Source organism: Alkalicoccobacillus plakortidis, from assembly GCF_023703085.1.
GTDB classification, from domain to species: domain Bacteria; phylum Bacillota; class Bacilli; order Bacillales; family Bacillaceae_D; genus Alkalicoccobacillus; species Alkalicoccobacillus plakortidis.
Genome location: NZ_JAMQJY010000002.1, coordinates 346,029 through 555,539 on the forward strand (window position 1 = coordinate 346,029; position 209,511 = coordinate 555,539).

Here is a 209,511-nt window from a genome sequence, read left to right on the forward strand (position 1 = left end):
CTGTACGCCGTACAAGTGAAAGAATTAACAAAAGATGTGGAAGAAGCAGCACGTACAGGTCAATTCCAGGAAAAAGGATGCAATTTTTAGCTGGACTGACAAAGCTACGACAGATTTGTTGTCATCCAAACTTAGTTGCAAACTCAGATAAAACATATACTTCAGGTAAATTAGATCGATTAGTAGAGTATGTGGAAGAAGGACTCGCTGCTGGCCAACGGATGGTGATCTTCTCTCAATTCACCTCCATGCTCGCCATTATCAGAGAAGCCTTTGCAAAAAGAGATTGGACTTATCATTACCTAGATGGCCAAACACCTACTGCAGAACGATTACAGCTTACGGAACGATTTAACGAAGGAGAGCATGAGCTCTTTCTAATTTCCATGAAAGCTTGGAGGAACAGGTCTGAATCTAACCGGTGGTGATACCGTCATTTTATATGACACATGGTGGAACCCAGCTGTTGAACAACAAGCAGCTGATCGCGTATATCGTTTTGGTCAGAAGAAAAATGTTCAAGTCGTCAAATTCATCTCAACTGGAACAATCGAAGAAAAAATGCTCGCACTGCAAGAAAAAGAAGCATTTAATTGAAGAAGTGATTCAATCGGGAGAACAAACAGGAACCAGTCTCACTGCAGAGGAAATAAAAGAATTACTGCATATGTAAAATGGAGCCGATGCTAATTCAGCATCGGCTCTTTTCTATAGACTTGTTAGATATAGACCAGTACACTTATTGGTATATCTTGTACATAATAGAAATGAGCTGATAGTTGTGAAACGTGTTGATGTATCCTCTGTCCTTATCTTTGATGAAGACGGAAACATTCTCTTAGTGAATAATAAAAAAAGAAACACTACGTACTGGTCACCTCCAGGTGGTGCAGTGGAAGTTGGAGAAACACTTGAGGAAGCCGCGATCCGAGAAGCCTTCGAAGAGACAGGCTTCATTGTAGAGATCGGACGTCTTCATTCTGTTCGAGAGATCTTTCATGAAACTGGCGATCACGTAATGATCTTCACCTTTTATGCAAAAGTGGTAGGAGGTCATATTGTACTAAATGATCCCGATCAAGACATCATTGATATCCAATGGAAAGATGTTGATTCAGCCAGACAATGTATGACAACTATATTTAATGAATTGAAGTTAGATAAAAAACCCTCTGAACTTGCATCGTTTTATCAGTTTGTTGGAGAAAGATAACTATACATTTTAATTTTATCTTTCTCATAGTTGTTACATTCTTTAAGGGACTAGTGTAAAAGAAATAATCTCATTGTCTTCAAACGTTCGGCTTTTTTACTACTCTTTGGTTTTATTTATGCTGTGTTTATTGGTGGTCAAAACCTATAAATTGAGCTCTCGAAAATGAGCTCGTTTGTTTTTGAGAGAAGAGATGGTAGTGAATTACTGATCTAAGGTACCTGCTTTATCGATTTCCTATCTCACCTTTCTCAATTCCATGCTCTCTTTCCCGAGCCCAGTAAGCTTGCGTTATAATAGGGTTTAGTTACTCATTCAATAATCAGACCTTTGTTTTGACTCTGTTAAAGTTTCATTCATTGTTTCTTCCCTTTTCGTTCTAAAATTATTGGTGTTATGTTTAGTACTATAGAAATAATTGTTAAAATCCATAATACCCTTTCCATACTAGGCACTACATCTAATAAAGCAGCCCAATCTTCCGCCTTTACCCACTCAGTTACAAGACTGTATTCTGCACAAAGCGTTAATGCTGTGAATGATAACCCAATTGCCATAGCAAGCTTATAATCCTTTCCTGCTATATACATATAAAGATTTATAAAGGTTGCTACTATAGCAATAACCCCGAATAATACCCACATAACTGCGCCTCCGTATTTTTTATTTATGTCCTGTCATAACACTACTACTATAGGCGCCGTATAAACGATCGGTAATGCGCAACGCATACTCACCACGCTTCTATGTTCCTTCAAGGACTTTTTGCTTTTACTATCTAATTAATAATATAGTTCTACATACTAATTAATAATATAGTTCTACATATTCACCTGCAAGGATTTAACATTTTTTATATTTGCAGCTTGAACTTTCTTTCCTTTCATTGTATAGTTTACCTATTAATTAAAGGAGGCTTGTTAAAAATGATGCCATCAAGAAGACTTTGGATCCGTGCTTTGAACAAGTAATTTCATACGTTCAAAGGCTCTGTTCATCAAGACAGGGTAAACGGGATAAGTCTGACTATTTTTAATAGCCACTCGGGAAAGACACCATAAGTGGATACGTCCGCTTGCTTATTATGTATACTGTTTACTCTTTTACACAGACGCCGGTCTGTGTTTTTTTGATGAGGCAGTCTTTTTGAATGTATGAGCTGTGAGCAGCTTTTTGCATAAAAAAAGATTGTGGGAGGAAACAAGCATGGAAACTTTAACATTAGAATGTTCGAATATAGAGGTCTGCTTTCAAGACCGTATTGTATTAAGAATACCATCATTATCCGTTTATCAATTTGATCGCATTGGTATCGTTGGAGGAAATGGGCAAGGGAAAAGCACATTATTAAAAATAATGAACGGAACGATTCAGCCTTCAAAAGGTAAAGTAAAGAGATTCGCTAAATTCGGTTATTTTGATCAACTGGCTAGCCCTTCCGTCACCGAGGTTGATGCCGAATTACAATCAAAATTAGCGATTCCAAATCACAGCAGAACCAATTAAGCGGTGGTGAGCAAACTCGCCTAAAATTGGCTGCCTTATTTTCTAACTATCATGAAGGCTTATTCATAGATGAACCAACAACTCACTTGGATATGAAAGGAACTGACTTTCTCATTGAGGAGCTTTCCTACTATTATGGTTCACTGCTACTCATTAGTCATGATCGCTATTTGCTCGACAAGCTTGTAACAAAGATCTGGGAAGTAGCTGATGGTCAGGTGACCGAGTACACAGGAAATTATTCAGACTACGAAGAACAAAAAAGACTTGAAGCGAAACAACAGCAGGAACGATACAAAATCTATCAAAAAGACAAAAGCAGACTGCAACGTGCCGCAGATGAAAAAATGAAAAAAGCGGAGAAGATTACGCAAGCCAATCAATCAATGTCAAAAAAAGAAACAAAGACTCCAAGCCAATAGAATGTTTATGACCAAATCGAAAGGCACTGTTCAAAAATCTGTTCAACGTGCGGCAAAGGCGATTGAAAAAAGAGTGGAACAGCTTGAGGAGGTTGAAGCACCTGAGGAAAGCAGGGATTTGCGTTTTCACCACTCAAAGGCTCTCCAAATGCATAATAAGTTTCCAATCATGGCTAATCAGTTATCTATAACAGTTGGTGATTTGCCTCTGCTTGATGAAGTTAGCTTTCAATTTCCTGTAGGAAAAACCATCGCTATTTCTGGGCCAAATGGAAGCGGAAAAAGCACATTGCTTAAGCATATACATGAGAACAGAAATGGAATTACCCTCTCACCAAAGATCGTTTTTGGCCATTACCATCAAATGTCCTATCAATTTAGTAAAGATGAATCCGTTTTTGATTATATTCAAAGCAGAACAGAGCAACATGAAGCGAAAACTCGAGCCGCACTTCACGCTATGAATTTCCAAGGAAATGATTTAATAAAAAATGTTCAGAATCTAAGCGGAGGAGAAGCGATTCGCCTTACCCTTTGCGAACTCATCCTAGGAAACTATAATGTCTTAATACTAGATGAACCAACAAACTTTCTTGATGTTCACTGCATGAATGCACTATCCACATTTATGAAAGCCTATCAAGGAACGATCCTGCTCGTTTCACATGATCGTCGATTTGTCGAAGAGGTCGCAGATACCGTTTATGAAATCAAGGATTTGAAGCTTAAGATAGTTTAGGGGAAATTTTATAACACCAGGCAGGCATCTTCTAAATTCAGGAGATGCCTGCCTGTTTTTCTCGGCCTCATTCATGCTGTATACATAATGAACCAGCAATCACGGTACTCTCCCTCATGCCATTCGTGCTTAACAAGAAGTTTCTGTTTCACAAATCCACATTTTTCATAACAGGCTAAGGCTCTCGCATTTTCAACCTGTGGATCCATTACAATTCGGTCTACGTTTTTTTCATTTATTAGGAATTGAATCATTGTTTGGATTAACGTGGTTCCAATACCCTTATTTTGATACTGCTCCTCCCCAATAAATTGATCTAAACCGTAATAAACTCCCTTTTCTTCGTTTAATCCATACGTTCGCTTTTCATCATCATCCAGTGGATAATACTGAATATAACCGATCGCTTGACCTTCCCACTCTATGATACATCTACTTGTTTGATCGTTTTGTGTATAAAATACTTGATGAACCTTTTTTAAATCAAAAGGATTATCTCTACCTTCGTAAAACTGTAAAATCACTGGATCTGATAGCCATTTTACAAGCTTGTTTGCATCATCTTTTATAAGTGGCCGAACAACAAGCTCTTTGTTTTTTATCATAAAGACCATCCTTTTTAGGTTGATTAAGATTAGTAAAAACAGGTAAAAATTATATTAGACGAGAAGATGCCAAATCACTTCTCCTCATTTTATCAACATGATAAGTATAAATAAATGACAAAGCCTAAGTGGTTCAGACATAACTAGTAGACGACCTGTTTCACCCTCCGAATCATTATACCCTCATAATTTCTCATATTTGTATGATTGACTAACACCTCACCCTAACAAGTATAATTTAAGTAGTGCATATAATTGTATCCATTAAAAAGGATGTGAATGATGAGACGTTTTCTATTATTAATCTTAATTATAGCCCTTGCTTATGGCTCTAGACACTTATGGATTGATTCAGCACAAAAGCTGGTTCCATCCTCGATTATAGATTCAATTCCAAATGAAATTGAGAGTTCGCTCAATGACCTGACTCAGTACTTACAATCCCTATTTTCCGAGAATAATATATCCTTTGACACTGAGCAGAAGCCAGAAAGAGTTGCCCCAGAGTTATCTGCTCCTGAAGAGCAAGTATTTTCAGTTCATAATACGGAATTAGGAGATTCAAGGGCCGATGTCGAAGGTGAAATCGGCGAACCAATGAGATCCTCGGAGAATGAATATGGTCTTAATTGGGTCACGTATCATGACGATTATCATGAATTTGTTATGGTTGCCTATGATGATCAAGACATTGTGAGAGGGCTGTATACCAATCAAGACTTGATTTCATCCACGACTGATATTGAATATGGAAGCGATAAAAATGTTGTTCGTGACCAACTAGGTGAACCAGAAACCTATATGAGTAAAGGACTATTTAGATATGAAGTCAACCAAGATCAGGAATATGATTTATTTCAAGTTGATAATAGTTACGTGACGCTGTTTTATGATGAGCATCAAGACAATACAGTCACAGCAATTCAAATTATCGATTATGATTTAGAGCAGAGTAAAAACGATATATATACGGAGCCCAACGATCAACTAAAAGAAGGGTTTGAATTTCAATTATTCGACTTAACCAATGCGACTCGAGTCAATCACAACTTACCTATTTTAACTTGGGATGCTGATGTAAGAGATACGGCGCGTGATCATAGTCTAGACATGGCTGAAAATGACTACTTTGGTCACACAAATTTAGAAGGTCAATCACCATTTGATCGTTTGCAGCAAGACGATATTTCTTTTTCAACAGCTGGTGAGAATTTGGCTTATGGTCAGTTCAGTAGCATTTTTGCTCACGAAGGATTGATGAACTCCCTTGGTCACAGAGAAAACATCCTACAAGAACGGTTTTTGAACCTTGGCGTAGGAGTAGCTTTTAATAACGAGTCGCAGCCTTTTTATACAGAGAAATTTTATACGAGTTAAAATTGAGCAGAGCTGCTTCTTCATCAAAAAACGCAGTGATCACCTTCTAGTGATCACTGCGTTTTTTTAAATCAAACCAAATATAAAAACAATCAATATAACAGTTGGGACAATGGTTTGCATGAGCAAATACCATAGATTTGCGGTTTCACCTAGTCTGCCACTCTCCATTCGATATTGTTCAAGCAAGAGACCTTTTTTCACTTTAAACCCAACAAATAAGGCGATAAACAGACATCCTAATGGGAGCATAATGTTTGAAACAAGAAAGTCCGTTAAATCAAACACCGTTCTATCAAATAGAAGGACATCACGTAGAAGATTATTTGAAAGTGCCGCAGGTATTGCTGCTACAATAACAAGCAGGCCAGAAATCATCGCTACATGATTTCGCTTATACTTTTTATTTTGAGTAAAGGCCGAAATCATAATCTCCAGCAAGCTGAAGGATGATGTGATCGTCGCAAAAAAGAACAATAAAAGAAATAAACTTAAGAATACTCCTCCTAATGGTAGCTGTTCAAAAACGGATGGCAGAACCACAAATAACAAATTCGGTCCTGAATCCGGCTCCAGATTAAAAGCAAATACAGCTGGAAAAACAGCCAGACCTGCTAGCAATGAAACGAAAAGGTTCAGGAACACAATTGAACCTGCTGATCGCGGCAAGCTTTGATTGTTACCTAGATAAGAGCTATATGTCACCATACATGAAAATCCAACTGCAAGTGAAAAGAAAGACTGACCGAGTGCCTCAAGTGTTCCAGCTGTTGTAATGCTGTAAAAGTCTGGACTAAGGAAAAAGCGAATGCCCTCCATCGCTCCATCTAACGTTAAACTGCGTATAATGATAATTAATAAAAAGATAAACAGGAGTGGCATCAAATATTTATTTACTCGTTCAATCCCATTTTTAATTCCAAATGAGAGCACGGCTACATTCAAAGCAACAAAAACAATCAAGCCAATAATACTAATAAGTGGATTTCCAACAATGGAACCAAATAATGCCTCATAGCTTCGACCAGGCTGAAGGATCGACCCTGTTAATGAGAGCATGGTATACGTTAGAATCCACCCACCAATGACTGCATAAAACGTCAGCAATAAAAAGCACCCTAGTACCCCAAAGCGACCAATCCACTTCCAGGCACCAGTTGCCGAAAGCTTGGCATAAGCCGATACAGCCTCTCGCTTAGAGCCTCGTCCAATAATAAATTCTGATATTAATAGCGGCATTCCAATTAATAAAGTAAAAAAGATAAAGAGCAAGAAAAAGGCGCCACCGCCATTCATTCCCGTTAAATAAGGAAACCTCCATAAAGCACCAAGACCAATAGCGGCTCCCGCGGATGCAAGGATAAAACCTAATTTAGAAGACCATTGTTCATTCATGTTAAACTGCTAATTGCAGTGTACACCTGCCTTTTTTGACCGAATAGACTAACATTGAAGGTATTTAGATGAAAAGTCAAGTTGATCCCCAGAAAACAGGACAAAAGGTACCTTCATCTCCCTTCATCATCCTGTATACTTACCCTAGTTGATCTCTTTATACGGGCTTGGCAGCACTCTCTTCATAAAGGGGGTGAGGCCATACATGACAGTATTTGAGGCAATGTCCATCATGATCGGTTTTTCCATGTTAGTCATTGCAATCCTGTCTTTCAGAAATGAAAAATAAGCCCCGTATATGAGTTGACCGCTCACGGGGCTTATTTTATGCTCTATTGCGCCAGTCTCAAAGAGATCAGCTACCTGTTCTCCGATGTTTTGTTTCGGAGACAGGTTTTTTTAATGTCAATTGTATGTCTTCCTATTATACGTGAGACTTAACGGTTTATTCAATAGGCGCTTCTTGAAACTTTTTTCATGATAAAACGAATATAAGATGTCAGATGAAAGGAGTGTACAATGCAGGAAACAGGTGGAATACCCACAAATGGACGGATTCGATTATTAGATATTCTCAGAGGTTTTGCCATTATCGGTACACTCGGTACAAATATTTGGTTATTTGCTGACCCCGGTGCCACACTAGCTCTTTTATCGTTTCAAGGAGAAGGAAATTCAATAGACACATGGATTAATGGCTTTTTAGGTATCTTCACAAGTGGAAAGTTTTTAGGACTTTTAACGATCATGTTTGGTATCGGTCTTGAAATGAAATACAGGAAGGCCTTACGTGTTAAACTGCCATGGCTTCGTATGTACATTTGGACCATGATCTTGCTTGGTTTAGACGGATTATTACATTTTATCTTTGTCTTTGAGTACGATGTATTAATGAGTTATGCATTCACTGGAATCATTGTTGCTTTTTTAGTGGGCTGTCGTCACACTACTTTAAACTGGATAATGGCAGGAGCTGCAGCCATTCACCTTTTCGGACTTATGCTTCTAACTATTGTATGGATTTGGATGTTTCATGATGAAGCCTTATTTGCAGAGATTATGGGAATGTTTCAACAAACCGAAATCGTCTACACAACCGGTACATATCTTGAACAAATTCAATATCGCCTCTCCGATTTCTGGGGCTTACGTGGTGAAGCGATAAGCATTATTTTTATGAACATCTTTCTTTACCTATTTGGCATACGTTTGTATCGTGCTGGAGCTTTTTCAAATGACACAAACGGTCGCAACATTCGCAAACGATTAATGATTTGGGGATTAGGACTCGGAATCCCGTTAAATCTATTAGCCTTTGTTCCTGGACACGTGTTTGACCTATCCGTTCGTTATTTATTCGCTCCAGTATTATCCGTCGGTTATATCGGACTCATTGCCTTTATATTAGAACGCAATTTGTTCGGTTGGCTGTTGACTCGTTTTGAAATGATAGGAAAAACCGCTCTTAGCTGCTATGTCCTTCAAAATATTATTGGATCCGTATTATTTTACAATTGGGGGTTGGGACTTGCTCCAGTCGACAATGTGTATGGAGTCATTGGCGCGTGGATTCTCATCACCATTATCATGATGATAGTCGCTCAACTTTTTGTCAGGTTGTTTGGAATAGGCCCATTAGAATGGGTATGGCGCAAACTCTCGAGTGCACCGTTTAAAAGCTTAAGTAGGTAGTGGTATGTCAACACTAAACTAGACAAATTCCTTAAGGTGCGTGACTTTGTATTCTTCCGGTGTTAAATAGTTAAGAGATCCATGAATACGAACATGGTTAAACCAATGGACGAAATCAAATAAAGCGAGATCAAGTTCTTGTTGGCTAGAGAAGATCTGACCTGAGACAAACTCCGTCTTAACTGCTTTAAATGTTGCTTCTGCGACAGCGTTATCGTAGGGCGTTCCTTTATGGCTTAATGATCTCTCAATACTAAACGTCGAAAGAGCTTCCTCGATGAGGTGGTTCTTAAATTCTCCACCTCGGTCTGTATGAAACATTCCAAGTTTATGAAGGTTGTAAGGAATCGAGGCGAAGGCGCGTTGAACCAGAGCTGCGTCCTTATTCGGTCCAGCACTATAGCCAATAATTTCTCGATTATATAAATCAATGATGATGCAAATATAATGCCACTTGTCCTTCACGCGTACATAAGTCAGGTCACTCACGACGACTTTGAGCACTTGTTCTTGTTTAAACTGTCGATCTAACACATTCTCAATACTGGCTTCGTTAGACGGACTCCGAGTCGGTTTATATTGGGCAACGGTATATTTCGAAACGAGCCCTTTTTCTTTCATGATTCGTCCAATACGTCGTCGAGAGACTTGCCAGCCTCTTCTCTCAAGCATTTTTTTAATTTTGCGCTGACCAAAAGACTGTCTACTCTGATGAAAAATCTCGGTAATCAAGGCCCTAAGGGCCTCTTCTTCCTTTTTGCACGGTTGTTTGGCCTCATAATAAAACGTGCTTCTTGGAAGCTTAAGAACAGCGCACATATCAGTGACAGAGTATTTATGCCGGTTCTGTTGAATTACTCGGATTTTCGCCCCATAATCAGCGCTGCTTGCTTTAAAATATCATTTTCCATAGCCAGTTTCTGATTTTCTTTGCGTAACTTTAGTAGTTCTTCTTGTTCAGGACTCCGATTGTCCTTTTCTTCAAAAGAACCACTATTGCGAAACTGACTCACCCACCGATCAAAGGTAGATGGATTTAACTCATATTCTCTAATAATCTCAGTACGAGGCTTCCCTGCCTCATATAGTTGAACAAGTTGCTTTTTAAATGGTGATGAAAAGATTCGACGATTTCTTTTAGTCATAAGACATTCTCCTCTTATGGGTTTGACCCCAGTTTAGTAGACCTTAGAGAATCTGTCTAATTAAGTGTAACCGGTCCATAGTTTGTTTTTGATAGGTGGGGATTGAGGTGATAGGAGTTACTCGCCGAGATTCCTTTTATTGTTGTTGATGAGGTGGGTTGGGTTCTCTTTACTGATATGTGGCTCTCTTTACCGATATCTCGCTCTCTTTACTGATATCTCGCTCCCTTTACCGATATCCCGCTCTCTTTACTGATTTCCGGCTCTCTTTACTGATATCCTACTCTCTTTGCCGATATCCGGTTCTCTTTACTGATATCCCGCTCTCTTTGCCGATATCCTGCTCTCTTTACTGATATCCTGCTCTCTTTACCGATATCCCGCTCTCTTTACTGATATCCCGGTCTCTTTCTGATACCTTGGTCTCTTGCTCTCATTCTCGATTCTGATCTCTCATCCTTGATTCCGTTCCCTCTTCCTCGATTCCGATCTCTCTTCCTTGATTCCGATCTCTCTTCCTCGATTCCGTTCCCTCTTCCTTGATTCCGCAACCGCAACAACCTCACCTAGCATTCTCCCTCAAAAAATTCAGCAACTCCTTCCACGAAGCTTTTGCTGCAGCTGCATTGGCTGATTTTGTTCCTCCAAAATCCATGATCATGCCTGCGCCGACGTGCATGTTTACATTAGCCGGCATCCCTGGGAGTGCATATGGAAATGCTAAAAAATGTCCTGCTTCCTCGTAATTCAAGCAACGAATTGGTACATTTACCCTCTCCTCTATTTGAGTGGCAAACCGCTCTGCTGGCCAAACTTGGTCTTGCCCACCAGCAATCAACATGACAGGAGCTTTGATCTTTTCTACCTGTATACGGCTCGGATCTATCTCTTCAGGTGACTTCAAACTATTCTCCCAAATCGATAAAAAGGACACAGGATTTCTCGTAATCATTCCCCCAACCATCGAGAACATTTGAGCGGGGCGATATTTAAATTTAAGATAAGGTAATTCTTCTCCATCTAAAGTCCAAGATGGAATTGGGGCGTACATTGTATTTTTTAATCCTGATGTTACATATGCTCCCGGTGCACCTGCAACAACCGCATCAAATTCATCATCATATGTAGATGCGACTAATAATGCGATCTCTGCTCCACGCGAATAACCAATGATTGAAACTTTATCTTTATTAGCACGTGTCTTTAACCATTGAACTGCATCATAAAAATACTCCAGAGGAATCTTTTCTAAGTCTTTTGGTACACCTTCCTGTCCAAAATAAGCTAATGCAAAAACGGTATATCCTTTTGAAGCAAGTAAAGCTGCGGCATGTTCCTGTATCTCGCCATCGGATCCTCCCAGAAGCAACACGGCCGGCTGATTATCCCCGGCATCAGATTCAAACAATGTACCTACAACACCTTGTTCTTTCACTTCTTCTCTCTTTATGTCTTCTGTATAAAAATATCTCCTTACTTGCACGGTCTCTTGAACTTGATCATCCACTTCAAATACCAAATCCATTTCAAGTTCACTTGCATCCGATTTATAAAAATAATCACCATGTCTCGTATTTTCTTTTTCTGCAGACCAAAACAGCCTATCTACTTCTGTTTGAGATAGGCTTAATTTCCCTTCTGAATCTGCCTGCACATCGCACTGTGCCTTGAACACATTCTCTTTTTGGTCGAGCATTTTTGATTCGATGCGTATCTTTACATAAGGATTACACCCACTAATTTTAATGCTTAAGTCATCGTCTATATAACTATGTAGAGGTAAAACTAGTATTGATCGACTAATTACCATTAAACTCTTCCCTTCTTTCTGTTATAAACTCACGTAATATATCAGTATTTTCCTCAGATATTGTATAATAAGCTTCTGTCCCATCCTCTAAATACTCCACAAATAAAGACTCTGTCGTATCTTCATCCAGCCAAAGAAACAAGTGATTTGTTTGTGTTCCTACAAGGTCTATTCCGTAATCAGGCATTCTGATATCTGGAATACCATCCATTTTTTCAGCGGATTTTAAAGCGGACGTAACGAGTTCAATATCATCTTCTTCAAACAGTACATCAAAGGGTTCTAATTCCGTTTCATTATAATCTAATGCGATAAAGAGCTGAATTTCTTCAATATCTACATCAACAGCATACGTTTCTGTACTACATGCTCCCAACACAAAAACCATCAAAGCAACACCCAATACAAAAAGTTGACTTTTCATCTATGTTCCACCTTTTACTATTATTTAAAATCTATCTTTCTACAAATCGTAAAATGATGCTGTTCGTGAATCACAAGCAAATGAATAGCTTGAATTAGGTTTGGGTAATGGGCTGGAGGATCTGGATATCGAATATGACCGGCTACATCTTCATCGATCTCAGCAACCAACATCGATAAATACGCTGTTTCCTGCTCTAGCATCTGAATCATTTCATTGTATGATACCTGCTGCTGAATATTTTTTGGAGGCATGATAATTGATGGTGCTTTCATAGCTTTTAGATGTTTTTGATTGTACTGCTCATAGATATTAACACTAGCAGTCTTATACGGTCTGTTTCTCCTTAACGTGGAAAGCGGTCGTGCCATAGGAAGATATATCACGTTCAACTGTCTAAACCTTTTTAGTAATAACAAAAGATGATAGAGCGTCTCTGCAATTGACCATTTATTTGGTTGAGCTCTGCTCCACACATCCGTATCCTGATACTCGGTAAAAAAATCAGTTCTTTGGGCGGCAAGTTGATGAAAATACTTTTTCATAAACTGACTTCTCATCCTAAGGCTCACTTATTCCCATAGCTAGAAGCAAAAAGAACGAAAATACAAGTATGGTACCGTTTCCTAATAGCCCAACAATTAAATATACATAACGTTTCATAAGGAAGGCGGAGACTATGGCTAGAATAAGACCGGCTATTGAAGAAATCCCTCCAACCGCAATCATCAAGTAAACATCTGCTTCAGGTCCTCTACTAAAAAAAAAGTAAATCACACTAACAGCTATGCAAATTAACGACACTATGCCGCTTGCTCTTCCAACTTTTTGTTTAGTCAACCTCGCACCCTCCTCTTAAGATTCAATAATTTGCATCACGACAAATAAAAATCCGCTAATTATTAACATAAACCAATTCCCAACAACTCCAATAACAAAAAGTTTTGAGCGTTTTGTGAGTTTACCAGAATAGATAGCCAGTGAAATTCCAACGATAGATAGGAAGCCAAATAAGAAGATCTCTGTATAGAGTCCTGCATCGGCAATTAATTGAGTATAAAATAAAAACATGCTCAGCATCATCAAAGCGATAGACCCAATGCCTAATCGTTTCCCAAGCTTTTCAGTATCCATAAGCTTACCTCCATACTATACGTTTTCTTCATCATACCATAAAAACCCTTCCTTTTTAGATTAAGGAAAAACTAGTACATGTATAAAAAAAGCCTTCCAAGGTGAGAGCACTTGGAAGGCTTTTTAACTATTGATTCTCTTGTGTTAGTCCTTCAATAATGGTTTCATTTTTTGTTTTAGCAAGGGAATAGAGCATAGCTAATGAAACAAAACCAAATACAGCAATAATGACTCCTATTATGTGTTGCCAAGGCAAGGCAAAGGTATAAGAGAAGGCATATTGTGTTTGTAGATAGATCACATACATCACTGCAATACTTATAGGTACTCCATATATGAGTGATTTGATCCCATAAAAGGCACTCTCAAAGATCATCATTTTTCTAAAGGAACGTTGAGTCATACCAACTGATCGAAGCATCGCAAATTCTCGCTTGCGCAGCGCGACACCAGTAGAGATGGTATTTAAAATATTTGCTAGGGAAATGAGCGTAATTAAGGTAACGAATCCATAGGTGAAAACAGATAGGACAGCAACCATTTGCTCACCTCTAACTCGTGAATCATTTTGATTATATATAGAGTATTTTTCTATAAAATCAAACTCGTCTATTTCCTTCTCTGTAGAGTATGGATCATCACTGGTAATATAGACGATGTTATCTAAGTATGGATTATCTGCTTCAGATCGAATCTCCTCAAATGTTTCTTCAGAGACAACCACATCTAATCCACCTAAAAACTGATATGAACTTCCCATTGGAACCTCACTTGTTAATGCTGATATCATTAATGGTGGCAATTCTACTACTTCATTTGTATCCCAATTCTCTTCAACTATTGCAAGTGGTTCACCAATATCAGTCAGAATGGCTTTAGTTTGTACGTATTTTCCAAGATCCATGTCTTCGTAGTTTATGGTATTAATCACAATCGCAGATAATGGATTCTCATTCCAGTCCGCTTTTATACCCGCTTGTTCTGTATAAGTTTTAAGACTTTGCTCATCTAATGCCTTGATATTTACATAATAGATGTAACGTCCATCTTCTGTCTTCGTTACATTCTCAGAGTCAATAAACTCTGGTGCCACTTCGTCTTCTTCTAAATACATAGATAACTGCATTAGTTTTTGGGTTTGGTACGCAGTTACATCTGTTAAGCTGCCCATATTTTCTTCAAGCTCTCTTAACATCTCTTCATCCTGCACAGACACTTCTAGGTCATAGCTAACAGAATCTCCTGACTCCGCTAATTGATACGAGCGTTTCAGTTCTTCAGTGAAATAAGAAACACTCAAAAAGAGTACAATGCTTACAATGAGAGAAAGCACTGTTATGTGATAGCGTTTTTTATTTCGCTTTAGGTTTTTCAACCCTAGTTCTGCTTCAACGCCAAACCATTTGCGAACAATTTTAGACGTACGAACCGTTTTTGTTTTTAATTTTATATCGTGTGTTTGCCTGATCGCATCCATAGCTGTGATACGGGAAGCACGTTGTGCTGGCAACCAAGTAGAGATAAAAATAGTCACAGCTGAAAGTAACACGGCAACTGCAATAGAATAAGGTGTCACTGTTACTGTTAATGATTGTTCTAAACCAATTGAATCAAGCATTGGATTAATCGCGATAAATGTAATCCCAATTCCGACAATACCTGCCACGATACCAATTGGAATACTAATACTGCCGATTATAAGTCCTTCAAAAAATACAGAATTACGTTTTTGTTGTTTTGTTGCCCCTACACTTGAAAGCATGCCTAAGTGCCTGGAACGTTCTGAGACTGATATTGCAAATGCATTAAATATCAGCGCAACAGATCCAACAATAATGACAGCAATAATGACACCGAGTAAACCATACATCGTACGGTCCATATTATCACTTGCTGTAATACCTGAATAACGAAGCAGTTCATCATTATATTGAACTCCTGTAATTCCAAGCAATTCAGCTAATTCATTAGCATCATCATATAATGAGCGATCGAGATTGTTAAGATAAACAAATCCATCTACTGACCCACTTTGATCCATATCATCTGAATCAATGAATGACAAGGCCAGATAACCAGGATTCCAGCCAACTTCCCATTTAGGCTGTTCAAAAAAACCAACAATAGTGTACGAAGTTTCTTCTGTTTCAATAAGCGTTTCTGTCCGTTCTCCATCTTCATTCCACTCAATTGAATGATCTTTTGTGAGGATTCCATCTTGTGGTTCTGCCCATTCACTCTCCGTATAACGCTTGCCAAGATCAAGGCTCACCGTATCACCAACAGACCAATTAACCGCTTCCTCAGAAGATGTACTAACAACTAACTCCTCAGAACTCTGTGGAAGTCTACCCTCTATAACATGAACATCAAATTGTTCAAAAGCCTCATCATTCATTCCGCGAACCCATACGTATGGTCTATAATCATCAGGTGGCTCTTCAAGTTCAGCAAACCCATATTCTTGAATGAGTGAAAGAGAGGCGGTATTCTCATCCTGTTTAAGCAAATCTATTTGCTCTGGTGTTATGTCTTCGTATGAAACATGCCAATCCCCATTATGTTCGATTGCATCTTTCCGCAAAAGCTCTGTATATGAGACACCAATGGTAGCAACTGCTGCAATCATGGCTGCCGAGATAATAGTACCCAAAATCGTTACGAGTGTTCGTCTTTTATTTTCTTTGAGATGACGAATCGTCAGCCTATTTACGATGTTCATGGGCGGATGACCTCATCCTTAGCAATTTGCCCGTCCTCAATTGTAATGACACGATCCGCTTGTAAGGCGATGCGATCATCATGCGTAATAATAATCAATGTTTGTTTATACGTACGATTAAATAGTTTAAGTAAATCAATAATCTCTTTGCTGTTTTTGCTATCTAGATTTCCAGTCGGTTCATCCGCTAGCATGATAGCTGGATTACTAATAAGGGCTCGACCGATTGATACCCGTTGTTGCTGACCACCAGAAAGCTGGTTTGGCAAATGATCTAATCGATTTTCAAGACCAAGCTGTCCCACAATCTGATTAAATTGATCCTGATCTACCTTGTGTTCATCCAGCAACAGCGGCAGGGTAATATTTTCTTCAACAGATAAGATTGGAATTAAATTATAAAATTGATAGATAAGTCCGATTTGTCTACGTCTAAAAATCGCAAGCTGCGTTTCATTTAAATCATAAATATTTGATTGATCAATAAAAACATTTCCACTTGAAGGACGATCAACCCCACCAAGTAAGTGAAGCAGTGTTGATTTTCCAGAACCCGACGGCCCAATGATCGCTACAAACTCTCCCTTTTGAACGGAGAACGAAACATTATCAAGAGCCTTTACTGCCGTTTCCCCTTTCCCATACACCTTAGACAGGTTTTCAACTCTTACTAATTCCATTTCACATACCTCCACTTGTTGATGTCTCCAGTGTATGCTGTGTAGATGACTATTCCATGACTGCTAAAGTGACGTTTTAGTCACTTTCATTAGCTTTTATAAAATTTGACCCTAAAAACGGTGCCTTGCCCTTCTTGACTGTCTACCTCAATATCCCCGTTTTGACTTTTTATAATTCGATTCACTAACGCTAGACCAATACCGACGCTTCCGTCTTTTGCCTGCGTTCCTTTATAGAAACGGTTGAAGATATACGGAATTTCGGTACTCGTTATTCCACTTCCAGTATCTGCAATTTGGATTTCTGTATATAATATATTATCTGAATAAGAGATCTTGATGTTGCCGTTTGTTGGTGTATGCTCGATTGCATTTTTTAGCAGGTTTGCAAAAGCCTCCACACTCCAATGAAAATCTCCGATAAACTGAATCTGATTATCCCCATCAACTTGTAACCTTAAATCCTTTACTTCAATTGAAATCAAAAACGGTTGAACAGTTTTCTCAATCAACTCATGAACATAAACAGGTTGCTTTTTAAATTCAATACTTCCCGCATCCATCTTAGAAAGTTTCAAAAGTGACGTCACCAACCAATCCATTCGCTCAAGCTGCACAAGAAGATGACGAGCAAATTCTCGTCGTTTATCATCAGAAATAGATGGCTCACTTAATAAATCCGCCATAACCGTCATTGACGTGAGCGGTGTTTTTAATTGATGTGAAATATCGGAAATGGCATCTGTAAGCTTACCTTTTTCCTGAGTTACTGCAGCACTTTGCTCAGAAAGCATTCTTGTTAAGCGCGATATATCATTCTTGAGAATGCTTAATTCTCCTTCTTCATTATCCCGAACATCAAGTGTATAGCTCCCTGCAGCTATACTTCTCAAGTATTCAGACAATCGCTCAATATCGTCATAGCGTCTTTTTGTGAAGATAAAAAAACTACCAACTAATAGCATAGACGTAACAACTACTAGCAAAACTCCATGAATCGAAAATAGATATGCTACTAGAACACTACTTAATATGATTAATATAAAAAGTAGAAGAAACCGCTTGGACCTCCTTATGACGAAGCATTCGTTTCACCAGCCTTGTAGCCAAGTCCACGAACAGTTTGAATGATCACCGGACGCTGCGGATCGTCCTCTAGCTTTTCTCTGAGCCTCTTAATATAAACCGTTAACGTATTATCATTGACAAATTCCCCACCAACGTCCCATATAAAATCAAGAAGCTGTGTTCTAGACAACACTTGACCTTGATGGTTTGCAAAAATCATCATAAGACGATATTCCAATGCAGTAAGCACAATCTCATGACTGTGTTTATAAACTTTTGCCTCTAGCGTATGTATGTGGACCGGACCCATTGCAAGTATCTGCTTGTGACTATTAGACGTTTGTTTTGTATATCTCCTAAGCACCGACTTCATTCGTGAGATCAATTCCCGCACCCGAAAAGGCTTGGTAATATAATCATCAGCCCCCATATCAAGACCCATCACTACGTTAACTTCCTCATCCATCGCCGTTAAAAAAATCACCGGAACATCATCTTTTTTCTTAATCAACTGACACAGCTCATAGCCACTTCCATCCGGCAATGTAAGGTCAAAAAGACAAAGAGATATTTCTTGAAGTTCCTCCTCAATCACTTTCTTAGCAGCAGTGACATTTTCACATAAGCGAATCTCAAAGCCCTCTTGCTTCAAGGAATAGCTTAAGCCCTCAGCAATCGAACGATCATCTTCAACAAGCAGGATGTACATGTATTTCCCTCTTTCATACTGGATTGTTTGTGGTGGGTGGGGAGAGTGTTTCAGTGACCACTCGCACATACGTACCTTCTAAAGCTTTAGCATGCGCTCTTTTATTCATTTCTCGAATGGAAGTAGACAGCTCCGAACTACGTAGGCATTGATTTCTATGTATAACGTATGGATCGATTAGACGCACTTTTGATTTAAGGTGAATACTGTAATCGTTTTTATCCTCAATCACCTTAACATCTGAATGCAGCTCAGAGAGTGCTTGTCTAATACTAGGAATAGTTGATACTCGTAGTTTTCTCATTAGTGTCTCATCATCTAGAAGAAAATCCTCCAGTTTTATCACTTTCGATTCTAGTGCACTCGCGAGTAGGTTGGATAGCTTGTCATAGCCATACACGTTCAGTGGGTCTATAAAAAAATCAATCACTTCTTTATAGTAGGTTTCAACAAACCACTCCGCAGTTTTAATCTCGGACAAATAGATTTCCCCTTCAAGTATCACCAAATCCTGAAGAAACTTCTGCACTTCCTCCAAAGTGATTTTGCCGTACTGGTACATATCTCGTAACGTATAATCAATTCGATCAGCACATAAATCCGGAGCCGGTTGCTCTAACAACGTCCATCTTGAATCATCAAAAAAACGATTTACATCATACTCATATGTAGCTAGAATTTTTGGGATCTCTGATTCCAGCACGACCTTTTGAAAAATATCTTCATGATACGTCTCTCCGCCATTTTTCAAAACAAAGTCAATCACATGTGAAAAGGCTGTATGTGACACATCGTGCAGCAACCCAGCAATTTGCTCTTCTAAACAGCCGCCTAGCTTTCGAATCAACAACATCACACCAACAGAATGCTCATAACGAGTCTGATTCCATTTTTCATTTACTAAGTAACTTGCTCCACCCTGATGAATCCCTTTAAGTCTTTGAATCGCTTTACTATTCATGAGATCTATAAGCACAGGTTCTAAAGTATATGAGCCGTATAAGTCATCGTTAATATACATTAAAAACTCCTTTAATGGGTCAGCTTTCTATTAGATTACTTCCTTTTACTTACAAAAGAAAGAGCTTTTTAATAGAAAAGATGTCTTGGATGAGCTAGTGCGGTGACTAAATGGGAGGAGGGGAACGTGAAGACGTATTTAAGGTACGGCTGATTTTCCGCGCACCGTACCTTCGTTTCCGCGCATTTTTCGGGTTTCCGCGCACCGACACCTCGTTCCCGCGCTTTTTTTGGGTTTCCACGGACCTTCACTGCTACATAGCGACTAAATGCATAGACAAAGATAATAGACCTGTGCATATCAATATCACAGGTCTAATTCTTTTATTCAATATGAGAGGCACACCAAAAAGTATGTACGAGACTATAAAATAATATGAGAGGCATGTCTACATAGTCATCATCAATTTCACCCTCATATGACCTATTAATAGTGGATGTTCGTCTTGAACTTCCTATCTCTTCTTCATCTTCATTCATAAGAGTTGCTGTGCCATTAGAATTTATTTTCATTATTATGATAGGATGATCATCTATTCGCATAACAATCTGATGAGATTTAAAAAAACCTTTAGGAAATTCTGCTTCTCCTATTATCTTTTCGTTTTTATAAATCTCCCATTTTGTTCTGCCAAAAAGCTTTATCTCGGTTTGCTCGATTTTAAATTCATCAGAACTAGTAAATTCTTTTGCTACTATATTTACATCATATTCTGGTTTTGATGTTTGTTTCGTAAAGTATCTTTCTAGTTGTCCGATCTCGCGGTTATCATGTTCAATTATAAAGGACTTATCTGATCTAGCTATAGCAGGCGCGGTGTATTCAAAAAACATGTTAACCCTCCTTTCTCCTTTGTGTATTGTTTAGTGCTATACCCTAACTATTAAGAATTAGTTCTACTTGCTTATTTCCAATATATTATTTTTGAGCACACTGGCCTCATTTTTAAGCATTATTAATTTTTTTGAGCATCGCTCCTATTTTTTAAACATATTCAAAGCTTTTCCGCGCATAATTCGATTTTTTGAGCGCCGGGCTTAATTATTTGAGCACTTGAGCGATATTTTTGAGCATTGGTATTCCGCATATTCTCCTCAACAGTACATTTAAACGCAAAAAACCATTCCAGTTCAAAATTGGAACAGTTCTTTTATTATCTACTCCACTTTAAAAGTAGGTCAGCTCGATACGCATACTTCTTCTCCAGCACGATTCCCGCCAAGCGAATTCTCCCACTCTTCTTCAAAGCACATATACCAAAACTGCGATTGATCTAATTTTGCAATGGCGTGTCTTGTTTCGGTACAGGATTGTGGGTCAAATACATAGGCTTTAATTCGATCTAAATCGTGTAGTTGGTCGTAATATCGGTAAATCATTAATGCGTGTGACCCTAGTTTTTCGTTTCGTGATAGTACCATCTGGTTTAAGTAGTCGATACGCTCAAAATCATCTACATACTGAATGCCAATCACATGCTCTGGGTGGTAGCCTTCTTCTGTTTCAGTAAAAAGCTTTTCGATTGTCTCTTCGTCTTTTTTCGAAAGATTTTCTCTTTCTAGGTGCATGGAAAGAGAAATGTAGTTCTCTTTATCAATTCTTGCATCCATCTTCCACCACGATAAATCCATCGGTCGTGATCTGCCATCTAGTTTGTTGATCTTTGAATCTTCTATGTACGATTCAAATCCTAACCACTCTCCTAAACGCGCGAAGTAGTCAATTTCTCGGCTTGTAAACATGGAACGGTTATGTTGCAAGGATAAATTTAATCTACGATAGTTCCGGACATAACCTTCAAAAAATTGCATGAGGTGAAAAGAGGGATAATCGATCATCGTTCACTCCTTTATTAGTTTCTTCTCAAAACAAATACATTCATGTACTCGCTTGAACGTTTTCTTAATCGTTTCTTGATCATCGCCTACATAATGGGCAAAGCCTTGAACAGGATAAAATTCTGCAATACTAGAGGATAGCGCTTCTTTTATTTCATCACCACTATCTACAAAGACCTGCAAATAGGAATCGACGTTTTCGAAATGGTTACTTTGATACCATTTATTCACCCATTCATCATCTCTGGTCCAAGCCTCCAGTCGATTGATCTTCTTTTCCTTTGCTTGTTTTTCAGCCTCTTCAAGCAATAAATGACCTATTCCTTTTCTGCGATAGTCAGGATGAACGGCAATATGCCAGATCATTCCTCCAGCCCTTCACCTCTTGAACAGACTGTTCTTTCTTTAAGTTCGTATTCAAGATCTAATAATCCAACTACTTGGTCACCCTCAACGGCCACTAACTCAATGGATGGATTCTCATAGATTTCCTTTTGTCTAAGCACGTTATCAAAATAAGCTGTGTCCAAAAATGAAAGAACTCTACAGCGTAGCCAAGCTGGTTTCATCTGTTGGCTGATAATTTCGTATGATGATGATGTTCACCTCATTTTCAGCAAAATATTTGAAAGTCTTGGATTGTACTACATTGATCATTTCTTCATGTATAGGAAAGGGATAAAACTCCGAACATTCTTTTTTGAACTGGCATTTTTTTGATTGACTGCAAGGGTGGTTACTTTTTTGTGTTTTAAATCAAAGATCCCCACAATAACTATATCTCTATCTTCGCTATCAATTCCCCATCCTCATCAACTTGTCCCGTCTCTTCAATTCCTACATAAGCATACAGGTTTCTTGCTGCCTCATTTTCAGGTTCATATGAAAGATAGATCGCTACTGCTTCGCCTTTAGGAAATTCTTTTATGTAATCTATCGCTTTTAGGACAGCCGACTTGCCATATCCCTTCTTTTGGTGCAGTTTATCGATCATCAGCCTTACAATATTGTAGCAAGCTCCATCTCCATTTTCATGAACGTGCTCATAGGTCATCATGAAACCAATTAAAGTCTCATCCGTATAAATGGCAAAAGGCATTACTGTGGTTTCCCCTTCTACCGTAGCCACGTACGCTTGTGCAAGGCTGTATACATTAGATGCAACAAAATGTTTTTGCCCTTCATCGACTTCTAAGTTCAGACATCTATCAAAGTTTTCCCACGTAATTTCTCTAAACTCAATCATTTTCCAGCCTCTTTCCGCAGGTACTCAACAGCTTTCTGCAAATCTACGTCTCTCTCAACATGCTCCGGTGTCCAAGGTACATACACGTTAGGCTCGATCCCTTTTCCAGTCATACCTAATCCTTGATCAATACGAGATAATCGAGAGCTAGCATACATAAGTTCAAAACCTTCCTGCCATTCCTGTGTGACAAGGTTTGCATAATCGTTTACACCCATGGTTGGTCTGCCTAGGACCGTCACTTTGTTGGACTTTTTACAGAGTTCAACAAATGATTCTCCTGAACTGGCACATCCTGAGTCTGTTAGAATGACCACCTTTTTTGGGTAGTCTGTTCCTTTCACAAACGTATCTGGTAAAAATGTATCAAAATTAAACTCCACAAATTCATTACCTTGATGCTTCTCCCACTGATCCTTATATGCTTTTAGAAACATGAGAGCTTGCTCATCCTCTATTTGCTTAATATCATCTTCAAGCTCACGCAATGCGCGTTTTGCATTGTTAATTGTGCAATGATACAGCATTTTATCTTCTGTATCTCTGAGCTCTACCCCTTCTTTTGGCATTAGAAAAGGTAGGAGCGGATAAAAGTTTGAATCACTTCCGCCACAATTTTCACGTACATCAATAATCCAGTTTTCCGTTTGCTGCAATAACTCTTGATTTTCTAGCACTAGCTTCATCATTGCATCAGGATTCATAAAATCTGTAAAGGTCAGCTTTATTGAATCATTTGATAGAACTTCTAAGTTATACGACGCTTTGTATTCCCGTCTTTCAACTTGCTTGAACTGAACCGTACTGAGATTGCCTTCTTGCTCCATCACTTCACCAAAACTATACTTCAACAAAATAGGAAGCCAATTCTCTCTTTCTGCATGATTTTCTTGTAGTAATCGACTATGTTTTTGTCTTAATTCTTCTACAGAATAGCCCCCTAATGAAAGAAAGCTCGTTCCTCTTTTAATTGAACTATCCGAGTGAACGTGTGTAACCACCAGCCTTTGCTCATATCTTCGTACCCTGAAGCCAGGATCTTTCATTTCTTTCCTCCGCACACTTGTATCCAGAAACCGAATATGATGATCCTTAAAATCTAGCAAATAATCCTGAACATGTTCAACAAATTCTTCTCGAGTCATTGGGTTTTTCAGTCCCTTAAGAAACGCCTGAGGATCATCCCAACCTTGCTTGTCCTTCCAACCCGCATAATCATGATGCATCGTATGTATAATCTCTTTTGCTATTTTCTCCACAAAGTCACCTCACACCTAATATTCGACATATATAGAAATAAACCTTCATTAAATTCCTCTCTCTCCTATTGACCTGGAATGCATTTCATATAATAAGATCAAATAAGCCACTCGTCGGCGTCATTCGAGCTGAAGCGTAACGACGGTGGCATTTTGTCGTGCTGACAGAGTATGATGGAAATAAATCGTTTATAAAATAGGAGCTATTTACAATGACAACCATACATGATATTGCAAAACTGGCTGGCGTTTCAGCTTCAACTGTCTCAAGAGTTTTGAATAACCATCCATATGTACAACAAGAGAAGGTAGAAGCTGTTCAAAAAGCAATCAACGAAACAGGTTACATTCAAAATATACATGCCATTCACTTAAAAAAAGGATCCACCAATCTAATCGGAATTGTGGTGCCATTTTTGGATCAGCCTTATTTTAGCCAAGCTCGTTGATGGAATCGCAAAAGCCGTTTCTAAGACAGACTTTCATATCCTAATCTTTCAAACTCAATATGTTGAGTCAAAAGAGCTTGAAGCTCTTGAACTCTTAAAAACTAAACAAATTGATAGCTTAATCTTCTGTTCGCGAAATGTAGGGTTGGATGTCATTAAGAAATACAGCAGAAGTGGTAAAATTGTGTTACTCGAGGATGTTCAAGTAGAGGGAATGAGTTGCACGTATATGAATCACTATCATTATTTTAGCGCTGCTCTGGAGTATTTATTTGAGAAAAATCATAACCGAATTGGCATTTGCATAAGCCGTGGGAATAGTACAAGCAGTTTTCAGCGTAAAAAAGCATTTGAAGATTTTTGTGAAAGAAACCAAGCTTCCCTTAAATGAAAATGATATTTTTACTGATTGCTTATACTTGGACGATGGTATGCAACTTGCAGATAAACTTTTTCATACGATGGATCGACCTTCCGCTTTACTAGTAACAAACGATCAAGTCGCAGCTGGTCTGTATACGGCGTCTATAAATCTAGGTTGGACGGTCCCCGATGACATTGCAATCATTGGATTTGATAATCAGCCCATCTCAAAAGCACTAAACATGAGCACAATTCATATACCCTTCAATTCTGTTGGAGAGCAACTTATCACACAGGCCACTCAGGCAACCATTTCTCACCACGAGATAAAATTAGACTTTATCGAAAGGGGCACAGTTTAAATTATCATTAAAACCGCATAAACTAATAAACCAACAACAAGAATAAACCCACCAACCATAACAAAACCGTAGACAAATCCTTTACCCATTGCAAATAAATCTAATGTCATTTCTTTAAATAGATTTATAATAAACATATGTAACCTCCGTTATAAAGAGCCATCACCCGCTTCAGGTAGCTCATGATATTCTTCTTTTTATAGATAATCTCTTGACGTTTTTCGTAGGAGAGTCCATTACAGTTGGCAGCCAACCAAAATGAAACTAAAACTAATAGGAAAAACGTTCATTCCTTAAACATATGACTTAAGACAATAGGAACCACCTGTCTCTGAAGGTATACTTTTAGGTGGCAAGTAACATAGAGAAAGAAGGACTCAAAAATGGACATTTCCTCTAGCTTATCTATTGCTGTCATGGCTTTACTTCTCTTAATAGCATGCTTCCAACTACTCCTTGCACTTGGCTTGCCGTTTGGTGAATATGCAATGGGAGGATTTCATACCATACTACCTAAAAACTTACGAGTTGTAAGCTTAATTAATGCTGTTATTTTATTATTTATAGGCTTAGTATTCTTAGTACATACAAATAAAGTAACCGTATTAACATTTTTACCGACTTCTATTTTAGTATGGGTATTCACCGTATTTTTGGCACTTAACACCATCGCCAATGCCTTCTCTAAAAGTACAAAAGAACGAGTCGTGATGACCCCTATATCTGGGCTATTATTTATATTGTGCTTGATGATTGTTCTGTTGAATTGACTAGTTTCCCAAAATAACTATTCGACATACCATGCCAAAATCCTCTTACGTAGAAAAAAGACAATTGCAATGGAGCAATCGTCTTACTTGCTATCCGTTTTAACTTGTAACGTCTCTTTCACCATCTCTAAGTACTCTTCGCTTCCTGAAATCAGTGCAAACTCAGCTATCGCAACCGGATAGGCTGCTTCCAACTCAATAATATGCTCTTTCATTTTTGACCAGACGTACCCTCCTGCTTCCTCATAGGCTTGGATAAGCATCTCAAGACCTGCTTCTCCAAACACCTTGTAGTGAGCAACAAAATCACTCGATACATCCGTCACTTGAGCTTCGGTCCAATCGATTAGTCCAGTTACGTTACATGCATGATCTATTAAGATGTGGCCAGGGTGTATATCTCCATGAATGAATCCAGTTTGCTTTGGCCACATCTCATCATTTTCTACCCAGATCTGCCAACGTTCCCATAGAGCATCTCCTACACCTAGCTTTTCTTTTACAGCTCGCATTCGTGCTCTCATTGATTGCTGAGCTTCTTCTGGCGTATGAGTGGTTAGACCAACCGCTCTTGCTCTTTCTACATCTACAGAGTGTAACTCAACCAACACTCTTGCTAATGTATGATGGAATCGATCGGGAATATCTTCAACCTCAACCTCCCATACATAGTTCATGATCTCATGATCAATTGTGCCAAGTGGAACTCCGTTTAACTTCTTATACGCAATTAATTCATCCGTATAAATCTCCCACCTCGGAGCTTGAAAGGCAATCACCTGCTCATTCACCACATCGAGCGCCAACTTCTCAGGCTTAGTCCGAGCGATTACATCCTCACGTCTTGGAATCCGCAGTACCCATTCATAACCTTCTTGATCCTCTGCAAATACCGCTTGAAAATCTAATCCTGACTCATTCATGATTAAGGAACTTTCTTTTATTGGCAACCCATGCTCGGTTGCTAACTGAATGACTTCATTTTTTGATAGACTCATTTTCTCACGCTCCCTCTTCTTAAAAGTGCACTCCATTCTTTAACATTTAATTCTATTTAATTTCCGGTTTATTTCATTCAGATAAAAATAGTTAGGATCAAATTTCCGTCCACCCGTATCTTTTTCAGCCCAGAGTAACATGAAATTGTAATCCTCATGAGTAGGATCACTTATAACCTTTCTGAATTCCTCGTAGCCATCAGGACCACCAACATCTTCTGGAGGGCGATTTTTGGCACCATCGATACAAATTGGAGTATGTTTTTCTTCATCAACAATAACAATTTTTTCAACAACTACTTTATGCTGCCACGAATCACCAAAATCGTATTCATATATAAACGTTTTATGTTGATTGAAAACAGTATCAATCTTTGTTCTTTTTGGATGTCTCTCGTCTTCATGCAATTGAAATTCCATATCAGGTTCTTTAATAAGAAAATCTGGAAACTGAAATGAAAATAAGTGATAATCCTGCCAATCAAATGCAGCTTGAATTACCTTATGAAATTTGTGAAACGTAATTCCACTCGGAACCAGCACTCTTCTCCAAATTGCTGGTTTAATATCATTTAACGTAATCTTGACCTGATAATATTCTCTTTCATTACTCATCTTTATCACCTCACTTATAAAATTAACATACTACATTCATTAAAACATTCAGAACCACTGCATTATCATATTAAAACAGCAAATGGTAGAATATTTATGGATAGAACAACTAAGGAGGTCCCAACATGGCACAACACAGCTTTCACCTTAAAGCAAACTGGCCAGGCTTACGAAACGATGTAGGTGATATTGAATCAGGCAATCTCATCACAAAAATCTCCATCCCACCAGAAATGGACGGACCTGGTGTTGGAACAAACCCCGACGAAATGCTGCTTGGAGCCGCAGCCACCTGCTATATTATCACTCTCGCAGCCATGATGGAGCGTAGTAAATTAGAGAAAACTGGTCTGACAATGACATCAGAGGGCATTGTAGATGTCACAAAAGGTGTGATTACCTACAAAAAGATCATCCACCGTCCTGAGATTGTCTTGAAAGAAGACGCCTCTGAAAAAGATATTGAGCTTGCAAAGAAACTCGCGGAAAAGGCAGAGTCATCTTGTATGATAAGCAGAGCGATTCAAGGGAATGTAGAAGTTGAGCTTGAGGCGAAGGTTATATCATAAGTGTAATAGATGTGATCGATTTTCAAATTATGAGGAGGACTGGTAATGGACGTTCAATTATTAGTATTTTTCCACTCAAGTGATAACTCAAAACAGGAACTCATGAGTAAAACATATGAATCCACTATACGTCCGGTTGCAGGAGATATCATTCATGACCCTGGGTTTCATTCAAAGTTCCACAATGGATATGAAGTAGCTAAAGTAACAATCGATTACTCTGAGGATGAATGCTTAGTTTCCCTATCCCCTCTTGTAGTCGAGCGACAAGAAATTACTTTTGAAGAATATAAGGAGCATTTGCGGGAGAATGGATGGAGTTCGGTTAGCTGATACTTATCTTAGTCTTTCTTACTGATGTAATTATAAATTGAGTGAGCGAAGCAATGATATATGGATTAATTACTACTAGTATTAAGAATTCTACTTTTTGGTTATTTTTATTTGGTCAATCTTAGCTTATTTTTGTCTCCTACCAACTGTTTGCGTTTTTGAGCACAGTTGGTTCTTTTTTGAGCATTTTAAAGTTTTTTGCCCATACAGCCATGATTTTTGAGCACCATCAATACATTTTTGCGCATTAATGTATTTTTTGAGCACCCTCAACGGATTTTCGCGCGTTAGATTGGATTTTTCGCGCAGGCTTGTTAATCAGAGCCTCGTCATCTCATAAATTGCATCTACCACAAACCATAACGGAAGAATCCATCCAAGTAGTAATAGTTTATTATGTTTCTGCTCCTTCTGAAATACGATTAGAAGCAAACTTAAAGTGATTGCTATGATTAGATAACTTGATATTGTGTACCACGGATTTATTGATTCACCTGGCCCTAATCTGCTGAGACTCACAAACCGGAACACGGAAAGACTAACGACGATGACTCCTAGAAAAATCATAATCCCCTTTAGAAATCTCATATGTTATCTCTCCTTTACTTATATTAATTCTATCATTCACACATCCCAAAATTATAATAAGGCAAAAAAGGAGTAAGAAACAGCATTCAAAGACTTAATGTACAATATTCACAAATAAAAACAGCTCCCAATTCCCTTTAAAAGAAATCGAAAGCTGTACTCTTAATTCTATTTAACTTCTTCCTCTACCCTAAACGCATCCAACAACCCACGAACTTCATCTGTCGTCTTAGCATTCATCAATTGATTTCTCAACTCACCTGCCCCGCGGAAATCACGGACATAGATTTTAAAGAATCGATGGAGAGGCTTAAAGGCACGTGATTCAATCGCATGATAGTGGTCATGGAGATCTAATTGTAAACGTAAAAGATCAAGTAACTCATCACTCGTATGTTCTTTTGGTTCAACTTCAAAGGCAAATGGATTTGTAAAGATTCCACGGCCGATCATCACACCATCAACTCCGTATTTCTCCACAAGCTCCATCCCAACTTGACGATTTGGAATGTCACCGTTGATTGTCAAAAGAGTGTCTGGGGCAATCTCATCACGAAGCTTCTTAATCTCGGGAATTAGTTCCCAATGGGCCTCAACTTTGCTCATTTCCTTTTTGGTACGCAGGTGAATGGAAAGATTGGCAATGTCTTGTTCTAAGATGTGAGTTAACCACTCGCGCCACTCTTCCACTTTGGAGTATCCAAGTCTTGTCTTCACACTGACAGGTAAGCCACCTGCTTTTGCTGCTTGAATCAGTTCTGCGGCGACGTCAGGACGACGAATCAAACCACTTCCCTTTCCGTTTCCAAGCCACATTCGCAACAGGGCAGCCCATGTTAAGATCAATTCCCTTAAAACCCATCTCTGCCATGCCAATACTCATTTCTCTGAAAAATTCAGGCTTGTCCCCCCAGATGTGAGCAACAAGTGGTTGCTCGTCCTCTGTAAAAGTTAAACGTCCACGCACACTTTGCTTCCCGTCCGGATGACAGTAGCTTTCTGAGTTTGTAAATTCGGTGAAAAAGACATCTGGTCTTGCTGCTTTACTCACAACATGGCGAAAGACAACGTCCGTTACGTCTTCCATTGGTGCTAGTATAAAAAATGGTCGTGGTAGGTCATTCCAAAAATTTTCTTTCATTATATCTTCTTTCCTTTCAATTATCTGATGACACATGTATAAATTGTTATATTAATGATTTACTTATGGGGGTTACATAAAAAGAAAAGACCCCAAATTCGATTTTAACGAAAAGTGGGGTGAACTAGCAAGTTTATTTTATATTGGAAGAAGTAATATTCACTTAGTATTCTCAACTTCTCGCTCTCATTCTAGTTGGGAATATATAAATTCCTATTTATCAACTAAAGCTTTTATCGCATTAATTACAATTTCAGGTTTATCAGATTGAACATAATGTGTGCTATATTCCGCAATGATAAAATCACTTTTCGTTGATAATGATAACAGTTCTTTTTGCATGTCGTTCCATAGTTCCTGAGATGCTTCAGAATAATGATCTTTTTTTCCCGCGGATATTACGACAAGTTGCACTGTAAGTTTTCTTCTTGCTTCTTTCACTTGTTTTAAGCTTTCCATAAATTCACTGTAAGTACTTTCTGATGTGAATTGCTTTTGATATGCTTCTTGAAATTCTTTTGGCATGGTTGGAAGGAATTTATCCTTATAATTTTCTGGTGTCGAATCAATCAATACTAATCCATTCACTTCATTTGGATACTCCGTTGCAAATAGACGCATATTAATTCCACCAAAAGAATGACCAACTAAAATATAAGGAGGCTTGAGTTCCATATTAGAAAGTAATTCATGTAATTCTAATACCATTTCCTTACTTGTTCTTTTCTTTGAGCTAATTCCACTCTTTCCTAAACCCGCTCTATCATAAATAAGCACTTCAGTTAACTTTGAAATCTCAGGAGCAATGTGTTTCCATGTTTTTGAATAATCACCGTAACCCGCATCCATGATGACGGTTGATTTGTCTATTTTCTCTCCAAGTAACTTTGCATAAAGTTGAAAATCATTTACCTCAATAAACATCTCTTTTTGTTTGTCTTTATCTATCTTCTGCTTCGTCATTTTATTCAATCCCCTACTTGAACCTAATATAGGCAATATATTTAGATTTCTTGTTTAGTTAGATTGATATCATTTCAAATATAACCCTAAGCGATTTGCTCTACAGAACTACTGCTATTTTTTAATTTAAAATTTATTTAATAGTATCTGTTAATTCGAAATAGTACACACTAGGTTCCACCTTATCAAACTGATCTTTACTGCTAGTTATTTTAGCCTTCGTATCTTCGTTTTCTAGCAGGGAAATCTCAAATGATACATCTTCAATAAAATCTAGTTCTGATTCTTCAAATTGAAATACTAGAGACTCCCCTTTTTTAATATCAGAGCCATCAGCATTTGAACTACCCTGATTACTCTTTAAATGACCATTTTCATATCCTTTTATTTCAATTCCATTCATTTTGACATCGGAGTTGTTTTTAATCGTCAGTGTTACATTCTCTTTATGAATCGTTTCTTCTTCTGAAGAATTAGAACATGCAGAAATAAAAATGAGAATCGTTAAGGGAATTGCAAATCCTATAAACTTCTTCACATTATCCACTCCTTTATACTCTCGATTTGCATTTCCATTTTTTCCTGTTATAGATATCCTATTATAAAATTTATCGTTTATCAATATATTTTTATCTTAACTCATGAAAAATCAAGATAAAAAAAGAGCAAAGTCTTATAATTACCGTTACAAGACTTTGCACTCTTATTTTTGTTATTACTTATCTTTTCTAATTTCCATCTCCACCACACACTCCACGTGCGTACTCTGCGGAAACATGTCCACCGGCTGTACTTGCTTGGTTTTATATCCGCCTTCCTCAAGCACCTTCAAGTCCCTAGCTAGTGTAGCTGGGTTACAGCTGACATAGACGATGCGCTTTGGTTTCATGTCGAGCATCGTTTTCAATAGCTTTTCGTCACAGCCTTTTCTTGGTGGATCGACTACAAAGACGTCAGGGCGGATGCCTTGGGCTGCCCACCATGGGATGACGTTTTCGGCTTCGCCTACTGCGAAATCGGTGTTAGTGAGGCCGTTCAATTCGGCGTTGCGTTTGGCGTCGCTGATGGCTTCGGGTACGATTTCAACGCCGTAGACGTGTTTGGCTTGCTGGGCTAGAAAAAGTGAGATTGTTCCGATGCCACAATAGGCGTCGATGACTGTTTCTGAGCCGCTTAGGTTGGCGTATTCAAGTGTTTTGTCATATAAGACCTTGGTTTGTTCTGGGTTGACTTGGTAAAAGGATCGGGCTGAGATCGCAAACTTAATGGAACCGATTGAGTCGTAAATATACTCTTCTCCCCAGAGAACCTTGGTCTTGTCACCAAAAATGACGTTTGTGCGTTTTGGGTTGATGTTCTGCACAATCGATTTTACAGCTTGGAAAGGCTGTTCGAATGTCTTCAATAATATTCTTTTTGTTTGGTAGGGCTTCGTCTCGCGTAACAAAGACAACCATCAGCTCTCCACTTTGACGTCCGTAACGGACAACAACATGACGCAAGGTGCCACGATGTTTGTCTTCATCATAGCCACGAATGCCATATTGATTAGCGATTTCTTTGACCTTTTGTACGATTGCATCACTATGCTCGTTTTGAATGATACATTCATCCATATCAACAATGCGATGACTACGCTCCTGATAAAATCCTGCAATCACTTCTCCATCTCGTTCGCCGACCGGGACCTGTGATTTGTTACGGTAGCGCCATGGGTTGTCCATGCCAAGGGTTGGTTGAACGGTGACATCAGTGATGCCCCCAAGTCGCTCTAGTGCATCTTGAACCTGCTTTTGCTTATAACGCAGCTGACCGTCGTATGTCATATGCTGCAGCTGACAGCCTCCGCATTGGCTGTAGATAGGACATGGTGCTTCGGTGCGGTCCGGACTTGGTTCGTGAATTGACATTAAACGTGCAAAACCGTAGCCCTTGCTTGTTTTAGTGACCTTCACTTCACAGGTCTCTCCAGGCAAGGCTTTTGGGATAAATAACGTATAGCCCTCATGTTTAGCAACGCCAAGCTCCTTGGTGGCTGAGGTCAGTAATCGTTACATCTAAGGTTTGATTTTTGTGTACGGGTGGTGTCATTTTACTCATCTATGGGTAATTCCTTTACGTCTAAATTTGGGTGTTGGGTTCATTTTACCATGAAAGATGGGTCGTTGATACATTGGGCATGGCATTGGATGAACCTATTGAATTGGTTTTTAGTGGGTGGTATGGTTGAATGACTACAAATTGAGATATTTGAGGTGGGACTGTGAAAGATACTTCATCAAGGAACATCGTTTTGTATGCTCTTTTGTTTGCTGTCCTCTTTTCAATCATCATTTCTATCCCCCGTTATATAACCGGAGATTTTAGTTTAATAGCTACAGCTGTGTTTTTTGTCATTGCCTTTGTCTTCAACTGTATCAGTCAATTAGCTTATCGAAAACTTAATCGGTCGTAAGAATACTGTTCACTGATCCATGTTTCAGATGGATTATTTTGGGTTATGAAATTAAAGAATGCTTCTATAAAGGAGGGATACACCTTGTCTTGGTTATCTAGTAATACTTTTTTAGCTTTGACGGCCTTCATGATTAGCATTGTTATGGTAGAAACTTCGATGCAAACTAGTTTGTCTGGTTGGGTTTATCAGTCGATTGAGCTGTTTCTCATTTTTGCCGTTTCATTTGGAATGTTAAAGCTTATATCTAGTAAAACTACGCAACCAATATTCAAAAGTACCTAATATGAATAACTACACCCTACATGGTTTTGGGGTGTTTTTTTATGATGTTCACATTGAATTGAGCTTGAAGTCTTGCTAGAGTCGACATCTCTCTTGATAAGACTAGAATAGGTCTTGAGAAAGCTCTAGCTCTCTTGATAAAACTCTATCCATCTTATTTACAAGTTAGGCTCTGTTGGCAACAACTCTCACCTCGTGACAAATCTCTGTCTATCTTGATGTCACACTCATTCTCCTTGTTAACACCACCACCTCAATAAAAAAAGAAACAAGCATCATTAGATACTTGCTTCTCTTGAATCTCATTCCCCGTTTATCTGCTTCTGCACTTTCTTCGGCAACTTACTCAGTACAAGCTCATAGGAATGCTCAATTAATGCTTGAGTCATGCCTTCATCTACGTCTGAGTCAAAATAGACCGAGTTCCAGTGGGTTTTGTTCATATGATAACCGGCTGTGATGCCTTCGTATTGCTCACGCAGTTCTTCAGCACGTATGGGATCACATTTTAAGATAATCATTGGTTTTTCGCCCATTAAGGCAAACATTTTTCCACCGATAAAATAGCGGTCTGCCTGCCAATCTGGTTGATAATCATGAGTGGCTACAGGCAAAGTCAAGCAGATGTCGTGCAATGTTTTTTTGTTCAATTGATTCGCCCCTTTTCTTTCATTATATCGTAAAGGGACAATGGCTGTTATTTAGAAGGTTGAATAAGAGCCTTTTGATGCTCGGGATGCTTTTGTAAGGCTACGCGTCCAACACTAATGATCAGAACTACGGCCATAATCATTAGAAGTGGTAGGAATTCCTGCGTCACTCCTGTACCTCCAAAGATCACAGTAAAGTATCCATCTGCCGCGTACGTTGCCGGCAGTATGCTTGAGATTGTTTGATAAAATGGTGAGAGCATCGCCACTGGTACGATTACTCCTGATGTAACGAGTTGCATGGAAAGCAATACAATATTGCCCATCATTCCTGCCGGACCAAGTAAAATTAAAAATGTTTGCGAGACTAGTAGGAACGATAGGAAGACTAGGAACTGATAGAACCATACTGTCCAAAATGGTAGTGTCACACTAATATCAAAAATGGCAATTAAGCCATACGTTAAAAAGGCAAGTCCTGCACTAACAAGTACATTAAGTAGCTGACGTGACCAGAACACACTCCATTTATTTAAGCCTTTACGTGCAAGTCCCATTACAGAAACTTGAATTTGCATATTCATGGTCATCGATCCCACAAATGAAGCAAGTACAAGCATCATTGGAATCATCGTTGCGGCAAAACCTTCTGTTTCATTTACACGGTTAATATCTGCAGTAATTGGTGCAAGATCAACTTGATCTAGTGTAGCTGATAGTTGCTCTTGAATTGTTGTAACTGCTTGCTCTGGTAGACCGCTGTCGCTAAGTTGACTAACAAATTGTTCTCCACCCATTGCTAGTTGTTGTGCAGCAACCTGTTCATTGATGGTGGTTGTGAGTTTTGTCGCTATTTGCTCTAGAGCTTGCTTACCCACTGTGGCTGAGGCTTGGTTGATTGAATAAGTAATCTCTGCTTTTTCATCTGAGCTTAATTTTTCTGTAAAGTCATTAGGGATGTGAACGATCATTTGAATCGTACGTTCTTGAAGCGCCTCTTCTGCCTCTGCTTCAGTTAATGTTGTATCTATTGTGAGCGGCAAATTCTGTTCTATTTGATCAGCTATCATCATACCTGCTTCGGTATCTTCATTTACTAGCGCTACATCAAGTTCCGTTATTCTCTCTTGTACGCCATCATAAGCTGTCAGCCAGACGCAGAAAAAGACAATCTGAAACACAAGAGCAATAATAATTCCTGCTTTTGTTGTTGGTTGTTTAAGTAATTGTTTAAAAGTATTCATGTGTTTCTCCTATCATTTTTTAATTAAAGTAAGTACTTACTTGCATTATTAACCAAAGAAAAAGCATTCACAGGAATGCTCGTTTTAGGGGGTGACGCCCCGTACAAACAGCTGAACACTTTCTCTTAAAAAGGTTTCATCTGGCATCGTTGTTACTCGATCTCCAAACCTAGCTTTGGAAATAAAGTAGCCAAAGTTAATCCAAATAAAATTAAGCGCCAAGGTCTCGCAATCCGTAGAGATGATCAAATTGCGTTTCTGCATTTCTTCAAAGTAGCTTGTCAAATAAAGCTTAAACTCTTTTGGACCGCGTGAGATCTGATCATTTAGCTCCTCAACCTTGTAAAACTCTTTGAATCCAAGCATCACAAAATCCTCGATACTACGCATGAATTGAAGATACCCATGGGCAATCTTAAAAAGATCCTTCTCCAAATCCCAAATAATTGCGTGATCAATGGTTTCTTTTAAACTTGGCCCAAACGTTTGACCCTCAACAACTTTTTCGAGAATGGTCTGCTTATTACCAAAATGCCGGAACAGCGTCACTTCATTACAGCCTGCTGTTTCAGCTATTAATCGAGTGGTTGTTCCCTGGTAACCATGTTCCTTCAAAAGCTCAAGTGCAGCGCTGAGAATACGTTGCTTTGTCTTTTCCTTTGCCGACATGTTTGCCCACCTTTAAATATGCAAGTAGTTACTTGCATATTATCGAATGGAGCCGAATCTGTCAATAAAAACAATCAAGCATGAATCTTAAGTTTCTCCGTAAAACCTTGCACAAACTGCTCGCAGGCTTCAAAGTCTTCATCAGTCTCAGGTGTAAATTCAATTTTTAATCCTTTTGTAGCAAGTACCGCCCCACATTTCTCTAACTTCCGCTCAAAAATATGGACCGCTTCGCAAAACTCTGGATACACCGCATCACCGGAACCAAATACTGCAGCCGTTTTACCTGATAAATCAACGTCATCCATCGCCTCAAAAAAGTCTTCTGCTTCATATGGCAAGTCGCCATCTCCCCATGTATATGAACCTATAACAATTCCATCATATTCTGAAAGCTGCGCTTGGATCGAATTCATCGATCTCCTCTAGGTCAACCTCATACCCTCTATCTCTAAGCTTTTTTGTTAGTAAATCAGCGATATCCTCTGTATTCCCTGACATACTTGCAAAGACCAATACAATTTTAGACATCGTCTCATCCTCTCCACTTATATACTCTAATTTTCATTGTATTAAGAATGAGAATCATTTTCAATAGTTTTTTTAACGTTTATTTGCTTTCGATAGAAGGTATTGGAATAAAAAGGAGTTGATTCATGTTGTTACCTTCTAAGGAACAACGCGAAGAGAATCGGAGAAACGTTCGTGAGCGGCATCATTGGAGTCGATTAGTTCAGATCATGGGACTACTTTGGCTTTTACATGTTCTGTTGCAGAATATGAGTAGTGCTTCTTCCTATATCTATCTACCATTGATCGGATTTCTTATAACAATTGCTCCCCTTGTCTCTGCTTATAGAGCCCGCAATAGCCACTCAACAAAAAGACGTTTTGTCGCAAAAGAACTTTATGAAATATGTCTTGCAGCGTCAGTTATCTATATCGTTATCTATTTATTCAGTTTGTTCAACTCAATGTCTTATAATTTTGAAAGAGGTGTAGTAGCAGGCATTTCAAGTGTCGGCATTATCGGACAAGGTCTATACTATCGTCACCTATATCAACGCTTGATTAAAATCCAACAAGTAGATCCAGAAGATGATCGTATGTCTAAAAAAGAAAAAAGAAACACATGGATTACTTTCTTCGTATTATTTATCCTCATATCTTCTTGGTATTTTATTTGGATTGTTTAAAAGGAGTGAAATAAAAATGAGAAAAAAAGATCAAGGCATTCCATATTATGATGAATTGAGTAAGTTACAGATGGTATTTCATCTATCTATCGTGTGGGCTACCCCATTACTTGTCTATCCATTTAGAGAGACTTTTATGTTTGTACTAGCGACGATTCTCATAATCTTTGGGTTTATCCCCATTGTCGTCACCCTTTTTTGGAATAAAGAAAAACAGGCAGACAGTTGGTGCCGAGTTGTGGCTAAAAGACTAAGGGACTCCTCGCTAGTGTTCATTATATCTATTGTTTTTGTTGTGGTTCTTTTTAGCTTTTTTTCAATAGATATTAATTTTGTTTTTGCAGGAGTTCTCATTAGCGTTTGTTTCTTTTCCTTTGTTTATTTTCAGATTCTATATCGGAAGATGGTTCGCATTCAAAATGTCCCCTTAACATTGGATGCAAAAAAATGGCGAGAGGATCTGCCAAGAGATTCAATCTTCATGCTTATTCTAGTTGCACTTATCATTATCTTTATATATTTTGTATGATCAAGGAATTTCCTATCTAAAATTGTCATAAAAGAACCAAAATTCAATTGACAAGATCTCAAAGAGGTTATACACTAATTGAGAATGATTATTGTTATTGCATACATAGTACACATACGTATTCATTCAATTCGTTATAAAAACTCCATGACAAGGTAGGGAATACTGATGACTTTAAAGAAGACGATTTCATTTAAATGGTTACTTGGCTCGGCTGCACTTGCAGTTGCTCTGACTGGATGTGCAAGCGGTTCTTCAGATAATGATGAATCAGAACAAACAGAAACAAATGATACAGAAACAGCATCAGGAGAAACAAGCTCTGAGTATCCAATTGTGATTGAACATGCATTTGGGGAAACGACTCTTGATGAAAAACCTGAACGAGTGGCTACAATTCAATGGGGAAATCAGGATGTTGCACTAGCTCTTGATGTTGTACCTGTTGGGTTCTCTGCAGCGAATTTTGGAATTGTTGATGATCGCGGTCTACTTCCATGGACAGCTGAAAAAGTAGAAGAGCTAGGTGAATCAGATCCTAATGTGTATCAAGATACAGATGGTCTTGATTTTGAAGCGATTGCTGATTCTAATCCTGATGTTATCCTTTCAGCTTACTCTGGTATCTCTCAAGAAGATTATGATCTTTTAAGTGAAATTGCTCCTGTTGTGCCTTATCCAGTATCTCCATGGACAACAACATGGCGTGAACAGATTACATTGAATGCTGCTGGTATGGGAATGGAAGCTGAAGGTGATCAGCTTGTAGAAGATACAGAGAACCTAATAGAAGAAAAAGCTGCAGAACACCCTGAAATCGAAGGCAAAAATGTATTATGGGTAAACTTCTCGGCAAATGATCTTTCTCAATTACACCTTTACACACCTGTTGATACACGTGTTTCCTTTTTACAGGAGCTTGGTCTCGTTTTCCCTGAAGCCATTTCAGATATGATTGACGATGATACAGCTTACTCATTAAACTTAAGTGCTGAAAATGCAGATGCTCTAAACGAAGCCGATATCATTGTTGGCTATGGTGACGATGCACTCCTTGAAGCGCTACAAAACGATTCTCGTCTTGGCCAAATCGACGCTATTAAAAATGGCGCAGTTGTGTTTATTGATGGAAACTCAGATATTGGCGCAGCTGGAACACCAAACCCTCTTTCAATCGCTTATACAATCGATGAATACTTAGATTTAATTGGAGAAGCGATCGACAAGTCTGAGGAATAAAAAATTGATTAAGAATAGAACATTAAACGCGCATCTTCCAAAACAATTTTGGAAGGTGCTCATTCTTTCTTTTGTCATGCTACTAACCTGTATTATCGCATCACTTGCATTTGGTTCTAGAATTGTAACAAAGGACGAACTGTTAGCTGGTTTGTTTTTTTCTGATGTTGAATCATATGGTGCAAGTGTTGTTCGTGAGAGAATTCCACGAACTATTTTTAGTTTATTTTGTGGGGCTGCACTAGGTGTATCTGGTGCATTGATGCAAGCCGTTACGAGAAACCCCATTGCTGACCCGAGTATTCTAGGAGTGAACACTGGCGCTGCCTTATTTGTTGTTGGTGGACTTGCCTTCTTTAACATTAGTACAGCAGGTCAATACATATGGTTTGCCATTACTGGTGCAATGATTACCGCGGTATTTGTTTATGGTATCGGTTCTATGGGACGTTCTGGTCCAACGCCTCTTAAACTTGTGCTAGCTGGTGCTGCAACAAGTGCAGCTTTATCTTCCTTAGTTAGTGCAATTATGCTACCAAGGTCATATGTCATGGATCAATTTAGATTTTGGCAAGTAGGTAGTCTGGGCTCTGCTAATTGGAATGGAATTACAACATTTCTTCCTTTTCTAATCATAGGAGTCATATTGGCTATTATGACTGCGCCGGCTCTTAATGCCTTAGCACTAGGAGATGAAGTGGCGACCGGACAAGGTGTACGCACTGGTGTACTAAGACTGGTGGCAGCCTTTGCAGGAGTCATACTCTGTGGAGCTGCCACTGCACTTGCCGGTCCTATAGGTTTTATTGGTTTATTATCTACCCATTTAATGAGGCTTTTACTCGGACCAGACTTACGTTACGTGATTCCAATGTCTGCCCTATCAGGTGCTGCGATCCTGACCATATCAGATGTTAGCGGCCGATTAATTGGTAGTCCTGGAGAGCTTGAAGCAGGAGTTCTAACTGCATTTTTAGGAGCTCCAATCTTAATCTACTTAGCGACAAGAATGAAAGTGCGATCATTATGAGACAAACGACAATTGAAAACATAGCAGCAGGCAGGCGTGAACGACGTCGCCGATGGATCATTGTTAATAGCCTACTTTTAGTACTCGCTTGTATGCTTTGTATTGGCATGCTGATGATGGGTAATACAATTTATCCACCTGGTGATGTGATTCGCGTGTTAATGGGTGAATCCGTAGACGGAGCCAATTTTGCCGTAAACACAATTCGTCTACCAAGAATGCTTGCAGGTCTTTTTGCAGGAATAGCATTTGGAATTGCCGGGAACACCTTTCAAACGATGCTACGTAACCCACTTGCTAATCCTGACATACTTGGTATTACTGCAGGTTCTAGTGTAGCAGCTTTATTTTGTATCCTTATTTTACGAACAAGTAATACAACAATCTCCATAGCTGCCGTCATTGCAGCACTTGTGACAGTGGTTATTATTTATGTATTATCTAAAGGTAGATCCTTTTCAGTTGGTCGACTTATTTTGGTTGGTATTGGTGTACAAGCTATGTTAGGTGCCATGATTTCCTACCTTCTATTAATAGGTGCACAGCAAGATATTGCGACTGCATTTAGATGGCTTAGTGGCAGTTTAAATGGTTCCCAAATGAATGCTATAATACCACTTATGATTTCGGTAGTAGTCTGTGCTCCAATCGTTATGATACTCGGAAAACATCTCAGTATTCTGGAACTTGGTGAAGAGTCTGCCTCATCACTTGGATTAAATACCGATCGAACAAGGATCCTACTTATTCTAAGTTCCGTTGCCATGATCGCGATTGCGACAGCAACAACAGGACCGATTGCATTTGTCGCTTTCCTTTCTGGACCAATCGCCAAACGTTTGGTAGGAGCTGGGTATTCTAATGTAATTCCTGCTGGACTTGTAGGATTAAATCTCGTTTTAGCAGCTGATTTGATCGGACAATTTGCGTTTGAAGTCCGGTTTCCCGTTGGGATTATCACCGGAATACTCGGAGCACCTTACTTGCTCTACTTACTCATCCGCATGAATCGAAAGGGAAGTTTATAAATGAAACCAACTCATACATTTCAAACGGATCAAATCGTAGCAGGTTATGATCAAAAGACAATCCTTCATGCCATTGATGTTGTGATTCCTAGTCATAAAATCAACGTAATCATTGGAGCCAACGCCTGTGGAAAGTCAACTCTGCTTAAAACGATGGCAAGACTTATCAAACCCACAGCAGGAACCGTTTCACTTGATGGAAAATCCATCTCAAAAATTCCACCTAAACAACTGGCTCGAGTCTTAGGAATCTTGCCGCAGTCTCCAACTGTACCAGAAGGCATATCCGTTGCTGACTTAGTTGGACGAGGCCGATTCCCACACCAGTCTATACTTAGCGGGTGGACAAAAAAAGATTATGAAGCTGTTGCTGAAGCAATGGAGATCATGGATATTACACATCTTGCCAACCGTAGCATCGATGAGCTCTCTGGTGGACAAAGACAACGTGTATGGATCGCCATGGCGCTCGCGCAACAAACCGATATCCTATTCTTAGATGAACCAACAACATTTTTGGATATCACCTATCAAGTAGAGATACTGGATTTGCTTACAGACTTAAATAAAAAGCACGGAACAACAATTGTCATGGTCCTTCATGACATCAATTTAACCGCTCGTTACGCAGACCATATCTTTGCCCTACGTGAAGGAAAGCTAATCGCAGAAGGAGATCCTGCCAATGTGATCACAAGCGATCTAATTCAAGAAATTTTTGGACTTGATTGCACAGTGATTCCAGATCCCGTCTCTCATTCCCCACTCGTTGTCCCAAGAGGACGATATCATGTGAAGGATTCATAAAAATAAGCACCCTGAGAAGTTGGGGTGCTCTTTTTTTGGTTTGCACGGAGGGTGGGGGCGCCGGAATTTGGTTTTAGCCGCGAGTTTCCTGCTTTGCCCGTGGGATTCCTGCCTTACCCGCGGGATTCCTGCTTTACCCGTGGCTTCCACTCCTTTACCCGCGGGATTCCTGCCTTACCCGTGGCTTCCACTCCTTTACCCGTGGGATTCCTGCTTTACCCGTGGCTTTCCCTCCTTTACCCGCGCGATTCCTCCTTTACCCGTGAGTTTCCCTCCTTTACCCGCGCGATTCCTGCCTTACCCGTGGCTTTCCCTCCTTTACCCGCGCGATTCCTGCCTTACCCGTGAGTTTCCCTCTTTACCCGCGGGATTTCTGCTTTACCCGTGGCTTTCCCTCCTTTGCCCGTGGGATTCCTGCCTTACCCGTGGCTTCCCTCCTTTACCCGCGGGATTCCTGCTTTACCCGTGGCTTTCCCTCCTTTATCCGCGGGATTTCTGCCTTACCCGTGAGTTTCCCTCCTTTACCCGCGGGATTTCTGCTTTACCCGCGACTCCCGTTCTCTTACCCGTGAGTTTCCTACCTCACACGCGACTCCCGCTCCTTTTCCTGCTCTACACGCAATTCCACCTCTCCAAAATCCCTCTCCCCCAAAAAAAGAAACCGACCACTCATTGGTCGGTTTCTACGTTTTCTAGCTTTTTCTGATCACGTGCTGCTGGTGTGAGCATTTGAAAGTGTCTGTATAAGTTGACGAATTCGGCTTGGAGGCTACCGCCTCGTTCACCGTCTAGATTTAACTTCATTTCCGCGTCTCCGTCGAGTACTTCGACTTTAATACGGTTGGCTTGAATGTACATCACCTTTGGATGGTTAATGTGTTCACCACGCAAGGCAAGGCCACCGACTTGAATGAACTCGGCAAAAGTGGTTTTTTTGACGATTAAAAAGTCAAACATACCATCCTGCAATGACGCGTGTGGTGCAAGCTTCTCAAAACCACCTACTGAGTTGGTATTAGCAATCAAAAACATCATGATGTCGCCTTCAAAAAGCTTCCCGTCATATTCAATGCGAACGGAAGTTGGCGAAATTTGAGGTAGCTTCTCTAGTCCTTTGATATAATAGGCCAGTTGTCCAACAAGAGTCTTCAACTTAATTGGCACTTCATAAGTAAGCTCAGTCAGTGCTCCTGCTGCGGCAATATTAATAAAATATTTATCGTTCATTTTTCCAATATCGATTGGTTCAATATGATCGCCACACAACACATCACACGCTTTGGTGATATCCTTCGATATACCAAGTGCACGGGCAAAATCATTTGTTGTTCCTGCTGGAATGATGCCAAGCATCGGGCGATCATCAAGCTCCGCCAATCCGTTTACTACTTCAAAAATCGTACCATCCCCACCGGCTGCAATCACTAAATCATACCCACGTTCTGCTGCACGTCTAGCTGCACGCTTGGCACAGCCTTCTTCTGGTGTAGTAGCGTGAGCCGAGGTTTCGTATCCCGCTTTTTCAAGTCGTTCCATGACATAGGCTAAGTTCTTACGAATCTGCTCGCGTCCTGAGGTTGGATTATATATTAAACGTGCTGTTTTCATTTGGCTCTCCCACTTTGCTTCAAGGTATACCGCAATAAAATCTCTTCTTGTATTGTATCGCAAAAACCTCTAAAAACAATACTTTCTGCCTAATTCTCAAAGTGTTACAAAATTTGGTGGGAAAGTTGCCGAAAAACAGCCTAGCTTTTTTTATTGCATTGGTAGATAATAGAAAATGTAATTTAATTGTTAAGGGAGATTATGACAAGAAATGACCGCAGATTTTATTTTTAGCACCTTAAAAGACTATTTTTTATTAGCGTTACTCGCACTCATTGCTTTATCCATTCTTTTCTTTATCCTTTACTATGTAGTCTATCGAAAGCTTTTAGGTAGAGATAAAAGACTTTCCAAAAAGCAGATGCTTGTTAGCTCAATGTTTGTTGGCTATGTCATCATGGTAATTGGCGTTACGATTATTGATAGGGGAGCACATTTCAATAGTCAAACGGATTTCAGTCTCTTTAATTCTTACCGCGAAGCATGGAATAACTTTGGGATTCCAGATTGGCAGTTTATCATCTTAAATATTGTGATGTTTGTTCCATTTGGAATACTTTTTCCACTCCTACATTCACGGTTTCAAAAAGCGGTGTGGACTATCGGATCAGGCCTTCTCTTTACCCTTTCGATCGAACTCTTTCAGTTGATTACAGGTTTAGGAATATTTGAAGTCGATGACCTCTTTAACAATCTGCTTGGTGCTATTCTTGGATACGGAATTGTTATGGGTATTCTAAAAATCCGAAAGAAGAAATTCAAACGAGCTGTTGCTTATTTCTCGCCGTTGTTTCTGGTTTTGATTCTTTTCGGTGGCATGTTTGCTTATTATCATTTAAAGGAATTTGGAAACCTTTCTCTAGCTGCAAGTACAAAAGTAGATATGAATGAAACCACCGTCATTCTTGATGTTGTTCTCGATGACATGGATTCAACAGTTCCTATATACAAGGTGAATAGCTACTCTCATACAGAAGCGAAAGAATTTGTTGAAGCGTTTTTTAAAAATATTGATATAGGTACTGAGGAATTGGAAGAGGACCTCTATCTTGATACCGGTTTTTACACAACTAGGGTAGATCCAACGTTTAGAGTATCTTTTGAATTTTTTGATGGTAGATATGACTATCTTGATTTCTCATCACTTGATGGCATTGATCTAAAAGATACAGATGAGAAAAACCTACTAAATAAGTTAACAAACTTTGGTATAAACATCCCCACTCACTCCCAGTTTCAACAAACTGAAACAGGCAGCTACGAGTGGACTATCCGTAACGACCTAGAAAACGATCAGTTATTAGAAGGTTATATTTCTGTTAACTATTATGCAGACGATAGCATCAAGAATATATCCAACCAAGCTCATTACCTACGACAAAGTAAAAGACGTTCAAATAAAAAGTGAACAGGAAGCTTTTAACGAGCTATTTGATGGAAAATTCCAATCTTATTCTCAAAAGATAAACAAGATTACGATTCATGCTGTTGAACTCAACTATCACCTAGATTCGAAAGGCTTCTACAGCCTGTATATGATTTTCATAGTACGGTTGATGGACATGAGACCCTCATTCAAATACCAGGCACTCTAAGTTAGTGCCAAATTCCTTTCCATAGGAATTTGGCTTTTTTATGTTAAACAATTGCTTGCAAAAAATAGTTTGCAACCAGGGCACACATTGAGATCAGTACAATCCTGTTATATTTACCTTCCTCTCCTCTAAATCCTGCCACAACAGCTAAAATTAGAAGGACTTCGAATACCACGTTCATCAGGATCATGAACCATGGATTTGGAGCATGAGCTTGATTGAGGGTTAATGAACTGATCAAACTCGCAACAAAAAAGAGCAGAGCGACACTTCCTAAGATCATCACGATGACCTTTGAACAATTCATATAAAACATCCCTCCTCTTTCATTCATACCCTACTATGAAAAAAGATAAGCACAAAAGCAGTGCAAATCAAAATCCCATATCATTTGACATTAAGTATTCGTTTCGATAATCTATCACTACTTTACTTTTTTGAAAGCGCTAACACTAATACGCACATAAGAAGGAGAGGAGCTTGTGATGAGATCGTTCCCAATTACACTGTTGATTTTTAGTAGTATACCGCTGATCGTTGTTGTTGTGCGAATGCAAACACGGAGAAAACACTTACGTGGATAACTGGTTCCGATTCATCTCCAGATGCCCCTGATGAAGAAATGAGCACCTATGTTCAACAGAATGTTCGCGATATTGAAGAAGAGTATGGCATGCCAATGCAACATAGCATTCATACCTCGAATATTGATGAGGCTATGGCACGGTTGCAAGAGCAAGCTGTGCGTAATCAGGCTCCTGATTTTGCTTTGATTGATGGATATGCCATTGAGCGTTTTCAAGATCATTTACAACCTTTAAACGAATTGATGGATGAAAACGGTATGGATTTAGATGACTTTTTACCTTTTGCCCAAGATGTGATGGTTGGGGATGATGGAAATGTATATGGTCTGTATTTAAGTACAGACATTCGCTATGTTTTTTATGATACAAGATACGTGCCTGAACCTCCAGAATCCTGGGACGAGGCGATGCAGATCTCAGAAGATCTAGTTAATCAAGGCTATGAAGGTCTGGTCCTTCCTCTGGGTGTAGGTGAAGGTACATCCGTTACGAGTCTTTGGCCGCTGTTTTGGGGACAAGGCGGTGAGCTAGTTGATGAAAATGGACAACCTGCATTTTACAATAACGAAAATCGCGAATACATGTTAAATGTGTTTAACGCCATTCATGATGGAGTTGAAACAGGCGCCATTTCTAAAAGGATGGCCATTAACGGTGAAGAGAATGATGGTAATGCCGAAATTTCAACAGGCTTAGTAAAAATGCTTTATCCAGGTAGTTGGCAAATCAATACGTTTCAAGACATTCTCGGCGATGACTTTGAGCATTGGGATGTTGCATCCTTACCTATGCTTGAGGGTGGAGATGGAACCTCAACTGTAGGTGGCTTGGGCATTTGGCATTTTCACAGATGATCCTGATAAGCAGCAAGCGGCATTTGATTTTCTACAGCGCACGTATGTTGGGGAAGAAGGTATGGCACGATTTATAACAAGAGATGGATCCATGCCTGTTCGCTCATCTGTCTATGATTCGCCTGAGTTTGAACCGATACCATTTATTGATGAATTTCTTACGATTCTTGAAGAAGAAGGTCGACCACGTCCAGCTGCCTTAACTTATAATTCAATTTCTGTGCAGTTACAAATCGCGATTTCACAAGTTGTATCAGGAAGCAAAACTCCTGAACAGGCACTTGAGGATGCTTGGGAAATTGCTACGTTTGGAATGGAGGATGTTGAATGAAAACAGAGCATAAGATTCAATCACCTATTAAACCAACAAAAACGTCCTTTGCTGATACGCCATTTCCATGGTTGATCCCACTCAGTCTACTACTTCTAGCCGTATTCTTATACCCGATTTTTGAGATTATACGAATGAGCTTTACTGATATGAATCTTGTTGATACAGAGTTCACCTATACACTCGAATCCTATGTACGTTTATTCACGCTACCAGGGTTCTGGCCAATGCTTGGCACAACTAGCTTTTTTGTATTCTTTAGTGTGATTTTTCAATTATTCTGTGGTTTTGTTGTTGCTCTTTTGATTGTCCGTGGAGAGAACTTAAAGCTTAGAGGTACAATTATTGTCAGAACCTCTGTTTTAGTTGCATGGGCTATTCCTGGAGTTGTGATTGGGATTATTTTTGAAATGCTTTATACAGAAACTCAGGCAGGTATCTTAAATTATTTCCTTTCAATGGTTGGTTTAGGTCCAATTACGTTTTTATCCGATCCGACCATGGCTCTTCTATCAGTTACGCTTGCAAATATCTGGCGTGGAACGGCATTTAGTATGATTTTAATGTACGCAGGATTGCAAACGGTTTCTAAGGATGTTTTGGAAGCTGCTACCATTGATGGTGCTGGAGCCTTTCAACGTCTGCGGAATGTCATTTTACCTGCAATTGCACCCATTGTGTTAATCAATCTCATTATCATTTCCATTGATACTTTTAACACATTTGATATGGTGATGGCCTTAACACAAGGTGGTCCAGGGAACAGCACAGAAGTGATTGCGTTAAGTATCTACACCTCTATCTTCCAAGAGTTTAATTTAGGTGTGGGCGCAGCAACCTCGGTCATTTTGTTAGCTATTAATGTACTGATGACACTTGTTTACTTATTTGTGCTTGGGAAAGGTAGGGATGAAGCATGATGTCAAAATCAAAAAATCGTGGGCTTACCATCGCCCTATATACGAGTTATTTCTTGATTGTTGTTGTGTTTTTATTCCCGCTTTTTTGGGTCGCTTCTGTGTCTTTAAAAACACAAACTGAGTTATTTGAGGTTCCTCCATCCATCTGGCCATCAAGCTGGCAATTTGAAAATTATTTACATGTTCTGCAAACCACACCGGTTCTCACCTACTTATGGAATTCACTCAGGCTTGTGGTATTAACCGTGTTGGTTAGCTTGTGTATTGCATTGCCTGCAGCCTTTGCTTTGTCTCGCTTTAAGTTGAGAGGGAAAAATGCGTTTCTACTAGTGATCCTCATGACTCAGATGATCTCCGCGGTGGTTATCTCCATTCCACTGTATCGGTTATTTGCTAGTTGGAACCTTTTAAACAACTTCCTTTTGATTTTAGCGATTTACGTAGCTGTGGTTCTGCCAATTGCCACATGGTTTATGAAAAACTATTTTGACACATTACCAGAGCAAATGGATGAAGCTGCAATCATAGATGGCTGCAATCGTTGGCAACTACTCACAAAAATTTTGCTACCCGTTGCACGGCCGGGGATTATATCTGTCGTCATTTTAGTAGCTGTTCAGAGCTGGTCACAGTTTGTTATCCCATTCATTCTAATTGATGATGCGGCGCTTTATCCCGTATCAGTTGGAGTAGTAAATCTACAATCAACGCAAGCACAAATCACAACCCACTATCTAGCAGCCGGCAGCATTATGTCAATCGTTCCGGTTATCATCTTGTTTTTGTTGCTGCAGAAGTACATTGTTGGCGCCTTAACTTCTGGTGCCGTAAAAGGATAATCTCTAAAAAGGAGCTGACCCAATGGGCCAGCTCTTTCGTGTTATCGCTTATTAATTTCTTCCATTAAGAACTTATTCACCAATTGTGGATTGGCTTTTCCTTTGGTCGCTTTCATGATCTGACCAACGAGGAAGCCGATTGCACGGTCTTTGCCGTTTTTGTAATCAATGATGGATTGTTCGTTTTGGTCGAGAACGTCCACAACCATTTTGCGAATTTCACCTTCATCGGAAATTTGAACAAGGCCTTTATCTTGTACAATTTTCTCTGCGTCGCTGCCGTTTTCAATGAGTTCCTTAAATACTTTTTTGGCGATTTTAGAAGAGATCGTTCCTTTTTCGATCAGTGTGATCATACCAGCTAGTGACTTCGGTGTAATCGCTGTTTCGTCCAGGTCCTTCTGCTCAGCATTCAAGTACTCGGACACTCCGCCCATTAACCAGTTAGACACAAGCTTTGAATCTGCACCAAGTTCAATTGTCGCTTCAAAGAAATCAGACATTTCTTTTGTTAATGTCAGAACCATGGCATCGTATACAGGTAAGCCTAATTCTTGAACATAACGCTGCTTTCTCGCGTCTGGAAGCTCAGGGATTTCTGCACGAATGCGGTCCTTCCACTCATTATCAATGTGAAGAGCTGTTAAGTCAGGCTCTGGGAAGTAACGGTAATCATCCGATCCTTCTTTGATACGCATCAGGATTGTTTTCCCACCAGCTTCATCAAAGCGACGTGTTTCTTGTTCGATGATGCCGCCAGAAAGCAATACTTGCTCTTGACGCTTCTCCTCATATTCAAGACCTTTGCGCACAAAGTTAAACGAATTCAGGTTCTTCAGCTCTGCTTTTGTACCGAACTTCTCTTGTCCAATTGGACGAAGCGAAATGTTCGCGTCACAACGCAGGGAACCTTCTTCCATTTTACAATCAGACACGCCAGTGTATTGAATAATCGCTTTTAGCTTTTCAAGATACGCATACGCCTCTGCCGGGGTACGGATATCTGGCTCAGATACGATCTCAACTAATGGTGTTCCTTGACGGTTATAATCGACAAGTGAATAGCCGCCAGCCGAGTGCGTCAGTTTACCAAGCGTCCTCTTCCAGGTGAAGTCGCGTAATACCTATACGCTTTTTGTAGCCATCTACTTCAATCTCAATCCATCCATGCTCGCCAATTGGCTTATCAAACTGAGAGATCTGATATGCTTTTGGATTATCCGGATAAAAGTAGTTTTTACGGTCAAACTTCGTGTCAGTTGCAACTTCACAGTTTAGGGCCATAGACGCCTTCATCGCAAATTCAACTGCTTTTTTATTCAATACCGGCAATACTCCAGGATAACCAAGGTCAATAACACTTGTATTGGCGTTCGGCTCTGCTCCAAAGTGGTTTGGGCTAGCAGAGAAGATCTTAGAGTCGGTTTTTAATTCTACGTGTACTTCTAATCCAATTACCGTTTCAAAATTCGTCATGTTCACTGACCCCCTTTACAACGATGGCTTAGCATCGGCAAAATCCGTTGCCTGCTCATAGGCATGGGCTACACGATACACAGTCTTCTCGTCAAAATGCTTTCCAATAATCTGCAGACCAAGTGGAAGTCCATCTTGGAAACCACACGGTACACTGATTGCTGGTACACCAGCAAGGTTTACTGGAATGGTTAATATATCATTCGCGTACATCGTTAATGGATCATCTGTCTTTTCACCAATTTTGAAAGTTGGTGTAGGCGTGGTTGGTCCAACAATCACATCATAGTTCTCAAATACGTCTTCAAAATCTTTTTTGATTAACGTACGAACTTGCTGTGCCTTTTTGTAATATGCATCATAGTAACCAGAGCTTAGTGCAAATGTACCAAGCATAATACGGCGTTTTACTTCGTTACCGAAGCCTTCTGCACGAGTCTGCTTGTACATTTCAAGCAGGTTATCTGCATTGTCCGTACGATAGCCATAACGTACCCCGTCAAAACGCGATAAGTTAGCTGAAGCCTCAGAAGATGAGATTAGATAGTACGTTGCAAGTGCATATTTTGAATGCGGTAGGGATACTTCATCCCATGTTGCACCTTGTGCTTCTAGAACCTTTAAGGCATCAAGAACGGACTGCTTCACTTCAGGTTGAACACCTTCTGCAAGGTATTCCTTAGGTACTGCAATCTTAAGCCCCTTCACATCTCCTGTTAAACCAGATAGGAAGTCAGGAACATCAACTTGTGCAGATGTTGAATCCATTGGGTCTACACCTGAAATAGATTGAAGCAAGTAAGCATTATCTTCAACACGGCGTGTAACCGGACCAATTTGATCAAGAGAAGATGCAAATGCTACTAGACCGAAACGCGATACGCGACCATATGTAGGCTTAAGTCCAACTACCCCACAGTAAGCTGCTGGCTGACGAATCGAGCCACCTGTATCAGATCCAAGAGAGAAAAGCACCTCTCCAGCCGCTACAGCTGCTGCAGAACCACCACTTGATCCACCTGGAACATAGTCAAGATTCCAAGGGTTTTTTGTTTTTGCCAAAGCTGCATTCTCAGTTGAAGAACCCATTGCAAATTCATCCATATTTAACTTACCGATTGTGACAGCTTGTGCATTACGCAGCTTTTGTACAACCGTTGCATCATAAATAGGGTTGAAATTTTCTAAAATACGGCTTGAGCACGTGGTTCTCAGATCCTTTGTAACGATATTATCCTTTACACCAATTGGCATACCGAATAATGATCCCTCAGGCGCCACTTCGTCCAAGCTCTTTTGCATAGGCACGAGCCTTCTCTTCATCAAGTGTCAGGAAAGATTGAACCTTACCATCCACTTCTGCAATACGCTTGTAGGATTCATCTACAAGATCTGTAACCTTTATTTCTTTCTGTTTAAGCTTCGAGTGAAGCTCTTTAATTGAATGGTCGAATAAAGACATGATTTCGGATCCTCCCTGCTATTCCATTATAGACGGCACTCGCACTTGACCATCCTCATGGTCAGGAGCGTTTTTCAAGACTTCCTCTACTGGTAACCCACGTCCGGCTTGTCCTCGCGCAGAACATTTGTCATGTTCAACACATGTGTAGTTGGTTCCACACCTTCTGTATCTAATTCATTTAACTGCTCCGCAAATGAAATAATATCATCCAGTTGCTTTGTGAACATTTGAGCTTCCTCTTCCGTAATTGCAAGACGCGCCAAATTTGCCACGTGTTTCACTTGATCTGTTGAGATTCGAGACATCTCATTACACCTCCAAAATCGCATGTTGACAATACTTTAAACTATACCAAATTAAAGGCGGGCAAGCAACAAAGGGATCAGATAAAAAATGGTGGATGAATGAGATCGAACCCTTGATCTATAAGGATTTTTAAAGAGTTATGGATAAATACTTTATTTCTGTGACGTGGTGATGTAACTTAGTACACTCTTTACGTACAATACATATGTATTCCAATACCTAGATCAGTTGACAATTGTTGAAACCCCTGTAACATATGATATACAAGAAATGGACCTGAGGAGGATAAGATGCAGATGGTAAGCATCCGAGATATCGCAAAAAAGGCGGGCGTCTCCGTGACGTCCGTCTCATATGCGCTTAATGGTAATCCGAAAGTTTCCAAAAAGACAACAGAGCACATTAAACAAATTGCAAATGAATTGAATTATCGTCCGAATGCGGCAGCACGAACACTAAAGACACGACTCACAAAAAAAATAGGTATCTTTATCCGCGAGGACCGGGGGATTTTTTTTGGTGATATTCTTTCAGGTGTCATTGAAATTTGTTCAAAGATTGGCTATGACGCTGTGGTTTGTACTGGTGAAAATGCATTAGATTCACTTGATAATGGCTCAGTAGATGGCGGTCTTATCATGGATAACCGCATTACAACTGAAGAAATTATGCGGTTAGCGGATGCTGGTAGGAAGCTTGTTGTGCTAGATCGTACCTTTTATCATAAACACGTTCGCCAGGTTCTGTTAGACAATGAAAATGGTGTAAGGCAAATGGTTAGTCATCTCATTACGTTACCTTCTAAAAAAACATACATAGTTTCAGGTAGCGCCAAAAACTTCGATAGTCAGGAACGAGTGAAAAGTGCACGTAAGGCTTTTGCTGAACTTGCCCCTCAACACCCGATCGAAGTTCTCGACGGAATGTTTAATTTAAACGGTGGCTTAGATGCTGCAAAAAAAATTGAGAAGGATTGGTCAGAGAGTCCAATCTCAGTCTTTGCCCTCTCGGATAGTACGGCTGTTGGAATGCAACAGTATTTTCAACAAAACAACTATTACATTGGAAAAGATATCCTCCTTTCTGGCTTTGATAATAGTCTATTGAGTCAATATGTTACTCCTTCCTTAACCACCGTTGACTATTCGACAAAACGTTGGGGTGAGGAAGCAGCAAAGGTTTTACTTCAGCTAATCTCCGGTGAAGAAGCGCATCATAAACTGATTCCAACAACATTAAAAACTAGGACCTCAACTACGGGATAAAGCTCGTACATGAGGTCTTTTTATTTTTCTCTTGCTTTTGAATTCTGTATAGACTTATACTGTAATCAATCAAACAGGTGAAACGTTTAAACTAATATTAAACAATATAAATCCCTTATTATTATATTTTTTTACCTAAAAGGTGAAACGTTTCACTAATTATTTATTTAAGAGGTGTCCTATGGAGAGACAGAAAGTAAAGCAACTTTTGTCAGAAATGACGATCGAAGAAAAAGTAGGTCAGCTCACTCAATTTGCTGGTTTGTTTTATTCCACGCAAACAAATGATGTTCCTGTTACCGGACCTGTAGACTTCCCAGTGAATGATGAAATCATTGAGACCAGTGGCTCAGTTCTTGGAATTGCTGGTGCAAAAAAGCTAATTGACATTCAAAAAACTTATCTTGAAAAAAGCAGACTTAACATTCCACTTCTTTTTATGGCAGATGTCATTAATGGTTTTGAAACCATTTTCCCTATTCCACTTGGTCTTGGTGCAACCTGGGAACCTAGTTTAATCGAAGAATTGCAAGCGGTTTCAGCTAAAGAAGCAACAAGTGCTGGTCTTCATGTTAGTTTTGCGCCAATGGCTGACCTAGTTCGCGACCCACGTTGGGGCAGAGTGATGGAATCAACAGGTGAGGACCCCTATTTGAATGGGCTATTTGCAGAAGCAACCGTTCGTGGCTTACAAGGAGAAGACTTAACTCAAAACAGCGAACATCTTGCGGCTTGTGTAAAACATTTTGCTGCATACGGTGCTGCTGAAGGTGGTCGTGATTACAATACTGTTGATGTATCAGAGCGTGAGCTGAGAGAAATGCATATGCCAGCATACAAAGCCGCACTTGAAGCCGGTGTAAAACTTGTCATGACTGCATTTAATACCGTCCATTCTGTCCCTGCTACTGGAAACCAAGCTTTATTACGTGGAATGCTGAGAGAAGAGTATGGCTTTGAAGGGCTTGTAATCTCTGACTTTGGAGCTGTACAAGAGCTAATCCCCCATGGAGTTGCTGAAGATGAAACCGAAGCTTCCAAAAAAGCTCTTCTGGCAGGTGTTGATATTGATATGATGAGTTTATGTTACTCGCATTCACTTACCCAGTTGATTAAAGAAAAAAAGCTAGACGAATCCCTGCTTAACGAAGCAGTTGAACGTGTGCTTCATTTAAAAAACGATCTTGGTTTGTTTGAAGATCCGTATCGTGGAACAAGTGAAAAAAGAGAAAAAAGTACATTAGGTCATGCCTCTCACAAAGAATTAGCAAGAACAGTCGCAGAAAAAAGTTCTGTGCTCTTAAAAAATAATGATATTCTGCCGCTTACTAAAGAAACAACGATTGCCCTAGTTGGCCCTTACGCAGATAATAATGACCTGCTTGGAGAGTGGTCTATCTTTGGGAACATGGATGAAACGGCTACATTAAAGGACAAGTTGCAAGAGGCTTTCCCTACTCTTACCTTTGCAAAAGGATCTGATCTTTATGAACGGAATCAAGATTTGCTAGAAGAAGCGATCCATTCGGCAACTCATGCTGATGTCGTTGTCCTTGCATTAGGAGAGGGGCGAGATCGCAGTGGAGAAGGCCGGAGTCGGTCATCTATCACACTATCACCCTCTCAAATAGAGTTAGCAAAAAAAATCAGCGAGTTAGGAAAACCAGTGGTTGTCACTTTATTCAATGCACGTCCTATTGATCTTACAGAATTAGAACCTTATGTTGATGCCATTTTGGAATGCTGGCATCCGGGATCAGAAGGGGCTTCAGCCATTGTCAATCTATTAATTGGTGATGCCAATCCAAGTGGCAAGCTAACGATGTCTTTCCCTAGAGCTACCGGACAGATACCCGTTTACTACAATGCCTATAATACAGGCAGGCCATTACCAGCAGGAAGTGAAGAACGATTTTTCTCACGTTATATCGACATTCCGAATGAACCCCTTTATCCATTTGGTTATGGATTAAGTTACGCTTCTTTTGAGTACAGTGAAGCCCGCTCAAATGGGGACAAATTCGATAGAAAACAAACGTTACAAGTAGAAATTGATGTCACCAACACCTGTAATGTAGAAGGTGAAGAGATTGTTCAACTCTATATCCAAGACCCAGTTGCAGAAGTGACTCGTCCTGTGAAGGAACTAAAAGGATTTAAAAAAATCACATTAGCACCAAATGAGACAAAAACCGTTTCGTTTGAAATAAGTGAACCGATGCTAAGGTATCATCATAGTGACTTATCCTATTCAAGTGATCCAGGAACATTTTATGTATTTATAAACGGTAGCAGTAATTGTACGGATACAAACAAACTTACTATTACACTTACAGAAGCATAACAAAAAAGGGGGCAGGAAAAGTGAAGACGAAAATAGCTCTTACAACAGCTCTTGTATTAACCGTTCTTGGAGGATGCTCAAACGAAAATGAAAATGAGATCACACTTGATGTTTGGGCGATCGGGTGGGAAGCAGAACAGTTAGTAAATGAAGGCTACATTCTAGCATTTGAAGAAGAGAACCCTGGAGTAAAGGTTAATCTTCAAGCTATTCCTTGGGACAATATCTACGATAATCTATTAACTGCGGTTGCTTCAGGAAGTGGACCAGATGTTGTTCAGGTTGGATCTTCCTACATGGCTGACTTTTCAAGTACAGGATCGTTTCTTCCACTAGATGATTATGTCGATGAGTATCCTAATCTTGATCCTTCACACTTTTTTGATGGTGCTGTTGATTCAGCTGTTTATAATGGAGAGTTAATGGCTGTACCTTGGTATGTAGAAACTCGTGTTCTTTTTTACCGGACAGACTTGCTTGCTGAGGTTGGCTATCCAGATGGTCCAGATACATGGGAAGAGCTCTATGATGCTGCCAAAGCACTCTATAATCGGGGAGACGGCTTATATGGGATGACTTTACCTGAGAATGATGATACTATCCCCTACATTTTCGCATGGCAAAATGGGGTAGAGTTTGAAACAGAGGACAAAGGTGTAGATTTCTCTGATCCAGCATTTATTGAATCAGTTGAGTATTATACTCGTTTCTTTAAAGAAGATCTTGCTCCTCTTGGATTAGGTTTAGACCCTATGCAATCCTTTGTTGATGGAATTCAACCTATGTTCTTTGAGCCACCATTCCGCTATCAGCAATTGATTGATAACTACCCTGATTTTGATGAGTGGGACACAAAAATGATGCCAGGAAAAGAAAATAACGACTCTGTTATTGGTGGTTCAAACATGGCTGTTTTTGAATGGACGGAACACCCTGACGAAGCCGTTTCCTTTCTCTCTTATTTGACAGACCGGCAAACACAAATTGATTACTTTAAGGATGTAAAAGTCCTGCCTCCTAGAATAGACGCTTGGGAGGATCCAGCTTTGCAGGAAGATGAGAGACTTTACAGATATTATGAGCAGCTTCAGCACTCCAGAGCACAGCCCCAGGTTTTAAACTGGAATCGTATCAATGACGAATGGAAACGCTCAGAGCAGCGAATAACCAGAGCTTGGTTATTCAGTTGAAGAGGAGATTAACGATTTCCGTTCTCGTATTGAACCTATGATTGTTACCGATGATGAATAAAAGGGGGTAGCCAAAATGGACATGGCTCGCAAAAAAGGATTCAAACCAAATCAGTCGATAAAAAGGCCGTTCAAGCCGGAGCCTTATTACTTTATCACACCAGCTATCGTGTTACTTATTGTGTTTGCTGTCTTACCAATTTTCATAGCACTTGTCATTAGCTTCACTGACATGGACTTACGCGGAATTTCAAACTGGTCAAACATCACATTCGTTGGCTTAGAAAACTACCGTGTGTTACTGTCTGATCCTATTTTTTGGACGTCGCTTTACAATACTTTTTTCTATGTTGTTATTGGTGTACCTTTAGTCATTCTTAGCTCACTAGGAGCTGCGTTACTCTTAAGCTATGGATCAAATAAACTCTTTCAATTCTTCAGAGTTATTTATTATATGCCTGCGATTACAAATATCGTTGCAATCGCTGTTATATGGGGATTCTTATACAATGTTTCGTACGGTTTATTTAACCAAATTTTAGGTTTTATTAACGCAGGACCTATTCCATGGTTAGAGGATCCAACGATTGCTAAGCTGTCTCTCATCCTCCTGGCTGTGTGGAAAGGGATTGGGATTAACATGCTCATCTATTTGGCTGCTTTACAGTCCATTCCAAAGGATTATTACGAAGCAGCAACAATCGATGGGGCAAGTCGCACCCAGCAGTTCTTTAAAATTACTTTCCCACTTCTAGGATTTGCGACGTTTTTTATCACAGTAACAACGCTAATTGGTTGGTTACAATTTTTTGAGGAACCATTTGTCATGACACAAGGCGGTCCATTAGATGGCACCATTTCAATCGCCCTGTTCATCTACCAAACTGGTTTTAGCTACAGTAACTTTGGCTATGCTGCCGCCGCTTCATTTGTTCTTTTTATCATCATCATTATCGCGACGCTTATCCAATTTAAGCTACGTAGAAAACAAGAGGATATTTAAGGAGGTATTATCGTGGCTGTCAAACACCGTTCTAAAACAGAGGTAGGACTTGTAACCGCTTTACTGTTTCTTGTAGGATTTATCCTATCCATTCCTTTTTTGTGGATGCTGCTGTCAGCGTTTAAACCAAACACTGAATTGATTCAAATTCCAGTTCGTATACTCCCACAAACATGGACACTAGAAAACTTCACTCGACTATTTACTGAAATGAACTTTGGTATTTATTTACGAAACACACTTATTCTCGTTGGGTGCTCCTTAATAGGATTGTTCTTTAACGCCATGGCTGGATATAGCTTTGCGAAATTTGATTTTAAGGGCAATCGACCATTATTCTTTTTAGTTCTAGCTACAATGATGATTCCTGGACAGGTAACCATGATCCCGGTATACCTGATCTTAAATCAGTTTGGCTTAACGAACACGATGACAGGTATTGTCTTACCAGGTCTTATCGCGGCATTTAGTATCTTTTTGTTTAAACAATTTATGTCTACCATTCCTGACGCCCTACTAGAAGCAGCAAGGTTAGATGGTGCTGGAGAATTTTATATCTTCTTTAAACTAGTTTTACCAATGGCTAAACCGATCTTAGCCGTGCAAGGAATTTTGGCTTTTATCGGAGCATGGAATAGCTTCCTATGGCCACTTATCGTCGCGAACTCACAAGACTTATACACACTCTCTGTTGGACTGGCCCTACTACAAGGACAAGCAGGCGAGAATTACGCTCTGCAAATGGCCGGATCCGCTGTTATGGTTGTACCAATTCTGATTGTCTTTGCGATTTTCCAAAAGTATATTGTCGACGGGTTTACAATGTCAGGAATTAAATAATGAATTGAAGATTTCAGAGGAGCCAAATTGATCTTTGTCAATTTGGTTTTTTTGATGGGACTGAGAGGAGAAAAGGGGAACGATTCCAGGATACATCGGTTAGATTCGGGGCGCTATCGTTTTGATTTGGAGATCTATCGTTTCAATTGTCTCTCTATCGTTTTGATTTGGAGATCTATCGTTTCACTTTGTCTCTCTATCGTTTTGATTCAGGGGTCTATCGTTTCACTTTGTCCTCCATCGTTTTGATTCGGGGGTCTATCGTTTCACTTTGTCCTCTATCGTTTTGATTCAGGGGGGTATCGTTTCACTTTGTCCTCTATCGTTTTGATTCGGAGGTCTATCGTTTCACTTTGTCCTCTATCGTTTTGATTCGGAGGTCTATCGTTTCACTTTGTCCTCCATCGCTTCAATCCACTCTCCATTGCCCCACTTTCATGCTCCATCGCTCCAATCCACGTCCCATTGCTCCACTTTCATGCTCCATGGCTCCAATCCACGTCCCATTGCTCCGCTTTCATGTTCCATCGCTCCAATCCACGTCCCATTGCTCCACTTTCATGCTCCATCGCTCCAATCCACGTCCCATTGCTCCACTCTCATGCTCCATCGCTCCAATCCACATCCCATTGCTCCACTTTCATGCTCCATCGCTCCAATCCATCGCTCCAACCGCTCCACCCCCCCAACCAAAAACCCCGCCCACCTTCCCAGGCAGACGGGGTTCTTCTCATATAGTTCTCTTATCTCGATCCCTTTAGATACGCGGAGCCGAGGGCTTTTGGTCCTTCTGAGCGTCCGACAAATCCTGCTAGGGCGAGGATTGTTAAGACGTATGGTGCAATTAACAAGAAGACAGATGGCACACTTGAGAGCATTGGAATCTGCGCTCCGGTTATGCTGAGTGCTTGGGCAAAGCCGAAGAAAAGTGCGGCTCCCATTGCACCAAGCGGATGCCATTTTCCAAAGATTAATGCGGCTAGTGCCATAAATCCTTGGCCGGCGATGGTTGTACCAGAGAAGTTTCCTGTAACGGTGACAGCCAGTGCTGCTCCTCCGAGTCCACCAAACGCACCACTGAGCATCACACCAATATAGCGCATACGTGTAACGTTAATTCCCATTGTATCAGCTGCCTGCGGGTGCTCACCAACGGAACGGATACGTAAACCGAATGGGGTAAAATAAATCACAAAGTACACAACGATCGCAAGACCAATCGCGATAAATGAAGTGATATACGTATTGGAAAAGAACAAAGGTCCGATAAAAGGAATGTCGCTTAAGACCGGTACATCAAAACGGAAGAAACGGTTTTGGATGTAATCGGTTTGACCTTTATCATAAATTAATTTGATTAAGAACACACATAGACCAACTGCTAAAAGGTTCAGGGCTACACCACTTACTACTTGATCAGCACGAAAATGGATAGACGCAACGGCATGTGTGAGGGAGAATAAGGCTCCTATCACAATCGCTGCGAGTAAACCTAGCCAAGTTGAAGCTGGTCCCATGCCTGCAGATTCAAGAGTCAGTGTTGTGACAATGGCTGAGAAGGCACCGACAACCATAAGTCCTTCTAGTCCAATGTTAATGACACCAGAACGTTCACTAAACAGTCCGCCAAGTGCGGTAAGCATAAGGGGAGCTGCAGCATAGATCGCAGCAGGAACAACAAGAGCTAAAATCGCCATAATACTCATTATTGATTCCCCTCCTTCTTTTTCTGAATTCGTAATAAGACCCATCTAATAATGTAGCTTGATGCAACAAAAAAGATGATTAGGGCAATCACAATATCGATTAGTTCCATTGGCACACCAGCTTGAGACTGCATAGTGGTTGCTCCTGATTTTAAGCCACCAAATAGGAACGCTGATAAGAAGATACCTAGTGATGAATTTGCACCTAAAAGAGCAACGGCAATTCCATCAAATCCGATATTGGTGAAACCTGTTAAGATCGACATATATCCATACATTCCTAGTCCTTGCATAGCTCCTGCTAGCCCGGCAAATGAACCAGAGATTAACATTGTAACGATCACATTACGGCCAACACTCATTCCCGCATAACGAGATGCATGTTGGTTAAAACCAACTGAACGAAGCTCGTATCCAAGTGATGTTTTCCATAAAAGGAACCACATAAATAGACACGCAAGAATCGCGACAATAATGCCGTAGTGAAGTCGTGAAAAATCGGTTATTGATTCTAGAAAATCAGACTGTAAGGAAGCGGTCGGCTGAATACTTTCCGTCCGTTCGCCTGGAACAATTAAATACGCACGAATAATCGAGTTCACAACATGATAACCAACGTAATTCATCATGATACAAACAATGACTTCATTTACATGAAACTTTGCTTTTAAAAGTCCGGGTACAAACGCCCATAATGCTCCAGCTGCTGCCCCTGCCAAAATCGCAAGTGGCAAATGTACGATCATTGGCGCTTCTACAACGATCCCAACGTATACGGCCGCAAGCCAGCCAACTAAAACCTGTCCTTCTACACCGATGTTTAACAAACCAGCACGGTATGCAAACGCTACGGCTAGACCAGACAGAATTAACGGAGTCATCGCACGAACGGTTTCTCCAATGTAAAATGACTCACTAAAAATCCCATTAAATAACGCACTATATCCACCAATCGGATCATAACCGCTGACAAGCATAATAATGCCGCCAACAAACATGCCTAGAAAAATGGCGATGAGTGGGATGGCCACATTAAACAAGCGACCACGGCTCATGAAAAACGACTTCATTCTGTTTCACCTGCTTTCGCTTTTCCGCCAGCCATAAGTAGTCCTAACTGTTGCTCATTGGTTTCGTGAGCATTGACAATATCCACGATTTCACCATCATAGATTACAGCAATTCGGTCACTGACATTTAGAACTTCATCTAATTCAAGAGACATAAGTAAAACCGCACGTCCTTTGTCTCGTTCTTTAATTAGTCGTTTGTGAATCGTTTCAATTGCCCCTACATCCAAACCACGTGTTGGCTGAGCTGCAATCAAAAGATCAGGAGAACGGTCGACTTCCCGGGCAATAATAGCCTTCTGCTGGTTTCCACCAGAAAGCGCTGAGTTGGAGTATGTGCACTAGGTGTACGCACATCGTAGTCTTGGATTAACTCCTGAGCTTTTTCATATAAGGCTTTATAATTCATAATTAAGTATTTTGATAAAGGTTTTTTATAATAGGTTTGAAGGGCGATATTTTCACCAACTGTAAAATCTAACACTAATCCTAACTTGTGACGATCCTCGGGAATATGCCCAACTCCAGCTTCTGTCACTTTTCGAGGTGATAATCCGTTAATTTTTTTACCATTTAGTTCAATCGTTCCTGAATGAACCTTTTTTAATCCAGTAATCGCTTCAATCAGCTCTGACTGACCATTTCCTTCAACCCCAGCCAGTCCAACAATTTCACCAGCACGGATATTTAAGCTAAGTGACTTCACCATCTCAATACCACGGCTGTCTTTTACAGTTAAGTCCGAGACATTAAGTACGGTTTCTTTAGGGGACGCTAGTTCTTTCTCCACACTAAAGTTGACCTCACGTCCTACCATCATATTGGCAAGCTGCTGAGTATCTGTATCGGCAACATCAACCGTACCAATACCTACACCACGACGAATAACCGTACAACGATCACAGATCGCCTTTATTTCCTTCAACTTATGTGTGATCATGATAATTGATTTGCCTTCAGCAACTAATGTTTTCATGATCGCCATCAGCTCTTTGATCTCTTGTGGTGTAAGAACAGCTGTTGGTTCATCAAAGATCAAGATATCCGCGCCACGATATAATGTTTTTAAAATTTCTGCACGTTGCTGCATACCTACTGAGATATCTTCAACTTTGGCGTAAGGATCAACTGCCAAGCCGTATTTTTTGGAAATCTCCGCTACTTCTTTTGCAGCTTTGCGAAGATTAATGCGACCACCTTTTGTTGGCTCGCTTCCTAGAATGATGTTTTCTGTTACATTAAATTTTTCTACTAACATAAAGTGCTGATGCACCATGCCAATTCCTAAACGGTTTGCTGCATTCGGGTCCGTAATATCTACCTTTTCCCCACGGACTTTTATTTCACCTTTTTCTGGTTGGTACAAACCAAATAACACATTCATTAATGTGGATTTCCCCGCACCATTTTCACCAAGCAAAGCATGGATTTCACCTTTTTTTACTTGAAGCGTAATATTGTCATTTGCAACGATGCCCGGAAATTCTTTACGGATCCCGTTCATTTCAATGACATAGCTCATTATGTTCACTCCTTGCTTTGGATAACAGCGTTTTATTCCTTATAGATACTAAAAAGGATGACTGATGAACAGGACCGAAGCCATTCATCAACTATCCTTTCTACAGTCCAATACATGAAACAAAGGCTAGCAGTCACTAGCCTTTGCCTTGTATACATGTGCCTCTTACTCAAGAGTTCCAAGAAATGCTTCGTATTCTTCGTCATTTTTAGGGATTTCGATGTCACCAGCGATAATCTGACCTTTATAGTCTTCTACCGCACTAAGATCTTCATCCGTTAAATTCTGTTCTGATTCTGCAATATCGATTGCTGAATCATCTAAACCAAATTCTAAAACTTCTCCACCTGGGAAGTTACCATTCATCGTATCTTCAGAAACGATTTGTACTGCTTGGTCTGTACGCTTAACCATAGATGTTAATGTAACAGACTCATCATCACCGTACACACCTTCTTCATACTGGTCACGGTCTACACCGATTACCCAGATATCTTCATTGTTACGCGCACGGTTAATGGCTTCAGTGAATACACCATTACCAGAATCACCAGCAGAGTGGTAGATAATATCTGTACCATTAGAGTACATTGTGTTCGCGATTTGTTGTGCTTTTGTTGGATCGTTAAAATCAGCTACATATTGAACTTCGATTTCAGCATCAGGATTAACAGACATCACGCCTGCTTTGAAGCCACTCTCGAATTTCTTAATTAGCTCACCTTCAACTCCACCAACGAAACCTACTTTATTTGTTTCAGAACGAAGTCCAGCTACAACTCCAACAAGGAATGAGCCTTCATGTTCTTTAAATGTAATATTAGCAATGTTAGGAATTAGATTTCCATCTTTATCACTTACAACTGTATCCACAATTGCCAAGCTGAGCATCTTCATTTTGAGTTGCTACTGTGCGAATGGCATCTTCCATTAGGAAGCCAATTCCCCAAGATAGATCATAATCTTCACGAACTAGTTGACGAAGGTTTGGTTCAAAATCATCCATTTTAGCAGATTGAAGGTATTGATAGTTCGTTCCTTCTTCAAGCCCTTGCTCTCCACCAAATGCTTGTAAACCTTCCCATGCAGATTGGTTAAATGACTTATCGTCAATTCCGCCCACATCTGTAACCATTCCTACTTTGAATTCAGAAGCTTCTGTAGCTCCGTCTTCTCCAGCTTCTCCGTCACCTGCTGTGTTGTCATCTCCTGACGTTCCACATGCAGATAGTGCAAGAACTGCCACTGTTGATAATGTGAGTGTTTGTAACCACTTTTTCAAACTAATTGCCCCCTTTTATTTATACATCCCATCCCTTTACCCGTGAAAGCTTGTCCACGTGTAAAGAGCAGTTGTAAATGAGCGGCCCTAGTCATCAGAAGTCTGATGACTACCCTTCTCTCATGTCTAACCGAACTTAATATATCATACGAATGACTAATGATAAACAGTTTTTTGAGATTGTTTTAGATTTACACAAAAAAGCCTTATTTCTCTCCATAAACAGGAAAGAAATAAGGCTTTTACTTTAGTCCATCACATGAATAAAGGGGTCTTCACCGGGCTCAGAAACGATTAAACTTTCTTGTTCACCGTTCACTGAATTAACATTCACTTCGACCTTAATATCTTCATAATAATCAGGGATAATCGAAGCGATAAATTGAGTTAACGCAACAATCTCTGTTTTCCCATAAAAACGTAAAGGAATATCAACCGTTAACTCGGTTAACCGATCATTTTGATAGAACCCTTTTCCAACTACACCTACATACGTACTAAAAAAGTTCTGAATTTCTTCTTGAAAACGACCAAATTTATCAGAATCATCGCGCACATCTTGATTTGCTCGATCAGACGGGAATAGATAAAAGTTTTCATTAATAGAATCCCAGCTACCAAGATCAGAGTTTGCTTCTGCAATAGCTGTCTGGAAGTAGGTTCCTGAAATAATCGATTCACGTGGTTGCTCTCTGAACAAACCAATAACAATTGGAATGTTATTAAAATCGCCGTCAAAACGTTCTTGGTCTCTTAAACGAGTTACCACCTCTGCCGCAATACGCTCGCCATCTTCCTGAGTGACTTCATCATCGAGAGGCGTTCTGTAAAAGTCATAAAGACCATTTTCATCGGTAATCCGAAAATTGTAAACACTATTAAGCGAGATTCCAATGACGATCCCACCTAATTCAAGTTCCCCATCACTATTCTCTATCATGTAATTTTGCTCTAATATGTGTGAAAGTGTGCGTGGATTACTTTCTTCTTGTTCCTTTTGGTCGCTTCCTTCTCCAAGTGGAGGATTTAAGCCATTTGGATTACCTTCTTCATCATAACGCCGAAGCCAATTGTTTAATTCATCTTTATCTATAAATAGACCCTCACGTAAAGAATACTCTTGTTGCGGAAAATGCTCCTTCGCAATGCGTGTTAATCCCATCTCAAGCTTGGTCCAAATCGAGTCGATTATACACAACATCTGTACCAAAGCCACGCGTCTTCCCACTCTGGTATTGCCCGTTAACCAGGATTGCCTGATAGTAATTTTCTGGTGAACTAACTGGTGGTACAATGGTTATTTCTTGATCATTTGCTGGGTTCTCAACCTCTGAATTCTCCGGCTCCTCCTGAGAAAAAGGAAAACAACCTGCCATCAACAGTACCAAAGGTAAAGTCACCAATCCCCATCTTTTAAACATGAACCGCCTTGCCCCTCTCGTGCATGTATTTACCCTTTATTCAGCTCCTGCATAAGTCGGTCCTCATCCCAAATTTCGATGTTAAGCTGCTCGGCTTTTGAACGCTTGGAGCCTGCATCTGCTCCTGCGATCAGTAAATCTGTTTTTTTGCTTACACTGCCAGTGACCTTACTTCCCAGTAACTCTAATTGTTCTTTGGCTTCATCACGTGAAAGCTGTTCAAGCTTTCCGGTCAGAACAACCGTTTTTCCTGCTAAAGGAGAGTTAGCTGCATCTACATCCGTGACGGTTACAGGTTTAGGACCGGTATAAGACATATTTAAACCTGCCTCTTTTAGCTGCTCTAGTAAGTCCTCTACTTCTGGTTTTTCAAAGTAGCTTACAATTGAATCAGCCATCTTCTCACCGATCTCATCTACTGAAATAAACTCTTCTTTTGTCGCTTGTTTTAAAGCATCCATGGTTTCAAAATGCTGCGCTAATGTTCTAGCTGCTTTTGAACCAATAAATCGAATGCCAAGTCCAAATAATACTCGTTCTAATGAATTAGACTTTGAATTCTCTATTGATTGTAACAGATTATCAACGGATTTTTCGCCCATTCGTTCAAGGTTCAATAAATCATCTTTTTTTAATGCATATAGATCTGCGACATTTCCAATTAACTGATGAGAGAAAAGCTGTGTGATGACCTTTTCACCTAATCCATCAATATTCATTGCTGTCCTTGAAACAAAGTGAATAAGTCCTTCACGAATTTGTGCAGGGCACTCTGGATTGATACACCGAAGAGCGACTTCTCCCTCAATACGAACAAGTTCACTGTCACATTCAGGGCAATGAGTAGGCATGTGGAATTCTTGTTCTTCACCGGTTCGTAGTTCAACAAGTACATTCACAACTTCAGGAATGATATCACCGGCTTTTTTGACAACAACCGAATCTCCAAGCTTTACATCTTTCTCCCGAATCAAGTCCTCATTATGCAATGATGCTCTTTTGACCGTTGTGCCTGCAACTGAGACCGGTTCAAGAACAGCCGTTGGTGTGACAACACCTGTGCGCCCTATATTAAGCTCAATATCTAATAGCTTAGTCACAACTTCTTCCGCAGGGAACTTGTAAGCAGTTGCCCAACGAGGACTCTTAGCCGTAAAGCCCATCTCTTTTTGTAGTTGAAGCGAATCAACCTTTATGACAATACCATCTATCTCATAAGCAAGGTCATGACGCTTCTCTACCCATGTCTCCGTATAAGCGATTACGTCCTCAATGGACTCACAACGTGTTGTTTCAGTATTCACCTTAAATCCGGTCTCTTTTAAAAAGGATAGTCCCTCATAGTGTGAATCAATTTCTTTGCCTTGTAATTCACCGATTGAATAGACATATAAAGAGAGATTGCGTTTGGCTGCAATTTTTGGATCAAGCTGACGCAAGGAGCCGGCGGCTGCATTACGAGGATTAGCAAACGGCTCTTCACCTGCTTCTTTTTTTGCGTTATTTAAAGCTTCAAATGAACGCTTCGGCATATACGCTTCGCCTCGCACTTCAAGATCGACTTGATTTTTCAATCGAAGTGGGACAGCCGACACTGTTTTTAAGTTATTCGTAATGTCCTCACCAGTTGTTCCGTCACCTCTTGTGGCACCACGAACTAGCTTGCCATCTTCATAGGTGAGTGAAACCGCAAGTCCATCTATTTTTAATTCACAAATATATGCAACTGGAGTGTCTCCCGCAAATTGTCGGACACGACGATCGAAATCACGTAGATCTTGTTCATTAAAGGCATTGCCTAAACTCATCATTGGAATCTGATGAGCTACTTTTTTAAAATGTGGCAGTGGTGCACCACCAACACGAACGGATGGAGAATCATCAGTCACCAGGTCGGGAAACATCTCCTCAATCTCCAAAAGCTCATTTAATAACCGGTCATATTCTTGATCCGGCACAATAGGAGTGTCCATTACATAATAGTGATAGCCATACTTCTCCAGCTTCTCTCTTAATTCAGTCAGCTGTTTTGTGGCTTGATTCTTATCCATTCAGCTCGTCCTTTCTATTCCTTGGTAATCGGGGCAAATTGAGCAAATAAACGCTTCACACCAGTAGGCGGTGAAAACGCAATATCTAGTTCAACCGATTGCCCTTCTCCCTTCATACTCACAACTGTACCTACGCCCCATTTCTTATGGTGCGCCTTATCGCCAACATTCCATTCAAAGTCCTCTCCACCAGTTGAGGCAATTTGAGGTCTTGATGGACGTGATGGTCTACTTGCTGAATGCGTTACAGCAGATCTAGGTCTCATTGCTCGCTCCGGCTGCTCTCCAAGCACTTCTACAAACTCCTCAGGAATCTCCTTCAAAAAGCGAGATGGAGGATTTGCATTTGTGCGACCAAAAATCGTCCGTGTTCTCGCATTCGTCATAAACAACTGCTTCTCAGCACGAGTAATGCCCACATAAGCAAGACGTCGTTCTTCTTCCATTTCATCCTGCTCAAACAATGAACGGCTGTGCGGGAAGATACCTTCCTCCAGTCCAATTAAAAATACCAATGGAAACTCAAGACCCTTGGCAGAGTGAAGAGTCATTAATGTAATGGCATCCTTTGGACCTTCCTCAGGTTGATCATCAAGCTTGTCTATATCAGCGACTAATGCAAGATCTGTTAGAAAAGCAACGAGGGTTTTGTCTTCACTACGTTTCTCAAATTCTCTTGTAACGGTGATAAACTCGTCGATATTTTCAAGTCTGCTCTGTGCCTCAAGTGTCTGTTCATTTTTTAACGCATCCCGGTAGCCTGTTTTCTCAAGCACTTCTTCTACAAGCTCTGTAACCGTCAGATAATCCTGCATCTGTACCCAGTTCGCAATTTGATCTCTAAACTCTTTAAGTTTGCTGAGCGCTCTAGCGGTTACTCCCATTTCGTCCACTTCAAATAGAGCACGGTGCATGGACATCCCATTTTGCAAGGCATATGCTAGCACCTTGTCAACGGTTGTTGCACCAAGACCACGCTTAGGCACATTCACGATTCGCTGTAGGCTGATGTCATCATCAGAATTGGAAATCAGGCGTAAATAAGCAAGTACATCTTTAATTTCTTTACGATCATAGAACTTTGTGCCGCCGACAATATTGTAGTCAAAGTTAGACTTCACAAAAAATTCCTCAATAATACGTGACTGAGCATTTGTGCGATAAAGAACCGCAATATCTGAATAGGTATAATTAGCATTCTGAATAGCATCACGAATTTGTTCGACGACAAAATGTGCTTCATCCTGTTCAGTAGCTCCAGAGAATTGGCCAATTTTATTTCCTTCGTCATTTTCCGTCCACAGATTCTTTGGTTTGCGGTTGCCATTATTATTTATGACCTTATTCGCTGCATCAAGAATTCGTTTTGTTGAGCGATAGTTTTGCTCAAGTAGGATAACGGCAGCATTTGGATAGTCTTCTTCAAAGGAAAGGATGTTTCCAATATCCGCACCACGCCACTTATAGATCGACTGATCCGAGTCACCAACCACACAGACATTTTTTAAACGTTCACCTATCATTTTAACGAGCATGTACTGAGCTCGGTTGGTATCCTGATACTCATCCACATGAATGTATTGGAACTTACGTTGGTAGAACTCCAATACTTCAGGAACAAGCTTAAATAGCTCAATGGTTTTCATAATCAGATCATCAAAATCTAGAGCATTGTTTTGCTTAAGTCGTTTTTGATATTCCGTATAAACTTCTGAAGCTACCTCTTGAAAAGGTCCTGTTGCCTTTGCCGCAAATTCTGTTGGCTTCTGCAGCTCATTTTTCGCTCCACTAATTGACGCTAATATACTTTTCGCATCAAATTTCTTTGGATCGATATTCTGCTTTTTTAAGATCTGTTTAATTACTGACAGTTGATCCGTTGAATCGAGTATTGAAAAACTGCGACTATAACCCATCCGGTCAATATCTCTTCGTAAGATACGTACACACATAGAGTGAAAGGTCGAGATCCAAATATCTTCTGCAATCGGTCCAACAAGACCCGCAACTCTGTCCTTCATCTCCCGTGCAGCTTTATTTGTAAATGTAATGGCCAATACATTCCACGGAGCAACCTCTTTTTCCCGTAGCAAATAAGCAATCCGGTGTGTTAAAACTCTGGTTTTTCCACTTCCCGCTCCTGCCATCAATAATAATGGTCCGTCTGTTGTAATCACGGCCTGTTTCTGTTCAGGGTTAAGACCTGACAACATTTTCTCAACAATATTACTTTGCATACACTCACCACCAAACAAATGTTCTTATTCTTATCTTACTAAACTCTTCTAAGAAAGCAAGTCTCCTTTTACAGCAGAGACAGTTTTTAATGCTTCTTTTAAATTCTCATAAATAACATTGCCAACCACAATTGCGTCAGCATAAGCAGCCATTTCTTCCGCTTGTTCACTTGTGGCAATACCGCCACCATAAAATAACCTTGTTTGTTCAAGAATGGAGGATGCCTGTTTTACGATATTAGGGTCTCCATATGTACCGCTATATTCAAGATAAAATATAGGGAGCTTATAGAGATGCTCTGCCATTCTTGCATAGGCCAGGACGTCCTCTGTATCAAGATCAGTTGCCGCGTCCGTAAGATGAGCAACTTTAGCATCTGCATTTAGAACACAGTAGCCTTCAGGGATGATCTCATCCCAGTTCATGATTGCTCCATATTCTTTTAAAGCAGCATGATGATGTCCTGTTATCCATTCAGTCTTCTGGCTATTAAGAACGGTTGGAATAAAGAAATAATCAAAGCCTGGGGTTATCGCTTCGGCATTTGATACTTCAAGTACACACGGCACCGCATACCGTCTTATTCTGACCAAGAGCTGAAGTGTATTATCTAATGTCACTCCATCCGTTCCACCAACGATAATCGCGTCTGTGCCTGATTCACAAATTGCTTCAAGATCCTCATCTGATAGCTCTTTATTAGGATCAAGCTTAAATATATGCTTCCAATGCTGATAATCAGCCATTCAATCAACTCCCATGAACATGTGCACAAAAAAAGCCGCAACTGCGGACCTTTACATACAACTGACAGTGAAACTTTAGTACGCCTATTATAACAAAGATACAGGTACTTGTCGTCTAACCTTTGACCTTGATTAAACATAAAAAAACACAGATGCAGCATCTTCTGCTGTATCTGTGTTTTTGAAAACAAAATCATTTATTCGTTGGTCTTTTTGACCAAATCGAAACCATTATTGGCCCGGTTATGTTATGGACTACTGAGAATATGGCACTTGGCAAGGCTGTAATTGGTTCAAAATAATCTGAGGCAAGAGACGCTCCAAGCCCAGAGTTTTGCATGCCTACTTCAATCGAGACAGCACGTTTTTTTGATTCATCGAGCTTAAACACCCACGCTGTTACATACCCGAGTAATAAACCAAATGTGTTATGAAGTAATACAACTAAAAATAGTAAAAAGGCAGTTGTTGCTAGATTGTCTTTATTTGCTGATACAACCGCTGTAACAATTGCTAGAATCGCTAAAATTGAAACAAGCGGTAGTGCAGGAACACTCTTGTCCACAACTGCTGGTAAAAATCTTCGTAATAAAATCCCTAAAGCAATGGGAATAAGAATCACTTTTACAATGGACATAAACATTGCACCTGTATCAACATTAACCCATTGACTGGCTAACACAAACATAATAGTCGGAGTCATAATTGGTGCAAGTAATGTTGAAATGGACGTCATGGCAACAGATAATGGCAGATCTCCTTTTGCTAAAAAAACCATAACATTAGATGCCGTTCCGCCTGGACAAGCACCTACTAAAATAATACCAACTGCTAGTTCATATGGAAGATTAAAAAGCTGTGTTAGACCAAATGCAATACATGGCATTAATACAAACTGCGCTACCACTCCGATAAGAACAGGAATTGGTTTCTTTGCGACGATTGCAAAATCAGAGGCTTTCATCGTAAGACCCATTCCAAACATAATGATCCCAAGTAAAAACGTGATATGTGGTTGAATCCATGTAAAGCCCCCCGGCGATACAAAAGCAATTACACTCACTAAGATAACAATTAAAGCAAAATACTTACTGATTAGTTGTCCTGCTCTCTCTACTGCGTGCATGGTTCACAATCCTCTCTCTAAGCGTTCAAACTATTCTAACATTCTATTGTGCTACAACGCTATAAAGGATTAAATAATTTTTATAGACAAACAAAAAACCCTAGCAACTTAAGCTTAGGGCGTGTTCGAGGATTATTGGTATGATCGGAAGAGTATTCCTTACATCAGAAGCGAGATTCCTTTTACAACTCCTACCACAGCCACCCAGCAAGGCAAACTGATCAGTAGTGCCCAGCCAGATCCAATGACGATGTTCTCTTCTGTCTCCATGAACACGGCTCCTCTCTTCTTGTGATAAGTTCAGTATAGAGGGAGCATGTTAATTGGAGATAAAGCGAATGTAAAGATTAGTTGATAATCATGTTAAGCATATGCATACGTTTGTTTAGAACCGACTACTTTTGAACTTAATAGATCATATGTCAGGCAGACAGGCTTATTGGTTCTTGGATCTTTCACTACCTCTGCATCGATATTAAAGACACGCTCTAACACCTCAGAGGTCATGACCAATTCAGGAATACCTTCTTTAATAATCGTTCCTCCATTTAAAGCAACCATATGATGAGCAAAACGGGCTGCATGGTTTAAATCGTGAATCACCATGACAACTGTTCGCTTCTGTTCTTTGTTTAATCGTTCAAGCAGCTGCAGAATCTCTAGCTGATGGGCCAAATCTAAGTATGTTGTCGGCTCATCCAATAACAGTAAGTCCGTTTCTTGAGCTAATGCCATCGCAATCCATACACGTTGGCGTTGTCCACCTGATAGTGCGTCAATTGGACGGTCATGAAATTCAAGCATTCCTGTTACTTCAAGTGCCCAATACACAATTTCATTATCTTCCTTTGTTAACTTACCAAACCCTTTTTGATGAGGAAAGCGACCGTAAGATACTAATTCCATTACTGTTAACCCACTTGGAGCTTCAGGAGTCTGTGGCAAGATCGCCATTTTTTTAGCAATCGTTTTTGTGGACTCCTTATGAATCGCTGTTCCGTCTAGATATACTGCGCCTTTTTTTGCCGCTAGAATACGTGCCATTGTTTTTAAAATGGTTGACTTCCCACATCCGTTTGGACCAATAATCGTTGTGATTTGTCCCTCAGGAATTTCGATATCCAGTCCCTTTACAATGTCTCGATCACCATATGAAATATCTAAAGCTTCTGTAGAAAGTCTAACCACTCTAATCACTCCTCAATTATGGGGTCTTCATTAATAAGTATAAAAAGTATGGTGCGCCAAGCATGGCTACCACTAAACCAACTGGTATCTCCGATGGTTGAAGAACGTTCCTTCCAAGCATATCTGCTACTAACAATAATAGAGCACCTACAAGCGCCGATGTTGGAATTAAGACTTGATGCCTTGGTCCAACTAACCTTCTAGCAATGTGTGGTGCCACCAAACCAAGAAAGGCTATGCCCCCTCCAACAGCCACACACGCTCCAGCTAAAGCAACGGATAAAAACAACAAAATTCGACGTTCTTTTTCCACTCTTGTTCCTAAATTGGTCGCTACTTGATCCCCTAAATTTAAAACGTTCAAAAACCTAGCTTTATATATTGTAATTGGTAAGAGAATCAATATCCATGGCAGTGTCGCTAACACAAACTTCCAATTCGTTCCCCAAATACTTCCCGCAAGCCAAATGGTCGCCTGCATAAAATCACGTGGGTTCATTTTCAATTGAAAAACAATCAACGCCGCACCAAAAGCAGCATTAATCCCAATTCCGACTAAAATCAATCGAACGGGGGTAATTCCCTTTTTCCATGCCAATATATAAATTAAAAATGCAGCTAAACACGCACCTAATAAAGCAAAAAATGGCATCACAAAAATTGAAATTGTTCCAAGACCAGTGAGTGAGCCCTGGAAAAAGAAAATAAACATCACAACAGCAAAACCCGCTCCAGCATTAATACCAAGAATACCAGGGTCTGCTAAACCGTTTTGTGAGACTCCCTGCAATATGGCTCCTGAAACAGCTAAACCAGCTCCTATTAAAAGAGCGATAACCATACGCGGTAATCTAAATTGAAATAAAACAAGTGCGTCCTTCTCTGTACCTGCACCTACTAATGTTCGTAATACATCAACTGGCGAAATTCGGATTAATCCCAAATTCAAACTGAGAAAAAACATACCAATTATGGCTAATATCAAAATACCCATTATGATGTAAGGTTTTTTACTTTGTTTTGTTATAGTAGCTAGATCCATTACAATCCTCTCCCTTCACGTCTGGCAAGGTAGAGAAAGAATGGTACGCCAATAACCGTTGTAATGGCGCCTACTGGTGTTTCAAAAGGTGGGTTCACCATTCTGGCACCAATGTCAGCTAAAACTAACAGTAGTCCTCCAAGTATTGCTGAGCATGGAATAATCCAACGATAGTCGACACCAACCAGAAAACGTGTGATATGCGGAATAACTAATCCAATAAAACCAACTGTTCCTGCTACAGAAACAGCAGCTCCTGTCAGCAACAATACAACAATTGTCCCAAGTACTTTAATAAGTCTCGTTCGCTGACCCAGTCCCTTAGCTACATCATCACCAAGGCTTAGAACTGTTACAGATCGTGCCAGTATAAAAGCAAGAGTTAAACCGATGATAGCAACTGGGACAATTAGTTGGACACTAAGCCACCTTGTACCCGCAAGACCTCCAGCAAACCAGAAGCTAATGTCTTGAGCAACATCAAATCGAATCGCAATCGTAGATGAGATTGCGCTAAGAAATGCTCCAACCGCGGCTCCAGCCAAGGCAAGCTTTACTGGAGTTAAGCCTCCACGTGACATTGAACCAACACCAAAAACCAACGATGCCCCTAAACCGGCTCCAGCAAATGACCAAAGCATTAAAGAAAAATAAGAGGTATGTGGAAAAAAAGCAAAGGCAATTGCAATCGCAAACGCTGCCCCATCCGTTACACCCATAATAGAAGGGGATGCTAAAGGATTTCGTGTCATACCTTGCATAATGGCGCCCGATACAGCAAGAAACGCGCCAACAAGCGCTGCTCCAAGTGCTCGAGGCATTCGTAATTCTTGAATAATCTGATGCTGTGTTACATCTGGATTAAATTGAGTCACGGCAGCCCAAACTGTTTGCAAATCAATATCTGCAGCCCCAAGTGCAATAGATGCCCCCATCGAAAGGATAAGTAATGCTAAACAGCAATAAGAATTAGGGTTGCCACAAGAGGACGTTTTTTTATATTTCTTAGCTCTGACTTTTGGTCACCATTTGTCTGACCCTGTTTCACACTGATTGCCATGCATGCTCCACCCTATCTCATCGTCTACCAATGCATGTCCTCTGTTTTTTCTGATAGATATTCTTCAACTTCATGATTTTCCCAGATCACATGAATCACGCCATCTGAATCATTCACAACATATCCAATTAAGCCATCTGCTCGACTCACTTTATTATCAGCAAACAAAAGCCACACCTCTTTCATATATTAATTAAGACATATGACGAATTTATATTAACATTGATAATCATTATCATACAGGATGTTATTAAACAAGTAAACGCTCAACTTACAAATTTCATTCGAAAACATGAATTTCTCCATAAAAAAGAACCATCGTCTCCGCTTGGGATCAAATGATTCTTTGTTTTTTGTTTATAGAGTAGATCCTTTTTTGTTTTGGTTTTCCTTGTTGTTAAGTCGGCAAATGCGTAAGGGCTACGGTTATTTTCCGGATTACGTCTACCTTCTCGTTCAAGCTTTTTACGTTGCTTTTGCGCTTTTGAACGTGCCATGTCTTTTCATCTCCTTTGTTACTTTCTAATTTCCATTATACAGGAAATAAAGAAAAACCGAAAGCCCCACTAATGAGCTTCCGGTTTTATTTATTAATAAGCTAAACTAAACAATCCTTTAATGTGTGTTAAATAACGCACATTACTCGCTTCTTTCATAAGAGAAGCAGGCATTCCTTTAAGGGCAGTAGCGTTTTGACCAATCGTTGCAACTGCATCCTTACGACCAAGGCTTGCAAGTGTTCCAGAATCAATTGGGCTGAACGGCTCACATGTTCTGCCTTCTAGGTACGCATAAAGGTTATATCCAACCAATTCACCCATTTGCCAAGCAATTTGAGCCGTTGGTGGATAAGGACGACCATCTGGTGCAAAGTAAACGGCACTATCACCAACAACAAATACATCTTCGTGTGAAGTAGACTGAAGACCATCAGTTACTGTTGCACGGCCACGATTAACTTCAAGGCCAGACTCTCCAACAAGTGGATTTCCTTGTACGCCACCCGTCCATACAAATGTATTTGCAACGATTTTTTGACCATCTTTCAAGTCAATTACATTGCCTTCTACATTTGTAACGGGAAGACCTGTTAAGAATTCTACGCCACGTTTTTCAAGACTTTTTGTCGCGCGTTCAATCAAGTGATCAGGCAAGACAGGAAGGATCTTTGGACCTGCTTCAACTAGTTTCAACTTAATTTCGCTTGGATCAACACCAAGTGTTCTAATAAATGCAGGCAACGTATCAGCTAGTTCACCAACAAGTTCAACACCAGTTAAACCGCCGCCACCAATTACGATGGTTGCATCTGCTTCATTTTTTGTTTTTGCATACTCACGAATGCGATCCTTAATGTGATTATGAACTTGATTCGCTTCAGCAGCAGATTTTAGGACCATGCTATTCTCTTCAAGACCTGGAATACCAAAGTATGCTGTTTTACTCCCAAGACCAACTACTAACGCATCATAGCTTAAAGTGGTTCCATCAGATAAAGATACTTCTTTATTATCTACTGAAAAAGAATTTACTGATGCAATTTTCAAGTCAATTGCTTTACCTTTGAATAACTTTTCAAGAGGCATAGCAACTGCTTGCTCCGCCACATTACCAGCTGCTAATCTGTGAAGTTCAGTAATAATTTGGTGTGTTCCTGTTTGGTTTACTACTGTAACTTTTGCTTGTGATTCACTGTAATATTTTCTAACAGTTAAAGCAGATAAAAGTCCGCCATAACCAGCACCTAGGATGACAATATGTTTTGACATTCTTTTTTTCCTCCATTTATAAGTCAACTTTCCTACGTTTCAGTGTTGCTTACTTTTTGTTCTCACGCTCGTTCATCACATTTAAATAAGCTTGTGTGAAACGGAAAAGCTTTTGAGCTTGAGGGTCTTTTAACAATTTCATTAGTCCAAAAATCCCAATGACTTCGTTGCTTGCATCAGCACGTTCTTTTGCTTCAATTGCAGTTTGTGCTACATCTTTTGCTGTTTCTTTTACTGGCTCTAGAATTTCAGTGATTGCACCAACCGTATCAGCTTTTAGCACATCGTCTGTCGCGACAGATTGAGCAAAATCATATGATTTAGTCATAACTGTTATCAATTCAGTCAGTTTTGGCAGCTGGTCAACTAAAGTTGTTAGTGACTCCTGTACCTCTGGTTTCAAAAGCTGATCAAGTAATTCTACTTGCTGCTTGCTTAACGAAACTTGTTGTTGTTCGCTCGTTTCTGACATGTACAATTCTCCTTTACTTTATAGCCTTGAGCTATTTTCTCCTAGCTTGTATAGGATTATGTATTATTCAACGTTTGTGAATTCACTCACAAACATAGACAAAAAAACAATACAAAAATACGTGCAAGGCCTTTTCTAATCTACCTTATATAGAATAATCCTTTCAACTGTTTTTGTCAAAAAATCTTAACACATTTTTGACTAAGATTGTGTCACATAATCTTAGTCAAAAATAAAAAGGCAGCTGATCCTCTGATCAGCTAGCCTTAGCACCTATGATTGCAGCGAAATGTGTGTAAAGTTTGTTACATCAAACAAACCTGTATCCGTTAATTTCAAAGATGGAATAACCGGTAGAGCTAAAAAGGCAAGTGTTAAAAACGGATCCCATTCCTCTGAAAATCCTACTTCATGTAACGCTGCCTCTAATTCTTGAATTTCTTTTTGAACCAGGTTGTATGGCTTTGTCGACATAAGTCCAGCCAAATCAAGTGATAGACTAGCAACAATCTTGCCCTCTTTTACAACGGCCATTCCACCATCCATTTTTTCAACATGATGAATGGCTGCGAGCAGACTATGATCATCTGTTCCACACGCAATGACATTATGTGAATCGTGCGAAACTGTTGAGACAATCGCTCCACTCTTAATGGGAATGCCTTTTACAATGCCAAGTCCAATATGTCCGAGTTTATTATGACGCTCTGCTACCACTAATTTTAACTGGTTGCGTTCAGCTGATGCTTGGAAACATCCATGCTCAACCCGAATCTGTTCTGAGATTGATTTTGTAATAATAGAACCAGGCGTTACGGATATGATTGTTGCCTCTTTATCCTCTGACGCAGATAACCTCAGGTCAGCTAATGAAATCGGCGCCATATTCATACTTTTTAACAAGTGTTGTGGGGCTAAAACGCTATTACGTACTGGTTTGACGAGCTGTCCTTTTTCCGCTTGTAGTTCCCCTTTTACATAAACTGAGTCGACTACAAAGTCAGTGAGGTCACTTACAAGCAAAAATGTAGCCTCGCAGCCTGGCGTGATCGCTCCTTTTTCTTTTAGACCAAACGCTTCCGCCGCATTTAGAGTGGCAAGTTGTATCGCTTGTAGCTCAGACATACCAAGACGAACAGCCTTGCGGATACTGCCATCAATACTGCCTTCCTTAACCAAGTGATCAAGATGTCGATCATCCGTAGCAAACGCAAATCTACGTGCATTTGCCGGTGTGACTGCAGGTAGCAAAGCTTCTAAATCTTTTGCCGCTGTACCCTCTCTGATTAGGACGTACATACCTCGCCTAACTCGTTCTAGAGCTTCCTCAGCCGTAACAGCTTCATGGTCATTACTAATTCCAAGCCGTGCGATAGGCATTGAGTGCATTGTTGTCTAAACCCGCAGCATGACCATCTATAATTTTGCCTGCTTCACTTGCACTTGTGATCTTTCCAAGCATTTCTGCGTCTCCTGATAGAACAGCCGGATAATTCATAACCTCTCCTAAACCAAAGGCTTCACCTTCATCCAAAAGAGACTGAACATCATCTGCTGTCACACTAGCCCCGTTATGTTCAAATGAAGTCGCTGGTACACAGGATGGAATCATCATTTTAATGTCGAGTGGTAAATCTTTTGCGGCATTAATCATATAACGGATTGCCTCTGCTCCGCCCACATTCGCTATTTCATGAGGGTCAGCAATCACTGTTGTTACCCCTTTAGGCACAACAATTTTGCTGAATTCTTCAGGAGGAACCATCGCTGACTCAATATGAATATGACCATCTATAAGACCAGGACATATATAAGCACCTTTAGCATCAACACGCTTGTGCGCATCAGGGTATGAACCTATACCAACAATCATGCCATCTGTTATAGCTACGTCTACATCTAGAATGGTTAAATTATAGACATCAATCACTTTTCCATTATAAATGACAAGATCGGGCACGGACTGCTTAGAAGAAGCTGCAATGATTGATGAAAGTTTTGATGTATTCAAAGAGCATGCTCCTTTCTAAGTCATTTTTCTATTTGAACTATTGTAGTCTATTTCTCAAAGCTGTGCATACCTTTTTTTCAAAAAAAGCTATCTGATATGGAATCCCCCATACCAGATAGCCTCGTATTATTCTGCCCGACCTGTTTGATCTTCCTTAATGCGGTCCAATGCCATTGTGTAGCTGTCATTCCCATAATTCAAGCAGCGTTTCACACGGGAAATTGTCGCTGTACTTGCTCCAGTCTCTGTTTCAATTTTATGATACGTATATCCGTTTTGAAGCATTCTTGCCACTTCAAGACGTTGTGCCAGCGACTGAATTTCATTAATTGTACATAGATCATCGAAGAATTCATAACATTCCTCAAGATTTTTTAACGAAAGAACTGCATTAAACAGTTGATCTAATTCTTTACCACGTAGCTTATCGATTTGCAATCATTTCACGCCTTTCCAAAAATTTCGGCATGCCTGACCTGAGACCAGGTTCATTATACTTTTACATTTTAGCGCATAATCGCAGGAAAGAGTATCTTTTTCTTTGTAACATCATAGATTCCTCTTTGTGTCACACGAATATAAGGCAGATGAGTAGATGAAAAGAACTGCAAGCTATAGATTGGATCTTCATGCTTATAGCCTCTCTCACGCAGAAGTTTAACAAAATGTTTCTCTTCTTCCATAATGCCTGTCATCGACTTATCAGACATCGCACCATTTAACGAAAGAACAAGTCTGCCAATAACTTCTCCATCATCAACTAGCGCCATTCCTCCACCCTGCGCCTTTACAGCACGAAAGGCTGCGACCATGTCTTTTACATTTTTGCCGATTAAAATAAAATCTCCTGTATTTGAGAACGAGCTCGCAAATCCTTTTATTTTATCAGCAAAACCTTTAATCATTGTATTAATCATCCATTTACCATTCTTATCAATTAATACAAAGAAGCTTTCATCATGATCTTGACTTAACTCATTAACCGTTCCCTCTACAGAAATACGATACGGCTTAAGAATAACAGCATTAACCATTTCAATTCCCATTGGCATCGAAAAATGTAATTCACTCTCATCTAGATCCCAGCTAGTATCTAAAGGTTTAATGCCATAATCCTTCCATGGGAAAGAATCTTCTCCTTGGCATTCTTTACCGTCTCGAACCAACCATTGGCCTTTAGCAAGCACTCCTATTGGCTTAGGAGAATTCTTATCAGACAAGAAGTTGATATGTGCAATACGCCCTGGCGCAATCATTCCTAGCTTATGATCCAGATTGTAATATCTGGCCACATAATAGGTTGCCATTCCGTACGCATCAAAATCAGACAATCCTGCATCAAGCGCCATTTTTATTAATTTGTCCATAACCCCATCCTCATAAAACGATGGTGGTGATCCATCTGTTGTCATAATACAACGGACAAAATGGTCTACTCCAAGCTCCTGCATTTCGTGAAGAAGCTTTGGTAAGTCAGGGCGCATAGACGAATGCCTCAATGAAGTCATATACCCCATATCCAATCGTCTTACAGCTTCTTCTCCATTAATCGATTCATGGTCACAGGTTACTCCAAGCAATGCCATTTGTGACAATGTGCGCTCGGAAGCTCCTGGAAGATGCCCTTCAATTGGCTTACGCAGTCTACTTGTCTCCTGCATCCAATGAAGAGTTGAATCGTCTCCTTCAAGAACCTTTGGCCAAGAAGTCAACTCCCCACCTTGAACAACCAAATGGTGCTCAAGCCAAGCCTTCATCCGTGAATTCGTAAAATGTGCTTCACTTTGAAGTTCTGTCTGTGGATCATATCTGGCCCACCAGTACATACTTGTTGGCATCTCTTCTAACTTTTCGATAAGTGAAAGCGCTTTCTTTTTTTCAACGTTCGAAAAGAAATATAGATTATCATTAATCAATGTGGTAGTCCCATGAGCTGAAGCATATTTCGCAAAGCTGTGGGGATTATAAAGTTGAAACGGATGAGCGTGGTGCTCAATATAACCTGGTACTAGTACTGAGTCCTTACATTCAATAATCTCGGTGTCCTTATCTGTAACCGGGGGAAGCTCCTGTCCAACATACACAATTCGATCATCAGCAATCCATATATTTGCATTTAGCCATTTTCGTCTGGCGTGATTGAGATACGTAGCATTTTTGAGAACAATTGAAGGCGCTTTTTCTCCCCTGACGACATCAAGGTGCTGGCGTAAACGCTTCTTAGTCCAACGGTAAATTCGTTCCGTCATTGGCAGATCACCCATTTCATATTTTCTTTTGTCTATATGTTATCACAAATTCAAGGTTAAATAGGAAAAACATGTGACATCTTTTCACACATTACCTGAAATAACGGATTATTTAATTTTTTAAAGTGGAGGAATAGAGATGAAACCAAATTTAAGCCTCATTGAATCACTTCTTCGTATAACATGTGGTCTTACCCTACTTACTTTATCATCGTCTAAAACTAACAGAAAATCAAGTTCTATTATAGGTATTATCGGCATTGTAATTGGAGCTATGAAGGTCGCCGAAGGAATTACTCAATTTTGTCCTCTTATGTATATGTCCAGTAAGAAGAAGTTAGAAACAAAAAAACACGGTCATCATCAAGATGGACGCGTGATGAACCCATCTTAATGGTGGGTTTTTTTATGTGAATTTGTTGAGAGTTGGTTTCTTGACTAACAGACTTCCAATTATTATAGCTATTAAACTTAATACATAAAACAATATGAGCGAACCTTCCGCACCAAACGGAATAAAGAAGGAATTCCACCAATCAACACTAAAGTAGTGCATAAAAATGTAGGAAACCGCTGCAGAAATGAATGGAATAAAGATATATTCGATCCCTAAGATTTTACGCCTTCCTAAAAAACCAACTAAGGAAGCCTGCGCTCTACTTCCGTGATCTATTGCTCCATTCTCCTCTCCATTGCTCCATTTGCATGATCTATCGCTCCAGTCCTCTCTCCATCGTTTCGATCCGCCGCTCTATCGTTTCACTTTCCTCTCCATCGTTTCGATTCACCACTCTATCGTTTCACTTCACCCTCCATCGTTTCGATTCACCACTCTATCGTTTCACTTTCCCCTCCATCGTTTCGTTTCACCACTCTATCGTTTCACTTTCCTCTCCATCGTTTCGATTCGCCACTCTATCGTTTCACTTTCCCCTCCATCATTTCGATTCACCACTCTATCGTTTCACTTCCCCCTCCATCGTTTCGATTCACCACTCTATCGTTTCACCTCCTGCCTTCCATCCATCGCTGCAATTCACAAATCCCCCCACAAAAAAACAGCCCCCGCTCTATGCGGGTGCTGCATGTTTTATCGAATCGCTTTATCAGCTATATCCGTTCGGTTAAATAACCCTTCGCTCTGAATATGGATCAAAGATTCGTAAGCTTGCTCTTTGGCTTCACGGATGGTTTCTCCACGTGCGGCAACAAGTAGAACTCTTCCGCCGTTAGTCTGCCAAATGTCGTCGTGAAGGCTAGTACCTGCGTGAAAAACTAATCCTTTTTTGGCTGCTGCTTCTAGTCCACCAATGGCCACACCTTTTTCGTAGATTCCTGGGTAACCTTTGCTCGCCATCACAACTCCAACAACTGCCTCTTCAGACCAAAGTAACTCTGGTTTTTCACCATTTAATAGCTGCTCTATGACATCTACTAGGTCCGTCTCAAGTCGTGGAAGTACCACTTGCGTTTCTGGATCTCCGAATCGAGCGTTAAATTCGATGACCTTAGGACCTGTAGCTGTCATCATTAGACCAGCATATAAAATGCCTGTAAAAGGAGTTCCTTCTGCAATCATTGCCGCAGCTGCTGGCTCCAGTACTGCTCGAACAGCGACATCTACTTGATTGGCGTTAAATTGAGGAACAGGGGAATACGCACCCATTCCTCCAGTATTTGGTCCCTCATCGTTATTAAATGCACGTTTGTGATCCTGTGCACCAACCATTGGTACAACAATATCATGATGAACAAAAGCCATAAGAGAAAGCTCTTCACCTTCTAAATATTCCTCGACCAATACTTCAGCCCCAAGCATCACCAAAGCGGTTTGCTTCTAAAATATCAGATAGAGCAGTCAAAGCCTCCTCTTCGGTCATGGCAACTGTAACACCTTTTCCAGCAGCTAAACCATCTGCTTTTATCACAATAGGTGCTCCTTGTTTCTTTACATAGGTTGCCGCCTCATCATAATGTGAGAAGGTTGCTGATGCTCCGGTTGGAATCCCGTACCGATTCATTAGATCCTTAGCAAAAGATTTGCTTCCCTCAATTTTAGCAGCAGCTTGGTTCGGTCCAAATACCTTTAAACCAGCTTCTTGAAATTGATCCACAATTCCTAAGCTAAGAGGAACCTCGGGACCGACAATCGTTAATTCTACGTTGTGCTCTTTTGCAAATGAAAGTAATGCAGAGAAATCTGTTTCCCCAATTGAGACAAGCTCAGCTACATCTGTCATGCCTGCATTACCCGGTGCAGCATACACTTTTTCTACTCTTGGACTTTGTGAAAGCTTCCAAGCGATTGCGTGCTCACGTCCACCACTGCCAATTACAAGTACATTCATATGGGTGTTCCTCCATTCCTAGTGTTTAAAATGACGCATGCCAGTAAAGACCATGGCAATGCCATATTCATCTGCTTTTTGGATGGATTCTTCATCACGGATTGAACCACCTGGTTGGATGATTGCTTTGACTCCAGCCACACCTGCTGCCTCTACCGTATCACCCATAGGGAAGAAAGCGTCAGAAGCTAATGCAGAACCTTGTGCTCGCTCACCTGCTTGCTCAATCGCAATACCTGCTGCTCCTACACGATTCATTTGACCTGCGCCTACTCCTACAGTCATTTCTCCATTTGTTAAAATAATTGCGTTTGATTTAACATGCTTTACTACTTTCCATCCAAGCTTAAGAGCTGTCCACTCATCCTCTGTTGGTTGGCGTTTTGTTGGAACCGTCCAGCTTGATTCATCCGTTTGAGGGGCATCCTCTTCTTGTACCAATAAACCACCCTGTACGGACGTTACTTTATTTGCCGATTTTCCATTTGCTTCTACTGATACTTGAAGCAGACGAATGTTTTTCTTTTTCGTTAGAATCTCTTTTGCTTCTTCAGTAAAGCTAGGAGCAAGGATCACTTCAAGAAAAATCGTTGACATTGTTTCCGCGGTCGCAGCGTCTACTTCGCGATTTAGGGCAATGATTCCGCCAAAAATGGAAACAGAATCTGCTTCATACGCACGGTTAAATGCCTGTTCGATCGATTCTCCAGTTCCTACTCCACACGGGTTCATGTGCTTCACTGCAACAGCAGCTGGTTCAGCAAACTCTTTTACAATTTCAAGGGCAGCATTTGCATCTGCAATGTTATTATAGGAAAGCTCTTTTCCATGAAGCTGTTCTGCTTGTGCAATGGAGCTTTGGTCTCCTAATGTTGTTTGATAGAAAGCCGCTTTCTGATGCGGGTTTTCTCCGTAGCGCAAAGATTGGCTACGTTCATATGTAAGTGTTAAGGATTCAGGGTACTCCTCCCCTACAGCCTCTGTTAAATATTGACCAATCATGGCATCATATGCAGCAGTATGACGGAATACTTTTGCTGCTAAACGGCGACGAGTCTCACCATTTACAGAACCATTTTCCGTAAGTTCAGCTAATACACCTTCATAATCTGCTGGATCAACTACTACCGTTACGTGATTATGATTTTTGGCAGCTGAGCGTAGCATACTTGGTCCGCCAATATCAATATTTTCAATGGCATCTTCAAATGTCGAGCTTTCTTTAGCAATCGTTTCAGCAAATGGATATAAGTTCACGACAACAAAGTCAATTGGATCAATGGCGTGTGTTTTTAGTGCTTCTTGGTGCTCTGCCTTTTCACGCATCGCAAGTAGTCCGCCATGAATATTAGGATGAAGGGTTTTTACTCGGCCATCAAGAATTTCAGGAAAACCAGTTACTTCAGAGATTCCGATGACTGGAACTCCCGCTTCTTCTAATGCTTTTTTGGTTCCACCTGTTGAAATCACTTCAATTCCTTGGTCTACTAATCCTTGAACAAACGGAATTAATCCTTCTTTTTTCGATACACTGACTAATGCTCGCTTCTTACTCATTATGTCCGTCTCCTCCTAAGTCATTGCTCTCCATGATCTGTTTGATTGTACGTGGGTATAATTCATGCTCCACTGCTTGGATCTTCTGTAAGACACTCTCGTTTGTATCTCCGGCTTCTATTGATACCTTTTTCTGTGCAATAATAGGCCCAGTATCCATTCCAGCATCAACAAAGTGAATCGTCACACCTGTCTCACTGACTCCAGCTTCCAGTGCCTGGCCTACTGCATCTAAGCCTGGAAAATCCGGGAGCAAGGATGGGTGAATATTCACAATTCGTCCCTCATAGGCATGTAACAACGTTGGTCCAACTAGTCTCATGTAACCAGCAAGGCATAAAAAATCAACGTCGTGATCCTGCAGACGAGCAACCACTTCTGCTTCATATTCTGCTTTTGAGGTAAATGATTTTGGTGCAAGTGCTATTGATTGAACGCCATAGCCTTCCGCTTTTGCAAGAGCTCCTGCCCCAGGTTTATCAGAAATAAGTAAAACCACTTCGCCACCAAGCTGGTTCGCAATGGACGCATTTATAAGTGCTTCTGCATTAGAACCGGTTCCTGAAGCAAATACGGCTATTTTCATGAATCAATGCCTCCAATAGTGATGCCTTCACCCTCAGTTACACGTCCAATGATGTATGCTTGTTCTCCTTGTGCTTCAAGGGTGCGAATCACATCCAGATGCTCACTCTCAGGAACAACAACCATCATGCCAATTCCCATATTAAATGTAGAGAAAAGATCACGTTCACTAATTTCTCCTTTTTCCTTTAACAGCTGAAAAATAGGTGGAACTGGCCATGAGCCATTATCAATCTCTACTTTTGTTCCAGCAGGTAGCATTCTTGGAACATTTTCGTAAAAGCCGCCTCCTGTAATATGAGCGAGGCCATTCACCGTATGATTTTTTATTGCCGCTAAAAGGGGCTTCACATAAATTTTTGTTGGTGTTAGTAATACATCCCCTAAACGTCCATCTAATGCTTCTACTTGATCTGTTAGGGAGTAGCCTGCTTTTTCAAGCAACACATGTCTCACGAGGGAAAAACCATTACTATGCAACCCACTTGAACTAAGCCCTATCACTACATCTCCAGGTTTGATCGCATCCCCAGTAATGAGTTCTGACTTTTCAACAGCTCCAACAGAAAATCCAGCTAAATCATATTCTTCGGGATCATACATACCTGGCATCTCTGCTGTTTCTCCACCAATTAATGCACAGCCAGCTTGTTCACAGCCGTCTGCCACTCCTTTAACAATGGCTTCAATTCGCTCCGGATCTGATTTCCCGCAGGCAATGTAATCTAGAAAATAAAGTGGCTCAGCACCCTGTACAACAATATCGTTCACACACATGGCAACAGCGTCAACGCCAATGGTGTCATGTTTGTCCATCATAAAAGCAAGCATTAGCTTTGTGCCTACTCCATCCGTACCTGATACTAAAACCGGTTCTTTATAGTTTAATGATGACAGATCAAAGTTACCGCCAAACCCACCTAAACCTCCAAGAACACCAGGGCGGGCTGTACGTTTAACATGCTGTCCCATTCGTTTAACTGATTCATAGCCTGCTTCTATATCAACACCGGCTTGTTTGTATGCATCTGACATGCGGACGTTGCCTCCTTTAATTAAACCTTTGCGTGTGGGTGAACCGTATCAGCATAAATCTCTGTTGGATATTCACCTGTAAAACAAGCAAGACATTGGCCGCAATTTTCTAACTCAGGATCGCGTCCAATTCCTTTCTTTAACCCCTCAGTGCTTAGAAATTCCAAACTATCCGCGCCCATCATCTCACGCATCTCTTCCAATGAATGTTGAGAAGCAATTAACTCTGAGGTTGTAGATGTATCAATTCCATAAAAACATGGGTGCTTAATTGGAGGAGAGCTTATGCGCACATGAACCTCTAATGCTCCAGCTTCCTTCAGCATATTTACAATGCGTCGACTTGTTGTACCACGCACAATCGAATCATCAATCATAACCACTCGTTTTCCTTCTACTACTCCACGAACAGCAGAAAGCTTCATTTTTACCCCTTGCTCACGAAGCTCTTGAGAGGGTTGAATAAATGTACGACCCACATAGCGGTTTTTGATCAGGCCGAGCTCATAAGGAATACCCGTTTGCTCTGCGTAACCAATTGCTGCCGAGATACTTGAATCTGGAACTCCGGTTACAACATCAGCTTCAATTGGTGATTCGATGGCTAGCTGCTTCCCTAATTGTTTTCTTGCAGTATGCACGTTAATTGTCTCAACGTTACTATCAGGACGAGCAAAGTAGACATACTCCATGCTGCAAATGGCCGGATTGGTAGATTTATCATATTGCTCCGTGCGTAATCCGTTATCATCAATGATAACCATCTCACCAGGTTTCACATCACGCTCATAGGTAGCTCCAATAATATCGAAGGCACAGGTTTCAGACGCAACAACATACGCCTCACCAATACGTCCGATCGCTAAAGGTCTTAGACCATTTGGGTCCATTGCAGCAATTAGTTGATGTTCGTTCATCACAGCAAATGCATAGGCACCTTTTAGCATCGCAAGCGCATGGCGGAATTGATCTTCAAGAGACCAATACCCGCTGCGTTTGATTAAATGAGCCAGTACTTCTGTATCAGAGGTAGATTGAAAAATACTGCCTTGATTCTCAAGCTGAAGCTTCAAATTGTTTGCATTCACGATGTTTCCATTATGGGCAATCGCAAGTCCGCCAACTTGTGAACGGAACATTAGCGGCTGTACATTGGCAAATCCGCCACCACCGGCTGTTGCGTAACGCACATGACCGATTGCAGCCGATCCTTGAAGAGAATTTAGCGTTTGCTGGTCAAATACTTCATTAACTAGACCTAGTCCTTTATGAACATTTAAGGTATCTCCATCAGAGACAACAATTCCTGCTCCTTCTTGACCACGGTGTTGTAAACTATGCAAACCATAATACGTAATTTGTGCTGCATCCTTATGACCCCAAACAGCAAACACGCCACACTCTTCATTTAAGCCTTTTATTTCAGCAAACATGGAATGGCTCCTTTCCAAGCCGTAACAATTTCTTCTTGAGATGCTTCTAGAACAGCTTTTCCGTTCTCGTCACATACAACCAGTTGATTTTCATTTGTTACTTCTCCAACACAGTCAGCATCAACAATTGCTTCAAATGCACTGCGATTTTCTGGAGAAACAGTCACTACAAAACGAGATTGACTCTCTGCAAATAGGTTCACGACATCTCCTTCATGCTGAACACGAACACCTACAGTTCCTGATGTCATGCCTTCCGCTAAGGCAACAGCAAGTCCACCTTCGGATACATCATGAGCAGACGCAACAAGTCCTGACTGAATCGCTTTTAAAAGTTGAGCCTGACGATTTTTCTCAAGTGATAAATCAAGTTCAGGTGCTTTACCAAAGATACGTCCTTCATGCAGCTTTTGTAGCTCACTTCCACTGAATTCAGGTTTTGTTTCCCCAAGCAAATACACTAGATCGCCTACTGATTTATAATCTTGGGTTGTAATATGGTCAATGTCTTCAATTAATCCAACCATACCGATTACAGGTGTTGGATAAATCGCTCCACCGGATGTTTCATTATAAAGCGAGACGTTCCCGCCAATAACAGGTGTTTCAAGCGTACGGCATGCCTCACTCATTCCATCAGTAGATGTCTCAAGTTGCCAGAAGATTTCTGGTTTATCAGGACTTCCGTAGTTCAAACAATCCGTCACGCCTAGAGGTACCCCACCAGAAGCAACAATATTACGAGCTGCCTCAGCTACGGCAATCTTACCGCCAACTTCAGGATCTAGATAAAGATAGCGCGAGTTACAATCCGTAGTCATTGCAAGTGCTTTTCGTGTATCACGGATACGAACAACAGCCGCATCAGAACCTGGAGAAACCACTGTATTGGTTTGTACCATGTAGTCATACTGGTCATAGACCCACTCTTTGCTTGCAATTGTTGGCTGAGCCAATAATTGAAGCAGTGTTTCTTTAGAGTTATCTATAGTAGGTACATATGCAGCCTGCTCTTGGAACTCTTTATAATAAGCCGGAACTGCTGATGGTTTGTGATATACAGGAGCTTCTTCAGCTAACGCATCCACCGGTACATCTGCTGCTAACCCACCGTTATGCATTAAACGAAGACGTTTGTCATCCGTTACATAACCAACCTCAGCAGAAAGAAGTCCCCAACGGTCAACAATTTCTTTGATCTCTGCTTCTCTTCCTTTTTGTACAACAATCAGCATACGCTCTTGTGATTCGGACAACATCATTTCATAAGCTGTCATGCCTTTTTCACGTTGAGGTACCAAGTCTAGATTCATGACAATACCAGATCCGGCCTTACTTGCCATCTCTGCAGAAGACGAAGTTAAACCAGCAGCACCCATATCTTGGATCCCAACAAGCGCGTCACTTTGGATCAGTTCAAGGCACGCTTCAAGCAAAAGTTTCTCCATAAATGGATCTCCAACTTGAACTGCCGGGCGTTTCTCTTCAGAGCTTTCACTTAGCTCTTCAGATGCAAAAGTTGCCCCATGAATTCCGTCGCGACCAGTGCTTGCGCCAACATACATCACCGTGTTGCCTACACCTTTTGCTTGTCCTTTTTGAATATCCTTATGATCAATTAAACCGACACACATCGCATTAACAAGCGGGTTGCCTTCATAACATGGGTCAAATTGCACTTCTCCACCCACAGTTGGAACACCAATACAGTTTCCGTATCCGGCAATTCAGCTACAACCTCTTCAAATAAATAACGAACTTTTGGAGATGTTAATTCCCCAAAACGAAGTGAATTTAAGATGGAGATTGGTCGTGCTCCCATCGAGAACACATCACGCAAAATTCCGCCAACTCCAGTTGCAGCACCTTGATAAGGCTCAATTGCTGATGGGTGGTTGTGACTTTCTATCTTAAATACAACAGCCTGGTCATCACCGATATCAATAATTCAGCACCTTCACCAGGACCTTGAAGAACCTTTTCACCAGTTACAGGGAACTTCTTCAAAAGCACTTTGGAATTCTTATAACTACAGTGTTCTGACCACATAACTGAAAATAATCCTGTTTCTGTATAGTTAGGCGTACGCCCTAAAATCTCTTCAACAAGCTGGAATTCATCATCAGTTAAACCCATGGCCTGATACAGCTTTTCTTTTTTTACCTGTTCAGATGATGGTTCAACGAGTAGTGACATGAGAGTTCCTCCAGTTTTTTAGAATGGATTGAAATAATGCTAGTCCGTCTGCGCTGCCAAGAAGCTCTTCTACCGCACGCTCTGGGTGAGGCATCATACCAAGTACATTACCAGCTTCATTAACGATACCGGCAATTTGATTACGCGAGCCATTTACGTTCGAGCTATAACGGAACACGATTTGATTGTTCGCTTCAAGCTTTTGATACGTCTCATCATCACATTCATAGTTCCCTTCGCCATGAGCCACGGGAACTGTGATTTCTGACCCTTCAACATATCCAGTTGTAAACATCGTTTCTGCATTTGCAACGGTTAACTGAACTGGACGGCAAATGAATTTTAAGCCTTCATTACGCTTCATAGCCCCTGGTAGCAAGCCTGCTTCAAGTAGCACCTGGAATCCATTACAAACTCCAAGGACTGGTACACCAGCTTTAGCTGCTTCAATTACTGCATTCATAATTGGTGCAAAACGAGCGATTGCACCTGAACGAAGATAATCTCCGTGAGAGAATCCTCCTGGAAGCAATATGCCGTCATACCCTTCAAGAGACGTGTCATTGTGCCACACGTAGTCTACCTCTTCGCCAAGCTGGTCGCGGATGGCATGGTACATATCCGCGTCACAGTTGGATCCTGGAAATACGATGACCGCAAACTTCATGAAGAGACAACCTCCTCGATCTCATAGCTATAATCTTCAATGACCGTATTAGCAAGAAGTTTTTCGCACATTTCTTTCACTCGAGCATCGACATTGCTTGTATCAGCTAATGTTAGCTCCATGTATTTTCCGATGCGAACATCCTGTACTTCCTTATATTCCATTGTATGAAGAGCATTTTGAACAGCCACTCCCTGTGGATCAAGAACACTTTCTCTTAGCGTTACGTAGACTTTAACTTTATACATTATTGGCCTCCCAAGCGTGTTAGTATTTCCTGATATCCATCCTGCAAACTTCCTAGATTACGGCGAAATAGATCCTTATCAAACTTCTGGTTTGTCTCTATATCCCAAAGTCGACATGTATCTGGTGAGATTTCGTCAGCTAGAAGTAGTTCTCCATCATGTGTCCGACCAAATTCTAGTTTGAAATCAACTAATCTCACACCAATACCTGCAAACAACTCAACTAATAATTGATTAACCTTTTTGGCTTGAATCTTAAGAGATTCGACTTCTTCAGATGTTGCGGCTTCCAGAAGATATACATGATCTTCCGTTATGAGCGGATCTCCTAATGCATCGTCTTTGTAATAAAATTCAACGATTGGTTCAACCAATGGTGTACCCTCGGCAATACCTAATCTCTTAGCCATACTACCAGCCACAACATTACGAACGACTACTTCAAGTGGTACAATCTCAACCTTACGAACGAGCTGTTCTGTGTCAGATAATCTCCGAATGAAGTGACTCTCAAGCCCTTTTTCATTCAAATGATTAAAGATTAACGTTGAAATCTCATTGTTAAGCCTTGCTTTGCCTTCGAGTGTATCTTTTTTCTCTCCATTAAATGCTGTGGCGTCATCCTTATAAGTCACCCACAATACATTCTGTTCAGAGGTTTGATAGATTCGTTTAGCTTTACCTTCGTAAAGTAGCTCCTGCTTCTCCATTGATTGAAACCCTCCTAGATAGAATCAGTTTAAGCCAAGACGTGTGAAGATCGTGTCCACGTGTGTTAAGTGATGCTCATAGTTAAAGCACTCATCCAACTCTTCTTTAGAAAGAACGGACGTGATGCGTTCTTCTGCATCAACCAACTCACGGAATTGAACGCCTTCCTCCCAAGCTTGCGTCGCCTTAGGTTGAACAAGGTCATAGGCTTCTTCACGAACCATTCCTTTATCAATTAATGAAAGCAGTACGCGTTGCGAATAGATAAGACCATACGTACGAGTCATGTTGCGCTTCATATTCTCAGGGAAAACCGTCAAATTCTTCACAATGTTAGAGAAGCGATTCAACATGTAATTCAGACCAATGGTTGCATCCGGTAAAATAACACGCTCAGCAGATGAGTGAGAGATATCACGCTCGTGCCATAACGGTACGTTTTCGTAAGCTGTCAGCATGTATCCTCGAATTAAACGCGCAAGTCCCGTCATATTCTCAGAGCCAATTGGATTACGCTTATGCGGCATAGCTGAAGATCCTTTTTGACCTTTTGCAAAAAACTCTTCTACCTCACGAGTCTCACTCTTTTGAAGACCGCGAATCTCAACTGCAAACTTTTCAACAGATGTTGCAATAAGAGCAAGTGTCGCCATGTACTCTGCATGACGGTCACGCTGTAATGTTTGAGTAGAGATTGGCGCTGCATTTAAGCCAAGCTTCTCACACACTAGCTGCTCAATTTGTGGATCAATGTTTGCATAGGTTCCGACTGCTCCAGACAGCTTGCCAAAACGTACTCCTTCAGCCGCGTGCTTAAAGCGTTCAATGTTACGTTTCATTTCCTCATACCATAAGCCTAGCTTTAAACCAAAGGTTGTTGGCTCAGCATGAACGCCATGTGTACGTCCCATCATCACGGTAAATTTATGTTCAATAGCTTTGTTCTTTAGAATCTCTAGAAAACGATCGAGATCAGCTGCTAAAATATCATTTGCTTGCTTTAATAGATAAGAAAGGGCTGTATCTACAACATCAGTTGACGTTAAGCCGTAATGAACCCACTTGCGCTCTTCCCCTAATGTTTCTGAAACCGCACGAGTAAAAGCAACCACATCATGTCTTGTTTCCTCTTCTATTTCAAGAATACGACTGATATCAAAGCTCGCGTTCTCACGGATTTTCTTCACATCTTCTTTTGGAATTTGTCCAAGCTCTGACCAAGCTTCACAGGCAACAATTTCTACCTCTAGCCAAGCTTTATAACGGTTTTCATCGGTCCAAATGGCACCCATTTCAGGGCGAGTATAACGTTCAATCATGTAGGTAAGCCTCCAAATATAGTCTTTAGATTATTTAGTATTGTGTTGCTGGAATTCATTAAGTTGATGAAGCGCATCTTCTACCGTTTCACTGAGAACTGTGAGATGCCCCATCTTACGTTTTTCTTTTGCATCTGCTTTTCCATATAGATGAAGCGAGATATCTGATAAGTGTTCCAAATTATCCATTAACGGCTCTATATGTTCCCCTAACAGATTCTCCATCACAACCGGCTTCAGTAATTCCGTGCTACCAAGAGGCAGTCCACATACCGCTCGAATTTGCTGCTCAAATTGTGACGTCTTACATGCCTCAATTGTATAGTGACCAGAATTGTGTGGCCTTGGAGCGATTTCATTCACAAGAATTTGTCCGTCCTCGTGAACAAACATTTCAACAGCTAATGTGCCTACTACCTCTAAGCCTTCAGCTAGCTTCAACGCGATTTCCCGAGCTTGAGTTGATATGGCATCCGTTATTCGTGCCGGGACAATCGATTGATGTAAAATGTTGTTTTTATGGATATTTTCAGCTACCGGAAATGTTTTTGTTTCTCCATTCCGTGAGCGAGTCACAATCACAGACACTTCACATTGAAATGGAATCCAGCCCTCAAGCACTAATTCACCAGCAGGCAATAGTTCACGTACTGCTGTTTCAAGTTCCTGTTCACTGCGCACAACAGCTTGTCCCTTGCCATCATATCCACCTCTGCAGGTCTTCAGCACCGCTGGCAGACCGACTCGATCTAATGCAGTATGAACATCTTCTAAGGAAGATACCTCTGCATAGGGTGCCACTGGGACACCTAACGATTCAATCGTTCGTTTTTCAGTTAGTCGATGCTGACTGACTCGCAGAACATCAAAGCCCTGTGGAAAATCTCCATGCTCTGTCAGCCATTTTGCTGTTGATTCATCTATATTTTCAAACTCATATGTTATAACATCACTTAACTCAGAGAGCTTAGCAGCCCCCTCAAGGTCATCATAGCCTGCCTCAATTACGTAATCAGCCACCTGTGCACACGGCGAATCTGCGCCTGGCTCAAGAACAGCAATTCGATACCCCATCTGTTTGGCAGAAAGAGCCATCATACGTCCAAGCTGCCCGCCACCAATAATGCCAATCGTTGAGCCTGGTTTTACAATTACTTTACTCATAATGTATCACTGCTCGCGAGTACGGCTTCTTCTGTTTTTTTACGTCGATTGAAAACCGCTTCTTGCACCACTTGATCGGTTGTTCCAATGATTTGTGCAGCAAGTAAACCTGCATTTGTTGCTCCAGCTTTGCCAATTGCAACAGTTGCCACTGGCACTCCACCAGGCATTTGCACAATAGATAATAAGGAATCTAATCCATTAAGTGCCTTAGACTGAACGGGTACGCCAATAACCGGAAGAGGTGTTTTTGCCGCAACCATTCCTGGCAAATGTGCTGCCCCACCTGCTCCAGGATAATGACCTTTAGTCCTTTTTCAACAGCTTCATCCGCATATTGAAACATAAGGTCTGGTGTGCGATGTGCAGACACTACTTTTTTTTCATACGGTACCTCTAGCTCGTCCAAAATGTCACATGCGTGTTTCATTGTTTCCCAATCAGATGTACTTCCCATGATTACGCCAACTACTGGCTCCATAACCATCATTCACTCCCTCGTATGACTGCTGAACTCAAACAAAAAACGCAGAATCAGATACTTTATCTGCACAATGAGAGAAAGATAGCTAATTCCGCGCTTTGACACACCTATTCCTATTAAAATACACGTAGGATTATAGCTGTGATACTTTCCCCCATAGTCTGACAATTTACGGTTATCAGGTAGAGACGTATGGGCCATATTCCCAAAATTATATGAGGTGTTATTTCGTTTTTTATCGACAATCCACATTAATCTTACAAGGTTATCTAAAGGGTGTCAACTAAAAGTCGAACGGTTTGATGCTTTTTGATATTCATTGTTCGTCTTCCTCTAAAACTCCTTCAAAAATGACCTGCTGATGACTAATTATTGGTGTTTTTGACCCATTTTCCTTAAAAACAGGCTTCTCCATTCGTCGAACTGGTCTGTATCCTTCTTTCTTCATTCGTTCTAGACATTCGGCCAAACTCTCATCAGACGCAACTGTAAATTGTTGCTTGCGTTTTTTTGCCAACATGATTCCTCCTGTTTCATAAAACAACTCACGTATATTGTAGCATGCGGTACCTTTTGATTCGACATATTCTACATAAAATTGAGATTGATTAGAACGATTACTTGGATTAAGATGGACATATCTTCCTTTTCAAAAAGAATGGAGTGATTAGCTCTGAAACGAACAAAACTCTTAGTTTTCGTGGGAATTTTAGGTCTATTAACCATCACACTTTTCTATGTATTATCCCCTTCAAATTCTGGGCCAGAACAGCAGCTTAATCGATACCTCAACTTATTGAATCAAAAAGACTTCCAAATGAACTCAGATAAAGCATTAAGCTATATAGATACCTCTCACACAAACGATACATACACAGAGCAATTCCAAACTCAGTTTGAAGAAAAGATTTTCTTTAATGAATATACAATTGGAGAGCCAATCGTTAAAAATGAACAAGAAACAAGCATCCCTGTTACTATTGTGTGGGATGAATACTGGAAACATGAGTTCATCTTTAACATGGAGCAAAAGAATCAAAAGTGGGTCATCGTTCCTGATGTCGAGTTACTATTACAAGTCGAAAATAATAGCACACCACCAGAACAATTTGTTCGATTCAATTTAAACTATGTTAATATGTTTGAGAACGAGACAGATACTAAGATTGAATTAGAAACGTTACCCCACTTTGCACTTCATCTAATCGGCATGCCTTCAGAAGTTCAATATGATGCTAGTAATCAAGCTTTTACATTACCCATAATGATAGATAGAACTAGATATTCAACAGTTCCACGAGGCTCTGCTACCTTTCCAGATGGAACGGAGACACATTTTGAGAGCCGTTTTACATTTCCTCCTAATTAGTCTTGTAGTTATCCAAGAAAAAAATGAGCAAAGGCATATGCCCTGCTCATTTTTTTCGGATACTCACAAAACGACTAACTTGCTCAAACTTTTCACTATACTTCCCATTTCGATCAAGCGCCTCTTCTTCTGCCTTTATTCTCACGAGAAGCATCGCGGCATTTAATAAGCTAAAAACGATTGCTGTCACATAAGCCTGAAAAATGAGTGGTAGAAAAAGAATCTCAATGATCACGACCACATAATTCGGATGGCGAATCCAACGATAAGGGCCACTTTTTACGGGTTCAGCTCCAGGCAAGACGATTATTTTGGTATTCCAGAACCTACCCAGAGTGAGCAATGCCCATACACGAATCACTTGCGCTACAAGGAATACAGCCAGTGGTAGTAGGCTCCACATCGTCCAAGAGGAATCCTTCAAAGTCACCTCTAGTAAAAGCGCTACAAAAAAACAACTGTGCAGAGCGACCATCACTGGATAATGTGATTCTCCTGCCTCAAACGCCCCACGTTGTTTCATCCATCGTTCATTTGACTTAGCAACACCAACCTCAGCTATTCGTTGCACAATGACGAGAACTATAAACAAGTAGACAAAACTCAATGGATAGCCCCCTGCCATTCAAGGTGAACGAGTTCAGAGCAGAAGCCGGGACCAAGGGCCGCCATCAATCCCCGATACCCTAAAGCTTGATCTTCTTCCATAAATTCTTTTAATACATAAAGCACAGTTGGTGAAGACATATTGCCGAACTTTCGGAGTACTTCTCTTGAAACATGTGTTTTTTCAGAAGAAAAACCTAGTGCTTTCTCATAAGACTCTAATACTTTTTTGCCTCCCGGATGTGCAATAAACGCATCAATTTCAGAAAGCCCTACTCCCTCAGATTGAAGAAATTCCTCTACATTTGGCTTTAACCATTTTTCAACAATACCTGGGATACTCCTTGAAAACACTACATGCAATCCAGAATCACGCACGTCCCAACCCATGATATCCTCTGATTGCGGCATTAATGTCGATTGACTACCATGATAAGCAGGCGAGGTGTCTTTCACTAAATCATATCGCAACTGACTCAAATCTCCTCCAATTAATGCGCAAGCAACTCCATCAGCAAACAGTGAAGTTCCGATAAGATTACTTTTAGAGTGATCATTATGCTGAAACGTAAGACTACAAAGCTCCACACATACAAGCAGTACATTCTCTTTAGGATGAGCCAGACAATAATCAAATGCTCGACTTAATCCTGCGGCTCCACCCGCACAGCCTAGACCCCAAATCGGAATCCGTTTGGTGTGCTCATCAAACGAAAGATGGTTCATCATTCGTGCCTCAAGTCCAGGTGTAGCCATACCTGAGCTTGTTACACAAATAATCGCATCAACTTCATCTACTCCTACACGTCTCTTTAAAAATTGAGTGTTCTGCAGGCAGCCTCGAATGCATTCCACTCCATACTTTACAGCTAACTCAATAAACAAATCATTTCTTTCTTTCAGCGTATGTGGCTGATGAAACCATTCCATTGGCGCAGCAAAATAACGCTCATCGATTTGTCCATTGCCAAACACCGTCAACAGTCTTTCGATATCTTCATAACTCTCACTAAATAACTCCCTTGCAAACTCCATTGTGTCATCCTGATGAAGCTTATGGGGAGGCGCATATGTACTAATCGAGAATATGGAAGGCATGACCTAATACCACCTCACAAAGTTAATACCTATAGATTGCTTCACAAAAGGAAAATTATTCATTTAGTTATTGGCAGAATACTCTCACTCAAGTAAACTAAAATGTAACTTAGATGAGGTGAAGAAAATGAAGCCAATATTAATTGATTTTCCAGACAGCTTTGAAACAGAACACTTGCTTATCCGTGCCCCAAAACCAGGTGACGGAGCACAAATGTATGAGGCCGTATGTGACTCAATCAACGAATTAAAACCCTGGTTACCCTTCGCACAATTTGAACAATCAATAGAAAACTCAGAAGCAAATATTCGCGAAGCACACGTAAACTTTCTCACCAGAAAAGACCTCCGCTTACTTGTGTTCCTAAAAGAAACTGGCGAGCTTATCGCTTCATCCGGCTTGCATCGAATTGATTGGGAAGTCCCAAAGGTTGAAATTGGGTATTGGATTCGCACAAATTATAGTGGTAAGGGATATATGACAGAAGCTGTAAAAGGCATCACCAATTTTGCAGTTAACGAATTAAAGGCGCGCAGAATAGAAATTCGTTGCGACGCTAAAAACCTCAAAAGTCGTGCCGTAGCAGAACGTCTCGGTTTTGAGTTAGAAGCCATTTTAAAGCAGGAGAGTAAAGCAATTGATAGTGATGAATTGAGAGATACGTGTGTGTTTGCGAAGGTTAGGTGATTATGCAAAAAAGACAGCGCCGAATTAATATCGGCGCTGTTTTCCTTATAGTGAAAGAGTATTATCCCTCTTCTTCCGTCTTCGATTTTGAAAAGCCGGGAAGACTAGGGCAAGCAGGGCCAACGCTAACATGCTGACAGTCAGTGGACTTTGGAGAAAAATCATCCAATCACCATTTGAAATAGTGAGCGATTGCCTTAGGCTTTGTTCCATCATTCCACCAAGTATGAAGGCGAGAATAAATGGTGCTGCAGGGAATGCAAATATTCTCATTAAGTATCCTATCACACCAAATATTACGAGCATGTAAAGATCAAATGTACTAAAACTTACTGCATAGACACCAATTAAACTAAAGATAATCACCAATGAAATCAAAAGTGGTTTGGGAACTAAAAGAATTTTCGCGAAATATGGGATAAGCGGCAAGTTTAAAATTAATAAAAAGATGTTACCAATGTACATGCTAGCAATGACTCCCCAGAATACGTCTGGTACTTCTGTCATTAACATTGGACCAGGTTGAACCCCTAATACTAGGAACGCACCTAACATGACTGCCGTTGTACCAGACCCTGGAATACCGAGACTCAAAAGTGGTACAAAAGCTCCACTAGTTGCTGCGTTATTTGCTGTTTCTGGTGCTGCAAGACCTTTAATCGATCCTTTCCCGAATTCTTCAGGTTTTTTAGCGATTTTTTTCTCTGTAATATAGGCAATAAAAGAAGAGATAGTAGCTCCAGCACCCGGAAGTACTCCTAGAATAAAACCTAAAAATGATTGTCTAGTAATCGGTCCACTCATTTCTTTCCAATCACTTTTAGATAGCTTAAGACTACCTATTTTTTTCATATCATTCATTGTATTCTCTTTTCGGCTTAATATTAAGAAACAGACTTCCGCAATAGCAAACAAGCCTAATGCAATGACAAGGAAATCGATTCCGTCAAGTAAATTAACACTACCAAATGTGAAGCGGTTAGTACCTGTTTGACCATCAATTCCAATCATAATAACCATGAACCCTAAAACGGCAGATATAAGTGCTTTTATCGTTGAACCGTCAGTTAAACTTGAAATTGCAGTTAGACCTAGAAGCATAAGCGCAAAGTATTGAGGTGGACCAAAACTAATCGCGACACTCGCTAACATAGGAGCGAACAGCATTAACAAAATAACACTAACCGTTCCTCCAATGAAGGAACAAAAAGCAGAAATAGCTAATGCTTTCCCAGCTTTTCCTTGCTTAGCCATTGGATACCCATCAAAAGCAGCAGCAACCGTACCGGCAACCCCAGGTGCGTTTAACAGAATCGAGGACGTGGAACCCCCATACATTGATCCGTAATACACACCTGACATCATAACTAATGCAATTGCTGGATCCATTCCGTACGTAATTGGAATCATAATAGCAATTGCACTAATTGGTCCAAGTCCCGGAATCATTCCAATGATAGTTCCGAGTAAAACCCCAATAAAAACAAAGAACAAACCTTCTATACTAAATGCCACTTGAAATCCTTGCATGATTCCATCGAAAGCCCCCAACACCCCAACCTCCTGTCTAAATGACTTTTATTGAATTAAAATGGCACAATTCCACTTGGTAAACGAATAGAGAGCAATTCATTAAACAAATAATAGACCCCGCCTGAGAACGTTATAGATGTTAAAATGTTTACTAACCAATTTTTAAATCCAAGTAGCCTTGAGCATGAAATGATAAACGCAATTGTCATAGGAATGAAGCCTACGATTTCTAACAGCGTTATATAGATAAGGATCAATACAAGAACTATAAGTAACATATAAGCTTCTTGCTTAGGGATTGTTCGTTTGGCTTTTTGTTCATCGGTGTCTGTATCCTTACTGAAGTAAAAGATAATAGATAACACAAGAAGAGTTATACCTAATAACTTAGGCATCATATCTGAATCAACCGGTACAAATGCATACTCAGGTAATTGAAAGCTAAGGTAAATCATAGTGACTGCTAATCCAGCAAATATAAGTGCAAGCCTTTGGTTTACAGTCTTTAGCATCATAACCCCTCCTATTGACCAAGTCCTAAATCGTTTATTAACTCTTCTATTTCTAGATTTTGTTCATCTAAAAAGCTTTTAAATTCCTCATGTCCCATAAACTCTTCATCCCAACCCATGGATACACGAATCTCATCAAATGCCTCTGACTCACTGGCTTCTCTAAACAAATCTTCATAATATGAGATTTCCGATTCACTCATGTCTCCAGGACCAAAAATCCCTCTCCATATCACAAATTGAGCATCTATACCTTGCTCCATGCCAGTAGGTATATTTTCGAGGAAATCTCCTTCTAATCGTTCAGGGGCTGTTGTTGCAAGAATCTTTAACTTTCCGGCTCGAGCCTGTTCTGCTGCTTCAGACATATCACTTGAAAGGACCTCTACACTTCCATTTAGAACTGCAGTCAAAGCTCCACCTTCTTGATCGGATACATATTTGATCTTCGTAATATCTACACCAGCTGCATCTGCAAATGTCACAAATTGCATATGATCCATACTTCCAGGGGCAGAAGCTCCAATAATTGAGACACTTGCAGGGTCGTCCCTCATGTCTTCAAATAACTCATCTAAGGTATCCCACTTCGCATCCTCTCGCACAGCAAATGCCCCATAATCAGCGATTAAATTGGCAAGGGGTGTAAAGTCTTCGTAACCATATTCGGACTGCCCATTTAAAGGAATGAATAATAATGGTGGTGAGGCAACAAATATATTATGTGGGTCGTTACGATTATTGATATATGCCCATCCCACAGCTCCTCCACCACCTGGCTTATTCACCACTCCAAAACTTTGATCTGCCAATCCTTCTTCTTCAATTACCTTGGAAAGCATTCTGGCTGTAGTATCCCATCCACCACCTGCTCCTGCTGGTGCAACAAACTCTATTGAACGATCAGGCTTCCAGTCTTCAGAGTCACCTTGCGCACTACTTCCTGTGTCACTGTTTGAGCATGCAGAAAGAACAATCATGAAAGCTCCGGCTGCTGACCACTTTACTAATTTCATTATGAGTCCCCCTTTTTTTGATGAACTTTGGTTTATCATAATGAGATTCGGTCACTTTGTAACCGTTTACAAAATTAATTCTATTAAGAATCTAAGCTGTATTTTGTTCATTTTGTTCACGCAAAAAAAAGACAAGCTTAGGAAGTTAGTGCATCGTCTTCCTAGCTCGTTTATGATAAAGTCTTTCTGGCCTACCTACCAGACCATACTCAAGCTCTGCTCGTGCCTCTTTAATCGTTATTAAATACTCAAGATATCTTCTTGAAGTAGTTCGTGACGCTCCTAAACTCTCACTCATTGCATCTGCTGTGATTCCTCCATCAATATTCTTTAATAGAGCTTTCACCTTATCTAGTGTAATTGGATCAATTCCTTTAGGCAGGCTACTTTCTCTACCATCTGCCTCAGTGTAAGCAAAGAATCGATCTGCATCCTCTTGGCTAATCTGTTCTTCTGCTTGTAGAAACATATGCCTGCTTCTTGCCTTACTTATTGCGTGCTCAAACCGCTCAAATGTAATGGGTTTAATTAAAAAATCTGTCACGCCATATTGATATGCCTTTCGAAATACAGCTCTTTCTGTAGTAGCTGTGATTACAATTATCGTTATGTTCGGTTGCACTTTTCTAATAACTGCTAGAAGCTCTGTTCCCTGTTGATCAGGCATATAGATATCCAAAAGAAGTATATCTGGGGTCTTTTCTTTTAGAAAAGATATGGTCTCTGCAGCCGTTGTTGCTTTTTCGATTACTTCCACTCCCGCAATCTGACGAATAAACTCTTGATGAATACCCGCTACACGAAAATCATCCTCTGCAATCAGTACCTTCAAAGTGAATCATCCCCTTTTGGAATATATACAGTAAATACAGCTCCTCCCTGTTTTTGATTATCAAATTCGATGGATCCATTTAGCTCTTTAACGGCTTCTTGAACAAGGGCCAAACCAATTCCTCTGTTCTTACCATTTTTAGTTGTATAACCTCTCTCAAATAACAAGTTAGCAGAAACTTCAGGTAGTCCTGGGCCGTTATCTGATATTTCTAGAACAACATCTTGACCTATATCCGTAAAAAAGATGTCTATCTTTCTATCAGACTGCCTACTAACAGCATCAAATGAATTCTCAATAAGATTTCCTATAATCGTAATTAAACTATTCATGTATGATTTTGGCAAAGGATGTTCCAATGAGCTTTCTTTGTTTAAAATGAATGAGATCTTTTTCTCTGAAGCTCGATTAATCTTTCCTAATAATATTGCTTGAATAGAAGGATCCTTACATTGCTCATACAAAATTTTTGATTGAAGCTTCTGTGTGTCTGTTTCCTTATGAATGAACCTAAGTGCTTCGTCTATTTGTCCAATTTGCAACAATCCGGAAACAGTATAAATTCGATTCGTATATTCATGAGCTTGAGCACGTAAATCCTGAGAATACTGCTGTACCTCAGAAAGAGTATTCACCAAATCCTGTACCTGTGAACGGTCTCGAAAACTTGCGACCAAACCGACTGTTTCACCCCTATTTTGTATGGCTGTGTAGTTAACAATGACTAAACGAGTGCCTAGTAATATCTCTTGGTTATATTCTGAGCTCTGCTCCCTCATGACTTTCTCTAGTGTTTCAATTGGCAGTAAGCCTTTAATCGATTTCCCAATAATTCTATCATCAAGCTGGAGCCAGTCTTTCGCAGCTTTATTTATAAGAGTAATGGCCTGATTACGATCAATTGCAATAATACCTTCCTGTACAGACTCAAGTATGGCGCTTCTTTGCTCATACATTGTAGCAATCTGGACAGGCTCTAGACCCAATGTGTCGCGACGTATACTATTAGCTAAAATGACACTTGCAACAGCTCCGAATAAAAATACCGTCATTGACCAAAATGCATAGGTTTTAAAATCATGATGAAAAATTGATTGAATTTCCTCTGTCATATATCCAACTGAGACAACACCAATTATCTGTCCATCATCATCTCTGATTGGAGTTTTCCCACGAAGGGACGGACCAAGTGATCCATCTGCCTTTGAAATGTAGCTTTCTCCATCTCTTAAGGCTAAATCATTATCTCCTCCTTGCATCTCTTCACCAATCCTATTTGGATCAATATGAGAATACCGAATATTTTTACTATTTCCAACAACAATAAATTCAGCCCCAACCTCTTCACGAATTCTTTCTACTATAGGTTGGATCGTCGCTGAAGGATCAGGGTGTTGAAAAGCATCTCTCACATCTGGTAATATTGCTACGGATTTTGCGATACTTAACGCCAATTCTCCTATTTGTTTTTCAGTCTGTTCCTTCTCAAGTTGATAAGATACAACAGTAAGAACAAAAATGATTGCGCTTACAATTGTAAGTACATAAGTTAATATTTTTGTCTGCAACTTCAGATTTTGTATAAGTCTCACATCCCTTTTATTAGGAATAGTATAAATCTAGAATAACACGCTTCTAATAAAGCGAGTACTCGAAGTAAATTTATTGTTAAAAAAAGTCGCCCCCAATGTGGAAGCGACTTTTTTATAGATATGTTTTAATGACTCAAAAACGCAAAGTATAGAACAAACACAACAAACAAGAAATACATAATAGGGTGGATCTTCTTTGCATTTCCACTTACAAGCATTGTGATTGGATATAAGATAAATCCAAGCGCGATTCCGTTTGCGATGCTGTATGTTAATGGCATAGCAACAAATGTTACAAATGCAGGAATGGCAATCTCCATACGAGTCCAGTCAATAAATCGTAGAGATGAGGCCATCATTACGCCTACAATAATCAGAGCAGCTGCTGTTACGTGACCAGTTACAACAACTAAAAGAGGTGAAAAGAAAAGAGCAACTAGGAATAACAGTGCAGTTACAACTGCTGTTAGACCCGTACGTCCTCCAACTGCAACACCAGATGTAGATTCAACATAAGCTGTTGTCGTAGATGTACCAAGTAGGGCTCCAATTGTTCCGCCACTAGCATCTGAGAATAATGCTCTACCTGCTCGAGGTAGTTTATTATCTTTTACAAATCCAGCTTGGTTTGCCACCGCAAACAGTGTACCAGCAGTATCAAAAAATGTTACAAATAAAAACGTAAGAATAGCAATGGCCATTTGAGCACTAAAAATTTCAGAGCTAGAAATATCAAATGCTGCAAAAAGTGTTGGAGACAAACTAGGAACAGCTGCAACCACTCCATCAGGTCGTCCAACTAAACCAAAGATAATCCCAACTATTGCGGTTATTGCTAGTCCGTAAAAGACTCCTGCTTTTAATCCCATAACAACAAAAATAGCTGTTAGCACAACCCCAAATACAGCTAATAATACAGGTCCATTCGTTAAATCACCTAAAGCTACAAATGTTGCTGGATCAGCCACAATAATTTCGGCATTCTTTAAACCTATAAATGCAATAAACAGTCCAATACCAGCACCTGCCGCATGCTTCAGCTCAGCTGGTATCGCATTAATAATAATTTCTCTAATTTTAAATGCAGTAATAAGAAGGAAAATAATGCTTGAAATAAATACAGCAAATAAGGCTGCCTGCCAGCTTAAACCCATTCCTAGTACAACAGTGTAAGCAAAAAACGCATTTAAACCCATACCAGGTGCTACAGCGATTGGATAATTAGCAACAAGCCCCATAATTAAAGAGCCAATCATAGCTGAGAGTGCCGTTGCCACAAAAACTGCGCTAACGTCCATACCGGCATCGCCTAGTATTAGTGGATTAACTCCTAGAATATAAGCCATTGCCAGAAACGTAGTAAGACCAGCAATTGCCTCTCTCTTTATCGTAGTACCTTTTTCCGTCAATCCAAAAAATCGATCCATGCTGCTCCTCCTTGGGGTCTTTCCCCATAAAAATAAACTCCGAGCATTCTGCTCCGAGCGACATACACATTACCATCAAGAATTGTTCCTTGTGACAGTATCGTAGTAAGCTCTTTAAGGCAGCTTGTAGAGACTCGCAGACCATATCTCCGCGAATATACGAAATCATATGTGGTTGGTTTACGAGATTGATTTTAGCAATCATTATCCACTTTGTCAATAAAAACCGAACGATAATCTAATTAAAAGCGCCATCATTCGGAAAAAAAGAATAGATACGTGTATGTGGATTTACGGATATTAGATGATTTTGAGAGTTAAGTAAGAGGTAGAGAGATTTTATCAAGAGATGAGGGGTTTTTCAAGAACGATGTCGCTCTTTTCAAGAATGCTGGCTTTTCTTCAAGACCGATCACTCCCTATCCAAGATGGCGAGCTCTTCTTCAAGATCAATCACTCTCCTTCCAAGAAGTCAGGTTCTTCTTCAAGTTAATTCACTCCCCTTCCAAGAAGTCGGGCTCTTCTTCAAGATTAATCAATCCCTTTCCAAGAAGCCGGGCTCTGCTTCAAGATCAATCACTCTCCTTCCAAGAAACTGGTCACTAAACCAAGAAAGGTCAACTTACATAAGGAATAAAAGTGAGCATTTTTATTAACTGTATTTGAACTTGGCCCCACCAAGAGCGCGTAGTGAATACCAAGTTCCTACTCTCCTCTCTCAACACCAGCAGTTCTTAAAAAAAACCCCACTCAATTGATGATCGGTGGGGTTGATTCTGTTATTTATGCTCAGGCAATTGAATCATATCTCCAGCATAAATTAGATCTTCATTTTCAATTGAAGAATTCATTTCAACTAGAGTAGTCCACTGAACATTTGACCGAAGTCCAATTTCAAAGAGTGTATCACCTTTTTGAATGGTATAGTTTGCGCTAACAGGATCCTCAGATTTCGGTTTTGTTGAGTCAACCTCGTCTGCCTCTCCAACTTGAATTCGATTCTCCGTTTCAGGTGAAATTTCTCCTGCTTCTTTAAGGTATGAAATCAAAAGCTCGTCTAGCGCACTGAATTCATTAGCTACTGGCAAGACAGCTAGGCTTTCGTATTCATCTCCGCCACTTGCAATAAAATCATTGGTCGCTAGAAGATAGGTCTCTGTTTCGTTTAATGGTTCCCCATTTATAACTACTGAGTGCACCCGATTTCCAGCTTCTTTGTGTTCGTCAAATTGGAATGAGAAGCCGCTGATTTGTGGGAAGCCCCCGCTTGGTTCGGGATAAGCTTTGACACCGTTTTCCAAAATCTCAAGTAGCTGTTCTCCTGTCACTTCTTTTGTGACTCCAAAATTTCCAAATGGAGATACTTCTACGATATCGCCTGTAGTAATTTCTCCTGCTGCGATTGATGCGCGAATGCCCCCACCATTTGTTAAGGCGATGTCTGCATCAGTGGATTCGCGCAGGACATCCGCAATTAAATTTCCAAGATTGGTTTCTTCCACTCGTACTTGTTCTCGATCTCCGATTAATTCAACAGCTGTTTGTCCTACTGGTTCTGCTAAAATCTCTTGCTGGGATTCTTCTAATTCTGTCAGAAGCTGCTCGACTTCTTCATTTGGTTCTGTCTCTTCTGTTTCATCTCGATTAATTAAACGCGCACTTCGTTCTGTTAGTGTACCGTCTTCAACTACGAGTTCTACAATCCCTAAGTTTTGTACGTATTCACCTGTGCTTGCAATCAATGTGCCGTTCTCAGCTTCGAGACCATTCTCCAATTCAGAGTGGCTATGACCGTCAATAATGACATCAATTCCTTCGACGTCTGCCGCTACTTTTTCACTAGTTTCCACACTTGATTCATCAATTCCAAGATGAGCAAGAGCTATGATGATGTCCACATCTTCCTCTTCTAGCTTGTCCACCATACGTTGGGCTGTAATTGATGGATCCTCAAATGTTACATCACGAACATTATTAGGGTGGGTTTTGTAGGAGGTTTCCGGTGTGGCCAAACCAAAGATGCCAATCGATGTTCCATTGATTTCTTCTATCATATAAGATTCGAAAAATGGCTCACCGGCGTCGTCAAGTACGTTCGCTCCAAGTACAGGAAAGTCAGCAGAGTCCTCTAGCTCCTGTAGTCGTTCCAACCCATAATTAAAATCATGATTCCCTGGAACTAAAGCATCGTACTTGAGTAGATTTAATGCTCGCACAATGGTTTCTCCTTGCTCAAGGGATGCAAAGGTTGTTCCGTGAAAGGTGTCCCCGGCATCAAGTAGTAATGAATGCTCCCCACGATTTTCTTCGATTAGAGTTGCTAGCTTTGCAAAACCCATGCCGTCGTATTCTCCTTCAAATGCTCGACCGTGCGAATCATTAGTATGCAAAATTCGAATGACATTCTCTTCGGCTTTTGCCTCCACTGCCCATGCTACAAGAAGAATTCCGGTCATGCTCATACAGCTAATCCATTGTTTTCTGTTCATGTGCCTGCCTCCTCATTGTATCTATGCTTCTAGTGTAGACTAGCAACATTAACGTCATGTATCAATTGGGATAACATTAGATGAAAAAAACCATCTTTTCTCCTACTCAGAGAAAAGATGGTTTGTTGATCCTTATTCCCACTCAATTGTGCTTGGTGGCTTACTCGTCACATCATACACTACGCGGTTTACGTGATTTACTTCATTAACAATTCGAGTTGAGATGAGCTCTAACACATCCCAAGGGATACGTGCCCAATCACTTGTCATACCGTCAATTGATGTAACAGCACGAATTCCAACTGTATAATCGTACGTTCTTGCATCTCCCATTACTCCTACACTTCTCATGTTTGGTAGGGCAGTGAAGTATTGCCAGATTTCGCGGTCGAGTCCTGCTTTTTTGATTTCTTCACGAAGAATATAATCAGATTCACGTACAATTTCAAGCTTCTCGTCTGTGATTTCGCCTAGTACACGAATTCCAAGGCCTGGTCCAGGGAATGGCTGTCTCCAAACAATTTCATCTGGAATACCAAGTTCTGTTCCAACTTTACGAACCTCGTCTTTGAATAACGCTTTTAGTGGTTCAATCAATTCAAAACGCATGTCTTCTGGAAGTCCGCCAACATTGTGGTGAGACTTAATGGTTTGAGCAGTATCTGTCCCACTTTCAATGATATCTGTATACAACGTACCTTGAGCTAGGAAATCCATGTCTTTGAGTTCAGTTGTTTCTTCATCAAACACATAGATAAATTCGTTCCCGATAATCTTACGCTTTTGTTCTGGGTCAGAAACTCCTTGTAGCTTAGTTAAGAAACGTTCAGCAGCATCAATCTTAATGACGTTCATGTTAAAGCCTTCACTGAAGGTTTCCATTACACTCTCTGCTTCGCCTTTACGTAGAAGGCCGTGATCAATAAACATACACGTTAGTTGATCTCCAATTGCTTGATGCAGAAGGACAGCAACAACAGATGAATCTACTCCGCCACTAAGCGCACAAAGAACATGTTTGTCGCCAACTTGCGCACGGATTTTTTCCGTTTCTACTTCAATGAAGTTCTCCATCGACCATTCGCCTTTAGCTTTACACACTTCAAAGGTGAAGTTCTTTAGTAGCTCATCGCCAAAGTCTGAGTGGCGCACTTCAGGGTGGAATTGTACTCCGTATAATTTTTGAGATTCGTTACTCATCGCAGCAACTGGACATGATGGATTAGATGCATCCACAACAAAACCTTCAGGTGGGGCAACAATTTTATCACCATGGCTCATCCATACAATTGTTCAATAGGAAGTCCTTTAAATACCTCAGATTGATTTTGAACGTTAATTAATGCTTTACCATATTCACGGTGTGAAGCAGCTTCAACAGATCCACCAAAGTGCTGGGTCATTAGCTGCATGCCATAACAAATCCCTAAAATTGGAACATCAAGATCATAAATCGCTGGATCACAATGAGGAGATCCCTCTTTGTATGCACTATTTGGTCCACCAGAGAAGATGATACCCACTGGATTCAGTTTCTTTATTTCTTCAGCTGTAATTTTGTGTGAATGAAGCTCACTGTACACACCAAAATCACGGATACGTCTTGTAATCAGCTGATTATATTGTCCTCCAAAGTCGAGAACAACAATCATTTCTTGATCAAATTCAGTCATGATATTCCATCCTTTTCCTATTAAATTGTACAATTCTACCATGAAGCAGTACGTAAAGAAAAAAGCTGATACTCTGCCTTTTGCAATTCATCGGCAGAATACAGCAGCTTCATACCAGAAAGCACGTTGCATTGGCTTTTAGAAGATTAATCATCTGATATTAATAGCTTCTGCTATACACGGAACTATTTTAACAAGGTAAACCTTAAGTGGTCAAGGTTTGATTTTCCTTACAATTCGCTCCCAGTTGTGCTTTTGTTCGTTCCATACGATAGATGATGGGTTTTCACTATATAATGTGCGCTCGTAAGCATGTGTTAATACCCTCATATCGTCAGAATTCAATTCTCGGTCAATGCGGTTCGCATACTCACGTAATGTTTCAGTCGTGTCTCTTTTGTATCCATTTATCTTTAATATCCATAACAGCCTTTTAAAAGCCTGTTCAAAGACTTGATCATCTTCTTTTGATAGATAGTATTTTAACACGAGTAGCGTTAAAATCGATTTTCGATAAAAGAACAGAATCCCAGCGAATAGTAACAACACAATGGCAGTTACCCAGTAACCTACGTATGATGAATTGTCCGTCTGATTGTCTAAAGCTGAAGGTTGATCGATCTCATCCTCTTCTGGCTCAACTTCAACTTCTTCATCCTCTTCTGATTCATCTTCTGAGTCTGTTTCCGTATCAGGGGCTTCAAATGGATCAGCTTCATTATCAATTTCCTGCTCAAATTCATACGTATTAGAAAAGCCTTTTGTTGGTTCAAAGGCCACCCATCCCTCACCTGGGAAATAGACTTCAACCCATGAATGTGCATTTGAATTTGATACCGTGTATACATTTACGTCTTCATTTGAATCAACTAGTGTACCAGGTGTAAAACCTTTTACCCATCTAGCCGGAATGTCCAAAGTTCGAAGGAGAACAATCATAGAGGTTGAGAAGTTGTCACAATACCCTCTTTGCGTTTCAAATAAAAACTGATCGACGTAATCTTCTCCTTGCTGAGGAACAGGCACATCTTCTGTTTCATACGTAAATTCTGGGCCAAGCAAAATGATCTTCAATTGCCTTAGCCTGATCATAGCGATTCCCTGCATCTTCAGTCAATTCAGCCGCAAGCTCAAACACCCTTTCCGGAACTGTATCCGGGAGTTGTGTATAGTATTCAACGACTTCATCAGGATCATTCCCACTCACATTCTTTAGTCCATCAATGTTGTAGCTTGTATCAACGAATTCAAAGCTATACTGCTCAAGGGAGAGAGGGTCATCACCAGACCGTATTTCTGCTCTTGCTGTATATTCGTCTAAAACAATAGGATCGCTATTGTTCTCATTAATCATCGATGAATATAGCTCTCCAGGGTAAAATAAATGGGGAAATCGGATTTGATTATACATTTGTACACCGGCTTCACGAACCTCTCGTTCAGCGGCATTAGTGGAGTCTACTGGTTCGTCCATTAACGTATTTTCATTAAAGCTTTCTGGTGTGGTATTCTGCAAGCCAACTCCACTATAAAAATCCTTTGTCTCACCTCTCCAGTACATTCCACGCTCAATTGAACCCAAAAATACTGGCGTATCATCGTCGAGGAAGCCTCCACCAAGCTGCTCGTCGTTATCTCCATACCCGATTCGCTGAGTACCTGATTGATTGGAGAGATCACCTGTTACTGCTGATTGCAAAAAAGGAACAGGGTCTTCCCATTGCGGACCCGGCTTCGGCGCAAGAGTTCCTACTATTCCTGTCAGCAACAACGCTCCAGTAATAACGATACTCATTCGTATGGGAAGATATCGTGGAACCTTGGAAAAGTGATGAGCTTCAAGAGTTCGATACATGGTAATCAAGCCAAGTAATAAAAATCCGATTCCAAAAATTCGAATAATCGCAAACGTGGCATCATATAGCGTAAATGTATCAATGACTGCGACATAGACAACAGTAAAAAACAGAAAGAAGAATATTCTTCTTAAATGAACAGTCCAATAAAATAATAGAAAACTCATGATTGATAATAAAACTAAAAAGAGAAAACTTCGAAAAACATCTGATAATTCATACCAATTTCCAGTTAGAATTCGCCAACCATTTGAAGTAAGATCTGAGAGAAATAATGTCATCCATTCAAATGGGGAAACGCCTCCAAGCTTGGAATAAAAAATAGAGACCACCAAGAATAATGACAACTCTAGTTAAGAAGCTAATTAATAGTGGAATTTGCAAAAATGACACCAAAAAGAAGAGTACTGTGGCTACCAAAAATCCACTTATATATCCTGTATCTGTCATCATAGGCAGGGGTAATAACCACTCTAATAACAAGAAAAAGCTTAGACCATACAGCAGTCCATCCCTACTATAATGCAGACTTTTTTTCTTCCACTTCAATTAACGCTCCCCCCTAACACTCATGATGTCATGTATATTGGTTCTATGCCTTTATGACGTAGACGTTCTGCCAAGCTCACTTGATCTGGTTCCATTTCTAATAGACATACTTTTAAATCTGCCTTTTCCAAAGCCAGTTTCTCAAGTGTTTTTATCACCGCTTCATCTAATTGCGCACAGATGTAAAAAACCGTTCGATTAGCCCACTGCCTGTATATGCGATGTGCTTCTGGTGCCGTTTGAGAATGTGCTTGAACAGTTGCAAGTAGTCGTAACCCTTTTTCCCACGTATGAACCTGTAAATCTTCAACGATCCATTCGTTTTCATGAGTATAAACGGCAAGTTGGCTTTCTATTTTTGACTCAAGAAAAGTAGAGGCAACTGAGGCTACCTGCTCTACAACAAGCTCAAATGCTTCATATGTTAGTTGAGGAGCATATGGGTCAAACGCAATAATGGTTGCATTTCCTTCATATGTCTCAAATTCTTTTGTCATTAACTCTTCTCTTTTTGCAGACTGCTTCCAATTAATACTAGTCAATCTATCTCCAGGCACGTAATTTCTCACTCCTGAAAGCGAGCGATCTTCATCCTTATAAGAAGGTTTTGCCGTTATACCCTTAGTTTGCTGGCGAGTTTGGAAAGAACTGATGTCTCCTAATTGACTATATCTCGGGAACACAGTCATTTCTGTCGCTTCTTTTACTCGCTGTTTTCTCTCAAACCATCCAAAGAAATCACTTGTTGTGATTTGCATCTCTTCAAACTCAAAATGACCGCGCTTAAGCTCCGTAATATGATAGCTAAATGATAGCTTTTTAGAAAAAGAGAAAAAGAACATGGCCTGTGCCCCTATTGCTTGTCCTAGATTAGCTGGTACGATATCTTGAATTCGCAGATAGATAAAAGGTTGAAACATCCTTTTACTAATTTCAATCTCAATTTCAACATCTTCCCCTGCATAATAGGATTTTTTTTGAAGGATTCGCTTGGTAGAAATTCGTGAAGTGAAGAGTACGGATAAGACAATCATTGTTCCAATGATTAAAACACTATAAAACAAAAACCAGCTAACAAAACCTCCCTGAAACATCGCATATGCAAAACAGCCTGCTAACAATAGCAAGCCACAAACCCCTTTCAGAATCGGATAGATAGGATCTAGCTTGCTCCTCACGAAGAAGTAAGCCTCCTTCTCGAAACAGGGATTTCCACACTGTTCAAAATTTGCTGTATCACTTCATCAGCGGATACATTTGACATTCTCGCTTGAGTTGACAGTGTTAGACGGTGTGCTAAAACTGGTCCTGCTAAACGTTTTATATCATCTGGCAACACATATTCTCTTCCAGCTACTAAAGCTAATGCTTTTGCTGCTTTCATTAGGGCTATTGAACCACGAGGGCTGACCCCTAAATCAATAAGCTCACTTTTTCTCGTTTCATGTACAATTTGAATTAGATAATTCTTTATATTCTGATCTGCAAAAATAGCCGCTGCTTGATCTCGTAATGTCAGTAGTTCTGATGTATCTAGGACGGCTTTAATTTGTTCTATCGGATGCTTATTCTCTAGACGATTAAGTATTTCAAGCTCGTCATCCAGATCTGGGTACCCTAATTTTATTTTTAATAAAAAGCGATCTAATTGAGCCTCAGGAAGTGGAAACGTACCAGCATATTCAATTGGGTTTTGGGTAGCCATCACAAAAAAAGGCTGTTCCAGTCGGTGAGTTTCACCATCAATGGTTACATTACCTTCCTCAAGTGCTTCTAGTAATGAAGACTGCGTTTTTGGCGACGTTCGATTGATCTCATCTGCCAATACAATATTCGCCATGATTGGTCCCTGTTTAAATTCAAATTCCTGAGTCTTTTGATTATATATTGAAACACCTGTTACATCAGAAGGTAGTAGATCAGGTGTAAATTGAATTCGTTTAAAATTGGCACCAAATGATTTGGCGATTGCCTTTACCATCATTGTTTTACCTACTCCAGGAACATCTTCTAGTAGGACGTGTCCTCCAGCAAGTAGAGCAACGAGACTAAGTTCAATTTCATTCCGTTTACCAACGACCACTCGTTCAATGTTAGCTATGACCTTTTCTACATGTTCAGTTGAATGCATCAAGCTGCCTCCCTTCGAATTAAACAAAATTGATTAAATCTTATATCCATACCCTCATTAAGGTTTCTAACACTTATTTTTTAAAAAAAGCGGTCTAATCCAAAAAAGGATTAGACCCACTTGAATTAAATCGTTTTTTGAAGAGTCTTGAGAATATCATTTTTAATCCAATCCCAAGCTCGTTTGGTCCTGCGTATACGTTTCACCCATTTCATTAGCAAACTGTTTAAAAGCTGCCTCGAAATCTAGTGATTCTTTTTCTGGTAGCTTTGCTTTTCGCTCTGCTACTAGTTCTTCAAGTTCAGGTGCTCTTGGACCCCATTTCATTACTTCATTGCCATCTTGATCAATGACTACAATAATCGGAATCGAGCGAGCTGTTCCATTTGTTAAGTATTGATCCATCAATTCTAGATGATCATCTCGTATGAAATAGCGTGTTTCAATTAATGCTTCATCTGCAATTCGCATAAAAATAGGCAGGTTCACCATTGCATCTCCACACCAATCAGCTGTAATGATTAGCGCTCTATACTTTTTAGGCTGAAGTGATTGCAGTGATTCTTTCTCAAAAGGATCTAAATGAAAAGAATTATATATCTTTAATAAATTCTCTTGTTTCACTTGCATTGAATGGATATATGCATAACGACTTAAGCCTTTTTCAAACCATTGATTTAAATCTTCCAAGGTCCTTCCTCCTGTCCTATTCTATGGTCTATCGTACCATGTGCACCACTATCAGGCAAAAAGAAACAAGCACCGTAATGAAAATGATACAAAAAAAGAAACACAGTCGAAACCGTGTCTCTTCAATTACATTATTCCGTTTCTCCAAGCCACTCATCAACCTTGTCACGATTCTTTTCAATCCAATTCGCAGCCGCTTCCTCTGGTGCTACGTCGTCCTGAGAGATTTCAAGCATAATTTCATTCATATCTTCTGGCTCCCAGTAAAATCGATCAAGAATTTGGTATGCTTCCGGCATGTCGTCCTCTAATCCTTCACGCACCATTGTGCGAATCTCACCCTCTGACTCATAGATTCCTTTTGGATCTTCAAGAAACTTCAAGTCATACGTATTAAACATCCAGTGTGGCTGCCAAGCAGTTACAACAATGGGCTCTTGATTCTCGTAGCTATCTCCAAGTGCTGCTGTCATGATGGCATCTGAACTTGCTATTAATTCAACATCAAGTCCATATTCAGAAATTACTTGCTCAGTTGCAGTCATGACACCAGCCCCTCCATCAATTCCGGTAATGGAGTCAATGTGATCTGATGTGATATCTTCAATACTATTTACATCTTCCATATACGTCGGAACGGCAAGTCCAGTGATCGCTCCTTCTAGATTGGCCCCCAATTCAACCATTTGATCCCCGTACTCTTCATATGAAGAAGCCATATCATTCGGTAACCATGCCGCAACAAATCCATCGGCATCACCAGTTGCCACACTACTCCACATTGGTCCCTGCTCAACTTGTGTCATAACGACTTCATAACCCGCTTCATCAAGAACCTGACTAATCACATTTGTTGAAGCAATTTCTGAATCCCATGCTACATAAACAAGTTCAATTTCTTCTCCTGCACCTTGATCATTTCCACAAGCTGCCATAGCCAGTAGTGATAATGAAGCTACCCCTGTACATACTAATTTCTTTTTGTTAACGCATACTCTAAAGATGTTACATCGCCTCCACTTATATACTGTGTTAGATAAGTTTAATATAAATTAAACGAACTAGCTCGACTATAACATACCCTTTTGAACTGTCAAATAAACAACAATTTGATGATCTCATTGATTTCTGCTCTAAAATCGGTCTATACTATGTCTACTGAAAATTTTAAATGTATTAAATCACTTAAATTGATGAGGTGAAAAAATGGCGGATGAATTCAATAAAAGAAAATCAGATGAATTGCTGTTAATAGATGAAATTGTTAAAGAGGGCCTCGCAGATACGATGGACATGTATGGTGGTAGTCGTTCTGTTGGCCAGATATATGCCATTCTCTATATGAATGGTGGTCCAATGACTCTGGATGAATTACGAGATGAAACTGGCATGAGCAAAGGAAGCATGAGTCTTGGCGTACGCAAATTATTAGATGATAAAATCATTCATCGTGTTTTTAAACGTGGTGAGCGCAAAGATCTTTACCAAGCAGAAGGTGATTTCTTTCAGTTCTTCTCATCCTTCTTCACAAAGCGCTGGCAGCGAGAGGTAAGTGTAAATGTTCACGCAGTCAAACAAGCTCAACCTAAGTACCAAGCGATTATTGATAACCCAGACAGCTCAGAGGAAGATCGCCTGGAAGCCAGTAGAATGCTAAACAAGATCACAGATTCATTGAAGTACTATGATTTTTTAGATGTAATGGTGGATGAGTTTCAATCAGGTGACTTTGTTCAGTATTTAAATGAAAAATATAATCTTGAAAATAGATAATGTAAAAGCGGTGTGCATCGACGGATGTGCACTGCTTTTTTTATTGCAGGCGCTATATATGCTCAAAAAATCCTATGAAGTGCTCAAAAACAACACCTACCAGAGCAAAAAATCCGTAAATGCTCAAAAAACTACGTACAAGGAGCAAAAAGGTTGATGGCACGCTCAAAATTATGCAAAATGCGCGAAATCTAAGACTTGTTGCTCAAAAACAATCTTACTCTATCTGCATCACTTTCTTTGACAGATAAAATATGTCGTGTTACATTTTATTTGTTCAATACATTTAATTTATATTAAACGAAATAATCATAAGGAGTGTTCATATGCGTTTAAATATGTTTATAAACGGTGAATGGGTTTCTGCGATCAGTAACAAAACGCGAGAGATCATCAATCCTTTTAATCAAGAGGTCATCGCAACTGTTGCTGAGGGTAATCGCGAAGATGCTACGTTAGCCATTGCCGCAGCGAGAAAAACATTTGATGAAGGGACATGGGCCGCAACTCCAGCAAGTGAACGCGGAGAAATTGTTCGTAAAATTGGCGAATTAATCTTACAGGAAAAAGAAGAATTAGCACGCTTAGAGACACTAGATACGGGAAAAACAATCGAAGAAAGCCGTGCAGATATGGATGACATCTCCAATGTTTTCTTTTACTTTGCAGGTCTAGCTGATAAGGATGGTGGCGAACTCATAGAAAGCCCGATTCCAAACTCAACGAGCAAAATTGTACGTGAACCGATCGGAGTTTGCGGACAGATAACACCTTGGAATTACCCGCTACTTCAAGCAGCTTGGAAACTCGCTCCGGCACTTGCATCAGGAAATACATTGGTGCTGAAGCCTAGTGAAATCACACCACTTACCTCTGTTAAAGTATTTGAATTATTTGAGCAAGCTGGTGTTCCAAAAGGAGTAGCCAATCTTGTTCTTGGTGCAGGTGCTGAGGTAGGAGCTGAACTTGCAGAGAATACAGATGTTGACTTGATCTCCTTTACTGGAGGCATTGAAACAGGAAAAACGATCATGCAAGCTGCAAGCACAAATGTAAAAAAAGTAGCACTTGAGCTCGGTGGAAAGAATCCGAATATCGTGTTTGCTGACGCTGACTTTGATGTCGCGGTTGATCAAGCATTAAACGCGGTCTTTTTCCATGCTGGTCAAGTGTGTTCTGCAGGCTCAAGATTACTAGTTGAAGAATCAATTCATGATGAATTTGTTGATGCCTTAGTTAAACGCACAAAACAGATTAAACTGGGTAACGGCTTTGATGATTCTACACAATCTGGTCCTCTCATTAGTGCTGAGCATCGTGCAAAGGTTGAGGGCTACGTAGAAGTTGGTCTTCAAGAAGGCGCACAGCTTGTTGTTGGTGGAAGTCGTCCTGATAAAGCTGAGCTTCAAGACGGATTCTTTTACCTGCCTACAATTTTTACAAATTGCACATCTGAGATGAGAATTGTCCAAGAGGAAGTATTCGGTCCCGTTCTTACCGTAGAAACCTTCACATCAAAAGATGAAGTAATCAAAAAAGCCAATGATACCATCTACGGCCTCGCTGGAGCTGTATTCACTAGTGATATTGATAAAGCAGAAGATGTGGCTCGTCAATTACGTATGGGAACGGTTTGGATTAATGATTTCCATCCTTATTTTGCTCAGGCACCTTGGGGCGGATACAAACAATCAGGCTTCGGACGGGAGCTAGGCAAGGTTGGCTTTGAAGAATACACAGAAGTGAAGCATGTTTATCGCAACACAAAACCAGAAGCAGTTCATTGGTTTAAATAATAGATACCTCACAAAAAAAGGAGACGATGACAAATGAGTATGCATATGAAAGTTGAATCAATGTTAGGCTATCATACGTTTGAATTACCAACAGCAATCAAACACGGAATTGGGTCAATCAAATATTTAGGTGATGAAGTCAAAAACCTAGGTGTCACTAGAGCATTACTTGTTACAGACCCTGGTATCTACAATGCTGGAGTTACAAAACCAGTTGAAGAAAGCTTAAAAAAAGCGGGGGTTGAAGTGGTTGTTTTTAATAAAGTTGAACCGAATCCTCCTACTAGACTGATTGCAGATGGCTCTGCATTCTATCGTGATAATGATTGCAATGGTCTTGTTGCGGTTGGTGGCGGGAGCTCTATGGATACAGCTAAAGCCATTGGTGTTGAAATCACTCATGATGGACCCGTTCTTGACTACGAAGCAGCGGAAGGAAAAAAACCACTTGAAAACCGCATCCCTCCTCTAGCTACTATTCCAACAACAGCTGGAACTGGCTCTGAGGTGACTCAATGGGCAGTTATTACAGATGAAGAGCGTGAATATAAATTTAACACAGGTGGACCTCTCATTGCGGCGCACTTAACAATCATTGATCCAGAACTTCACACGTCAATGCCTCCACATGTAACAGCAATGACAGGTATTGATGCGATTGCACATGCGGTTGAATGTTACACAATGAAATATGCACAACCGGTTACTGATGCCGTTGCCTTACTTGCAATTGAGTATGCTGCAACATACATCCGCCGCGCTTATTCAGATGGCGATGATTTGGAAGCACGTTATGGTATGGCACAAGCTGCAATGCTTGCGGGACTTTCATATGGAAGCGAATCGGCTGGTGCTGCGCATGCCATGAGTCAATCACTTGGAGGCATGGTACCCGTTGCACATGGACAATGTGTAGCCGCTATGATGGGACCCGTAATGGAATTCAACTGGAAAGGAGCTCCAGGAAGATTCGCTCGCATTGCTCAAGCATTCGGCATCAACACAACAGACATGACGACTGACGACGCAGCAAAAGCAGCCGTTGAATATATGTATAAACTAGTCGAAGAGCTTGATGTACCAACTCTTGAAGAACAAGGCGTAGATCCAGAGCAAACCGAACGTTGGGCAAAAGAAGCACTAAAAGACCCACAAACAGTTGGGAACCCACGCGACCTAACACTTTCTGATTACGAATGGTTATACAAACGTTGCTTTAACCTAGTACCAAGTTCAATTATATAATCATTTAGAGCGAGATCACGTTGCTGATCTTGCTCTTTTTTATGTCCATTCTCAACTTTTCCCACCTCCTGTTATACATAACCAGAAAACATCCTGCTCATCCTAGAAATATAAATGGAGGTGATTCGTTTGAAGAATATTCATTTTTTCTCTAGTCGTTTAGGTTTGATTCTTTTTATTTCTGTATTTGTGTTGGTCTGCCAGTCTTCTGTTGACCATGTGGAAGCAAGCTCAACACCTGATACGATTGTCTGGATGACAGATACACAATATTATTCTAAAGAATATCCAAGTATTTTTATGAAGATGACAAATTGGATCAAAGAAAATCAAGTCTCTCATCAAATCAAATACGCTGTTCACACTGGTGATATTGTCGATCAATATAAGGAGAAAGATCAATGGAAGGTAGCAAACAAAGCCTTAAAAAAACTTGACCATTCCCCCATCCCATACGGTGTTTTAGCTGGTAATCATGATGTTGGACATAGTCGTGTAGATTATAAAGAGTTTAGCCATCACTTTGGAGAAAAACGATTTAAACACCAAAAGGAGTATGGCGAATCCTATCAAAACAATCGAAACCATTATGATCTTATCTCGGCTGGTGGCAGAGATTTTCTTATGCTTTATCTTGGTTGGGGTGTCACGGACAAAGACCTTAAATGGGCCAAATCTGTACTTACAGATTATCCAGATAAGCTTGTTTTTTTAAATGTACATGATTATTTAAAGGCTGATGGTTCCCGTTCCACTCAAGGAGAGCATTTATTTAAAGAGCTTGTTACAAAGTATCCATCTATACATGCAGTTCTATGTGGACATTACCACGGAGCCGCTAAAAAAGTTGATGCAATTGATGATGATAATGATGGCAAACCAGATCGAACGGTTTATCAAATGCTTGCTGATTATCAAAGTGGACCTTCAGGAGGACAAGGTTATATGAGGTTACTTTCAATTCATTCGAACAGTACGGATGTCATTGTAAGTACCTACTCACCTTATCTTGATCAATATAATTACTATAAAAATGAAACGGATCCCGGCAAAGATCATTTCACAATCCAACTTCCACTCCAAAATAAACAAGAGCGACCTCATCCATAAGTAATGGAGAACTGAGATCGCTCTTGTTTTTCAAATTAATTCAATTGCTTTTCGATAAATAGTTTTGTTAGGGCAGCGTATTCCCTTATATGTGACTGAATGACTGATATCTTTGGCGTATCACCTGGTACTCCTGTTACATGTAACTCTTGATCATCCGCCATGAGAACTGCACGGTATAAGTGAAACCCGTTACTAACAACAATTCCAGTGCCACTTACGTCTGAAATGAGTTCCTTTGAATACATAATATTTTCGTATGTAGAGGTTGAACGATCTTCAAGTAAAATGCGTGATTCATCTATACCAAGCTTGATCAGCCCTCGTTGGATAGCCAACGCCTCTGAGATGTCTTCATCCGGACCTTGTCCTCCTGAAGCAATTGCAATCGTTTGTTTGTTTTCCAATAAATAAGCTGCGGCAGCATCAATTCGATATTGCAAACTGAGTGATGGCACTTCACCCTTAACTCTTGCTCCGAGTACGATTAAATAATCTGCTTCTTGAGGTGGCTCCTGATGACTATATTGATAGATTTTTGTTTGTAAGAAAACAGCATAAACTATCGCAATTCCAATGAGTAAAAACAAACTAATTTTCACATACATGGTCTTCACATCCTTTTATTCTTCAATGTTCGATTTATTTAGCTAGATTTTTTAAAAACCGTTCTTTCGTATAACGAATCATCCATATCCTGTTAATTACTCCTAGTATAAATGATTTTTTCTAGAACGGTTAATTTCCCAATATTCAAAATTCCTTTGAATATGCTTTCCCTAAACAACAAGTCCATTGTTACATGCTTTTAACTTGACATGACACTTCACGAAATGCCTAAAAACGTAGGACTAATGACTGATACATTCTCTTTTCGTTGTTTTTCGTATTCTTTGAAACTATCACATGGTTCTGTATAATGAAGCCAAATTCTAGTGATTAGCCTCAAAGGAGCTGAATATGTGAGACAGAAAAGAATGAGAATAAGTCTATTGTTTGTTTTTATTTTAATGAGTTCTTTTCTTATTTCCAGCCTTGCAAATGCTGCGGAAGGTACAGTTGATGTATCAAGCTCATTAAATGTCCGCTCTGAACCCTCTGAATCTAGTGCCATAATAGGGTCATTGTCAGCAGGTACTCAAATATCATATGAAGAGACTGGTAATGGCTGGGCATCAATCGATTATAATGGTCACACCGGATATGTAGCAACTGAATTTCTATCAAGTGCGACCTCAGATGGAGCTCGTGCCAATTCGGTTTCAGGTCAGACCATTGTGATAGACCCTGGCCATGGAGGAAATGACCCAGGGGCAGTTGCCAATGGCCTGCAAGAAAAAGATGTTGTCTTGGATGTTGGACAGCGTGCCGCTGAAAAACTGAGGTCATCTGGAGCAAACGTCATTATGACTCGTTCAACTGATGAATTTATTGAACTCGAAGAACGTGCAGCAATTGCCAATCGTGCAGGAGCCGATATTTTTGTAAGTATCCATGCAAATGCAGCCGCTGCTACATCTGCTAGTGGTACAGAATCTTATCATTTTCCAACAAGTACAAATGGACAAAGGTTAGCCTCATCGATCCAAACAGAGCTTATAAATGAACTAGGAACAAGAGATCGTGGCGTAAAAGATGCCAATTTTAGTGTTTTGCGAAATACTGCAATGCCAGCTACGTTGCTTGAATTAGGTTTTATTACTAATGCTGCTGAAGCTGACAGAATGAAGACATCAAGTTTTCGAGAGAGTGCCGCAAATGCTGTTCATGACGGTGTTCAAAGCTATTATGGTAATTAAGAGATTTCACAGCCCATTTTTCTTTTAGGACACACCAAAAGTCGGACAATTCCATATGGTGTACTAAAAAGAAAGGTGGTACATCTTATGGGTTACTATGGTGGGTATCCTGGAGCTTATTATAGCCCACAATGTTACGGGTACGGATATTCCTATCAACCATGTTGCAACAAGGGCTATAAAAAAGGTCCAAATACAGGATTCTTCTTCGCTTTGATTGTTCTACTTTTTATCCTATTTGTCATCATCGGTGGGTTTGGGTATTACTAGGAAATGCATGAGACATAGTAATACGTACAAAATGAAAAGAAGAACGATTCAGGATTAGATTCAGTACATTGCTGCAGAAGCATCTTACGTTAATATGTATTTAAAACAAAAACAACGAACGATCCATCACATCAGGATCGTTCGTTGTTTTGTTTCATTCATATACTGTCGTCTTAGCTTTTTTAATCATTCACGGTCGGTAATAAGGATATGGTTGATATGGCGGGTACGGTTGATACGGTGAGTACGGATATGGTGGATAATAATACCCATAAGGTTGCGGCTGATTAAATGCATTGCCGGCAAAACTCCCTAGAAAACCACCTAATAAACCTCCGCCAAATCCTCCACCGAAACCTCCAAATGGTGGTCGATATGGTGGTCGACCATAACCAGGTCGCCGTAATTGTCTATACTGATTCGTTGGATACATGAACTTCCCTCCCTGTAAGGGCAATCCATATAGTCTATGCAATCAGCCTACATAAGGTGATTGCCTAACGGAGATTTGATTCAAGGATTGTCGCAACTTTGTCGACAACATAACCGCTACCACCTTTATCACTCACGTCGTCAATCATCATGACAACAAGTAATTCAGGATCATCATCCGCGTCAACAGCAACAAACCAACCATGCTCTTTTCCTTTTTCTTCTCTTGTCGCTTTTAATTCAGCAGTTCCCGTTTTTCCTGCAATTCGAACGCCATCAACTGCAGCCGCTCTGGCTGTACCTTTGGGATCCTCAAGCACGTCAACTAAATCTTGCTTGGAGCAGGTCTGCATGTTCTTGAGACATGACCGCTTCTTTCCAAATTCCTGACTCACCATCAAGCTCAAGAACAGGCTGAATCATATTACCTTGATTCACAATTGTTGTGTAGGCTAACCCAAGGTGAAGCGGGTTCATTAAGATTTCACCTTGACCATAGCCACTATCTGCAAGCTGAATATCATTACGCATACCTTCATCACCAGTCAGAGATGATGTATGAAAGATAGCTGGTAATGGCAACTCTTCACCAAAGCCAAAATCTTCAGCACCACTACTAAATGCGTCTTCGCCCAAATTAAGAGCTTGCTCGGCAAAATAAATATTATCCGAATAGACCAGGGCTTTACGCAGATCTACCGGTTCCTCGTAATCATGTACACGTGTCACTTCATAGCCGCCCCAATCTGATCCCTCAGGCTGCCAGCTTTTGCCTTGTACGTCTAGTGTTTCACTTGGATCAAGTGTACCCGCTTCAAGACCAATAGCCGCTGTAAGCAACTTAAAGGTTGATCCTGGGGAATACGTTTGTACAAATCGATTTAATAATGGATTATCTTCTGTTTCCATATCTTCACGTTGTCTGGATGTAAATCCAACCGCCGCTAGATTCGGGTCATAGGAAGGCTGACTAACTAAAGCCAAAACTTGTCCATTCGTTGGATGAATAGCCGTAGCTGTACCAGCATCGTCTCCAATCTCGTCAAAAATCTCTTGTTGCAAATCCATATTAATCGTAAGTGTTATGTCTTCACCATCTTCAGGCTCTGTCTCAAGAATGGTCTCTTCTATCTCATCATCAGCATTTTTTGTATATAAAGTTCCTCCACTTTCCCCACGAAGTCGGTCTTCATAAGCTCGTTCAAGTCCAGTCTGTCCAAGCTTGTCATTTGGGCCATAGCCTTTATCCTTATATTCTTCTAGCTTTTCTGCTGTAATATCTCGCAAATACCCGGTTAGATGTGCTGCAACTTCCCCATATGGATACTCGCGGCCATCAACCTCTTTATAACTCGCTCCTGGAATCTGCCTTAATTCTTCCTCTGCCCAATCAATTTCTGAAGCTTGGGGCAAAATGAATCGGAACAAATACTTCATCGGTTACCCATGACTGATCTAGTCTTGATTCAATTGTTTCCCGAGAGACACCAGTAAGGTCAGAGAACTCAGTGACAAAGTCTTCTCTATCCTCAATTTCACCTGGCACACTGCCGATTTCAAGTACCTTTCCATTTACAGCTAACCCATTCCCCTCTCGGTCAAAGATCTCACCTCTTGTAGGAGCATTGGGACTAACACGAAATCCCCCACCCTCGGGTAACGATGGGTACACTAATGTATCTTGCCACGCGATAGCCCAGCTATCACCCTCTTCTTGCTCTTCTAGATTCAAGGAGATATCCTGCTCAAAATCTACACTGCCAAGAGGAGTTGAGACTGCCACATTTAAAGGAACTGTAAACACATTTTCCTCCGCCTCATTATTGTCCTCTTCTCCATCTGTTGGATAAACCGCTTCAATCTGCATTTCACTTGCCTGCATCTCATCGTATAAATCAGTCATACGCTCTATATATGCTTCTTCTGATTGATTCTCTTTTGATTGTTCATCTAACATCGAATACATTTCTTGATAATTTTGATTAGACCAGCTATCAATGAATGCATCAAGTGTTTCTTTAGGATCCGGTTCTTCGCCGAAACAGCCTGTTAAAAGCAGACTTGTTAAGAGACCGGTCAATACGATTCCCTTTTTTGTGTACTGCATAAAACCCACCATCCAATTCCTAGTTATCTATGTATGACATCAAATCTCCTACCAGTTTACCATATTTATTAAAATTCATCTGAGATTTTTAGGAAAAAGCTGGATTATTCATGTTCACGATTTTTATTTTCCTTACGAGCATTACGCAACATAAAAAAAATACACTGGCGTTATATGTCAGAGGTATTCTTCCATTACATTCGGTGTTCGTAATCAATCATACGCACCCTCAATATTTTATTTTTTTTGTGCTTTTTGTATCCATCGTAACTCTTCTATCTTCAGTTCCTTTAATTCCTTTAGTTCTAATAGAATCACGTAAAGCAAAGTAATGGGAGTACAAATGATGAAACTAACTGCTAATGTCATCATTGTGTTTCCAAATAGACCGAAGAAATCAAAAACATTCGGAAGAATCCAAAACAAAAAAATGGTTATGATACCGTAAATGATATATAAAGGCACAAAAATGTTAACCTTCTCCCTTTACCAAGACAATTGTTTTTAAAGCTGATCCCCCACCAGAATACTTACCCCATAAGATACATAACTGGTTATTTATACTTCTACGTAAGCACTTTGATTCCTTTTGTTTAAAAAAGTTGTTAATGAATAAATATCAACACGAACAATGTGGATGAGTCGCAATACTATTTTAGAAGTTCACTTTTTTCCATAGGTAACTCAATCCCACTTACAATGAGCAGAAACAAGCTCCGGACATACACGAAGACTCCCATGGAACGCGGAGTCCGGAGCGGAAGTTAGTATTACTCCATTAATTTAAAGAACAAAAAAACCGAACCACTATGTAAGTCAAACAACATAGTGGTTCGGTTTCAATCGACCTTATTCTGAGTATTTATCAATAATCGTTAGTTTTTCTTTAATGTCTGTGCGTTTTTTCGGTTTAGGAACGTCTTTTATATAACCTAACATCAGCGTAGCCACAATCTTCTCTCCAGGCTCTACTCCAATACTTTCACGGAATGTTGGATTGTAAATCCAGTCATTTGAACGCCAAATCATTCCAATATCTCGTGCCCATGCTGCCAGTTGAAAGTTTTGAATCATTGCACTTACTGCTGCGTGATCTTCATCCCACGTTTTTTGACGTGGGTCTTCCGGCATAACCACTACTAAATGTACAGGAATAGAGCGGAAGTGATCTGCTTTTCTTTTAACACCATCTGATACTTCACCACCAGGAGCTGGTTGTGAGTTAATAAAAGCTTGGATAAAGGTTTCTGTTCCTTCTCCCGTATATAATAAGAAACGCCAAGGCTCCGTCATCTTATGGTTTGGAGCCCACTTTGCCACTTCAAGTAAATCAATAATCTCCTCAGTTGGCACTGCATCTGGCTTAAAGCTTGTAATCGAACGTCTGCTTTGAATAATTTCATCAATACTCATTTGTATTCCTCCTGCATCTCAATCAAACAATAATCATTCTCAATTAAACTTTATCGTAATAAGCTAGTCTTTGCAAGGAAAAAAACAGACTATATCGATTAGCACCCTTTTTCTTAAAAGTTGTAAAAAAACTGTTGCCATATGGAATAATACTGGGTAGAATGAAGAAGATTAAAAACATTCGTGCTATTAAAAAACGAAAGGAGCTGTGTGAGATGAGAAAAGTAATTGATCGCCATTCATTAATTTTATATCCACACAGCTTCTCGTGATCATTCAGTTATTTATAATTGTTGAATGAACTTTGGGATTAAGCTGTGTAAACAGCTTGCAGTGAACTCTATAAATCAGGGGTGTCGTGTATAGCGACGCCCCTTTTTTGTTTGACTTTTTTTATCTATATTAAGGATGTGTTGCCTATGTTCCGTGTATTTAGTCAATTATCATGGTTTTTCAAAGAACAATGGAGACGTTATACTGTCGCTATCTTTCTACTCATTATTGTCAGCTTCATCGACTTGATGCAGCAAGGCTACTCGGTTTGATTGTAGATGATTTTCAAATTGGATCATTAACATTAAACAAGGGTCTTGGCTATATTGGTATTTTTCTACTCATTACCGTTTCTAGTTATGGCTTAACGTATATTTGGATGTCAAAATTATTTGGCGGTGCCCTGTTAGTTGAGAGGAAACTGCGATCACGTTTTATGGGTCACCTTTTACGTATGGATGTTCCATTCTTTGAAAAAAGAAAAACTGGAGATCTAATGGCTCAAGGGACAAACGACCTAAAAGCAGTTAGTATGACAGCAGGATTTGGTGTTTTAACATTAGTTGATTCGATTGTTTTTATGTTAATCATCCTTGGTGCGATGATTATTCTCGTAGATTGGAAGCTCACATTGGCTGCCGTGCTTCCGTTGCCTCTAATCGGCATTATGATTTCTATTTTAGGTATCAAAATACACGCTAGGTTCACAAAAGCACAAGAAGCGTTTGGTTCACTAAATGGACGTGTGCTTGAATCAGTAGCTGGCATGCGTGTGATTCGTGCATTCCGTAGAGAACGTCACGATGAAAACAAATTCTTAAACATGAGCGAAGATGTTTATAAACGAAATCTTGAAGTAGCAAAAATTGAATCTTTATTTGAGCCAGTGGTCAATATTGTGGTCGCACTCAGTTATGTGATTGGACTTGGTTATGGTTCCTATCTCGTTTTTGCTCAAACGATCACCCTAGGTCAACTGATTACGTTTAATGTGTATCTAGGAATGATGATCTGGCCAATGTTTGCCATTGGAGAGCTGATTAACATTATGCAACGTGGATCCGCTTCCCTTCAGCGTGTTAACCAAACATTAGCTGTTGATCAAGCAGTTCAAGATCCAAAAAATCCAGTTGCAGCAAATCACGAGGCAAATGTAACTTTTAATAACGTAACTTTCAGCTATCCATCATCAGATCTAAACAGCTCCAGGATCTCTCGCTTGATATTCTTTCCGGTGAAACGATCGGTATTGTTGGAAAAACTGGTAGTGGAAAGTCAACATTTATTAAACAGCTCCTTAAATTCTATCCATCAGGCAAAGGTAGTTTAGATGTTGGAGGTCATTCGGTTGATGAGCAAAGCAAATTACACGTTCGCTCTAAAATTGGTTATGTACCTCAGGACCATATTCTTTTTTCAAAAACAGTCCGAGAAAATATCCTCTTTGGTAAACCAAATGCTACTGAGCACGAATTAAATGAAGCCATTCGAATCTCTGCCTTTGACCAGGATTTAGCGTTTTTACCTGATGGTCTTAATACATTGGTCGGGGAAAACGGCGTATCCTTGTCAGGTGGTCAGAAGCAACGAATTTCGATTGCCCGTGCCCTTATCGCAGCGCCACCGATTTTGATCTTGGATGATTCCCTTTCGGCTGTTGATGCCAAAACAGAGGCGAAGATTGTTGGACATTTACGTGAGGTACGTAAAGGCTTAACAACCATCATTACGGCTCATCGAATGTCAGCCGTTGAACAAGCAGATCAGATCATTGTATTAGAAGATGGCGAAAAAGCAGAACTAGGTACTCACCAAGAGTTGATGGATCAGCGTGGTTGGTACTTTAAACAAGTAGAGCAACAAACTAGAGGAATGGAACAGGAGGTGCGCTAATGAGTACAGAAAAAAGACTATATCAGTACGCATTAACAAGTAAAAAAACCATTATTATAGCACTCATTTTACTTAGTGTATCTGTTGCTGCAGCCTTAACTGGACCATTTATAGCTAAAACCATTATTGATGAGCACATTTCAAGTATTGATGAGGCATGGTATCAAACAGAGTCTGGCTCTCAAGCCGTTTCTTATTATGGAACGTATTATACTCGTGCTGGTAATCTTCCAGAGTCAGAACAGACAGGTGAACCCATTTACGTCCAACAAAATGGACTAGATTTCTACGTTACATCGGATTCACTTCCTGATGGTGAAAAAAGATATCAAGATGGTACCCTTCAGGTATCTAATGCAGATGGTACGTTTGAGGCACAAGCCGATGCACTGTCAGCCGATCAAGTAATGGCTTTTTATCAGCCAGAAATCAGACCAATTTTGATGCTTTTAGGTCTTTATTTAGCACTCATTTTGGGATCATCATTTTTCCAATATGGTCAGCGGTATTTATTACAAAAGTCTGCTAACCGGATTATTCAGCGGATACGAACAGATGCATTTAACCATTTATCAAGCTTACCCGTTCGTTTTTTTGATCACCTTCCCGCCGGAAAAATTGTCTCTCGTGTCACAAATGACACCGAAGCCATTCGTGAGCTATATATGACCGTACTGGCTAACTTCTTTTCGAGTGCGATTTATATTATTGGTGTCTATATCGCACTCTTCTTATTAGACGTACGACTTGGATTGATTACATTAGTATTGCTTCCGATCTTATTCATTTGGATGAAGCTGTACCGGAAATTCTCAGTTGGCTATAACCGCAATATCCGTTCAAAAGTTAGTGAGATTAATGCTGCTATGAACGAAAACATTCAAGGAATGCCAATCATACAAGCGTTTAATCGCGAAAAGCAGTTGAATGGTGAGTTTGAAAAGCTAAACAAAGAACATTATGGTTTTCAGACAAAAATGTTACGCCTGAACTCACTTACATCACATAACTTAACTGGTGTGCTTCGTAATCTTGTATTCGTCGCTTTAATAGTTGTAGTTATGGGCAGTGTCGGCGGAGGTTGGGCTAGCTTTTTAACACTTGGAATCATCTATGCGTTTGTTGACTATGTAAATCGTTTATTTGAACCAGTTAACCAAATCGTGAATCAGCTTGCTAACCTAGAACAAGCTCGTGTTTCTGGAGATCGTGTCTTTGAGCTAATGGACAAAGAAGGTACATCAGTGGATGATTCCACCATGGAGCGTCCAAAGGGTGAAGTCCTATTTGATAACGTTTCGTTTGCTTACAAAGAAGATGAATATGTGTTAAATCATTTATCGTTCAAAGCAAACCCTGGTGAAACAGTGGCACTCGTCGGCCACACAGGATCAGGCAAAAGCTCCATTATGAATTTACTGTTTCGATTCTACGATTGTCAAAAAGGTGATATTCTCATAGATGGGGTCAGTACAAAAGACTTATCACCGCAAGCAATTCGCGAACATATGGGGATCGTGCTTCAAGAGCCTTACTTGTTTACAGGTACCATTGCTTCAAATATTGCAATGGAAAACCCGAAAGTATCAAGAGAAGAGATTGAAAAAGCCGTCGACCTTGTTGGCGGAACTGAACTCTTTAGCTACCTACCAAATGGTCTTGATGAAGAAGTACAAGAAAAAGGAAACACCCTTTCAAGTGGTCAACGACAGCTGATTAGTTTTGCACGTGCGTTAGTCGCTAACCCAGCTATTCTTGTGTTGGACGAAGCCACTTCTAGTATTGATACTGAAACAGAAGGATTAATCCAAAAGGGAATGGAGTCGCTTAAATCAGGACGTACAACATTCATCATCGCTCACCGCCTTTCAACGATTCAAGACGCCGATCAGATTCTTGTGTTAAACCGAGGAGAGATCGTTGAACAAGGAAATCACGATGAATTAATGAAACAGAATGGCTCTTATGCACAAATGTATCGCTTGCAGAAAAATGAAGCGAGCTAATAGGTTTAAAGGGAGGAATTTTTCTTGAGGATAAGACCCTTAATGAAACAAGATCCACCAAAGATGCAAAACCTTATGGAGCAGCTTGGTTATCCAAGCTACAGAAGGTGAATTAATCAGTAGATTTAACTCACTAGATAAGCATGCTGATTACCATACACTCATTGTCGAACTGGATGATCAATTAGTTGGGTTCGCCGGTCTTCATCGAGGACTTTTTTATGAAAACAATGGTTCCTATATTCGAATTGTGGCGTTTGTCATTGATGAACAGCAACGTAGAAAAGGCATAGGAAAAAAACTCATCGAAGCAATTGAAGAGTGGGCACGCAGCCAACAAATTACCACTCTTGTGTTAAACAGTGGTAACCGCAAAGAACGAGTTGCCGCACACGCTTTTTATGAACAGATGGGGTTTACAGCAAAGAGTACAGGATTTAGCAAACGATTAAGTTAAATGCTGAAACCAAAAATGAAGTTAAGACAGAAATGTATAGTAAACATAAAAACCGGACCAATATGTGAGTTAAGCAACATATTGGCCCGGTTTTTTGTTCTCCAAATATAAGAGAGAATGACTACCGCTCCGAACATACACTCCGCTAGTTTGTGATACTTCTTAAACAGAATTGTGTTACTTAGAGTCCAATGATTCTAAAATAGTCGAGGGATAATTAAAATTGTTCACCTTTTCTATCATTCGTTTGGATATTTACTAATCTCTTTTTTATAATTAGGAACCCTAATAAAGCATGAAAATCACTTGTCCAAAGCTTCTTTTAACCAATCGACAAACAGACGACCATTAATCGTGTGTCCTCCCTGGAAAATATCTGACTTAAAGTGATCCATCGCACCCTGCTTCTGATACTCTGCCTCCAGCTGGCTAACGGCTTCCTCTACACCCTCTATCGGAAACACACGATCTTCGTTTCCAGCTTCAATAAACAGTTTTCTCGGAGCAATTAATCGAAGAATATCAGGTTGTTCTCCAATAGAGAGGATATCTGGGATATAATTGTCCACACAATGATTTCGATCTAATATACTATGTTTAAAAGTATTGGCAAATCCGGTAAGTACGGTTGCCTGGACACGTGAATCTAGTGCTGCAACAAGTCCTGCAATAAGACCACCACCAGAAAATCCAACTAGCCCAACCTTCTCTTGTCTTACATCTGAAAATGTAGACATGATATCAACTAATCGTCTTGCCTCATACACTCTCATTCCTGCTATGGTCGATCCCGACATAAGGAAAGCCGCAGCTAACGAAAAGCATGAGCTTGAATTGTCTTCTTGTTTATCTTTAGAAAGTCTTCTATCACCAAAACCAAGAATTTCAGGAACAAATACCTTTAAACCCTTTTTGACCAATTGAACAGCAAGCTGTTGATGAATACCCGGCTCTCCTTCGTCCCCCTCCGTACCATCCTTATTCAGTCCTACAAGCTCCCGACTTCCATATCCATGTCCATGTAGCGCGAGGACGCTAGAGAAGCTATGTACAGTCGTATGAGGAGTCAGTACATAAAATGGTACACTCAGGCCTTCACTTGCCTGAAAGATAAAACGTTCGCGTGTGTACCCTATACATTCTTTTGTTTCCGTCTTATGTAAATCAGGATCTATACTTGGTGCTGAAGGTGCCCGAGTTTTTCCTCTAGCAGAATTCTTGCATCATTTGGACTACGCAATGTTTGTTGTTTGCTTTGTTCATATAGCTTTTCTAGAAAAAGATCAGGCTCTATCATATAAACGGCTCCTTTTATTTACGAATATCTTCTTTAAATATAGCTTTAATCGCCTTATATGCCGGCTTCCGTTTCAATTTATCATCAAAAAGAAGTGGGTAGGCAACACTCGCTCCTGGCTCCTCTGTAAACCCAATCCAACTATATGGATCAGCCGCACCCCAAACCGTGAAGGAGTCGCATGTTGCTTGCTGTAAACAGACCTTCATTATTTCTGCATATCGTTCTGCCTGTAGCTGTTGTTTCGTCTCCAGATCCTCCCCACTATGTTGGAGCTTTATGTCTAGTTCTGTAATATGTACTAAAAATCCTTCCTGCTCCATTTGATTCATTACATTTTGTACCTGATCAACATGAAAATCATTTGCAATATCTAAATGCATTTGCATGCCGATGCCATCTATTGGTACTCCCTTTTGGCGCAGCTCTGACAACCATTTTATCGTTGCTTCAGTTTTAGCAGAGGGTACTTCGTTCTCATAATCGTTATAAAACAGTAAAGCATCTGGATCTGCTTCTTTTGCCCATCGAAAAGCAAGTTCAATGTAATCTGAACCGATATGCTGCAGCCAGAAGTTCTCTTTCAGATTTCCTTTGTTATCAAACGCTTCATTTACTACATCCCAGGCATAGATTCGACCTTGGTATTGCTTTACCGTTGTTTGGACATACTCTTTTAATAGGTTGGTTATTTCATCTCTGGTAAAATTGCCCTGATCGAGCCACCAAGGGATACGTTCCCATACGAGAGTGTGGCCTCTTACTTGAAGTCCATTTTCATCAGCAAATTGCACCATCTCATCTGCTTGACTGAAATCATACTTGCCTCGTTCAGGCATAACTAGTTCCATTTTCATTTCATTTTCAATGGTCACTGCATTAAACTCATTTTTAATCAACTCTCGATAGCCCGAATCATCTGAAAATGGCTGATAGCGCATAGCTGTGCCAAACAACATCTGTTCATCTTCAGCCATTGATCGTATTGTATGTTGATCCTGTATCTTCATCCAACCATACACCCCAGCAGAAATGATAAGTATACTACCTAAAACCTTGAACAATTTTCTATTCAACATATGCCTCCTGATAATCATTATGTAAGGACAACCACATTCTCTCTTGTTTACACCATAATTTTAGTTTTTTTAACAAGGGTCAATGTAGGTTTCATTTTATAAAAACGGGTATTATGTTAGTGCTTACCACTAATAAGTTTACGGCCAAATGATCTTTAAACTAAACATTAAAAATGTAGGAGGCCTACACATGGATAAACCATTATTATCAGTTATTGTTCCATCATACAACGAAGAAGAAAACATTGATGCATTTTACCGTGCAATGAGAGATGAAGTGGCATCTACTCACTATCGATTAGAGGTTATTTTTGTAGACGACGGAAGTTCTGATCGAACATTAATAGAATTGCAGCGTCTTTCGAAGTGGCATTCGAACGTCAAATACGTATCCTTTACTCGAAATTTCGGAAAAGAGTCGGCAATATTAGCTGGATTCCAACATGCTAAGGGAGACTGTCTAATTGTAATAGATGCAGATCTTCAACACCCTGTTGAGCTTGTACATGAGTTATTACTTGGTTTTGAAGAAGGCTATGATCAAGTCATTGCCCAACGCGACCGCAAAGGAGAGAGTTTTCTACGCAGTACACTCTCAACTTTATACTATAAATTGATGAACAAGGTTGTCGATGTAAAACTTGAAAATGGAGTCGGTGACTTCCGCCTTCTGAGCCGTCGTGCTGTTGATGCATTACTTGTATTGAGTGAAGGAAACCGCTTTTCAAAAGGGTTATTCTCATGGATCGGTTTTGACCAAAAGGTTGTGCATTACGAAAACGTAATCCGGAAAAATGGTCAATCAAAGTGGTCCATGCAAAAGTTGATTAACTACGGGATTGATGGAATTGTTTCATTTAACATGAAGCCATTACGTCTTTGCCTATATGCAGGATCTGGGATTTTGCTCTTTTCTTTAGCGTATATTCTCTATACCTTCTATCAAATCACTCAAACAGGTGTTGATGTTCCAGGGTATTTCACTTTAATCTCTGCGATTCTGTTCTTAGGTGGTATTCAGCTCGTTAGCTTGGGAATCATCGGAGAATATATTGGTCGGATTTATAATGAAACCAAGAGACGTCCTCACTATCTAGTGAAGGAAACTAATTTGGATCGAGGCATTAGGTATGAAAAAGCTAAATAATGAATTCTTCCGATTTGCCATTGTTGGAGGAGTAAACACACTCAATTACTATTTGATTTTTTTACTCCTTAACAATGTCTTTAACTTTTATTATATGGTTGCGCATATTACAGGTATTTTTATAAGTATGATCATCTCATATTTTCTCAATTGTTATTTCACATACGGTGTTAAACCAACTTGGCGGAAATTCTTTCAGTTCCCTCTTACCCAACTTGTAAACGTAACTGTTTCCTCAAGTCTGGTATTTGTGTTTGTTGAACTGTTTTCTCTATCGAGTAATATTGCACCAATCGCCGCAATGTTTATCACAGTTCCTGTCACATTTCTTGTTACAGGGAAAATCTTAAAACAAAATGGAGCCCAACATGAAACGTAAAAGCAAATTCTGGTTACTTTTATTTATAAGTCTTGCCTTTGCCTTTCTTGCGCACTTTTTCTTCTTAAAGGAGTTAACGAATGGCCGCTATATGGTTGGACCTAATGATGGTCTTTCTCAAATGCTGCCATTCAAACATTTTCTTTACCAGCAATATACAAGTGGACAGTGGTTCTATTCACATGATTTTGGACTTGGCAGTGGCACGTTTGCCCAGCTAGCTTATTACTTCTCCACAAACATGGTGTTTCTTGTAACCGTGTTTTTTGTTTGGTTGATGGAGACACTTTCAATCATAGGCTCACCTGATTTATTATTCTGGGCTCAAGCCGGCGTATTTGTCAGTGTATTCCGCATGACTGTGATTGTTATGATTACAACCGCTGTTTTTCGTTATTTTAAGCTCGGATTTTTCCCATCATTTGCTTGGAGCCGTCCTTTATGCTAGCAGTGTCATGTATTTCCGCCACGCAGCCTTTTGGGAGTTCTTTGCAGATGCCTATCTATGGATTCCTCTGCTTGTACTTGGAATTGAAAAAATCATTCGAGAAAAGCAACCACTTTGGCTCATTATTGCACTAAGTCTATCTATGTTTAATAACTTTTATTTTGCCTATATGAGCTGCTTGTTTGTTGCCATTTATGTATTGCTTAGATGGTGTATTCGTTTTAAAGAAGACAAAGCATCCATCTTGGAACAAATTAAATTATACATACCTGCTATCATTCTAAGTTTTGCTATTGGAGCGATTTCCTTTATCCCTGCTGTGTATGGATTTCTGAATAACTATCGCCCTCCATTTGAGGATCCAATTGACTTCTTAGACCTTAGAGACAATATCTTATTCACAAGTCGGACACTCATTTTACCAGCACTTTTTATTTCATTTCTGTTTGTTAAAAGCTTGTATAAAAATAAGGTTTTTCGTTTTTTTGCAGTTCTGTCGCTGCTCTATATCATATTGCACTTTATCCCACTTGCAGCGAGTGTATTTAACGGCTTTTCTGCACCGCAGAACCGGTTTGAATATATGGGGTCCTTTGCGATTGGCGGAGCAACCGCCGTTGCACTAACAAAGCTTTCCGAGATATCAAGGAAACAAATGCTGATTTCAGCTGCACTTACAGCTATTCTGTTTCTTATTGTGTATTTAACTGATCGTTCACTTGAATTAAGTAACCTAGGAATAACAGAGCTCTTAATTGTTCTCCCAATTATGCTTCTGGCTTTTCTATGGGTTGGTCTGCGGCGTCCTGACTATGGGATGGGGTTGCTTACTATATCAGTGGTAGCTACACAGCTACTGGTCTCCTATAACTATCAAGACCAACAGTTATCACAAGATGGGAACCTTACCAATTCAAATGAACAGTATATTATTGAAAACTATCAACCGCCTGAACAGACAGAATTAATTCATTCTGTTCTTGAACAAGATGAGGACCCCTTAGCCAGATTAGAGTGGGTGATCGGTGGCAGAAGCGGACGCAATAATACGGGAATGGTTCAAGACTTCCCTAGTATTAGTAGTTATTCAAGTGTGCTTAATCAACATCTTCTATTCTTTTATTACGAAGATCTGCAGATTGATATGAAGCGAGAAAGCGTCAGTCGTTATTCTGGTTTTGGTGATCGAACGAATTTGTATAGTTTACTAGGTGGCAAGTACATTCTTTTCCCGAAAGATGAAAAGATACATGCTCCTTATGGGTTTGAACCTTTTGAAGAAAATGAGAGTTATATCATCTATCGTAACGAAAATATGCTACCATTTGCGCGCACTACTTCAACTGTATACAGTGAAGAGCAATTAGAAGAGCTTCCTCCATTAACAAGAGAACATGCTATGCTTGATGGAGTCATACTAGATGATGCTGATCCTACTATGCAATCTGAGGTACCAGATCCAGCAGAGAACTTTATCAATGATGTTGATATTGAAGCAGTAGGAGGCAACTATGAAAATGGGATTCTCACCATTACTGATGATCGAGGCGGTCTCGACTTACAGATCCCTTCAGATGAAGCAGATGGAAACGGTGATCTTTATGTAGCCTTTCATCTTCTTAATCAATCAGAAAGTGCTAAACTCTTTAGACTTGATGTTAATGATTTTACGACAGATCGTAAATCACTCGAATCGATTTACCGAACGGGCATTAATGATTTAACCATCCGTGTGCCTAAGGAAGAAACGATTTCGATTCGCATGAGAAAGGGAAGCTATCAAATTGATGACTTTTCTATATACAGTGAGAACTATGACACATTAAATCAAGCAATTGAAACATCCAACACAGAAGACGTACCTGTAAGCATCGACGGGAGAAAAATGTCCTTTTCGGTGGAAGATGCAACTGATATTGAATACCTTAGTATTCCAGTTCCTTATGAAAAAGGCTGGACAGTAAAAGTGAATGGCGAGACAAAACCTATCGAAAAAGCGAATTACTCTTTTATGGCTGTAGCATTGGAAAATGGAGAGAATCAAATCGAATTCTCGTACCTACCTCCGTTTTTCAAAGAATCCGCAGCAGCTACAATTGCTGGTCTGCTGCTAACAGGGATATGGCTTACTTTAAGAAAAAGACGTTCTCGATAATAAGAAAGTGAGATGAGCGATCACAAGCTCGTCTCACTTTTTTTTCATGAGGCTGGGATAGGAGATACTTAATAACTAGAGAGTGAGACTACTGCTTCAGGCCTGGTATAAGAACCAACGCCCTCCCGCGGAAAGCGTGCCGCCCATCCCGGTAGCGGAATGACTTCAGATTCCCAATGACGTACGTTAGTTCATGGTATGTAAAAAAAAGCTAACACTTTATATCCACTTTGTGTTAACCTACATAAATAACAGGTTAACAATAGGAGTGAAGAAAATGAATGCACAGTCAACCAAGCTTAGAGATCTTATTCATTGTGGAATTTTTGCCGCCATTACAGCTGTGTTAGCACAAATTGAAATCCCTCTGCCTCTTGTCCCAATAAGTGGGCAAACCCTTGCAGTTGGCTTAGCTGCTACCATCTTAGGAAGTCGTAAAGGAGCACTGGCTATGCTTTGTTATGTCTTACTTGGCACTGTTGGGTTACCAGTATTTGCAGGGGCCACTGGTGGAATACCTATCTTGTTTGGACCAACCGGAGGATATATATTTGCCTTTATCTTCACTGCATTTATTACAGGTTATTACTTAGAAAAAACATCCTTTACTCTAGTACAAGCAATGATTGCTAATACGATTGCAATGGTCATTGCATTATTCATCGGAACGGTTTGGCTGAAATATGCTCTTGACTTATCATGGCCTGCTGCGATGGTTGCTGGTGTGACTCCATTTATCATTCCAGGACTTATTAAGGCATTCCTTGCTAGTTGGATTGGCATTAATGTACGAAAACGATTATTAACAGCTAATATTATCCAAGATCATTCCACTAAACAAAAAGTACCAAGCATAAAAAAAAGCGAGGAACCGTTTAATGGAGTCCTTCGCTTTTTTTGTTATACATCCTTAAAATGAAACAGCTTTGAATCTAACAGATGCTTAAACCCAATTTCCTGATAGATATGATTGGAGGTGGGGTTAGACAAATCAGTATAAAGTGATAATGTTTGATAACCTTCTTCTAACATCTTCGCACTAACTGCGGCCACACAAGCAGAAGCATACCCTTTTTTTCGGTGCTCTCTAGGAGTAAACACAAAGGAAATATTCATATTCGTTTTGCTTGGCCTTGTCGCTGCGGCCATGGAAACAAGCTCTCCTTGATGCTCCCAGACGTAGATTTGACGCTCCCTCAGAAATCTAGTAACACGTTCATGAGCTTCGTCCTCAGTCAACGAAACATGTGCATCTTCGGCAAATTGAAGTGCCCACTTTATGAGCAACTTTTCCTGGTCTGGTTGACCGAGTCTTAATCTACCTGGTACTGATTCAGGAAACTGAACATGCTCTAGCTGGTAGATTCTTTGAGCCACGCTAAGATGACTATTCTTCTCTACTAATTGACTATATTGAACAGAAAACCACTCTGCATATGGAAGTTCACCCATAATTCCTGGAAGCTCTTTGACCTCTTTAGCGAGTATCGTGACACACTCCTGAAGCTCTAAATCTGTGATCTCCGCCAAAACTACTAATAAAGCCTGCTCATCGATGCTTTGCAACAAAAGCATTACCGGTTCATCTTCTCTTGAGAAAACAACGGCCAAATGAGGATCTCTTTCTGGGTTATCTTGATTCGCGTTTATAATTCCAATAGTAAGATTGTGAGCCACTTCTTTTTTTTGCAACAACTCTACATATGGATGAAGCTCTTTCCAGTTTTTCAGAAATTCTGCTTGCACACGTTTCACCCCTTATTCCGTAAGATCAATGTACTCAAACAGCATAGGTCCTCCACCTCTATTAAACCGAGGATCATAGATCCCAAGTTTGTCATCCTCTGTAGTCACAACGACAAATGGAGACCAGGTCATTAGCACCTCTGCACGTGGGTTCCCCTCAAAAAGTGGTGTTAAATCTTCCTCTTCACTAGAATCAATTATTACAGGTTCACTCTGCTTAGACCATAATGATTGATCATAAATGAAGATCTCATTATCTTCTTTTGCAAGGACTGTAAAATGTCCAGGTAGAAAGCTTGCTGTTAGTGTTGTTTGTTCATACGTAGTTCGAGCTTCCTGATGAACAATTTGTCCTTGAATAGCTTGTGCCCCAATATGAATGAATACCAAAATCCAGGCTACACGCCAAATTTTATAAACTGGTAGGCTTTTACGTACCTTCTTTAAAATATATGCACAAAGGAAGATTCCCCATATAACAAGATCAACTATCGGAATGACGCCAATAGTTACTCTCATCGATGATATGGGTTCAAAAAATCCCGTGCCCCAAGCGTTTAAGGAATCGGATCCAATATGAATCAATACATTAACAAAAGCCAAAAAAAAGATCATCTTATCTTTTTTTCGCCAGATCAAAAACACAATAAGATAAATAAGAAGTGCCCAAATTGGAGCAACGAAGACTGAATGAGTCAGCCCACGATGCCACATTTGGTCCATTATCCGTCCTGTCTCTGTTACTCTAGCAATAATATCAAGGTCAGGAGCTTGACTGCTGGCTAGAGCCGTAAACAATAGAGCTCTCTTTGTTTGTTTATCTTTTTCTTTTTTGTTGATGGCTCCATAGGTAGTCAAACCAAATAAAGTATGCGTAATCGTATCCATATTATTTCTTCGGTAATAATGGCAAAGTCGTTCGAGCAATACCACTTAAGCCTAGAATGGTCAAAAATACTCTCTGCGGTCCAAGATGTGCGTCCGTTGGATCAAACCACTCATCAAGAGAATGAGCTCCGCCTGCTTGTCCCCCTGCTCCAAGTGTAATTGCAGGCACACCAATGCTGATTGGATAATTTGCATCCGTACTAATCGCTTCTTCTAATGTTGGCAAAAGTCCAAGCTGTGTAGTAGCTGCCCATGCTGTTTGAACAATTTCTGCATCATCAGCTTGTGTTCCAACAGGACGATCTCCCAATTTTTTTATGTCTACACGTATTCCATTTTCACCGAATTGTCCCCAAGCGCTGATTCTCATCTTCTGCAGCCTGCTGAAAGATAACTTGAACTCGACTATCAATCTCATCCAAGCTCTTTTTTACCATTTGAGCGTATATCTAGGTATAATTTTGCTTGTTCAGCGATGGCGGTGGGAATCGTTCCTCCCTCCACAACTCCTACATTAAACGTTGTTTTAGGATTAGTTGTCGTTTCAAGGTCTGCAATGAGTGAAATTGCACGCCCAAGCCGCATGAACAGCACTCGGTGTGCCAAACGCTCCAAAGCTGTGACCTCCTGATCCTGTATATGTAATTTCATAACGGTAGCTACCTGTGCCTTTATAGACAATGGCACTTGGAGACACTGCATCAATTGAGATAAAGCCATCTACTTCTTGATTCTCTTTAAAAAACGCCTTGACGCCTCTTAAATCACCAGGACCCTCTTCTCCTACTGTGCCTCCAAAGATGATATCTGCCTCTGGTTTGATTCCAGTATGCTTAAACGCCCGAACAATGGACAATAGCGCAGCTAAACCTCTTGCATCATCTGTAATACCCGCCCCAAAATAAATGCCGTCCTTTTCAGTCACTGTTACATCCGTATCAATTGAAAACACGCTATCAATGTGCGCACTCACAAACAATGCTGGACTAGAACGCTCTCCTTTTAGAATGCCATATACATTTCCTTCTGCATCTTGTTTTACCTCTTCTAAACCAAGCTCTTCTAACTTCTTCTTATAAGCTAGTGCCCGGTTTGTTTCTGCAAATGGTGGTGCACTAATCTCAGCAAGCTCAATTTGTTCCTTTAAGGTTTGAGCTTGATCCGCTTCCAAAAATTCTAAGCCTTTTTTCACATCTTGATGATCATGTAGATGAGAGAATACCGTCTCGATCTCTTTGTCTAATTTGTATGATGCTTCTGACATAGATAACGCCTCCAATATATTTGTAAAACAATTCTGATCCTTTTCTCTATAAGTATATCGCACTCTTACTCTATGAGACAAAATAAAGACCTATTCGAAGCGCGCATAGATCATAGCTTAAAAAGCATTCAAAAAGCCTCTCGAACGAAATCATTCGGAGGCCTCTAGCAGTTCTTATGGAATTACTTTAAAAATATCACGGTTATTTAATTCCTGAATTGGACGATTGTTTTCTGAGGATACTTTTTGTACAGCGTTAATTTGTTCCTCTGATAAACTAATCGGTTCATCTGATACTAACCATGTTACGTTCTCTGTACAAGGAGGCGTTGTCAGTGATCCTTCATACGTATAAAGACTGTCTAGTTCAGGTATTAGTTCAGTTGCATCAAAATCAACAGCTCGATTAGCTACACCATCAGCTTTCGGAAGGGCCATCCATACTTTTTTAAGGACTGTGTCTTCTTTGCCTTCGTCAGCCAAAACGCTAATAATTAGCTGTTCTTCATCGTCATTCTCATGAACAAGTTGAATCTCTAATGGGTATTCTTCTCCATCAATTGTGTGTTCACTAGGAGTATGTAGAGCAACTTGATGAAGTCTATAGTCTTCTTCATTAAGAGTAAGTGTATTATTATCTAGATCAAACGAATTAGCTTGAAATATTTCATCATTATCCTCTACCGAGTAAATGGTTTCATTATAATCAAATTCTAACTCTTGTTCTAATTCTTTCACAGAAGACTTCGGTTCAGTTTCAATATCAATCGGTGACTGATTTGTCCCTTTACCACATGCTTTATACTCTGAACTTAAGGATTCCCAATAATTCGGACCTTCTTTTCCTTCATATGACCACTCAGCTTTTATCGGTGTTAAGAGAGTTTGTTCCTTGTAAAAGAACGTCTCACCTTCAGAACCTGCAGCCTGTGCGGGGTAACTAAAACCTACACTTGCTATCAGAAACGTTACAATAAGCAAAACAAAAGCTCGTTTTGTATGTTTCAATCTATTCATCCTTTCTATTTGCAGAAAGCACTAGCGTATTCTTATGACATCATACATGAAAATAATAAAAAAAAAACCCAAAAACATAATTCGTAATCAAACTGCAAACTATATTGACATAAATATACTGAAAACATATAATATATATGAGCATATGATCATATATAAGGATGTGTATCTAATGAATGATAAAAATTCATCTTCACCGAATTCAAAGCAACTAGACGAAGAAACACTCTTTGTCGTTTCCCAAACTTTTAAAGCTTTAGCTGACCCAACTCGCATTCGAATCCTGCATGTCCTTTCAACAGAAGAATGTTCTGTTTCTGAACTAGTAGAACGATTACATCTTCTACAATCAACCATTTCACATCAGCTTCGATTTTTAAAGAATTTACGCCTAGTAAAGTCTAGACGTGAAGGAAAGATGATGTATTACACAGCAAGTGATGAACACGTTACAAATGTATTAAAACAAATGATTCAACACGCACTACACGAATAGGAGGGTCTATCATGGATAATCATTCACATCACGACCATAGCCATTCACATACCTCTAACAAAAAAGCATTGTTCATTAGTTTTATCCTTATTACTACGTTTATGATTGTTGAGGTAATTGGTGGATTTTGGACAAATAGCTTAGCTCTTCTATCTGATGCCGGACATATGTTAAGTGATGCGGCAGCACTTGGATTAAGCTTACTGGCATTTAAAATTGGAGAGTCCTCTGCAAATTCAAATAAAACCTTTGGATATAGACGTTTTGAGATCTTAGCTGCTTTTTTAAACGGTGTAACTCTTATCGCCATCTCCCTTTATATATTTTGGGAAGCTGCAAACCGTTTTGTCGAGCCACCTGAAGTCGCAAGTGGTGGCATGCTAGTCATTGCCACGTTAGGATTATTCATTAATATTCTTGTTGCTTGGATACTGATGCGAGGCGGGGACACAAAGAATAATTTGAATATGAGAAGTGCCTTTTTACATGTATTAGGTGACTTATTAGGTTCAGTAGGAGCCATTGCGGCCGGTCTTCTTATTCTTTTCTTTAATTGGTACCTAGCTGATCCGATCGCTAGTGTATTAGTAGCTATCTTAGTCTTAATAAGTGGATGGCGTGTCACAAAAGACGCCTTCCATGTTCTAATGGAAGGTAAACCAGCATCTGTTGATATTGTTAAAGTTAAACACGAGTTATTGTCACTAGAAGGCGTTAAAGATGTACACGACTTACATGTTTGGTCTATTACATCAGACTTCTTATCATTTAGCTGTCATCTTGTTGTGAGTGACCCAATTAATCGAGATCAACTGCTTCAAGAAGCTTCCTACATCTTGGAGTCCAATCACGGATTAAAACACGTGACGATTCAGATTGAAGGGGATGGATACGTGGAGTGTCATCCTTGTTATTAGATAACCGATAGTATCACCAATGCCGAACCCTTATGTTGTTTGACTCACATAAGGGTTCGGTTTTTTGTCCTTTAAAAGGGGGGAAGGTTACCGCTCCGTGTATGTCCTACGCTATTTTTCGCCTCACTTTCAAAGGGGATTGAGTTAATGTGGTATTAGCGACATTCTGTTGTAGCTGTGCTATTTATCTAAATAATTCGTTTTTCATATCATCTGTATAGTTATGTCAAAGACTTTTAAACTTTTTCCGATTAATTGAAACGTTTTCTACCTACTTGTCGTCTAACTATATGAAACCTGGGAGGGAGGGACAAAATGCCAAAAAATAAGCGATCAAAAAAACTAGACGCTCATACATTTCAAACACTTGTTTCCAAAGAAAAGGATCAGTTATATCGAATGGCATTTATGTATACACGAAATGAGCAAGACGCTCTTGAGCTTTTTCAAGAGACTCTTTACAAAGCCTATAAAAACTTTCACACACTCAATCAGAAAGAATACTTTTCAACTTGGATTATAAAAATTCAAATGAACTTATTTTATGATCAACTAAAAAAACAAAAAAATCATATGTTTATCCCATTAGATTCATTCCATGAAAGTCAGCTCCCTTTTATTAAAGAAGACATTTCTATTGATGAAAAAATTGATTTACTATCTGCCTTAAGTCAATTAACTCACCATAATAAAACCGTTCTTTTTCTCAGATTTTATAAAGATTTAACAGTAAGAGAGATTGCAGATATTCTTGACTATCCAGAAGGAACCATTAAAACCCAAATTCATCGTGCACTAAAGCAACTAAAACAAGTCATTGGCGAGGGGGATTCTAATGAAGCTATCAAATAAATTCAAACGGGATTTTGATAAAGTTCCTATTCCGCATGCTAAAATGAATGAAATCATTCAGGAGTTTAATCCAACTTCAAAGCCTAGGAAACGTTCACCATTGATTTTAGCCGCATCTATTCTGGTCATTGTGCTAAGCATTTCTTTTATCACACATACTTTACAACAAAATCGTTTGGCAAGTGATCAAGAAATAACAGTGTTCTCAAGTGCAGGTGATTACGCCACATTTAGCCGTATAGATGAATTAATAAAAATGAGTGATTTGATTGTAAGAGGAACTGTATCTGCTGCGGAAACGAAAACGATTGATATATCTACTAACTCAGAAGAAATTGCAATGATGCCCTACGTAGTCTCTACAATAACAATTACTGACCAATATAAAAGTAATGACAGACCCATTAACCAAGAAGAGATCTTAGTTAAACAGACCATTAATGACGTAGCGAGTGGTATCCACATGAGTACAGCTGACGAAAGTGCCTTGGAGATAGGAAATGAATATATTCTATTTCTATCTACGTTTGATGATGACACACCAGCATCTTTAATTAATCCTTCACAAGGACTGTACATCGTTCAAAATGAAGAGCTAACAGGACTTGGCATGTATCACATCGATACTACAATTGAGGAAATTCAAGAAATGATAAACGAACAGAAAACCCGCTAGAAGTAGCGGGTTTAATTCGTTCCGTAAAATTAAGAAAGAAGATATTTATAGCAAAACAAACTTGAATTTGGCAAGCAAGATGGTAGTTCAAGTGACATAAGGAATTAAAAATGAACATTTTTATTAAATGCATTGGAACTTGTGCGATGACCAAGAAGCATCCCTCTTTTGCCAAGAAGGATCGCGATCAGAGCAAGAGCTCGTGCTCCTTATCAAGAGAGATCCCCTCCGCATCAAGAGCGATGCGGGGCTTTCCAAGAGCATACCCTCAATACAAAGAGCGATGCATCTATTACCACGATACTACCCTCGAGACCAAGAAAGTAGCTGACTCTAGCAAGAGCTTTGCTTTTTTCACCAAGAGGATCACTCGTTTAGTAAGAGCGTTCTACAGACAAGATAGACGTTATATTAGCTTTTAAGATTTTCTTTACGTCTCCGTTGATAGAAATACAACACAACTCCAAGGATTAATAATGTTAATCCCGTAGCTAGATAGCCAACTATTTCTGTTGCTGTTTTAGGAAGCATACCACCAAATTTTGAAGAATTAGATTTAGTGTCATCTATCTTATTGTTTGAATGATCTAGTTTGTTGGTACCATCCGTTGAATTCTTTTTTGGTTCAGATGTATCCTTTGGTTCTTCTCCTCCTGGTTGTTCTCCTGGTGGATTGGTTGGTTCTTCTCCTCCTGGCTGTTCTCCTGGTGGATTGGTTGGTTCTTCCCCTCCTGGCTGTTCTCCTGGTGGATTGGTTGGTTCTTCCCCTCCTGGCTGTTCTCCTGGTGGATTGGTCGGCTCCTCTCCTCCTGGCTGTTCTCCTGGTGGTTCTGTCGGTCCCTCTCCTCCTGGCTGTTCTCCCGGTGGATCTGTCGGTTCCTCTCCTCCTGGCTGTTCTCCTGGTGGATTGGTTGGTTCTCCTCCTCCTGGCTGCTCTCCTGGTGGATCTGTCGGTTCCTCTCCTCCTGGTGGATTGGTTGGTTCTTCTTCAATAGGCTCAAATGCTTGGTCGGAAAAAGCTCCAAGCATTATATAACTTGTTATAATTCTCGTGATCCTTTACTGTTTGTGCATAGTATTGTAACGATAGATCTGCAAATTCCTGTTGATACGTGTCTCGATCCATTAATGTATAGGCCTGCTGCGCAAATTCAGTATTACCGATTGAGTTGGCAGCTCTAATATGTGCATAAGCTGATGCCTTGGCGCTATAAAAGAGAAATGAATCAAAGTCTTCTCCATTTCTGAATGAAGATTGATCAAATTCATCCTTATAAGCTGAGCGCTCTTTGACTAAAAAGGAATGTTGATCCGTTAATAAGGTGCCCCAGTGAATATCTGGATAATTATGTAGGGCAGACATACCAGCAATTGTGCGATCAGAATGGGTCGCATAAGCTGGTGTTTTTCCTACTCCTGCTCTGTCCACTGCAGAAGGAAGTTGCGACTTCACATCTAAAATAATATCATCTTGTTGGCCAGATGTTGCCCCTTCAATTAGGACATAAAATCTTTCGGTTCCAAGACTGCCTAACCCTGCATCTGTTCGTCTAGCAATATCCTTCACCTCAAAATATTCTGCTCCAACTTCATTCAGAATTTCTGCGTTAATTCCACTTACATAGGTCTGCCAACTACCTAACAATTCCTTTCTTTCTTCATCACTCACTTCGGCTAATCGAGCGTTAGAAGGGTCAAGTCGTCTTTCTCCTTCAACCATCTGTGTCCATCTTCCAAGCTCAGAAAATGGATCAATGGATGCTATACCTGCGGCTGTATCTCCAACAAATCCCGATAATTGGTCAGCTGTAAATCTATACTCATCGACATTTATTTCTTGATCGATGACTTCTTTTAAAGCGTCTTTGTAATAGGTGCTGTAAGAATCTAGTGCTTCATTCATACTCTCATGATCATATTGGAGAGCTTGGTGCTACATCATTTAACAAATAAAGACTTGTACCAAACCTTAACAAGTCGTAGTAATAAGGAGCTACAGCTACTTCATCAAAATCATTAAAATCAAAAATAGCCTCTTTCTTTCCATTTCCATAAAACCCTATGTTCTCAATATGTAAATCACCGGTAATCCATGTATCTAATGAAGACGTAATTGACCACTCATTTGGAACAATTAAACCATCGCCGACATCCTCAAAAAACAAATGCGCAGTTCCTCGATAGAAAGAAAAAGGACTTGCCTGAAGTAAGGCTAATTTGGTGTTACGTACGTCTTGATCCTGGATATAGCGGTTATTTTCAATTAATCGTTTGGTCAATGTCGCTAAACGTAACTCTCCATCTTTTACATCCAAGTCAGACAAATCTTTTGAATCATCTTTTGGAATGACAAAATCAACATCCTCAATCAGATCATAGTACGAAGATACTGGCGAGAAGTCCGTCAACCCTGGATTATCACGTAGATTCAATCGCACAGTTAAAAATTGATGATTCCTTAATGCTTCAATCGATGTAATTTGGTTATCTCTAAGGTTTAGATCATTTAATAATGGTAAATTAGCTAGAACTGAAATATCTGAGATTTGATTTCGTCTCATTGTGATTACTTCAAGCTTTGTTAAATGAGTTAATGCACTAAGATCAGAAATTTCATTCGTATGGATATTTAATTCAGTAAGCTCTGTTAATCCTCGAATTGGTTCAAGGTCATTGACCGCGTTCTCTCTAAGGTTTAATTCTTTTAATTGAATAAAATTAGATACCACTTCAATAGAAGATAAACCATTCTCACGAACATCAAATTTCTCTAATTGATGAAGAGTATGTAATGGGCTTAAATCCTTTACGCTATTAGTACGTAAACTAAGTTTCTTTAAATTTGTAAGCTTAGAAAGGCTTGTCACATCTGTGATTTGATTTGCTTCTAGTTTCAAATCTTCAAGCTGAGTCAGTTCTTGTAACGGGCTTAAGTCATGTACTTGGTTATTGGTTAGATCTAATTCAACGATATTAATAGCATGTTCTAGTCCTGATAGATTGCGAATTCCTCTTTCCTTTGCACCACTTAGCTCTGTGAGACTTGCCAGCGCTTCCTTTGTTAGTTGATCAAAACCATTTGATTGTACATTTTCGAAAAGCACCTCTTCTAACTTTTCATCTGCAATTGCTAGGACTTCACTTTCTTTTAATTCTTTCTCTTGTACCTCACTTTCTTCACTCTCATTAATCTCTTCCATCTGTTCTTGTTCAACCTCATCAATCTCTTCCACTTGTTCTGCAAATGAAGTAGGTGAATACATCACTGAAGTGAACAAGGATCCAGCAAGCAATACATGTAGTTGTTTCTTATTCATCTCATAAACCCCTCCTAATCTTGGTCACTAGTCATTATTCTAGTGGACTAAAATATAGAAAAGGTTCAATTTACACATTCGTTACATAACTTTTACAAAAAGAAAAACCCTTTGCACTATGCTACGCAAAGGGTAATAATTGTTACTCTGGTAAAATAATTTCCACTTCTCTTCCGGCTTCTGAGGAACGAAGAATACCATCTATGATTGCTTGATTGTACAAAATTTCATGTGCTGGTATAGGAGCTGGTCTTTCTTCTTTAATTGCTAGCACAAAGTCTCTTACCTTCTCATAAAAGATATCTACATTATGTTGCGTAACCGGTATCGTTGTATCTGCATTTTTCCAGCTACATCATGATAAAGACTAATTGACCCGATGCCTCCATCCCATACCCCGCTATAAGGACCCGATCCTGCTGGAGTAAGTTTTAATCCTCCTTGCGTTCCTAAAAACACTGTTGGTCCAAGTGAGTCCATATGCATCGCCCACGAAATCTTAAAGTTTAAAACCTTATTACCCTCTAATCGAATTAAGGCTGTACCAAAATCCTCTACTTCAAAACGATCAAATTCTGGATGATACAGTTCATTGCGACCAAAATGGTTTGAAGTAAATGCTGAAACAGTTAGTGGTTTCGGGTATCCTAATGAATTAAGTGCCAGGTCTAATGAATAACAACCAATATCCGCCATAGCTCCAGCACCTGCTAGTGCCTTATTTATAAAGGTTCCGGCTGGCATGCCACGTCTTCTTCCGCCACCAAGCTGCACATAATAAACATCTCCAAGCTGACCAGATTGAACGATTTCTTTTACTGTTTTCATGTTCGGGTCATATCTAGGTTGGAAACCTACAGTAAGCATTTTATCTGCTAATCGTGCTTCTTCAACCATCTGAACACCCTGATCAAGAGTGATAGCTAAGGGCTTCTCTACTAATACATGCTTACCTGCACGCGAAGAGTCAATGCTCGTTTGATGGTGAGCGATATTCGGGGTACAAATGCTTACACCGTCTAAATCTAGCTCAAGCAGTTTTTTATGATCTTCAAATGCTTGCGTATGTGTTAAACCAAGCTTTTCTATAAACTCAGCTGCTTTTCCCGGAACAAGGTCCGCTACCGCAACCACCTCTACATCTTCCATACGCTGATATGCACGTGCGTGCGCCTGCGCTATACCCCCACTACCAATTATGCCTATTCTTATCTGACTCATGTTCATCACTCCTAATTGTTTTCAATAACAATGTAGACTACTTTTTAATTGTAAGCGTATTCATAAAATGATTGATGTTTTCTTTTTCATTTTATATGTATTCATAGTTATCTGCAATCAATCCCCCCTAAAGGAGGTATTGAAACACATTTAGTTAAATGGTGGAAACCACTGCTCCACTCTTTTTAATTGTTTTCTTTGCGTCACCATTCCTTCAATTGGTGAGATGGTAATATAACCTTCTTTTAATTTGGCAAAATCTAATCCATCCTGATACATAACAGGTTGGCTTAATCGATCTTTCACCCAATAATAGACACAGCCATCTGGATCATTTAGTTCTACATATTTGTACCTGCTAACACTACTATCAGGAGCAACAGGAAAGATCCCTTTACAGTCCTGTTTCTGAAGGTAGGGTAAATTTATATTATAGAAAACATGTTTAGGTAGTCTCACTGAAAACAGTGTCTCCAATAATCCATATAATAAGCTCTTAGACCATTGAAATTTCATATCTTCTGCAGATAAACGATCGATTGATACAGACATACCTGGAACTTGATAGAGTGAAGCTTCTGCTGCTGCTGCCATTGTCCCTGAGTAATAGATATCTCTTCCAATCGTTGCCCCGACATTCATTCCCGAGATGACAACATCTGGCTTCTTGTCCATGAGTACGTCTAATCCTAGTCGGATACAATCTGCAGGTGTACCATTCACAGCCCAAGATTTCACATTTTCACCAAACACCTTCACCACTGTTGCTTTTAAAGGCTGCCGCAACGTAACAGAGTGACTAATCCCACTTCTTTTATGGTCTGGACACACAACAACTGTCTCGCCAAAATGCTGTAATACCTCTACTAAAGCTGCGACCCCGGGACTGAAGATCCCATCATCATTTGTCACAAGAATCTTCAACGATCTCTCACCTCCGACTACAACTAGCTACACTCAGCCTATTAACTATATGCTACTCCGTTAACTTTGACTGAATATGAAACTAAGATCTTGATTTTATTAATATTTAGTAAAGCTCCACAAACAAAAAACGGCATTCACAATTGAAAGCCGCGTCAGTTCATATTTTGATGTATTTAATGCTTTTGCTGGAGGACTGAATAGAGTAAATCTATCTCTTCATCTGTTAAACTTCTTCCAAGTTTTTCTTCAAATTCTTTGACCGTTTGAAGAAACAAATCCTGATCAATTAACAACGAGTGCCTCCCCCCTTGACTCTTTTTATTTGATTACTTAATAAATACCACATTCTTCACAAGATTAACCGTAGTTACATATTATTTTATAAAAAATTTACTATTTAATTGATAGTTTTTGCGATTTTCACAAAACTTACTTGTAATCCATATCAACTACCTTATAAAATCAGCAATATGATAGGCTACACTTGAGGTGATTAATATGATACAAGGTCTAGGACACATAACATTTTCAGTTTCCAATATGAAGCGCTCGATTGAGTTTTACTCAACCATTTTTAATTCTTCTCCTATCGTAAAAGGAGATAAAACAGCTTATTTTGAAGTTGGAGGTCTGTGGATTGCCTTAAATCTTCAAAAGAATATCTCTCGTACGGAAATCCATGAATCTTATTCTCATATTGCTTTTTCTGTTCTACCATCTGATTTACATTCACTTATGCAGAACCTTAAAGAGGCTCATGCTGATATCGTTCAAGGCCGGGAACGCAATTCATCTAGTGAGGGAGAATCAATTTATTTCAGGGACCCAGACGGTCACCTACTTGAGTTTCATACAGGGAACCTTAAACAGCGCCTTACTCACTTACAACAAACAAATCCTTCTATTCTTACAACTGATCATTACGGTGAGTGACATGCCTTAGCAAGAGGATTGAACTTAAAAGCACGGGGAGTAGAGGTATTAGCAAGGCCGAATGCTGTTACCCAAGATCTTTTGCGGTTTCATCAAGACCCGCTGCTTCTCTTCAAGACCTTTAGCGGGTTCATCAAGGCCTGATGCTCCTCTCCAAGACCTTTTGCGGGTTTACCAAGGTCTGATGCTTCTCTCCAAGATCTTTAGCTGTTTCATCAAGACCCGCTGCTTCTCTCCAAGACCTTTTGCGGGTTCACCAATGCCCGATATTCCTCTCCAAGATCTTTTGCGGTTTTACCAAGACCCGATACTCCTCTCCAAAATCTTTTGCGGTTTCACCAAGTCCCGATGCTGTTCATCAAGATCTTTTGCGGTTTCATCAAGACCCGCTGCTTCTCTTCAAGACCTTTAGCGGGTTCATCAAGACCCGCTGCTTCTCTCCAAGATCTTTAACCGCTTCACGACACCCCGCACCTGCTCTAACATATAAAAAAAGGTAAAACGAGTCACCGTTTTACCTTTTTATTTTCCTATATACTTTTCAGCGCTTCTTTAACAGGTAGATCACCCGATACTAAGTCAAAGCTCTTTTTAAGGACTGAGTCTTCATCTAATACTGCAACAATGGTGTTTGCAACATCTTCGCGTGGGATGTAACCACGATCTAAGTCAGTCCCGGCAACTACTTGGCCAGTGCCTTCTTCGTTAGTTAATCCTCCAGGTCGCACAATGGTATAATCTAGACCACTGTTTTCTAGCCATACATCAGCGTAATGCTTTGCGGCGCTGTAATGCTGAATCTTACTGCTCCAGTTTTCACGTCTATGAACACCGATTGCACTTACCATAATAAATCGATCAACGCCTGCTTGTTTTGCTGCCTCTACTGTTTTTATGGCGCCGTCCAAGTCAATTAAAATCGTTTTGTCAGCACCGGTATGTCCACCTGAACCTGCTGCAAATACAACAGCGTCAGTTCCTTTTGCTGCTTCAGCTATATCATTTATACTTCCTTCTAAATCTACAAGAGCTGTTTCTGCTCCAAGGTCATGGAAATAAGACAGCTGCTCTTCTTTGCGTACCACTGCTTTTGCTGTATGCTTACCTTCTTTTTGGATTTTTTCGACAACCTGCTTACCAATTTGACCGTTTGCGCCTACTACTAATACTTTCATGATTTATATTCATTCCTTTCACATATAGAAAAACTGATCTCACTTATAAGAGTACCCGGAAAAATCATAGGGCAAACATCAATTAATTCCACCCTCGCGCAGAGATGGCTTGATTTAATCGTTTAATCGCAGCAATCATGGCTGCCGTGCGATAGCTTGTCTTATGTTGCTCTGCATGATCGACAACCCTTTTATAACCGTTTAGAATACGATCTTTTAATTGTTGCAAGATTTCCTTCTCATCCCAGTAATAATTCATGTGATTTTGAACGGATTCTAAATAAGAGACAATTACACCACCACTGTTTGCTAGAATATCAGGAATGACAAGCTGGTTGCGTTCAAGCAAGATTTTTTCTGCTTCTGGAGTTGTTGGTCCATTTGCCAGCTCAACAATCATTTTAGCTTGTACATCAGTTACATTTTCTTTATGAATAGCTGCCTCAAGAGCTGCGGGGATAAGAATATCGGTCTTAATATACAATAGATCGTCAGGCTGATCTAATACATCTGCCTCCCCGTACGAAGCCAGTTCACCCTCTTCTTTGGCCTTTTGAGCTTTAGGGATATCCAAACCGTTTTGATCATATAATGCTGTTTTTGAATCACTAACAGCGATTACTTTACAGCCTAAATCGTATAATAATCTAGCGGCAATTTGTCCTCCGTTACCAAAACCTTGAATGGCCACAGTTGTTTCATCTAGTTTCATCTCTTGATCATTTAATAAATACTCAATTACATACACCGCTCCTTGTGCAGTGGCCTGACTTCTGCCTTCTGATCCTCCAAGGATGGGTGGTTTTCCTGTAATGATACCTGGGACAAAGTTTGCTTCTCTCTTAGAGTATGTATCCATCATATATCCCATAATCGATGGATCTGTATTCACATCTGGAGCCATGACATCTTGATTCGGACCAACAACGTCTTGTACTGCTTCCATAAATGCACGACTGAGACGTCGTACTTCTCTATCACTCAGCTCTCTTGGATCACAGACAACACCGCCTTTACCACCGCCATGTGGGATTTGTACCAATGCACACTTAAATGACATCCACATGGATAAAGCTTTTGTTTCATCTAGATCTACTTCAGGGTGAAACCTTAATCCACCTTTGTAAGGACCAAGTGCATCAAGGTGTTGAGAGCGATATCCATGAAATAATTTTGACGTTCCATCATCCATTTCTACTGGGAATGTTACTTGTATAACCCTTTTTGGATGCTGAAGCATATCTTGAACAATTGGCTCAACATGTATAAGATCCGTTGCTTCTTTTATTTGTGCTTTTACGTGATCATACGCCGTATCTTGATTACTCATCTAAACTCCCCCTTTTTCACTATAAAATCTTTTCCCGTTTCCCTCATTTACAAACAAAAAGCGCGTTAGCTATTGAGAGCTAACACGCCAAATTCCTAATCATCATGTAAAATCAATTCATGTTGCTCAATTTCCTTTGCGAACATTTTTACAAATATAGGATGAATAAAATGAACAAATAGAGATTTCACATGCCCCACTCCTTTTTTAATAGTCTTACGCGTACTAGATATATATGCAGCTCTTTACTAGAATATGACTAAAAATATTAGGCATGCTGTTCCCATTCTGTTAGTTTCTGTTCAATTTGCCTGATCACTAACTCATTGTAGATCGATCCCGCTCGATTAGAAGAAGTAATGTACTCTAAATCAAGCGTTAATCTTTCTAATTCATCATCTATCTGTTGAATTTCAAAATGCTGTTCAAATTCAGACCGGCTTAATTCCTCATCAACTAGAAGCATATTTTGAGAGACTTGATTGATGATTTCTTTTTTTGCTCGAAGACTTGCCATTTGGTTTGTAATAGATTCTCTTTGTTCCTCGTATAGTCTGAGTTCTTTTTCTAATTCACTTTTCCATTGCTCTAAGTATATGATCTCTCGTTCATCCATATTGTTCCCACCTTATAACTCAGATCTATTTTATAGATGGGTACCCCTTTTTCCACTAAATAAAACGCTTGTTATGGAGCAACAACTTCAACCTTCATTCGATCAGGATCTTCAAAATAAACCGCATAATGCTGCTCTCCGCCGGCATACGGATGGGATTTGGTATATAAAATAGAAACACTACGCTGTTTTAATTGCTCGGTCAGCTTGTCAACATGCTCTTTAGACTCACCCCAAAAAGCTAAATGGTTTAAGCCAATGCGTTTACGATGGTAACCAGCATCAATAAAACGCTGTTCCACTTGAACAAACACGATGTAGCAGTGACCAGATTTCCAGCTTATCCCCTCGTCCCACTTTTGGTATTGCTGATAGCCTAATTCAACGAGTAGCCATCCCCAAAAGTCAGTCGAGCGCTTGAGGTCCGATACATAAAGTTCAATATGATGAATCATTGTTTTCGCTCCTCCTTACTTACAGTCATTTTCTTTTGAAAATGCGCTAAGAAATATATACTTAATCCCATCACAATAAGTAAAAACCACATTCCCGTTCCTGCTCGGTTAGGGTCATTAAGATGAATGAGAACATAGATGATTACAAAGCCTGTTAGAAGCATTAAAGTGGATTGAATCGCTCGAATAATCTCAGTCCCTCTCATGAGACACCCTCCATTTCTTTTCACTAAATCTAAAAAAAACTAAAGTCGACACATGGAGGACTTTAGTTTTTTACGTATTTAACTGAGTATAAACTGATCAATTGCTTTAGCTACTCCATGATCATTATTAGATGCAGTAATATGATCTGCAACATCTTTTAGTTCTGGAATCGCATTTTCCATCGCAACACCACATCCAAGCGTAACTAACCATCGTCACATCGTTCCCGTTATCTCCAATTGCCATGACCTCTTCCTGCTTGATTCCTAATGTTTCGGAAAGCAGCTTCACAGCATTACCTTTACTCACATTGGGATTTAAAATTTCTAGGAAAAACGGTGCACTTTTGACTAACATATACTCTTCTTTCATTTTCTCAGGGATTTGAGCAATTATTTTATCTAATTTTTTTGGCTCATCAATAAACATCATTTTTGGAATAACGATATCTTTTGGTGCTTCTTCAACAGACATATAGCTAAGTGGAACAGTAGTCAGATACGACTCTAATACTGTGTATTCACTAATACGACGGTTCGGTGAATATAAATTAGCTGAATCAAAATAATGCATGGGAGAGCCTAACTCTTTGCTTATCTCGTATACTGTTTGAAGATCTTTGTACTCAAGAGTAAGCTCGGAAACAACTTCTTTTGTATGCGCATTTTGAACCAATGCTCCATTATATGCTATGACATAATCGCCGTCTTGGGTAAGGTTTAAAGCCTCTAGGTACTGCTTTACCCCACCAATTGGTCTACCGGTGCATAAAACAACCTTTACACCCTTTTCTTTGGCAGCATGCAGCGCGGTTTTCACCTCGTCGGTTACCTCATGTTGGTCATTCAATAATGTTCCATCAATATCTATTGCAACTAATTTAATCATACAGTCTCTCCTATTCATCTCTCTCTTAAAACTCCTTGTACTAGTATAGCATGCTCTAACACTAATTTCTTATCATCAGGCATATTCAAACAACACTTCTACTTCAGCACGAATCTCTATTAACCCTGGCTGAATGGATGTTCCAGATGATGCATCAAATAAAGCCACTTGATTAAAACGAACTGGTTCAGATGGGCTGCGCTCTTTTATCCACACAGGCAGTTGATTTAGTGAAACGGATAGGGAGTTCGTGATTGCTTGAGCTTTCACTTGTGCGTTTTGTACGGCTTTTGCAGCGCTTCGTTTTGTGCCTCGGTTTTATCCCTCATTGTGAATTGAACATTTGAAACCGAATTAGCTCCATTTTCTACAGCTTCATCAATCACAGCTCCAGCCATCGCTATCTGATTTAGTTCAACTTGTAAAAGATGGGTAATGAGATATGTGCGAAAGACTTGCTTGCCATCGACATAATCATACTGTGGCTCAATTTGATAAACAATTGTCTGAATTGCTTGTTGTGGGATACCTATTTGTATAAGTGCGGAGATCATTTTATTAATAGCTTCTGTATTCTCAGCCTGTGCCTGACTGACGGATGGATTTTCGGTTTTTACTCCTAATGTGATCCTGACTTGATCTGGACTGACTGAAATAACTGATTCACCAAAAACCCTTACTGTGTGCTCTTTTTGATTCATAGATTCCCTCCTCAATGTACGAACTATTCTATTTGTATTACACTAATAACAAAACATACATGAAAGGATACTTATGTCGACTAACTCTCACTCCGATTGGAAACGCTCTCTTTTGACATTGAAATTGTTTCTATTCTTTCTATATGGCTCAATCTCCATTTTGTTATCGTATTTCCCTGTTTATTTTCAAGACAAAGGTTATAGCACTGTAACCATTGGTTTTCTGATGGCGGGAGGTCCTTTTGTTGCGATATTCGCCAATCCATTTTGGGCTTATTGGGGAGATCGATTGCAGAACATACGCTTAGTGCTACTCCTCATATTAATAGGAAATTTACTCGTGGTTCAATTGGTCTTTCAATTAGATACTCCTACATATGTTTTTCTTGCCATGCTTGTTTTTTTCCTTTTTCAAACACCATCTTTTTCACAAAGTAACAGCTTAATTCTTCAGACAATTAGTGGTACGTCGACGAAATTTGGCGGCATTCGTGCTTGGGGCTCTCTCGGATACGCAATTATGGCTGGTATTCCTGGACCAATCATTGTGCTTGTAGGTATAAATCAGCTTTGGATTTTATACAGCGTTCTGCTTTCCCTTACGATTTTTCTTATGACTAGGTTTCCAAAAGTGACTGTAAAAGAATCAACAAAAGTTGTCCGAGGCGGCTATGCAGCAAATGTTCTAGGTAATCGATTCTTTTTGTTATTTCTTATGCTTGGCATTTTTCTTGCCGTACCTAATGCAATGAATCAGACCTTTGTTTCGTTGTACATAGTTGAATTAGGTGGAAGCTTGCAATTGATCGGCTATTCGGCGTTACTTACTGCGATTTTTGAACTGCCTGTATTTTTGTTGTTAGATCGTTACCTAAAACCAAACAAACGAATCATGATTGCTTTGCTTATCTTAATTAGTTTGTTATTTGCCTTGCGTTGGTATTTGATGAGCCTTGCTACGACACCGATGTCGATTTTATATGTTCAAATCCTGCACTGCATTACTTTTGCAACCTTTTATTACATCGGTACAACACTCACCGCACAGCTTATCCCTGCAAGATACCTGGCCAGTGGTCAGGCGTTATTCACACTAACCTTTAGTGGGATTGCTGGCATTATCGCCGGTACACTTGGGGGCTGGCTTTTTCAAACATATGGAGGCAAAGAAATGTATCAAGTGTCTGTTGTTATTTCGTTACTCAGCATGTTTGGCTTTTCTATAACCTGGATCGTATTACGACTAAAAGACAGCAAAAAGAAGGCCAATCATGTTGACCTTCCATCTTAATGACTACTCTTCTTCATGAGGTTTAATATCAAGAAATGACGTCACTAGCTTTTTTGCAGCGTCTTTGCTGTAAACAGAATAAATCGATACTGGGGTTCTAACTGGGTCTCCAAAAAACATCTGTTCATATAAGGTTTGCCGTGAGCCAAATGCACTCATTGTGAGATCCCAGGCCATCCTAAATAGTTTGATCTTATCCTTTGCTGTTATCTTATCGCCTTGAAGTGTTCGTGTTAGCGATTGCTCGATCGGAGAAGCAAAGTCCTTTTCTGATGGGATACAAATTAACCCACTAGCACCAATTAGGGTCAAAATATCAGTTATTCGTGGATACACCTTCTGGTAATAATGAAAAGCCATTTTTAACTTGATTCCATTTGGAACCATAACTCCTCCAGCATTTAATTCCGCTTCATGCTCTGCTGCTAGAACAAAACCTTTCATAATTTCATGAGCCATCGCAATCTCACTAATTTTCTCTTGAATATGTTGATACTCTGTCACAGACAAACTTTCGACCATTAGCTGAGCCACACCTAGAATCCACTCAGTTTTGGCAATTTGACGATTAGCTGACTGGTACAGGAGAAATGACTCAACACCAGTTTCCGTTTTTAATGCAAAAGCGATATCAGAATCTCCGTATAAAAAAACACGGTCCCAAGGAACTAAAACATTTTCAAAAACGACCATTGCATCTCCTTCATCAAACCGTGATGATAAAGGCTGATCAAAAGATGTCGTGTTTTCAGCGTAGGATGGTCTATTCACAAAAGATAGTCCTGGTGTATTAGAAGCAATGCAAAATCCAAACAAGTATGAAGGATCCGTAAAACTACCTGCTGGTAGCACAAGCAACTGATCTGTCAGTCCCCCTTGGGTAGCTAGCATTCTTGCACCGCTAACAATTAGACCCTCATCCGTCTCTTTCACGACTTTTGCTGCAATAATTGTTTCATCATCTCCATCAGGCCAATAAAACTTTCGACTCACCTGTGGATTTATAAAAGTATGTGTGAAGGTAAAATCTTTATCTCTTGCTTCTTCAAAAATATGCTCCATGTTTTTTTGATACGTCCCAAAGTACTTAGCTGACCCTGCCATTGCCATAATCGCTGAGCTCACGTAATCAGGAGATCGTCCGAGCATGCCCGCGGTTTCGGATGCCCACACTCGAATCGCTTCACCACGTTTTTTAAGATCTCCTTTTGTGTGTGGAATTTCGTACGAGAAGTTAAACTGTTTTGTTGAATCCATTAGTACATCAGGCTGCTGTTTCACTAAATCATAAAGCACTGACTTACTTTTTATAATTCCATTAAAGGCAGGATGCTCTGAAACTTTACCAGAAATTTTAACTCCATCCATCCAAATCTCATTGTTTAAGGCATCAATTCGTTCTACGTATTCCTTGCCAGTAGAGGTTCCCATTCTCACCCATCCTTACTTCGATAGATATTTACCCTCATATTTATGCGAGAAGGTGGCAGTAGGTTCAGGTAGCTTGCCCAAGAAAAGGGCATAGAAAAACGCAGTCAAACACCTTTTAGTGTCCAACTGCGAATTCTATTAGCGAATGAGTAATAACAAAATATCAAGGAACGTATCATCGTCTAGCTCAGCTTTTTGAGTTCCACCAAACTCATGACGTGTTGATTTCCATTTTCCTTCATCATAAAAGAAGTAAGTGCTATGAAGAATGGTTGCTCCGTTTTGAATGGAGATCTTATACTCACCACGTTGACTAGCTGTAACATCAGGAATAAGAATAACTGGTTTTTTTCCATATGCTTTAATTTGTTTTCCAACTACATTAAAACGATTAGCTCCAATTGATGCTTCACTAATCTCTAGCTGTTTTTTTTCAACAGCATCTGTTAAAGCGTTATCAATTCGTTCATAAAGTTCATTCACAACATTAAAGAAATGAAATTCTCTTTCCTCAACAGGTGATTTTTTGGTTTGTAACCGAGCTTGCTCTTTATCTAGGTACTCAAATAATTGGTGTGTCATTGTCGCTTTCCCTCCTATTTCTCTATGAGTTAATTCGACTTAATCTTATAAAATCCTGCATAAAACTACAATACCTTTATAAGTGATCAAACAAAGTCCAGTGATTTGTTAGCTTTATTAAATCTGAAACAGTAACCAGTTCATAGCCATCTTCAATTAATGCTGGAATAATCACTTCAAGAGCTTGAATGGTCTGTAATCTTTTCCCTCCAGCATCATGAAATAAAATAATATCCCCAGAATGTATGTTAGGTAGCACATTTTGAATAATATTCCCCACACCTGGATTAGCCCAATCTCGCGAGTCTTGATGCCACGACCACATAATCACCTGATACTGTTCTTCTGCTGCCGTTTCAATAATGACGTCATCATAATAACCCTCAACTGGACGAAATAGACGCGGGTAGACACCCGTAACCTCAAAAATCTTTTTCTCTGTTTGTTTTATTTCTGCACGCAAAACAGATTTAGACATATTCCCCATAGAAAAATGATGATACGTATGATTTCCAATCTCATGGCCATGCCGCGAAAGCTCTTTTAAAACACCCGGTAGCTTTTCAACTTGAGCCCCCGTTACAAAAAAGGTCGCTTTTGCTTCATATTGATTTAAGACCTGCATTATTTTTTCAGTATAAATTGGATGTGGACCATCATCAAACGTAAGAGCAACTAAAGGTCTTGACGTAGGGATATCCCAAATGGCTTTACCTGTTTGTTCATAATCAAACCTGTCTTTAGCCATAGCGATCGTATTCGGATACAAAAATGCAGGAATACTTACCATTAAACAAAATACAACCAATAGCCTTCTCATGCCAACCCTCCTAGCTCTTTCAAGGAGTTAATTTATCAGGTTAGTTTATGGAGAGACTAAGCTTGTTATACAGGAGAAAGATTAAAGGATATTACCAGATAAAGTATTTATTGAATCATAAAGATCATTTTTTTGGAGGTTGCTCTAAAAGTAATTTCTAATAAAAAAACGATCCTATTTTCAGGATCGTTCTTCAGATAGTGGTACACCCAAAAAAATTAATTTAACTCATCACCATTTGTTGTGATCACATTTTGATACCAGAAAAATGATTTCTTCTTCTTTCGTTCTAATGATCCAGAGCCATCATCTTGTTTATCGACATAGATAAAGCCATAACGCTTGGACATTTCTCCAGTAGAGGCACTGACTAGATCAATACATCCCCATGGTGTGTAACCCATTAACTCTACGCCATCTTCAATTGCTTCACCCATTGCTTCAATATGGCTGCGAAGATAGTCAATTCGATAATCATCGTTAATAGATCCGTCTTCTTCGATCTTATCATAGGCGCCAAGTCCATTTTCTACTACAAATAACGGCACTTGATAACGGTCATACAACTGGTTAAGTCCGATACGAAGTCCAGTCGGATCAATTTCCCAGCCCCAATCACTCGCTTTTAAGAACGGGTTTTTCACACCGCCAATTAGGTTTCCTTGTCCCACTTCCTCAGGCGTTTTATCCTTTTTCTCCGTGCGAGACATGTAATAACTAAGGGAGATGAAATCAACTGTACCTTCCTTGATGATTTCTAAGTCACCCTCGTTCATATCAAGTGTAATATCATTTTCTTTAAAGAAACGATCTGCAAATGCAGGGTAAGCTCCGTACCTGAACATCCCCACAATAATTGTTAAATAGACGCTCCTCTTGTAAGGCATGCAAGACATTTTCAGGATTGCAATCAGCCGAATACGTTGGTGCATAAATAAGCATACATCCAATTTGACTCTCAGGAATTAGTTCATGCCCTGCTTTTACCGCTAGCGCACTGGCTACAAATTGGTGATGTAGGCCTTGAAAACTATCTTGTAACCTTGTTTCTTCAGTCTCTGGTGAGAAACCAAGTCCTAGGATCGGCATGTGTGTAGCACCATTGATTTCGTTAAATGTTAACCAATATTTCACTTTGTTTTTGTAGCGTTTGAACAATGTTGTTGCATAATGCTCAAAGAATCCAACCACTTCACGATTACGCCATCCACCATATTCTGTAATTAAGTAAAGTGGAATCTCATAATGAGAAATTGTCACAACTGGTTCGATATTGTATTTTTTTAATTCATCAAATACACGATCATAAAAAGCTAAACCTTCTTCGTTTGGTTCTGTCTCCGTCCCATTAGGGAAGATTCGGCTCCACGCAATACTCATACGATACGTTTTAAATCCCATTTCAGCAAAAAGAGCGATATCTTCTTTATAACGGTGATAAAAATCAATGCCCTCATGGTTCGGATACACATATTTTTCGTGATCAATTTTAAAATCAAAACCTGGTTTTCCAATAACATCTAATCGTACTTTTCCACCAGGCATTACATCTGCTAGGTTCATACCTTTGCCACCTTCAAGATAGGCACCTTCTAATTGGTTAGCTGCTGTTGCACCACCCCATAAAAAGTCTTTAGGAAACTTGTAATCACTCATATTTTTTACCTCCATATAAATTATCTAATGTTTTTCTAATATAAGCTTACCCTTTTACTATTAAAAAAACTGGTCTAAATTAGACCAGTTTAAAGATCGTACGTATAGTCATTCACCCAATAAACTAAAACATCAAACAGCCGTAATAAGGTTTGACTACTAACAGCACTATTTTCTATTTTTCCACATTGGATGATCTCGTCAAATGCTCCGTGATGCTGTTGGCCATTTGAAAATGTAATGAGAACTTTCTTCCCCTTTGCAGTTCGAATCTTTTCTATTAAAGGCAATTCCTCTGCTAACAGATGTCCTTGTATCGAAATCGTTATAATCAGATCTTCCTCTGTCAAAACATCTAAAGAATCCATTTGTTTAAAAAGATTCGTATCACATTCGCAAAATTTACCTAACAAAAGTAATTTTTTTTGTAACTCTAAGGTTTGGATTTGATATTTTTCAAAACTTATTAAAATAACTCTTTTTGATTTGTTTATTAATGTAACAACTCTTTCTATTTGCTCAGTAGGAATACGATCAATCATATCGACGTTTTCCTGTAACTGTTCTTTAAACTGAGTTGCATTTAAAAAATGATCTGTATATTCATTCGATGCTCCAGTTTTATTCGAAAGGATTACGCTATTTCTTAGATTTGAAAAATTTTTGAATCCAATTTTTTTACAGAATCGATTGATTGTTGAAGGAGCGACATTACAAGTTTCGGCAATTGCTTCTAAGGAGAACGTCTCGATCTTATCGATATGATCTAAGAAACTCCTTGCAATAGAATAATTAATATCTTTCTCAAGAGAATTATTTGTATAAGCTAAAAGTGTGTACATTAATTGCTCCAAGTTTTCCACCTCAGATTCATTTTATCATAAGAAATATTATTAGTATGAAATACCGCTAGACAATCTAAAGGCGAATAGCCCCCCTTTCTTATCAAAACAAATGTCAAACATTAGATTTATTTTTGTTGACAGGTTCATTTCAATGTTATATCGTTAGTCACATAACCAACTAACCATAATACCATGTAACAGGAGGTGCTTACATTGTGCGTTCGACATTAGATGATAACCGTCCGATCTTCCAACAAATACGGGAGATGATCGAAGAAGATATCGTAGAGGGAGTTCTTCAAGAGGGTGAAAAAGCTCCATCGACAAACCAGCTTGTAGCCTACTACAAGATCAACCCATCAACTGTTTTAAAGGGAGTAAATGAACTCGTTGACGAAGGTATTTTATTTAAGAAAAGAGGGGTTGGAATGTTTGTAGCTGTTGGAGCACGTGGAAAACTAATAGATCAGCGAAAACAAAATTTCAAAGAAGAATTTGTGTGGAGGATGTTAGAGGAAGCGAATAAGCTAGGCATTGCTCAACAGGATATTGAAAAGATGATGACTGAATTAAAAGGGAGGAATAACGATGACTGAGCCTCATATTAAAGCAGAGAATCTTTCGCTTCACATTGGTAAAAATCATATTTTAAATGATATTTCTTTTGATTTGAGTGGGAATAAAATCATTGGATTGCTTGGTCGAAACTCCGCAGGTAAAACCACCTTACTTTCAGTGCTTGCTGCGTATCATTCTCCTACTGTCGGAACACTTAAGATGAACAACCAGGACATTTTTGAAGACTCAGCAAGTGTTGAACAGATTTCTTTTATTAAAGAAGAATCGTTTGAATACGAATACGACAAAGCAAAAAAATGGCTAGATGACCGTGGAAGCTTCAGAGCACGTTATGATGCAGATTATGCAGCTCACTTAGTGAAACGATTTAAAATTCCTATGAACAAGAAAGTCTATAACCTCTCAAGAGGGATGAAATCAGCCTTAACCGTGACATTAGGACTCGCCAGTCGCTGTCCCGTTACGATTTTTGATGAGGCCTATCTTGGAATGGATGCGCCAAGCCAGAGAGATTTTTTATGAAGAAGTACTAAAGGACTACATGGAACATCCACGAATGATCATACTCTCTACTCACTTAATTTCTGAAATGGACTCTTTGTTTGAGGAAGTATTAATCATAAAAGAAGGTACCTTGCTAATGCACAAGAATACAGAAGAGCTTCTAACAGAAGGACTTTCAATAACCGGATCAGCGGAAAAAATCGATACATGGACAAAAGGTAAAACCATCCTAAAAGAACAGTCACTCGGAAACACGAAGTCAAGCATGATATATGGCCCAATCACAAACGCCGATCGTGAAACCGCTTCTGATAGCGGGCTACAGTTTGATCCAATTTCATTACAAGAGCTATTTATCCTCCTAACTGAAGAAGGAGCTGATTCAGAGTGAACCCCAAAGCAAAGCTTATCTTCAGGAAATTCAGTTCATTTTATACCCAATGGACTATCGGTTTCTTTGTTACCCTGCTAATTGTCCATTTTCTTGCTATCATTTTTGCTGCGATATCCATCTGGTCTTTCTATGATACGAGCAGTCAAGCGACTCAATTTTATATGCTTATCCTCGGTATCATGAACATGGGTTTACTCTCTTATGCCGTATCAAATGGAATAACGAGAAAAGACTATTTTGTAGGAGTATCTGCTTCGGCATTCTTGTATAGTCTTTTGTTATCGGCAGTCACTTTGCTCACAACGTTTTTATTAGAAGACTTACTCTTTCCTCAACTCGGTTTAAATACCACAACTGGTAGTATCTCAATTACATTCACATTGTTCATCACTTTATTCTTACGGTTTCTGTTATACTATTTTCTTGGTTGGTTTATCATGGCTTGGTTTCCATCGTTTTCATTGGTTAATCGGTATTGTTTTTGTAGGAATAGGAATAGTAGTTGTAGCATTTCATGATTACCTAATTGGAGAAGGCGAATCTACTGTACTCAACTTCTTACCAACTGTAGAGCTTTCACCCTCCATTTATGCACCAGCAATTATGATTTTGATTACAGGAATAATGGCACTAGTACGCAGATTGACAAAACATGCACATGTGAAAATATAAATACACCAATAGCCACAGGGAAAATTCCTGTGGCTATTCTTCTACCAAGCTTCTCTATTACGCAGTGAAATAATTTGAGCGATATGATGTTGCCCATGCCATGAATAAATTCCAATATTCTCTGAAAGCTTAACTTCCCCACTCTCAGGGTGCCTAAAGGTCCGATCTAATGTAATTGAATCCAATGAATATAGGAGCTTAGTCCACCGAGCATGTAAAGAATCTAGTAAGTCTAGTGAACCTTCGATTGGCAGCTTTGAATCAGGTAGCTCTGCCCAACGGTCTTCGTAATAAGGACGAATCGTCGGATGATCTTCTGTAAGAGCCAACTTAAAACGGATATATGCATTCATATGGCTATCAGGCAAGTGATGAACAACCTGACGAATGGTCCAAGCCTCCTGGTCGATACGGTGTATCAAGCTTGGAATCCGTTAAGCCTTGCACAGCTTCTCTTAACTGAATGGGGGCTTGCTCAATAACGTTGATCCACTTTTTTATTTGGTCCTGGGTGATGACTGTTGGTTGCTGGAATTGTCCGATTGGGTATTGAAGATTCATGTGGTGCTCCTTTTATATTAGTTTCTTCTCCTCAACTTACGATCGATTTGCAGTAATCGTAAATTTGTATTCATCACTCTTAAAAAACAAATCGGTGTATTCAAAAACCGTGTCGTCTTTTAGCGTAGATAATAATTGTACTTTTATAATCGGTATCTGTTCTTTGAGCTTGGAGTAATTCTTGAATTTCTTCTGTTGGAAGGATTGGGATGACTTCCTGATAGCTGTCTTTAATCTTTAACTTTTTCACTGATTCAATAAAATCATATTTGGAGCCTTCCATAATTTGATACGTCAAATCAGGAAACAATTCTAAAGGCAAATATGTATCCTCCACAATAAGTGGTATATCATCAGCCCAGCGTTGTCTTCGAATGTAGTAGACCTTCTCGCCTTCCTCCAAACCTAACGCTTGAACAATCCTTTCCTCTGGCTCTACCACAGAAAAGGTAAGAACTTTATTAATGATGTTTTTATTTAGCGCGCGCATCTCCTCAGTAAATCCAGTCAATTCATAGATATTATGCTCATATTTATGCTCACTCACATACGTGCCACTGCCTTGAATTTTATAGAGAAGTCCTTGTTGGACAAGAACTTTAATCGCCTGTCTAACAGTTACACGACTTGCTTGGTACGTTTCAGAAAGCATCAATTCAGTCGGAATAGCGTTACCTTCCTTCCACTCTCCTTTTGATATTTCTTCTTTCATTTGTTGAGCTATTTTTCGATAAAGCGGTGAATGATTGCTCATACAAGGCTCCTTTTCACGATCAATTGTATTCATACTATATCATATAATTTTTCAAGCCATCTACACCACTAATTGTTGACGGTTTCATCGTTTTGTATTATATTTGTATACATATTAAATAATATAAATATAATACAAATATTCAGGAGGCTATTTATGAAGAAACAAAACCTAGTCATTGTAGGTGGCGGTAGCACATATACAATCGGAATGATTATGAGTTTAATAGAAGAAAAAAAACAGTTCCCACTAAAAACAATTACGTTTTATGATACGAATCAACATAGACAAGAGAAAATTGCGAAAGCCGTTGATATTATTCTTCATGAAAAATACCCTGAGCTAGAGTCATTCTCATGGACAACCGATAAAGAGACAGCTTATAGAGACGCTGATTTTGTTTTTGTTCAGATCCGCACCGGTGGACTTGCAATGAGAGAAAAAGATGAACAGATCCCACTAAAACATGGTGTAGTTGGTCAAGAAACATGCGGGCCTGGCGGTATGGCTTATGGCTTCCGTTCTATTGGTGACATGATTAAGGTTGTTGAAGATATTCGCACATATGCACCTGATGCGTGGATCTTAAACTATACGAATCCAGCAGCTATCGTAGCAGAAGCGCTTCAAAGACAATTCCCACATGATAAAAAAATCTTAAATATTTGTGATATGCCTGCTGCGATTATGGTTAGCTACGCTAAAATACTTGGCAAAGAAATATGGGATCTTGTCCCTGAATATTTCGGATTAAATCACTACGGTTGGTTTACAGATATTTATGACAAACAAGGAAATAGATTAACGGATGATATTAAGAGAGCTATCACTGAAGATGGATTTATCCCTGAAGACTCTGAAATTGTTAATGATCCTTCATGGATTAAAACGTTTAAACAAGTAGAAGTCATGCTAAACGATTACCCAGAGTACCTGCCTAATACATATCTACAGTATTACTTGTATCCATCTGATATGGTTGATAAAGATGATGTCAAAAATACACGAGCTCGCCAAGTAATTAACGGTAGAGAGAAACGAGTTCATACGTTAAGTGAGCAAATCATTGAGGATGGATCAACAAAAAATGTAGAGCTTGAAGTGGATATCCATGGTCGTTACATGATTCGTGTCGCAGCCTCACTTGCTTATAATCAAGGAGAAACGTACATCGTGATCGTAAAGAACAATGGCATTATTTCTAATATCCAAGATGACGCGATGGTTGAAGTTCCAGCTGCACTAACTGCACAAGGTCCAAAACCATATGCGGTTGGTGAGATCCCTACTTTCTATAAAGGAATGATTGAAGGACAGCTTGCCTTTGAAAAGTTAGTTGTTGATGCTTGGTTTGAGAAAAGCTATAACAAACTGATGCAAGCTTTAACATTAAACAGAACGGTGATTGATGCTCCAAAAGCACGTGCCATTTTGGATGACCTTATCGAGGCTAACAAGGATTATTGGCCAACTTTAACAAAACAAAAGGCATATACACCTTAATAGAACATGGCGGTATGTATTACCGCCACCTATTTCTAACACGGCATGATAGCGTTACCATATACTAAGCTGAACAATTTAGGAGGAAAGACTATGAACTTTGCTTCACTACAAAAATTCGGGAAAGCCTTAATGGTTCCCGTTGCACTCTTACCCGCAGCAGGGATTTTACTAGGATTAGGTGCAGCATTAACCGGACCACTAACTGATGTCTTTACCTTTTTACAAAATGATACCGTTGTAGCCATAAGCGAAGGAATGTCTCGTTTAGGTTTAACCATCTTTGAGAATTTGCCTATCATCTTTGCTATTGGCGTAGCAATTGGTTTGTCTGGCGGTTCAGGAATTGCTGGTTTGGCTGCTTTACTTGGTTACATCATGATGAATACAACCATTTCGATTGTACTTGGTATCACCCCAGAAATGGCCGCATCTGAAGGTGAATACGTCCTTGCACTTGGAATTCCAACACTTGAAACGGGCGTGCTCGGAGGAATAGTTGTTGGTCTGCTAGCTGTATGGGTTCATTCGAAATTCAAACGTTTTCAACCTCCAGAGGTACTTGGTTTCTTCGCGGGTGACCGCTCGGTGGGGATTGTCATGGTTTTTCTTTCTATTATTCTAGCATTTTTGGTTATACTCATTTGGCCACCCATCCAAACAGGAATTGATGCTGTAGCGAATGTCATTGCTGGTGACTCAACAAACCCAATCTATATAGGTATCTATGGATTTCTGGAAAGAATTCTTATTCCTACAGGACTTCATCACATCTGGTATGCTCCTTTCTTATGGACAGGTTTAGGTGGAACAATGGAAGTTGCAGGGCAGATGGTATCAGGAGATCAATATATCTTCCTTGCTCAAATTGCTGCTGGTGTAGATGTAACAGCAGGCCGATTCATGGCAGGTAAATTCCCTATCATTATGTTTGGTTTGCTCGGGGCTGCCTTAGCTATGTACAAAGCAGCTGATAAAAACAATCGTCCAATCGTAAAAGGACTATTAATCGCGGCTGCTGGTACAGCATTTCTAACGGGTATTACAGAACCACTTGAATTTACTTTCTTGTTTGTAGCTCCAATCCTATTTGGTATCCATGCTTTATTAACAGGTGTTAGTTTTGCTGTTGCCTACATGTTAAATGTCAACTTAGGATGGGCAGGTGGATCAGGACTCATTGATTATGTACTTGTTAATGTCATACCAGGAACAAACAACTGGTGGATGAACATTGTACTCGGTGCCATTTTCTTTGTTATCTATTACTTCCTCTTCTCCTTTGTGATTAACAAGTGGGATTTAGCCACACCAGGTCGAGGTGGACAAGAAACGAAGTTATATACTAGAAAAGATTTTAATGATAAAAATTCAGAAGAAGCAACGGACGTACAAACAGATAAAAAAGACTATCAACTTAAAGCTAAAGATATTCTAGAAGCACTTGGCGGAGAATCCAATCTTGAAGAAGTCGATGCCTGCTTTACTCGTCTTCGTGTAACGGTAAAAGATGCAGAAGCCATAAATGAACCTCAACTCAAAGCACTTGGTGCTGCAGGGGTTATGAAGTACAACAAAAACATTCAAGCAGTATTTGGTGGAAAATCAGATTTATATAAAAATGAAATTCTTGATTTACTGAAGAAAGATGATTAATTAACTATTGATGGAGAACCTGTTCGCGCGTGAAGATGTGCGTGCAGGTTCTTTTTTTGCGCACATACAACTAAAATTCGCGCATTCTAATCATTTTTTGCGCACTTAGCCTATTTTTCTGAGCACATGGTCTTTGTTTTTGAGCATTTAACACTTTTTTGAGCAAACATAGATATATTTTGAGCATCACTTCGGTTTTTTTGAGCCTTTTCTTCATACAATCATATTACCTTTATATTGTGATCAATCCAATCTCCTTATATAATAATGTAAGCGCTTTAAATAAGGGGGTTGTCATGAATTATTCGATTGATGATTTATTACAGACACCGACTGATGAGATGTACAATATTAAAACCGCTGCTCCTGGCGCAGAAGGAAGTCTTCCTTTGACAGATCAAATGCTTCGCTCATCCCCTAGTGGTGATCTGTTTGGCTTATCTCAAAACGTAGGCATGGGCTGGAAGCTAGATCAGCTGCTTGGTAAGGAAGTGCTATTACTCAGTACACAAGGTGGAATGAAAGATCACACTGGTCAACCCGTTGCACTTGGTTACCATACTGGGCATTGGGAAGTTGATCTATTAATGAGAGAAGCAGCAATGGAAGTAACAAAAGCAAAAGGTATGCCTTTTGCAGCATACGTTAGTGATCCTTGTGATGGTCGGACTCAGGGTACAGATGGAATGTTTGATTCTTTTCCCTACCGTAATGATGCAGCTATTGTGTACCGTCGACTCATCCGTTCGTTGCCAACTAGGAAAGCCGTCATTGGTATTGCTACCTGTGATAAAGGTCTGCCAAGCCATGCTGCTTGCCTTATGTTCAATGCATGAACTTCCAACGATTCTTGTACCAGGTGGGGTCACACTCCCTCCTCTTTTTGGTGAAGATGCTGGCAAGATCCAAACCATCGGTGCCAGATATTCCAATGGTGAGCTCTCGCTTAAAGAAGCTTCAGAGCTTGGATGCAGAGCTTGCGCTACATCAGGAGGTGGCTGTCAGTTTCTTGGTACTGCCGCAACCGCACAAGTGGTAAGTGAAGCATTAGGACTATCCGTTCCCCACGCTGCCTTAGCCCCCTCTGGTCAGGAAATTTGGAAGGAGATGGCCAGACAATCAGCTAGAGCAATCATTTATATGGAAAACACAGGTATCAAAACAAGGCATATTGTTACTGATGCATCCATTCGGAATGCCATGGTTGTTCATGCAGCTTTTGGCGGATCGACAAACCTCCTTCTACATATTCCGGCTATCGCACATGCAGCCAAATGTAAGGTTCCAACCGTTGAAGATTGGATTCAAGTAAACCGGGAAACGCCTCGACTCGTCAGCGTTCTTCCGAATGGACCCGATTATCACCCGACCATCCGTGCGTATCTTGCAGGAGGAGTTCCAGAGGTGATGCTCCATCTAAGAGATTTAGACTTGCTTGATTTAAATGTTCTAACGGTTACCGGCAAATCACTGGGTGAGAACCTAAATTGGTGGGAGAAATCCGAACGTAGAGAAAAAATGAAACAGCGTTTAATGGAAGCGGACGGGATAAATCCGGAAGAAGTTATTATGAACCCATCTCAAGCTAAAGCACGTGGTATGAGTTCCACCATTACCTTTCCAATCGGCAACATAGCTCCAGAGGGGGCCATTATCAAATCAACGTCTATAGATGCTGACGTGATTGATGAGAAAGGTATCTATTATCATAAAAATAGCGCAAAAGTATTTTCTAGTGAACGAGCAGCCATTGCAGCCATTAAAAATAACATGATTCAGAAGGGCGATATCATGGTTGTCTCAGGTTGCGGCCCATTAGGAACCGGTATGGAAGAAACCTATCAGCTAACCTCTGCCCTGAAGCATTTATCTTATGGAAAATATGTCACATTGATTACCGATGCCAGGTTTTCTGGTGTTTCAACAGGTGCATGTATCGGTCATGTAGGGCCCGAAGCCCTAGCTGGAGGTCCCATTGGAAAGCTAAGAGATGGAGATTTAATCGAAATCCAAATTGACACGGTCAATCTAGAAGGTCATCTTCACTTTCTAGGGTCCATCGAATCGGAGCTGACACCTACCAATGGGGCAATCGTTCTTGAACAGCGAACAAAAAACGGTGATATTAGGCCAGCACCAAACTTGCCTGATGACACGCGCCTCTGGGCCGCTTTGCAAAATGTAAGTGGAGGAACGTGGAAAGGTAGCGTCTATGACGTCGATCGTATCATTAAAGTATTAAAGGCCGGAGAAGAAGCACTGGCTAAACAACATAATTAAAAATAGTAGAGATGGACCTCACGATGGACCTCACATTAATGGTCTATCTCTACTATTTTTGTTTAGTCAGATTCTTGCTACATCAGATTAATCTCTTTTTAAGAAAAACATCGCTCTTGCTAAACAGTTTGCAGTTCCTCTTGCTGCAATAATCAGTCACTCAAAGTGAAGGTGTTTTCGTTGAATGATCACTTTGCAGAACAGGATTATTTAGAATACCAATGCCTGGAACCTCAATCTCAATCCGATCATGTTCACGTAATGTGAATTCGTTTGGAGGAACAACACACGTTCCAGTTAATAGAATGGTTCCATCAAAGAGTTCATTATCCAGTGTTAAATAATGAACTAGCTCTTCTAATTTACGCTTCAACTGATTTACTTGTGCCCTTCCCTCAAATACCAATTTTTCATTTCTGAAAATCCGGCAAATAATTTCAAACTCATATGGATCAACCACCGCTTCTTTTAATATAATCGATGGACCAATGGAGCATGAATGCTTCCAAACCTTTGCTTGAGGAAGATATAATGGATTCTCTCCTTCGATGTCTCGACAGCTCATATCATTTCCCGCAGTATAGCCTAGGATGTTACCACTCTTATCTAGGACCAATCCTAACTCTGGCTCTGGAATCTGCCAATTTGAATCCGAACGTAAGTATACAGGATCATTTGGACCTACCGTTCTGGCTGCCGTGGACTTAAAGAAAATCTCAGGACGTGTAGCATTATAGACCTTATCATAAAAAGTTTCTGCGTTTAGCTTCCCTTGAGTAGCTTCATAGTTACGGGCTTCTTTACTTTTTTTGTAGGTGACGCCGGCTGCCCATACTTCTGGAGCGTCTAGTGGAGTGGTAAGTTCAAGCTCAGCCAAAGCTAGGTGGGATTGATTTTTTGAGAATTGCTGAACCAAATTTAGCGGTGTTTCATTCTGACTCTTCGCTTCTGTGACCATTGATACAAAATCCGAAAAGGGTAGATCAAACACCATATTATCTTCCGTCACTGCTGCTAATTGTTTTCCGTTAACTGTTTTATAACGAATAATCCTCATATATCTTGTCCTTTCTGCTTTGAATTTGGGAATAAATGAATGCGCTTACATTGTAGTTTTAACTGGTGTATTTGTCAATTAATATTCCATTTATACTACCTTATTGTTACTAAACTTTATGGACTAGCTTTTCGCGCAAAAATTCAATAAAAATGAGCATTTTTGAATTTTTTGCTCCTCCTTAAGGTTTTTTTGAGCATCAAGCTTATCTTTTTGAGCATTTATCATTTTTATGAGCACCTATCGAAATTTCTGAGCACTCTTAATCTGTTTTTGAGCATCTCAGACTTATTTCTTTGACCAGTCTAACTTCATACAGTTATAAATACTCATAAAAAAAGAAGCCCCAGTAAAGGTTAATCCTCTTTACTGGGGCTTTCTCTTATCAAGGCTCACGAGCGAATGATTACATCATTCCGCCCATGCCGCCCATTCCACCCATGCCGCCCATATCAGGCATTCCGCCTCCGCCAGCGTTTTCTTCTGGCTTATCAGCGATTACGGCTTCGGTTGTAAGAAGCATTGCAGATACGCTTGCTGCGTTTTGAAGAGCAGAGCGTGTTACTTTAGCAGGGTCAACGATACCAGCGTCAACCATGTTTACGTACTCGCCAGTTGCAGCGTTGAAACCAATTCCAACTGCTTCACCTTTAAGACGTTCTACGATTACAGATCCTTCAAGACCTGCGTTGTGAGCGATTTGACGAACTGGTTCTTCAAGAGCACGGATTACAATGTTTACACCCGTTGCTTCGTCTCCAGTAGCATCTACAGCTTGAACGGCTTTAAGTACGTTAACAAGTGCTGTACCACCACCAGCTACAATTCCTTCTTCTACTGCTGCGCGCGTAGAATTCAGGGCATCCTCGATGCGAAGCTTACGTTCTTTCATTTCAGTTTCCGTTGCAGCTCCAACTTTAAGGACTGCTACTCCACCTGCAAGCTTAGCTAGACGTTCTTGAAGTTTTTCTTTGTCAAACTCAGAAGTTGTTTCTTCTAGCTGAGCTTTGATTTGGTTTACGCGACCAGCGATTTGATCTGCTTGACCAGCACCTTCAACGATTGTTGTGTTTTCTTTTGTTACAACAACCTTGCTTGCGCGACCAAGTTGAGAGATGTTCGCTGATTTAAGATCAAGTCCTAGATCTTCAGTGATCACTTCTCCACCAGTTAGAACTGAGATGTCTTCAAGCATTGCTTTACGACGATCTCCAAATCCAGGAGCCTTAACAGCTACTGCATTAAATGTTCCACGAAGTTTGTTCACAACAAGAGTAGCTAGAGCTTCGCCTTCAACATCTTCAGCAATGATTAGGATTGGACGGCTCTGTTGTACAACTTGCTCAAGAACTGGAAGTACTTCTTGGATGTTTCCGATTTTCTTATCAGTGATAAGGATATACGGATTCTCAAGTACAGCTTCCATTTTGTCAGAGTCTGTAACCATGTATGGAGAAGAGTATCCACGGTCAAATTGCATACCTTCTACTACTTCAAGCTCTGTAGAGAAACCTTTTGATTCTTCAATTGTGATAACGCCGTCGTTTCCAACACGCTCCATTGCCTCTGCAATGATTTGGCCGACTTCATCGTCACCTGAAGAAATAGCAGCAACCTGTGCGATTGATTCTTTTCCTTCAATTGGTTTTGCGATCTTTTGAAGCTCTTGAACAGCAGCAGCTGTTGCTTTCTCAATTCCTTTACGGATAACCATTGGGTTAGCACCAGATGTTACGTTTTTAAGACCTTCGCGAATCATTGCTTGAGCAAGAACGGTAGCAGTAGTAGTACCGTCACCAGCGATGTCGTTGGTTTTGCTTGCTACTTCAGCAACAAGTTTTGCACCCATGTTTTCAAATGCATCTTCAAGTTCGATCTCTTTAGCAATAGTTACACCATCATTCGTGATAAGTGGTGAACCAAATTTTTTCTCAAGAACCACGTTACGTCCTTTTGGTCCAAGCGTTACTTTTACAGCGTTTGCAAGTGCGTCTACTCCGCGAAGCATGGAACGACGTGCATCTTCACTAAACTTAATATCTTTAGCCATTTTGTCTGCCTCCTAGTTAAATCTTGAGTATAAGCTCTTTTATTTAGCCAATTACAGCGAGAACATCGCTCTCACGTAAAATCAAATAATCTTTTCCATCATATTTCACTTCAGTACCTGCATATTTTGAGAAGATAACAGAATCGCCTTCTTTAAGCTCAAGCGCAACACGCTCGCCATTATCTGTTACACGGCCTGCTCCTACAGCAACGATTTTACCTTCTTGTGGTTTTTCTTGTGCTGAACCCGGTAGTACAATTCCGCTTGCTGTTGTTTCCTCTGATTCGATTTGTTCAAGAACAATACGATCACCTAATGGTTTTAACAAGGAAAACACCCTCCCTTTGATTACTATGTAGTGGACTTATTAGCACTCGTTCGCTATGAGTGCTAACACAATTCTTATGATAATCATTACAGCTATCTTTTGCAAGTCATTTGCGTGAATTTTTTTGTCGAAACACTTCTAACTTTGCGTTGGTAGTGTTTGTGCGTACTTCTTCTATATTATTCGTCACAGTCATAAGGCATCCCTTCTGATTTTCTGCACAGACTATGATAAAATGAACAAATGATTTGACCACGAAAAAAGGAGCAATTGTTTTGAACATACGGTATTGGTTTATCCTTGTCACTTTTATAGCCATGCTATTTGGCGCGGTTCCATTCGTGCTATTATTTAGAGCACTTGGGATCTCAGATATTAATCAACTGATTGGCTATTCAACTGTTACAAGCTATATCATTGGTACGATTATTATCTTTCTACTTCTCCTTCCCGATATGCGGCTTGGAAATCTAGATCGCAACCGCTCAAATATTGGTATGACCATTGTGTGGTCGATTACTGGGATCTTTCTAGTTTTTGTTGCACAGTACGCAGCTGCGTTAATTGAAATCTTTGTCTTTGGAATTGAACCTGGATCTGAAAACACGGAAAGTCTAGTTGAGTTAAGCCGGGCTGTACCATTTATGATTATTGTAATTGCAATACTTGGACCAATTATTGAAGAGATTGTATTCAGAAAAGTATTGTTTGGCTCTCTGCACAAAAAAATGAACTTTTTCTTTGCTAGTACGTTAAGTTCATTGGTTTTTGCTGCAGCACATTGGGACTTTGAACATTTGCTTGTTTATCTTGCAATGGGTTATGCTTTTGCTTTTCTGTATGTTATTAGCAAACGTATTATTGTACCAATCATCGCGCATATTTCACTCAATTCATTTGTTGTGCTTGTTCAAGTTGTTTTTTACGACGACATTCAGCGATTAATGGAGCAGTATAATATTGATGCATCTATGATTTTGCGTGTGATAGGAGGCTAATATGAGAATCATTTCTCCTGTTCCAATGGCCATTTTTTATTTTTTACTTGGTTCATTATTAATTTATTTTGCAACTAGGCATGTCGGAGCAAATGGCTTGACCTTTCTTAGTTATTTCTTTGTCGCTTTTGCCGCTTATGACTTTTTTGTAGGCATACGATTACTTCTAATGCGTAAGACAATTAAAAAGATGCAAGATAAATAATTGAACATGCTTAAAAGCCCTACTCCAACCTTGGAAATGGGCTTTTTTGTTATAACTCTTCATATACTACTTTTGTTTTTTTCTTAGTGACCGTCGACCAGCTATAAACTAGGTGTTTTCTATCATCCATTGAGTGCTTTTTTATCGTTAGAACTGTTTCAGTGCCAACTGTATCGTCCAACTCATTCTTTGTAGGATTTATATCTGACACTGTTTGTATCTGTGACTCTTCATCTATTTGATATGAGTTTGTATACTGCTCCGTTTCAATGTTGTTGGTTGGTTCACTACTAATTGATGCAATCAAACAGACCATACAAAAAAGCGGAATCCAAACGTAAAGTTTGTTCATCGCCATTCCTCCAAATTGTTTATCATTATTTTATATACCCTTACACATTTTTTCAAAACATTATTTTTAAAAAAGGATATGGATAGAAGTTTGGATAACCTATAGGTGATTCTGCAATTTAGCCGCTCCCGGGATGGGCGACACGCTTTCCGTGGGAGGGCGACAGCCTAATTTAGCTTTGCCTAATCATTTCAACCTTGCCCTTTAGTCGTGACCACTGAAAAAACTAGCTAAAAATCAGCTCATGTGCACCGCTCCAGGAGAAACACCCGCTTCCAACGGGAACGGCCTCAGCCCTTGAAGTGGAAGGGCACCCCCTCAATGTCGCTCTGCCTCGTTCTGTTCCGTAGGAGTCTTCGGTTTCTCCTTCCGCTACTGTTCTGGTCAACCAAATAGCGAACGTTCCTTTTTAAGAATAGTCGTCATTTGGGTCTGTCTCTATCCTTTTACTCTGGACTCTTCATTTTTGATAAGATAAGTGTATCAAACGTGAAAGTGGTGGCTGATTATGATCTGAAAACAACAATCTCTCCAAAGATTAGCTTACCAGCCTACCCACTGGTGCAAACAAAAAAACCGAGCCATTATGTTAGTCAAACAACATAATGGCTCGGTTATGGTGATGCTAAACATTTTTTTCTTAACATCTTTGTTGTGTCCATTAATCAATCTTCTTCAAGTAATCCATTTTCAACTAACCAATTATACGCAACAATCGATACACTTTGACCTTCGACATCTACTTCATAATTTAATTGCCTCATGATTTCAATATCTAGTTTGTCAGCCAATTCTTTTGTTAGCACTTCTATATCGGGATGTTCCGTAAGTACATCCTCATTAATTGTGACGGCGACGTTATATGGTGGAAAAACCGATTGATCATCTTCTAATGGAATTAAATCATATTGATCAATTCGTGGATCCGTTTCGTAACCTAAGCCTACGTTCAGTTCCTCATTGTATAAGGCTTCATATATTAATCCTGCATCCATCTGTCTCAGTTGTCCGGCACCGAATGCAAAATCATATGTCTCTTCAACACTTGGCAAGCCGTCTGGACGATTCGCAAATTCTCCATCCGTTCCAAAAGAAAGTGTGTTTGGATTCTCATTCACGTAATCAGCTAAATCACTTAACGTCTCAATTCCGAGTTCATCTGCTTCTTCTTGCCTCATAAGCAGCGTGTACGTATTATTTACATCAGAAACGTTAATCCAATCGATTCCATTTTCTTTATCAAGACGTTTAACCTCAGCAAAAGCATCATCAGGGTCAGCAATTGGATCCTCACCCATATAGCTAACTAATGCTGTTCCGGTATATTCCCAATATAAATCAACCTGACCGTTCTCAAGAGCAGTACGAACAACATTACTACCTAAGTTAGACATCTGTCTAACATTATAACCTTCGTTTTCAAGCAAATGAAAAGTCATTTCTGATAAAAGCTGCTGCTCGGTAAATGTCTTAGCCCCAAGTGTCAGTTGGTTACTTCCTGCACCAAATACACTACAGCCACTTAATACAATGAACAGTGCTAATGTTATATGTAACGACCCAAATAGGCGCTTCATTCTATTGACCCTCCCTTCTTATTCTACAGTTTGTAAGGTAGCTGATTTAGCCCCTTTTGGTGTAACTGCTCTACCCATCCAGGCAAGAAGCAAATCAATTCCAATGGCCATTAAGGTAACAGGTACCGCACCTGACAATAAGAAACCATTATCAAACAAATTAATTCCTGTAAAAATCCAAACTCCTAATCCACCGCCACCGATGTAATAAGCAAGCGCCGCGGTTCCTACATTTAAAACGATTGCTGTTCGTAAGCCAGCAATGATGGCATAGCTAGAATTAGGTACTTCTATCCTCCAAAAAATTTGTGAAGGTTTCATACCCATGCCTTTACCTGCGTCCTTCAGGTTTGAATCAATGGAATTAAAACCAGCCACAGCATTTCGAAAAATAGGGAGAACTGAATAAATAAATAAGGCAAAAACTGCAGGAGCAAAACCAATGCCTAAGATCCCGATCATCAGGGCTAAAACGGCTAAACTTGGAACCGTTTGGGCCAAATTTGCAACATTCGACGTAATCCACTCAAATTTTTTATATTTTGGTCTTGTCACGAATACAGCTAAAGGCAAGGCGACAATCACCGCCAAAAGCGAAGATACAGCAACAAGTAGCAAGTGCTGTCCAAACAAGATCAAAAAGGTTTCAGAGTCAGAGAAAATTCGATTATAGTAGCCGTTTGCAGCTGTCCAAATGAAAAACAATGCAACTAACACGTACAAGACCGTTTTAACGATCCGGTTAATGAGTTGATTTTTACTCACGTGATCACCTGCTCAGATTGTTTTTTCGTTTTTGGACGAACCTTCATCTCTAAATGAAGATACTTTTGCACAAGATCAATTGTGATCGCTCCTTTTTCTTGATCATTATCATCTAGTACAACAATCTGATCCGCCTCTTGATTTAACAACATCGCAAGTGTATTTCTTAAATCCGCGTTAACATGCACGGTTTTTGAATCCTCAACAGATTGATCGAGTCCTACAAGACCAATCTCGGCTTCAAGCTCAGCAATCGTATGCAAGCTCAAATGTTTAATTGCACGATCTTTTCCAATAAATGAAGAAACGTACTCATTAGCTGGGTTAATTAGAATGTCTGACGGAGAACCAAACTGCATAATTTCACCGTCTCTCATTAAGACAATTTTATCTGCCATTTTGATTGCTTCATCAATATCATGGCTAACAAACAGAATTGTCTTTTTAACTTCTCTTTGAATTTGCAAGAATTCATCCTGGATTCTCTCACGAATTAGAGGATCTAGGGCACCAAAAGGCTCATCCATTAGCATAACGGGAGGATCTGCCGCTAATGCACGTGCTACACCAATACGCTGTTGTTGACCACCAGACAACTCATTCGGATGACGTTTTCTAAATTCGTCTGGATCGAGCCCAATTAACTTCATTAGTTCATTATAACGAGCTCTTTTTTTCTTTTGACTCCATCCAAGCAGATCAGGAACAATCACAACATTTTCTTCAATCGTCATATTTGGAAACAATCCATTGCTTTGAATAACGTAACCAATTTGCCTACGCAGCTCAATTTCATTTAATTCATTTATGCTTTTACCATTAATTTTTATATCTCCTTCTGTCATGGTTTCTAAACGATTAACCATACGTAACAAGGTGGTCTTTCCACAGCCAGATGGACCTAAAAAAATCACAATTTCCCCTTCTTTAACTTCAAAGCTAACATCTTTTACTGCGGTTACTTCACTCGTATATTTTTTTACTACATGATCAAATGTAAGCATTTATTCACCTCTATCTAGATTATTGGGTTAAACCTTTTGGAGTAAGCCACTTCTGAATAAAAAATAAAAGTCCATCTGCAACAATTGCCAATAATGAAACTGCTACTGCCCCTGCGATAATCGAATAATGGTCTCCTCTAGTAATGCCTTGTACGATTAGGCCACCTAATCCTCCAGCACCAATAAAAGCTGCAATAACACCAATCCCAATATTCAAAACAACAGCCGTTCGTATGCCCGCCATAATAACCGGCATTGCATTTGGAATCTCGACTCGCAAAATACGCTGACTACTTTTCATTCCTATTCCATTTGCCGCATCCTTTATTTCTGGGTTCACGTTTTTAATGGCTGTATATGTATTACGAATGATTGGAAGTTGCGAATACAAAACAAGCGCGGTAAGAGCTGGAACAAAGCCAATCCCTTGATTAATAATCGAGAAAAAAGGAATCATTAATCCAAAAAGCGCAATACTCGGAATGGTTAATAAGATAGACGCAGCTTGTAAAACCGTCTCGGCTAATTCATCATTTGTTGTGAGATAGATTCCAATCGACACGCCTATCGCAATGGCAATAATTAATGCCAGACCGACTAAAACAATATGTTCAATCGTCATGCTAATAATCGTGGATTGATTAATTTGTAGAAACTGAATCCAATCGGACATTTACATCATCACACTCCTTTTCATTTTTTCTGAACTGGATAAAAACTTTAGTAGGGATAATTAAGTGAGGGGATTCACAAGACATCGTATGTATACTGAGCACTAAGTAATAGTGTTCAGTAACGAGGGATAATATCTATTACCCTAATCGACACGTATTAAAACCTACAAAATAAAAAAACTGTCCGAGTGTGTCGTAATCACTCGAACAGTTTTTTTATTAAGCTAGATGTTCACTTGGTTTTAGTGGATTTTGATCTATAAGACGATTCTTTTTGTTTAATCTATTTTTCACAAAAGGTATTAGGTAACGATCAACTCCAATTCTTCCCGCGTTAGCTCCTGCTACTAAAATAATGATGCCAAGCAGAATCATTATTGGGTTCGTAGAGATTGTTCCAAGCGAGTAAAAATGAGAAGTTCATGACGATTCCAAAAAACGCCGCTGTTGTTGTCAGTAATCCTAAGATAAGTCCAAGTCCAACAATAATTTCTCCCCATGCTACCATAGTGCTAAAGAGACCTTCATATGGTAATGCGACATTTTCAAGAAAGCTCACGTAGAAAGGATAAATCACTTCTTCACCCTTTACTACTGGGTTAGCAACAGCTGCTTGTAAAAAACCACCAGCTGAAAACTCTCCTGTTACTTTTCCGAGCCCTGAAGTCAACCACGTCCATCCAAGATACACACGTAAGATCACCAATAATCCTGCTGCCCATTTACTTTCTCTTAAAAATCGATTAAACATATGAAAACCTCCTTGTTTTTTATTATGTGAAATGTTTCACATTGTCTTTCTACTCATAGTATAAGCGATTTCATTCGCTTTGTGAGCGTTTTTACAAGAAGTACATACTTTGTTCACAACTTCACAAACTATCACTTATCAAATAAAAAACGAACAGTCTCCTGTCCGTTTTTTGTGTCATTCCTATTAATTACTGGCTAATGCTTGCGCTAATGTAGACTTGATATTAATCTGCTCAAATGACAAGCCAAGCTGCACCGCGGTTTGTGCAATTTCAGGACGAATTCCAGATAGAGTTGTTTGTACTCCAATAATAGATAATGCAGAAATTAATTGAAAAATTTCATTGGCTACCATTGTATCGATGATCACAACACCAGATAGGTCTAGGAAAAGATGATCTACACCCTTCTCTGCACATTGAGCCAATGTGTTCTCTAAAATCGATTTAGCACGGGCTGTATCAATATCTCCTACTAAAGGAAGCAACGCACTATTGTTTTGAAGCAAAATGACTGGAGAGCTAAGTTCGTTAATCATTTCTTTTTGTGCTTCTAACTGGACTGTTGTATTGGTATCAATCTTTTTGATGAAATGGTGAATAGTGAAATCCAATGTCTTAATGACTTGTTTTCTCCATTCATCAGCCAGTTCCTTTGATGCTTCGGTTGAATTCTCTTCAACAAATTTATTAATGTAGGATAGGTAAATATCTCTTGTTCTCACAAATTCTCTAAACATTTGATGAAGTGGTGTTTGTAAATGTGCTCGATCATTGCCAATTTCATTGATCCAGCTATAAATTCGTTCTTGTACCTCTGAAATAGGTTTTGTAAAAATTAAATTTAATGTAATTAAGTATGCTGTATTTTGTTGCATTAATTTATGTATCGCATCTGAATCCTTCACAGAATAAACCGAATCTACATCATCTTCCTCAAGCGTTTTAAACCAATCTTCTGTAATGTTCTTAGATTCTTTTTCCATAAATTCATATAGCGACTGATTAATCATCGTCATAGCCTAAACCATCTCCATATCGTTTTTAATTTTTAATCTGATTGCTTCTTTTGAGCTGCTTCTTCAGTTAGTTTGTACTTACGATAGGTCAGCTTTGAAAGCCATATACTAAATTCATAAAGTAACAATAAGGGTACAGTAACCATTAGATGTGAAAATAAATCTGGTGGTGTGATGAACCCAGCAATCACAAGTAGGACAAAATAAGCGTATTTCCGTATCTTACGTAGAAGAATGGGTGTTAGTAATCCAATCCGAGTTAGAAACATCACAACTACTGGTAGTTGGAATAATGCACCAAACGGCAAAATTAATTGAAACAAAAAAGCAAAATACTCGTTAATCCCGTACTGTTCCGTAATATCCAGGCGATCTGCCATACTAGCCATAAAGGAAAGGATAAATGGAAAAAGAACAAAATAAGCAAATGCAACACCTGTCAAAAACAAGACAAATGCAATGGGAATATAGGCAAGTGTTGCTTTCTGTTCCTTCTCATGTAGACCTGGTTTCACAAAGGACCACAGTTGATACAGAACCACTGGAAAAATGAGAACTATACCAATGGCAAAGGTAAAGGTCATAAATATACGAAGTGGATCAGTCATTTTAAAAGCATTCATTGGCAAATCTCGAGCTTCTGGCGTCTGCTGAAGCAACGTGATAAGTGGTGATGAGACAAAAAATCCAACAATCAGCGCCACTGCAAAAAAGACGAGGACGATAAAAAGTCTTCGTCTTAATTCCTCAAGATGGGCCCATATGGACATTTCCTGTTCTTTCATATGAAATCCTTCCTTATTTTAAACTTGGTCTTTTTCGCGTTTCTTATCGTCTTCATCATCAGCAAGACCTTTAGTTGCATTCTTAAACTCACGTAGGCTTGATCCAAATGCTTTTCCTAGCTCCGGAAGCTTCTTCGGTCCAAAGATTAGTAAGGCAACAATCGCAATAAGTATAATACTCATTGGTCCCATAGGCATAATTTATTTCTCCTCCTTATTGTGGTGAATCTAATGGATAATGCTTTAGAAAATACACAAGTGCTTGAAGCTCAATGGCAAGATCAATATGATGGACTCTAACAGAATCCGGTACAGTTAGTCTTGCAGGTGTAAAATTCAGAATTCCTTTTACTCCAGCTGCAACAAGCCTGTCCGCAATTTTTTGAGCAACTGGTGCCGGAACGGTCAAAATAGCAACCGAAATATTTTCAGTGTGCAGTTCTTCAAATTGGTCCAGATCATGAATCACTACACCTCCAACATCAGTACCGATCTTATTCTTGTCTACATCAAATGCCATGTCAATCTGGGTATTATTATTTTTAAAAAAGTTATAGTGAAGAAACGCCGTGCCTAGATTCCCGACTCCAACAGCATAACCTTTGTTAAGTCATCTTGATCTAGTGTTTCACGAAAAAAAGAAAGTAGATAATTAACATTGTACCCATATCCTTTTTTTCCTAAAGCGCCAAAATAAGAAAAATCTCTTCTGATTGTTGCAGAATCTACTTTAACCGCTTCACTCAGTTCTGTTGAAGATACTCGTTGCTTACCGGAAGCATGTAAGTTCTCGAGGAACCGATAATAAAGTGGAAGTCTTTTTGCAGTTGCTTGTGGTATCTTCATTTGGTCTGACTTCATTAGTTTCCTCCTGAGATTGTTCATCCTCTTTCTGAAGAGAGAACTACCTATATTGTACACTATTTTACGAGGAATGTAAGGGCTAGCATAAGAAGTATTCATAAGTTGTGAGGATGTTCTGTTATACGTTACACTATATAAAAAGAAGTGTACACGGGAAGGACTTATTATGATTGTTTTACAATGTATCAATGTATCAAAAGCTTTTATTGCTGACCCTATTTTAAAAAATGTCAAACTTGAAGTCCAAACTGGAGATAGACTAGCACTTGTCGGTCGAAACGGCGCTGGAAAGTCCACATTGTTAAAGATAATTGCTGGTGAGTATCAACCCGACGAGGGACAAATTATGATTCCAAAAGGTGTGCGCATTGGTTACCTTGAACAGCATAGTGGATTGGCATCTGAACGTTCGATTTGGGATGAGATGCTTACTGTTTTTGACCCCTTACGTAAGATGGAACATAAACTTAGAGAACTCGAGTCAACTATGTCAGATGAGAAGGTTCTCTCTGATGACAATAGCTATGCCAAGCTGCTTAAGGAATATGATGAACTGCAAATTACCTTTAAGGACCAGGGTGGCTATCAATATGAAGCGGACATTCGGAGCATTCTCTCTGGCCTTAACTTTTCGAGCTTTGATTATTCCACTAGCATCTCAACTCTCAGTGGCGGTCAACGCACAAGACTTGCCCTAGCGAAGTTATTACTACAGAGACCAGACCTATTAATTCTAGATGAACCGACCAACCATCTTGATATTGATACACTATCGTGGTTAGAGCAATTTTTAAATGGATATAAGGGTGCGATTCTACTTGTATCCCATGATAGATATTTTCTCGATCAGATTGTAACAGGTGTGATTGAGCTTTCCAGACAGCAATCGATAAAATATCCTGGAAACTACAGCTTTTATCTAGATGAAAAAGCAGCAAGATTTGAACAAGAGCTAAAGCAGTTTGAGAAACAACAGGATGAAGTAGCCAAGCTTGAAGATTTTATTGCTCGAAATCTTGTTCGTGCTTCTACAACGAAAAGAGCTCAAAGTAGACGAAAACAACTTGAGAAGATGACCATGTTGGACAGGCCAGCTTGGATCTGAGAAATCTGCGTCGTTTTCATTTGATATAAAACGTCAAAGCGGAAATGAAGTTCTCCGAGTTCATGATCTTACTCTTTCCTTTTCGGATGAACCTATCCTAACAGATTTGAATCTAGAGCTTAATAAAGGAGAGAGTGTTGCTTTAATCGGTCCAAATGGAGCCGGCAAATCCACTTTACTAAAAGCGATTATGGACAAGCTTCAGCCTGATTCAGGAACCATTCGATTTGGTTCCCATGTAACAGTTGGCTATTATGATCAGGTTCAGGCAGATCTCCAATCAAACAAAACCGTGTTAAATGAATTATGGGACGAACATTCACTGACTCCAGAAAAAGACATTCGTACAGTGCTTGGGCAACTTTTTGTTTAGTGGAGATGACGTGTTAAAACCAGTAACGGCTCTAAGCGGTGGAGAAAAAGCTAGGCTAGCCCTGGCAAAGCTGATGATGCAAAAAGCTAATTTACTACTCTTAGATGAGCCAACCAATCACCTTGACCTCGATGCCAAAGAAATACTGGAAGCAGCATTAATAGATTACCCAGGCACATTACTCTTTGTCTCACATGATCGCTATTTTCTTAATCGATTAACAACACGTACTGTTGAGCTAGAGGATGGGAAAACAACTTCCTATTTAGGAGACTATGATTATTACCTTGAGAAAAAGGAAGAAAAAAAGCAATTCGAGCTATTAGAAGAGCAAAAAAACAGTGTTATCCAATCAAAAGAAGTACAAGTACCTAAACAACACTACACTCAAGATAAGGAAGCCAAAAAACAAGAACGCCAAGCGCCTACGTCGCATTGAAGCCATTGAAGCTGAGATGGCTCAACTCGAGGAGTCAATCAACAAAAATGAACTAGCCTTATGCGACCCAGAAATCTATGCAGATCACGTCCGCGCAACTGAAATTCAAACAGAATTAAACTCAGCTAACCAATTACTTGAGTCTTTAATGGAAGAATGGGAATCACTTCAAATTGAAGAATGAGAATTAGTTTCTAGATCAACAGTATACAAACGAATGAACATGGCGAACGATCCTAAATAGGATCGTTCGCTATTTGGTTTTAGTGATAGATCTTGGTAGTCGGAGGTTGGTCTTGGTATTGGGTGCTGTCTCTTGGTGTGATGAGCTTCGTCTTGGTTTTAGATGCTGTCTCTTGGTGTGGCGAGCTTCATCTTGGTTTTGGGTGCTGTCTCTTGGTAAGTTGTAGGGGGTTCTTACTGAAGTTTCCCTTTCTCTTACTATCAATGCCGGGCTCTTGCTCCCACCGCTGTTCTTCTTGTTCTAGCTGCTCCGAGCTTAGTAAAAGCTCAATCCCTCTTGATATTTCTGTCATTTCTCTTGCTATCACAGCTACTATCTTGGTGGATCAAAAATCCTCCTGGGTTACGGCCAATCTTTCTTGGTATTGCCCTTTGCCTTTGCCTTTGCCCTTTCCCTTTGCCCTTTGCCCCTAATCCCTTCTCGCTCTACCCCCTCACCAATTCTCCCTGTGAATTAACTCTGCTCCACTTGAATCCAATAAAAATAAGTAGCTACTACACAAAACATCGAGGTTGCTGCGGCGACGACTCCTGAATCATTGATGAGAAGAAGGATAATCGAGCAGACCACTCCCGTTTTGATAAACAATTGTTTACCAAGCTCAGAAAATCGAACACGTTTCCACCATAAAATAACCGCTGCAAGTAAATAACTAGTTACCAGCAGCTGCGTCCAGTTTGAATGCTTAAACAACTTGATATTCATTTCTAACTTACGGATAATCGTATCCATAATAAACGAAATGTCACCAGCGAACAGCCTCCCGAAAGCCGTTCCGATATGAGATGGCTTTCCTATTAATTGAAGGAGGTAAAGAGACAAAATAGCACCTACTCCTGTTAGTAAACTGATTAGGATTATCTTTTTTGCAGTGAATCTCACGTTTCTATACAGAACCATCCAATACATGATCGCCAAACCGGCTGACAAAAATCCACCTGCATTTGCCCCTAGTTGCGTGTGCCCAATAAACAACAGCTGTGCTCCAAATATAAAAGCAAGTAGTAATCTTCGCATCCACTTATGACTGACTCTTATGAAATAGACAGTCATAACAAATAGAAAACTAATAAAAATTCCTACGTACTCATTACCAATTCCGTAATATCTCGCACCGATAATTGGATCATATCCTAAATATGAGTGGGACAGCAGGGATGAGCCTGTTAACACATCCACACATAATACGATTACTGTTATTGAGGCTGTTACATCTAAACCAACATCTCCAAGAATTCTAAAAATCGCTCCCCACAAAACAGAACAACCAATAAGGAGCAATACAAAAATCCCAACCCCTGCCCTTGTCTCGAGTCCCGCTAAAACTAAAAACCAAAGTGGGGAGCTAAGTGCTGATAGTAGAATTGTTGGAAGCAGAACGCTGCTCAATTTTTTTTTAGAACCAAACCATGTTAAACAACCAACCGCAAGCAGTAATACAGCCAAACTGGTTACATAGATAGAAAGCACCAACGCACGTGACGCAAAAATTCTCACAGACTGATGGACGCTACTTATCAGTTCTTGCTGTGCACTTCCGTCTGTTCCTACCTTCTTCAAAGGAAATCCAACATCGTAATTGTCTACAGCCATCCCTAACTCCTGAACAAAAGTTGGTATTAGATCAATATTACTTAATACGTCCGTTCTTCTTGTTGTCTCAGAGTAAAATGTTCCGCCACTCTCTCCTTTTATCCAGTTATACACAGGAGCCAGCTGCTGTTTATTCGCGTATGCCTGCTTGTTCACAAATGGAGATAGCAGCCAGATCTGATCATCATACTGTTCATGGATCGATGAAATAAATGTCTCTAATTCAACTAATGCCTGTTCTTTTTGTAATATGTATTGTGCCTCAGTCATTTGATGCTTTAGCTGATAGAGGCGATACAAGTCCCCCCACTCAATTACAACAAGGCGTTTGCTCCGAAGAGTTTCGCTTTTTAATTGATTCATGATCCATTCCGTGTTCATTTTTATACCAAATGCACGACTATGATCGCGAATAACACTTGAACGAAAATGTCCAGTGGCACCACCTTGAGAATCCATCGTAATCAAACTAGCAAATCGATGCTGATGATTCGTATCACTTGTACCCATTACATAGGTGGTTATGCCCTTGTTCTTTAGTCGGTCTCCAAACTGGCCAACCTTTGATTTATAAAGTGTCACCTGATTTTCCCGTTGCATCTCGGCAATGAGTGGATGAACAATAGGCAAGTTTGTTTGATATCCAGTAAGTTGTTCATATTGTTCTTGAATTGGTCTACTTTGTACGATTTCGTCTGAGTCATAACCATTCCAAGCTTGGACGCCTATTGATTTACGACCTGAAGCGAGCGTCATCATACTTCCCATCTCAGAATATAGGCCGGCCGACTTTGTATTCATGGCCCCAATGTATGCATGATCCCATAACAACTTGTCCCCAAATTCGGTATACCACTCTGTATCATCAAAACTCATGCCAGGAACAATCAAAACAATTTGAGAACTTCCTATATCATTTGGTTTTGCTTCCACAGAATAGGGTAAAGATAAAACAAATAAGCAAACTAGCATAATCAGTCGCATTTGTCCGCTCCTTTGCAATATATTCTGACATATCCACATTATCCACAGACATATCCACAGAAAAAGAATAATAAATGATATCCTTTACAGTTTGTTTATACTTTGTAAATGTGTCTTCGCATTTCCTTCATATTATTCTTCCAAGATGATTTCCACATTATCCACAGCTTGTTGATAATTTTATACACAGAAATAAACGCATCTTATTCTTTTTAATTGATGTTCTTTTTATTGTTCCACATCTGATACATTTCATAAAAAAAGAACGAAAAAAGGGATGACCCTTCTTCCGTTCCTATTAAATCTAAAGCTTATAATTCCATTCCCGGACGACCATTCAGATCCAAGCAGCAAATGTACCATGCTCTAATTGGTAAAAAGCTGCTGCTCCGATCATAGCCGCATTATCTGTACACAAGGATAAAGGCGGGATAGACAAAGTCAAAGACTCAGCAAATTCCTTCTCAAGTGCCGCTCGTAGGCCTTTGTTAGCTGCTACTCCTCCAGCTACGACCAATTGTTTCACTCCATACTTATTAACAGCTGTTCTCGTTTTGCTCACCAATACATCGATGACACTTTCCTGAAAACTAGCTGCTAAATTAGCTGGGTTCGGTTTTTCACCACGTTGCCTCTGATTATGCACCACATTTAATACGTGTGATTTTAATCCACTAAAACTAAAATCCAAGGAGTCTGGCTCTAACCATGAACGTGGAAAAGTCATCTCCGCTTTTCCTTCATGTGCTAAACGATCAATGTGAGGTCCACCTGGATATGGCAGTCCTAATGTTCGTGCCACTTTATCATACGCCTCGCCTACTGCATCATCTCGTGTCATACCCATCGTTTCATAGTGGCCATCCTCTTGCATATAGATCAGCTCAGTATGTCCACCAGATACTACTAACGCGAGTAGTGGAAAACGCATCGGTTGGACAAGCTGATTCGCATAGATATGACCAGCAATATGATGGACACCAATTAGCGGCAGACTATGCGCAAAGGCTAGTGCTTTAGCTGCATGTACTCCAACTAGCAATGCTCCAACAAGACCTGGGCCTTCCGTAACAGCCACTGCATCTAAATCTTTCGGCTCTAAATTTGCCTCAACAAGCGCCTGCTCTATGATTCTAGTCACTTGCTCCACATGATGTCTTGAAGCTACTTCAGGAACAACTCCACCAAAACGCTTATGGCTTTCAATTTGTGAAGCCACTACATTGCTCAGTATAGTTGTTCCGTTTTCAATAACTGCTGCTGCCGTTTCATCACAGCTTGTTTCAATCGCTAAAATTCGTTTTGTTTTTGTCATATTAAAAATCCACCCACATAACCCACGCGTCCTCCGCATTGTCTTGATAGTAGTTTTTTCGTATTCCGCCTTTTTCCATACCAAACTTCCGGTATAAACCTTGTGCTACTACATTTGATTCCCGCACTTCTAATGAGACACGTTTTCCATCCATGCCTTTAATAAGCGTAATGGCTGCCTCGAGTAGTTCTTCGCCACGCTTTTCGCCTCTGTGCGACGAATGAATGGCAATGTTTGTGATTTGTGCATCTCCTGCGATCAGCCAAAAACCACAGTAACCAATGATCTTGTCTTCTAACTCATAGACGATATAGTTGGCATAATGATTCACCTTTAGTTCATTTTCAAAAATTTCTTTTGTCCAAGGTGATGCAAAAGCGTCCGTTTCAACCTCCATCACTTGCTCCACATCTTGTATGGTCATCAATCGAATCGAATCATTACTCATCTGCCTTGCCTCTTGTTCCTTGCGCTTCCTGCCATTTCGCTTCTGCTTCAGATAGCTGCAAGTAGTTGGGAACTAAGGAGTGCACGTCGCCAACCGGTTCCTTTTTTTCACCTAAAGAAGCTAATTCAGCTGGCCGCGGTAATTGCATGACGGGAGGAGCAAAATGAGCAAGTTCTCCAAGTTTTTCTTGAATGACCTCCATATGTAGAGACACATCCGCTCCAGTAAATAGAACGGGTTGGTCCTTTTGAACAAGTTCATCCAACCAATCGTTTAGTTCAATTAATTTTTCCTCACCATGTTGAACGATTTCGCCATTCTCATTTTTGTACAGTGACGTATACACTCTATGCCGCCTTGCATCTATAATCGGTGAGATTAGACCTTCAAAATATCGTCCTTGCTGTGCCATTAATTCAAGACTAGAGACTCCAACAAGTGGAATGCCAAGTGTCCATGCTAATGTCTTAGCTGTTGTTACACCAATTCTTACACCTGTATAGGAGCCTGGTCCAATTGCCGCAACAATAGTTGATAGCTGCTTTGGTTCAATATTTAACTCCTCTAATACAGTCGATATAGCAGGCATCAATCTAAGGGAATGATTTTTCTTAATATGAGTCGTTACATCAGCTGCTACTTGTCCATCTATTAAAACGGCGACTCCTAATACATAGGAAGATGTATCCATCGCTAACGTTATTCTCATTCTACTAACTCCTTACAAAGCTGTTCAAAGTGTTCACTTTGTGGCTCAAACAGCAAATGTCGTTTTTCTGAGCCTGCATGACGTATGGTAATGTCTAAACGTTTTGCAGGCAACTGTTCTGAAATCTTTGAAGCCCACTCAATAACTGTGATTCCTTCTCCATAAAAGTATTCGTAGAGACCAATATCCTCTTCACCATCTTCATCTAGACGATACACATCCATGTGATATAGCGGAAGACGGCCTTCGTATTCTTTTATAATGGTAAAGGTAGGGCTGTTCACAATCCTTTTTACTCCAAGTCCTTTTGCCAGACCTTTTGTAAAATGGGTTTTTCCTGCTCCCAAATCTCCTTCAAGTGTGATGACATCTCCTGCTTGTAGTAAGGTGCCCAAACGTTTGGCAAACTCCATCGTTTCGTCAGGAGAGTCCACTCTCTTCTTATATCTATTCATCGCTTCACCTTCATCTAAAATGATTAAACCCATCTTTCTTTAAGGGTTCGGTTTTGTTATCTCGTTGAATATAGACCAAATGCTCTGCTTTAGGTTGCACCTCACCTATATGACAAATCTGCACACCAGCTTCTTTGCCTTTTTTAATGAGGGTTTGCAAGTTTTGTTTCGCTATTGTTCCAATCAACTGAAAATCCTCGCCACCATTACACGCAAATTCAAGTCGCTTCTGTTCATTACTGTATACGGATTGCATCGCTGGATGATATGGAATCGAGTCTGCAAACAATGTCAACGTCACATCACTTGCCGCTGCAATTTCATGCGCCTCACTTGCTACCCCATCACTGATATCATTTAAAGATATCCGTGTAGACATCTCCGCACACAAACGTCCTGCTTTAATTTGGGGATTTGGTTCTTGATGGATCTGCACAAGTTGACGTTCTCCTTCATTAAAGGAACCATTCAGACCTTCCTTTAACAATAGCTCTAGCCCTGCAGCCGACGTACCTACGTAACCAGTGACAAAAACGGCATCGCCAGCTTCGGCTTGACCGATACAATTCAACATGATCTTCCACCTGGCCTACCGCCGTGACACTAATGACTAACGAGTCTTTTGCAGATACAGTGTCCCCACCAATCAGATCCATATTAAATGTACGAGCTAGCTTCTCCATTCCTACATATAAATCAGCCAGCTCCTGATCATTCCACTCGGGAGGGATTGCAATGGATACTAAATAAAAACGAGGAATCGCACCCATAGCTGCTAAATCACTAACATTAATCGCAAGTGCTTTTCTGCCAATTTGAAAAGCAGACAGCGTATCTTTTGTAAAATGTACACCTTCAATCATGGTATCCACACAAATCACTTCACGCAATTTCGGGGTGGACTCATACACTGCCGCATCATCACCAATTCCAAGGATTAGCGACGCTTGATTATGGTGTGACGGCTTGACCATTTCTATAAAATCAAATTCATCTTTCACGTAAGGGTCCTCCCCTTTTATCTGCTTCTGATACTCAGTTTAGCTGATTTTAGATAAAGATGCTATTAGCACACTTTATTCTTCATCCACACAAAAAAACCGAAGCAATCGCCTCGGTTTTTTTAGGTATTTGGTATTGCGGGGGGAGGATTTGAACCTCCGACCTTCGGGTTATGAGCCCGACGAGCTACCAGACTGCTCCACCCCGCGTCGTTATAAAGTTTATGGATGTTGTGTTTCTTCGACGTCATCGTTATATCTAAGTATGTCCAAACTTGCTTATTTGCATACTGTTTCTGTGACACAAGATATATCTTACCATGACTTATCAATAAATGCAAACTATAATTTTGAACAATTTTTGAACAAAATGATTGCATTCTTATAAAGATAGGAGTATGATTCACTTCATAGCATTGAATATATGAATTTTTTGTGACAGATTCATATAAAAAAAGGAGAGAATTATGATGTCTGAATTTAAACATGCTTGTCGCACTATGCTCCTAACTCCTGCTGCGTTAGTGTTAACACTAATTTTACTGCCAGTTTTACTTGTGACAGATGTACCGATCTTGCATTCCCTTATAGACTATATAAACCAAGACAGCTAATTCATTAGCTGTCTTTTTTATAGAATAAAAAAACCAAGACAATATGCCGCAATACAGCCTATAACGGTTAAACCTATATACCAGCAAAAAGCTGCCCATTTTTTCTCCTGAATGAGTTGGATCGATTCCATACTAAACGTTGAAAAAGTAGTAAAAGCACCAAGAAATCCTGTGCTTATTAATAACCCCACATTCTCCGTGAATAATCCAAGATGTGCTTGAACAGCGCCTAGTAATAAGGATCCAGCAATATTTATCATTAATATCGGAATAGGAACATCACGATTGGTTTGCAATCGGCTTAACCATATGCTGAGTGAAAAGCGACAAAATGCACCTAATCCTCCAGCTAGCCCAACATAGAAAAAAGTCACTGAGGACACCTTCTTTCTCCCAAAGTCTTTCCTGTCAAAAATCCAACGGCAGCTGCAATCAATCCTCCAGCTAAACTTAAAAACAGATAAGGAGCTAGATGGCCACCTGTTTCTGTGGCAAATCTAACACTCTCCCCTGCAAACGTCGACATCGTTGTGTACCCACCACATAAACCTGTGCCTAAACCTAGCCGGATCCACTCTCTTTTTGAACTAGCAAGAAACCAACCTGAAATCATTCCAAGCAAGAAACTTCCGCTACAATTCACAATCAATGTGGCATTAAACCAGCTTTCAGTCGTTATCATGGTATTTATCGCATATCTTAGACATGTACCTATCGCACCGCCTACTGACACAGCCGCCGCTATTTTCCAGTGCATTTTACCTCACCACTCTTTTTTCTGTATACTAGATATATCTATATCATTTGACTACCCGCACTCATTCATCTTCCCAATTCGTGGTATATTTTGGATATCGATGAGCATACCATAACATGTACAATACATTATTTGAGGTGATTAAACATGGACATTCTTTTAATAAAACTCGTTGCCTCCCTAATATCGGGATTTTTAATAGGGGTTGACCGACAAATCAAACATAAACCACTTGGATTAAAAACAAGTATGGTCATCTGCATTGCCAGTTGTTTAATGACCATCGTCTCTATTGAAGCAGTAGCAAAATACGCTTCTGAACATACACCTAATATGGATCCCATGCGACTTGCAGCACAAGTTGTAAGTGGTGTAGGTTTTCTCGGTGCTGGAGTTATTTTGCGCAGAAGTAATGATGTTATCTCAGGTCTAACAACTGCCGCTATGATTTGGGCAGCCTCTGGACTTGGAATTGCGATTGGTGCAGGGTTTTATATAGAAGCCACTTTCTCCGTCATCTTAATCTTAATTGCAATCAATGTCATCCCTGCTATTTTTGCTGCAGTTGGCCCTTCCTCTTTAAGCTCTAAAGATGTTCATACTCGGATTGTCATTGCTCCTGAAGGACAAATGAGCAGCATTATCGATGCCCTACAGGTTCGAGGGAAAACAATGAAAGAAAAGAGAAATAAGCAGCTAACCGTTCGAGATGTTCAAATAAAGGACTTGTCAAGCGGTGACCAACAAATGGACATTACGCTCTCCATACCTAAAACAATGTATATTACAGATATTTACTACCTCATCAAGGATATTGATTATGTACAAACTGTAGATGTTGAAAAAAGATAGTGCCTATTACCCAAAAACTAGATATACTGTAACTATACATCTAGCGACAGGATGGGTAGAAAAATGGAATTTGTAAAAGAATTAATTGCACAGTACGGATACTGTGGCATCTTTATCGCATTAGTTGGAGGAATTGTTGGACTTCCGATCCCTGACGAACTGCTATTATTAACAGTTGGATACTTTACTCATTCAGGCGAACTTAATATATTTCTCTCATTACTCATATCGACACTCGGCTCAGTGATTGGAATTTCTATTAGCTATTATTTAGGAAAGAGGCTCGGTCTTCCTTTTCTACTAGCGCATGGTTCAAAGCTTTTTCTTTCAGAGAAAAAAATTGAACGGTCCCAACAGCTTTTTCAAAAATACGGCGCGTTCATTTTAATGATTGGATATTTTATTCCGGGTGTTCGTCATCTAACAGGATACATTGCAGGAATATCAGACCTCCCCTTTAAAAAATTCACACTTTATGCTTACAGTGGTGCGATTATTTGGGTCCATACTTTTGTCTTAGCAGGAAGCTATATGAGATGGGATTGGCAAAGATTAAGTGATTCGATCCTTGCTCACAAATTTTTATTTGGTAGTATTGTTGGGTTCCTGATTTTATCATTTGTCTCGTGTTATATTATATATCAAAATCTAAAGCGCAAAAAACTTCGTCGGCAATATTACCACAACTGAGAATTTTGATCAATTAATGAGAATATTTAATTGATTTATTAATAGAATCCCCTAATTATTAATACTTATTATTATGTAACAGGTCGATCTTATATTGACCTGTTCTTTCTGCTAAGATAAACTAAAGATACGATCTTTGTTTTAACTTGAGAGGAGCTTTTCCAATGCTACCAGATGATTTAACCAAAGCCTTAAACAACCAAGTCAATTTTGAATTTTATGCAGCTCACTCGTATACAGCCATTGCTGCGTACTTTGCCAACCAGGGGTTCAAAGGCTTCAGAAACTTTTTCTTAGTACAAGCTGAAGAAGAGCGTTTCCATGCTATGAAAATTTATAACTTTTTAGTGGATGTTGGTGAACGAGTCATCATCGACACGATGGAACAACCTAAGAATTTATTCCAATCACCACTTGAAGCGATTGAACACTCATTAGCTCAAGAGAAGGATGTCACAAAAGCTATTTACAAGATTGCTGACTTGGCAACAGAGCATAAAGAGCATGCTACAATGGCACTTATGAATTGGTTTGTAGAAGAACAAGTTGAAGAAGAAAGCATGTTCCGTGACATGATTGCCAAAGTGAAACGGATTGATGTAGATAGCAGTGCTTTTATCATGCTTGATTCTGAACTAGGCAAGCGTTCATTTGACGCTGAAGAAGAACATTAAGATGGTAGAAGAACAGGACGCAATGGCGTTCTGTTTTTTTGTCGCTAAAAAGTGGTCACTCATTATGAGCGACCACTTTTGATTAAATAACTTGATTAAAAAATGCCAATACTCTCTCACTTACCTTAATCTCGTTCTCTTTTTTCGAAAAGCCGTGACCTTCATCCTCAAAAACAAGATATTCAACTTCTGTACCTTGGGCACGAAGAGATTCAACAATTTGGTCAGATTCGGCTTTTACAACACGCGGATCGTTTGCCCCCTGGATAACAAGCATCGGTTTTGTCATCGTCTCTAAATACGTAATAGGAGAGTCACGAGTAAACCGCTCTTTATCTTCAATCGGATCACCTATCCACGTTTTCATCATCGGTTTCCAAAATTCAGGAACACTATCATAAAAGCTGAACAAATTGGAGACACCAAAGATATCTACAACCGCTTTAAAATAGTCAGGATGGCGTCCATGAAGCAATAAAGCCATATATCCGCCATAGCTGCCGCCCATCAATAGAACCTTATCCTTATCTACATATCCTTGATCAATCATATAATCGACACAAGCAATATTATCTAAACGAGGCCCATGCCCCCAGTCCCCTTCTACCATTTTCATAAAAGCAGAACCGTAATCACTAGAACCCCTAAAATTCGGTGCTACGATATTATAGCCTTCATAAATTAAATGCTGAAACATTGCCCTAAAAAATTTCCCCTCAGAACTTTGAGGACCACCGTGCGGCCAAAGAATCAGGTGTTTATTATCTACTTGAGGTCTTGCCTTAAAATATAAAGTCTCAATTTCTAAATCATCAAAGGACTTGTATGTTAAAACTTGTGGCTCGGACAATTCTTGCTGATCTAATCCCGAAACATGAATCTTCGTTAATGCCTTCCATTGTTGCTCGTTGTTTAATGTATATAGATTTATTGGTTGTGTAGCTGTGCCACCAGCAAGATAGAGCGTATCTTGTTTTGAAAGAACAGCTTTTGCGATATTCGTAACAGGAAGCTTGAGATCAGATATTTTTTGATTTTTTATATCAAACTGATACATCTTTTCTTCTACTCCGGCTGATGCAGTTATATACAACAAGTCTTTTGCCTGATTCACCTTTAAATCCTTTAATTCAATGCCAGCAAGCTCGACCACTTTTTTCATTGTTTTTGTTTTGGTATTAAAATGAGCCAAATAAGATAAATCCGCTTCATAGTTTGTTGTGAAATAGATGTCAGTATCCGAGACAAAAACAACACTTTCAAACGTATAAGCTAAATCAGGATTTTCAACAAATGGTATAAGCTCACCATCTTCAAGTAGATAAGGTACACTATGAGTATTGGCAAAACTCTTACCCAGAATCAGCTTCGTTTCCCCTTCATTTTTTGCAGCTAAAAAGGTTGGTGTTGTTTCACCCGTATGTATAGTACGTATCTCACCAGTTTGCAAATCATATGTATTTGTATTTAAATAAGTCGGGTTCTCATCTGTTGTATTGTAAAAAAGTAACGTCCCATCGCCCGAAAGACCTTCTACCATATGACGCTGCCCTTCTTTTTGAACAAGTGGTTTAAGCGTACCGCCATTACGTGGCAATGCGTAAATTTGAGCATTCTCATCACCTTCATGATCAAATGAAGCAATAATAAATGAACCATCCTTGCTGTACATTAAGCTATGACATCTTTCACCAATTGATGTTAGCTTATAAGGGAAACGCGAGTCTGTATCCATCCCCCATAATTCAAACTCCCCACTAATATTCGCTGAGAAAACAATTTGATCTTCCGTAGGACTAACATCAAAATCACTTGTTTTAACTAATTCAAAAAATTGACTTGCTTTAGGTTTGTCGAATGTAATCATCTCATTAATCTCCTTATAGTATGTAAGATTGTAAGTCTATTCCTTCTATCTATTTATTCTATCATTATAAACAGGTATTTTCCCAATGTTTTGATTTCTTGATTCACCTTGTATGACGCTCTTGATGCCCTTAGTCTTATAGTAAACCTACTAAAGGGAGAGGATCTCATGCGTCTAAAAGTATTAATCCTTTGTTTAATCGCTCTTTTTGTTCTTAGTACGCCATATTCAGTAAACGCTGGTTCGTTTGGAAAAGGCGATCCATTTGGACCGGTTGGTGAATGGTACATTGGCGAGGAATCTAGCACACCAAACAGTCATTCTCCAGTGTTATTTGTTCATGGCTATAATAGTTCCTCTACTACTTGGTGGAAAGAGAATGATATGTATGATTTATTTCGCGAAGCAGGTTATCGCACTTCATTTATTAACCTACATCCAGATAAAGATATGTGGGTGAATGGTGCCATTTTAGCAGACAAGCTAGAGCAGATCTATGATTACTTTGGTGAACCATTAATGGTGGTTGCTCATAGCAAAGGTGGACTCGATACACAATCCGCTTTAGTTCATTTTAATGCAGAGCAATATGTCTCAAAGGTATTTACACTCTCTAGCCCTCATCATGGAAGCGAACTTGCCGACTTGGCACATAGTAATTGGGCCTCCTGGTTAACTGGTATTATCGGTGCTCGCAGCGAAGCCACTGAATCCTTACAAACCGGTGCAATGGCTCAATTTCGGCAAGAAACCGACCCCTTAGCTCAGGAGTTAGATGTTCCATTTTATACATTCTCGGGCTACGAACCCGGTTCCTTTGGTTCAGCATTGTACTGGGGCGGGATCTATCTTAATTCTTACGGAGAAAATGATGGCAGTGTAACAGTTAATCACTCAAAGTTGTCCTATGCTCATGAAAGAGAATCTGGACCGTGGAATCACTCAGAAGTAAAAACCGGCGAGTATGCCTATTCATTTATTGAACCATTATTACATGCGGAATCAAGCTATGAAAGGCAAAGAAATGGATATCCCTATTCTAGCGGTACGATCGTTCGCGGAGGAGAAGTTGAAGACATACTAACAGAGGAATTTCTTGTTGAATCAGATGTAGACTTAGCCTCAGTCCACCTTTTAACAAATGAAGAAGTGCATAATGCAGAATTCATTGCTCCAGATGGAACCAAGCATCAAGCAGTGTCCCAAGCAAGAAAAAGAACACTCTGTCTTCGCAGATGCCTGGATCTCTTCTTTTGATATCGAGAATCCTATCCCAGGAAATTGGCAGGTACAAATGGAACATACTACAGGAGAAGAACCACTTACCTATCTATTAATATCTGGACTTGAAGGAGGTATCTCAGGAGAGCTCTATCTAGATCCATTTACCACAAACGTTCAAGTGGACGAGGGCAGCATTAACTCAGAGGATCTTAGCGTAACCGTGCACATCAATGACGAACTCATTATGAATCAGGGATCAATATCCAACTTTCAATCAATGTCCCTCCTAAATAAAGAAGAAGGTGCCTATAGCATAACAATAGATATAGAAGGAAAAACCAAAAAAGGAGAACTCTTCGAACGAACACTCATTCAAAATATCTATATTGATTCAGAAGGAAATCAACTTATTTAATAAACAATAAAAAGATCGCGCATTTCCTATTGAAATGCGCGATCTTAATGCCCGGCAACGTTCTACTCTCGCAGGGGGAAGCCCCCAACTACCATTGACGCAGAAGAGCTTAACGGCCGTGTTCGGCATGGGAACGGGTGTGACCTCTTCGCTATTGCTACCGGACTTATATGTGATATTCTCTAACACAATGATTAGAATATCACGTCTTATTGATGAGCGCAATAGGTTTTGCAAAATTTGTCGTAAAACTTTAATTGAAGTCGATACTTACTCCATATATTACCGGAGGGGCTAGGTGCTGGGAAGGAGTTCTTGGTCTGGTGAGCCCGGGCTTGGTCTCGATCGTCGCAGGTTGGTAATATAAAGATGGTTCTTGCTAACCTTGTCCTTTCTCTTGCTAATGAGGTGAGGCTCTTGGGTATGATGCTTTTTATCTTGGTGTATGGGCTTAGTACTGGGTAAACGGTGGATTGCTCTTACTGCGGGGCCAGTTTCTCTTGATGTTGTAGCTTGGTTCTTAGTATATTGGTGCTCTAGCTTGGATAAGGCTTTGTGGTTCTTTGTATTGCCCTTGGTTTTCGAGTTAAAAGGTTTGCAGGGTTGATTTAATCGGTTTAAACCTCGATAGGTTTATTCCTTTTGAGATGGTTTAAGGTGGATGGGTAGAGTTCTTGCTGTTGGTCTTTCTTTCTTGGTGAGGAGGGCTCGGGCTTGGTGTGGGGAGGGGGTTCTTGGTGCGGAGGGAAGTCTCTTGGTGGTATGAAGATGGTTCTTGCTAACGTCGTCTTTTCTCTGGCTAGTGAAGGGAGGTTCTTGGTGCGCTAGCTGTTTTTCTTAGTGTAGAGGCATGGCGCTGGGTAAAAGGTTGATCGCTCTTGCTTTATCTCCGGTTCCTCTTGTTAATGAAGCTCGTTTCTTGGTGGATCGGTTGCTCTAGCTTGGTTACGTTCGCCTGTTTCTTGGTATTGTCTTTGTTCCTTCTCTTTACTGCTTTTAATCGGTAATCCGAATCGATTTCTTTCTCTTCCTTCCATCCTTCTCCTCTTGATTCTCCGCCCTTTTTTCTTACTATCCCCCTCCCCTTCTAAATAGAAGCACAATCCGTCTTGGTTCACGTCTTTTTCTTCTTGCTCATGACTTCGAACTTCTTGGTACCGAACCCTGCACTATCCGGATACACAAAAAACCCCTTCATCCAATGGGTTAACCATCAGATGAAGGGGTTTTTAAAGTGCCCGGCAACGTTCTACTCTCGCAGGGGGAAGCCCCCAACTACCATTGACGCAGAAGAGCTTAACGGCCGTGTTCGGCATGGGAACGGGTGTGACCTCTTCGCTATTGCTACCGGACTATGCTGGACGGCCAATCATCGGCGCGCTTCTTCGTCCACTTCGTCTTGTCACTCCGTCACGTATGAAGATACGCTCCTTCGTTCCAATCCTTGTGTCCTCGAATCACTTGATGCTTGTTGTCCATCTTGAGAAAAAGATTCTCTCAAAACCAAATCGTGCCCACAGGAGGAGGAACTCACCGAAGTGACTTCTTCTTCCTGTTTCTATGCTACTCACACTGTCTTTCACCATGTTGGATAAGTCCTCGACCGATTAGTATCTGTCCGCTCCACGTGTTGCCACGCTTCCACTCCAGACCTATCAACCTCATCATCTCTAAGGGGTCTTACTGGCTTACGCCATGGGAAATCTCATCTTGAGGGGGGCTTCATGCTTAGATGCTTTCAGCACTTATCCCGTCCACACGTAGCTACCCAGCGATGCTCCTGGCGGAACAACTGGTACACCAGCGGTGTGTCCATCCCGGTCCTCTCGTACTAAGGACAGCTCCTCTCAAATTTCCTGCGCCCGCGACGGATAGGGACCGAACTGTCTCACGACGTTCTGAACCCAGCTCGCGTGCCGCTTTAATGGGCGAACAGCCCAACCCTTGGGACCTACTTCAGCCCCAGGATGCGACGAGCCGACATCGAGGTGCCAAACCTCCCCGTCGATATGGACTCTTGGGGGAGATAAGCCTGTTATCCCCAGGGTAGCTTTTATCCGTTGAGCGACGGCCCTTCCATTCGGCACCGCCGGATCACTAAGCCCGACTTTCGTCCCTGCTCGACTTGTAGGTCTCGCAGTCAAGCTCCCTTATGCCTTTGCACTCTTCGAATGATTTCCAACCATTCTGAGGGAACCTTTGGGCGCCTCCGTTACTGTTTAGGAGGCGACCGCCCCAGTCAAACTGCCCACCTGACAATGTCCCTGACCCGGATCACGGGTCGAGGTTAGAATGTCAGCACCGTCAGGGTAGTATCCCACCAATGCCTCCACCGAAGCTGGCGCTCCGGTTTCAAAGGCTCCTACCTATCCTGTACAAACGATACCAACATCCACTATCAGGCTACAGTAAAGCTCCATGGGGTCTTTCCGTCCTGTCGCGGGTAACCTGCATCTTCACAGGTACTATAATTTCACCGGGTCTCTCGTTGAGACAGTATCCAAATCGTTACACCATTCGTGCGGGTCGGAACTTACCCGACAAGGAATTTCGCTACCTTAGGACCGTTATAGTTACGGCCGCCGTTTACTGGGGCTTCAATTCAGAGCTTCTCCCGAAGGATAACCCCTCCTCTTAACCTTCCAGCACCGGGCAGGTGTCAGCCCCTATACTTCGCCTTGCGGCTTCGCAGAGACCTGTGTTTTTGCTAAACAGTCGCTTGGATCTTTTCACTGCGGCTCTCTCGGGCTTGCACCCTAATAGAGCACCCCTTCTCCCGAAGTTACGGGGTCATTTTGCCGAGTTCCTTAACGAGAGTTCTCCCGCGCGTCTTAGAATTCTCTTCTCGCCTACCTGTGTCGGTTTGCGGTACGGGCACCTTCCACCTCGCTAGAGGCTTTTCTAGGCAGCGGAGGATCAGGGACTTCGGTACTAAATTTCCCTCGCTATCACTGCTCAGCCGAACGGAAAGCGGATTTGCCTACTTTCCAGCCTAACAGCTTAGACGCGCATATCCATCAGCGCGCTCACCCTACCTTTCTGCGTCCCCCCATTACTCAAACGGTGGAGAGGTGGTACAGGAATATCAACCTGTTGTCCATCGCCTACGCTTTTCAGCCTCGGCTTAGGTCCCGACTGACCCTGAGCGGACGAGCCTTCCTCAGGAAACCTTGGGCTTTCGACGGAGGGGATTCTCACCCCTCTTTTCGCTACTCATACCGGCATTCTCACTTCCAAGCACTCCACTAGTCCTCACGATCTAGCTTCGCTGTCCTTGGAACGCTCCCCTACCACGAACACCTAAGGTGTTCATCCATAGCTTCGGTGATACGTTTAGCCCCGTTACATTTTCGGCGCAGAGTCACTCGACCAGTGAGCTATTACGCACTCTTTAAATGGTGGCTGCTTCTAAGCCAACATCCTGGTTGTCTGGGCAACTCCACATCCTTTGCCACTTAACGTATACTTTGGGACCTTAGCTGATGGTCTGGGCTGTTTCCCTCTTGACTACGGATCTTAGCACTCGCAGTCTGACTCCCGAGGATAAGTACTTGGCATTCGGAGTTTGACTGAATTCGGTAATCCTGTGGGGACCCCTCGTCCAATCAGTGCTCTACCTCCAAGACTCTTCCCTCGAGGCTAGCCCTAAAGCTATTTCGGGGAGAACCAGCTATTTCCGAGTTCGATTGGCATTTCACCCCTACCCACACCTCATCCCCGCATTTTTCAACATGCGTGGGTTCGGGCCTCCATTCAGTGTTACCTGAACTTCACCCTGGACATGGGTAGATCACTCGGTTTCGGGTCTACGACGGCGTACTCAAATCGCCCTATTCAGACTCGCTTTCGCTACGGCTCCGCCTCATCAGCTTAACCTTGCACGACATCGTAACTCGCCGGTTCATTCTACAAAAGGCACGCCATCACCCGTTAATGGGCTCTGACTAGTTGTAGGCACACGGTTTCAGGATCTCTTTCACTCCCCTTCCGGGGTGCTTTTCACCTTTCCCTCACGGTACTGGTTCACTATCGGTCACTAGGTAGTATTTAGCCTTGGGAGATGGTCCTCCCGGATTCCGACGGGGTTTCACGTGTCCCGCCGTACTCAGGATACACTCCGGAGGAAACGAAGTTTCGGCTACGGGGTTGTTACCCTCTTTGACGCATCTTTCCAGATGCTTCACCTACTCCGTTTCTTTATGACTCCAATGGAATGTCCTACAACCCCTGAAGGCAAGCCTTCAGGTTTGGGCTCTTTCCGTTTCGCTCGCCGCTACTCAGGAAATCGATTTTTCTTTCTCTTCCTCCGGGTACTTAGATGTTTCAGTTCCCCGGGTCTGCCTCCTCGTATCCTATGTATTCAGATACGGGTACCATTCGATTAAAAATGGTGGGTTCCCCCATTCGGATATCCTCGGATCAAAGCTCACTTACAGCTCCCCGAGGCGTTTCGCCGTTCGTCGCGTCCTTCTTCGGCTCCTAGTGCCAAGGCATTCACCGTGCGCCCTTTCTAACTTAACCAAATTTGACTGCAGATCATCGGCGCATTTCTTCGTCCACTGCGTTATTCTCAATCGGTCACGTACGGGTGTACGTTCCCTCATTCGAAAACTTGTGTCCTCGAACTGCTTGATGCTCTTTGTCAAATACACTGGTGTATATAAAGACTCGCTCACATCTATAGAGATGATTGCGTTGTGTGTGTGTTTTGCATTGCACGATTTAGTTTTCAAAGAACCAACCTTCAGACACAAAAAAAGGTCATCAAATAACACTTATATTTGTTCTAAAGAGATTATGGTGGAGCCTAGCGGGATCGAACCGCTGACCTCCTGCGTGCAAGGCAGGCGCTCTCCCAGCTGAGCTAAGGCCCCGTTACTATTTAAATGGTGGGCCTGAGTGGACTCGAACCACCGACCTCACGCTTATCAGGCGTGCGCTCTAACCAGCTGAGCTACAGGCCCCCAAATGGGGTAAATATTAGAATGAATAAGTTCATTCAAAACCGAACAAAAGCCAAAGCGTATTCACATCAGGTAAACCTGTGTGATCGACTAGAAGTATTACTCCCTAGAAAGGAGGTGATCCAGCCGCACCTTCCGATACGGCTACCTTGTTACGACTTCACCCCAATCATCTGTCCCACCTTCGGCGGCTGGCTCCAAAAGGTTACCTCACCGACTTCGGGTGTTACAAACTCTCGTGGTGTGACGGGCGGTGTGTACAAGGCCCGGGAACGTATTCACCGCGGCATGCTGATCCGCGATTACTAGCAATTCCAGCTTCATGCAGGCGAGTTGCAGCCTACAATCCGAACTGAGAATGGCTTTATGGGATTGGCTTCACCTCGCGGCTTCGCAACCCTTTGTACCATCCATTGTAGCACGTGTGTAGCCCAGGTCATAAGGGGCATGATGATTTGACGTCATCCCCACCTTCCTCCGGTTTGTCACCGGCAGTCACCTTAGAGTGCCCAACTAAATGCTGGCAACTAAGGTCAAGGGTTGCGCTCGTTGCGGGACTTAACCCAACATCTCACGACACGAGCTGACGACAACCATGCACCACCTGTCACTTTGCCCCCGAAGGGGAAGCTCTGTCTCCAGAGTGGTCAAAGGATGTCAAGACCTGGTAAGGTTCTTCGCGTTGCTTCGAATTAAACCACATGCTCCACTGCTTGTGCGGGCCCCCGTCAATTCCTTTGAGTTTCAGCCTTGCGGCCGTACTCCCCAGGCGGAGTGCTTAATGTGTTAACTTCGGCACTACGGGCATCGAAACCCCTAACACCTAGCACTCATCGTTTACGGCGTGGACTACCAGGGTATCTAATCCTGTTTGCTCCCCACGCTTTCGCGCCTCAGCGTCAGTTACAGACCAGAGAGTCGCCTTCGCCACTGGTGTTCCTCCACATATCTACGCATTTCACCGCTACACGTGGAATTCCACTCTCCTCTTCTGTACTCAAGCCTCCCAGTTTCCAATGACCGCTTGCGGTTGAGCCGCAAGATTTCACATCAGACTTAAAAGGCCGCCTGCGCGCGCTTTACGCCCAATAATTCCGGACAACGCTTGCCACCTACGTATTACCGCGGCTGCTGGCACGTAGTTAGCCGTGGCTTTCTGATGAGGTACCGTCAAGGTACCGCCCTATTCGAACGGTACGTGTTCTTCCCTCATAACAGAGCTTTACGAGCCGAAACCCTTCATCACTCACGCGGCGTTGCTCCGTCAGACTTTCGTCCATTGCGGAAGATTCCCTACTGCTGCCTCCCGTAGGAGTCTGGGCCGTGTCTCAGTCCCAGTGTGGCCGATCACCCTCTCAGGTCGGCTACGCATCGTCGCCTTGGGGAGCCATTACCTCTCCAACTAGCTAATGCGCCGCGGGCCCATCTCACCGTGAGAGCCCGAAGGCCCTCTTTTAATCTTGCACCAGGAAGTGCTAGATGTTATCCGGTATTAGCCCCGGTTTCCCGGAGTTATCCCAGTCGATAAGGCAGGTTGCCCACGTGTTACTCACCCGTCCGCCGCTAACGTTTTTGAAGCAAGCTTCAAAAACGTCCGCTCGACTTGCATGTATTAGGCACGCCGCCAGCGTTCGTCCTGAGCCAGGATCAAACTCTCCAAAAAGTGGTGAGTTGATTGTTACTGTTGGCATTGATGTCTCCATCAACTTTCCAATTGCGCAGTGTTACCTGCGACTTTTTTGTTACTAATGAGATATCATGTATCTCTTCGTACGCTTGGCTTTTGTTCAGTTTTCAAAGAACTTGTTTGTCGCTCACTTGGCGACTTTTATATGTTACCAAACATCGAAATGTTTGTCAACAACTTTTTTTGGTGGGCCTGAGTGGACTGGAACCACCGACCTCACGCTTATCAGGCGTGCGCTCTAACCAGCTTGAGCTACAGGCCCAAAAGAGCGGGTGATGAGAATCAACCACATCATCAGCTTGGAAGGCTGAGGTTTTACCACTAAACTACACCCGCACAATATAATAATGTCGACCAAAAATTAAATGGTCGGGAAGACAGGATTTGAACCTGCGACCCCTTGGTCCCAAACCAAGTGCTCTACCAAGCTGAGCTACTTCCCGAAGTCTATGTAATAGAAAAGATAAGCGCGCCCGAGAGGAGTCGAACCTCTAACCGCTTGATTCGTAGTCAAGTACTCTATCCAGTTGAGCTACGGGCGCAAGCAATGAGAATAAATCATTATGCAACCTGTTGAAGAACATTGGTAAGTGCGTCGCTCTTAACGACAAGTAATAATATATCACGTCCTGATGAAAAGCTTCAATAGTTTTTTAAAAAAACTTATCAACTTTTAAAATGTTTATTTATTCTTACAGTTTAAGAATGCAGTACCTCCACAAAAGATATGCATACTTGATTTAAAAAACACTTACACGTGAAAATC

At 40.2% G+C, this 209,511-nt stretch carries 194 protein-coding genes, 7 tRNA genes, 4 rRNA genes, 24 pseudogenes and 2 riboswitches (1 of these 231 cut by a window edge); of the genes and pseudogenes, 72 read left to right on the top strand and 157 right to left on the bottom strand.

What is annotated here, in order from left to right; translation table 11 throughout:
• From NDM98_RS16270 to NDM98_RS16285, 4 genes are all read left to right on the top strand, one after another.
• Positions 1-90, top strand: the 3' portion of a protein-coding gene (locus NDM98_RS16270) for an SNF2 helicase associated domain-containing protein (protein ID WP_251609953.1). 2,535 nt of this gene lie to the left of the window's left edge; only the last 90 of its 2,625 coding nucleotides appear in the window; its start codon lies beyond the left edge, outside the window; the stop codon is at positions 88-90.
• Entirely contained in the window at positions 78-428 is a 351-nt protein-coding gene (locus tag NDM98_RS16275) for a helicase-related protein (RefSeq protein ID WP_251609955.1), read from the top strand. The genes NDM98_RS16270 and NDM98_RS16275 overlap by 13 nt, the downstream gene beginning before the upstream one ends.
• 38 nt (positions 429-466) lie before the next feature.
• The gene (locus NDM98_RS16280) at positions 467-673 is read left to right on the top strand and encodes a hypothetical protein (RefSeq protein WP_251609956.1); all 207 of its coding nucleotides are present in this window, start codon (positions 467-469) and stop codon (positions 671-673) included.
• A 108-nt stretch (positions 674-781) separates the two neighbouring features.
• On the top strand, positions 782-1,213 hold the full coding sequence (locus NDM98_RS16285; RefSeq protein WP_308807758.1) for an NUDIX domain-containing protein: 432 nt from the start codon (positions 782-784) through the stop codon (positions 1,211-1,213).
• A gap of 356 nt (positions 1,214-1,569) precedes the next feature.
• On the opposite strand, the gene NDM98_RS16290 is transcribed toward NDM98_RS16285, so the two are convergent.
• Positions 1,570-1,857 carry a hypothetical protein gene (locus tag NDM98_RS16290; RefSeq protein WP_251609958.1) on the bottom strand — a complete coding sequence of 96 codons (288 nt, stop codon included), beginning with the start codon at positions 1,855-1,857 and terminating at the stop codon, positions 1,570-1,572.
• A gap of 562 nt (positions 1,858-2,419) precedes the next feature.
• Here NDM98_RS16290 and NDM98_RS24200 point away from each other — a divergent pair.
• From NDM98_RS24200 to NDM98_RS24210, 3 genes are read left to right on the top strand one after another with little or no spacing between them, the layout of a single operon-like run.
• Complete coding sequence (locus NDM98_RS24200) at positions 2,420-2,719, top strand: ATP-binding cassette domain-containing protein (RefSeq protein WP_307728859.1); 300 nt, start codon at positions 2,420-2,422, stop codon at positions 2,717-2,719.
• Positions 2,720-2,745: 26 nt separating this feature from the next.
• Positions 2,746-3,141 (top strand): ATP-binding cassette domain-containing protein, encoded by a 396-nt coding sequence (locus NDM98_RS24205; RefSeq protein WP_307728860.1) that lies wholly within the window; start codon positions 2,746-2,748, stop codon positions 3,139-3,141.
• A 7-nt stretch (positions 3,142-3,148) separates the two neighbouring features.
• Positions 3,149-3,880, top strand: a complete 732-nt coding sequence (locus tag NDM98_RS24210; protein ID WP_307728861.1) for an ATP-binding cassette domain-containing protein — start codon at positions 3,149-3,151, stop codon at positions 3,878-3,880.
• A 71-nt stretch (positions 3,881-3,951) separates the two neighbouring features.
• On the opposite strand, the gene NDM98_RS16300 is transcribed toward NDM98_RS24210, so the two are convergent.
• Entirely contained in the window at positions 3,952-4,485 is a 534-nt protein-coding gene (locus tag NDM98_RS16300; RefSeq protein WP_307728862.1) for a GNAT family N-acetyltransferase, read from the bottom strand.
• A gap of 279 nt (positions 4,486-4,764) precedes the next feature.
• Between NDM98_RS16300 and NDM98_RS16305 the strand changes: the two genes are divergently transcribed.
• Positions 4,765-5,862 carry a CAP domain-containing protein gene (locus NDM98_RS16305; protein ID WP_307728863.1) on the top strand — a complete coding sequence of 366 codons (1,098 nt, stop codon included), beginning with the start codon at positions 4,765-4,767 and terminating at the stop codon, positions 5,860-5,862.
• Positions 5,863-5,928: 66 nt separating this feature from the next.
• On the opposite strand, the gene NDM98_RS16310 is transcribed toward NDM98_RS16305, so the two are convergent.
• The gene (locus tag NDM98_RS16310; RefSeq protein WP_251609971.1) at positions 5,929-7,257 is read right to left on the bottom strand and encodes a sodium-dependent transporter; all 1,329 of its coding nucleotides are present in this window, start codon (positions 7,255-7,257) and stop codon (positions 5,929-5,931) included.
• A 205-nt stretch (positions 7,258-7,462) separates the two neighbouring features.
• Between NDM98_RS16310 and NDM98_RS24705 the strand changes: the two genes are divergently transcribed.
• Positions 7,463-7,546: a putative holin-like toxin gene (locus NDM98_RS24705; RefSeq protein ID WP_373370419.1), complete on the top strand. Its 84-nt coding sequence runs from the start codon at positions 7,463-7,465 to the stop codon at positions 7,544-7,546.
• A gap of 230 nt (positions 7,547-7,776) precedes the next feature.
• Positions 7,777-8,949 (top strand): DUF418 domain-containing protein, encoded by a 1,173-nt coding sequence (locus NDM98_RS16315; RefSeq protein WP_251609972.1) that lies wholly within the window; start codon positions 7,777-7,779, stop codon positions 8,947-8,949.
• A gap of 18 nt (positions 8,950-8,967) precedes the next feature.
• Here NDM98_RS16315 and NDM98_RS16320 read toward each other — a convergent pair.
• The 16 genes and pseudogenes from NDM98_RS16320 to NDM98_RS24215 all read right to left on the bottom strand — a co-directional run bounded on the left by NDM98_RS16320 (position 8,968) and on the right by NDM98_RS24215 (position 24,005).
• A protein-coding gene (locus NDM98_RS16320; protein WP_373370418.1) for an IS3 family transposase occupies positions 8,968-10,094 on the bottom strand; the annotation gives its coding sequence in 2 pieces (ribosomal slippage) (positions 8,968-9,812 and positions 9,812-10,094; 1,128 coding nt in all).
• A gap of 562 nt (positions 10,095-10,656) precedes the next feature.
• Complete coding sequence (locus NDM98_RS16325; protein WP_251609979.1) at positions 10,657-11,904, bottom strand: alpha/beta fold hydrolase; 1,248 nt, start codon at positions 11,902-11,904, stop codon at positions 10,657-10,659.
• On the bottom strand, positions 11,894-12,328 hold the full coding sequence (locus NDM98_RS16330; protein WP_251609988.1) for a YhfM domain-containing protein: 435 nt from the start codon (positions 12,326-12,328) through the stop codon (positions 11,894-11,896). The genes NDM98_RS16325 and NDM98_RS16330 overlap by 11 nt, the downstream gene beginning before the upstream one ends.
• 20 nt (positions 12,329-12,348) lie before the next feature.
• The gene (locus tag NDM98_RS16335) at positions 12,349-12,873 is read right to left on the bottom strand and encodes a DinB family protein (RefSeq protein WP_251609990.1); all 525 of its coding nucleotides are present in this window, start codon (positions 12,871-12,873) and stop codon (positions 12,349-12,351) included.
• A 16-nt stretch (positions 12,874-12,889) separates the two neighbouring features.
• The gene (locus tag NDM98_RS16340; RefSeq protein WP_251609992.1) at positions 12,890-13,168 is read right to left on the bottom strand and encodes a hypothetical protein; all 279 of its coding nucleotides are present in this window, start codon (positions 13,166-13,168) and stop codon (positions 12,890-12,892) included.
• 15 nt (positions 13,169-13,183) lie between these two features.
• Positions 13,184-13,462 carry a hypothetical protein gene (locus NDM98_RS16345; protein ID WP_251609994.1) on the bottom strand — a complete coding sequence of 93 codons (279 nt, stop codon included), beginning with the start codon at positions 13,460-13,462 and terminating at the stop codon, positions 13,184-13,186.
• A gap of 127 nt (positions 13,463-13,589) precedes the next feature.
• The gene (locus tag NDM98_RS16350) at positions 13,590-16,184 is read right to left on the bottom strand and encodes an ABC transporter permease (protein WP_251609996.1); all 2,595 of its coding nucleotides are present in this window, start codon (positions 16,182-16,184) and stop codon (positions 13,590-13,592) included.
• Positions 16,181-16,864 (bottom strand): ABC transporter ATP-binding protein, encoded by a 684-nt coding sequence (locus NDM98_RS16355; protein WP_251609998.1) that lies wholly within the window; start codon positions 16,862-16,864, stop codon positions 16,181-16,183. The genes NDM98_RS16350 and NDM98_RS16355 overlap by 4 nt, the downstream gene beginning before the upstream one ends.
• Positions 16,865-16,953: 89 nt before the next feature.
• Positions 16,954-17,850, bottom strand: a complete 897-nt coding sequence (locus NDM98_RS16360) for a sensor histidine kinase (protein WP_251610000.1) — start codon at positions 17,848-17,850, stop codon at positions 16,954-16,956.
• Positions 17,851-17,936: 86 nt separating this feature from the next.
• On the bottom strand, positions 17,937-18,641 hold the full coding sequence (locus NDM98_RS16365; protein ID WP_251610002.1) for a response regulator transcription factor: 705 nt from the start codon (positions 18,639-18,641) through the stop codon (positions 17,937-17,939).
• A gap of 13 nt (positions 18,642-18,654) precedes the next feature.
• Positions 18,655-19,662, bottom strand: coding sequence for an HD domain-containing protein (locus NDM98_RS16370; RefSeq protein WP_251610004.1), 1,008 nt, complete (start codon positions 19,660-19,662; stop codon positions 18,655-18,657).
• A gap of 323 nt (positions 19,663-19,985) precedes the next feature.
• Entirely contained in the window at positions 19,986-20,495 is a 510-nt protein-coding gene (locus NDM98_RS16375; RefSeq protein ID WP_251610006.1) for a hypothetical protein, read from the bottom strand.
• A 345-nt stretch (positions 20,496-20,840) separates the two neighbouring features.
• Positions 20,841-21,500 carry a hypothetical protein gene (locus NDM98_RS16380; RefSeq protein ID WP_251610008.1) on the bottom strand — a complete coding sequence of 220 codons (660 nt, stop codon included), beginning with the start codon at positions 21,498-21,500 and terminating at the stop codon, positions 20,841-20,843.
• Positions 21,501-21,503: 3 nt separating this feature from the next.
• Positions 21,504-22,157, bottom strand: a pseudogene (locus NDM98_RS16385) (GNAT family N-acetyltransferase).
• 118 nt (positions 22,158-22,275) lie between these two features.
• Complete coding sequence (locus tag NDM98_RS16390; RefSeq protein ID WP_251610010.1) at positions 22,276-22,746, bottom strand: GNAT family N-acetyltransferase; 471 nt, start codon at positions 22,744-22,746, stop codon at positions 22,276-22,278.
• Positions 22,743-24,005, bottom strand: coding sequence for a S41 family peptidase (locus NDM98_RS24215; RefSeq protein WP_251610012.1), 1,263 nt, complete (start codon positions 24,003-24,005; stop codon positions 22,743-22,745). Before NDM98_RS24215 ends, NDM98_RS16390 begins: the two co-directional genes overlap by 4 nt.
• Before the next feature lie 212 nt (positions 24,006-24,217).
• On the opposite strand from NDM98_RS24215, the gene NDM98_RS16400 reads away from it, so the two are divergent.
• From NDM98_RS16400 to NDM98_RS16410, 3 genes are read left to right on the top strand one after another with little or no spacing between them, the layout of a single operon-like run.
• On the top strand, positions 24,218-24,454 hold the full coding sequence (locus NDM98_RS16400; RefSeq protein ID WP_251610014.1) for a LacI family DNA-binding transcriptional regulator: 237 nt from the start codon (positions 24,218-24,220) through the stop codon (positions 24,452-24,454).
• On the top strand, positions 24,408-24,845 hold the full coding sequence (locus NDM98_RS16405; RefSeq protein ID WP_251610016.1) for a type 1 periplasmic-binding domain-containing protein: 438 nt from the start codon (positions 24,408-24,410) through the stop codon (positions 24,843-24,845). The genes NDM98_RS16400 and NDM98_RS16405 overlap by 47 nt, the downstream gene beginning before the upstream one ends.
• A 40-nt stretch (positions 24,846-24,885) precedes the next feature.
• Positions 24,886-25,179: a substrate-binding domain-containing protein gene (locus NDM98_RS16410; protein ID WP_251610017.1), complete on the top strand. Its 294-nt coding sequence runs from the start codon at positions 24,886-24,888 to the stop codon at positions 25,177-25,179.
• Here the strand turns inward: NDM98_RS16410 and NDM98_RS16415 are convergent.
• Entirely contained in the window at positions 25,176-25,316 is a 141-nt protein-coding gene (locus tag NDM98_RS16415) for a hypothetical protein (protein WP_251610019.1), read from the bottom strand. The two genes, NDM98_RS16410 and NDM98_RS16415, sit on opposite strands and share 4 nt — an antisense overlap.
• 246 nt (positions 25,317-25,562) lie before the next feature.
• Here NDM98_RS16415 and NDM98_RS16420 point away from each other — a divergent pair, with 246 nt between their 5' ends.
• Entirely contained in the window at positions 25,563-25,949 is a 387-nt protein-coding gene (locus NDM98_RS16420) for a hypothetical protein (protein ID WP_251610021.1), read from the top strand.
• 83 nt (positions 25,950-26,032) lie between these two features.
• Here the strand turns inward: NDM98_RS16420 and NDM98_RS16425 are convergent, their stop codons facing one another.
• Positions 26,033-26,947: a macrolide 2'-phosphotransferase gene (locus NDM98_RS16425; protein WP_251610023.1), complete on the bottom strand. Its 915-nt coding sequence runs from the start codon at positions 26,945-26,947 to the stop codon at positions 26,033-26,035.
• Positions 26,948-26,986: 39 nt separating this feature from the next.
• The gene (locus NDM98_RS16430) at positions 26,987-27,562 is read right to left on the bottom strand and encodes a plasmid pRiA4b ORF-3 family protein (protein ID WP_251610025.1); all 576 of its coding nucleotides are present in this window, start codon (positions 27,560-27,562) and stop codon (positions 26,987-26,989) included.
• A gap of 125 nt (positions 27,563-27,687) precedes the next feature.
• On the opposite strand from NDM98_RS16430, the gene NDM98_RS16435 reads away from it, so the two are divergent.
• Both NDM98_RS16435 and NDM98_RS16440 read left to right on the top strand, forming a co-directional pair.
• A complete protein-coding gene (locus NDM98_RS16435) occupies positions 27,688-28,131 on the top strand; it encodes an OsmC family protein (RefSeq protein ID WP_251610027.1) in 444 nt (147 codons plus the stop codon).
• Positions 28,132-28,176: 45 nt separating this feature from the next.
• Positions 28,177-28,464, top strand: coding sequence for a hypothetical protein (locus tag NDM98_RS16440; RefSeq protein WP_251610029.1), 288 nt, complete (start codon positions 28,177-28,179; stop codon positions 28,462-28,464).
• A 318-nt stretch (positions 28,465-28,782) separates the two neighbouring features.
• Here the strand turns inward: NDM98_RS16440 and NDM98_RS16445 are convergent, their stop codons facing one another.
• From NDM98_RS16445 to rlmD, 5 genes and pseudogenes are all read right to left on the bottom strand, one after another.
• Positions 28,783-29,052: a hypothetical protein gene (locus tag NDM98_RS16445; RefSeq protein ID WP_251610031.1), complete on the bottom strand. Its 270-nt coding sequence runs from the start codon at positions 29,050-29,052 to the stop codon at positions 28,783-28,785.
• 168 nt (positions 29,053-29,220) lie between these two features.
• A pseudogene (locus NDM98_RS16450) lies at positions 29,221-30,193 on the bottom strand (tRNA dihydrouridine synthase).
• Positions 30,194-30,406: 213 nt separating this feature from the next.
• Positions 30,407-31,156 carry an alpha/beta fold hydrolase gene (locus NDM98_RS16455; protein WP_251610033.1) on the bottom strand — a complete coding sequence of 250 codons (750 nt, stop codon included), beginning with the start codon at positions 31,154-31,156 and terminating at the stop codon, positions 30,407-30,409.
• 133 nt (positions 31,157-31,289) lie between these two features.
• Positions 31,290-31,694, bottom strand: coding sequence for a hypothetical protein (locus NDM98_RS16460; protein WP_251610035.1), 405 nt, complete (start codon positions 31,692-31,694; stop codon positions 31,290-31,292).
• Between the two features lie 177 nt (positions 31,695-31,871).
• Positions 31,872-33,256 (bottom strand): annotated as a pseudogene (rlmD, locus tag NDM98_RS16465) (23S rRNA (uracil(1939)-C(5))-methyltransferase RlmD).
• A gap of 163 nt (positions 33,257-33,419) precedes the next feature.
• On the opposite strand from rlmD, the gene NDM98_RS16470 reads away from it, so the two are divergent.
• On the top strand, positions 33,420-33,611 hold the full coding sequence (locus NDM98_RS16470) for a hypothetical protein (protein WP_251610037.1): 192 nt from the start codon (positions 33,420-33,422) through the stop codon (positions 33,609-33,611).
• A gap of 587 nt (positions 33,612-34,198) precedes the next feature.
• Here NDM98_RS16470 and NDM98_RS16475 read toward each other — a convergent pair.
• The 4 genes and pseudogenes from NDM98_RS16475 to NDM98_RS16490 all read right to left on the bottom strand — a co-directional run bounded on the left by NDM98_RS16475 (position 34,199) and on the right by NDM98_RS16490 (position 36,990).
• Positions 34,199-34,546 carry an MmcQ/YjbR family DNA-binding protein gene (locus tag NDM98_RS16475; RefSeq protein ID WP_251610039.1) on the bottom strand — a complete coding sequence of 116 codons (348 nt, stop codon included), beginning with the start codon at positions 34,544-34,546 and terminating at the stop codon, positions 34,199-34,201.
• A gap of 47 nt (positions 34,547-34,593) precedes the next feature.
• Positions 34,594-35,790 (bottom strand): YhgE/Pip domain-containing protein, encoded by a 1,197-nt coding sequence (locus tag NDM98_RS16480; RefSeq protein WP_251610041.1) that lies wholly within the window; start codon positions 35,788-35,790, stop codon positions 34,594-34,596.
• Between the two features lie 84 nt (positions 35,791-35,874).
• Complete coding sequence (locus NDM98_RS16485; protein WP_251610042.1) at positions 35,875-36,459, bottom strand: TetR/AcrR family transcriptional regulator; 585 nt, start codon at positions 36,457-36,459, stop codon at positions 35,875-35,877.
• 74 nt (positions 36,460-36,533) lie between these two features.
• Positions 36,534-36,990: pseudogene (locus NDM98_RS16490) on the bottom strand (flavodoxin).
• A 125-nt stretch (positions 36,991-37,115) separates the two neighbouring features.
• Between NDM98_RS16490 and NDM98_RS16495 the strand changes: the two are divergent.
• The 6 genes from NDM98_RS16495 to NDM98_RS16520 all read left to right on the top strand — a co-directional run bounded on the left by NDM98_RS16495 (position 37,116) and on the right by NDM98_RS16520 (position 42,288).
• Complete coding sequence (locus NDM98_RS16495) at positions 37,116-37,655, top strand: hypothetical protein (RefSeq protein ID WP_251610044.1); 540 nt, start codon at positions 37,116-37,118, stop codon at positions 37,653-37,655.
• Between the two features lie 16 nt (positions 37,656-37,671).
• Entirely contained in the window at positions 37,672-38,184 is a 513-nt protein-coding gene (locus NDM98_RS16500; RefSeq protein WP_251610045.1) for a hypothetical protein, read from the top strand.
• Between the two features lie 168 nt (positions 38,185-38,352).
• Complete coding sequence (locus tag NDM98_RS16505; protein WP_251610046.1) at positions 38,353-39,423, top strand: iron-siderophore ABC transporter substrate-binding protein; 1,071 nt, start codon at positions 38,353-38,355, stop codon at positions 39,421-39,423.
• A complete protein-coding gene (locus tag NDM98_RS16510) occupies positions 39,413-40,453 on the top strand; it encodes a FecCD family ABC transporter permease (protein ID WP_251610404.1) in 1,041 nt (346 codons plus the stop codon). Before NDM98_RS16505 ends, NDM98_RS16510 begins: the two co-directional genes overlap by 11 nt.
• The gene (locus NDM98_RS16515; protein ID WP_251610047.1) at positions 40,450-41,481 is read left to right on the top strand and encodes a FecCD family ABC transporter permease; all 1,032 of its coding nucleotides are present in this window, start codon (positions 40,450-40,452) and stop codon (positions 41,479-41,481) included. The genes NDM98_RS16510 and NDM98_RS16515 overlap by 4 nt, the downstream gene beginning before the upstream one ends.
• Positions 41,482-42,288: an ABC transporter ATP-binding protein gene (locus tag NDM98_RS16520; protein WP_251610049.1), complete on the top strand. Its 807-nt coding sequence runs from the start codon at positions 41,482-41,484 to the stop codon at positions 42,286-42,288.
• A 669-nt stretch (positions 42,289-42,957) separates the two neighbouring features.
• Here the strand turns inward: NDM98_RS16520 and NDM98_RS16525 are convergent.
• Entirely contained in the window at positions 42,958-43,896 is a 939-nt protein-coding gene (locus tag NDM98_RS16525; RefSeq protein ID WP_251610051.1) for a diacylglycerol kinase, read from the bottom strand.
• A gap of 211 nt (positions 43,897-44,107) precedes the next feature.
• Between NDM98_RS16525 and NDM98_RS16530 the strand changes: the two genes are divergently transcribed.
• Complete coding sequence (locus tag NDM98_RS16530) at positions 44,108-45,304, top strand: VanZ family protein (RefSeq protein WP_251610053.1); 1,197 nt, start codon at positions 44,108-44,110, stop codon at positions 45,302-45,304.
• Between the two features lie 230 nt (positions 45,305-45,534).
• Here the strand turns inward: NDM98_RS16530 and NDM98_RS16535 are convergent, their stop codons facing one another.
• Positions 45,535-45,798, bottom strand: coding sequence for a hypothetical protein (locus NDM98_RS16535; protein ID WP_251610055.1), 264 nt, complete (start codon positions 45,796-45,798; stop codon positions 45,535-45,537).
• 315 nt (positions 45,799-46,113) lie between these two features.
• Between NDM98_RS16535 and NDM98_RS16540 the strand changes: the two genes are divergently transcribed.
• The 4 genes from NDM98_RS16540 to NDM98_RS16555 are packed head-to-tail and all read left to right on the top strand — an operon-like array spanning position 46,114 to position 49,022.
• Entirely contained in the window at positions 46,114-46,932 is an 819-nt protein-coding gene (locus NDM98_RS16540; RefSeq protein ID WP_251610056.1) for an ABC transporter substrate-binding protein, read from the top strand.
• Positions 46,901-47,263 (top strand): type 2 periplasmic-binding domain-containing protein, encoded by a 363-nt coding sequence (locus NDM98_RS16545; RefSeq protein ID WP_251610058.1) that lies wholly within the window; start codon positions 46,901-46,903, stop codon positions 47,261-47,263. Before NDM98_RS16540 ends, NDM98_RS16545 begins: the two co-directional genes overlap by 32 nt.
• Complete coding sequence (locus NDM98_RS16550; protein WP_251610060.1) at positions 47,260-48,183, top strand: carbohydrate ABC transporter permease; 924 nt, start codon at positions 47,260-47,262, stop codon at positions 48,181-48,183. The genes NDM98_RS16545 and NDM98_RS16550 overlap by 4 nt, the downstream gene beginning before the upstream one ends.
• Positions 48,180-49,022 (top strand): carbohydrate ABC transporter permease, encoded by an 843-nt coding sequence (locus NDM98_RS16555; RefSeq protein WP_251610062.1) that lies wholly within the window; start codon positions 48,180-48,182, stop codon positions 49,020-49,022. The genes NDM98_RS16550 and NDM98_RS16555 overlap by 4 nt, the downstream gene beginning before the upstream one ends.
• Before the next feature lie 41 nt (positions 49,023-49,063).
• Here the strand turns inward: NDM98_RS16555 and gatB are convergent.
• From gatB to gatC, 3 pseudogenes are all read right to left on the bottom strand, one after another.
• Positions 49,064-50,498 (bottom strand): annotated as a pseudogene (gene gatB, locus NDM98_RS16560) (Asp-tRNA(Asn)/Glu-tRNA(Gln) amidotransferase subunit GatB).
• A 15-nt stretch (positions 50,499-50,513) separates the two neighbouring features.
• A pseudogene (gene gatA, locus NDM98_RS16565) lies at positions 50,514-51,960 on the bottom strand (Asp-tRNA(Asn)/Glu-tRNA(Gln) amidotransferase subunit GatA).
• A gap of 18 nt (positions 51,961-51,978) precedes the next feature.
• Positions 51,979-52,268: pseudogene (gene gatC, locus NDM98_RS16570) on the bottom strand (Asp-tRNA(Asn)/Glu-tRNA(Gln) amidotransferase subunit GatC).
• 291 nt (positions 52,269-52,559) lie between these two features.
• Here gatC and NDM98_RS16575 point away from each other — a divergent pair.
• The 5 genes from NDM98_RS16575 to NDM98_RS16595 all read left to right on the top strand — a co-directional run bounded on the left by NDM98_RS16575 (position 52,560) and on the right by NDM98_RS16595 (position 58,911).
• The gene (locus tag NDM98_RS16575; protein WP_251610064.1) at positions 52,560-53,534 is read left to right on the top strand and encodes a LacI family DNA-binding transcriptional regulator; all 975 of its coding nucleotides are present in this window, start codon (positions 52,560-52,562) and stop codon (positions 53,532-53,534) included.
• Between the two features lie 181 nt (positions 53,535-53,715).
• Entirely contained in the window at positions 53,716-55,878 is a 2,163-nt protein-coding gene (gene bglX / locus NDM98_RS16580; protein WP_251610066.1) for a beta-glucosidase BglX, read from the top strand.
• 20 nt (positions 55,879-55,898) lie between these two features.
• Entirely contained in the window at positions 55,899-57,068 is a 1,170-nt protein-coding gene (locus NDM98_RS16585) for an extracellular solute-binding protein (RefSeq protein WP_251610068.1), read from the top strand.
• A gap of 82 nt (positions 57,069-57,150) precedes the next feature.
• Positions 57,151-58,071, top strand: coding sequence for a carbohydrate ABC transporter permease (locus NDM98_RS16590; protein WP_251610405.1), 921 nt, complete (start codon positions 57,151-57,153; stop codon positions 58,069-58,071).
• 12 nt (positions 58,072-58,083) lie between these two features.
• Entirely contained in the window at positions 58,084-58,911 is an 828-nt protein-coding gene (locus NDM98_RS16595) for a carbohydrate ABC transporter permease (protein ID WP_251610070.1), read from the top strand.
• Positions 58,912-59,654: 743 nt separating this feature from the next.
• Here the strand turns inward: NDM98_RS16595 and NDM98_RS16600 are convergent.
• From NDM98_RS16600 to NDM98_RS16695, 21 genes and pseudogenes are all read right to left on the bottom strand, one after another.
• The gene (locus NDM98_RS16600) at positions 59,655-60,617 is read right to left on the bottom strand and encodes an ABC transporter permease (RefSeq protein ID WP_251610072.1); all 963 of its coding nucleotides are present in this window, start codon (positions 60,615-60,617) and stop codon (positions 59,655-59,657) included.
• The gene (locus NDM98_RS16605; protein ID WP_251610407.1) at positions 60,617-61,672 is read right to left on the bottom strand and encodes an ABC transporter permease; all 1,056 of its coding nucleotides are present in this window, start codon (positions 61,670-61,672) and stop codon (positions 60,617-60,619) included. Before NDM98_RS16605 ends, NDM98_RS16600 begins: the two co-directional genes overlap by 1 nt.
• A gap of 11 nt (positions 61,673-61,683) precedes the next feature.
• Positions 61,684-63,209: pseudogene (locus tag NDM98_RS16610) on the bottom strand (ABC transporter ATP-binding protein).
• A 165-nt stretch (positions 63,210-63,374) separates the two neighbouring features.
• Positions 63,375-64,491: pseudogene (locus NDM98_RS16615) on the bottom strand (BMP family lipoprotein).
• 247 nt (positions 64,492-64,738) lie between these two features.
• Positions 64,739-65,653 (bottom strand): CamS family sex pheromone protein, encoded by a 915-nt coding sequence (locus tag NDM98_RS16620; protein ID WP_251610074.1) that lies wholly within the window; start codon positions 65,651-65,653, stop codon positions 64,739-64,741.
• Between the two features lies 1 nt (position 65,654).
• Complete coding sequence (locus NDM98_RS16625) at positions 65,655-65,912, bottom strand: hypothetical protein (protein ID WP_251610083.1); 258 nt, start codon at positions 65,910-65,912, stop codon at positions 65,655-65,657.
• 29 nt (positions 65,913-65,941) lie between these two features.
• On the bottom strand, positions 65,942-67,963 hold the full coding sequence (ligA, locus tag NDM98_RS16630) for an NAD-dependent DNA ligase LigA (protein WP_251610085.1): 2,022 nt from the start codon (positions 67,961-67,963) through the stop codon (positions 65,942-65,944).
• Positions 67,964-67,977: 14 nt separating this feature from the next.
• A complete protein-coding gene (gene pcrA / locus NDM98_RS16635; protein ID WP_251610086.1) occupies positions 67,978-70,200 on the bottom strand; it encodes a DNA helicase PcrA in 2,223 nt (740 codons plus the stop codon).
• Positions 70,201-70,248: 48 nt separating this feature from the next.
• A complete protein-coding gene (gene pcrB, locus NDM98_RS16640) occupies positions 70,249-70,947 on the bottom strand; it encodes a heptaprenylglyceryl phosphate synthase (RefSeq protein WP_251610088.1) in 699 nt (232 codons plus the stop codon).
• A 193-nt stretch (positions 70,948-71,140) separates the two neighbouring features.
• Entirely contained in the window at positions 71,141-72,073 is a 933-nt protein-coding gene (locus NDM98_RS16645) for a bile acid:sodium symporter family protein (RefSeq protein WP_251610099.1), read from the bottom strand.
• A gap of 363 nt (positions 72,074-72,436) precedes the next feature.
• Complete coding sequence (locus NDM98_RS16650; protein WP_251610101.1) at positions 72,437-73,261, bottom strand: ABC transporter ATP-binding protein; 825 nt, start codon at positions 73,259-73,261, stop codon at positions 72,437-72,439.
• Between the two features lie 16 nt (positions 73,262-73,277).
• Positions 73,278-74,288 (bottom strand): FecCD family ABC transporter permease, encoded by a 1,011-nt coding sequence (locus NDM98_RS16655; protein ID WP_251610409.1) that lies wholly within the window; start codon positions 74,286-74,288, stop codon positions 73,278-73,280.
• Positions 74,289-74,302: 14 nt separating this feature from the next.
• Positions 74,303-75,363, bottom strand: a pseudogene (locus tag NDM98_RS16660) (FecCD family ABC transporter permease).
• A gap of 24 nt (positions 75,364-75,387) precedes the next feature.
• The gene (locus NDM98_RS16665; RefSeq protein ID WP_251610103.1) at positions 75,388-75,531 is read right to left on the bottom strand and encodes a hypothetical protein; all 144 of its coding nucleotides are present in this window, start codon (positions 75,529-75,531) and stop codon (positions 75,388-75,390) included.
• Positions 75,532-75,629: 98 nt separating this feature from the next.
• On the bottom strand, positions 75,630-75,860 hold the full coding sequence (gene brfA, locus NDM98_RS16670) for a ribosome rescue factor BrfA (protein ID WP_251610105.1): 231 nt from the start codon (positions 75,858-75,860) through the stop codon (positions 75,630-75,632).
• Between the two features lie 93 nt (positions 75,861-75,953).
• Positions 75,954-77,132, bottom strand: a complete 1,179-nt coding sequence (locus NDM98_RS16675) for an NAD(P)/FAD-dependent oxidoreductase (RefSeq protein ID WP_251610107.1) — start codon at positions 77,130-77,132, stop codon at positions 75,954-75,956.
• 49 nt (positions 77,133-77,181) lie between these two features.
• The gene (locus NDM98_RS16680) at positions 77,182-77,604 is read right to left on the bottom strand and encodes a helical membrane plugin domain-containing protein (protein ID WP_251610109.1); all 423 of its coding nucleotides are present in this window, start codon (positions 77,602-77,604) and stop codon (positions 77,182-77,184) included.
• Between the two features lie 273 nt (positions 77,605-77,877).
• Positions 77,878-78,993, bottom strand: a complete 1,116-nt coding sequence (locus NDM98_RS24225; protein ID WP_307728869.1) for an adenine deaminase C-terminal domain-containing protein — start codon at positions 78,991-78,993, stop codon at positions 77,878-77,880.
• Positions 78,959-79,615 (bottom strand): amidohydrolase family protein, encoded by a 657-nt coding sequence (locus tag NDM98_RS24230; protein ID WP_307728870.1) that lies wholly within the window; start codon positions 79,613-79,615, stop codon positions 78,959-78,961. The genes NDM98_RS24225 and NDM98_RS24230 overlap by 35 nt, the downstream gene beginning before the upstream one ends.
• 126 nt (positions 79,616-79,741) lie before the next feature.
• Positions 79,742-80,053 carry a YerC/YecD family TrpR-related protein gene (locus tag NDM98_RS16690; protein WP_251610111.1) on the bottom strand — a complete coding sequence of 104 codons (312 nt, stop codon included), beginning with the start codon at positions 80,051-80,053 and terminating at the stop codon, positions 79,742-79,744.
• 68 nt (positions 80,054-80,121) lie between these two features.
• Positions 80,122-81,864 carry an adenine deaminase C-terminal domain-containing protein gene (locus NDM98_RS16695; protein ID WP_251610113.1) on the bottom strand — a complete coding sequence of 581 codons (1,743 nt, stop codon included), beginning with the start codon at positions 81,862-81,864 and terminating at the stop codon, positions 80,122-80,124.
• Positions 81,865-82,003: 139 nt separating this feature from the next.
• On the opposite strand from NDM98_RS16695, the gene NDM98_RS16700 reads away from it, so the two are divergent.
• Positions 82,004-82,258 carry a YgaP family membrane protein gene (locus tag NDM98_RS16700; protein WP_251610115.1) on the top strand — a complete coding sequence of 85 codons (255 nt, stop codon included), beginning with the start codon at positions 82,004-82,006 and terminating at the stop codon, positions 82,256-82,258.
• 696 nt (positions 82,259-82,954) lie between these two features.
• Here the strand turns inward: NDM98_RS16700 and purD are convergent.
• The 13 genes and pseudogenes from purD to NDM98_RS16765 form a co-directional block, all read right to left on the bottom strand.
• Positions 82,955-84,212 (bottom strand): annotated as a pseudogene (gene purD, locus NDM98_RS16705) (phosphoribosylamine--glycine ligase).
• An 18-nt stretch (positions 84,213-84,230) separates the two neighbouring features.
• On the bottom strand, positions 84,231-85,769 hold the full coding sequence (gene purH, locus NDM98_RS16710) for a bifunctional phosphoribosylaminoimidazolecarboxamide formyltransferase/IMP cyclohydrolase (protein WP_251610117.1): 1,539 nt from the start codon (positions 85,767-85,769) through the stop codon (positions 84,231-84,233).
• Complete coding sequence (gene purN, locus NDM98_RS16715; RefSeq protein WP_251610119.1) at positions 85,762-86,355, bottom strand: phosphoribosylglycinamide formyltransferase; 594 nt, start codon at positions 86,353-86,355, stop codon at positions 85,762-85,764. Before purN ends, purH begins: the two co-directional genes overlap by 8 nt.
• Entirely contained in the window at positions 86,352-87,389 is a 1,038-nt protein-coding gene (purM, locus tag NDM98_RS16720; protein ID WP_251610121.1) for a phosphoribosylformylglycinamidine cyclo-ligase, read from the bottom strand. The genes purN and purM overlap by 4 nt, the downstream gene beginning before the upstream one ends.
• A gap of 20 nt (positions 87,390-87,409) precedes the next feature.
• Positions 87,410-88,822 (bottom strand): amidophosphoribosyltransferase, encoded by a 1,413-nt coding sequence (gene purF, locus NDM98_RS16725; RefSeq protein WP_251610123.1) that lies wholly within the window; start codon positions 88,820-88,822, stop codon positions 87,410-87,412.
• Positions 88,807-91,018, bottom strand: a pseudogene (purL, locus tag NDM98_RS16730) (phosphoribosylformylglycinamidine synthase subunit PurL). Before purL ends, purF begins: the two are co-directional and overlap by 16 nt.
• A complete protein-coding gene (purQ, locus tag NDM98_RS16735; protein WP_251610125.1) occupies positions 91,002-91,685 on the bottom strand; it encodes a phosphoribosylformylglycinamidine synthase subunit PurQ in 684 nt (227 codons plus the stop codon). Before purQ ends, purL begins: the two are co-directional and overlap by 17 nt.
• On the bottom strand, positions 91,682-91,933 hold the full coding sequence (purS, locus tag NDM98_RS16740) for a phosphoribosylformylglycinamidine synthase subunit PurS (RefSeq protein WP_251610127.1): 252 nt from the start codon (positions 91,931-91,933) through the stop codon (positions 91,682-91,684). The genes purQ and purS overlap by 4 nt, the downstream gene beginning before the upstream one ends.
• The gene (gene purC, locus NDM98_RS16745; RefSeq protein ID WP_251610129.1) at positions 91,933-92,643 is read right to left on the bottom strand and encodes a phosphoribosylaminoimidazolesuccinocarboxamide synthase; all 711 of its coding nucleotides are present in this window, start codon (positions 92,641-92,643) and stop codon (positions 91,933-91,935) included. Before purC ends, purS begins: the two co-directional genes overlap by 1 nt.
• A 24-nt stretch (positions 92,644-92,667) precedes the next feature.
• Positions 92,668-93,963: an adenylosuccinate lyase gene (gene purB / locus NDM98_RS16750; RefSeq protein WP_251610130.1), complete on the bottom strand. Its 1,296-nt coding sequence runs from the start codon at positions 93,961-93,963 to the stop codon at positions 92,668-92,670.
• 30 nt (positions 93,964-93,993) lie between these two features.
• On the bottom strand, positions 93,994-95,127 hold the full coding sequence (gene purK, locus NDM98_RS16755) for a 5-(carboxyamino)imidazole ribonucleotide synthase (RefSeq protein ID WP_251610132.1): 1,134 nt from the start codon (positions 95,125-95,127) through the stop codon (positions 93,994-93,996).
• Positions 95,124-95,608 (bottom strand): annotated as a pseudogene (purE, locus tag NDM98_RS16760) (5-(carboxyamino)imidazole ribonucleotide mutase). The gene purK and the pseudogene purE overlap by 4 nt, the downstream one beginning before the upstream one ends.
• A gap of 140 nt (positions 95,609-95,748) precedes the next feature.
• Positions 95,749-95,850, bottom strand: a riboswitch (purine riboswitch).
• A gap of 77 nt (positions 95,851-95,927) precedes the next feature.
• Complete coding sequence (locus NDM98_RS16765) at positions 95,928-96,131, bottom strand: NETI motif-containing protein (RefSeq protein WP_307728871.1); 204 nt, start codon at positions 96,129-96,131, stop codon at positions 95,928-95,930.
• Positions 96,132-96,428: 297 nt separating this feature from the next.
• Here NDM98_RS16765 and NDM98_RS16770 point away from each other — a divergent pair, with 297 nt between their 5' ends.
• On the top strand, positions 96,429-96,980 hold the full coding sequence (locus NDM98_RS16770) for a hypothetical protein (protein WP_251610133.1): 552 nt from the start codon (positions 96,429-96,431) through the stop codon (positions 96,978-96,980).
• A gap of 46 nt (positions 96,981-97,026) precedes the next feature.
• On the opposite strand, the gene NDM98_RS16775 is transcribed toward NDM98_RS16770, so the two are convergent.
• Positions 97,027-97,587, bottom strand: coding sequence for an isoprenylcysteine carboxyl methyltransferase family protein (locus tag NDM98_RS16775; protein ID WP_251610134.1), 561 nt, complete (start codon positions 97,585-97,587; stop codon positions 97,027-97,029).
• Complete coding sequence (locus tag NDM98_RS16780) at positions 97,584-98,684, bottom strand: type III polyketide synthase (RefSeq protein WP_251610135.1); 1,101 nt, start codon at positions 98,682-98,684, stop codon at positions 97,584-97,586. Before NDM98_RS16780 ends, NDM98_RS16775 begins: the two co-directional genes overlap by 4 nt.
• Positions 98,685-98,811: 127 nt before the next feature.
• Here NDM98_RS16780 and NDM98_RS16785 point away from each other — a divergent pair, with 127 nt between their 5' ends.
• Positions 98,812-99,372, top strand: a complete 561-nt coding sequence (locus NDM98_RS16785) for a GNAT family N-acetyltransferase (RefSeq protein ID WP_251610137.1) — start codon at positions 98,812-98,814, stop codon at positions 99,370-99,372.
• A 45-nt stretch (positions 99,373-99,417) separates the two neighbouring features.
• On the opposite strand, the gene NDM98_RS16790 is transcribed toward NDM98_RS16785, so the two are convergent.
• The 15 genes and pseudogenes from NDM98_RS16790 to NDM98_RS16860 all read right to left on the bottom strand — a co-directional run bounded on the left by NDM98_RS16790 (position 99,418) and on the right by NDM98_RS16860 (position 116,607).
• A complete protein-coding gene (locus tag NDM98_RS16790) occupies positions 99,418-100,923 on the bottom strand; it encodes a tripartite tricarboxylate transporter permease (RefSeq protein WP_251610139.1) in 1,506 nt (501 codons plus the stop codon).
• Positions 100,924-100,958: 35 nt separating this feature from the next.
• On the bottom strand, positions 100,959-101,420 hold the full coding sequence (locus NDM98_RS16795) for a tripartite tricarboxylate transporter TctB family protein (protein ID WP_251610141.1): 462 nt from the start codon (positions 101,418-101,420) through the stop codon (positions 100,959-100,961).
• An 8-nt stretch (positions 101,421-101,428) separates the two neighbouring features.
• Positions 101,429-102,433 carry a tripartite tricarboxylate transporter substrate binding protein gene (locus NDM98_RS16800; RefSeq protein ID WP_251610144.1) on the bottom strand — a complete coding sequence of 335 codons (1,005 nt, stop codon included), beginning with the start codon at positions 102,431-102,433 and terminating at the stop codon, positions 101,429-101,431.
• A 145-nt stretch (positions 102,434-102,578) separates the two neighbouring features.
• On the bottom strand, positions 102,579-103,265 hold the full coding sequence (locus NDM98_RS16805) for a response regulator (protein ID WP_251610146.1): 687 nt from the start codon (positions 103,263-103,265) through the stop codon (positions 102,579-102,581).
• Positions 103,262-104,857 carry an ATP-binding protein gene (locus NDM98_RS16810; RefSeq protein WP_251610148.1) on the bottom strand — a complete coding sequence of 532 codons (1,596 nt, stop codon included), beginning with the start codon at positions 104,855-104,857 and terminating at the stop codon, positions 103,262-103,264. The genes NDM98_RS16805 and NDM98_RS16810 overlap by 4 nt, the downstream gene beginning before the upstream one ends.
• Before the next feature lie 125 nt (positions 104,858-104,982).
• Entirely contained in the window at positions 104,983-106,284 is a 1,302-nt protein-coding gene (locus tag NDM98_RS16815; RefSeq protein WP_251610150.1) for an NCS2 family permease, read from the bottom strand.
• Between the two features lie 83 nt (positions 106,285-106,367).
• Positions 106,368-106,467, bottom strand: a riboswitch (purine riboswitch).
• Positions 106,468-107,063: 596 nt separating this feature from the next.
• A complete protein-coding gene (locus tag NDM98_RS16820) occupies positions 107,064-108,773 on the bottom strand; it encodes a 5'-nucleotidase C-terminal domain-containing protein (protein WP_251610152.1) in 1,710 nt (569 codons plus the stop codon).
• A gap of 132 nt (positions 108,774-108,905) precedes the next feature.
• Positions 108,906-110,446 (bottom strand): annotated as a pseudogene (guaA, locus tag NDM98_RS16825) (glutamine-hydrolyzing GMP synthase).
• Positions 110,447-110,659: 213 nt separating this feature from the next.
• Positions 110,660-111,538 carry a DUF4129 domain-containing transglutaminase family protein gene (locus NDM98_RS16830; protein ID WP_251610154.1) on the bottom strand — a complete coding sequence of 293 codons (879 nt, stop codon included), beginning with the start codon at positions 111,536-111,538 and terminating at the stop codon, positions 110,660-110,662.
• The gene (locus NDM98_RS16835) at positions 111,483-112,637 is read right to left on the bottom strand and encodes a hypothetical protein (protein ID WP_251610156.1); all 1,155 of its coding nucleotides are present in this window, start codon (positions 112,635-112,637) and stop codon (positions 111,483-111,485) included. The genes NDM98_RS16830 and NDM98_RS16835 overlap by 56 nt, the downstream gene beginning before the upstream one ends.
• The gene (locus NDM98_RS16840) at positions 112,588-112,851 is read right to left on the bottom strand and encodes a hypothetical protein (protein ID WP_251610158.1); all 264 of its coding nucleotides are present in this window, start codon (positions 112,849-112,851) and stop codon (positions 112,588-112,590) included. The genes NDM98_RS16835 and NDM98_RS16840 overlap by 50 nt, the downstream gene beginning before the upstream one ends.
• 20 nt (positions 112,852-112,871) lie before the next feature.
• On the bottom strand, positions 112,872-114,029 hold the full coding sequence (locus NDM98_RS24235; protein WP_251610160.1) for a DUF58 domain-containing protein: 1,158 nt from the start codon (positions 114,027-114,029) through the stop codon (positions 112,872-112,874).
• Entirely contained in the window at positions 114,026-114,982 is a 957-nt protein-coding gene (locus tag NDM98_RS16850) for an AAA family ATPase (protein WP_251610162.1), read from the bottom strand. The genes NDM98_RS24235 and NDM98_RS16850 overlap by 4 nt, the downstream gene beginning before the upstream one ends.
• 162 nt (positions 114,983-115,144) lie before the next feature.
• Entirely contained in the window at positions 115,145-115,672 is a 528-nt protein-coding gene (locus NDM98_RS16855; protein WP_251610164.1) for a thioredoxin family protein, read from the bottom strand.
• Positions 115,673-115,803: 131 nt separating this feature from the next.
• Complete coding sequence (locus NDM98_RS16860) at positions 115,804-116,607, bottom strand: glycine betaine ABC transporter substrate-binding protein (protein WP_251610166.1); 804 nt, start codon at positions 116,605-116,607, stop codon at positions 115,804-115,806.
• A gap of 271 nt (positions 116,608-116,878) precedes the next feature.
• Here NDM98_RS16860 and NDM98_RS16865 point away from each other — a divergent pair, with 271 nt between their 5' ends.
• From NDM98_RS16865 to NDM98_RS16880, 4 genes are all read left to right on the top strand, one after another.
• Positions 116,879-117,445: a GbsR/MarR family transcriptional regulator gene (locus tag NDM98_RS16865; protein WP_251610168.1), complete on the top strand. Its 567-nt coding sequence runs from the start codon at positions 116,879-116,881 to the stop codon at positions 117,443-117,445.
• 326 nt (positions 117,446-117,771) lie between these two features.
• On the top strand, positions 117,772-119,241 hold the full coding sequence (gene betB / locus NDM98_RS16870) for a betaine-aldehyde dehydrogenase (RefSeq protein WP_251610170.1): 1,470 nt from the start codon (positions 117,772-117,774) through the stop codon (positions 119,239-119,241).
• 33 nt (positions 119,242-119,274) lie between these two features.
• Entirely contained in the window at positions 119,275-120,486 is a 1,212-nt protein-coding gene (gbsB, locus tag NDM98_RS16875; protein ID WP_251610172.1) for a choline dehydrogenase, read from the top strand.
• Positions 120,487-120,615: 129 nt separating this feature from the next.
• Positions 120,616-121,596 carry a metallophosphoesterase gene (locus tag NDM98_RS16880; RefSeq protein ID WP_251610174.1) on the top strand — a complete coding sequence of 327 codons (981 nt, stop codon included), beginning with the start codon at positions 120,616-120,618 and terminating at the stop codon, positions 121,594-121,596.
• 35 nt (positions 121,597-121,631) lie between these two features.
• On the opposite strand, the gene NDM98_RS16885 is transcribed toward NDM98_RS16880, so the two are convergent.
• Entirely contained in the window at positions 121,632-122,204 is a 573-nt protein-coding gene (locus NDM98_RS16885) for a YdcF family protein (RefSeq protein ID WP_251610176.1), read from the bottom strand.
• 354 nt (positions 122,205-122,558) lie between these two features.
• Here NDM98_RS16885 and NDM98_RS16890 point away from each other — a divergent pair, with 354 nt between their 5' ends.
• Both NDM98_RS16890 and NDM98_RS16895 read left to right on the top strand, forming a co-directional pair.
• Positions 122,559-123,395 carry an N-acetylmuramoyl-L-alanine amidase family protein gene (locus NDM98_RS16890; protein WP_251610178.1) on the top strand — a complete coding sequence of 279 codons (837 nt, stop codon included), beginning with the start codon at positions 122,559-122,561 and terminating at the stop codon, positions 123,393-123,395.
• Positions 123,396-123,482: 87 nt separating this feature from the next.
• Positions 123,483-123,665: a sporulation protein YjcZ gene (locus NDM98_RS16895; protein ID WP_251610181.1), complete on the top strand. Its 183-nt coding sequence runs from the start codon at positions 123,483-123,485 to the stop codon at positions 123,663-123,665.
• Positions 123,666-123,855: 190 nt separating this feature from the next.
• Here the strand turns inward: NDM98_RS16895 and NDM98_RS16900 are convergent, their stop codons facing one another.
• The 5 genes from NDM98_RS16900 to NDM98_RS16920 form a co-directional block, all read right to left on the bottom strand.
• A complete protein-coding gene (locus NDM98_RS16900; RefSeq protein WP_251610183.1) occupies positions 123,856-124,098 on the bottom strand; it encodes a hypothetical protein in 243 nt (80 codons plus the stop codon).
• A 64-nt stretch (positions 124,099-124,162) separates the two neighbouring features.
• Positions 124,163-124,450, bottom strand: a complete 288-nt coding sequence (locus tag NDM98_RS16905) for a penicillin-binding transpeptidase domain-containing protein (protein WP_251610185.1) — start codon at positions 124,448-124,450, stop codon at positions 124,163-124,165.
• Positions 124,419-125,534, bottom strand: a complete 1,116-nt coding sequence (locus tag NDM98_RS16910; protein WP_251610187.1) for a penicillin-binding transpeptidase domain-containing protein — start codon at positions 125,532-125,534, stop codon at positions 124,419-124,421. The genes NDM98_RS16905 and NDM98_RS16910 overlap by 32 nt, the downstream gene beginning before the upstream one ends.
• Positions 125,488-126,204, bottom strand: a complete 717-nt coding sequence (locus NDM98_RS16915; protein WP_251610189.1) for an NTF2-like N-terminal transpeptidase domain-containing protein — start codon at positions 126,202-126,204, stop codon at positions 125,488-125,490. Before NDM98_RS16915 ends, NDM98_RS16910 begins: the two co-directional genes overlap by 47 nt.
• A gap of 849 nt (positions 126,205-127,053) precedes the next feature.
• Positions 127,054-127,617: a nitroreductase family protein gene (locus NDM98_RS16920; protein WP_251610191.1), complete on the bottom strand. Its 564-nt coding sequence runs from the start codon at positions 127,615-127,617 to the stop codon at positions 127,054-127,056.
• 419 nt (positions 127,618-128,036) lie between these two features.
• Between NDM98_RS16920 and NDM98_RS16925 the strand changes: the two are divergent.
• The 3 genes and pseudogenes from NDM98_RS16925 (at position 128,037) to NDM98_RS16935 (ending at position 132,246) form a co-directional block, all read left to right on the top strand.
• Positions 128,037-129,783 (top strand): annotated as a pseudogene (locus NDM98_RS16925) (ABC transporter ATP-binding protein).
• A complete protein-coding gene (locus tag NDM98_RS16930) occupies positions 129,783-131,789 on the top strand; it encodes an ABC transporter ATP-binding protein (RefSeq protein WP_251610193.1) in 2,007 nt (668 codons plus the stop codon). Before NDM98_RS16925 ends, NDM98_RS16930 begins: the two are co-directional and overlap by 1 nt.
• A gap of 85 nt (positions 131,790-131,874) precedes the next feature.
• Positions 131,875-132,246, top strand: coding sequence for a GNAT family N-acetyltransferase (locus tag NDM98_RS16935; RefSeq protein WP_251610195.1), 372 nt, complete (start codon positions 131,875-131,877; stop codon positions 132,244-132,246).
• Between the two features lie 302 nt (positions 132,247-132,548).
• Here NDM98_RS16935 and NDM98_RS16940 read toward each other — a convergent pair whose 3' ends face one another.
• The 3 genes from NDM98_RS16940 to NDM98_RS16945 are packed head-to-tail and all read right to left on the bottom strand — an operon-like array spanning position 132,549 to position 134,622.
• Positions 132,549-133,421 carry a dienelactone hydrolase family protein gene (locus NDM98_RS16940; protein ID WP_308807762.1) on the bottom strand — a complete coding sequence of 291 codons (873 nt, stop codon included), beginning with the start codon at positions 133,419-133,421 and terminating at the stop codon, positions 132,549-132,551.
• Complete coding sequence (locus NDM98_RS23600) at positions 133,418-133,543, bottom strand: hypothetical protein (protein ID WP_285804030.1); 126 nt, start codon at positions 133,541-133,543, stop codon at positions 133,418-133,420. Before NDM98_RS23600 ends, NDM98_RS16940 begins: the two co-directional genes overlap by 4 nt.
• A 14-nt stretch (positions 133,544-133,557) precedes the next feature.
• Positions 133,558-134,622: an endo-1,4-beta-xylanase gene (locus tag NDM98_RS16945; protein WP_251610197.1), complete on the bottom strand. Its 1,065-nt coding sequence runs from the start codon at positions 134,620-134,622 to the stop codon at positions 133,558-133,560.
• A gap of 190 nt (positions 134,623-134,812) precedes the next feature.
• Here NDM98_RS16945 and NDM98_RS16950 point away from each other — a divergent pair, with 190 nt between their 5' ends.
• The 5 genes from NDM98_RS16950 (at position 134,813) to NDM98_RS16970 (ending at position 139,670) form a co-directional block, all read left to right on the top strand.
• Positions 134,813-135,769, top strand: coding sequence for a glycosyltransferase family 2 protein (locus NDM98_RS16950; RefSeq protein WP_251610200.1), 957 nt, complete (start codon positions 134,813-134,815; stop codon positions 135,767-135,769).
• Positions 135,753-136,148, top strand: a complete 396-nt coding sequence (locus tag NDM98_RS16955; RefSeq protein ID WP_251610204.1) for a GtrA family protein — start codon at positions 135,753-135,755, stop codon at positions 136,146-136,148. The genes NDM98_RS16950 and NDM98_RS16955 overlap by 17 nt, the downstream gene beginning before the upstream one ends.
• On the top strand, positions 136,138-136,596 hold the full coding sequence (locus NDM98_RS16960) for a YfhO family protein (protein ID WP_251610206.1): 459 nt from the start codon (positions 136,138-136,140) through the stop codon (positions 136,594-136,596). The genes NDM98_RS16955 and NDM98_RS16960 overlap by 11 nt, the downstream gene beginning before the upstream one ends.
• On the top strand, positions 136,571-138,751 hold the full coding sequence (locus NDM98_RS16965) for a YfhO family protein (protein WP_251610208.1): 2,181 nt from the start codon (positions 136,571-136,573) through the stop codon (positions 138,749-138,751). Before NDM98_RS16960 ends, NDM98_RS16965 begins: the two co-directional genes overlap by 26 nt.
• A 277-nt stretch (positions 138,752-139,028) precedes the next feature.
• Complete coding sequence (locus tag NDM98_RS16970; protein ID WP_251610210.1) at positions 139,029-139,670, top strand: biotin transporter BioY; 642 nt, start codon at positions 139,029-139,031, stop codon at positions 139,668-139,670.
• On the opposite strand, the gene NDM98_RS16975 is transcribed toward NDM98_RS16970, so the two are convergent.
• The 6 genes from NDM98_RS16975 to NDM98_RS17000 all read right to left on the bottom strand — a co-directional run bounded on the left by NDM98_RS16975 (position 139,652) and on the right by NDM98_RS17000 (position 143,657).
• Positions 139,652-140,497, bottom strand: a complete 846-nt coding sequence (locus NDM98_RS16975; RefSeq protein ID WP_251610212.1) for a GNAT family N-acetyltransferase — start codon at positions 140,495-140,497, stop codon at positions 139,652-139,654. The genes NDM98_RS16970 and NDM98_RS16975 overlap by 19 nt on opposite strands.
• A gap of 12 nt (positions 140,498-140,509) precedes the next feature.
• Positions 140,510-141,385, bottom strand: coding sequence for a metal-dependent hydrolase (locus tag NDM98_RS16980; protein WP_251610214.1), 876 nt, complete (start codon positions 141,383-141,385; stop codon positions 140,510-140,512).
• A gap of 1 nt (position 141,386) precedes the next feature.
• On the bottom strand, positions 141,387-141,755 hold the full coding sequence (locus NDM98_RS16985) for a zinc-binding metallopeptidase family protein (RefSeq protein ID WP_251610217.1): 369 nt from the start codon (positions 141,753-141,755) through the stop codon (positions 141,387-141,389).
• A gap of 44 nt (positions 141,756-141,799) precedes the next feature.
• The gene (locus NDM98_RS16990) at positions 141,800-142,036 is read right to left on the bottom strand and encodes a peptidase dimerization domain-containing protein (protein ID WP_307728872.1); all 237 of its coding nucleotides are present in this window, start codon (positions 142,034-142,036) and stop codon (positions 141,800-141,802) included.
• Positions 141,930-142,649, bottom strand: a complete 720-nt coding sequence (locus NDM98_RS16995; RefSeq protein ID WP_251610227.1) for a M20/M25/M40 family metallo-hydrolase — start codon at positions 142,647-142,649, stop codon at positions 141,930-141,932. The genes NDM98_RS16990 and NDM98_RS16995 overlap by 107 nt, the downstream gene beginning before the upstream one ends.
• A gap of 174 nt (positions 142,650-142,823) precedes the next feature.
• A complete protein-coding gene (locus NDM98_RS17000; protein ID WP_251610229.1) occupies positions 142,824-143,657 on the bottom strand; it encodes a carbonic anhydrase in 834 nt (277 codons plus the stop codon).
• A 181-nt stretch (positions 143,658-143,838) separates the two neighbouring features.
• On the opposite strand from NDM98_RS17000, the gene NDM98_RS17005 reads away from it, so the two are divergent.
• The 4 genes from NDM98_RS17005 to NDM98_RS17020 all read left to right on the top strand — a co-directional run bounded on the left by NDM98_RS17005 (position 143,839) and on the right by NDM98_RS17020 (position 146,607).
• A complete protein-coding gene (locus NDM98_RS17005) occupies positions 143,839-144,162 on the top strand; it encodes an ArsR/SmtB family transcription factor (protein ID WP_251610231.1) in 324 nt (107 codons plus the stop codon).
• A gap of 8 nt (positions 144,163-144,170) precedes the next feature.
• Positions 144,171-145,079 carry a cation diffusion facilitator family transporter gene (locus NDM98_RS17010; protein WP_373370420.1) on the top strand — a complete coding sequence of 303 codons (909 nt, stop codon included), beginning with the start codon at positions 144,171-144,173 and terminating at the stop codon, positions 145,077-145,079.
• 315 nt (positions 145,080-145,394) lie between these two features.
• Complete coding sequence (locus tag NDM98_RS17015) at positions 145,395-145,931, top strand: sigma-70 family RNA polymerase sigma factor (protein ID WP_251610235.1); 537 nt, start codon at positions 145,395-145,397, stop codon at positions 145,929-145,931.
• Positions 145,915-146,607, top strand: a complete 693-nt coding sequence (locus NDM98_RS17020; RefSeq protein ID WP_251610237.1) for a hypothetical protein — start codon at positions 145,915-145,917, stop codon at positions 146,605-146,607. Before NDM98_RS17015 ends, NDM98_RS17020 begins: the two co-directional genes overlap by 17 nt.
• A 411-nt stretch (positions 146,608-147,018) precedes the next feature.
• On the opposite strand, the gene NDM98_RS17025 is transcribed toward NDM98_RS17020, so the two are convergent.
• The 5 genes and pseudogenes from NDM98_RS17025 to surE all read right to left on the bottom strand — a co-directional run bounded on the left by NDM98_RS17025 (position 147,019) and on the right by surE (position 152,069).
• A complete protein-coding gene (locus NDM98_RS17025; RefSeq protein WP_251610239.1) occupies positions 147,019-147,636 on the bottom strand; it encodes an LPxTATN C-terminal sorting signal domain in 618 nt (205 codons plus the stop codon).
• On the bottom strand, positions 147,605-148,510 hold the full coding sequence (locus NDM98_RS17030) for a DUF2252 family protein (protein ID WP_251610241.1): 906 nt from the start codon (positions 148,508-148,510) through the stop codon (positions 147,605-147,607). Before NDM98_RS17030 ends, NDM98_RS17025 begins: the two co-directional genes overlap by 32 nt.
• A gap of 10 nt (positions 148,511-148,520) precedes the next feature.
• Positions 148,521-149,924: a leucine-rich repeat domain-containing protein gene (locus NDM98_RS17035; RefSeq protein WP_251610243.1), complete on the bottom strand. Its 1,404-nt coding sequence runs from the start codon at positions 149,922-149,924 to the stop codon at positions 148,521-148,523.
• Positions 149,925-150,066: 142 nt separating this feature from the next.
• Positions 150,067-151,145 (bottom strand): annotated as a pseudogene (locus tag NDM98_RS17040) (Gfo/Idh/MocA family protein).
• A gap of 150 nt (positions 151,146-151,295) precedes the next feature.
• Positions 151,296-152,069, bottom strand: coding sequence for a 5'/3'-nucleotidase SurE (gene surE / locus NDM98_RS17045; protein WP_251610252.1), 774 nt, complete (start codon positions 152,067-152,069; stop codon positions 151,296-151,298).
• Positions 152,070-152,570: 501 nt separating this feature from the next.
• On the opposite strand from surE, the gene fosB reads away from it, so the two are divergent.
• Complete coding sequence (gene fosB, locus NDM98_RS17050; protein ID WP_251610255.1) at positions 152,571-153,005, top strand: metallothiol transferase FosB; 435 nt, start codon at positions 152,571-152,573, stop codon at positions 153,003-153,005.
• Between the two features lie 530 nt (positions 153,006-153,535).
• Here fosB and NDM98_RS17055 read toward each other — a convergent pair.
• The 8 genes and pseudogenes from NDM98_RS17055 to NDM98_RS17090 all read right to left on the bottom strand — a co-directional run bounded on the left by NDM98_RS17055 (position 153,536) and on the right by NDM98_RS17090 (position 158,377).
• Positions 153,536-154,180, bottom strand: coding sequence for an SDR family oxidoreductase (locus NDM98_RS17055; RefSeq protein WP_251610257.1), 645 nt, complete (start codon positions 154,178-154,180; stop codon positions 153,536-153,538).
• A gap of 82 nt (positions 154,181-154,262) precedes the next feature.
• Positions 154,263-155,510: a Glu/Leu/Phe/Val family dehydrogenase gene (locus NDM98_RS17060; RefSeq protein ID WP_251610259.1), complete on the bottom strand. Its 1,248-nt coding sequence runs from the start codon at positions 155,508-155,510 to the stop codon at positions 154,263-154,265.
• 268 nt (positions 155,511-155,778) lie between these two features.
• Entirely contained in the window at positions 155,779-156,126 is a 348-nt protein-coding gene (locus tag NDM98_RS17065; protein WP_251610261.1) for a hypothetical protein, read from the bottom strand.
• A 71-nt stretch (positions 156,127-156,197) separates the two neighbouring features.
• On the bottom strand, positions 156,198-156,581 hold the full coding sequence (locus NDM98_RS17070) for a VOC family protein (RefSeq protein WP_251610263.1): 384 nt from the start codon (positions 156,579-156,581) through the stop codon (positions 156,198-156,200).
• A complete protein-coding gene (locus NDM98_RS17075) occupies positions 156,578-156,787 on the bottom strand; it encodes a hypothetical protein (protein ID WP_251610265.1) in 210 nt (69 codons plus the stop codon). The genes NDM98_RS17070 and NDM98_RS17075 overlap by 4 nt, the downstream gene beginning before the upstream one ends.
• Positions 156,788-156,865: 78 nt before the next feature.
• Complete coding sequence (locus NDM98_RS24915; RefSeq protein WP_506324404.1) at positions 156,866-156,958, bottom strand: HAD hydrolase family protein; 93 nt, start codon at positions 156,956-156,958, stop codon at positions 156,866-156,868.
• Positions 156,915-157,694, bottom strand: a complete 780-nt coding sequence (gene yidA / locus NDM98_RS17080; RefSeq protein ID WP_506324405.1) for a sugar-phosphatase — start codon at positions 157,692-157,694, stop codon at positions 156,915-156,917. The genes NDM98_RS24915 and yidA overlap by 44 nt, the downstream gene beginning before the upstream one ends.
• A 57-nt stretch (positions 157,695-157,751) precedes the next feature.
• Positions 157,752-158,377: pseudogene (locus NDM98_RS17090) on the bottom strand (SIMPL domain-containing protein).
• 112 nt (positions 158,378-158,489) lie between these two features.
• On the opposite strand from NDM98_RS17090, the gene NDM98_RS17095 reads away from it, so the two are divergent.
• Positions 158,490-159,668, top strand: coding sequence for an MFS transporter (locus NDM98_RS17095; RefSeq protein WP_251610281.1), 1,179 nt, complete (start codon positions 158,490-158,492; stop codon positions 159,666-159,668).
• A 3-nt stretch (positions 159,669-159,671) separates the two neighbouring features.
• Here the strand turns inward: NDM98_RS17095 and hpaB are convergent, their stop codons facing one another.
• The 5 genes and pseudogenes from hpaB to NDM98_RS17120 form a co-directional block, all read right to left on the bottom strand.
• Positions 159,672-161,099, bottom strand: a complete 1,428-nt coding sequence (gene hpaB, locus NDM98_RS17100) for a 4-hydroxyphenylacetate 3-monooxygenase, oxygenase component (protein ID WP_251610283.1) — start codon at positions 161,097-161,099, stop codon at positions 159,672-159,674.
• A 138-nt stretch (positions 161,100-161,237) separates the two neighbouring features.
• Positions 161,238-161,681, bottom strand: a complete 444-nt coding sequence (locus tag NDM98_RS17105) for a hypothetical protein (RefSeq protein ID WP_251610285.1) — start codon at positions 161,679-161,681, stop codon at positions 161,238-161,240.
• A gap of 76 nt (positions 161,682-161,757) precedes the next feature.
• On the bottom strand, positions 161,758-162,501 hold the full coding sequence (locus NDM98_RS17110) for a polysaccharide deacetylase family protein (protein ID WP_251610287.1): 744 nt from the start codon (positions 162,499-162,501) through the stop codon (positions 161,758-161,760).
• Between the two features lie 218 nt (positions 162,502-162,719).
• Positions 162,720-164,157 (bottom strand): annotated as a pseudogene (locus tag NDM98_RS17115) (glycoside hydrolase family 1 protein).
• Positions 164,158-164,246: 89 nt separating this feature from the next.
• Complete coding sequence (locus tag NDM98_RS17120; RefSeq protein ID WP_251610289.1) at positions 164,247-165,011, bottom strand: MurR/RpiR family transcriptional regulator; 765 nt, start codon at positions 165,009-165,011, stop codon at positions 164,247-164,249.
• Positions 165,012-165,217: 206 nt separating this feature from the next.
• Here NDM98_RS17120 and NDM98_RS17125 point away from each other — a divergent pair, with 206 nt between their 5' ends.
• From NDM98_RS17125 to NDM98_RS17135, 4 genes are all read left to right on the top strand, one after another.
• Complete coding sequence (locus tag NDM98_RS17125; protein WP_251610291.1) at positions 165,218-165,598, top strand: GntR family transcriptional regulator; 381 nt, start codon at positions 165,218-165,220, stop codon at positions 165,596-165,598.
• Positions 165,591-166,103, top strand: coding sequence for an ATP-binding cassette domain-containing protein (locus NDM98_RS24240; RefSeq protein ID WP_307728873.1), 513 nt, complete (start codon positions 165,591-165,593; stop codon positions 166,101-166,103). The genes NDM98_RS17125 and NDM98_RS24240 overlap by 8 nt, the downstream gene beginning before the upstream one ends.
• Positions 166,066-166,476, top strand: coding sequence for a hypothetical protein (locus NDM98_RS24245; protein ID WP_307728874.1), 411 nt, complete (start codon positions 166,066-166,068; stop codon positions 166,474-166,476). Before NDM98_RS24240 ends, NDM98_RS24245 begins: the two co-directional genes overlap by 38 nt.
• Positions 166,477-166,902: 426 nt before the next feature.
• Complete coding sequence (locus NDM98_RS17135) at positions 166,903-167,151, top strand: hypothetical protein (RefSeq protein WP_251610293.1); 249 nt, start codon at positions 166,903-166,905, stop codon at positions 167,149-167,151.
• 41 nt (positions 167,152-167,192) lie between these two features.
• Here NDM98_RS17135 and NDM98_RS17140 read toward each other — a convergent pair.
• Together NDM98_RS17140 and NDM98_RS17145 are read right to left on the bottom strand one after the other, a co-directional pair.
• Positions 167,193-167,712, bottom strand: a pseudogene (locus NDM98_RS17140) (YfiT family bacillithiol transferase).
• 100 nt (positions 167,713-167,812) lie between these two features.
• Entirely contained in the window at positions 167,813-168,466 is a 654-nt protein-coding gene (locus NDM98_RS17145; RefSeq protein WP_251610295.1) for a GntR family transcriptional regulator, read from the bottom strand.
• 156 nt (positions 168,467-168,622) lie between these two features.
• On the opposite strand from NDM98_RS17145, the gene NDM98_RS17150 reads away from it, so the two are divergent.
• The 3 genes and pseudogenes from NDM98_RS17150 to NDM98_RS17160 all read left to right on the top strand — a co-directional run bounded on the left by NDM98_RS17150 (position 168,623) and on the right by NDM98_RS17160 (position 173,905).
• Positions 168,623-169,969 carry a 6-phospho-alpha-glucosidase gene (locus tag NDM98_RS17150; RefSeq protein ID WP_251610297.1) on the top strand — a complete coding sequence of 449 codons (1,347 nt, stop codon included), beginning with the start codon at positions 168,623-168,625 and terminating at the stop codon, positions 169,967-169,969.
• A gap of 93 nt (positions 169,970-170,062) precedes the next feature.
• The gene (locus tag NDM98_RS17155) at positions 170,063-171,625 is read left to right on the top strand and encodes a PTS transporter subunit EIIC (RefSeq protein WP_251610299.1); all 1,563 of its coding nucleotides are present in this window, start codon (positions 170,063-170,065) and stop codon (positions 171,623-171,625) included.
• A 296-nt stretch (positions 171,626-171,921) separates the two neighbouring features.
• Positions 171,922-173,905: pseudogene (locus NDM98_RS17160) on the top strand (YjhG/YagF family D-xylonate dehydratase).
• A gap of 160 nt (positions 173,906-174,065) precedes the next feature.
• Here NDM98_RS17160 and NDM98_RS17165 read toward each other — a convergent pair.
• From NDM98_RS17165 to groES, 3 genes are all read right to left on the bottom strand, one after another.
• Positions 174,066-174,962, bottom strand: coding sequence for a fumarylacetoacetate hydrolase family protein (locus NDM98_RS17165; RefSeq protein ID WP_251610307.1), 897 nt, complete (start codon positions 174,960-174,962; stop codon positions 174,066-174,068).
• Between the two features lie 406 nt (positions 174,963-175,368).
• Positions 175,369-177,012 (bottom strand): chaperonin GroEL, encoded by a 1,644-nt coding sequence (groL, locus tag NDM98_RS17170; protein WP_251610309.1) that lies wholly within the window; start codon positions 177,010-177,012, stop codon positions 175,369-175,371.
• Between the two features lie 43 nt (positions 177,013-177,055).
• Positions 177,056-177,340: a co-chaperone GroES gene (gene groES, locus NDM98_RS17175; protein ID WP_251610311.1), complete on the bottom strand. Its 285-nt coding sequence runs from the start codon at positions 177,338-177,340 to the stop codon at positions 177,056-177,058.
• A 275-nt stretch (positions 177,341-177,615) separates the two neighbouring features.
• Between groES and NDM98_RS17180 the strand changes: the two genes are divergently transcribed.
• Together NDM98_RS17180 and NDM98_RS17185 are read left to right on the top strand one after the other, a co-directional pair.
• Positions 177,616-178,338 carry a CPBP family intramembrane glutamic endopeptidase gene (locus NDM98_RS17180; RefSeq protein ID WP_251610313.1) on the top strand — a complete coding sequence of 241 codons (723 nt, stop codon included), beginning with the start codon at positions 177,616-177,618 and terminating at the stop codon, positions 178,336-178,338.
• Between the two features lies 1 nt (position 178,339).
• Positions 178,340-178,543, top strand: a complete 204-nt coding sequence (locus NDM98_RS17185; RefSeq protein WP_251610322.1) for a DUF4305 domain-containing protein — start codon at positions 178,340-178,342, stop codon at positions 178,541-178,543.
• A gap of 49 nt (positions 178,544-178,592) precedes the next feature.
• On the opposite strand, the gene NDM98_RS17190 is transcribed toward NDM98_RS17185, so the two are convergent.
• The 10 genes and pseudogenes from NDM98_RS17190 to NDM98_RS17235 all read right to left on the bottom strand — a co-directional run bounded on the left by NDM98_RS17190 (position 178,593) and on the right by NDM98_RS17235 (position 186,332).
• A complete protein-coding gene (locus NDM98_RS17190) occupies positions 178,593-178,895 on the bottom strand; it encodes a hypothetical protein (protein ID WP_251610324.1) in 303 nt (100 codons plus the stop codon).
• A 665-nt stretch (positions 178,896-179,560) separates the two neighbouring features.
• On the bottom strand, positions 179,561-180,472 hold the full coding sequence (locus NDM98_RS17195; RefSeq protein WP_251610326.1) for a glycine betaine ABC transporter substrate-binding protein: 912 nt from the start codon (positions 180,470-180,472) through the stop codon (positions 179,561-179,563).
• A gap of 18 nt (positions 180,473-180,490) precedes the next feature.
• The gene (locus tag NDM98_RS17200; protein WP_251610328.1) at positions 180,491-181,237 is read right to left on the bottom strand and encodes an ABC transporter permease; all 747 of its coding nucleotides are present in this window, start codon (positions 181,235-181,237) and stop codon (positions 180,491-180,493) included.
• Positions 181,234-182,241 carry an ABC transporter ATP-binding protein gene (locus NDM98_RS17205; protein WP_251610330.1) on the bottom strand — a complete coding sequence of 336 codons (1,008 nt, stop codon included), beginning with the start codon at positions 182,239-182,241 and terminating at the stop codon, positions 181,234-181,236. Before NDM98_RS17205 ends, NDM98_RS17200 begins: the two co-directional genes overlap by 4 nt.
• A gap of 19 nt (positions 182,242-182,260) precedes the next feature.
• Complete coding sequence (locus NDM98_RS17210; RefSeq protein WP_251610332.1) at positions 182,261-182,914, bottom strand: ABC transporter permease; 654 nt, start codon at positions 182,912-182,914, stop codon at positions 182,261-182,263.
• Between the two features lie 220 nt (positions 182,915-183,134).
• Positions 183,135-183,666 (bottom strand): annotated as a pseudogene (locus NDM98_RS17215) (DoxX family membrane protein).
• A 186-nt stretch (positions 183,667-183,852) separates the two neighbouring features.
• The gene (locus NDM98_RS17220) at positions 183,853-184,686 is read right to left on the bottom strand and encodes an STAS domain-containing protein (RefSeq protein ID WP_285804031.1); all 834 of its coding nucleotides are present in this window, start codon (positions 184,684-184,686) and stop codon (positions 183,853-183,855) included.
• A 32-nt stretch (positions 184,687-184,718) separates the two neighbouring features.
• On the bottom strand, positions 184,719-185,471 hold the full coding sequence (gene tatC / locus NDM98_RS17225; protein WP_251610334.1) for a twin-arginine translocase subunit TatC: 753 nt from the start codon (positions 185,469-185,471) through the stop codon (positions 184,719-184,721).
• A gap of 18 nt (positions 185,472-185,489) precedes the next feature.
• Positions 185,490-185,669 (bottom strand): sec-independent protein translocase protein TatAY, encoded by a 180-nt coding sequence (gene tatAY, locus NDM98_RS17230; RefSeq protein ID WP_251610335.1) that lies wholly within the window; start codon positions 185,667-185,669, stop codon positions 185,490-185,492.
• Between the two features lie 16 nt (positions 185,670-185,685).
• Positions 185,686-186,332: pseudogene (locus tag NDM98_RS17235) on the bottom strand (redox-sensing transcriptional repressor Rex).
• Between the two features lie 169 nt (positions 186,333-186,501).
• Between NDM98_RS17235 and NDM98_RS17240 the strand changes: the two are divergent.
• Positions 186,502-188,436 (top strand): annotated as a pseudogene (locus NDM98_RS17240) (ABC transporter ATP-binding protein).
• Positions 188,437-188,949: 513 nt separating this feature from the next.
• Here NDM98_RS17240 and NDM98_RS17245 read toward each other — a convergent pair.
• From NDM98_RS17245 to NDM98_RS17280, 8 genes and pseudogenes are all read right to left on the bottom strand, one after another.
• The gene (locus NDM98_RS17245; protein ID WP_251610336.1) at positions 188,950-191,073 is read right to left on the bottom strand and encodes a hypothetical protein; all 2,124 of its coding nucleotides are present in this window, start codon (positions 191,071-191,073) and stop codon (positions 188,950-188,952) included.
• Positions 191,074-191,384: 311 nt separating this feature from the next.
• Positions 191,385-192,388, bottom strand: a pseudogene (tsaD, locus tag NDM98_RS17250) (tRNA (adenosine(37)-N6)-threonylcarbamoyltransferase complex transferase subunit TsaD).
• A 1-nt stretch (position 192,389) separates the two neighbouring features.
• The gene (rimI, locus tag NDM98_RS17255) at positions 192,390-192,836 is read right to left on the bottom strand and encodes a ribosomal protein S18-alanine N-acetyltransferase (protein WP_251610337.1); all 447 of its coding nucleotides are present in this window, start codon (positions 192,834-192,836) and stop codon (positions 192,390-192,392) included.
• On the bottom strand, positions 192,829-193,545 hold the full coding sequence (gene tsaB / locus NDM98_RS17260; RefSeq protein WP_251610345.1) for a tRNA (adenosine(37)-N6)-threonylcarbamoyltransferase complex dimerization subunit type 1 TsaB: 717 nt from the start codon (positions 193,543-193,545) through the stop codon (positions 192,829-192,831). The genes rimI and tsaB overlap by 8 nt, the downstream gene beginning before the upstream one ends.
• Positions 193,542-194,000, bottom strand: a complete 459-nt coding sequence (tsaE, locus tag NDM98_RS17265; RefSeq protein ID WP_251610353.1) for a tRNA (adenosine(37)-N6)-threonylcarbamoyltransferase complex ATPase subunit type 1 TsaE — start codon at positions 193,998-194,000, stop codon at positions 193,542-193,544. Before tsaE ends, tsaB begins: the two co-directional genes overlap by 4 nt.
• Before the next feature lie 10 nt (positions 194,001-194,010).
• The gene (locus NDM98_RS17270; RefSeq protein ID WP_251610355.1) at positions 194,011-194,574 is read right to left on the bottom strand and encodes a thiamine-phosphate kinase; all 564 of its coding nucleotides are present in this window, start codon (positions 194,572-194,574) and stop codon (positions 194,011-194,013) included.
• Positions 194,456-195,001 (bottom strand): AIR synthase related protein, encoded by a 546-nt coding sequence (locus tag NDM98_RS17275; RefSeq protein ID WP_251610357.1) that lies wholly within the window; start codon positions 194,999-195,001, stop codon positions 194,456-194,458. The genes NDM98_RS17270 and NDM98_RS17275 overlap by 119 nt, the downstream gene beginning before the upstream one ends.
• Positions 195,002-195,137: 136 nt before the next feature.
• Positions 195,138-195,211: transfer RNA gene (locus NDM98_RS17280), tRNA-Met, on the bottom strand.
• A 257-nt stretch (positions 195,212-195,468) separates the two neighbouring features.
• Here NDM98_RS17280 and NDM98_RS17285 point away from each other — a divergent pair.
• Positions 195,469-195,615: a hypothetical protein gene (locus NDM98_RS17285; RefSeq protein ID WP_251610359.1), complete on the top strand. Its 147-nt coding sequence runs from the start codon at positions 195,469-195,471 to the stop codon at positions 195,613-195,615.
• A 17-nt stretch (positions 195,616-195,632) separates the two neighbouring features.
• Here the strand turns inward: NDM98_RS17285 and crcB are convergent, their stop codons facing one another.
• Positions 195,633-195,989, bottom strand: a complete 357-nt coding sequence (gene crcB, locus NDM98_RS17290) for a fluoride efflux transporter CrcB (protein WP_251610360.1) — start codon at positions 195,987-195,989, stop codon at positions 195,633-195,635.
• The gene (locus NDM98_RS17295; RefSeq protein ID WP_251610361.1) at positions 195,986-196,372 is read right to left on the bottom strand and encodes a fluoride efflux transporter FluC; all 387 of its coding nucleotides are present in this window, start codon (positions 196,370-196,372) and stop codon (positions 195,986-195,988) included. The genes crcB and NDM98_RS17295 overlap by 4 nt, the downstream gene beginning before the upstream one ends.
• Before the next feature lie 147 nt (positions 196,373-196,519).
• Here NDM98_RS17295 and NDM98_RS17300 point away from each other — a divergent pair, with 147 nt between their 5' ends.
• From NDM98_RS17300 to NDM98_RS17310, 3 genes are all read left to right on the top strand, one after another.
• Positions 196,520-197,224, top strand: coding sequence for an MgtC/SapB family protein (locus NDM98_RS17300; protein WP_251610362.1), 705 nt, complete (start codon positions 196,520-196,522; stop codon positions 197,222-197,224).
• Between the two features lie 63 nt (positions 197,225-197,287).
• A complete protein-coding gene (locus NDM98_RS17305) occupies positions 197,288-197,914 on the top strand; it encodes a DedA family protein (RefSeq protein WP_251610363.1) in 627 nt (208 codons plus the stop codon).
• Positions 197,915-198,078: 164 nt separating this feature from the next.
• Positions 198,079-198,588 carry a ferritin gene (locus NDM98_RS17310; protein ID WP_251610365.1) on the top strand — a complete coding sequence of 170 codons (510 nt, stop codon included), beginning with the start codon at positions 198,079-198,081 and terminating at the stop codon, positions 198,586-198,588.
• A gap of 82 nt (positions 198,589-198,670) precedes the next feature.
• Here the strand turns inward: NDM98_RS17310 and NDM98_RS17315 are convergent, their stop codons facing one another.
• Complete coding sequence (locus tag NDM98_RS17315; protein ID WP_251610367.1) at positions 198,671-200,455, bottom strand: S9 family peptidase; 1,785 nt, start codon at positions 200,453-200,455, stop codon at positions 198,671-198,673.
• Positions 200,456-200,623: 168 nt separating this feature from the next.
• Here NDM98_RS17315 and NDM98_RS17320 point away from each other — a divergent pair, with 168 nt between their 5' ends.
• Together NDM98_RS17320 and NDM98_RS17325 are read left to right on the top strand one after the other, a co-directional pair.
• Positions 200,624-201,712, top strand: coding sequence for an esterase/lipase family protein (locus NDM98_RS17320; RefSeq protein ID WP_251610369.1), 1,089 nt, complete (start codon positions 200,624-200,626; stop codon positions 201,710-201,712).
• Between the two features lie 37 nt (positions 201,713-201,749).
• The gene (locus NDM98_RS17325; RefSeq protein WP_251610371.1) at positions 201,750-202,094 is read left to right on the top strand and encodes a hypothetical protein; all 345 of its coding nucleotides are present in this window, start codon (positions 201,750-201,752) and stop codon (positions 202,092-202,094) included.
• Positions 202,095-202,143: 49 nt separating this feature from the next.
• On the opposite strand, the gene rrf (NDM98_RS17330) is transcribed toward NDM98_RS17325, so the two are convergent.
• The 11 genes from rrf (NDM98_RS17330) to NDM98_RS17375 form a co-directional block, all read right to left on the bottom strand.
• Positions 202,144-202,259 (bottom strand): 5S ribosomal RNA (gene rrf, locus NDM98_RS17330).
• A 737-nt stretch (positions 202,260-202,996) separates the two neighbouring features.
• Positions 202,997-203,131, bottom strand: coding sequence for a hypothetical protein (locus NDM98_RS23605; protein ID WP_285804033.1), 135 nt, complete (start codon positions 203,129-203,131; stop codon positions 202,997-202,999).
• Between the two features lie 199 nt (positions 203,132-203,330).
• Positions 203,331-203,446 (bottom strand): 5S ribosomal RNA (gene rrf / locus NDM98_RS17335).
• 235 nt (positions 203,447-203,681) lie between these two features.
• Positions 203,682-206,615: ribosomal RNA gene (locus NDM98_RS17340) — 23S ribosomal RNA — on the bottom strand.
• 277 nt (positions 206,616-206,892) lie between these two features.
• Positions 206,893-206,968 (bottom strand) — tRNA-Ala (locus tag NDM98_RS17345).
• A gap of 13 nt (positions 206,969-206,981) precedes the next feature.
• Positions 206,982-207,058: transfer RNA gene (locus tag NDM98_RS17350), tRNA-Ile, on the bottom strand.
• A 110-nt stretch (positions 207,059-207,168) separates the two neighbouring features.
• Positions 207,169-208,721, bottom strand: a 16S ribosomal RNA gene (locus NDM98_RS17355).
• Together the 16S, 23S and 5S rRNA genes with 6 tRNA genes alongside form the textbook arrangement of a ribosomal RNA operon.
• Before the next feature lie 208 nt (positions 208,722-208,929).
• Positions 208,930-209,007, bottom strand: a tRNA-Ile gene (locus tag NDM98_RS17360).
• 5 nt (positions 209,008-209,012) lie between these two features.
• Positions 209,013-209,081 (bottom strand) — tRNA-Gly (locus NDM98_RS17365).
• Positions 209,082-209,111: 30 nt separating this feature from the next.
• Positions 209,112-209,188 (bottom strand) — tRNA-Pro (locus tag NDM98_RS17370).
• 25 nt (positions 209,189-209,213) lie between these two features.
• A tRNA-Arg gene (locus NDM98_RS17375) sits at positions 209,214-209,287 on the bottom strand.
• Positions 209,288-209,511 lie beyond the last annotated feature (224 nt).

Bases quoted from the DNA above. Each gene is read 5' to 3' on its own strand.
- NDM98_RS16275 (WP_251609955.1), top strand. From the start codon at position 78: ATGCAATTTTTAGCTGGACTGACAAAGCTACGACAGATTTGTTGTCAT.
- NDM98_RS16290 (WP_251609958.1), bottom strand. From the start codon at position 1,857: ATGTGGGTATTATTCGGGGTTATTGCTATAGTAGCAACCTTTATAAAT.
- NDM98_RS24200 (WP_307728859.1), top strand. From the start codon at position 2,420: ATGGAAACTTTAACATTAGAATGTTCGAATATAGAGGTCTGCTTTCAA.
- NDM98_RS24210 (WP_307728861.1), top strand. From the start codon at position 3,149: ATGACCAAATCGAAAGGCACTGTTCAAAAATCTGTTCAACGTGCGGCA.
- NDM98_RS16300 (WP_307728862.1), bottom strand. From the start codon at position 4,485: ATGATAAAAAACAAAGAGCTTGTTGTTCGGCCACTTATAAAAGATGAT.
- NDM98_RS16305 (WP_307728863.1), top strand. From the start codon at position 4,765: ATGATGAGACGTTTTCTATTATTAATCTTAATTATAGCCCTTGCTTAT.
- NDM98_RS16310 (WP_251609971.1), bottom strand. From the start codon at position 7,257: ATGAATGAACAATGGTCTTCTAAATTAGGTTTTATCCTTGCATCCGCG.
- NDM98_RS24705 (WP_373370419.1), top strand. From the start codon at position 7,463: ATGACAGTATTTGAGGCAATGTCCATCATGATCGGTTTTTCCATGTTA.
- NDM98_RS16315 (WP_251609972.1), top strand. From the start codon at position 7,777: ATGCAGGAAACAGGTGGAATACCCACAAATGGACGGATTCGATTATTA.
- NDM98_RS16325 (WP_251609979.1), bottom strand. From the start codon at position 11,904: ATGGTAATTAGTCGATCAATACTAGTTTTACCTCTACATAGTTATATA.
- NDM98_RS16330 (WP_251609988.1), bottom strand. From the start codon at position 12,328: ATGAAAAGTCAACTTTTTGTATTGGGTGTTGCTTTGATGGTTTTTGTG.
- NDM98_RS16335 (WP_251609990.1), bottom strand. From the start codon at position 12,873: ATGAAAAAGTATTTTCATCAACTTGCCGCCCAAAGAACTGATTTTTTT.
- NDM98_RS16345 (WP_251609994.1), bottom strand. From the start codon at position 13,462: ATGGATACTGAAAAGCTTGGGAAACGATTAGGCATTGGGTCTATCGCT.
- NDM98_RS16350 (WP_251609996.1), bottom strand. From the start codon at position 16,184: ATGAACATCGTAAATAGGCTGACGATTCGTCATCTCAAAGAAAATAAA.
- NDM98_RS16355 (WP_251609998.1), bottom strand. From the start codon at position 16,864: ATGGAATTAGTAAGAGTTGAAAACCTGTCTAAGGTGTATGGGAAAGGG.
- NDM98_RS16365 (WP_251610002.1), bottom strand. From the start codon at position 18,641: ATGTACATCCTGCTTGTTGAAGATGATCGTTCGATTGCTGAGGGCTTA.
- NDM98_RS16370 (WP_251610004.1), bottom strand. From the start codon at position 19,662: ATGTATATTAACGATGACTTATACGGCTCATATACTTTAGAACCTGTG.
- NDM98_RS16375 (WP_251610006.1), bottom strand. From the start codon at position 20,495: ATGTTTTTTGAATACACCGCGCCTGCTATAGCTAGATCAGATAAGTCC.
- NDM98_RS16380 (WP_251610008.1), bottom strand. From the start codon at position 21,500: ATGATCGATTATCCCTCTTTTCACCTCATGCAATTTTTTGAAGGTTAT.
- NDM98_RS16390 (WP_251610010.1), bottom strand. From the start codon at position 22,746: ATGATTGAGTTTAGAGAAATTACGTGGGAAAACTTTGATAGATGTCTG.
- NDM98_RS16400 (WP_251610014.1), top strand. From the start codon at position 24,218: ATGACAACCATACATGATATTGCAAAACTGGCTGGCGTTTCAGCTTCA.
- NDM98_RS16410 (WP_251610017.1), top strand. From the start codon at position 24,886: ATGCAACTTGCAGATAAACTTTTTCATACGATGGATCGACCTTCCGCT.
- NDM98_RS16415 (WP_251610019.1), bottom strand. From the start codon at position 25,316: ATGTTTATTATAAATCTATTTAAAGAAATGACATTAGATTTATTTGCA.
- NDM98_RS16420 (WP_251610021.1), top strand. From the start codon at position 25,563: ATGGACATTTCCTCTAGCTTATCTATTGCTGTCATGGCTTTACTTCTC.
- NDM98_RS16425 (WP_251610023.1), bottom strand. From the start codon at position 26,947: ATGAGTCTATCAAAAAATGAAGTCATTCAGTTAGCAACCGAGCATGGG.
- NDM98_RS16430 (WP_251610025.1), bottom strand. From the start codon at position 27,562: ATGAGTAATGAAAGAGAATATTATCAGGTCAAGATTACGTTAAATGAT.
- NDM98_RS16435 (WP_251610027.1), top strand. From the start codon at position 27,688: ATGGCACAACACAGCTTTCACCTTAAAGCAAACTGGCCAGGCTTACGA.
- NDM98_RS16440 (WP_251610029.1), top strand. From the start codon at position 28,177: ATGGACGTTCAATTATTAGTATTTTTCCACTCAAGTGATAACTCAAAA.
- NDM98_RS16445 (WP_251610031.1), bottom strand. From the start codon at position 29,052: ATGAGATTTCTAAAGGGGATTATGATTTTTCTAGGAGTCATCGTCGTT.
- NDM98_RS16455 (WP_251610033.1), bottom strand. From the start codon at position 31,156: ATGACGAAGCAGAAGATAGATAAAGACAAACAAAAAGAGATGTTTATT.
- NDM98_RS16480 (WP_251610041.1), bottom strand. From the start codon at position 35,790: ATGAATACTTTTAAACAATTACTTAAACAACCAACAACAAAAGCAGGA.
- NDM98_RS16485 (WP_251610042.1), bottom strand. From the start codon at position 36,459: ATGTCGGCAAAGGAAAAGACAAAGCAACGTATTCTCAGCGCTGCACTT.
- NDM98_RS16495 (WP_251610044.1), top strand. From the start codon at position 37,116: ATGTTGTTACCTTCTAAGGAACAACGCGAAGAGAATCGGAGAAACGTT.
- NDM98_RS16500 (WP_251610045.1), top strand. From the start codon at position 37,672: ATGAGAAAAAAAGATCAAGGCATTCCATATTATGATGAATTGAGTAAG.
- NDM98_RS16505 (WP_251610046.1), top strand. From the start codon at position 38,353: ATGACTTTAAAGAAGACGATTTCATTTAAATGGTTACTTGGCTCGGCT.
- NDM98_RS16515 (WP_251610047.1), top strand. From the start codon at position 40,450: ATGAGACAAACGACAATTGAAAACATAGCAGCAGGCAGGCGTGAACGA.
- NDM98_RS16520 (WP_251610049.1), top strand. From the start codon at position 41,482: ATGAAACCAACTCATACATTTCAAACGGATCAAATCGTAGCAGGTTAT.
- NDM98_RS16525 (WP_251610051.1), bottom strand. From the start codon at position 43,896: ATGAAAACAGCACGTTTAATATATAATCCAACCTCAGGACGCGAGCAG.
- NDM98_RS16530 (WP_251610053.1), top strand. From the start codon at position 44,108: ATGACCGCAGATTTTATTTTTAGCACCTTAAAAGACTATTTTTTATTA.
- NDM98_RS16535 (WP_251610055.1), bottom strand. From the start codon at position 45,798: ATGAATTGTTCAAAGGTCATCGTGATGATCTTAGGAAGTGTCGCTCTG.
- NDM98_RS16540 (WP_251610056.1), top strand. From the start codon at position 46,114: ATGAGCACCTATGTTCAACAGAATGTTCGCGATATTGAAGAAGAGTAT.
- NDM98_RS16550 (WP_251610060.1), top strand. From the start codon at position 47,260: ATGAAAACAGAGCATAAGATTCAATCACCTATTAAACCAACAAAAACG.
- NDM98_RS16555 (WP_251610062.1), top strand. From the start codon at position 48,180: ATGATGTCAAAATCAAAAAATCGTGGGCTTACCATCGCCCTATATACG.
- NDM98_RS16575 (WP_251610064.1), top strand. From the start codon at position 52,560: ATGCAGATGGTAAGCATCCGAGATATCGCAAAAAAGGCGGGCGTCTCC.
- bglX (WP_251610066.1), top strand. From the start codon at position 53,716: ATGGAGAGACAGAAAGTAAAGCAACTTTTGTCAGAAATGACGATCGAA.
- NDM98_RS16590 (WP_251610405.1), top strand. From the start codon at position 57,151: ATGGCTCGCAAAAAAGGATTCAAACCAAATCAGTCGATAAAAAGGCCG.
- NDM98_RS16600 (WP_251610072.1), bottom strand. From the start codon at position 60,617: ATGAGTATTATGGCGATTTTAGCTCTTGTTGTTCCTGCTGCGATCTAT.
- NDM98_RS16605 (WP_251610407.1), bottom strand. From the start codon at position 61,672: ATGAGCCGTGGTCGCTTGTTTAATGTGGCCATCCCACTCATCGCCATT.
- NDM98_RS16620 (WP_251610074.1), bottom strand. From the start codon at position 65,653: ATGGGATTAACACGCATTGCGAAGGAGCATTTTCCGCAACAAGAGTAT.
- NDM98_RS16625 (WP_251610083.1), bottom strand. From the start codon at position 65,912: ATGTTTAAAAGATGGGGATTGGTGACTTTACCTTTGGTACTGTTGATG.
- ligA (WP_251610085.1), bottom strand. From the start codon at position 67,963: ATGGATAAGAATCAAGCCACAAAACAGCTGACTGAATTAAGAGAGAAG.
- pcrA (WP_251610086.1), bottom strand. From the start codon at position 70,200: ATGCAAAGTAATATTGTTGAGAAAATGTTGTCAGGTCTTAACCCTGAA.
- pcrB (WP_251610088.1), bottom strand. From the start codon at position 70,947: ATGGCTGATTATCAGCATTGGAAGCATATATTTAAGCTTGATCCTAAT.
- NDM98_RS16645 (WP_251610099.1), bottom strand. From the start codon at position 72,073: ATGCACGCAGTAGAGAGAGCAGGACAACTAATCAGTAAGTATTTTGCT.
- brfA (WP_251610105.1), bottom strand. From the start codon at position 75,860: ATGGCACGTTCAAAAGCGCAAAAGCAACGTAAAAAGCTTGAACGAGAA.
- NDM98_RS16675 (WP_251610107.1), bottom strand. From the start codon at position 77,132: ATGTCAAAACATATTGTCATCCTAGGTGCTGGTTATGGCGGACTTTTA.
- NDM98_RS16680 (WP_251610109.1), bottom strand. From the start codon at position 77,604: ATGTCAGAAACGAGCGAACAACAACAAGTTTCGTTAAGCAAGCAGCAA.
- NDM98_RS24225 (WP_307728869.1), bottom strand. From the start codon at position 78,993: ATGCACTCAATGCCTATCGCACGGCTTGGAATTAGTAATGACCATGAA.
- NDM98_RS16695 (WP_251610113.1), bottom strand. From the start codon at position 81,864: ATGACGGAACGAATTTACCGTTGGACTAAGAAGCGTTTACGCCAGCAC.
- NDM98_RS16700 (WP_251610115.1), top strand. From the start codon at position 82,004: ATGAAACCAAATTTAAGCCTCATTGAATCACTTCTTCGTATAACATGT.
- purH (WP_251610117.1), bottom strand. From the start codon at position 85,769: ATGAGTAAGAAGCGAGCATTAGTCAGTGTATCGAAAAAAGAAGGATTA.
- purN (WP_251610119.1), bottom strand. From the start codon at position 86,355: ATGAAAATAGCCGTATTTGCTTCAGGAACCGGTTCTAATGCAGAAGCA.
- purM (WP_251610121.1), bottom strand. From the start codon at position 87,389: ATGTCAGATGCATACAAACAAGCCGGTGTTGATATAGAAGCAGGCTAT.
- purF (WP_251610123.1), bottom strand. From the start codon at position 88,822: ATGTTTGCTGAAATAAAAGGCTTAAATGAAGAGTGTGGCGTGTTTGCT.
- purQ (WP_251610125.1), bottom strand. From the start codon at position 91,685: ATGAAGTTTGCGGTCATCGTATTTCCAGGATCCAACTGTGACGCGGAT.
- purS (WP_251610127.1), bottom strand. From the start codon at position 91,933: ATGTATAAAGTTAAAGTCTACGTAACGCTAAGAGAAAGTGTTCTTGAT.
- purC (WP_251610129.1), bottom strand. From the start codon at position 92,643: ATGGAGAAGCAGGAGCTACTTTACGAAGGTAAAGCTAAACGAATCTAT.
- purB (WP_251610130.1), bottom strand. From the start codon at position 93,963: ATGATTGAACGTTATACTCGCCCTGAAATGGGTGCCATTTGGACCGAT.
- purK (WP_251610132.1), bottom strand. From the start codon at position 95,127: ATGAGTAAAGTAATTGTAAAACCAGGCTCAACGATTGGCATTATTGGT.
- NDM98_RS16765 (WP_307728871.1), bottom strand. From the start codon at position 96,131: ATGTTGGCAAAAAAACGCAAGCAACAATTTACAGTTGCGTCTGATGAG.
- NDM98_RS16770 (WP_251610133.1), top strand. From the start codon at position 96,429: ATGAACTCAGATAAAGCATTAAGCTATATAGATACCTCTCACACAAAC.
- NDM98_RS16780 (WP_251610135.1), bottom strand. From the start codon at position 98,684: ATGCCTTCCATATTCTCGATTAGTACATATGCGCCTCCCCATAAGCTT.
- NDM98_RS16785 (WP_251610137.1), top strand. From the start codon at position 98,812: ATGAAGCCAATATTAATTGATTTTCCAGACAGCTTTGAAACAGAACAC.
- NDM98_RS16795 (WP_251610141.1), bottom strand. From the start codon at position 101,420: ATGATGCTAAAGACTGTAAACCAAAGGCTTGCACTTATATTTGCTGGA.
- NDM98_RS16800 (WP_251610144.1), bottom strand. From the start codon at position 102,433: ATGAAATTAGTAAAGTGGTCAGCAGCCGGAGCTTTCATGATTGTTCTT.
- NDM98_RS16815 (WP_251610150.1), bottom strand. From the start codon at position 106,284: ATGGATCGATTTTTTGGATTGACGGAAAAAGGTACTACGATAAAGAGA.
- NDM98_RS16820 (WP_251610152.1), bottom strand. From the start codon at position 108,773: ATGAACAGAAAACAATGGATTAGCTGTATGAGCATGACCGGAATTCTT.
- NDM98_RS16830 (WP_251610154.1), bottom strand. From the start codon at position 111,538: ATGATCAGGCTAAGGCAATTGAAGATCATTTTGCTTGGCCCAGAATTT.
- NDM98_RS16850 (WP_251610162.1), bottom strand. From the start codon at position 114,982: ATGCATTCAACTGAACATGTAGAAAAGGTCATAGCTAACATTGAACGA.
- NDM98_RS16860 (WP_251610166.1), bottom strand. From the start codon at position 116,607: ATGGCAGCTTGTGGAAATGATCAAGGTGCAGGAGAAGAAATTGAACTT.
- NDM98_RS16865 (WP_251610168.1), top strand. From the start codon at position 116,879: ATGGCGGATGAATTCAATAAAAGAAAATCAGATGAATTGCTGTTAATA.
- betB (WP_251610170.1), top strand. From the start codon at position 117,772: ATGCGTTTAAATATGTTTATAAACGGTGAATGGGTTTCTGCGATCAGT.
- gbsB (WP_251610172.1), top strand. From the start codon at position 119,275: ATGAGTATGCATATGAAAGTTGAATCAATGTTAGGCTATCATACGTTT.
- NDM98_RS16885 (WP_251610176.1), bottom strand. From the start codon at position 122,204: ATGTATGTGAAAATTAGTTTGTTTTTACTCATTGGAATTGCGATAGTT.
- NDM98_RS16895 (WP_251610181.1), top strand. From the start codon at position 123,483: ATGGGTTACTATGGTGGGTATCCTGGAGCTTATTATAGCCCACAATGT.
- NDM98_RS16900 (WP_251610183.1), bottom strand. From the start codon at position 124,098: ATGTATCCAACGAATCAGTATAGACAATTACGGCGACCTGGTTATGGT.
- NDM98_RS16905 (WP_251610185.1), bottom strand. From the start codon at position 124,450: ATGCAGACCTGCTCCAAGCAAGATTTAGTTGACGTGCTTGAGGATCCC.
- NDM98_RS16910 (WP_251610187.1), bottom strand. From the start codon at position 125,534: ATGAAGTATTTGTTCCGATTCATTTTGCCCCAAGCTTCAGAAATTGAT.
- NDM98_RS16915 (WP_251610189.1), bottom strand. From the start codon at position 126,204: ATGCAGTACACAAAAAAGGGAATCGTATTGACCGGTCTCTTAACAAGT.
- NDM98_RS16920 (WP_251610191.1), bottom strand. From the start codon at position 127,617: ATGAGTATTGATGAAATTATTCAAAGCAGACGTTCGATTACAAGCTTT.
- NDM98_RS16930 (WP_251610193.1), top strand. From the start codon at position 129,783: ATGAGTACAGAAAAAAGACTATATCAGTACGCATTAACAAGTAAAAAA.
- NDM98_RS23600 (WP_285804030.1), bottom strand. From the start codon at position 133,543: ATGATAGAGCCTGATCTTTTTCTAGAAAAGCTATATGAACAAAGCAAA.
- NDM98_RS16945 (WP_251610197.1), bottom strand. From the start codon at position 134,622: ATGTTGAATAGAAAATTGTTCAAGGTTTTAGGTAGTATACTTATCATT.
- NDM98_RS16950 (WP_251610200.1), top strand. From the start codon at position 134,813: ATGGATAAACCATTATTATCAGTTATTGTTCCATCATACAACGAAGAA.
- NDM98_RS16955 (WP_251610204.1), top strand. From the start codon at position 135,753: ATGAAAAAGCTAAATAATGAATTCTTCCGATTTGCCATTGTTGGAGGA.
- NDM98_RS16960 (WP_251610206.1), top strand. From the start codon at position 136,138: ATGAAACGTAAAAGCAAATTCTGGTTACTTTTATTTATAAGTCTTGCC.
- NDM98_RS16970 (WP_251610210.1), top strand. From the start codon at position 139,029: ATGAATGCACAGTCAACCAAGCTTAGAGATCTTATTCATTGTGGAATT.
- NDM98_RS16980 (WP_251610214.1), bottom strand. From the start codon at position 141,385: ATGGATACGATTACGCATACTTTATTTGGTTTGACTACCTATGGAGCC.
- NDM98_RS16985 (WP_251610217.1), bottom strand. From the start codon at position 141,755: ATGAGAATCAGCGCTTGGGGACAATTCGGTGAAAATGGAATACGTGTA.
- NDM98_RS16990 (WP_307728872.1), bottom strand. From the start codon at position 142,036: ATGAAATTACATATACAGGATCAGGAGGTCACAGCTTTGGAGCGTTTG.
- NDM98_RS16995 (WP_251610227.1), bottom strand. From the start codon at position 142,649: ATGTCAGAAGCATCATACAAATTAGACAAAGAGATCGAGACGGTATTC.
- NDM98_RS17005 (WP_251610231.1), top strand. From the start codon at position 143,839: ATGAATGATAAAAATTCATCTTCACCGAATTCAAAGCAACTAGACGAA.
- NDM98_RS17015 (WP_251610235.1), top strand. From the start codon at position 145,395: ATGCCAAAAAATAAGCGATCAAAAAAACTAGACGCTCATACATTTCAA.
- NDM98_RS17020 (WP_251610237.1), top strand. From the start codon at position 145,915: ATGAAGCTATCAAATAAATTCAAACGGGATTTTGATAAAGTTCCTATT.
- NDM98_RS17025 (WP_251610239.1), bottom strand. From the start codon at position 147,636: ATGCTTGGAGCTTTTTCCGACCAAGCATTTGAGCCTATTGAAGAAGAA.
- NDM98_RS17030 (WP_251610241.1), bottom strand. From the start codon at position 148,510: ATGAATGAAGCACTAGATTCTTACAGCACCTATTACAAAGACGCTTTA.
- NDM98_RS17035 (WP_251610243.1), bottom strand. From the start codon at position 149,924: ATGAATAAGAAACAACTACATGTATTGCTTGCTGGATCCTTGTTCACT.
- fosB (WP_251610255.1), top strand. From the start codon at position 152,571: ATGATACAAGGTCTAGGACACATAACATTTTCAGTTTCCAATATGAAG.
- NDM98_RS17055 (WP_251610257.1), bottom strand. From the start codon at position 154,180: ATGAAAGTATTAGTAGTAGGCGCAAACGGTCAAATTGGTAAGCAGGTT.
- NDM98_RS17060 (WP_251610259.1), bottom strand. From the start codon at position 155,510: ATGAGTAATCAAGATACGGCGTATGATCACGTAAAAGCACAAATAAAA.
- NDM98_RS17065 (WP_251610261.1), bottom strand. From the start codon at position 156,126: ATGGATGAACGAGAGATCATATACTTAGAGCAATGGAAAAGTGAATTA.
- NDM98_RS17070 (WP_251610263.1), bottom strand. From the start codon at position 156,581: ATGATTCATCATATTGAACTTTATGTATCGGACCTCAAGCGCTCGACT.
- NDM98_RS17075 (WP_251610265.1), bottom strand. From the start codon at position 156,787: ATGAGAGGGACTGAGATTATTCGAGCGATTCAATCCACTTTAATGCTT.
- yidA (WP_506324405.1), bottom strand. From the start codon at position 157,694: ATGAATAGGAGAGACTGTATGATTAAATTAGTTGCAATAGATATTGAT.
- hpaB (WP_251610283.1), bottom strand. From the start codon at position 161,099: ATGGGAACCTCTACTGGCAAGGAATACGTAGAACGAATTGATGCCTTA.
- NDM98_RS17105 (WP_251610285.1), bottom strand. From the start codon at position 161,681: ATGACACACCAATTATTTGAGTACCTAGATAAAGAGCAAGCTCGGTTA.
- NDM98_RS17110 (WP_251610287.1), bottom strand. From the start codon at position 162,501: ATGAGAAGGCTATTGGTTGTATTTTGTTTAATGGTAAGTATTCCTGCA.
- NDM98_RS24240 (WP_307728873.1), top strand. From the start codon at position 165,591: ATGACTGAGCCTCATATTAAAGCAGAGAATCTTTCGCTTCACATTGGT.
- NDM98_RS17145 (WP_251610295.1), bottom strand. From the start codon at position 168,466: ATGAGCAATCATTCACCGCTTTATCGAAAAATAGCTCAACAAATGAAA.
- NDM98_RS17150 (WP_251610297.1), top strand. From the start codon at position 168,623: ATGAAGAAACAAAACCTAGTCATTGTAGGTGGCGGTAGCACATATACA.
- NDM98_RS17155 (WP_251610299.1), top strand. From the start codon at position 170,063: ATGAACTTTGCTTCACTACAAAAATTCGGGAAAGCCTTAATGGTTCCC.
- NDM98_RS17165 (WP_251610307.1), bottom strand. From the start codon at position 174,962: ATGAGGATTATTCGTTATAAAACAGTTAACGGAAAACAATTAGCAGCA.
- groL (WP_251610309.1), bottom strand. From the start codon at position 177,012: ATGGCTAAAGATATTAAGTTTAGTGAAGATGCACGTCGTTCCATGCTT.
- NDM98_RS17185 (WP_251610322.1), top strand. From the start codon at position 178,340: ATGAGAATCATTTCTCCTGTTCCAATGGCCATTTTTTATTTTTTACTT.
- NDM98_RS17190 (WP_251610324.1), bottom strand. From the start codon at position 178,895: ATGAACAAACTTTACGTTTGGATTCCGCTTTTTTGTATGGTCTGTTTG.
- NDM98_RS17195 (WP_251610326.1), bottom strand. From the start codon at position 180,472: ATGAAGCGCCTATTTGGGTCGTTACATATAACATTAGCACTGTTCATT.
- NDM98_RS17205 (WP_251610330.1), bottom strand. From the start codon at position 182,241: ATGCTTACATTTGATCATGTAGTAAAAAAATATACGAGTGAAGTAACC.
- NDM98_RS17210 (WP_251610332.1), bottom strand. From the start codon at position 182,914: ATGTCCGATTGGATTCAGTTTCTACAAATTAATCAATCCACGATTATT.
- NDM98_RS17220 (WP_285804031.1), bottom strand. From the start codon at position 184,686: ATGACGATGATTAATCAGTCGCTATATGAATTTATGGAAAAAGAATCT.
- tatC (WP_251610334.1), bottom strand. From the start codon at position 185,471: ATGAAAGAACAGGAAATGTCCATATGGGCCCATCTTGAGGAATTAAGA.
- tatAY (WP_251610335.1), bottom strand. From the start codon at position 185,669: ATGCCTATGGGACCAATGAGTATTATACTTATTGCGATTGTTGCCTTA.
- NDM98_RS17245 (WP_251610336.1), bottom strand. From the start codon at position 191,073: ATGCGACTGATTATGCTAGTTTGCTTATTTGTTTTATCTTTACCCTAT.
- rimI (WP_251610337.1), bottom strand. From the start codon at position 192,836: ATGAGTAATGATTCGATTCGATTGATGACCATACAAGATGTGGAGCAA.
- tsaB (WP_251610345.1), bottom strand. From the start codon at position 193,545: ATGAGAATAACGTTAGCGATGGATACATCTTCCTATGTATTAGGAGTC.
- tsaE (WP_251610353.1), bottom strand. From the start codon at position 194,000: ATGAATAGATATAAGAAGAGAGTGGACTCTCCTGACGAAACGATGGAG.
- NDM98_RS17270 (WP_251610355.1), bottom strand. From the start codon at position 194,574: ATGTTGAATTGTATCGGTCAAGCCGAAGCTGGCGATGCCGTTTTTGTC.
- NDM98_RS17285 (WP_251610359.1), top strand. From the start codon at position 195,469: ATGATGTCTGAATTTAAACATGCTTGTCGCACTATGCTCCTAACTCCT.
- NDM98_RS17295 (WP_251610361.1), bottom strand. From the start codon at position 196,372: ATGCACTGGAAAATAGCGGCGGCTGTGTCAGTAGGCGGTGCGATAGGT.
- NDM98_RS17300 (WP_251610362.1), top strand. From the start codon at position 196,520: ATGGACATTCTTTTAATAAAACTCGTTGCCTCCCTAATATCGGGATTT.
- NDM98_RS17305 (WP_251610363.1), top strand. From the start codon at position 197,288: ATGGAATTTGTAAAAGAATTAATTGCACAGTACGGATACTGTGGCATC.
- NDM98_RS17310 (WP_251610365.1), top strand. From the start codon at position 198,079: ATGCTACCAGATGATTTAACCAAAGCCTTAAACAACCAAGTCAATTTT.
- NDM98_RS17315 (WP_251610367.1), bottom strand. From the start codon at position 200,455: ATGATTACATTCGACAAACCTAAAGCAAGTCAATTTTTTGAATTAGTT.
- NDM98_RS17320 (WP_251610369.1), top strand. From the start codon at position 200,624: ATGCGTCTAAAAGTATTAATCCTTTGTTTAATCGCTCTTTTTGTTCTT.
- NDM98_RS17325 (WP_251610371.1), top strand. From the start codon at position 201,750: ATGGAACATACTACAGGAGAAGAACCACTTACCTATCTATTAATATCT.
- NDM98_RS23605 (WP_285804033.1), bottom strand. From the start codon at position 203,131: ATGGAAGGAAGAGAAAGAAATCGATTCGGATTACCGATTAAAAGCAGT.